Origin of the sequence: Pseudomonas medicaginis, from assembly GCF_965119365.1 — a bacterium.
Taxonomy (GTDB): Bacteria; Pseudomonadota; Gammaproteobacteria; order Pseudomonadales; family Pseudomonadaceae; genus Aquipseudomonas.
The window spans coordinates 1941125-2171810 of record NZ_OZ221631.1 but is presented as its reverse complement, the minus strand read 5'-3'; the positions used below and the strand labels follow the sequence as shown (position 1 = coordinate 2171810).

The window sequence follows — 230686 nt, the reverse complement described above, 5'->3', positions numbered from 1 at the left end:
AAGCATAAGTGCACACGAATAGAGGGAATAGCATCATGGGCAAACGTCACCCCAATCTTCCAGCCTGGCAATGGCGCGCCTACCCGGACAATCATCGGCACCCCACCAACCTGGTGTTGCACCTGATTGCCGTGCCGCTGTTCATCATCGCGTTTCTGCTGATTGTGTCGGGGGTGTTCAGCTTGAGCCTGGGCGATGTCGCCATCGGCATCATCGGCCTGCTCGCGGCACTCGGCCTGCAGCGCCACGGGCACAGCCTGGAGGCCCAGGCCTCCGAGCCGTTCAGCGATCGCAAGGACGCCGTGTCACGCCTGTTGGTGGAACAGTTCCTGACTTTTCCGCGGTTCTTGTTCAGCGGTGGCTGGTGGCGCGCCTGGCGGGATCGCCACCGTCACAGCCGTAAACCTTAGCCAGCGCAGCTTTACCCAAAGATCGTTACGGTCTGCCGGCTCAGGGCGATCAAGCGGCCATCGGCGCTCCAGAACTTCGCCGCTACATGGCCGTAGCCGTCCTGGGCATGCTCGATCTCGGCCAGGTACTTGCACCAGTCCAGTGTCGTGAGTTCCAGCAGCGGCTGGACGAACTCGATGGTCCACGTGAGCGTGCTGCCCGGGGCCATTTGCGAAAGGTGAGGCAACAACGCCGGCGGCCAGGCGTCCACCAGGGCGAGGATATGGCTTTCGTTCAGCGGCTCCTCCTGCACATCGCCGCGCAAGCGTACCCAGCCACCCATGCTCCGGGATTTGTTGCCGCTGAACGGCAAGCCGCCGACGCTCCAGCGCATCGCCAGGTGCCGCATGAACTCCGGGGTAGCGCCCTTGACGTAAGGCAGCTCCTGGCATTGCTCAACGCTCTTGAATGCCGGCGCGGGATCGGCCTGCACCGCCACCACGGACGAACGCGAGGCACCAAAGCTGCCTTGCACCACGGTCACCACCTGGCCGTTCTGCACCGCCCGCCCCAATACCTGGCTCACCGCCTTGCCTTCACGCAACACGTCGACTTCGAAACTGACCGGCACGTCGGGCTCGACCGGGCCAACAAAGGTAATCGCCAGCGAGCGCACCGGCCGGTCCGCCGGCACCTGGGCACGCATCGCCTCATATTGCAGCGCCGCCACCAACCCACCGAAACTGGCCCGCCCCTGGCCCCATTCTGGCGCGATGGTCACCGCACCTGGCTGCCGGCGCACGGCATCGATCAACTCGGAAAAGCGCATGACGACCTCGAAAAACAGGGGAAAAGGATGGAAGGCATCTTAACCAGCCCAGGCTGGCGGTACAGCACTCATTCCGGCCAAAGAGACTGACAGATAGGCCGCAGCTTTTGAATCCACGGCCAAGCCACTGTGGGAGCGGGCTTGCTCGCGATGGCGGTGGGTCAGTTTGCATACAGGTTGACTGATACACCGCCATCGCGAGCAAGCTCGCTCCCACAAGGGAAACGGGGTGGATTCAGGATTTTTCGAAGCAACTCGCAATCAGCTTGTCGAGGACCTTGTCGGACTTGGCCTCGGCCTTTTCCATTGTGGTGTGCCAGGTCGGCACGCAGGCTTGCAGATCGGTTTCTTCCTTGGCCCTGGCCAGCCATTGCCAGCAATCGTGCCAGTCGCCCAGGGCGGCCTGGGCGGACTTGAGCCGTGGCATGGCCGCTTCAGGCAAGCGGTCGAGCTCAGGGTAAGCTTCGATGGCGTAGCGCACGCGCTTGATCAGCAGGCGCAACCGGTGGCGGTCATGGGCGGGATCGCGCAGGGCTTGGTCGAGTTTTTTCCACTGTTTGTCCAGGCGCTTTTCGATGCGCTTGCGCAAGCCCTTCAGCAGCCCTTCACGCTGGGCGGCGCGAATGAAGCGCGGGAACGCATCGAGGATCATCAACAACTGGGCCAACTCAACACTGGTGGCCACGGCGGGATAGGCATCGGCCATTTGCACCTGGCGTCGCCGCGCCGCCTCGGTCAGGCCCTGTTGCTCAAGGTAAGCAGCCAACACTTCGCGGTCGCGCAGAGGCGTGGTCAGGGTGCCGACCGCCGAAGCCGCCGTTTCCAGTTGTTCGACGCCCGGCAACCCACGCAATGGGCGAAGCAGACTGCGCAAACGGCGTACCGTGGTCCGCAGGTCATGCAGGGCTTCACTGTCGGTGTGGGCATTCAAGCGGGCCTTACAGGCCAGCAGGCGGACTTCCAGGCCCAATATGCGGGCCACCAGCCGATCGATCATGGACGTACTCCGTACACAGCGTGGAGCGTCAAGCCGCACGCTACAAGTGAAAAACGATTCTGCGCCCTTCCCTTGTAGCTTGCCGTTGATTGCTTGTCGCGGCCCTTATCGTCCCGCGCGGGACTCACGGATATAAAAACGCGCCTTCTCGGCTTTTTTGGTGCAGCCTTCGAACGCTTCGAATTGCTGCTGGGTCTTGGCGCCCGTCAGCAGGGACAGGGCCTTGGAGTAGCTGACGGTGCCGGCAAAACCTTCGGCCTTGGCCAGGTCCAGCTCACGCCAGGCGCTGTCGAGTTGGCTGCCACAGCTGTCACGGTAAGCGGTTTTACCTGCGCAACCGGCCAGGGCCAGAACCATCAGGGATGCCACCAGGGGCAGGCAGATCCGGGCTTTCATCGATTACACCTCAAGTCAGGAAAACAGTCGTGCTGGTATGACGGTCGCGCCAGCAAAAAGTGCCAAGGCGTCACCGGGTAAATTCCAGTGTGGAGCAGAATACGCAAATGCCACGCTGGCGTATCAAAAAACGACGCGTGCGCCACAACGATTGAGCCGGGCCGTCGATGAGTGCATTGTTGAAGTCTGATCGACAAGAGGCCGGGTCATGACAAAACGTGTCGCATTGGTATTGGGTTCGGGTGGCGCCCGGGGCTATGCCCATATCGGGGTGATCGAAGAAATCGAACGGCGTGGCTACGACATTGCCTGTATCGCCGGTTGCTCCATGGGCGCCGTCGTGGGTGGGATCTATGCGGCGGGCAAGCTCGAGGAGTACCGCGACTGGATCGAAAGCCTGGATTACCTGGACGTCCTGCGCCTGGTGGACGTCAGTTTCCGCCTGGGGGCGATCCGTGGCGAAAAGGTCTTCGGGCAGATCCGCAAGATCGTCGGCGAACTCAACATCGAAGAGTTGCGCATCCCCTATACCGCCGTCGCGACCGACCTGACCAACCAGCAGGAAATCTGGTTCCAGGAAGGTTGCCTGCACCAGGCGATGCGCGCCTCGGCGGCGATTCCCAGCCTGTTCACGCCGGTGATGCAAGGCAACCGCATGCTGGTGGATGGCGGCCTGCTCAATCCGTTGCCGATCGTGCCGGTGGTGTCGAGCCATTGCGACTTGATCATTGCGGTCAACCTCAACGCCACCAACCAGAAACAGTACCGATTACCGGTGATCCCGCGCCCCGCCGCATTCAGGCGTCGCTTCGACACCTTGGTCAGTTCCCTGGGGTCACGCCTGCCGTTTCGCCGCAAGCAGGCCGAGCAGTTGTTGCTGCTGGAGCAGGAAGCCTTGAAAGCCGAGGCCGCCGACATCAACCCCTGGATCGAATCGGCCGAGCCCGAGGGGCAACAACCTGCGGCCGCGCCAGAGAACGAAGGCGCGCCGAAATCCGCCACCGGTTCGTTCATCATCGACAACGTCGGCCCGGCGTCGTTGCTGGACTTGATCAACCAGAGTTTCGAAGTGATGCAGACCTCGCTGGCCCAGTACAAGATCGCCGGTTACCCGCCGGATGTGCTGATCAACGTGCCCAAGCGGGTGTGCCGGTTTTTCGAGTTCTACAAGGCGCCGGAGTTGATCGCCCTGGGGCGGGAGATTGCCAGCGATACCCTGGATCGCTATGAGCGTGAACAGAATTGAATGTGATCGCAGGCCTCCTGTGCCTGGCTTTAAATTTTGTGGCTAAGCCCCAGCCTCCCCCAACAACCGATACCCCACCCCTGCCTCGGTCGCAATGAACCGCGGCCGGGTCGGGTCGTCGGCCAGTTTCTGGCGCAGGTGCCCGACTACGATCCGTAAGTAGTGACTGTCTTCGGTGTGGGTCGGGCCCCAGATGTCCTTGAGCAGTTGCTGCTGGGTGAGGACCCGTCCCGGGTGCCGCGCCAGTTGCGCCAGGACGGCGTATTCCTTGCGGGTCAGGGCCACTTCGGTGCCGTCCAGCAACACCCGTCGATAGGCCAGGTCCACCGTCAGCGGGCCGAACCTCAGCGCGGCTTCCTGCGGCTCGCCAGCCGGGGCCTGGCGCAACAAGGCGCGGATGCGGGCAAGGAACTCCTGGATGCCAAACGGCTTGGTCACGTAATCGTTGGCACCATTGTCCAACGCCTCGACTTTCTGCGCTTCGCTGGCCCGTACCGAGAGCACCAGCACCGGCACCGTCGACCATTGGCGAAACTCGCGCAACACCTGCTGACCGTCCATGTCCGGCAGGCCCAGGTCAAGCACCAGCAGATCGGGCTTGCTCAACGCGGCTTGGGCAAGGCCTTCAGCGCCGGTGCCAGCTTCCAGCACCTTGTAGCCTTGGGAACTCAGGCTGATGCGCAGGAATTTGCGGATCTGCGGTTCGTCATCGATGACCAGGAGGGTCGCGGTCTGGCTCATGGGGTTCGTTCGTTGCAATCAAGTGGAAAGGCAAGCAGGTTACAAGAAGTATCGCAGCCAGGCTCAAGCATCATCGTCCAGGCCCGGTTGCGCCTGCAACGGCAAGTGCAACGTAATGCTGGTGCCGCGTCCGTCGACTCCTTCGGCCACGCTGATTCGCCCGCCGTGAGCACCGACCATGCCCTGGCAGATCGCCAATCCCAACCCTGTACCCTGCCCGCCCCGATCACCGCGCGCGGCGGTATAGAACATATCGAAGATTTTCTCCCGCTCCTCTTCAGGGATCCCGGGCCCTTCATCGGCCACGGCAAAAAACACCTCGCTGTCGGTCGCCCCGGCGCTCAGCAGCAGGCGTCCGTGGGTCGGCGAGAATCGTGCCGCGTTCTCCAGCACGTTGACCAGGGCCTGCTCGATCAACGCCCCATGGACATACAGCAAGGGCAATTCGGCGGGCACCTCGACACTGAGCGCCAGGGGCGCCAACACCGCTCGCAGGCGGTTCAGCGCACTGCCGACGATATCGGCCGGCGCCACCCAGTCCCGCGCCAGTTTCAGGGCGCCGTGACCCAGACGGGTCATGTCCAGCAGGTTCTGGATATAGCGATCCAACCGCTCGGCTTCATCGCGGGTGCCTTCGAGCAGTTCGCGGCGATCGGCCAGCGGGATCGCCTCCCCCAGCGCCAGCAGGCTGTCGATGCTGCCGCGCATGGCGGTCAGCGGTGTGCGCAGATCGTGGGACACGGAAGCCAGCAAAGCACTGCGCAGTTGCTCGGTTTCGCCATGCAGACGGGCCGCCTCCAGGTCCTGGGCCAGTTGGGCCCGGGCCAGGGCCTGGGCCAATGGCTGACTGAGGGCTGCCAGCAAACGCCGGCGCTGGCCGCTCAGGGGCTTGCCTGCTTTCGGGCATACGCCCAGCAACGCCAGCGGCCCGCCCTCAGCCGACAGCGGCCACCACCACCAACGCCCGGAGGGCAGTGTCCCGGTGCCCGCGCCGGCCGGCTGATCGTGTTGCCACGACCAGTCGGCCGCCGCGCGCTCGGACTCGGTGAACGTCAACGGCTCCCCGCTCTCGACTTTCCAGCCGCCCTGGCCGTCGCGGTTGAGCAGGCACAGTTGCCAGTCGTGCCAGCCGCCGAAGTGCTGGACGGCGGCACTGATCACGGCCTGGCGGTCGGTGGCGGCAGTGAGTTTGCGGGACAGGTCCAGCAATTCACCGGTTTCCTGTTGGGTGTCGCGCAGGGCCTGTAACTGACGGCGCTGACGAGCGGCCAGGTTGCCGGTCAGGGCCGCCATGAACAGGAAAAACACCAGCGTCAGCACGTCTTCTTCGCGCTGGATGGTCAGGGAAAAGTTCGGCGGGATGAACAGGAAGTCATAGGCCAGGAACGACAGCGCCGCGCAGGCCAGCGCCGGGCCGAGGCTGCTGCGCACCGCCACCAGCAACACCGCCATCAGGAACACCAGGGAAATGTTGGGCAACGCCAGCAACCCCGAGACTCCCCAGGCCAATGCGCTGGCCGCCACGGTCGCCAGCAACGCCAGCACATAATCGAACCCGGTCTGGACGGCGCTTGAACGCACGCGTGCGGGACGCGGTTGCTCGTCACTGTCCAGCACGTTGATTTCCAGGCCCCGGGCATCGCGCAGCAGGCGCGAAGCAAGGCCGCCGCCAAACAGGCGTCGGCGCAGGCGTGGTCGGGACTGCCCCACCAGCACCAGCGTGGCGCGACGTTCGCTGGCGTGCTGGATCAGCGTCCTGGCCACTTCGCCGGCCCGCAGCAGCACCACTTCGCCACCGAGGCGCTCGGCCAGTTGCTGGGCATTCTGCAAGCGCTGGCGCGAGGCCTCGTCACGGACGCTGCCGTTGTCCACATGCACCAGGCTCCACGGCAGATGTCGACGCTGGGCGACGCGGCTGGCATGGCGCACCAGACGCTCAGCCTGCACATCACCATCCACCCCCACCAGCAGGCGTCCGCGCACTGCCGGGGCGGCCTGGCCCAGTTGTCGATAGCCCTGGGCCAGGTCATTGTCGACCTGGGCGGCGGCGGTCTGCATGGCCAGTTCACGCAACGCGGTCAGGTTGGTCTGGGAGAAAAACGCATCGATCGCCGCCCGGGCCTGTTCCGGTACGTAGACCTTGCCATCGCGCAGGCGCTCCAGCAGCTCACGGGGTGGCAGGTCGATCAGCAGCAGCTCATCGGCTTCTTGCAGGACCCAGTCCGGCAAGGTCTCGCGCACTTGCACACCGGTAATACCTCGCACTTGGTCGTTGAGGCTTTCCAGATGCTGGACATTGACCGTGGTGTAGACATCGATGCCCGCCGCAAGCAGCTCCTGAATGTCCTGCCAGCGCTTGGCATGGCGGCTGCCAGGGGCATTGCTGTGGGCCAGTTCGTCCACCAGGACCAGGGTGGGGCAGGCGGCGAGCAAACCGTCGAGATCCATTTCCTCGAGCATCACGCCGCGATATTCCGAACGCACCAACGGCTGCTGCACCAGGCCGCCGAGCAGCGCCTCGGTTTCGCTGCGACCGTGGGTTTCCACCACACCAGCGATGACTTTCACGCCTTGGCGCAGTTGGGTGTGAGCCGCTTGCAGCATGGCGAAGGTCTTGCCGACACCCGGGGCCGCGCCAAGGAAGACCTTGAGCCGGCCACGGCCGTTACGGGGTAGGTTGGCTAACAGCGCGTCGGCGCGGCCGGAGTCGCTCATGCTGGGGTCTCTTGTTCTGATGTTGATGGCGTGAATGTTCCGACGCCTTCGCGAGCAAGCCCGCTCCCACAGGAGCTGCGCCGTACGCTATTCCTACAACCGCCAAAGATCCAGCGTGGGAGCGGGCTTGCTCGTGAAGGCGGTCCCACTGGCTTACAGGTTTTCCAGGGCCAGGTTCAGCGCCAGCACATTCACCACCGGAGGCCCGACCAGGGGCTGCTCGGTGTGGGCATCCAGCAGTTGTTGCACCGTCGAAACCGGCAAATTGCGCGCCGCGGCGACACGCGCCAGTTGATAGGCAATCGCCGCCGGAGGCAAGTGCGGATCCAGCCCGCTGGCGGAGGTGGTCAGCAAGGCCAGCGGCACCGGGCCCTGGTCGGGCACCAGGAGTTTTTGGGCGTCATCGATCACCCGCGCGGCCAAGGCCGGGTTGCTTGGGGAAAAATTGCTGGCACCGCTGGCGACCGTGGCGAAGGCACCGGCCGATGGCCGTGGATGAAACCACGCATCGCCGGTGAAATCCTGGGCGATCAGCGTCGAGCCACGGACCTTACCGGCCGCATCGACGACCAAGCTGCCGTTGGCCTGGGCGGGAAAAGCGACTTGCGCCACGCCGGTGACCACCAATGGGTAAGCGACGCCGGTGATCAGGGTCATCAGAAATAGCAGGCTCAAGGCCGGGCGAATTAATGTGGACATTTAAAATTCCTCAGTTGAAAACACATCTGTGGCGAGGGGATTTATCCCCGCTGGGCTGCGCAGCAGCCCCGAAAACAGTCGCTATCGTTTTTCCTGGCACACGGAGGTATCAGGCTTGGGGGCTGCTGCGCAGCCCGGCGGGGATAAATCCCCTCGCCACAAGGCCAGCGGTGCATTTCGATAACTACGTCAAACCAGGTGCAACGCCGTCAGCAACATATCGATCCCCTTGATCCCCACGAACGGCACCACGATCCCCCCCAGGCCATAGATCAACAGATTGCGCCGCAACAGCGCCGCCGCGCTGGCCGCTTGCACTCGCACGCCGCGCAAGGCCAGGGGGATGAGCACGACGATGATCAAGGCGTTGAAGACAATGGCCGACAAAATCGCGCTCTGGGGGCTACTCAGGTGCATCACATTCAACACGCCGAGCTGTGGATAAATCGACGCGAACAGTGCCGGCAGGATCGCGAAATACTTGGCGATGTCATTGGCGATGGAAAAGGTGGTCAGCGCGCCACGGGTCACCAGCAGTTCCTTGCCGATCTGCACCACATCGAGCAACTTGGTCGGGTCGCTGTCGAGGTCGACCATGTTGGCCGCCTCCCGCGCGGCCTGTGTCCCGTCGTTCATCGCCATGCCGACATCGGCCTGGGCCAGGGCCGGGGCGTCGTTGGCGCCGTCACCGCACATGGCCACCAGCCGACCGTCATTTTGCTCGTGACGGATACGCGCCAGTTTCTTCTCCGGCGTGGCCTCCGCCAGCACGTCGTCGACACCGGCCTCGGCGGCAATCGCAGCAGCGGTCAACGGGTTGTCGCCGGTGACCATGACCGTGCGGATCCCCAGCTTGCGCAGCTCGGCAAAGCGCTCGCGAATGCCCGGCTTGACCACGTCCTTGAGGTGGATGGCGCCCAACAACCGACCGTCCATGCACACCAACAGCGGCGTGCCACCGCTCTGGGCGATCTTGTCGACCTCCCGCGCCAGGGCTGGAGGCAACTCGTTACGTGCAAGGCCGATGAAATCCAGCAATGAGTCCACGGCGCCCTTGCGGTAGATGCGCCCCTGATAGTCGACCCCGGACAAACGGGTTTCGGCACTGAACGGCACGGCCGTCAGCGTTTCGACGCCCGGCTCGGGCAGTGAGTGCGAACCTCGCAGGTACTCGACGATAGACTTGCCTTCGGCCGTGTCATCGGCCAAAGAAGCGAACAGCGCACCTTCAGCCAGCTCCTTGGCACTCACACCAGGGGCAGCACAGACCGCTGTACAACGCCGATTGCCAAAGGTGATGGTGCCGGTCTTGTCCAGCATCAATACATGCACATCCCCGGCCGCCTCGACGGCTCGGCCGGATTTGGCGATCACGTTCAGGCGCACCAATCGGTCCATCCCGGCGATGCCGATGGCCGACAGCAGCCCGCCGATGGTGGTGGGAATCAAGGTGACCAGCAGCGCCACGAGAAACACCAGCGGCAGACTGGCGTTGGCGAAATGAGCGAACGGTTGCAGCGTCACCACCACCAACAGGAAGATCAGCGTCAGACCGATCAACAGGATATCCAGCGCCACCTCGTTCGGCGTTTTCTGACGCTTGGCGCCTTCCACCAAGGCGATCATGCGGTCCAGGGTAGACTCGCCGGGATTGCTGGTGATGCGTATCAGCAGCCAGTCGGAGACTAGCCGCGTATTGCCGGTGACAGCCGAGCGATCGCCGCCGGACTCGCGGATGACCGGCGCCGATTCGCCGGTGATCGCCGCCTCGTTGACCGCGGCGATGCCTTCGATCACTTCCCCGTCGCCGGGGATCATGTCGCCGGCCTCGACGCGCACCACATCGCCTTTGCGCAGACGGGTGGCGGGAATCACTTCAAAGCCGTTGGCGGTCTGGCGACGTGCGTTGAGGCCTTCGCTGCCGGCCTTGAGGCTGTCGGCCCGGGCCTTGCCGCGCCCTTCGGCCAAGGCTTCGGCGAAGTTGGCGAACAGCACGGTGAACCACAGCCACACTGCGATTTGCGCGGCGACAAACGTCGGCACGGCGCTGTCGGGGATGAAACACAGCACGGTGGTGAGGATCGCGGTCAGCTCCACCACCAACATCACCGGCGCGCGGTGCAACTGGCGTGGATCGAGCTTGACGAAGGCCTGCACCAAGGCGGGCCGCCATAGGGCCGACAGGTGGGTCTTGGGTTGTTCCGGTGCCTTGGCGGCGACGGTTTTGCTCATCGGCATATTCATCATCAGGTCCTCAGAAGCCCATGCTCAGGTGTTCGGCAATCGGCCCCAGCGCCAGGGTTGGCAGGAAGGTCAGGCCCCCAACCAGCAGGATGGTCATGGTCAACAAGGTCACGAACAGCGGGCCGTGGGTGGGAAAGCTGTTCTGGCCAATCGGCGCGCTCTTCTTCAGCGCCAGGCTGCCGGCCAACGCCAGCACCGGCAGGATGTAGCCGAACCGGCCGATCAACATGCCCAGGCCCAGCATCAGGTTGTGGAAAGGTGTGTTGGCGCCGAACCCGGCGAATGCCGAACCGTTGTTCGCCCCCGCCGAGGTGTAGGCGTACAACAACTGGCTGAAGCCGTGGGCACCCGGGTTGCTCACCGCCGCGGCAGGCCCGGGCAGGCTCGCGGCAACGGCCCCCAGCACCAGCACGCTGACGGGCATCACCAGCAAGGTCGCCACCAACAATTGCACCTCCCGGGCACCCAGCTTCTTGCCCAGGTATTCCGGGGTGCGACCGATCATCAAGCCGGCCAGGAACACGGCGATCAACACGTTCAACAGCATGCCGTAGAGCCCGGCCCCGACGCCGCCGAAGATCACCTCGCCGACCATCATGTTCACCAGCGACACCATGCCGCTGAGCGGGTTGAGGCTGTCGTGCATGCCGTTGACCGAACCGTTGGACGCGGCCGTGGTGGTCACCGACCACAGCACCGTGGCGGTGGTGCCGAAGCGGGTTTCCTTGCCTTCCAGCGGCGCGGTTTGCTCGACGGCCGGATTGTCCAAGGCAGGGTTGGGTTGGTATTCAGCCCACAACGACGTGGCACCGCCAATCAGGAACAGGACCAGCATGCAGGCGATGATCGCCCGACTCTGGCGCAAGTCCTTGACGTAATGGCCGAAGGTGAACACCAGCGCGGCGGGAATCAGGATGATCGAGGCGACTTCGAACAGGTTGCTCCAGGCCGTCGGGTTTTCGAACGGATGCGCAGAGTTGACGCCGAAGAAACCGCCACCGTTGGTGCCCAGTTGCTTGATCGCGATCTGGCTGGCGGCCGGCCCCAACGGGATGACCTGATCGGCGCCCTGCAGCGTGACCCCGTGCACATAGTGCGCGAAGGTCTGCGGCACGCCCTGCCACACCAGGAACAAGGCCAGCAGCAGGCACAACGGCGACAGCCCGTAGAGGGTGGCGCGGGTCATGTCGACCCAGAAGTTACCCAGCGTAGCGGCGGACTTGCGCCCGATGCCGCGACACAGCGCCACCAGCACGGCCAGGCCGGTGGCGGCGCTGACAAAATTCTGCACAGCCAGGCCAACCATCTGGCTCAGGTAGCTCAACGACGCTTCACCGCTGTAGGACTGCCAATTGGTGTTGGTGGTGAAACTCACCGCCGTGTTGAAGGCCTGGGTCCATTCCATGCCTGACACTTGTTCGGTGTTGAGTGGCAAATGCCCCTGTAACAGCAGGATGGCGAACAACAGCAGAAAACCCGCCAGGTTGAACGCGAGCAAGGCCAGGGTGTATTTCTGCCAGCTCTGCTCAGCGGTGGAATCGACACCGGCCAGGCGATAGCAACCGCGCTCCACCGGACCGAGGATCGGTGAAAGCCAGGTGCGCTGGCCCTCCATCACCCGGTAGTAAAAACGCCCCAGAAACGGTGCCGGAATCAGCACCAGGGCGAAGAAGGCGAGGATCAGCCCGTAGTCATAACCGTGCATAGCCGCTCCTAGTTCCGATCGGCGCGCAACAGCGCAACCAGCAGATAAATGAACAGCGCCCCTGCCAGCAGCAGCGACACCCCGTCCAGAACATTCATGGGATTTCTCCGTGGTACGGCGTCGTGCCGTGTGTGGAGTGATTGTCGATAGGGAGGGTGTAAAGGAACGAGATCGAGAGAGGGAGTGGGGGGTAAAGAATCCGTAAAAAGTGTTGGCTGGGGTAGCCTTATCGCGAGCAAGCTCGCTCCCACCGGGAATCTTCAGTGGACGCAAATTCTTTATTCACAACAGATCCAATGTGGGAGCGAGCTTGCTCGCGATAAGGCCACCCCAGGCACCAATGCTCCGAACTGGGGCACAAAACCAAGCCATCCGGTAGCGAACATCCCCGATACGACACGATTTCACCCATTACGACCGCCCGCGCCACACTGGCACGCCCACTGCACTGCCCTCGCCAGCGCTTTTGCTATGGATCGAGGGGAGCCACCGATGAACACACAACTCAAACCCACCCTGGGCACCCTGCATTTATGGGGCATTGCCGTCGGCCTGGTGATCTCCGGCGAGTATTTCGGCTGGAGCTACGGCTGGGGCGTGGCCGGGACACTGGGCTTTTTGGTGACGTCTTTCATGGTGGCGGCCATGTACACCTGCTTCATCTTCAGCTTCACCGAGCTGACCACCGCCATTCCCCACGCTGGCGGGCCGTTCGCCTACAGCCGTCGCGCCTTCGGCGAGAAAGGCGGGTTGATCGCCGGCCTGGCAACACTGATCGAATTTGTCTTCGCCCCGCCGGCCATTGCCCTGGCCATCGGCGCCTACCTGAACGTGCAGTTCCCGGCCCTGGACCCGAAACACGCAGCAGTCGGCGCCTATATCGTGTTCATGGGCTTGAACATCCTCGGGGTCAAGCTGGCCGCGACGTTCGAGCTGATCGTCTGCGTCTTGGCGGTAGTCGAACTGCTGGTATTCATGGGCGTCGTGGCCCCGGCGTTCAGCTTCAGCAGCTTCGCCTTGAACGGCTGGGCCGGTTCCGATGTGTTCGGCGCGCCGGCCATCGCCGGGATGTTCGCCGCCATCCCCTTCGCCATCTGGTTCTTCCTGGCCATTGAAGGCGCGGCCATGGCCGCCGAAGAAGCCAAGGACCCGAAACGCACAATTCCCAAGGCCTACATCAGCGGCATCCTGACCCTGGTGTTCCTGGCCATGGGCGTGATGTTCTTCGCTGGAGGCGTGGGCGACTGGCGCACCCTGTCGAACATCAACGACCCGCTGCCCCAAGCCATGAAAACCGTAGTCGGCGAAAGCTCCGGCTGGCTGCACATGCTGGTGTGGATCGGCCTGTTCGGCCTGGTGGCAAGTTTCCACGGCATCATCCTCGGCTACTCACGGCAGTTCTTCGCCCTCGCCCGCGCCGGCTACCTGCCCGCTTCCCTGGCCAAACTGTCGCGCTTCCAGACCCCGCACCGCGCCATCATCGCCGGCGGTCTGATCGGCATCGCGGCGATCTACAGCGACGGCCTGATCAACCTCGGCGGCATGACCCTGACCGCGGCGATGATCACCATGGCCGTGTTCGGCGCCATCGTCATGTACATCATGAGCATGCTCAGCCTGTTCAAACTGCGTAAAACCGAACCCAACCTGGAACGCACTTTCCGCGCGCCAGGCTACCCGATCATCCCCGGTATCGCCCTGGTGCTGGCGGTGGTGTGCCTGGTGGCGATGGCTTGGTTCAATGCGCTGATCGGGCTGATCTTCCTTGGCTTCATGGCCGTGGGCTTCCTGTATTTCATGCTCACCGCGCAACTGCGCGCCGACGCCCCCGCCGATGCGATGCTCACCGGGCTTTGAGGTGAACCCGACAGAACGGGCGTAGTATGGAACCACTGCGAACAACCTTCGCTCATAAGTGGTAGGTGCGATGGACAGACGAAATCTTCGTCATCCATCGCCCCCTCAAGGAGAGCCCTATGCCCTGGTATGCCTGGTTGATTCTGATTGTTGCAATCGGCTCGATCGTTGGTGGCTTGATGATGCTGCGAGACACCGCCAACAAGGTCGAACTGACCGATGAACAGCGCAAGCGTGTTGCCGAGCGCAATGCGGAAATGGATGCGAAAGAAGCCAAGGATCGTTGAGTGCTGGCTGCTGGCAGGCTGGCTGGCACAACACTGTGGAGTACTGCCTGACACAAAGCTTTTGTGGCGAGGGGATTTATCCCCGTTGGGCTGCGCAGCAGCCCCAAAACCTGTCACGCGGTCTATCTGATCGACTGGGTGGGTTTTAAAAGAGGCCGCTGCGCGCCCCAGCGGGGATAAATCCCCTCGCCACAGAAGGCCGCGTCCTGTCCGCCTACTGCGTTACTTCTCCCAATCCGCCTTGGCAATATGCAACCCATGCAGCCCCTTGTACTCCGCCCGCTCAGGCTGGCTCCAGCCCTCCAGCAATGAATCCTCCAACCGATAGATCTCCACACCCAACGGACGACAAACGCTAAGGGGATCCTGCGCATCCGGCCCCCACATCGCCAGCGACAGATCACCACCCGGGCAGGTGGACAAGGCACACAACAAATCGATCTCGGCAAAAAACTCCAGGTAATCACCTTTCTGCGCCGGACAGGCCTTCATGAAATACATGTCGTCATGATTAAGCCCGGTGCACTGGAAGATATTCAGCACGTCGTGTACATCGAACTCGGTCAAGCCGTGAGGCAACACCGCACGGGTCAGGTTCGAATGGCAGTGATGGTGGAAATCCTCCCCAGTCAGCATCTTGTTCACGTACGGATCACAACGGGTCCCCAGCAAATCGTGCAATCGCCCACCATGCTCATCGATGCCATAAGCGGCCAGACTGTCATCAGTGATGGTCACCAACGGCCGCAGGAATGGCAGGTTCGACCACAACCGATCATGGGTGCTGACGTGGGCGCCCTGAAGTTGGCGCGTGCGCGCCGCCCACAGGCGCTCCCGTGGGTCGTGGGCGTTCCAGACGTTGAAGTCCCCTACCTGGGGGCCCACTGGGGTGGTGACACGGAACACATGACCGGCCGGTACGTGCCAGGCCTTACCAGTACGGATCGGCACTTCGAACTGTTCGATCAGGGTACGCTTGTCCTGCTGGGTGCGGATGCGGTCGTAGAAGGGTTTGTCCACTTGCAGGGCTGAGCCTTTGCTGACCTGGTAGGCGGCTGGGTAGTCTTTGTGCATGGCGCGGGTCCTTGATCAGGGATGGATCTTATGAGGTTACCCGATCCATGACGCACACCCAGAAGAGTTAGGTAAGCACCCGATAACGACATTCAATGAATTCGCCTGTAGAATCCAGCACCGTCCCCAAGAACATTGTTTGCAGACAACGCATGATATCCTCCAACAACGAGCAAAAAAACTTAGATATCGAGGTATTGCGCGCCTACGCAATTATTATAACCTTTGTTGCTCATTTGGGTCGCCTGAACCCGGCCTGGTATAAATGGACGACATATTTTTGGCTCGGAGGAGGTGTTGACTTATTTTTTTGTATATCCGGTTACCTGATCACCTCCTCCTTATTAAAAGCAGCAAACCAACAAGTTAGTTTTCTATATTTTGCCGGCTCGTTCTGGATACGACGGCTCTTCCGCCTGTGGCCCGCGGCAATTCTTTGGGCGACCATAGCACTGGCAACTTCATTTACATTTGATATATCCAGAACATTCAACTCGCAAGAAAACATGATCAACTCGTGGCTATTCGGAATGTTAAACATTCAAAATCTATACATATGGTCTGTTGGAAGCTCTGTCCATTCCACGCCGCTATGGCACTATTGGAGTCTTTCTCTAGAAGAACAATTTTACCTACTTCTCCCCATCACCCTTTTCCTGGTAACCAATCGAAAACTTCTGATAATTCCCTTTCTCGCTGCGGCCATTTACCAGTCATTGCAGATACGCCCATGGGGCACTCTGCTGTGGTTTGTCCGAAGCGACGCGCTGCTTTACGGGACACTTATAGCACTGATCTGGCACTATTACCCGCGTCAAATTTCGCTCTTTTTTTCAGGCAACAAGAAGACACTATTACAGATCGCCTTGTTGATCTGCATTCCTTTGCCAATCATTACCGCAAAAATAAGCTGGTCTCCATACTACATGGGACTGGTAGCAATTACTTCGAGCCTGGTCGTTCTTTTATGCTCGGCAAATATTAATCTTACCGGTCCTAACGGAAAACTCCGCAAATTCGCTATTTATATCGGCTCACGCTCATACTCAATTTATCTTGTTCACAATCCAATTTTGGCAATTGTGAGAGAAGCCTTCATAGAATCCGGATATACAGACCTAACCCAGGAACTACACCGCATAGTTGCCGCAGCCGTAGCACTTATACTCACTGGACTATTCGCGGAAACCTCCTACCGCTTAGTTGAAACACCACTTAGAGCTTATGGAGTCCGAGTATCCAAAGAGCGACTCAAACGCCCCATCACTCCCCCCGCTCCTTCAGGAGACTACAAATAATGACCGGATACATTACACGCATCAGGGGGTCATGGAAGGAGAAATAGTTATGACATTAGTATGAGGCTCTGCCGGGAGGGCCTTGCCCCAAGGCGCGACAACGAGAATATTGCGGCCTATTCGGTATCGATTATAGCTTCGCCAGACAAACGAGCCGCTAAGGCGGACCAACCGAAATCATATCACACCCGAAATTTGGCTTAAACTGAGAGAACAAATGAAAGGAAAACAACTACCTTACCGACCGGAAATTGATGGCTTACGAGCTTTAGCGGTAATCCTCGTCCTTCTTTTCCACTTTGAACTTGGCATCACCGGTGGATATATAGGTGTAGATGTTTTTTTTGTCATATCCGGATATCTCATAACAGAATTAATAAGAAACTCGATCAATGCTGGTCGGTTTTCTTTCGTTGATTTTTACGCAAGACGCCTACTACGCCTGCATCCAGCCTTGCTGACAACAGTCTTTATATCTTTAGTGGCTGGTTTTGTATTAATGGACCCCGCCTCATTCTCAGGATTAGCAGAATCAGCGAAATATACAATTTTCTCAGCCTCTAATTTTTACTTCTGGATTAATCAGGGATATTTTGACGCCGCCTCTCTGACCAAGCCGCTTCTGCATACCTGGTCACTCGCCGCTGAATGGCAGTTTTACTTGGTTTGGCCTCTCATAGTTTGGTTCTCTTTAAAGTGGTTCGATAGGTATATTTCATGGTTACTAGTGTTACTTACGTTAGTTTCCCTATTGGCTTCTCAGCTCATGCTCGGCTACGATTCTTCTGCTGCATACTTCCTCATCCCATTTCGTGTATTTGAATTATCTATTGGGGCGCTTATAGTATTCGCACCAAAGAATTTTTTCGATTCAAAACTTAATACCTTTATCACATGGAGTGGAATTTCAAGCATTATCATTGCTGCCGTATCTTTCAAGCCCGGAACACCTTTTCCCGGTGTTGCGGCTTTACTTCCGTGCCTTGGCGCCGCCGCTTGCATTTATGCGGGAGACTCGAGCACTGGAAGGATCCTTCGCTCAAGGCCAGTAGTATTTATCGGCCTAATCTCATATTCAATCTACTTGGTACACTGGCCACTTCTCGTATTCTATAAATACTATGTATTTCGTGAAACATCACCAATGGAAAAAATAGTTCTGCTGCTTACTTCTATTGCACTTGGGGCTGCGCTCTATTATTCCGTGGAAAAGCTATTTATGGCAAAACGAAACTTCATAAAACCATTGGGATTGATCGCCATAGCGACTGCATCAGCCATCTCCATATACGGATGCTCTATCATAATATCTTCAGAGGGAATGAAAAATAGAGTATCGAAAGAATATTTGAATTTCACAAACGACCCCAAAAATTTCCACATAAATAACTATGGCGGCAACGGATATAAACTTGATGCCCCACTAGGCGACACCCAAGGTAAAGCGCTCGCTATACTAGCTGGCGACAGCTTTGCTCTTCAGTACGCCCACGGCCTCGATTCGAGCCTCAACACATCAGGAGGTTTTATACAGAGCCAGTTTCAGCACGGATGTTTATTCTCAAAAAATTATGTCCGACTAGTTAATAACCATCCTGTGAAAGGGTGTCGTGAATCATACGATGCCCTACTGAAAAAATTAAGCAGCAATCAGTTACCCCTTATAATAGCTCAACACTGGGCAGGTTACAGGGGGCAAATTGCAGATGAAAATCTGGAGCTGATTGACTCAACAAGCGATGATAGGTATCGAGATATAATATTTGATTTACTGGCTAAAATTCGCGCAGACATAGGTAACAGAAAGCTCATTATCATTGGTAGCCAACCTATTTCGAAAGGCGGCTCACCTGCGGAGTGCATACTTAGGCCTTCATACGTCACGCAACCGTGCGAAAGTCTTCTTTCATATAACAGAAAAAAATCAATGTCAGAATTTACCAACGGCATATTAAATGATTTTGCACATACGCATAGCAACACATACTTTTTAGACCCTAGCAATGCTTTCTGCCCGAAGGATCAATGCAGAAATATATCGGCAGGTAAGATCTTATATTCGGATTACGTGCACCTATCTAAGGATGGATCAGATGTTGCTGCTGATTGGTTGACTCCCGAGCTGAACGCTATAATCTCCATGTAAACAAACGCAGCCAACGAATATTGGCTGCACTCTTGACACTACTGGAACAACGTAGTGATCCAACACTTACATTATTCATTCCAATACTTTTGAGCTTATGACAATCAAACGCTACCTGCGACCATTAAACAATATCCACCTCCGACATTAGCTCCGGCGAGCTCCATATCGTGCAGCAGATAAACTCGTATTCGCAGCCGCGCCATGGTCTAGGCTTATCTTGCTAAAAGCTCGGGGAGTTTTTGAATCCATGGCGAGGGAGAGAGCGCCCTCGCCATGGGGTGTTGAAATAAACCTTAAGTTAACTGCATTGTAGCTATTTGATCTGTTACACCTCAGTTAACTTCCAGTTTGTCACGATTTTTATCCAGAATTGCCTTGCCAATTCCCTTGACCTCCAGTAGCTCTTCTACCGATGAGAACGGTCCATTAGTCTCACGGTATGCAACAATAGCCTTTGCCTTGGCCTCACCTATTCCCAGCAACTCGCGCTGCAAAGTAGCGGCGTCCGCACCATTGAGATCCACCTTAATGCCTTGCGACTGCGCCGGCATTTGCGTTGTCGGCGATGTAGCAGTTGTTTCCGACTTGACCGCAGGGGCCGCGATGGCAGCTATAGAAACATTGGTCAGAAGGGCAAAAACCAAAGGGTAGAAATAGCCAATACGCATAAATGACACTCCATGACATCGTTAAGAGAGAAGCAGCTTTTCCGAAGCTGCCTCTCTAACTTAGGCGATGATGTATCGCTGTCAAAAATGCGTACGTTACAGTTTGTGTAATAATCAGGGTTCGAGACGGCGTTGCTGGTAGATCCAGTCGACAATCTCACCGTCCGGAGCGTAACCACTGACAGTGTCCCGAAGCAACTGGCGGACCCTAGTGTAGTCATCGTGCTCAATGGCGACCAGCAACTCAGTCAACTTGGCCTTGAGCGTGTCCCAAGGAAGGTGGTCCTCGTTTGCACTCATGATCATCGGGTGCTGGGTTGCGACGACGTTGTCGCCAATCAGCAACTCCTCGTAAAGCTTCTCACCCGGGCGCAGACCGGTGAACTCTATTGAAATGTCGCCATGGGGATTTCTCTCCGAACGAACACTTAGGCCAGACAAATGAATCATTTTTTCCGCCAGCTCGACAATCCTCACTGGCTCGCCCATGTCCAGCACAAATACATCCCCGCCCAACCCCATGGAACCCGCCTGGATCACCAACTGCGCGGCCTCGGGAATGGTCATGAAATAGCGGGTGATCTTGGGGTGGGTAACGGTCAACGGCCCACCGGACTTGATCTGTTTGTGAAACAGGGGAATGACCGAACCGGACGAACCCAGTACGTTACCGAACCGGACCATGGTAAAGCGCGTCTTGTTCACTCGCGAAACGTTGCCCTTGTCACCGAACAACACAGGGGCCAGCTCACGGCTTAGGGCTTGCAAGGTCAGCTCCGCGAGCCGCTTGGTGCTGCCCATTACATTGGTCGGGCGCACCGCTTTGTCCGTGGAGATCAGGACGAAGTTCGATACACCTGCCTGCAACGCAGCCTGTGCCGTGTTCAACGTGCCGATCACATTGTTCAGGATGCCCTCGGCGATGTTGTGCTCGACCATCGGGACGTGTTTATAAGCGGCGGCGTGATAGACCGTATCGACATTCCAAGTCTTCATCACGTCCAGCAGCTTGTCCTGGTCTCGTACCGATCCAAGGATAGGCAGCAACCGAACCGACAACGATTCCCGAATAACCCGGGGCTCAAGCTCCGACAGAATGCTATAGAGATTGAACTCACTATGCTCATACAGCAACAACGTAGTCGGCTTCAGTGCCAGGATTTGCCGACAAAGCTCGGAGCCAATCGAACCGCCGGCGCCAGTGACCAGAACCGACTGGCTAGTGATGCAACGCTCAAGTAGATCGGCCTGTGCGGGCACGGGATCTCGACCGAGGAGGTCCGCGATATCCACCTCTTGGATATCATCGACCTTGACCCGGCCGCTGGCCAAGTCCATGAACCCCGGAACGCTGCGTACATGCAGCGGAAACCCCTCAAGCAGCGTCAGTATCTCCCGACGCCTACCGCGTGACGAGGAAGGCACCGCCAACAGAATCTCCTGCGCACCAGTTGTGTCGATCATTTTTTGAATATGCTTGGGCTGGTAGACCTGTAGCCCGGCGATTATGCGGTCTGCAATACTGTTGTCATCGTCAATGAATGCAACCGGCCGCATCACCCTGCCCATCCGCAATGCTGCCACAAGTTGGTTCCCAGCAGCCCCGGCACCATAAATAGCAACCTTGGGCAGGCCATCGTCACGGCTGGTGAAAGGCACATGCTGGGCTGCGGCAAACCAGTCCCCCAGAAAGTATTGCCGCATCATCAAGCGTAAACCGCCAATCATGATGAGGCTCAGCCACCAATAATTGAAGATAATGGAGCGTGGCACCACGGATTTATGATTGCTGTACCAATACACCACTAGGGCCAGCAGCAAGGCAGAAAGGCTGACCGCCTTGAAAATGGTAATCAGCGCATCGTTACCAAAATAACGCATGACAGCGCGATACATTCCAAAACGGATGAAAATCGGAATGGCTATCAGCGGAGCGCATGCGAAAAGCCAAAGATGCGTTTCAATCGGAGTGGCCAGCGCCTCGACTCCCAGACGAACAACGAACGCCAACCATAAGGCAACCCAGACGAGTAATGCATCCGCTGTCACTTGGATCGCGCGCTTGTGTCTCCGTGGCAATCCCAGCAAAGCTGTTCTTAATCTATCCATAAAACCTTCACGCACCTTGGGCAGCTCCTAAACTAATCCGTTCCTGATGCACGCGGCTCCATCGTCGACTGTTGGACAACCGACATACGAAAAAACGCGAATCCTATCTTGAAATCAGGTTGTCCTTCTCAAGCACGCCGGCATGAAACCTGAAGGCCAGCAGCACCAACGGTACATAAGCCACTACCAACGCCAACGCTCCGTCCATGTCCCACAACACGACGCAAGCGGCCAGAGGTAGTAGCCAGAACAAGTTGATAATCGCGACTGCCAACGTTACTGGCAAATGCCGGCCACACTGACGAGAAGCAAATTGATAAGCGTGGCTGCGATGAGCCTCGTACACCTTATCGCCACGCACCAGCCGTCGTATCAACGTGACAGTTGCGTCGACGATAAAAACACCCAGCAAGATCAACCAGACCCATATCAGCTTAGGTGAAGTCCAAGCGGCCTGCAGCGATAGCAGTCCCAAGGTGATGCCAAGAAAACCACTTCCCGCATCACCCATAAAAATGCGTGCCGGAGGGAAATTCCAATACAGAAAACCTGCCACTGCCATAGCGAGGACGAACGGCGCCGCGATCAAAGCCTCAAAGCCACCCAACCGATAAAGCAGACAGGCCCCCAGACATACGCAAATAGCCTCAACGCTGGCAATCCCATCGATACCGTCCATGAAATTGTAAAGGTTTAACATCCAGACCAGATAAATAACCGCAAGGACGTGTCCAAACCAGCTCAATTGAAAATTGATACCAAACAACATGATCGCTGGCAGGCCATTTAATAAATATAACGCCCATATCGATGCTGCAAAATGCCCCAATAATCGCCAGCGAGCAGCAATATGGCCATGATCGTCAAGAAAACCAAGCACAGCGATTCCCGCCCCTGCTCCGAACAATGCCCACATGGATGGCCAAGCCAGATAATCAGTAGCCGCTAATATAGGAAGCGCCGATAAGAAGCTGATAACAATCGCCACCCCACCGCCACGCGGTGTTGGCTCCGAATGGGAACTTCGAGCATTTGGAATATCTATCAAGTGGCGCGCCAATGCATATCTTCGCAATCCCCATGTGGCCGAGAACGAAAGGCCTAGCACTGCTGCCAACAACCAAAATATATTCAAAACTTAATTTCCTGAACTACAAAACCGATTCGATTAAATGCCGTCAGCCGAATTATACGAAAGATTACCGTTGTTTTTTGTTATTCAAAAAATAGGTGGCGGTCCTCATAAGCGCATCATCCACGCTGACTATAGGCGTCCAGCCCAGCAATTCTCGCGTCTTTGTAATATCGACTCGCAAAGATCCACATAACCGCTGTGAGAGGGCTCTCTTTCCGAGAATCTGCGCGCTTCGCTCTAGCAGCACACTCGGCACCGGCAGCAACCGCGCCGACCTGCCTAGTGCTCGTCCCATTCGTTTAAGTAACTCCGTTGTGGATAGATCCTCACCGTCGCTAACTAGGAACGTCTGGTTCGCAGCTTTAGGATGCTGAATGCATGTCACGATTAAATCGGCGAGATTATCCAGCGCAACCAAGCTCCGCTGATTATGGATAGCTCCGAATGGCAAAGGGATTCCCTTATCCAGCCAACGCATCATATTCAGGAAGTTCGCTTTTACTCCTGGCCCATATACGAGAGTCGGTCGAATGATAACAACCTCCATCCCGGATACTTCTGCAATGCTTCGCAACCCCCGCTCTGCCTCCATCTTCGAAAGACCATAAGGATCTGTAGGCGCGGGACAGGCATCAGCCTCGAAGGGCGCGTTAATAGATGTACCTTCACCGTTTACTTTAATAGAACTGATAAAAATAAAACGGCGTACTCCCATGCTTGCCGCCTGGCGTGCAAGTTTTAACGTACCCTCGACATTTACTTTGCGAAACGCCTCAAGAGGGTTCGATTCAATATCATTCATTACATGAACACGAGCGGCACAATGAATGACAACCGCTACTTGATTGAGTGCATCGGACCAATCAGTACCTGTATCGAGCCCAGCCGTCCGGACGAGCATAATATTCTGAGGAAAATCTGGAAGTGCGTGCCCACGAATGGCCGCCACTGGCTCCAAGTCACCGGAAGTCGCCATCCGAGCCAATACTGCACGACCAACGAAGCCAGTAGCGCCTGTCAATAAAACACGCATTTCAAAACCTCAAGTCGATTTCGACCAAACAGTACGATTGATGTAGTCGGTGTAACTCAATACAACTCTAACAACCTGCTTCGACACCGGACCTGCCTGATAATCTCTCACGACAGGGATAACGCGCTGTGCCCGGTCATGTTGACTTATGACTACCCCTACCGCGTCCAATACGCCATCTACTTTCAATCCACTCATGATGAGCGTTCCTTCGTCCATGCCTTCCGGACGCTCATGCGCGTTACGGATAGTAATGGCCGGCAAGTTCAAAAGAGAAGCCTCTTCGGTGATGGTTCCGCTATCGGACAAGACGCAGAGCGCTGACATCTGCAGCTTTATATAGTCAAGTAGACCAAATGGCTTTGAAAACCGGATCAAAGGATGATCTAGAGATTCACCTATGGCCTCAAGACGCTTGCGAGTACGGGGGTGTGTGGAAACAATAATAGGGAATTGGTATCTATCGGCAAGTGCACGCAGCGTGCCAAGCAAGTCTCGCAGATTTTGGGGTGTGTCAACGTTTTCCTCCCGGTGTGCGCTAACAATGAAGAACTTATCCTGCTCCAAGCCTTCTCGAATCAAAACATCGGAGGCGATAATTTTTGGCATGTAATAGCTAAGTACCTCCTCCATATGCGAGCCAGTTTTTATAATGGTTTCGGGACGAATCCCCTCGGCAAGAAGGTAACGTCGAGCGTGCTCGGTCAACACCATATTGATATCACTCAAATGGTCAAGCACCTTGCGATTAAGCTCCTCAGGTACTCGCTGATCAAAGCAGCGATTACCAGCCTCCATATGGAATACAGGAATTTTGCGACGCTTGGCTGCGATGACGGCTAGACAAGTATTGGTATCTCCATAAAGCAAAAGCGCATCGGGCTTTTCGCTTTCAAAGACCTCATCGGCTTTGGATATTACCTCGGCGATAGTTTTTGCCGCAGTATCTCCCGCAGCGCCAAGAAAGTAATCAGGTTTACGAATATTGAGCTCGTCAAAAAACACCTGATTAAGCTCAAAATCATAATTCTGCCCTGAGTGCACCAATACATGGTGGACTTGCTTATCGAGCTCCGCAATAACACGGCTCATCTTGATAAGCTCTGGGCGCGTACCGACCAGCGTCATAACCTTAAGCATCAAGTTTCTCCTGAATATAATCCAAATTCAACAGAACCCTTTTAACCCCTTCAACATCCAAACGTTCTGTATTATGCGAGGTATAATCATCCAGATCGGAAATCTCTTGCTCCCCTTCAACAAAAAACTTCTTATAGTTTAGATCACGATTATCAGAGGGGATCCGATAGTAACGTCCCATATCTTCGGCCTTGGCCATTTCTTCGCGTGAAATCAAAGACTCATAAAGCTTTTCACCGTGGCGAGTACCAATGACTTTCACTGCGTTGTCGCAGGCAAATAGATCCTTAAGTGCTTGCGCAAGATCAGCAACTGTTGAAGCGGGAGCCTTCTGAACAAATATATCTCCTTGCTCAGCATGCTCGAATGCGTGTAACACCAAGTCAACCGAATCTTCGAGCGACATTAGAAAACGAGTCATATTCGGATCAGTCACTGTCAATGGCTCACCATTTTGCAACTGATTAATAAACAGTGGAATTACTGAGCCGCGAGAGGCCATAACGTTCCCATAGCGGGTAGCGCAAATTACGGGGCCGCCCTCGGGAATCATTCTTGACTTAGCAACCATCAACTTTTCGGACATAGCCTTTGAAATGCCCATAGCATTGATTGGATACACCGCCTTGTCCGTACTTAGTACAACTACACGTTTTACACCCGAAGCTATTGCGGCATTTAGGACGTTCTCAGTACCCAATATATTGGTGCGCACTGCTTCCATAGGATAAAATTCGCAGGAGGGAACCTGCTTCAAAGCGGCCGCATGAAAAATATAATCCACACCTACCATAGCTTGATTGAGGCTATCCCGCTCTCGCACGTCGCCAATATAAAACTTTACTTTATCGTTCGATAAAGAAATCCGCATATCCTCTTGCTTTTTCTCGTCACGACTAAATACGCGAATTTCTTTCACATCTGTATCAAGAAAACGCTTTAGCACGGTATGGCCAAACGAACCAGTACCACCGGTAATCATTAAAACTTTATTATCAAACATAGCAACTTCCGAAATATAATTTAATTTAATGATCAACGCAGCGCGTGCATCAATTCGACCAGTTCAAGCCACGAAGGCGGAAGGTAACCGCTCGCTGATTGAAACTTTGAAGAGTCTAACGATCTGTCTATAGAAACCTGATCATCCGGGATAATGTCAATTTCCTTTTCATACACCTTCGCCACCATCTTCAGCAAAGAAAATTTATCGATCGGATTACTGGAGACATGATACAACCCAGTCAACGCAGGGTTAGGTATAACGTAGTCACGAATAACACGAGCAAGCTCCACAGTAGGCAGCCCCGAGAAAATAGCTTTTTCATATCCTTTAACTGGACCAGCCTGGGAAAGAAACCAGTCCACAAGTGAATAGTGACTTCCTAATTCGTGACCAATGATGGACGTACGCAAGGTGACTGCGTTCGCGTCATTATGAAGTTCACCGATATACTTGGACTTCCCATATAAATCCTCGGCATCGGATACGTCTTCCTCCGTGTAAAAGCCCTTACGGCCAGAAAACACGCAGTCAGTACTTATATGAATCAAGCGGGTATTTGAAAGCGCGCAGAGTTTTGCTATCCGATGTGGCAACATCGCATTTATAGGAAGCGCAGACAGTGGATCCTTGGCATCGGACAGTTGCTTGATCAACCCGATGCAGTTGATGACAACGTCAGGTCGAACCCGCGACATCACCGCAACAAGCGAATCATGATCAAGCACATCGACATTACTGATCAGCGAACTGTGCGAGTCCTCAGAAAAATGTCTGGCGCCGTTGGGATGCCTCAAACTGCCCCAGACCTCGTAACGCGAGTCTCCATGGATCTGCCTGAACACGGCACTTCCAAGCATCCCGGTAATCCCTAATACGAGAATTTTCATTTTGACTTACCTTTCAATTCATTGATTCTGTTATCGAGTATTTTGACCAGACGCTGGCTTTGGCGACCCATTTCAAAATGTTCGAGGTAGTATGCACGCCCCGCGCTCCCCAACGCCTCCCTATCAGCAACGCTCATCATATAAAGCTGTTCAATACGAAGGGCCATACCATCAGCATCTTGAGCAGGACTGGTCAAACCAGCCTTCGCCTGTTCAATGACCCTGGCGCCCTCACCGTCGAGCGCTGCAATGATTGGCCTCCCAGCGGCCAGGTAAGATTGAACCTTGCTGGGAATGGTATAGGACAACGCCTCATCCTTCTTCAGTGAGACCAACAACCCTGCCGCTCTGCTAAAAAAATGAATCATCTGATCCGCTGGAAAGCGACCGGCCAGGATAAGATTATCCAACTCTCTAGAGTTTTTCTGCGCCTCAATCCAACCGAACATACTGCCACTACCGACAAGCACAATCCTTAATCCAGCAAGGTGTTTTAATTTACTCGCCACCTCCACCAGTGTTTCAACCGACTGTGCCGTGCCAAGATTACCAGCAAAAACCAAACAGAAATTATTCTCTAGCTCCGAAATTAATTCCAGGGGGATAATAACATTTTCGGAAACAACCGATACTTCCTTATAAGAATTCGGATAATAGACAACTTTATCCACATTAGCATAACGAGAGACCGGCGCCTTAAACGCTTGCGATTGCACAAGCAAGGTATCCACTAAAGCATAGATCCCTTTCACCATAAGACCGACCACACGCAACGCTAACTTATTCGTGACAAATCCTGTAGCACTTAAACTTTCAGGCCAAAGATCCTGCACCCAGACAGCCAAATGGCAGCCTAACTTCCACTTTAAATAAATCGCTGGAATTACTGAAGTAATCGGTGATGGCGCAAACACAAGAATTGCATCGAAGCGCTGGCCTTTTACTGCATATGGATAAAATCGTAACCCATTAATCACAAACGAAAAGTAATTTAATAACAGGTTTTTGGCTCCGGATATACCCCGTGGGCGAAGCGGGGCTCTACATACAGTAATTTTCGACTCATAGCATTCTTCCTGATATCCGGAAGCACTATAACCCTCAAAAACCATACCTTCAGGATAGTTGGGTTTCCCTGTTAGAACCTTAACGACATGGCCTTGCGCCACTAATGTTTTTACGAGATCATTAATAATAAATGACTCTGGCCAAAAATACTGAGAAACAACTAATATATTCACTTGTCAGCTTCTCTCAACTGGGCGTTCGGCAAGATCCATTAATTCCCGCCAAGTTGCACTACAAGTATTAGCCCAATCAAATTTATCGCTTTGTTGCGTAGCCGCCTTAGCCAACTTCTCCAAAACACCAGGACGAGTCAATGCCGTCGACATAACCTCTCTAATGTCTTCCGAATCAAAAGGAGAGAAATACAACGCCGCCTCAGCACCAAATTCTGGCATAGGCATTACATTAGAACAGATCATCGGCCTACCCGAAGCAAGTGCCTCGAGCAGAATATTTGGACAATTTTCACAGGAGGATGCAAATACATTAAGAACAGCATGATGATATAATGAAGGCAAGCTCTGATAAGGTATGGCTCCTAGCACATGAACATTCCTTTCCAGTCCCATCTCCTTAATTAAAATTTTTACTCGATCAGCTTCGGGCATATTATCCTCGCCTACGAGAATCAAAGAGTACCGCGTTCGGAGTTCGTCTGGGAGGCGACCATATGCTGCTACAACTTCGTAGTGATGCTTATAAACGTCAAACCTGGAAACATATAGAATGTAATCACCCGCCGGAAGAAAATCAGGACGGGCAACAGTGGCTCCATGAGTTCGAAAAGCCCTCCCGATACCATGAGGAATAGTAACTGCTTTTTTTACCTTCGTAATCGACTCAATAACACTACGAGCATAACTAGAAATAAAAATAGTCAAGTCTGCGTCAGTCATACTTTTGAGCATAACTCTATTGAGCAGCCATACGCGGATACGCTGTAACCCGAAAGGTATGTTACGTTGCACGCGAGTATCAAAAGGGATCATGTTTCTAAACATTGTGGCGACTTTACAGCCCATAGGAGGCGTGGTAGAAACCACCCCCCCCGGACAAAATAAAACATCTGCTTCCTCCTTTTTCAAAAACCTTGGGAGTACAAATTTTTCCCAAATAGTTCGTAAAACTGGATTCTCAGTGGGCCATTTAGTCTCTACGCGTCGAATGTTAGGGTGGCTGGGTAAATAAAGATTGTGCGGAGCGAACACCAAAACCTCTAGACACGACGAGTCCGGCATGTGTTCGAACAGATTAAGTAAATACGTTCTGCCACCACCCAGACGAGCAGAAAATGCGTTGACAATAATTTTCATTTACAGATTATCCGTTTTACGCAGCCGTGCCTCTTCCCTTTAAGGAAGGTTAGTAGCAAATGAATCACGCAGACCACCTTTAGAGACGTTATGATCATCGCGACTCTTAATCCAAATAACAGCAGCAAAGCTCATAGCCCGCATCCTTAGAAACAAACGCAGATATGATACTACATTGAGTCCATTACCTTCCATCCTGAGTCGATACCCTGACGCCTTCGACACCTCATCGAGAATTGAACCCAGTCCTTCCTGACCACTCACTCATCAAGGTGAGAGTTCCGCTCTACAGCCAACGAAGGACGATTTGCTGTACTGAGGGCTGGAGCGATAAGCCGTACTCTAACCTGGCGAAACTTTTTCATCGCAAAAAATAATATTAGTACAGGTGAAATATTTAGCAAATACCGATAATTTACTACAGGCGAGATTGAATACACCAAAAAGAAAGAACAAATCACTACTGATGCTATAAACATTTCTCTTTTCCGAATTACGACCCATGGCAAATAGACGGCGATAAAAAAATAAAGACTAAATATCATAATTAAAAAAAACAAATAAAGCCTAGAGAAATAAACCCCCCAACCAAGAACCGAATGATCAACACTGGCGCTGCGAAACAAATCATATACATACTGAATTGGTTTGAGAACGTTCAGCAACAACGATCCAATATAGAATTGATTATTCAGATTAGAAATCCACTGGGCCACCCCTCCTTCTGCATAACGACTATGTGCAAGAAGTGCCTCATTACTTTCCAAATACATCGCCACAATTGAACAAAGAACGTATAGGACGCCCACCTTAGCGATAACTCTAATCTTTCGGTCCTGGGAGTTAATACTAGAGGCAATAAAAACAGAAAACACGAACACCAGCAAAAACTGTAAGCGAATAGGACAAAGAATTAAAAGAAGACACAGATCAATCCTTTTTCGAAACATCAAAAATGAGACGAGCACTACGTAAAACAGCACGCCAAAACTGTCTTTGTTTATCAATATGGAGAATTGCAATGCCGACAATAAACCCAGCCAATATAGCAAAGGCAGAAAACGTTTTGTGACCTGAAAACACAGCAGTTCACTACGGGCATACGCAATGCTTATAACAATCACATTAACAAACAGTGAAACAAGAACCAGGTCCGAAAAACCCAACCAAAAAAATAGTGAATAAATAAAGCTGATCACATAGTTATTTATGGATGTAATATCTGGAATTAAACTAAATCCTGTAACAACCCGCTCATAAAACATATGATCAGGAACATTGAGAAATCTATTCTCGACTTGAAAATAGTAATCAAATCCAAAATAGAACACTGTTTGAAACGAAATCAAAACGCAAAAAAAACATAAAAATCTACTTACAAAAAAACGAGAATTTTTGTTGACCATATCTTTTATTTAACCCTGATAGATTCGCAGCTCCGACCAGCAATCGGTTTTCAAAAAAAGCGACATTTAATATCTTCGTGTTTAACGCAGCTAATATAAAGGAGAAGCATTTTGAGCTCAAGAAATAGCAACCTTTTCAAACCGACAACGTCAAGCCGCAGGATTTATAACATGCGACAAGTATTTACTTGATATCTGCTCAATCCCATAATCCTTTAAGAACTCATTTAGAAACTCTAATGATATCTTGCCTTTGCCTTTATAATTTCGCATAAAGCTCAGGACGCTGTCGAGTTCGGTTATATACTCATCTGTCATTATCATGGCTTTCCCTTCCATAGCGTAACTGGCCATTAAAGGGGGCACATCGGCATAAGTTTTAGCGACATCGATAATTGGCTTTCCAGTTGCAATATATTCAACAATTTTGCTAGGAATCATTGAGCAGTTTGTATTTTCAATATTTACCAAAAAGTCCGCCTCTCCGATAACTTTTGCAGTGCAGCTACGGTCTAAAGGACCATGCCACGTCACCACCGAACTACATATGGATCTTAAATCGACCCCATTGCTAGCACCGTAAATATCAAATAATACACGAGTATCATTATTTAGGCTTAAATGCTCAGCTATTACTTCAATTATTTTCGCAGCTAAAAATGGCTCTCTAATTCCTTTGTGAAAGTTACCAATAAATACCAATCTAATAAATGCAGGGTTGATCACATGCTTGGTATTTTCGTATACGTCGGCGATATCGGCCATATGAGGAATTACATAGGCATTACTCATGGCACCAAATGCAGAGCAATAATCTTCATAGGTGTTATTGCTAGTAAAACATACCTTACTAGCATTTTTTAGCACCGCCGACTCGGCAAAAACATTTAGCCGCCGAAACAACTGAGTATTATTGTTCGGCATGGTAATGGAAGTTGCAAATGGATCACCATAATCAGCAATCCAATAAAAGTCTCGTCGACATATTTTTTTAAAAAACAACACCGCGAGATGTGCAGTAAATGAAGGAGAATAACTTACGACTAAATCGTAATCTGAAGACCTTCTTTTTATCAACTCACCTATCACACTAAAAGACCAGTACCAAAGACCATCAGGCCAATAAATTTTCCTATAAAAAAATCTAAGGAAGTTCTTAGCCACTGCTAAATACTTCTGCTTTGTCGAACCATTCCTCGAATGTATTTGCTCAGAGCGAATTTTTTTCGCACGAATCATGCCAACACGAACAACACTTGGATTATTCACAATATTTTCACGTGCGCTCTCGTTAATGCTTGAGCATATCACATGAACCTCATGCCCCATTTTTGCCCAGTAAGCGGAAAGCTGAGTCCAACGATAGGCATGAGCACTTACCATCGGAGCGTAATAATAGTTAACTAACAATATTTTCAAGAACTTTCTCCTTGCTAGCATTCCGTATCATTAACACCGCAATGGTCAGATATCCCGTAACCATACTGATCAGAGGCCCCATATCTGGATTCAGAAAACTGAAGACGGGCGTAAATAACATCATCAATAAAAATCCGGTGAACATTCCTTTTAACATCACTCTATAGCTGTTAAAAGCCAGGAGCTGATTTACGGCGACAGTAGAAATCAGTGAAATTACTGAACAACTGGATAAAATTACAAATGCAACTCTCATTCCTGGATACTTTCCATCATCTATATAAGGTATAACCCACCATATAGAAGCGATAGCTATTATCAGGCACAAGATGGCCAAAGGTAATACTTTATAAAAAGCCCTCGCCTGCGCCTGGATAATATCCTTCCTATTACAAAATCTAGCTATAACAACGGTATTGACAGCCATCAACACCATCGAAAATATCGCTTGGTACCTCATGGCGGCGCCATAGGTAGATATGAGTGATTCATTATGAGCTACGGTCGCAACGATAAAGGGGTAGTAAGGTATAACCCCTCCCAAAATTGAATATAAAAAAACATCGCGTCTAGATATAAAGTATTTTATAGAAAAACCAATCTGATGAACATAAAAAGAAAAAGAGTGCGACTGCACTTTATTAGGTTTTGAAACCATATACAAAAGCGAATTTGCCAAGATGGCTAAAATGGCGAAGGTCCCCAATGCAAAAAACTCATTAGTTACATAGGGTATAACCATGGGGACCATGAACTTAATATATAACAGCGAGAGCCAAGCTGCGCTTCGTAACATATCAACAAAAGCATATATGAAGAAGCGCTCTTCCTTTTGCTTTTTAATACGCTGAATTTGATATTTGGTGCACAGATACGTAAGGATAACTGTTAAAGTTGCTGCCCACAGATCCGAATGAAAAAAAACATATGTTGCTATAACAGATCCGAATACAACAATTAGAAAGAAACTACTTACCCCTCCCTCTTTCTCATAAGATTGATGATCAGATATATATAACCTTTCGATGATCCCACAAATCACTTGATAACTCATCATACTTGCGGTAAAGACTACGCTAAATTGCGCAAATTCACCTACAGATAAGTATTTAATCAAGATCAAAGACGCAAGTGCCAAAAAAACTTTCGAAAATCCGTCTACGACAAAGAGGACCAGAATCGGGCTCATAGCACTTTCAGACTCTGTTCAATATACCAGGGCATGGTTTGCCGTATACCTTCATCGATCCTGTACTTAGGTTTATATCCGAGAAGCTGATTTGCCTTTGATATATCAGCCAAGGAATGCCTAACATCTCCACTACGAAAATCTTGATATACAGGAGCCCGCTGATAAGTATACCCATGCTTCAACAGTGAGTCCGTTAAGTACGTGAATAGTTGATTAAGTGTAGTGCGTTCACCAAATGCGACATTATAGACGTTATTTTTTGCCGCTTCATTGGCAGTTGCGGCAAGAAGATTGGCCTGAACAGCATTCTCTACGTAACAAAAATCCCGACTCGTTTCACCATCACCATTAATTGCTATTGATCGATCGACAATCATGGAGGATATCCATTTTGGAATCACTGCAGCGTAGGCTCCGTTGGGATCCTGTCGCTTACCAAAAACGTTAAAATAGCGCAAGCCAATCGCATTGAAACCGTATGTTCTTGAAAAAACGTCAGCATAAAGTTCATTAACATACTTTGTCACTGCGTATGGTGAAAGGGGCTTCCCTATAACACTCTCGACCTTCGGAAGACCTGGATGATCACCATATGTAGAACTGGAAGCAGCATAAGTGAAACTTTTAACTCCTGCATCCCTTGAAGCAACCAGCATATTCAAGAAGCCATCGATATTTGTACTATTAGTTGTAATTGGATCATTGATAGACCGCGGTACAGAACCAAGAGCTGCTTGGTGCAGAACATAATCTACGGAAACCGATGAAAGTTCGTCATGTGATTCTTGAAGTACCATTGCACGTCGACAATCTTCCAAATTTCGTATATCGCCTTTAACAAGCTTAAAATTCTTCCATTGCAAGTCACTTACAACCGAGCAGACTTCATCAAGATTACTTTGATGTCCAGTCGCGAAATTATCGAGCCCAATAACTCTTTGGTTGAGCTGCAAGAGTGTTTCGAGAAGGTTAGAACCAATGAAACCCGCGACACCTGTTACAAGCCAAGTTTTCGGGGCCTCACGTAGCTGAACTAAAAGTTCTTCGTAACGTTCCATTTGGTATTCCTGATCAATAGCGGCGCTTAAGTTTGGAAATTAAAGATACTTTCAGCCTAAAAATCAGAGGCGTATATCTGATTGATCAGAACTTAAAAGGTACTTAAGATCATACAAAACATGCTCTGACTTACCTAACTGCCGAATCTTAACAGCTCCCATCTCTAAAAATTCACGATGAGCAACCGCGAGAATGATCCCATCATAAGCACCGTCGTCCGGCTTGGCTACTGGGGTGATATTATATTCGTATTGAGCCTCAGAGCTATTTACCCATGGATCGAACACATCGACGATGATATTGTACTCAGCCAATTCTTTAATGATGTCGATCACTTTAGTGTTGCGCAGATCAGGGCAATTCTCTTTAAAAGTTAACCCCATTAACAAAACACGAGCCCCATCTACATGAATGCGTCGTTTTACCATAGCTTTCACCAACTGTGACGCTACATAAGCCCCCATGCTATCGTTTAAACGACGCCCAGCTAGAATAATCTCCGGGTGATAGCCTAATGACTGTGCCTTGTGAGTTAAATAATAGGGATCTACCCCTATACAATGTCCTCCGACCAAACCAGGACGAAACGGCAAAAAATTCCATTTCGTACCAGCCGCTTCTAGAACAGCTTGCGTATCAACACCCATCCTATTAAAAATAAGAGCCAGCTCATTTATAAGAGCAATATTGAGATCTCGCTGAGTATTTTCAATAACTTTTGCGGCTTCAGCAACTTTTATACTACTGGCTTTATGTGTACCTGCAACTATAATCTGATTATATAATTCATCAACCAAATCTGCCACTTCGACGGTTGATCCTGATGTGACTTTTTTTATTGTAGTTACACGATGTTCCTTATCACCCGGATTGATCCTCTCAGGACTATAACCCGCAAAAAAATCAATATTAAATTTCAGACCTGATATGCGCTCTAATACTGGTACGCAAATTTCTTCAGTTGCTCCTGGATACACCGTAGATTCATAAATCACGATATCCCCAGGTTTTAGGACATTGCCAATAGTTTCGGAGGCCTTGATCAGCGGGCTCAAGTCAGGCTGGTTATATTTGTCTATCGGGGTAGGAACTGTAACAATAAAAGTATTACATGTTCGAAGCTCTTCAAGGCTTGAGCTGTAATTTAGATGCGACGCTTCCTTCAGCTCCGTATCACTGACTTCAAGCGTGGAGTCATGTCCCATATTAAGCGCATCTATGCGAGACTGGTTTATATCGAATCCAACGACAAATCGCTGTTTTCCAAACTCTACCGCTAGAGGCAGCCCTACGTAACCAAGGCCTATAATAGCAAGTTTCAGATCTTTCAGTTTGTGCATAATTACAAAGCCTAAATTATCGAATGAGTTGATATCATTGAAGCCAAAATAGAACCAACATTAAAATCATTTGCAACCTTTAAACTGCGTGTTATCGTATGATATTTTCAGGTGCCCTTTTTCTCTACGGGCCTATTGGCAAGCAAACGACGGCGAGGTCAAATTTTAACTATGCTCTTCTTGCCTTATTCATCACAAAATCTTTTTTGTGAGTCACCCTGAAGGTAAACGACCTTAATTTACTTGACAATGAGATTATGCGACCTAAGCAGGTAAATTACACAGAGTTATGTTATGGGGGCAATCACTCTCCCCATGAACGGGTAACCCCCTCGCCGAGTAGGCAAGTCACGGTGGACTGATACCAAGACCATGCCCAAGAGGGGGACGAGAAGGGCTGTACCGAGATATCGAAGATTGATGTTGGAGGGTAGATCATGCGGAGCCCTCATTATTCTTAATAGCGCTCCACTTTTTTCACCCGAGCCCATCCTAAAGCGAGCCTGATCGCCGCGATAAGCAGACCTAGTATCGCTCCAGCGACGAAACCGATCATCAAGATCAACCCTTTTCTCGGTTTAATCGGACTCTCCGGCACCTCAACACTGCCATCCTGTCGATAAACCGCCATACTTTCAGCGTCGATGTTCAATTTACGATAAAAGTTATATCTCATTTGCAACGATCGTAAATCTTTAATAAAAGCATCGTCGGAAGACCTGGACTCTAGCGCGTCGATCTCAGCCGCCAACGCTTTACTACCTCGCTGGTAGTCCATTTTATTACCCGTTTCCACAGTGATATCTACCGCCGCGGTGGAGTTAACCGTTGGGGATGTCAGACCAATGGACTCAGCAACCTTCAACGCTTCACGCAACTGTTGAATCCGATCTTCACGTACGCGCTGCGCGTTCTCGCGCAAGCTGATAATTCGCTGCTCCAGGTTACGGGCCCTAACCGAAGCTTCAGCCGTGATGTTCTTGACCAACTCCGACTCAGCTGCCTCACTGGCACGTTGGACATAGCTCCTTGCCCATTCCGTGGCCCGAACAGGATTGACACCTTGAACGGTAATCGAAAAGCGATCAGGAGTATCCTTACCAGGTCCCTTTATCGCCAACTCTCGGGAAAAGCGCTCATATAAACGATCAAGCGCCCCCTTCCGCTCAGCCTCATCAAGCGAAGGCAGGTAGACCTCATTAAAAAACTTCTGACGAAGAGACTCACCTTGAAGATTCCGAGCAAATACATCGTAAACATACTTGATGGAATAAATATCCAACTCTGTACTTTTCCCACGACCATAATTCAACTCAGCAATATCATTCTGAGTAGGTGGCATGATAAAAAGCTTGACTTCATAGACTGGCTTACTGAGAAAGGCATAAAAGCCTGCGCCAACAGTAACCAAAAGAGTGACGCCTAGAATCAACCATTTCTGAGCCCAGAGAACCCGGACCAGCTCGATCAGATCAATTTCATTATCGCGATCCGCATCAATACGATCATTTTGCATGGGAGGCCTCGCTTGGCATCACGTTCGTGTACATCCCAAACGCATCAAAGAGCAAGACGGGCAAGGCCGCGTCAGACAGAGCGGCAAACTGAGTTATATTAAATACGAACAAAACGCACCCAAAAGTCAAAAAAATTGTAGACAGTGATCCTTACCAAGACTGCTGGGCCACACATCCATTTATTTCAATCGCCTACGCGCCCCCATGTACCACGCGAGCAGCGGGCCAAACATCATACCAGCGAGCAACGCCAGGATCACGAAAACCGAGACAGGAAGTTGCGGAGCCGACCAGCCCAGGAACAGCAGTGCGACAGGCTGAGTGTTCTCAAGCACGAACAGAACGATAGTCGAACCCAGGAGCAGCGCCAGTACGACTAGCGCCAAACGTTTAAAGTTCCTCATGAATCCCCCCATGCATGGGCACCGCGTTAAAGCTCATCCCCCTCCTCCTCATTCACCCGATCCCGGAGTTCCTTGCCCGGCTTGAAATGCGGGACGAATTTACCGTCGAGACTCACCGACTGACCAGTCTTGGGATTGCGACCCACCCGCGGGGCCCGGTAATGCAGGGAAAAACTGCCAAACCCGCGAATCTCGATGCGATCCCCGGTCGCCAGGCACTGTGACATCTGCTCCAGCATGGTCTTGATGGCCAGCTCCACATCCTTGGATGAGAGTAGCCCTTGATGGGTGACAATTCGTTCGATCAACTCCGACTTCGTCATATTTTTCCCTTCTTTTTCAAGCAGCTAGGAAAATCGCTTGAAAAGGTTTTAGCATGACCGGAGGAATTTGAACAGCCCGAGTATTGACAAATCTTCACCCTGTCGTATTTGCCCCGTTTCTGCACAAGCCTTGCACTTGAGCGTATTCAGCGACAAATCACTAACATCGTGCGAGTCAGGTAACCCGCCGGATTGAAGCCGAACGGGTATTGATCTTCATCCTTGGCATCATCGGAGCGAGTGATGACTTTGTACCCTGCGCCCTTGCACTCCCTTGCAGCGCGCTTGTGGCATTTTTCCCAGCCCGACCCCAGCCCGGAACAATCGACCTCGATGCCGCTGACACCGCGCACCGCGTGGGTCTTGGCACTTGTGGTGCAACCCACCATTGTCAGTATTGCCAATGCCACTATAAGCCTATTCATTCACACCCTTGATCATCGATTACCCGGCGAGCTGGACCCACCTACCGCTATCGCGAGCAGGCTGACACCCAATTGATCCGGGAAGGGAATGGCACCTACAGTCTAGCCTTGAACAGATGCCTGATCTGCTTAAAGAAAGAGACAGCCCGGCAACCGGATTGGTTTCACACAGCAGAGCCACAGCAGAAATGATGACGAAGGCCGCCTTGCAGGCCTAAATGGCGCCCACAAAAAAGGGCGACCGAAGTCGCCCTTTTTTATGGTCTGACAGAACTCAGTTCTGCTTTTCCATTTGTGCACGCAGCAGGTCGCCCAGAGTGGTAGGACCAGCAGCAATGTCAGCGGCTGGCTTGTCGCGCAGGCTCTGGATTGCTTCTTTCTCTTCAGCATCGTCTTTCGACTTGATGGAGAGCTGGATTACGCGGCTCTTGCGGTCAACGCTGATGATCTTGGCTTCTACTTCTTCGCCTTCTTTCAGAACGTTGCGCGCGTCTTCAACGCGGTCACGGCTGATTTCGGAGGCTTTCAGAGTCGCTTCGATATCGTCGGCCAGGGTGATGATGGCGCCTTTGGCGTCAACTTCTTTCACGATGCCCTTAACGATTGCGCCTTTGTCGTTCTCTTGAACGTACTCGGAGAACGGATCGCTTTCCAGTTGCTTGATACCCAGGGAGATACGCTCGCGCTCTGGGTCAACCGACAGGATAACGGTGTCCAGCTCGTCGCCCTTCTTGAAACGGCGTACGGCTTCTTCGCCCACTTCGTTCCAGGAGATGTCGGACAGGTGAACCAGGCCGTCGATGCCGCCGTCCAGACCAATGAAGATACCGAAATCGGTGATCGACTTGATGGTGCCGGAGATTTTATCGCCCTTGTTGAACTGGCCAGAGAAGTCTTCCCATGGGTTGGACTTGCACTGCTTGATGCCGAGGGAGATACGACGACGCTCTTCGTCGATGTCCAGAACCATGACTTCCACTTCGTCGCCGACTTGTACGACTTTCGAAGGGTGGATGTTCTTGTTGGTCCAGTCCATTTCGGAAACGTGTACCAGGCCTTCAACGCCTTCTTCCAGCTCAGCGAAGCAGCCGTAGTCGGTCAGGTTGGTTACACGAGCGGTGACGCGGGTGCCTTCTGGGTAACGGGCTTTGATAGCAACCCATGGGTCTTCGCCCAGTTGCTTGAGGCCCAGGGAAACACGATTGCGCTCGCGATCGTACTTCAGGACCTTGACATCGATCTCGTCGCCAACGTTGACGATTTCCGAAGGATGCTTGATACGCTTCCAGGCCATGTCGGTGATGTGCAGCAGGCCATCGACGCCACCCAGATCGACGAATGCGCCGTAATCGGTGAGGTTCTTGACGATACCCTTGACCTGCTGGCCTTCCTGCAGCGATTCCAGCAGAGCTTCACGCTCGGCGGAGTTCTCGGCTTCCAGGACACTGCGACGGGAAACGACAACGTTGTTGCGCTTCTGGTCCAGCTTGATGACCTTGAATTCCAGCTCTTTGCCTTCCAGGTGCGTGGTGTCGCGCACTGGACGGACGTCAACCAGGGAACCTGGCAGGAACGCACGGATGCCGTTAACGTCGACAGTGAAGCCGCCTTTAACCTTACCGTTGATAACGCCCTTGACCACTTCCTCAGCTGCGAAGGCCGCTTCCAGAACGATCCAGCACTCGGCACGCTTGGCTTTTTCACGGGACAGCTTGGTTTCACCGAAGCCATCTTCAACCGAATCCAACGCAACGTGAACTTCGTCACCAACGTTGATGTTCAGTTCGCCAGCGTCGTTGTAGAACTGCTCAAGCGGGATCAGCGCTTCAGACTTCAGACCAGCGTGAACGGTTACCCAGCGAGCTTGGTAATCGATATCAACGATAACGCCGGTGATGATGGAGCCTGCCTGAAGGTTCAGGGTTTTCAAGCTTTCTTCAAAGAGTTCCGCAAAGCTTTCGCTCATTTTAATTCCTGTTGATTAGGGCGAAGTAAACGCCCATCTCCACACCCCAGACGATGTGGGTTAGTTTCATATAGAAGAAGCACCGCAGGACTATGACTGGTCCCCTGCGGAGCTTCCTGGTCACCCGGCGATATCGCGAATGGCGATCTCGCTCATGATGCGTTGCAACACCTGGTCGATGGACAACTCCGTGGAATCCAGCTGTATCGCGTCGGCCGCCGGCTTTAGCGGGGCTACTGCGCGCTGGGTGTCACGCTCGTCGCGTGCACGGATCTCATCTAGCAGACTCGACAGACTAACATCCTCGCCCTTGCCCTTCAACTGCAAATAACGGCGGCGCGCCCGCTCCTCGGCGCTGGCGGTGAGGAAAATCTTCAGCGGCGCATCAGGGAACACCACAGTGCCCATGTCGCGACCGTCCGCCACCAGCCCCGGCGGCTCCTGGAAGGCGCGCTGGCGCTGCAGCAGGGCCTCGCGCACCGCCGGCAGCGCGGCGACCTGGGAGGCCCCGGCGCCCACGCTTTCGGTACGGATGACGTCGCTGACTTCGTCGCCTTCCAGGATGATGCGCTGGAGCTGACCGTCGGTCGCCGCAATGAATTGCACGTCCAGATGAGCGGCCAGCGCCTTGAGCAGTTCTTCATTGGTCAGGTCGACGCCATGGTTGGCGGCGGCGAACGCCAGCAGGCGGTACAAGGCCCCCGAATCGAGCAGATTCCAGCCCAGTTGCCTGGCCAGGATCCCGGCGACGGTGCCCTTGCCCGATCCGCTTGGGCCATCGATGGTGATGACCGGTGCCTTGATGTTCACGACTGTGCCTCTTGTGCTACTCGGATACCGACCTGCGCGCACAGCGCGAGGAAGTTCGGGAACGACGTCGCGACGTTGGCGCAATCATGGATGCGAATCGGCGCGCTGGCGCGCAAAGACGCAACACTGAAGGCCATGGCGATGCGGTGGTCACCGTGGCCATGGACTTCGCCGCCGCCGATCTGGCCGCCATCGATGATGATGCCGTCCGGTGTCGGCTGGCACTTGACGCCCAGGGCGAGCAAGCCGTCGGCCATGACCTGGATACGATCCGATTCCTTGACCCGCAGCTCTTCGGCGCCGGTCAGCACGGTGCGCCCTTCTGCACAGGCGGCGGCCACGAACAGCACCGGGAACTCGTCGATGGCCAGCGGCACCAACGCCTCCGGAATCTCGATACCCTTGAGTCTAGCTGCTCGTACGCGCAGGTCCGCGACCGGCTCGCCACCCACTTCACGCTGGTTTTCCAGGGTGATGTCGGCGCCCATCAGCCGCAGGATGTCGATCACGCCGGTGCGGGTCGGGTTGATGCCGACGTGCTCGAGCACCAGCTCGGAGCCTTCGGCGATCGAGGCGGCCACCAGGAAGAATGCCGAAGACGAAATATCGCCCGGCACTTCAATGTGGGTCGCGGCCAGCTTGCTGCCGGACTCGACGGACGCCGTGGCGCCATCGACCGTGACCGGGTAGCCGAAGCCGCGCAGCATGCGCTCGGTATGGTCGCGCGTCGGGGCCGGTTCGGTGACGGTGGTCTTGCCTTCGGCGTAGAGACCGGCCAGCAGCAGGCAGGATTTCACCTGGGCGCTGGCCATCGGCATGGTATAGGTCAGGCCCTTGAGCTTGTTGCCACCGCGAATGACCATGGGCGGACGACCGTCGGCGGCCGTCTCGATCACCGCGCCCATCTCCCGCAACGGGTTGGCGACGCGATTCATCGGGCGCTTGGACAGCGAGGCATCACCGGTCAGGGTGCTGTCGAAGTCCTGGGCGGCCAGCAGGCCGGACAACAGGCGCATCGAGGTCCCGGAGTTACCCAGGTAGATGGGCCCCGGGGCAGGCTTGAGGCCGTGCAGGCCGACACCATGGATGGTCACGCGACCGTGGTGCGGACCTTCGATGACCACCCCCATGTCGCGAAACGCTTGCAGCGTCGCCAGGGCGTCTTCGCCCTCGAGGAAGCCTTCCACTTCGGTCACGCCTTCGGCCAGGGAGCCGAGCATGATCGAACGGTGGGAAATCGATTTATCGCCCGGTACACGAATACGCCCGCTCAGGGAGCCACCAGGTTGTGCCAGGAAAATCAGATCGTTGGAGTTCATAGCGTCCACATAGGCCCGACGGGCCAGGATTTTACTGAAATGCTCGCGGGCCACCCTGGCGCGTGTGAAAACGCCCAGCAATTGGTGCCCGTCCCCTGCATCGACCGCGTCGCGCAAGGCGTCGAGGTCGCTGCGAAATGTATCGAGTGTGCGCAGGACAGCTTCGCGGTTGGCGAGGAAGATGTCGTGCCACATGACCGGGTCGCTTCCAGCGATTCTCGTGAAATCGCGGAAACCGCCGGCAGCGTAACGGAAGATCTCAAGATTTTCATTGCGTTTGGCCAATGAATCCACCAGGCCGAACGCCAACAGGTGCGGCAGATGGCTGGTGGCGGCCAGCACTTCATCGTGACGCTCGACCTGCATGTGCTCGACATCGGCGCCCAATTCGCGCCACAAACGGTCCACCACCGCCAGCGCGGCTGGATCGGTCTGCGCCAGCGGCGTGAGGATCACTTTGTGGCGACGAAACAACTCGGCGTTGGAGGCTTCCACCCCACTCTGCTCGGAACCGGCAATCGGATGACCGGGCACGAAGCGCGCCGGCATGCCGCCGAAGGCCTCTGTCGCGGCGCGCACGACATTGCCCTTGGCGCTGCCGACGTCGGTCAGGATCGCTTGTCCCAGGCTCATGGTTGCCAGGCGCGCCAACAGCTTTTCCATGGCCAGGATCGGCACCGCCAGTTGGATCACGTCCGCGCCCTGGCAAGCGATTGCCAGGTCATCTTCACAGCGATCCACGACCCCCAGCTCCACGGCCAGCTTGCGCGACTGCGGATCCAGGTCGACACCGACCACCTCGCGGCACAAGCCGCTTTCGCGCAGGCCCTTGGCAAACGAACCGCCGATCAACCCCAGGCCGACCACCACCAGGCGACCGATCATAGGGGCGGCAGGTTGCAGCGAAGTGACATCAACCACGAACCAGGACCTTGCTCAACGCCTCGAGGAACCGGCTGTTTTCCGTAGCCAGGCCGATAGTGACGCGCAAATGGTTCGGCATGCCGTAATTGGCCACCGGACGCACGATCACACCTTCGCGCAACAGTCCCTGGTACACCGGCGCAGCGAGACGCCCCAGGTCCACGCAGATGAAATTGCCTTTCGATGGAATCCAGCCCAAGCCCAGCTCGCGCAGACCCGCTTCCAACTGCTGCATGCCGGCTGCGTTGAGGCGACGGCTTTCGGCCAGGTAGGCTTCATCCTGCAAGGCCGCGCAAGCAGCGGCCAGGGCGAAGCTGTTGACGTTGAATGGCTGGCGTACACGATTCAGCACATCGGCCACCACCGCGGTGGACAGGCCATAGCCGACCCGCAGCGAGGCCAAGCCGTAGGCCTTGGAGAACGTGCGCGAAACCAGCAGGTTCGGGTACGCCGCGAGGAAATCCAGGCCATCGGGCAAATCGTTGCCTTCGGCGTATTCGATGTAGGCCTCGTCCAACACCACCAGCACGTGGGCGGGCACGTCTTGCAAGAAGTCATCCAGGGCCTGGGCGTCGAACCAGGTGCCGGTCGGGTTGTTCGGGTTGGCAATGAAGACCACGCGGGTATTGGCGTCGATGGCAGCCAACATGGCCGGCAGGTCGTGCCCCCAGTCCTTGGCCGGAACCACATGGGCATCCGCGCCGACGGCCTGGGTCGCGATCGGATAGACCGCGAACGCGTGCTCGCTGAATACCGCATTGAGGCCAGGTGCCAGGTACGCGCGGGCCACCAGCTCAAGAATGTCGTTGGAACCGTTGCCCAGGGTCACCTGGTTCAGCTCGACGCCACAGCGCTCGGCCAGCAGGCTTTTGAGTGCAAACCCATTGCCATCGGGGTAACGGGTCAGCTCGGCCAGTTCGTCGCGGATCGCCGCCAACGCCTTGGGGCTCGCGCCCAACGGGTTTTCGTTGCTCGCCAACTTGACGATGCTGGCCGGATCCAGGTCCAGCTCGCGGGCCAGTTCGTCCACGGGCTTGCCCGGAACGTAAGGCGAGAGTTGTTGCACGCCTGGCTGAGCCAGTGCGAGGAAGTTGCCACTCATTTGCTATCCGCCCTTAAAGAACTGCCTTGGGGTAGGAACCCAGCACCTTGAGTGCCACTGCTTCCTGACTGATTTTCTCCAGCACACCTTTTACCAGCGGATCGCGGTGGTGGCCGACGAAATCGATGAAGAACACGTAGGTCCATTTACCGCTGCGCGAGGGACGGGTCTCGATCCGTGTCAGGTCGATACCGTTGTCATGGAACGGCACCAGCAGCTCATGGAGCGCGCCAGGCTTGTTGCTCATGGAAACGATGATCGAGGTCTTGTCGTCGCCGGTCGGCGGGACCTCCTGGCTGCCGATCATCAGGAACCGCGTGGAGTTGTCCGGGCGATCCTCGATTTTTTCGGCCAGGCGCGTCAGCCCGTAGAGGCCGGCCGCCATGTCGCCGGCAATCGCCGCCGAGTTCCACTCACCCTTGACGCGCTTGGCCGCCTCGGCGTTGCTGGAGACCGCCACACGCTCGACATTCGGGTAATGAGCGTCCAGCCACTTGCGGCACTGGGCCAGGGACTGGGCGTGGGAATAGATCCGGCTGATGCTATCGGTCTTGGTGTTCTCGCCCACCAGCAGGTGATGGTGGATGCGCAGCTCGACTTCGCCACAGATCACCATGTCGTGCTCAAGGAAGCTGTCCAGCGTGTGGTTGACCGCGCCTTCGGTGGAGTTCTCCACCGGCACCACGCCAAAATTCACCGCGCCGGCGGCGACTTCACGAAAGACTTCGTCGATGGCCGCCATCGGCTTGCTGATCACGGCATGACCGAAGTGCTTCATGGCCGCTGCCTGGGTAAAGGTGCCTTCCGGGCCCAGGTAGGCGACTTTCAGGGGCTGCTCGAGGGCCAGGCACGACGACATGATTTCGCGGAACAACCGCGCCATTTCTTCGTTGCCCAGCGGCCCCTTGTTGCGCTCCATGACACGCTTGAGCACCTGCGCTTCACGCTCGGGGCGATAGAACACCGGCACCTCGCCTTCGGCCAGGGAAGCCATCTTCACCCTGGCGACTTCCTGGGCGCAGCGCGCGCGCTCGCTGATCAGCTCCAGGACTTTTTCGTCCAGGGCATCGATACGCAGGCGCAGCGCCTTGAGTTCTTGCTCAGACATCAGCCATGTTCCTTCTCGAACTCTGCCATGTAGGCGATCAACGCATTGACGGCGTTGATGTCGACGGCGTTGTAGATGGAGGCGCGCATGCCACCGACCGAACGGTGGCCCTTGAGGTTCAACAGGCCGCGCTCGTCGGCACCGGCCAGGAATGGCTTGTCGAGACGGTCGTCGGCCAGGCGGAACGGCACGTTCATCCACGAGCGATCGCTCTTGTTGATCGGGTTGCTGTAGAGGCCGCTGGCGTCGATGAAGTCATACAGCGTGCGCTGCTTCACTTCGTTGAGCTTACCGATGGCTTCGACTCCGCCCTGCTCCTTCAACCACTCGAACACCAGGCCGGACAGGTACCAGGCCAGGGTCGGCGGGGTGTTGTACATCGAGCCGTTGTCGGCCGCGACCTTGTAGTTGAGCATGGTCGGGCAGAGGGAACGGGCACGCCCCAGCAGGTCTTCGCGAATGATGTTGACCAGGATGCCGCTCGGGCCGATGTTCTTCTGGGCGCCCGCATAGATCATGCCGAAACGGGAGATATCCACAGGGCGCGAGAGGATGTCCGAAGACATGTCGGCCACCAGGGGCACGTCGCCCGTTTCCGGGATCCAGTTGAATTCCAGGCCGCCGATGGTTTCGTTCGGCGCGTAGTGCACGTAGGCCGCGTCCTTGGACAGGTTCCACTCGTTCTGGCCGGGGATCGCGAAGTAATCGTAGGGCTTGGCGGTGGCCGCCACGTTGACGTGACCGTAGCGCGACGCTTCTTCGATGGCTTTCTGCGACCAGATGCCGGTGTCGATGTAGTCGGCCTTGCCACTTTCCGGCAACAGGTTCAACGGGATCTGGGCGAACTGCTGGCTCGCGCCGCCTTGGAGGAACAGCACCTTGTAATTGGACGGGATGTTCAGCAGATCACGCAGGTCCTGCTCGGCCTTGGTGGCGATGGACACGAACTCATCGCTGCGATGGCTCATCTCCATGACCGACAGGCCTTTGCCATGCCAGTCGAGAAGTTCACCCTGGGCACGCTTCAGGACCGCTTCAGGCAGCGCCGCCGGGCCGGCACAGAAGTTATAGGCTCTCTTGCTCACATCCAATCTCGCTCTGATCTGGTGGTCACATAAATCTAGTGTTCTGCACTGTGGGAGCGAGCTTGCTCGCGATAGCGATGTAACAGTCAACAGTGATGTTGAATGTCAGTCCGTCATCGCGAGCAAGCTCGCTCCCACAAAAGGCATCGTTCACTCCAGGTATGGATGAATCCGTGGCAAGGGAGCTTGCTCCCTCGCCACACTGAATCAAACGAACCTTAAGTGAGCAGCATTACCCCCCACAGGGAAATGCGCAGTGTCGCAAATTTTCAAAAGGGACAAACAACAAGGGGGCGAATCTTCATCCGCCCCCTGCGTGTCCGCTTAGTCCTGCGGTTCTTCTTCGTCTGCGGCAGCATCGAGCGGTTGGTCGCCGACAGCGTCGTCGACATCGGCACCGAGGGCGCCGTCGAACGCCGCGCCTTCTTCACCTTCGAGCTCCTCGCCCTCGACTTCCGATGGCTCCTGGACCCGCTCAAGCCCGACCAGTGTTTCATCGCTGGCCAGCTTGATCAGCGTCACGCCCTGGGTGTTACGGCCCAGGCTCGACACTTCGTCGACCCGCGTACGCACCAGCGTGCCCTGGTCGGAGATCAGCATGATCTCCTCGCCATCGAGCACCTGGACAGCACCGACCAGGCGGCCGTTACGCTCGTTGCTGACCATGGCGATCACGCCCTGGCCGCCACGCTTGTACTCGGGGAACTCGCTGATGGCGGTGCGCTTGCCATAACCACGGGCCGAAGCGGTGAGGATCTGGCTGCCTTCTTCCGGGATCAGCATGGAAATCAGCTTCTGGCCTTCCGGCAGGCGCATGCCGCGCACACCACGGGCGGTACGGCCCATGGCACGCACGTCGGATTCCTTGAAGCGCGTGACCTTGCCGCCGTCGGAGAACAGCATGACCTCACGCTCGCCATCGGTGATGGCGGCGGAAATCAGCACGTCGCCTTCGTCCAGTTCCAGGGCGATCAGGCCGACGCTGCGCTGGCGGCTGAAGGATTCCAGCGGGGTCTTCTTCACGGTGCCGTTGGCGGTAGCCATGAAGATGTAGTGACCTTCGGTGTATTCCTCTACCGGCAGCATGGTGGTGATGTATTCACCCTCGTCCAGCGGCAGCAGGTTGACCAGCGGACGACCACGGGCGGCACGGGACGCTTCCGGGATTTCATAGGTCTTGAGCCAGTACACCTTGCCCTTGCTGGAGAACAGCAGCAGCGTGGTGTGGCTGTTGGCGACCAGCAGGTGAGCGATGTAGTCCTCATCCTTGACGCCCGTCGCCGACTTGCCTTTGCCGCCACGACGCTGGGCCTGGTAGGCGGCCAGCGGCTGGGTCTTGGCGTAGCCGCCGTGGGAAATGGTCACCACGCGCTCTTCTTCCGGGATCATGTCGCCCAGAGTCAGGTCCAGGCGCGCATCGAGGATCTCGGTGCGGCGCACATCGCCGTATTCGGCGCGGATCACTTCCAGTTCTTCGCGGATCACTTCCATCAGGCGCGTGGCGCTGTTGAGGATGCGGATCAACTCGCCGATCTGGTTGAGGATTTCCTGGTACTCGGCCAGCAGCTTCTCGTGCTCCAGGCCGGTCAGGCGGTGCAGACGCAGTTCCAGGATGGCTTGCGCCTGTTCCGGGGACAGGAAGTACTTGCCGTCGCGCAGGCCGTATTGCGGATCGAGGTTTTCCGGGCGGCAGGAATCGGCGCCAGCACGCTCGACCATGGTCATCACCGCGCTGGACTCCCAAGGGGTGCTGATCAGCGCTTCCTTGGCTTCCGACGGGGTTGGCGAAGCCTTGATCAGGGCGATCACCGGGTCGATGTTCGACAGGGCGACGGCCTGGCCTTCGAGAATGTGACCACGCTCGCGAGCCTTGCGCAGCTCGAACACGGTGCGGCGGGTGACCACTTCGCGACGGTGACGCACGAAGGCTTCCAGCAGGTCCTTGAGGTTCAGGATTCGTGGACGGCCATCGATCAGCGCAACGATGTTGATGCCGAACACGCTTTGCAGTTGGGTCTGGGCGTAGAGGTTGTTGAGGATCACCTCAGGCACTTCACCACGACGCAACTCGATCACGACGCGCATGCCGTCCTTGTCGGACTCGTCACGCAGTTCGGTGATGCCTTCGAGCTTCTTCTCTTTGACCAGCTCGGCGATCTTCTCGATCAGGCGAGCCTTGTTCAACTGGTACGGCAGCTCGGTGATGACGATCTGCTGGCGGCCGCCGACCTTGTCGATGTCTTCCACCGTCGAGCGGGCGCGCATGTAAATGCGGCCACGGCCGGTGCGGTAGGCTTCGATGATGCCGGCGCGACCGTTGATGATCGCGGCGGTCGGGAAGTCCGGACCCGGGATGTATTGCATCAGCTCATCGACGGTCAGCTCGGGATTGTCGATGAGGGCCAGGCAACCGTCGATGACTTCACCGAGGTTGTGCGGCGGGATGTTGGTCGCCATGCCCACGGCAATACCGCTGGAGCCGTTGACGAGCAGGTTCGGGATACGGGTCGGCATGACCGCCGGGATCATTTCGGTGCCGTCGTAGTTCGGCACCCAGTCCACGGTTTCCTTGTGCAGGTCGGCCAGCAACTCGTGGGCCAGCTTGGTCATGCGCACTTCGGTGTATCGCATGGCCGCGGCGTTGTCGCCGTCCACGGAACCGAAGTTGCCCTGGCCGTCTACCAGCAGGTAGCGCAGGGAGAATGGCTGCGCCATACGAACGATGGTGTCGTACACGGCAGTGTCGCCGTGGGGGTGATACTTACCGATCACGTCGCCGACGACACGGGCGGATTTCTTGTACGGCTTGTTGAAGTCGTTGCCCAGCTCGCTCATCGCGAACAGCACGCGCCGGTGCACGGGCTTCAAGCCATCGCGCGCATCCGGCAGCGCCCGCCCGACGATTACGCTCATTGCGTAGTCGAGGTAGGACTGTTTCAGCTCGTCTTCGATATTGACCGGGAGGATTTCTTTGGCCAGTTCGCCCATGAGAAGCCTGATTCCTTTTTCTGGTGAAACCTCGTCACATCCAGATGGGACGAACGAAGCTCGCCGCTGCAGAACAAGTGCCGTGCAGCGACTTACGACAAATCAACGAGTTATGCCATGGATCTGCGCAGTAAAGGCCACCTCGCGAGGCAGCCTTGGAAACCGCCGGATGTTATCACAAGAGCCGCCACGCACCTATCCCCCAGATGCGCATGGTGCGTAGTTAGTTGACCGGTGACAGGCTGATATGGGACCAGAGGGGCTTAGAAGCGCTGCGGGTGGAGAATCAGGGCGAAAATGCAAGGCATTTGTTGCTTTTGAAGACCTCATCGCGAGCAAGCTCGCTCCCACAGGGATTCTTATGTCCGAAATTTCAGACGCGCCCTATCCACTGTGGGAGCGAGCTTGCTCGCGATGGCGGCAGATCACCCTATGAAAATCTTCAGTGCAACCGCTTGCGGCACATCAACTGCGCCAGCTTGGCGGTGTCCGGGCGCTCGACGATGCCCTTTTCCGTGACGATGACGTCGATCAGGTCTGCCGGGGTAACGTCGAAGACCGGATTGAAGGCGTCTACCTGCGCGTCGAGTCCCTTGCCGGCGATTTCCAGCAGTTCGCGCCCATCACGCTCCTCTGCCGGGATATCGTCGCCACTGGCCAGGCTCATGTCGATGGTCGAACTCGGCGCCACGACCATGAAGCGCACGCCATGGTGCATGGCACAGACCGCCAACTGATAAGTGCCGATCTTGTTCGCCACGTCGCCATTGGCGGCGATGCAATCGGCACCGACGATCACCCAGGTCACCCCCTTGGTCTTCATGATGTGGGCAGCGGCGGAATCGGCGTTGAGGGTCACCGGGATGCCTTCGCAGGCCAGTTCCCACGCCGTCAGGCGCGAGCCATGCAGCCATGGACGGGTTTCATCGGCGTAGACACGCTCCACCATGCCTTCGATGTAGGCGCCACGGATGACGCCCAACGCCGTGCCGAAGCCGCCGGTGGCCAGGGCGCCGGTGTTGCCATGGGTGAGGATGGCCTGGGCGTTGCCCTGGTGCTTGCGGATCAGGTCGACGCCCAACTGGGCCATGGTCAGGTTGGCTTCGCGGTCGCTCTCATGGATCGCAATGGCTTCGGCTTCGAGTACCGACAACGGCTCGGCGTGCTCTTTCAAGCGCCCCAGCCGGTCACGCATCCGATCCAGCGCCCAGGAAAGGTTCGCCGCCGTCGGCCGGGCTTCGGTCAGCAAGGCAAAGTCGGCCTCCAGCGCCACTTGCCAATCGCCGCCCTCGGCCATCCGGGCCCGCGCCGCCAGCACCACGCCATACGCCGCACTGATGCCGATGACCGGCGCCCCCCGCACTGCCTTCGAGCCAATGGCCTCGGCCACATCGGCGACACAGGTGCAGGCAATCCAGGTTTCCTCGAATGGCAAGACACGCAGGTCCAACAGGTACAGGACGCCATCACGCCAATCGATGGCCTTCACCTTCTCCGCAGCCAATAGTCGATCGCGCATCCTTCACCCCGTACTCATGAACAAAAGCCGCCGATTATAGCGATCCCTCCGCGAAGACGCTCGGGTATACTTCGCCATCCTTTATACCCCATGGAACCGTTCCACGATGCCCAAGCCTGCCGTTGCGCTCGACTTATTATTGCTGCCGACCTGGTTGGTGCCTGTCGAACCCGCCGGTGTAGTGCTCAAGGATCACGGCCTGGGCATTCGCGACGGTTGCATCGTGTTCATCGGCCCACGGGCAGAAGCCCTGAAGTGTGACGCCGCCCAGGTCCGTGAACTGCCCGGGATGCTGCTCAGCCCCGGCCTGATCAACGCCCACGGCCACGCCGCCATGACCTTGTTCCGCGGCCTGGCCGACGACCTGCCCTTGATGACCTGGCTGGAACAGCACATCTGGCCGGCCGAGGCCAAATGGGTCGATGAAGATTTCGTCCGCGACGGCACCGACCTGGCCATCGCCGAGCAGATCAAGGGCGGCATCACCTGCTTTTCCGACATGTATTTCTACCCCAAGATCGCCAGCGAGTGCATCCACGACAGCGGGATCCGTGCGCAGATCGCCATCGCGATCCTCGATTTCCCGATCCCCGGTGCCGCCAGCGCCGACGAAGCCATTCGTCAGGGCATCGAATTGTTTGGCGACCTCAAGCACCACCCACGGATCAAAGTCGCATTCGGCCCGCACGCGCCCTACACGGTAGGCGACGAGAACCTGGAGAAAATCCGCGTGATCGCCGAGGAATTGGACGCGGCCATTCATATGCACGTTCACGAAACCGCCTTCGAAGTGCAGCAGGCCGTGGATAACACCGCCGAGCGACCGATGGCCCGCCTGGGGCGCCTTGGCCTGCTGGGACCACGCTTCCAGGCCGTGCACATGACTCAAATCAGCGACGACGACCTGGCCTTGCTGGTAGAAAGCAATTGCAGCGTGATCCATTGCCCGGAATCGAACCTGAAGCTGGCCAGCGGTTTCTGCCCGGTGGAGCGCCTGTGGCAGGCCGGTGTCAACGTCGCCCTGGGCACCGACGGCGCGGCGAGCAACAATGACCTGGACCTGCTCGGCGAAACCCGCACCGCCGCCCTGCTGGCCAAGGCCGTCGCCGGTTCGGCCACGGCCCTGGATGCCCACCGGGCGCTGCGCATGGCCACGCTCAATGGCGCCCGGGCGCTGGGCATCGAAGCGACGGTCGGCTCGCTGGAAGTCGGCAAGGCCGCCGATCTCGTGGCCTTCGACCTGTCAGGCCTGGCCCAGCAGCCGATCTATGATCCGGTGTCACAACTGATCTATGCCTCCGGCCGCGATTGCGTCAAGCACCTGTGGGTAGGCGGCAAGCCGTTACTGGAGGATGGCCGGCTGACCCGCATGGACGAATCGACACTGATCGCCACGGCCCAGGCCTGGGGTCGCCGCATCAGCGGCCACAACGAATGACCACGCCCCTTGAGCCACGGCTCGGGGCACCTGATTTTTCAAGCTTTTCGAGGATCTGCACATGAGCAACGTCGACCACGCCGAAATCGCCAAATTCGAAGCCCTGGCCCATCGCTGGTGGGACCGTGAAAGCGAATTCAAGCCCCTGCACGACATCAACCCGCTACGGGTCAACTGGATTGACGAACGGGTCAACCTGGCCGGCAAGAAGGTCCTCGACGTCGGTTGCGGCGGCGGCATCCTCAGCGAAGCCATGGCCCAGCGCGGGGCGACGGTGATGGGCATCGACATGGGCGAAGCGCCACTGGCCGTGGCACAACTGCATCAGCTGGAGTCGGGCGTCAGCGTGGAATACCGGCAGATCACCGCCGAAGCCCTGGCCGAAGAAATGCCCGGCCAATTCGACGTGGTCACCTGCCTGGAAATGCTCGAACACGTGCCGGATCCGTCCTCGGTCATCCGCGCCTGCTTCCGCATGGTCAAGCCGGGCGGCCAGGTGTTCTTCTCCACCATCAACCGCAACCCCAAGGCCTACCTGTTCGCCATCATCGGTGCCGAATACATCATGAAGCTGTTGCCACGGGGCACTCACGACTTCAAGAAATTCATCCGCCCTTCCGAACTGGGCGCCTGGAGCCGCATGGCCGGGCTGACGGTCAAGGACATCATCGGCCTGACGTACAACCCGTTGACCAAGCACTACAAGCTGGCCGCCGACGTTGACGTCAACTACATGATCCAGACCCTGCGCGAGGAGTAAGTCGATGCGTCTCAAAGCGGTTCTCTTCGACATGGACGGCACGCTGCTCGACACCGCGCCGGATTTCATCGCCATCTGCCAGGCCATGCGCGCCGACCGTGGCTTGCCACCGATGAACACCCAGCACATTCGCGACGAGATTTCCGGCGGTGCCCGGGCGATGGTCGCGGTGACCTTTGCCATGGACCCTGAATCACCGGGGTTCGAGGAACTGCGCCAGGAGTTCCTGGACCGCTACCTCAAGGGTTGCGCGGTCCACAGCCATTTGTTCGACGGCATGGCCGAGGTGCTGGCCGATATCGAAGCGGCCAACCTGATCTGGGGCGTGGTCACCAACAAGCCGGTGCGTTTCGCCGAACCGATCATGCAGCAACTGGGCCTGGCCGAGCGCTCGAAAGTGCTGATCTGTCCTGATCACGTGAAGAACAGCAAGCCCGACCCGGAACCGCTGACCCTGGCGTGCAAGATGCTCGACCTGGATCCGGCCAGCGTGCTGTTCGTGGGCGATGACCTGCGGGACATCGAGTCCGGACGCAGCGCCGGTACCAAGACCTGCGCGGTGACCTACGGCTACATCCACCCGGACGACAACCCCAGGCACTGGGGCGCGGACGTGGTGATCGATCACCCTTCGGCACTGCGCGAGGTGCTGGATAACGCGCTGTGCGGCTGCTGAGGCAAATCGAGTATCGCTCCTGTGACGAGGGGATTTATCCCCGCTGAGGCGCGAAGCGCCTCCACAAACTGCCTGTCACCGCGATGAATCAAGTAAACGAAGGGGGTCGCTTCGCGACCCGGCGGGGATAAATCCCCTCGCCACAACAGCTCGTCACTACGCATCGCTATGTTTCGTGAGGTTTTTTTATGTTTGATTATTCCGCCCGCCCCGACCTGCTCCAGGGCCGGGTGATCCTGGTCACCGGTGCCGGTCGCGGTATCGGGGCTGCCGCCGCCAAGGCCTACGCCGCCCACGGTGCCACCGTACTCCTGCTGGGCAAGACCGAAGCCAACCTGACCCAGGTCTACGATGAAATCGAAGCGGCCGGTCATCCGCAACCGGCGGTGATCCCGTTCAACCTCGAAACCGCACTGCCTCATCAGTACGATGAACTGGCGGCGATGATCGAAACCGAGTTCGGTCACCTGGACGGCTTGCTGCACAATGCCTCGATCATCGGCCCGCGTACTCCCCTGGAGCAGTTGTCCGGTGAGAACTTCATGCGCGTGATGCACGTCAACGTCAACGCGATGTTCATGCTCACCAGCACCTTGCTGCCCCTGCTCAAACTGTCCAAGGATGCGTCCGTGGTGTTCACCTCCAGCAGCGTCGGACGCAAGGGCCGGGCGTACTGGGGCGCCTACGGTGTGTCCAAGTTCGCCACCGAGGGACTGATGCAAACCCTGGCCGACGAAGTCGATACCGTCGCCGCGGTGCGCGCCAACAGCATCAACCCCGGCGCGACCCGCACCAGCATGCGCGCCCAGGCCTATCCGGGAGAAAACCCGCTCAACAATCCGACGCCCGAAGCCATCATGCCGGTCTACCTGTACCTCATGGGCCCGGACAGCACCGGCGTCAACGGTCAGGCGTTCAACGCGCAATAGTGCCAGGAACCGGTATCGCGACGATTTACCGTCGCGATACCGGCGCTGGTCGATGCCAAACCAGGCGAACCGCCAAGCCCACGTCGCGGAAGCGACCGCATGCTGTTGTCAATTTATTGATTCCTAAGCTGTTTTTACTGAAATGAACCGAATGGCACGACTTTCGCTCTAACCTCTTCAAACATGCCACGTTCGGCAGGTAATGGACGTTGAGACGAGACTTATGCCTGCCATGGAAAGCGGACTAAACTCAGATCAGTTGTCCTACGGGACTGAAGGACCAGTACGACGCGCAGCCCAAAGCCGCCACACTCACCTGCGGGACAGATTTAGCTTAGGGGCTAACGCCATATGAAAACCCCCACCCAGATCAACGCGATCGACTTCGACAGCGCCAAACTGCAGCGCCTGGGCCTGGCCCAGTCAGCGCCGCTTGCGGCACGCTCCGTGAGTCTGTCGCAACTGCATCATCAACTGAACCAGCAACTACAGACCAGCCTGGAGCCGCAGCGCATCCTGGGCCTGTTTTTTCGGGAAATTCAGCGACTGGTGCCTCTGGATGCGTTGGCCTATCAGCACAAAGCCAGTGACCTGCGCCTGGAGTTCGGGCAACGCGGGCATCACACCCTCAGCTACAACCTCAGCCATGAAGGCGAGCACCTGGGTGAACTGGTATTCCGGCGCAACCAACGTTTCACCGAAGCGGAGCAGAGCGATCTCGAATCCGTGATGTCGACGCTGCTGTACCCACTGCGCAACGCGCTGCTCTACCGCGCCGCCACCCAAAGTGCCCTGCGCGATCCGCTGACCGGTACCGGCAACCGCATCGCCATGGACCAGACCCTGATGCGGGAAATCGACATGGCCAAGCGTCACTCGCAGCCCCTGTCGGTGCTGATGCTCGATATCGATCATTTCAAGCGCATCAACGATAGCCATGGCCACGGCGTTGGCGACGAAGTGCTCAAGGCCGTGGCCGAGTCGATCAAGAGCCAACTGCGCAACGTGGACATGGTGTTCAGGTTTGGCGGGGAAGAATTCCTGATCCTGCTGGCCAATACCAACCGGGATGCAGCCGCCATGGTCGGTGAACGGTTGCGTTATGCGGCCCAGGCCCAGGATTACTTCGCGACAGGCACCCGGATCGAGCTGACGGTCAGCCTGGGATGCGCCACCCTGTTGCCGGGGGAATCCTCGGACAGCCTGCTGCGCAGGGCCGACAGCGCGCTGTACGTAGCCAAGCGCGAAGGCCGCAACCGACTGGCGATGGCCGGCTGAAAACAAAGAAAGAATGTAAGAACACCACATCCTTGTGGGTTCGGGGTGAACTTGAAGCCGGCAGTCACCCAAAACAATTGTGGGAGCGAGCTTGCTCGCGAAAGCGATCTGGCTGCCAACCTCCCCGTTGACTGTCCAGACCTCTTCGCGAGCAAGCTCGCTCCCACATGGGTTGTGGCTAGCTGTAGCGGTAGAAATCAGCTCCCGGCCAGTGCCAGGCGCTCACGGGGGGATGAGGTTTTACTCACCGTCTCCGACTGCTCCAGTTGCATGCAACGCTCCAGGAACAGGTACATATAGTCATAGCTCTTGCACACTGCCTGGCGCAGCTCCGTTTGCAGGGCCTTGCTCGGGTTCATCCCCGCCAGCGTACAGATGATTTCCAGGGCTTCCCAAGGATGGGCATCGTCGTACTGGGCATGCATCTTCAGCCACTTCATGGCCCGCTTGCGGTCTTCCTCGGCGAAGGCGGCCGCGTAGACACCGCTGGAACAGACCAACGCCGACCACTCTCCCGTGGCCCCCTCGATGGCATAGTTGGTCGCGGCGATGGCCACGATCAACGCGTCCGAGGAACTGGTGTGCCAGCACCAATGGCTCAATGCATGAAGCTCAGGCGGAACCTGCTGGGCTTGCAGGTCTTCCAGGGTCACGCCATGGGCGGCGCTCCAGTTGACCCAGTAGTCGGCATGGTTGAGTTCGACACGAATGTTGCGCATCAGCCAGCGACGCGCCATGTCCTCGCCGGGGTGGCGGGCAAAGCGGGTCTTGGTGAGATTCTGTGCCATGTATAAGGCGAACTGTTCGACGACCGGCCAACCACCAATGAGGTAGTGGCGCATGGTCCTGGCGCTGAGCTTGTTGTCGCGCATGCGCTGATACAGTTCGTGTTCGACAACCCGGCGCTTGCTCTCGCTGCAATCGGTAATGAGCTGCTGTGCCCATTTCGGATAGCTTGTAGCGTCCATGAGCGGGCCTGTTCGGTTGAATGTGTCGATCACTGTCGGGCTCCTTTTGATTGTGATTTTTTCAGATCAACAAGAGTTTCAGCGGAACGTGCCGGGGGCCTTGAATAACAGCGGCTGAGGCCGGGCCGGCCGACATTGCAACGTGTCGCAGGTAAACAATTGCGGGCGTTCGATCACATACCCCTGAGCGTAATCCACCCCAATCTCCAGCAATGCCTGCTCGATCTGGGCGGTCTCTACAAACTCGGCAATCGTGCGCTTACCCATGACGTGGCCGATGTGATTGATCACTTCGACCATTGCACGGTTAATCGGGTCGTCCAGCATATCCTTTACGAAACTCCCGTCGATCTTCAGGAAGTCTACAGGTAAATGTTTCAGGTAAGCGAATGAAGACATTCCGGCACAAAAGTCATCCAGCGAGAAGTAACATCCCAAGCTCTTGAGTTCATTGATAAAGCGGATCGCACTGCCCAAATTCGAAATAGCGCTGGTCTCTGTAATTTCAAAACAAATCATTTCCGGCGGAATCGAGTAGGCAGCAAACTGTTTACGCAGGAAGTCGAGGAATGCCTGATCTCCGATAGTTGTGCCTGACAGATTAATCGCACACATTGCCATGGGACCCTGTTGTGACTCATTCAGGCACTGGCGGATGATCTTGAAGACATTCTCCACCACCCAACGGTCCAGGGAGGTCATCAGGCCGTAGCGTTCCGCCGCGGGAATGAAGCTGTCCGGCAGGATCATCCGCCCGGCTTCGTCATGCAGGCGCAACAGGATTTCAATGTGCCCGCCGCCATGATCGCCCGGGCCCAGTGCGGCAATTTCCTGGGCGTACAGGCAGAAGCGATTTTCCTCCAGGGCCATGTGCAGGCGCTGGACCCAGGCCATCTCGCCAAAGCGCAGGGACAACTCCGAGTCGTCGGCATGATAGACCTGGACCCGGTTGCGTCCCTTTTCCTTGGCCATATAACAGGCCATGTCGGCGGCCCGCAGGGACGCCTCCAAGGTCGTCGGGGTCTGGGCGATATGCACCAGGCCGATGCTCACGGTGGTCACGAACGGCCGGCCCTTCCAGACAAAGTGCAGGTTCTGCACGGTCTGGCGCAGCCCTTCGGCGATCTTTTCCGCGGCCTCCGGCGAACAGTTCTCCAGCAGGATCCCGAACTCATCGCCGCCCAGCCGGGCCAGGGTGTCATTTTCCCGCAACCCTGATTGCAGCAAGGCGCAGATATGCCGCAACAACTCGTCGCCCGCCGCGTGGCCGCACGTGTCGTTGACCAGCTTGAACTGGTCCAGGTCGAGGAACATCAAGGCATGGCGCCCGACCTGGCGAGTCAGGTTGTGTAATGCCTGCTCAAGGCGATATTCGAACTCCCGGCGGTTGGCCAGCCCGGTCAAGGCATCATGGGTGGCTTGCCATGACAGGTTGGCGATGTATTGCCGCTCCTGGGTCATGTCATGCAATACCAGCACTGCACCGCTGACCTTGCCCGCATGGCGGATCGGCGCGCCCACCAGGGTGACCGACACGGTGCTGCCATCCAGGCGCTGGATCAGCTTGGAATGTTCGCTGGCGCCGCTGAGCCGACCGCTGAGGATGTGCTCGATCAAGGTCAGCCCTTCGGTCTGGGCATTGTCATCGAGCAAATTGAACAGCGCGGCCAGGGGCAAGCCCGTGGCGTGTTCGGCCTTCCAATGGGTCATCGCCTCGGCGGCGGGGTTCATGTAGGCGATGCCCCCCTCCACGTCAGTGGTGATGACCCCGTCGCCGATGGATTGAAGGGTAATCTGCGCCCGTTCTTTCTCCATCTGCAGCGCATTGGCGAACACCTGTCGCTGGGCCAGCAGTTTGTGGGTACGCAACAGCGCCAGGACGATCAACCCCAAGGCGGTGGCGAAGTTGGTCACCATCAACAGCCGCAGGATGAAACGCGAACCCTCGCCCAGCGCGTCACTGAATGCCTTGGCGGCCGGGGTCACCGAATCGTTGATCGCAAAGATCTGCGCCTTCCAGCCGCGGATGTCCACCTCCGACGCCTGGCCTGCGGTAATGCTGGCGTGCATCTGCCGGGCGACGTCATCCAGTTCGATCAGGTAGCCGTCGCCCACCGTCCAGAGATCGATGGCTTCTTCCAGGTAACTGAAGTGACGGAAATTCAGATAAAGCCAGATGACGCTGGACACATCGTCCGGGTGATTGCCGCCCTTGAGGATGCCGGCCCTTGCTGCTTCCAAGTCAGGCGGTTCGCGGTCCAGCGCCACCCGCAGCTCGTGGCCACCCTCGGGTACGGCGATGGCTTGCCGGTATTTGCGGAAAATCGCCTCGTCGCGGCTGTCGGCATAGAGATTGAGGTAATAGATGGCGTCTTTCTGGCCCTTGGACCAGAGACTCTCCCCCGCCACATAGCCGCGAACCGCGGACAACACGTAGAGGCTGACGCCGCCCAGCAATGCCTGAAATAGCACAACGGCGATAAAGGGCCAGACGATGCCCAGCAGCCGTGGTGTTCCGAGAGTCTGCTTTTGCTTCATGAGGTCCCTTGCACACAGGTACTGCCGGACGAACACCCGCCAGAATTCCGCTCCTGACTCAATAGCCTAGGCTAGTTTTCGACCCATCGAATGAATGGATGAACAGATCGACAGACTTTGCGTGGAATTTGGGTAAAACGGCGAGTTTGCCTGTTTTTTTTTCCGATACTAAGCGCAGAAAACCCGCGGAAACTCAAGGCTGCTGTATCTGTTGCAAATGACCGTAGAGTCGAGCGTACAGGCCTCCCTCGGCAATCAACTGCAAATGGTCGCCGTCCTCGGCGATCTGCCCACCGTCGAACACCAATACCCGATCGGCCTGTTTCACCGCCGAGAGTCGGTGGGCGATGATCAGCGTAGTGCGCGCGCTCAAAAAACGCGCCAGGGCCTGGTGAAGGTTGTACTCGGTGGCCGCATCCAATGCCGAGGTGGCTTCGTCGAGGATGACCACCCGCGGGTCGGCCAGTACCATGCGGGCGATGGCCAGCCGTTGGCGCTGCCCGCCCGACAATCGCACCCCCGAACGCCCGACTACGCTTTCCAGGCCCTGGGGCAGCGCCCGTACCGTGGCGTCGAGCTGGGCGATTGCCAATGCCCGCCAGCAGTCATCGTCGCTGCACTCGCGGCCCATGGCGAGGTTGGCCCGTACCGTGTCGTTGAACAGCGCCGGATGCTGCAACACCACTGCAACATTTTCCCGGATGGTTTCCAGGCCGATCTCCTGCTGCGTGGCGCCACCGAAACGGATGCTGCCCGACTGCGGCGTGTACAGCCCCAGCAGCAACTGCACCAGAGTGCTCTTGCCGCCGCCGCTGGCCCCGACGATGGCGACTTTCTCCCCCGGCGAGATGGACAGGTTCAACTGGTCGAGCACCAACTCTTCGCCGTAGCCGAAACTCAACCCCTGGATCTCGATGCCCACGGTGTCACGGCCCTTGAACGGATCGACGCCGCCGGCGTACTGAGGCTCATCGGCCCGGGCCAGCAGTTCATTGATCCGGTTCAAGGCACCGCCGGCTGCGTAATAGGCATATTGCAAGTTCAACAGTTGCTCGACCGGACCGATCATGAACCAGAGGTAACTGAACACCGCCAGCATCTGGCCGATGGACAGGTCGGAAAACACCACAGTGAGCATCGCCGCCGCACGGAAAATATCGATGCCGAACTGGAACAGCAAACCACTGGCGCGATTCGACGCATCGGTTTTCCACTGCGAACTCACGGCGTAATCACGGACCTCCTTGGCACGCCCCCCCAAGCGGCCAAGAAAATAGCCCTGGCGGTTGCCGGCGCGCACTTCCTGGATGGCGTCCAGGGTTTCGGTCAAGGCCTGGGTGAAGCGCGAGGTGCTGTCGTTCTCCAGTTTCTTGAGGTGCTTGACCCGCTTGCCCAATTGCACCGTGGCGTAGATCACCAGCGGGTTGAACAGCAGGATCAGCAACGCCAGCTCCCAGTGCATCCACACCAGGATCCCGGCGGTGCCCACCAGGGTCAGCATCGCCACCAGAAAACGACTGAGGGTTTCGCCGATGAATTTGTCGAGGGTGTCCAGGTCGGTGACCAGGTGGGCCGCCACGGTGCCGCTGCCCAGGCTTTCGTACTCCCCCAGGGAGATTCGCTTGAGACGTTCGATCAAGCGGATGCGAATGCGATAGACAATGTCCTTGGCCAACCTGGCGAACAGCCGCGCCTGCACCACGTTGAACAGCAAGGCGCCGCAACGCAGGGCCAGGGTCGCCAGCAACATCAGCCCGATATAGCCGGCTGAGCTCTGCCACGCCGTGGGCAACGCATGGTTCATGAATGTCAGGGCCGCATCGCCATGGCCCAGCAAGACTTCGTCCACCAGCAGCGGTAACAGTAACGGGATCGGCACGCTGCAGAGCGTCGCCAGCACGGCCACGCCGTTGGCGACCCACAGGGCTTTTCTATGCTTGAGGGCCAGGCGACGGATTTCCGCCCAGCTCAACCGGTCGATGCGCCGCGAGGCCGATGGGTCTGGCGGCCGCTCAGGCACAGGCCGCGCGCTCCAGCCAGCGGCCGAGCAACGGCGACAACTGGCTCAGGGGCTGGTAACCGTTGGTCAGCAACGCCAACTGGCCGTCACGCTCGGCCAACAACGTGGGGAACCCGGCAATGCCCAGGTCCTGTACCCAGGTGAAATCCGCGGCAGTGGCCGCATGTTGGTCGGCGCGGTCAAAGGCTGCGGCGAATTCGATGCGTGGCAGGCCGGCCTGTTCGGCCAGTTCCACCAGGACACTGGCATGGGTGACGTCGCGGCCTTGCACATAAAACGCCTGCTGGATCAGCTTCAACAGCTTCCAGGCCAGGTCCGGGGCCAGGCTACGGGCCGTCACCAATGCCCGGCAGGCGGGCTCGGTGTCGTAGACGAAACCGTCCGGCAGCGCGCCTTCAAGCTTGAAGGGTTGGCCGGTGGCCTGGGTCACGGCCTGCCAGTGCTCAAGGATGTAGCGGCGGGTGGTCGGCTCCAGCGCCGAACCGCTGCCGGTGCGCAAACCGCCCACCACCAGGTGCAACTCCACACCTGCGGCGTGCGCCTGCTCGACCAAAGCCTCGGCCACCGGCGCAAAGCCCCAGCACCAGGAACACATCGGGTCCATCACATAGAGCAGACGTGACGCCATGGTTCAAGCCTCGGAAGATGTTTGCTTGTAGTTGTAGCCGATCGGGTGCGGCATGTTGCGCGCCTTCGCCAGCTCGATCTGCTTCTGCCGGTCGATGGCGCTGCGACGGGTTTTCTCGCTCAGTTTATCCCAGCAATGGGGGCAACTGATGCCAGGCACATAGTGCTCCGAAGCGCGGTCTTCTACGCTCACCGGAGTACGACAGGCGTGACATTGATCGTAGTCCCCTTCGCTGAGATCGTGGCGAACGGTCACGCGGTTATCGAACACGAAGCAGTCGCCACGCCACTTGGTTTCTTCCTGAGGCACCTCTTCGAGGTATTTCAGGATGCCGCCCTTGAGGTGATAGACCTCGTCGAAGCCCTGGCCGAGCATGTAGCTGGACGCTTTTTCACAACGAATGCCGCCGGTGCAGAACATCGCGACTTTCTTGTGCCTGGCCGGGTCGAAGTTGGCCTTGATGTACTCCGGGAACTCGCGAAAGCTGGTGGTCTTGGGGTCGATGGCGCCTTCGAAGGTACCGATGGACACTTCGTAGTCATTGCGGGTGTCGATCAACAGCACTTCCGGATCGCTGATCAGCGCATTCCAGTCTTGCGGTTCGACGTAGGTGCCGACTTGCTTGTTCGGGTCCACGCCTTCGACGCCAAGGGTGACGATTTCTTTCTTGAGCTTGACCTTGGTGCGGTAGAACGGCTGCTCGTCGCAGTACGACTCTTTATGGTCGATGTCGATCATGCGCGGATCGTTCTTGAGCCAGGCCAGCAAGCCGTCGATGCCTTCGCAGGTGCCGGAGACGGTGCCGTTGATGCCTTCTTCGGCGATCAGCAGCGTGCCTTTGATGCCGTTGTCGAGCATGGCCTTGAGCAGGGGCTCACGCAGTTCGACGTAATCTTCAAGGGTGACGAACTTATACAGTGCCGCCACGACAATGGGTTGTGTCATGGGTGTTTCTCCAGGTGGCTACCCTCGTAAAGGGTGAACCGGATGCGAAAAAAAACGCGCCGGGTGAGCGGCGCGTTGCGGATTCTAACAAAAACCGGTGGGTTACAGGACTGCGATTCGAAGGCCTTCCTGTAGCGAGGGTATTTATCCCCGCTGGGTTGCGCAGCAACCCCAAGCCAGCTGCAGGCAATCAGCCTGATACATCCGGGTGACGGCTTTCAGGGCCGCTTCGCAGCCCAACGGGGATAAATCCCCTCGCCACAGATAAAACCCTCACCAGCAGCAGTGCCCCCCGGCAAATCAGTGCTTGCTACCACCGGCACAGGTCGGCGAAGCCGGGGCGGCGTCGATCCGGGCCCATTCCTCGGGCGTGTAGGTGTGCAGCGCCAACGCATGGAATTCACCCATCAGCTCGCCCAGCGTGCCGTAGACCTTCTGGTGACGCTTGACGCGATTGAGCCCTTCGAACTGCTGGCTGACCACCACGGCCTTGAAGTGGGTCTGCTGGCCACGGCTGTGCATGTGGCTTTCATCCAGCACTTGCAAGTGCTCGGGCTGCAACAGCCCGAGCGTCGATTCGATGCGTTGTTGCATGCTCATACCGGGCTCCGCTTACGGCTTTTTCTTGGCTGGGGCAGCGGCTTTTGGCTCGAGCTCGGCCGTCATGTCCGCCAGCAGCTTGTTGACCACCGGCACCGCGCTCTCGAGCTTGGCCTGGGTCAGCTGGGCCGATTGCTGGGTCAACTGTGGCATTTTTTCCAGGACTTTCTTGCCCAATGGCGATTGGTAGAAAGCGACCAGTTCCTTGAGCTCCGACTCGTTGAAGTTGCTGGTGTAGAGCTTGACCATGTCCGGCTTGAGCTTGTTCCAGCCAATGGCCTGGTCCAGCGCGGCATTGGCCTTGGCCTGGTAGGTTTCCAGGGTGGCTTTTTTCGACGCAGGGGCCTTGGTCTGTTCAAAGCGTTGGGCAAACATCTGCTGCACTTGCATGTACACCGGCGTGCCCAGTTTGTCGGCGTGCGCCAGGGTCAGGAACGCTTCTGCGCTGGCGTTGTGGCTGGCGGTATCGGCGAAAACAGGGCCGCTGGCACACACCAGAGCAACTGCGGTACAGATGGCGCGAAGACGGGTCATCGAGTTTCCTTTGATTACAGGCGAGGTAAAACCCCAAGGGCGACCATTCTGCGCCTAAAAAACGCCGGGCCTCAACCCCGAGGGTGGTCGGGTCCGATTGACGGGCCGAACACACCCCTCCTAGATTGAGGGAACCGGTGCCGCCCATCTGGGCCTAAACTGCGCATTCAGCCTTTAAGGAGTTTGACCCGATGAGCCGTATCGAAACCGACAGCCTTGGCCAGGTTGAAGTACCGGACGACGCCTACTGGGGCGCGCAAACACAGCGTTCCATGATCAACTTCGCCATTGGCAACGAACGCATGCCGCTGTCGGTGTTGCACGCCTTGGCACTGATCAAGAAGGCCGCCGCGCGGGTCAACGATCGCAATGGCGACCTCCCCGCCGACATCGCCCGCCTGATCGAACAGGCCGCCGACGAAGTGCTGGCCGGCCAGCACGACGACCAGTTCCCGCTGGTGGTCTGGCAGACCGGCAGCGGGACCCAGAGCAACATGAACGTGAACGAGGTGATCGCCGGACGCGCCAACGAACTGGCCGGCAATCCCCGCGGCGGCAAGAGCCCGGTGCACCCCAACGACCACGTCAACCGCTCCCAGAGTTCCAACGACTGCTTCCCCACTGCGATGCACATCGCCGCCGCCCAGGCCATCCACCAGCACTTGCTGCCGGCCATCAGCGAACTGTCCGGCGGCCTGGCGGAACTGGCGGCTCGCCACATGAAGCTGGTCAAGACCGGCCGTACCCACATGATGGATGCCACGCCGATCACCTTTGGCCAGGAACTGTCGGCCTTCATTGCCCAGCTCGATTACGCCGAACGGGCGATCCGCGCCGCACTGCCGGCGGTCTGCGAACTGGCCCAGGGCGGCACCGCCGTAGGCACCGGGCTCAATTCCCCCCATGGGTTCGGCGAAGCGATTGCCGCTGAACTGGCGGCGCTGTCGGGCCTGCCGTTTGTCACCGCACCGAACAAGTTCGCCGCGCTGGCCGGCCATGAACCCTTGACCGCCTTGTCCGGCGCCCTGAAAACCCTCGCCGTGACCCTGATGAAAATCGCCAACGACCTGCGCCTGCTGGGTTCCGGTCCACGGGCCGGGTTCGCCGAGGTGAAGTTGCCGGCCAACGAACCGGGCAGTTCCATCATGCCTGGCAAGGTCAACCCGACCCAGTGCGAAGCCTTGTCGATGCTGGCCTGCCAGGTCATGGGCAACGACGTGACCATTGGTTTTGCCGCCAGCCAGGGGCATTTGCAGCTGAACGTGTTCAAACCGGTGATCATCCACAACCTGCTGCAATCGATCCGCCTGCTGGCCGATGGCTGCAGCAACTTCCAGCAGCACTGCATCGCCGGACTCGAGCCGGATGCCGAGCAGATGGCCGCACACCTGGAGCGTGGGTTGATGCTGGTGACTGCACTGAACCCGCACATCGGCTACGACAAGTCAGCGGAAATCGCCAAGAAAGCCTACGGCGAAGGGCTGACCTTGCGGGAGGCGGCGTTGCAGTTGGGGTACCTGACCGATGAAGAGTTCGATGCCTGGGTGAGGCCGGAGAATATGCTGGAGGCCGGTAGCCAGGGCTGAGTCTTGCGTTGAGCGCTAGGCCGCCATCGCGAGCAAGCTCGCTCCCACAAGGGGGCCTGTGTGGAGCGCAATATTGCGTCCACTGAAGATCACTGTGGGAGCCGAGCTTGCTCGCGATGAGGCCGGCAGGCTCGACATCACTATTGCCTGACAGACCGCCATCGCGAGCAAGCTCGCTCCCACAGCGGGCTAGCGCCCGACAGCCAAACGCTCGCGCCGGGCCTTGAGCCCGGCGATCAGCGACGGCCCCAGGGCGACCAACGCCGAACCCAGTACCACCAGCACCGCACCGCCATAGCCCAGCAGGTTGATCTGCTCGGCATGGACATAATCAGGCCACCACCAGGCCGCCAGCGCCACCGCCGCGAAAGTCACCAGCGGCGTGATCGCCAGGGTCGCGCTGACCCGCGACGCTTCCCAGTGGGCCAGGGCTTCGGCAAACGCGCCATAGGCAATCAGGGTGTTGAGGCAACAAGCGAGCAGCAACCAGCCTTGCAGCGGACTCAGTTGCAACGCTTCCAACGGGTGCACCCACGGCGTGAGCAGCAACGCACAGAACAGGTAGATCACCATCATCACCTGCAGCGAATTCCACACCGTCAACAATTGCTTCTGGCCCAGGGCATAGAACGTCCAGACCGTCGATGCCAGTAATACCATCAGCACCCCGGCGGTGTAGTCACTCAGGGACGTCAGCAACTCGCCCAGGCGCTGGTTGAAAAACAGCGTGAAACCGATCAGCAGCACCAGCAGACCGATGCCCTGCCCCACGCTGAATCGCTCCTTGAACACAAACAGGCTGGCGACCAGCAACATGATCGGCCCCATCTGCACCACCAGTTGCGCGGTGCCGGGGCTCAAGCGGTTCAGGCCCATCAGGTACAACACGTAGTTGCCCACCAACCCAAGCACCGCCATCGCCACCAGCCAACCGCCGCGAGGGCCGAGGACCTTGCGACTGGGCAAGCGCCGGGTGGACGCCAGGTAGATGAACAGCAAACCGCCGGACACCAGCAAGCGAAACCAGGTCACGGTGACCGGGTCCATCACTTGCAGCACTTGCTTGAGTTTGATCGGCAGGATTCCCCAGAGCAGGGCAGTCAACAGGGCAAGGAACAAGCCGTAGACCCAGCGACCGGACGATATGTGCATGCAACCCTCGAAGCCCAGGACAAAGAACGCCCATTCTAGGCGTCTACCGCCAGGCAACACAGGAACAGTTGGGCTTTAATTTGAGTCGGGCACGGGTATGGCACATGGCCGCCTATCGGCTGAGCAAGCAGTCGCCTACACCAGCCCCTAAACTCCATTCAACCTGATACCGCCGCCTCTTTTGGAGCCCCTCATGCTTGGCAAACGTGCCCAGGATCTCGCCCCTGCGATGGTCTTTCCCAGTGACCGGATTTGTCGGATAAACGGCGAATTTTACTTCAACACCCGGGAAGGCACCCAGGAAGGGCCGTTCGCCAGTCGCGAGGATGCGTTGCGGGAGGTGGAAGCGTATATCCAGCGCGTGCTGCAACTGACTCAGGTTGCCAGCTAAGTCAAACCCATGGCTGGCGCCGCCCTCCTGTGGCGAGGGGATTTATCCCCGCTGGGCTGCGAAGCAGCCCCAAAGCAGACAACCCTGTCAGCCTGATATACCGCGGTTGTAGATTTTAGGGTTGCTGGGCAACCCAGCGGGGATAAATCCCCTCGCCACAGATAATCATCTCGCCAACGCTGTCAATCATCTCGCAAACTTTGTCAGCGTACGGTTATCTCACCGCCTCGAACAGCCCCGTAGCCCCCATCCCGCCGCCCACGCACATGGTCACGATGCCGTAGCGCAGATTGCGTCGCTGCAGCTCGCGCACCAGGTGTCCCACTTGCCGCGAGCCGGTCATGCCGAACGGATGGCCGATGGAGATCGAGCCGCCGTTGACGTTGTATTTCTCGGGATCGATTTCCAGCCGGTTGCGGCTGTACAGGCACTGGGAAGCAAACGCCTCGTTGAGTTCCCACAGGTCGATATCGGCGATCTGCAAGCCCTTGGCCTTGAGCAGCTTGGGCACCGAGAACACCGGGCCGATGCCCATTTCGTCCGGCTCGCAACCGGCCACGGTAAAACCACGGAAAAACGCCTTGGGCTTGAGCCCCAGCGCCAGGGCTTTTTCCAGGCTCATCACCAAGGTCATAGAGGCCCCGTCGGACAACTGCGACGAGTTGCCCGCCGTCACCGAACCGTCTTCGGCGAACACCGGCTTCAGGCCCGCGAGGCTTTCATAAGTGGTGTCCGGACGGTTGCAATCATCGTGATCGACCACGCCATCGAGAACCTGCACCGCGCCGGTCTGCTTGTCCTCGACCCGGTACTTGACCGCCATCGGAATGATTTCATCATCGAACAACCCGGCCGCCTGGGCCTTGGCGGTGCGTTGCTGGCTCTGCAAGGCGTAGCGGTCCTGTTCCTCGCGGCTGACCTGGTAACGGCGGGCGACGATCTCGGCCGTCTGGCCCATGGGGAAATAGATCCCGGGCACTTGCTCCTTGAGCAGCGGGTTGATCAGGTTGTCGGTGTTGACGCTTTTCATGGTCAGACTGATGGACTCCACGCCGCCCGCCACAATGATGTCGCTGCAACCGGAAGCAATCTGGTTGGCAGCGATGGCAATGGCTTGCAGGCCGGAGGAGCAGAAGCGGTTGAGAGTCATGCCGGCGGTGCCGATGCCCAATTGCGAGAGCACCGCCACATTGCGTCCGATGTTGTAGCCCTGGGCGCCTTCATTGGACCCGGCCCCGACGATGCAGTCCTCGACACTGGCCGGGTTGATGTCGTTGCGCGCCAGCAAGGCGTTGACACAATGGGCCGCCATGTCATCGGGACGGGTCATGTTGAACTTGCCACGAAAGGACTTGGCCAGGCCGGTCCGTACGCTGTCGACGATCACCACTTCACGCATGGCTGCACCTCATTGTTGTAGTCGGTTGAGAGTGAGTCGAGCATAAATCCACTGCATAACCGACTGCGACAATCATTCATCCCGCGTATGCGAACTCATCGCCCTAGCCCTTCTTTTTCTTGCGAGCCTGCCTTGCACTCCGCTCGAAAGCCGCCTCCAGCGCCTCGTTGAGGGTGCGCAATACCTTGACCCGCGCCCAGCGCTTGTCGTTGGCCTCCACCAAGGTCCAAGGCGATATCTCGGTGCTGGTGCGGTCGACCATGTCGCACACCGCGGCGCGGTAGGCGTCCCATTTGTCGCGGTTGCGCCAGTCATCCTCAGTGATCTTGAAGCGCTTGAACGGGATGTCCTCGCGCTCCTGGAAACGCTCCAGCTGGGTTTCCTTGTCGATGGCCAGCCAGAACTTGACCACCACCACGCCGGCATCGGCGAGCTGTTCCTCGAAGTCGTTGATTTCCCCGTAGGCCCGCAACCAGTCGCCCTGGCTGCAAAAACCTTCGACCCGCTCCACCAGTACCCGGCCATACCAAGAGCGATCGAACATGGTGAACTTGCCGCGGGCGGGAATGTGCCGCCAGAACCGCCACATGTAGGGGTGGGCGCGCTCTTCTTCCGTGGGCGCGGCAATCGGCACGATGCTGTATTGGCGCGGGTCCAGGGCCGCCGTGACCCGCCGGATCGCTCCGCCCTTGCCCGCCGCGTCATTGCCTTCGAACACCGCCACCAGGGCATGCTGGCGCATGCGTTTGTCCCGCAGCAGGCCGGCGAACCGCGCCTGCTCGGTGATCAGCTGTTCTTCGTAGTCGGCCTTGTCCAGGCGCCGGGTCATGTCCAGGCTGTCGAGCAACGTGATCTGGCCGTCCAGCTCGGGCAGCGGCGCCACGCTGACCTTTTGCGGCCTGATCTTCGATCGGTCCAGGGCCTGGCGCAAACCGTCGAGCAGGATCCGCCCGACGGTGAGGCTGCGATAATAGCTGTCCACGCCTTCGATCACATGCCACGGCGCGTAATCGCGGCTGGTGCGGCGCAACACCCGCTCGCCGTATTTGACGAACTTGTCATAGGTCTGGGACTGCTGCCAATCCAGCGGACTGATGCGCCAGCTGTGCAGCGGGTCATCCTTGAGCCCCTTGAGTCGGGCCTTCATCTGTTTCTTGGACAAGTGGAACCAGAACTTGAAGATCAGCGCGCCTTCGTCGCAGAGCATTTTTTCCAGGCGTTCGGCACCGGCGATCGCCTGGTCGAGCCTCGGGTCCTTGAACTCGCCATGGACCCGGCCTTGCAACATCTGGCTGTACCAGTTGCCGAAGAAAATCCCCATGCGTCCTTTGGCCGGCAGCATCCGCCAATAGCGCCACGCGGGAGGTCGCGCCAACTCCTCGTCGGTCTGCTGGTCGAAGGTGCGCACTTCGATCAGCCGTGGGTCCATCCACTCGCTGAGCAATTTCACCGTCTCGCCCTTGCCCGCGCCTTCGATGCCGTTGATCAACACAATGACCGGAAACCGGCCCTGCTGCTGCAACTCGAACTGCGCTTCCAGCAGCGCTTCACGCAGGGCCGGCACCTCGGTCTCAAAGGTGTCTTTATCGATGGCATGACCGATTTCAGCGGATTCAAACATGGGCAGCTCCTTCCGGGGATGGCTCAAGACTAGCGGATTGGATGCGGCCCCGTGCAGCAGATTCCCTTCAGAAGCGTGGGTTGTTGCGATGGGTCAAGCATGCCGATACCGATCGGCTAGAATGGCCCCTCAGTTTTGACCGAGCCAGCCATGACCCCCATCCAGCAACACGCCCAACTCGACTGGGACGACCAGGGGCGCCCGCGCTCGCGGGTGTTCGACGATGTGTATTTTTCCGACCAGTCGGGCCTGGACGAAACACGTTATGTGTTTCTTGAGCAGAACAACCTGGCTGAGCGTTTCGCTGCGCTGGCCGATGACGGGCGACTGGTGATCGGCGAAACCGGGTTTGGCACCGGCTTGAATTTTCTCTGCGCCTGGCAATTGTTCGAGCAGTGCGCACCGGCAGGCGCCCGGCTGCATTTCGTCAGCGTCGAAAAGTATCCCTTGAGCCCCGAGGACCTGCGCCGGGCCCTGGCCTTGTGGCCGCAGCTCAGTCTCCAGGCGGCCCCCTTGCTTGAGCAGTACGTGGCGATCCATCAGGGTTTCCAGCGTCTGGTGTTGGCTAATGGGCGGGTGACGCTGACCTTGTTGATCGGCGATGCCCTGGAGCAGTTGCCGCAACTGGACGGGCAGATCGACGCCTGGTTCCTGGACGGCTTCGCACCGGCCAGGAACCCCGAGATGTGGACCGCCGAGCTGTTCGCCGAACTGGCCCGGCTGGCTGCGCCTGGCGCCACCCTCAGCACCTTCACCAGCACCGGCTGGGTCCGGCGCCTGCTCAACGCGGCCGGCTTCAAGATGAAACGCACGCCGGGCATCGGCCATAAATGGGAGATCCTGCGCGGCGTTTTTCTTGGCTGGCCGGAGCAGACACCGCCGCCGGCCTCGGCAAAACCCTGGTATGCCCGCCCCTTGCCACCCACCGGTGAGCGCCGGGCCCTGGTGATCGGCGGCGGCCTGGCCGGTTGTGCCAGCGCCGCGAGCCTCGCCGCCCGTGGCTGGCAGGTGACGCTGCTGGAGCGTCATGCCGGCTTGGCCGAGGAAGCCTCCGGCAACCCCCAGGGGGTGCTGTACCTCAAGCTGTCGGCCCACGGTACCGCGCTGTCGCAGATGATCCTCAGCGGCTTCGGCTACACCCGCCGCGTGCTGGAGCAACTGCAACGTGGCGTTGACTGGGACGCCTGCGGCGTCTTGCAACTGGCCTTCAACAGCAAGGAAGCCGAGCGCCAGGCGCAACTGGCCGAGGCGTTCCCAACGGATTTGCTGCACACCCTGGACCCGTCCGAAGCCCAGGCCCGGTCCGGCATCGGCTTGGCCTGCGGTGGCTTGTTTTATCCCGAGGGCGGCTGGGTGCATCCACCGGCCTTGTGTCGCTGGCAAGCCTCAGGCACGGCGATCGACGTGCAGCCCCATCATGAAGTGCTGCAACTGCGCCGCGTGGACGGCCAGTGGCAGGCATGGGACGGCGAACGATGCCTGGCCAGCGCACCGGTGGCGATCCTCGCCAGCGCCGCCGAAATCAAACGTTTCGATCCGGCCGCCGACTTGCCGCTCAAGCGTATTCGCGGGCAGATCACCCGGTTGCCGCAAACCACCCGCAGCCAGAGCCTGGCGACGGTGGTCTGCGCCGAAGGTTATGTGGCGCCGCCGCGCCAGGGCGAACACACCTTGGGCGCCAGTTTCGATTTCAACAGCGACGACCTGACCCCCACCCCCGCCGAACATGCCGGCAACCTGCGGATGCTCGAAGAAATCTCCCAAGACCTGGTGCAGCGACTGAACGCCGACACCCTGGACCCACAACACCTCGAAGGCCGCGCGGCATTTCGTTGCACCAGCCCGGACTACCTGCCGATTGTCGGGCCGTTGGCCGACCGCCAAGCCTTTACCGAGGCCTACGCCGCCCTGGGCAAGGACGCCCGGCAAGTGCCGGATGCGCCCTGCCCATGGCTCGATGGCTTGTACATCAACAGCGGCCATGGCTCCCGAGGCCTGATCACCGCCCCCCTGTCGGGCGAACTGATCGCCGCCTGGCTGGACAACGAACCGCTGCCACTGCCCCGCAGCGTGGCCGAGGCCTGCCACCCGAACCGGTTTGCATTGCGGGCCTTGATTCGGGGCAAGGCTTAGCACCGACTTCTTAAGACATGTCACAACCTCTGTGGGAGATTCTATGGTTGAGGGAAAGCCCTCAAGCCGCGTTAGGTTGGTATTCGCTTTGCCCTTTCAGCAGAGCGAATACGATCCGAGCAAGCTTGCGAGCCAGCATTACCAACGCCTGAGTGGTAGTGAAACCGCGAGCTCTTTGCTTTTCATAGAAGCCTCTCCAGGCGGACGTGCGGCTAGCCGACATGGCGGCATTGTGTAACAGCCGACGGACTTCCGGGTCGCCTCGTTTACTCAAGCTACGGCGCCCATCTTTTTGTCCTGATTTCGACACTCGCAAGTCCATTCCCAAAAAGGCAATGAAGGCGTCTGAGTTTCTGAAATCCCCTCGTTGAAATGCCGTAAGCAAGCGGGCTCCGGTCAGAAATCCAATGCCCTCAACCTTCAAGCAACGGTTCAACTGACCCTGCAAACCGGCATCCCTCAGATGATCCTTGATCGTCTTCTCGATCAATGTCTCAAGCCTCTGCATGGCTGCAATTTGTTCGGCGAAAGCGGTCTTCAGCAGCGGCTCGTTAGCCCAGCTTTGTACCAGGGCCACTCGAGCCTGAACCAGGGCTGCGCGACGGCGGAAAAGGCTCAGGAGCTGGCGATACAGCGGAGATGGCGGGGTCCAGGGGTTAAGCTCATGCCCTTCGTTTTTCAGGTAACGGGCCAGCAGCTTGGCATCCAGCGCGTCAGTTTTGGCGCGGATTTTTACGCCTTCGCGGTAGTGATGCAGTTCATAACCGCCCACCATGTAGATCTCGCAGCCGGCCTCATAGGCCAGATCAGCGAATTCCAGGTGATAGATATTGGTCGACTCAATGGCTACAGCGACGGGGCCCGGCAATGCTTTCAACCACTTTTTGATGGCCGCTTTGTTGTTGGGAGTCGCCTCCAGTACGTCAAGTTCGGCGTGATAGATCACCAGTTCGTTCTTGGCGACATCCACGCCCACAATCGGCTTTGTGACAGAAACCGGCATTGCCATTGAAAATTCTCCGGGCTAAGGTTTGAACACTTGAAGGGTTCACCCAGAGGCGCAGGCTTGTTCCTATCGTCGGTTTAGGCCAGATGCATTCTTTATCGGCGCTTGGGTGAAAGGAGGAGGGGCGAAATCTCCCACGGTCTGTACTGCGGCTAACAGTCAGAATCGAGCCTTGTCCCTCCTCCTCCCTTCAAGTCCTACCATACAAGCGAGCTTGCTCGCGATAGCGTAGGGTCAGTCAACTCAGAGGCCAACTGATCCACCGCTATCGCGAGCAAGCTCGCTCCCACAAGGGGCCGCGCAACATCCAGCCCAACCCCGCCCACCTGCTTATAACGCATTGATCTAAAACTCACAGCAATCCCTCCGGTCAGTTTCAGGGTACCCGCCCTTTTGGCGGGTGCGGCTTGACCCCTCCCCAACGGAAAAACCGGTAAGGACTTATGTGCGGATTAGCTGGAGAGTTACGTTTCGATCAACAACCTGCGGACCTTGCGGCCGTAGAGCGAATCACCCATCACCTGGCCCCTCGCGGCCCCGACGCCTGGGGCTTTCATAGCCAGGGACCGATTGCCCTGGGCCATCGACGTCTGAAAATCATGGACCTGTCGGACGGCTCGGCCCAGCCGATGATCGACAGCCAATTGGGCTTGTCCCTGGCCTTCAACGGCGCGATCTACAACTACCCGGAACTGCGCAGTGAGCTCGAAGGCCTGGGCTACAGCTTCTATTCCGATGGCGACACCGAAGTGCTGCTCAAGGGCTATCACGCCTGGGGCGAAGCGTTGTTGCCCAAACTCAACGGCATGTTCGCCTTCGCCATCTGGGAACGCGATGCCAAACGGCTGTTCATCGCCCGCGACCGCCTCGGCGTAAAGCCGCTGTATCTGTCGCGCACCGGCCAACGGCTACGTTTCGCCTCGGCATTGCCGGCGCTGCTCAAGGGCGGCGACATCAACCCGATGCTCGACCCGGTGGCCCTCAACCACTACCTGAATTTCCATGCGGTGGTCCCGGCGCCCCGTACCTTGTTGGCCGGTGTCGAAAAACTGCCGCCCGCCACCTGGATGCGCATCGAAGCCGACGGCGGCACCGAGCAGAAAACCTGTTGGACCCTGCCCTACGGCCCTCGGGACGATGAACAGCACCTGAATCTGGAAGACTGGATCGAGCGCGTGCTCGACAGCACCCGTGAAGCCGTCGCCATTCGCCAACGCGCCGCCGTGGATGTCGGCGTACTGCTTTCCGGTGGCGTGGATTCGAGCATGCTCGTGGGCCTGCTGCGGGAAGTCGGCGTAGAAGACCTGTCGACCTTCTCCATCGGTTTCCAGGATGCCGGCGGCGAGCGCGGTGACGAGTTCCAGTATTCGGACCTGATCGCCAAGCACTACGGCACCCGCCATCACCAGTTGCGCATCGACGAAAAAGAGATCATCGAACAATTGCCCGCCGCGTTCCGCGCCATGAGCGAGCCGATGGTCAGCCACGACTGCATCGCCTTCTACCTGCTCTCGCGGGAAGTGGCCAAGCACTGCAAAGTGGTGCAAAGCGGCCAGGGTGCCGACGAGCTGTTCGCCGGTTACCACTGGTACCCGCAGGTCGATGGTGCAAGCGATCCCTACGCCGCCTATCGCGCGGCGTTCTTCGACCGCAGCTATGAAGAATATGCCGCCACTGTGCAGCCCAAATGGCTGACGGCCAACGACGCGGCCGGTGACTTCGTCAAGGACCATTTCGCCCAGCCCGGGGCCGATGCGGCGGTAGACAAGGCCCTGCGCCTGGACAGCACCGTGATGCTGGTGGACGACCCGGTCAAGCGCGTCGACAACATGACCATGGCCTGGGGCCTGGAAGCGCGCACACCCTTCCTGGACTACCGCCTGGTGGAACTTTCGGCCAGGGTCCCGGCGAAGTTCAAGCTGCCCGATGGCGGCAAGCAGGTTCTCAAGGAAGCCGCCCGACGGGTGATCCCCAGCGAGGTGATCGACCGCAAGAAAGGTTATTTCCCAGTGCCAGGCCTCAAGCATCTGGAAGGTCACACCCTGGCCTGGGTCCGCGAACTGCTGCTGGATCCGAGCCAGGATCGCGGCCTGTTCAACCCGTCCATGCTTGATCGCCTGCTCACCGACCCCAACGGCCAGCTAACGCCGTTGCGCGGTTCGCGACTGTGGCAACTGGCGGCGCTGAACCTGTGGCTCAGCGAGCAAGGAATCTGATCGATGAAACCTCATGCAACCGTTCACAACCAACGCCTTTTGCGCGGCCAGGCGCCCTCTTACGAACGCCTGCAGGCCCGCCTGGCCGAAGACGGCAGCGAATTGGGGGCCGCCCCGATCGCGGTGCATTGCGGCTGGGGCAGATTGCTGATCGGCCACACCTTCCCGGACCCGGCGAGCCTGGCCCGGGAACTGCTCAACGAACAACCCGGCGAGCGCGACATCGCCTTGTACGTGGCCGCGCCCCAGCAAGTGCTGGGGCTGGAACCGGCACAACTGTTCCTCGATCCGTCCGACACCTTGCGGCTGTGGTTCAGTGACTATCGCCAGTCCACCCGGGTGTTTCGCGGTTTCCGGATTCGTCGGGCCCAGAGCGAGACCGACTGGCAGGCCATCAACCAGCTCTACCAGGCCCGGGGTATGCTGCCCATCGACCCCGTGCGACTGACCCCACGGCATGAAGGGGGCCCGGTCTATTGGTTGGCCGAAGACGACGACACCGGTGCCGTGATCGGCAGCGTCATGGGCCTGAATCACCAGAAGGCCTTCAACGACCCGGAAAACGGCAGCAGCCTCTGGTGCCTGGCTGTCGATCCGCAATGCCCACGGCCGGGGGTGGGCGAAGTGTTGGTGCGTCACCTCATCGAGCATTTCATGAGCCGGGGCTTGAGTTACCTCGACCTGTCGGTGCTGCATGACAATCGCCAGGCAAAAAACCTCTACGCCAAGCTCGGTTTTCGCAACCTTTCGACCTTCGCCATCAAACGCAAGAACGGCATCAACCAGCCGTTGTTCCTCGGGCCGGGCCCCGAAGCGCAGTTCAATCCTTATGCGCGGATCATTGTCGAAGAAGCTCACCGCCGAGGCATCGAAGTGCAAGTGGATGATGCCGAGGCCGGCTTATTCACCTTGGTCCACGGCAGCCGCCGGGTGCGTTGCCGCGAATCCCTGAGCGACCTGACCAGCGCCATCAGCATGACCTTGTGCCAGAACAAGAGCCTGACCCACAAGGTGCTGAAAAACGCCGGCCTGAACCTGCCGGCCCAGCAACTGGCGGGGAATGCCGATGACAACCTGGCGTTCCTCGATGAGCATGAACGGGTGGTGGTCAAGCCCCTGGACGGTGAACAGGGCCAGGGGGTGGCAGTGGATCTGCGCACCATCGAGGAAGTGCAAAGCGCCATCGAGTCGGCTCGGCAGTTCGATAGCCAGGTGTTGCTGGAAAGCTTCCACGAAGGGCTGGACCTGCGCATCCTGGTGATCGGCTTTGAAGTGGTGGCGGCGGCGATCCGACGCCCGGCGGAAGTGATCGGTGACGGTCGGCACACCATCGGTGCCTTGATCGAAGCCCAGAGCCGCCGCCGGCAGGCCGCCACGGGCGGTGAAAGCAAGATCCCGATGGATGCCGAGACCCTGCGCACACTCAACGCGGCGGGATTCGACTACGACAGCGTGCTGCCGGCCGGAGAACACCTGTTCGTGCGGCGTACGGCGAACCTGCATACCGGCGGCGTGCTGGAGGATGTCACCGCCATCCTGCATCCGACGCTCGTCGATGCGGCGGTACGCGCCGCACGGGCGCTGGACATTCCCATGGTCGGCCTCGACCTGCTGGTGCCGGCGGCCGATCAACCCGAGTACGTGTTCATCGAAGCCAACGAACGCGCCGGCTTGGCCAACCACGAACCCCAGCCCACCGCCGAGCGCTTCGTGGACTTGTTGTTTCCCCATAGCCAGGTGATGGCCTAGCAGAGGTGTCGTGTCTGAACAGACCCCATCGCGAGCAAGCTCGCTCCCACATGGGATTTCTGGTGTTTACACATTCTGTGTTCATCGTAAGACCTCTGTGGGAGCGAGCTTGCTCGCGATGAGGCCAGTTCAGGCACCGCCCTTCAACAATCGGACACACTCATCGAAACCATCGATGCGCTGAACCCATCAGGAGTTTCCATGATCAGCAAAATTCCCGAACCGGATCTCGAATACCTGCAGAAAGTCCTGCTGGAGATGCTCGCCATTCCCAGCCCGACCGGTTTTACCGACACCATCGTGCGCTACGTCGCCGAGCGGCTCGAAGAGCTGGGTATCGCGTTCGAAATGACCCGTCGTGGCACGATCCGCGCCACGCTCAAGGGTCGCAAGAGCAGCCCCGACCGGGCCGTGTCGGCGCACCTGGATACCATTGGTGCCTCGGTGCGGGCCATCAAGGACAATGGCCGCCTGACCCTGGCCCCGGTGGGGTGCTGGTCCAGCCGGTTTGCCGAAGGCAGCCGGGTCAGCCTGTTCACCGACACCGGCGTGATTCGTGGCAGCGTGCTGCCGTTGATGGCGTCCGGGCATGCGTTCAACACCGCCGTGGATGAAATGCCCATCAGTTGGGACCACATCGAATTGCGCCTGGACGCCTATTGCGCCACGCGTGCCGATTGCGAAACCCTGGGGGTGGGCATCGGCGATTACGTCGCCTTCGATCCCCTGCCGGAATTCACCGAAAGCGGCCACATCAGTGCCCGGCACCTGGACGACAAGGCCGGGGTCGCGGCGTTGCTGGCGGCGCTCAAGGCGATTGTCGACAGCGGCGAGGAACTGCTGATCGATTGTCACCCGCTGTTCACCATCACCGAGGAAACCGGCAGCGGCGCGGCGGCCGCACTGCCTTGGGACGTCAGCGAATTCGTCGGCATCGACATCGCGCCCGTCGCCCCCGGCCAGCACTCGAGCGAACACTCGGTCAGCGTGGCGATGCAGGACTCCGGGGGGCCCTACGACTATCACCTGTCGCGACACTTGCTGAAACTGGCCAAGGAGAACGACATCTCGGCACGCCGCGACCTGTTCCGCTACTACTTCAGCGATGCTCATTCGGCCATCACCGCCGGCCACGATATCCGTACTGCCCTGCTCGCCTTCGGCTGCGACGCCACCCATGGCTACGAACGCACCCACATCGACAGCCTGGCCGCCCTCAGCCGCCTGCTAGGCGCCTATATCCTCAGCCCACCGGTGTTCGCCAGCGACGCGCAACCGGCCCAAGGCTCCCTGGACCGCTTCAGTCACCAGATCGAGCACGATGCACAGATGGAAAGCGATACCCGCGTGCCGTCGGTGGACAGCCTGGTGGGGCAGCGGTCGGATAGCTGATCCAGCCTTTCATTGCCTGGTAGATCACCCTCGCGAGCGAGCTCCTACTTTGAGTCTTCAGTGCGGCTCAGAAGCTGTGGGAGCGAGCTTGCTCGCGATGACGCCGGGACAAGCAACCGCAAACCCAAGGCTAGCCGCAAAAGCCCATTGGCCGTAGCATCGCCCCATTGTCTAGCCGAGGTCCCCCATGCTCATCCCCCACGACCAACTCGAAGTCGACACGCTCACTCGCCTGATCGAGGATTTCGTGACCCGCGACGGCACCGACAACGGTGACGATACGCCCCTGGAAACGCGGGTCCTACGGGTCCGGCAAGCGCTGACCAAAGGCCAGGCGTTGATCGTCTTCGACCCCGAAAGCGAACAGTGCCAACTGATGCTCAAGCACGACGTGCCCAAGCACCTATTCGACTGAACAGGACTTGCGGGCAGCATGGGCCTTTTTCCTCTGGATCTTTTCGTAGATTTCGGAGCGATGGACATCGACGTGCCGTGGCGCTTCAACGCCAAAACGCACGGTGGTGCCACTGACCGACAGCACACGGACGGAAATATCGTCCCCGATGGAAATCAACTCACCCACAGCGCGGCTTAATACGAGCATGGTTCTTGTCCTTAAGAATGTCTGGACCCTGACCATGCCCGCCCGGCTTCGCGTTCTCAAGACACCCGTGAGAATTCAGTAAGGCCCTACAAGCAAAGTTCTTGCGACTGAAGGAAACTTCCTGCAAAAACCCTGCGGGCCCATAGGTTATTTCAGGGGGCCGAGAAACGCGGGCCGAATAGAATCACGCTTGTCCCCAACACGCAGAGCGCCACGCCAATCCAGTCGGAACCCAGGGGCCGGGCTCGCTCCACCACGGCCAGCCAGCCGATCGAGGCCACGATGTAGATGCCGCCATAGGCAGCGAAGGCGCGCCCCGCGTACGTCGCTTCGATGCGGGTCAGCAGCAGGGCGAACAACGTGAGACTGAGCAGCGCCGGGGCGATCCACCACGCGCTCTTGCCCTGGCGTAACCACATCCAGAAGGCATAGCAGCCGGCGATTTCAAACAGCGCGGCGAGAAAAAACCACAAGTAATTGAGCATGCAGATGTCCGTCAGGAAGGCCGAATGGCGCCATCCTGAGGACATTGGGCATCCAGGTCAATTCAGGTTCTGGCGGGCCTTGGCGCGCATTTTGTCGGCCATGATGGTCATTTCGTCGTACAGCAACTGTGGGTTCTTCTGCTTGAGGGCCCATGCCATGCGCCCCTGTTCATGGGGCAGGATCATGAACTGGCCTTGGGCGACCTGCTGATAGATATAGTCGGCAATGTCAGCGGCGCTGATTGGGGAGCTTTCCAGCAACTTGCCCACCTGGGCCTTCATGGCGGGGGTCGGGCCGCGGAAGGAGTCCAGCAGATTGGTCTGGAAGAATGATGGGCACACGACGTGCACGCCGACTTCCTGCTGCGCCAGCTCCACCAGCAGGCTCTCCGACAACGCTACGACGCCAGCCTTGGCCACGTTGTAGTTGCTCATGGCCGGTCCCTGCATCAAGGCGGCCATGGAGGCGATGTTGATGATCTTGCCGCGGCTTTTTTCCAGCAGCGGCAGGAACGCCTTGCAGCCCTTGACCACACCCATGAGGTTGATCGCGATCTGCCAGTCCCAATCCTCCAGGGACAGTTCACTGAAGAACCCGCCCGAGGCAACGCCGGCATTGTTGACGATGATATCGATGCCGCCGAGCTTTTCTTCGCAAGCCTGGGCGAATGCAGTCAATTGGCTGTAGTCGCGTACATCGCAGCGCTGGATGAAGCCGTCGCCACCGGCAGCCCGCACGAGCTTGAGGGTTTCCACAAGGCCGGGTTCGCTGACATCCGACAAGGCCAGGCGCCAGCCTTCGCGGGCCCAGCGCAGCGCGATTTCGCGGCCCAGGCCGGAGCCGGCACCAGTGATCATCATGCGATTTTGCATAGCAGACAGCCTTGTTCCGGGAGAGATAGGCCGAGTGTAGCGAAGGCGCCGGCCGGACCCACGCTCCATCAGATTGCTGAATGGCGAGGGCAAACCGTAATAGGTTGGGGAAACCACACCGGACCAGGGTTATCGGGTCCTCAGGCAACTAGCCATTGGTGATATTAAAAAACTTTGAATTTTCCATGGAGCGCTACGGTCGGACTTATTAAGCCGCCCGGATTTAACGCATGCGTGCTGGTAGTTGGAAGTTGCATCACTCCAGAACTGACCAATAAGGAAATCTACAATGGGCACAATACTTATCATCATCCTGATCCTCCTGCTGATCGGTGGTCTTCCGGTCTTCCCGCACTCCAGAAGTTGGGGCTACGGTCCATCCGGTATCATTGGTGTCGTGTTGGTGGTGCTGTTGGTCCTGCTATTACTGGGCAAGATATAAACCCCTAAGTAAGTGCAAAAAAAAGAGGCCCTTGCAGGCCTCTTTTTTATGCTCGCCGTTTATCAGTCCGGCTTGCCGTCAACGACGCCGGCGGTGTTATCCAGCAGGCTCTTGGTCGCGGTTTGCAGGAATGATTCAAGCTTGAGCTTCATCTCGGCAGCCTCCGGCGCATCCGGGATGACTTGCGCACGGGGGGTGGCGCCCAGTTCATAGCGGTACATCTTCGGCGGCATTTCCTTTGGCAGCATCAGCATTGTGTCACCATGAATGATCGCGGTGGTCTGATCGCTGCCCGACGGTTTGATCACGCCAAAACCCGTGTCGCCTTCCGGCAGGTTCAGCAAGTCACGGCCCCAGCACTGGTGACGCACTTGCCCACCGAGCCGGCCCATGATGGTCGGCACGATGTCGACCTGGGTGCCCACGGTGTGGTTGCGCTGGCCGAACTTTTCCTGGACACCCGGGCCGATCAACAGCATCGGCACGTTGAAGCGGCCCAAGTCCATTTCAGTGATCTGGCGCTCGTTGCCAAAGCCATGGTCGCCCACCACCACGAACAGGGTTTCCTTGAAGTAAGGCTCCTTGCGGGCCTTCTCGAAGAACTGGCCCAGCGCCCAGTCGGAATAACGCATGGCGGTCAAGTGTTCGTTGAGGCTGCCACGGTCGGTAACCGGCTCGACCGGCAACGGCGTCGGCAACGCATAGGGCGTGTGGTTTGACAGGGTTTGCAGCAAGGCATAGAACGGCTTGCCGTTTTCCCGCGCCTTGAGCTCGATCAGGCCACGGTCGAACATGTCCTGGTCGGACACGCCCCAGGTCGGGTCGGAGAACACCGGGTTCACGAAATCGTTACGCCCGATGAATGTGGTCATGCCCTGGCTGCTGAAGAAACCCGACTGGTTGTCCCAGGCAAAATCGCCGTTGTAGACATACACGTCGTCGTAGTCACGGGCACTGAGCAGTTGCGGCAGGCCCGACAGTTTGTGGCTGCCCTCCGGCGTCTGCATCAGGTATTCGAAACCCGGCAGGTTCGGGAAGCACGCCATGGTGGCGAACATGCCCTGGTGGGTGTGGGTGCCGTTGGAGAAGAAACGGTCGAACAGCAGGCCTTCCTTGGACAGCTTGTCCAGATAAGGCGTGATGTTGCCCGGCGCGCCCAGGGCGCCCACCGAGTGACCGGCCATGCTTTCCATGAGAATCACGACCACATTCTTGATCGGCAGGGTCTTGTCCGCCGGCGGCGTATAGTCGCGGCGCACAGCGGCCGTCTCGGTGTCCACGAGCTTGTCGTCAGGCATCACCAGCATGTCGCGCACGGTCTGCTGTGCCAGCGGTTGCTCGACGGTGGCTTTCCAAATGTTGTCACGGTCTTCGGACATCCGGCTCTTGGCCGCCGCCACCAGCGACAAGGTGCCATTGAGGCCCAACTGGTTGGCGAAGTTCGAATCGGTGGTGTAGACATCGCCCCAACGCAGGGGCGGACCTTGGCGCAGGGTACCGCGCGCAGCGGTCACGGCCACCAGCAGACACACCATGAACACGGCGATACGCCCGTACCACGGAGCGATCTGACGCGCGCCGATGCTACCGCCGCTGAAAGGCCCACGCGGGCGAGTGGCACGGTCGGCCCCCTTGAACGCCAGGCTCAAGATAATAGTGCCGACCGCCCAGGCCAGCAGGTAGCGCACCACCGGAAAACCGTACCAGAGCATGCTCATCACGGTTTTCGGGTCTTCCTTTACATACTGGAAGACCAGGCCGTTGAGGCGCTGGTGGAATTCACGGTAGAAATCCATCTCCATCAAGCCCAGGAACAGCGCGATGCTGGAAGTGACAGTCAGCCAGAAACGAAAGAACCCACGGGCCGCCATGGCCCTTGCGCTGAACAACGCCAGCAATAAAGGGATGCAGAGGTAGACCACCAGGCGTAAGTCGAAACGCAGGCCGTTGACGAAGGCTTCAACGAAGGTCGAAGCCGGCGTGTCGAGGATCATCTCGCGGTTATAGACCAGCAGCGCCACGCGCAGCAGGCTGAACATGACCATCATCACCAAGGCACAAAGTAACGTGTAGGCCAGGTGCGATTTGACGGTCGGTTGCAGCAGGCGATGCGTAGTACGCTGCTGACTCAGGGCGTCCGGGATTGCCATGTCGTTTAAGGACCCTATCGGAATTGGAGTGACAAAAAGAAACAACGGCGCGCCCTCTGTTGACCAAAGACTGGCCTCGGGGCTTGCGCGAGTGCGCAGATGTTGCACGAACGGTCATGGCATTGCCATTAAATAACCGGCGGCGATATGAGCGCGGGGAATTGTCCGCAAGATCGGGTGAAAATTTCGTTCAAAGAATATTCAGAAACACAAAAATCCCAGCCTGCTGAAGCGCTTGGGCCGAATGCCGTTGTGGCGAGGGGATTCATCCCCGCTGGGTTGCGCAGCAGCCCTAGGCTGTTAACTCAATCTTCCTGGCACACCGAGTGGCCTGGTTTGGGGGCTGCTGCGCAGCCCGGCGGGGATGAATCCCCTCGCCACAGGGTTGCCGATCACTTCCAGTCCAGTGTGAAAACGATCATTGTCAATGAAACTGCCGCCCAAGCCCCGCCGGCACGCCTTCGATGGTGGTGTCCTCCCACGGGCCGTTCGGGCTGACGGAGCGACTCCAGCCGTTGTTCCAGCGGTAGTAGGTACGCTGGCGATAGAAGGTGTTGGTCTGGTTGTCCAGCACATAGACCCCCAGCTTGGCGTCCCAATGGCTGTTGCCACCCGGTGGCGGGGCAAAACTGGCGGAGGTGCGCGGCAGTGGCTTGGCCGGCTTGTTCGGGATGACCGGCTTGCCTGGAGGCGTGGACGGGGCGGGCTTGGTGGTCGGGGTCGAGGGTGGAATCGGTGGCAGCGGCGCCGAAGGCTCCGACGGACGCTGGACCGCACAAGCGCTCAGGCCCATGACGAGCGTGAGCAGGGTGATACGAGCGATGGCGGTCATGGTGCGAATTCCTGTTATTTGTCCGGGCTGTCGATGGTCAATTGCTGCTGCGCCGTGGTGCTGCTGGCCAAGGGCTGGCTGCGGCCGACCCACTCACCGGCCGTCGGCTGACCGGCCCGGGAGATGCGCGCCATCAGTTGGACTTCGGGGAAGTTCGACAGTTTCAACTGCGGCATCATGGCGTCCGCATCGCCCAGCTCTACCGTGACCGGCAGATCGGCCACCGTCAGGCGCTTGGCGGCCAACGGCGCCGGCGGACCGGAAACAGCGCGGGCGAAAATGAACACACTGTCACCCGGCTGCACCTTGGCCTTGAGTGCCGGCGCCAGGTCGACGCGCACCTTGAGCAGTGCCCCGGTCTTGGCCACCGGGGCCTGGGCGACTTTACCGCCGCTGGCTTGCAGCTTCTCGGTGGCACGGGTAATGCCACCTTGCAGGGCCTCGCGGGACTTGTCGCCTTCCGGCAATTCTGCGAGCAGGCGTCCCCAGTAATCGATCGCGTCCTGATAGCGCTCGCCTTCAAACGCAGCGATTCCCAACAGTCCGAGGCTGGTGACCTCCTTCGGATCGAGCTTCAGCGCTTCGTCGGTCAAGGCCTGGACTTTATCCGACCACTTCTTGCCATCGGCGAAATACTGCGCCTGGGCCCACTGGCCCAGCAGTTCCGGTTGACGACCGGCCACCGCGACGGTGCGCTCGAAGATCTTCGCCGCGTCCGCGGGCCGATCCTGGGCCATGTAGGTACGCCCGAGGAAATACAGGCCTTCGGCCGAGTCCGGCTGCGCGGCCACCGCGCGTTCCAGGCGCAGGGTCATCTCTTCCATCGACTGCGGCGCCTGGGCGAACTCACGGGTCAGCTCGACCTTGTCACTGGCACCGAAATGCAGGTACAGCGCCAGGCCCAATACCGGCACCAGTACGGCAGCGAGCAACGGCAACGGCTTGCCCAACCGGGATTCGCGTGGCGCATCGGCGCCCTCGGTGTCGGCGAGCAGTTCACGGGCGGCTTCGGCGCGACCGGTGTCCAGTTGCGCGGCGTTGAGCACGCCCTCTTCCCGCTCGGCCTGCAGTTCGGCCACACGCTCCTGATACAGCGCCACGTTGAGCGCGGTGCGGTCCTCCTCGCGTTGAGCAAGACGACCACGCAGTACAGGGATCAATAGAAAACTCAGGGCAACCAGGAGAAGCAGACCTGCGGCGAGCCAGAAATCAATCATGCTTGGTTTTATCCAACAGTTGGTCGAGGCGCTGGCGCTCTTCGACAGAAAGCGTGTCCGGGGCGGCCGTGCGCTGGACACGGCGCCGACGCACGATCACCGCGATGATCACGAAGCCGCCGAGCAACAGCCCGGCGGGGCCGAACCAGAGCAGCGCGGTCTTGGAGGACAGGGCGGGGTTGTAGCGCACGAACTCACCGTAGCGATCGACCATGAAGTCGATGATCTGCTGGTTGTCCTTGCCCTCGCCGAGCATGCGGAAGATTTCCTTGCGCAGGTCGGCGGCAATCGGGGCATTGGAGTCGGCAATGTCCTGGTTCTGGCACTTGGGGCAGCGCAGTTCCTTGGTCAGTTCGCGAAACCGCTCGCGCTCGCCGTCGTTGGCGAATTCGTAGGTGTCGATGGCGGCCTGGGCCACACCGACCAGGCTCACCCCCAGGATGGCAGCGGCTAACCAGCGCTTCATGGCTTGGCCTCGTCCACCAGGGCCTGGTACTTGGCGGCCAGTTTCTCGCGCCAGACCTGTTCGTCGATCACCCCGACGAACTTGTCGCGGATCACGCCCTTGGCATCGATGAAGAAGGTTTCCGGCGCGCCATAGACACCCAGGTTCAGGCCCAGGGAGCCGTCTTCGTCACGAATGTCCAATTGATACGGATTGTGGAACTCGGCCAGCCACTTCAAGGCGTCGGCATTGACGTCCTTGTAATTGACGCCGTAGATCACCACGCCGTTCTGGGCCAGCTTGTTCAGCACCGGGTGTTCGACCCGGCAGGAGATGCACCAGGTGCCCCACACGTTCACCAGCGCCGGCTTGCCCAGCAGGTCGGCGCGGGTGAGGGTCTTGTCGCCTTGCACCGAGGGCAGGGAAAACTCCGGGAACGGCTTGCCGATCATCGCCGAGGGCAATTCACTCGGATTCAAGTACAGCCCCCGGTACAAAAACACCGCCATCAACAGGAACAGCGCCAGCGGCAATATCATCAACCAACGTTTCATGCAGTGGCTCCCGTCACGCCCAGGGCTTCACGCACCCGGGTTTTCACCTTGACCCGATAACGCCGATCCAGCGCCGCCAGCACCCCGCCCAGGCCGGTGAGCAAGCCACCGAACCAGATCCAGCGCACGAACGGCTTGACATGGACCCGCACCGCCCACGCGCCGTCGCCCAGGGACTCGCCCAGCGCCACGTAGAGGTCGCGGGTGAAACCGGCATCGATCCCGGCCTCGGTCATGACCGAGTTCTGCACGGTGTAGAGGCGTTTTTCCGGATGCAGCACGGTGATTTCCTGGCCGTTGCGAATGACCCGCACAGTGCCCTTGTCGGATGTGAAGTTCGGCCCTTCGAAATGCTTGGCGCCCTCGAAGACGAACTGATAACCGCCCAGGTCCATGGACTCGCCCGGCGCCAGGCGCAGGTCGCGCTCGGCGCTGTTCTGGCTGGACAGCACCACGCCCAGGGCGCAGACGGCGATGCCCAGGTGGGCGACCTGCATGCCCCAATAACTGCGGGTCAGGGTTGGCAAGCCCTTGATCAGGCCTTTGTGGCGGGTCTTGTCGAAAATGTCCCGGACACCGGCCAGCAACACCCAGGCTGCCAGCACGAACGTCGCCAGCACCGCCCAGTTGAAGTCGCCGTAGGCCACGCCGGCCACCACGGCCAGGGCGGCCGTGCCCAGCAGCACCGGAGTCAACATGCCCAGCAGCCACTTGACCGGGGTGTCTTTCCAGCGCACCAGCACACCGATGGCCATCACCACCATCAGGATTGCCATCAGCGGGATGAACAGTGCGTTGAAGTACGGCGGGCCGACGGACAGCTTGGCGCCAGACAGCGCATCGAGCACCAGCGGATACAACGTCCCCAGCAGGATCATCGACGCGGCTACCACCAGCACCAGGTTGTTGCCCAGCAACAGGGTTTCCCGTGACCAGAGGTTGAAGCCGACCTGGCTCTTGACCACCGGCGCACGCAGGGCGAACAGCGTCAGCGAGCCGCCGACGACGAACAGCAGGAACATCAGGATGAACACGCCGCGCTCAGGGTCCGAGGCGAAGGCGTGCACCGACGTCAGCACGCCGGAACGCACCAGGAACGTCCCCAGCAGGCTCAGGGAGAACGCCGCGATGGCCAGCAGAACGGTCCAGCTCTTGAACACACCGCGCTTTTCCGTGACCGCCAGGGAATGGATCAGCGCCGTGCCCACCAACCAGGGCATGAACGAGGCGTTTTCCACCGGGTCCCAGAACCACCAGCCACCCCAGCCGAGCTCGTAGTAGGCCCACCACGACCCCAGGGTGATACCGATGCCAAGGAACGCCCAGGCGACGATGGTCCACGGGCGCGACCAGCGTGCCCAGGCAGCGTCGAGACGACCGCCGAGCAACGCGGCGATGGCGAAGGCGAAGGCCACGGAAAAACCGACGTAGCCCATGTAGAGCATCGGCGGGTGAACGATCAGGCCGATGTCCTGCAGCAATGGGTTGAGGTCACGGCCATCCATCGGCATCTGCGGCAGGATGCGCTTGAACGGGTTGGACGTGACGATCAGGAACAGCAGGAAACCGGTGCTGATCATGCCCATCACCGCCAGCACCCGGGCCAGCATCACCTGGGGCAACTGCCGGGAAAAGACCGAGACCGCGAAGGTCCAGCCAGCGAGGATCAACGCCCAGAGCAACAGCGAGCCCTCGTGGGCGCCCCACACGGCGCTGAACTTGTAGTACCAGGGCAAGGCGCTGTTGGAGTTGCCGGCAACGTATTCCACGGAAAAGTCGTCGACCATGAACGCATAGGTCAGGCAACCGAAGGCGAACAGCATGAAGGCGAATTGCCCCCACGCCGCCGGCTGGGCCAGGCTCATCCACAAGCGGTCGCCGCGCCAGGCGCCCAACATGGGCACCACGGCCTGTACCAGGGAAAAACACAGGGCCAGGATCATCGCCAGGTGGCCCAGCTCGGGAATAAAGATACCAGACGTCATCGATCAGCCCTCCTTCACGGGAGCGGGCGCCGATTGACCGCTGTCTTTCAGGGCCTTGGTCACTTCCGGCGGCATGTACTTTTCGTCGTGCTTGGCCAGCACTTCGTCGGCCACCACCACGCCATCGGCGTTGAGCTTGCCCAGGGCGACGATGCCCTGCCCTTCGCGGAACAGGTCAGGGAGGATGCCGCGATAGGTGATGGTCACGGTCTTGTTGAAGTCGGTGACATTGAATTTCACGTCCAGCGAATCCCCGGAACGCACCAGCGAACCCTGCTCCACCATGCCACCGGCACGGATGCGCGTGTCTTTCGGCGCTTCGCCATTGGCGATCTGGGTTGGGGTGTAGAACAGGTTGATGTTCTGCTGCAAGGCGCTCAGGGCCAGGCCGACCGCGGCACCGACACCCACCAGGATCGCCAGAATGATGACAAGACGTTTTTTACGCAGCGGATTCACTGACCATTCTCCCGGCGCAGACGACGCGCCTCTTGTTGCAGATACCGCTTGCGGGCCAGGATCGGCACCGCCACGTTGAGGGCCAGCACCACCAGGCAAATGCCATAGGCTGACCAGACATACAGGCCATGATGGCCCATGGCGAGGAAATCGCCGAATGAAGCGAAACTCATCGAGCGGCCTCCAGGCTGTTCTGTACTTCGGCCTTCACCCAACTGGCCCGGGATTCGCGCTTGAGCACTTCCAGGCGCATGCGCAGCAACAACACCGCGCCGAAGAAACAGTAGAAGCCCAGCACCGTCAGCAATAGCGGCAGCCACATCTCGACGGGCATCGCCGGTTTTTCCGTGAGGGTGAAGGTCGCGCCCTGGTGCAGGGTGTTCCACCACTCCACCGAGTATTTGATGATCGGGATATTGATCACGCCGACAATCGCCAGCACCGCGCAGGCCTTGGCGGCACTGTCACGATTGCTGATGGCGTTGCCCAGCGCAATAAGACCGAAGTACAGGAACAGCAGGATCAGCATCGACGTCAGTCGCGCATCCCAGACCCACCACGAACCCCAGGTCGGCTTGCCCCAGATTGCCCCGGTGACCAGCGCCACGGCGGTCATCCAGGCGCCGATGGGCGCCGCGCATTGCAGGGCCACGTCGGCCAGCTTCATTTTCCACACCAGCCCGACCACGCCACACACCGCCAGCATCACGTAGATGGACTGGGCCAGCATCGCGGTGGGAACGTGGATGTAGATGATGCGGAAGCTGTTGCCCTGCTGGTAATCCGGTGGGGCGAAGGCCAGGCCCCAGACCACGCCGATGCCAATCAGCAGCAGCGCGGCGATACTCAACCAGGGCAACAGTCTGCCACTGATGCCGTAGAACCACTTGGGTGAGCCGAGCTTGTGAAACCAGGTCCAGTTCATTGCAGTTTCCATCACGGTTGCGGCTCGTCATCACGAGCCGCCAGGTCTGCCTTAACTTCCGCAGAAGTGGTCAATGGTTGACCAGGCCTCATTATTATTCGCCGACGCTGATTTTCAGGCCAGCGGCTATTGCAAAGGGTGTCAGGGTTATCGCCAGGGCGGTCAGGCTCCCAAGCCACAGCAGATAACCGGTCGCGGGCATGCCTTGCAACGCTGCTTGCAAAGCACCACTGCCGAGGATCAATACCGGTATGTACAACGGCAGGATCAACAGCGCCAACAACAGGCCGCCGCGCTTCAAGCCCACCGTCAACGCCGCGCCCACCGCACCAAGCAGGCTCAGCACCGGCGTGCCCAGCAGCAGCGACACCAGCAGCACCGGCATGCACGCGCCGGGCAGCCCCAGCATCATTGCCAGCAGCGGCGAGAGCAGCACCAGCGCCAGCCCGGAAAAAACCCAGTGTGCCAGTACCTTGGCCAAAACCAGAAGGGCCAGGGGGTGCGACGAAAGGACCCACTGTTCCAGTGAGCCGTCTTCGAAATCACTGCGGAAAAGCCCGTCCAGCGAGAGCAGGACCGATAAAAGCGCGGCCACCCAGACCAGCCCTGGAGACAAGGTTTGCAACAATTGAGTCTCCGGCCCGACCGCCAACGGGAACAGCGCGATGACAATGGCGAAGAACACCAGCGGGTTGGCCAGTTCGGCCGGACGACGAAAGAGCAGGCGCGCCTCACGGGCCAGCAACAGGCCAAACACACTCATACAGCCCAGTTCCCCAAATCGATGTTGCGATAACCGGACGGCATCCGCGCCAGCGTGTGGTGGGTGGTCAACAGCACCAAGCCACCCTGTTCGCAGTGCCGGGCCAGGTGTTCCTCGAGCTGCGCGACGCCCTGTTTGTCCAGGGCGGTGAACGGCTCGTCGAGGATCCACAGCGGCGGGCCGTCCAGGTACAGCCGGGCCAGGGCTACGCGGCGCTGCTGCCCAGCGGACAGGGTGTGGCTCGGCACATCCTCGAAGCCGCGCAACCCCACCGCCGCCAACGCCTGCCAGATCGCCTCGCGTCCGGCGGGCCGATGCAGCGCACAGAGCCAACGGAGGTTTTCTTCGGGGGTCAGCAAGTCCTTGATGCCCGCGGCATGGCCGATCCAGAGCAGGTTGCGGGCCAGTTCGCTGCGCTGGCTGTGCAAGGGCTGGCCGTTGAGCAACACGTGGCCTGCGGTGGGCTGCATCAACCCGGCAACCAGGCGCAAGAGGCTGGTCTTGCCGCTACCGTTGGGGCCACTGATCTGCACCATATCGCCAGGCGAGAGTCTCAATTCAAGATCTTCGAAAAGCAGCCGCAAGTCTCGCTCACAGGCGAGGCCGACGGTTTGCAGGAGAGGGCTGGTCAAGGGATCGCGGGCCTTATACGGTTCAAGTCGGCGGTGCAGCGGCCGTTAAAGAGGTGCAGCATAGATGCTTTGACGGCCTGTTCCACAGAGCTGCGTCAAACAATCGCAAGGTTTTCGCCACTCCCGGAAAGACGGCGGCATTATACATGCCCTAACCTACTCTCAAGAGCGCTTATTTCCCCAAGGTAAAGCCGCAGATGACAGACGACATGAACATCCTGCCGCTGCCCCAGGCCACGGCAACGACGCGTATGCCAGCGGTGACGGGCGAGTTGCTCAAATTGCTGGCGCCGGCCGCAGGCCTGATCGGCCCCGGCCAGACCGCCCAGGCCGAAGTGCTGTCGCTCAAGCAAGCCGACCAGACCTTCCAGCTGTTGCTCAAGGTCACCTTGGAGAGCGGCCGCCAGACGACCGTACAAGCCACCAGCACCCAGCCATTGCCCCAGGGCACCAGCCTGGCCGTGACCCAGCCATCCGCCAGCAACCTGACGATTGCCGTGCAACAGGCCGTCGCCTCCAGCGTCGCCACCCTGACCCGCATCGACACGGCGCAGATGCCGGTCGGCACGTTGCTGCAAGGCAAGGTATTGACCAGCCAGGCGCTGCCCTCATTGCCCGGACAGCCGGCGGTCTATCGGTCGTTGGTGAGCCTGCTCAACACGGCCCAGGCCGGCAGTACCCTGGACATCGACAGCCCCCAACCGCTGCGCATCGGCACGCTCTTGAGCGCCCAGGTGCAAGATGCCCAGACGCTCAAATTCGTTCCCCTGAGCAACCGCCAGGAGCAACTGGCGGTGAGCCAGCAACTGGTCACCCAGGTGAGCCGCCAAGGCTCGCTGGACAGCCTGATCACCGCCCTGCAGAGCCTGCCGGCCACGGACGACACCGGCGCCGAGCTGCGCGCCGCGGTGACTCGCCTGCTGGCTGGCCTGCCGGATGTCCAGCAGCTGAGCACGCCCAAGGGCTTGGCCCAAGCCATGATTGCCAGCGGTGTGTTCCTGGAAAGCAAACTGCTCGCCGGACAGTCACCGAGCCTGGCGCCGGACATGAAGGGCGACCTGCTGAAACTGATTGCCCAACTGACCCCGGCCCTGCCCGCCTCCACCAACCTGGGCGCCATCATTGCCGCCAATACACTGGCCCAGGCCTTGCCCAATTTCGTGCGCAGCGCTCTGGGGATGCTCGGCCAGGTCAGCGCCAAGCCGCCGCCCACCAGCTTTCCGCTACCCTCGCGCCTGCTGAAAGAGCAGGACGAAGAAGGCGATCTGGAACACCTGCTGCGCCTGGCCGCCGCTGCCGTGTCGCGCCTGCAAAGCCATCAGTTGTCGAGCCTGGAACAGACCGGCCTGACCGACGACGGTCGACTGATGAGCACCTGGCAACTGGAGATCCCGATGCGCAACCTGCAGGACATCGTGCCGTTGCAGGTCAAGTTCCAGCGCGAGGAAACCCCGCCCCGGGAGCAACCGGACGAACGCCGGGAAGAACGCGAGCCGAAACAGCAGCTCTGGCGGGTCGAACTGGCGTTCGACATGGAACCGCTCGGCCCGCTGCAGATTCAAGCCCAGTTGCTCAGCGGCAGCCTGTCCAGCCAGTTGTGGGCAGAACGGCCCTACACCGCGAACCTGATCGAAAGCAACCTGACCGCCTTGCGCGAGCGCCTTGTAACCTGTGGCTTGAACGTCGGCGACCTGGACTGCCACCTCGGAACCCCGCCCCAAGGCCCCAAGACTCGCCTGGAACAACGCTGGGTGGACGAAACCGCATGACGACCCACACCGAACCCCGCCAGGCCATCGCCCTCAAGTACGACGGCCACCACGCCCCGACCCTCACCGCCAAGGGCGACGAAGCCCTGGCCGAGGAAATCCTGCGAATCGCCCGGGACAGCGAAGTACCGATCTATGAGAACGCCGAGCTGGTGAAGCTGCTGGCACGGATGGAGTTGGGAGACAGCATCCCGGAAGAGCTGTACCGCACGATTGCCGAGATCATCGCGTTTGCCTGGAACCTCAAGGGCAAATTCCCCCAGGGCTATGACCCGAACGCGCCGAGTATCGAGAAGGATGTGACCGACCGCGGCGACGACTACTGATCGGTGGCGAGGGGATCTATCCCCGTTGGGTTGTGCAGCGACTCCATTTTTAAGCGGCTGCTGCGCACCCGAGCGGGGATAAATCCCCTCGCCACAGGGGCTGGGCGGAAAAGATTGGTTCGCCGGCAAAACCTGTGGGAGCTGTAGCTTGAGCAGCGACCCCATTTTCTTGGCGGCTGCTGCGCACCCGAGCGGGGATGAATCCCCTCGCCACAGGGGCTGGGTTGGAAAGATTGGTTCGCCGGCAAAACCTGTGGGAGCGAGCCCGCTCGCGATGGGGCCCTGCCAACCAACATCGATATTGACTGACACACCGCTATCGCGAGCAAGCTCGCTCCCGCATTGGATTGGGGTGAACGCGATCAGCCGCCCCGGTGTAGCTTGCTCATCAACTCCGCCTCGGCCTGGGTCAGGCCGCAGGCTTGGGTCAGTTCGTCGACGCTGGCGCCCATGCCCACCAGGCGAGCGGCCTGGGCGAAGGACAGGCTGGAGGGGTCGCGCTGTTCCAACTGGGCGAGTTTATCCGGCAACGGCGCGACCACGGCACGCAGCTCATGGAGCGCTTCGCCCATGCGCACGGTGCCGTTCTGATAATCGTCGACGCGCTTGGCCAGGTCCTTGATGCGCTGGTCGCGCAGCGCATCGCCCTGGGCCTGCTGAGCGGCGATCTGCCGCTGGCCACGTATGTAAGCCAAGAACATCGCCAGCGTGCCTGCCCAGAAAAGGAACAGGACAATGACTGCTACCTCAAGAATCAATCAGATACTCTCCAGTTCCGACCACTCTTCTTCGCTCATCATCTTGTCCAGTTCAACCAGAATCAGCAACTCGTTGTTCTTGTTGCACACCCCTTGAATGAACTTGGCGGATTCTTCGTTACCCACGTTCGGCGCGGTCTCGATTTCCGACTGGCGCAGGTAAACCACCTCGGCGACGCTGTCGACCATGATGCCAACCACTTGCTTGTCGGCTTCGATGATGACGATCCGGGTGTTGTCGCTGATCTCGGCGTTCATCAGGCCGAAGCGCTGACGGGTATCGATCACGGTGACCACGTTGCCACGCAGGTTGATGATACCCAGCACATAGCTGGGTGCACCCGGTACCGGGGCGATCTCGGTATAGCGCAGCACTTCCTGAACGCGCATCACATTGATGCCGTAGGTTTCGTTGTCGAGCTTGAAGGTCACCCATTGCAGAATCGGATCTTCAGAACCCTTTTGAGACGACGCCTTATCATTCATACCCTGACCCCTCGAAAAACCGCCTGTGGCGGCGTGTATTCTGTCCGGCGACTGTGTGCCGCCGGTTGTCTTATTTCGGTTTCTGAACCGGCTTTCTGCTGCCGTCCAGGTGTTTTGCCCCGCCGCTGGCGATCAGCTCCGCCAGTTCGGAAACGTCCAGCAAGGCACACATGTGCTCGATCACCGTACCCGCCAGCCATGGCCGTTGCCCTCGATGGCTGCGCCACTTGATCTCGTTCGGGTCCAGGCGCAGCGATCGGCTGACCTGATGCACCGCCAACCCCCACTCATAACCTTGTACCGAAATCACGTATTGCAAACCCTGGCGAAAGTCGTCGCGATAACGGTCCGGCATGACCCAGCGCGCCGTATCCAGTACCTTCAGGTTGCCCGCCTGGCTCGGCAGGATCCCGAGGAACCATTCCGGCTGGCCGAACAACGGCGTCAGTTCCTGCCCGGCCAGGGAGTAGATCGATCCCAGGCAGACCAGCGGCACCGCCAGGGTCAACCCGGCCACATCGAACAACAAACACTCGAACGGCTCGGCAGCCCAGGCCGGACGATCGTCGCCCGGCACCGGCGGCGGTGGGCTGCTCGGCGGCACGTGGACTTCCACCACCGGCGTTACCAGGCCCTGCAGCAACGGGGCAACGGTCGAGACCGGCGCCAGGATCGGCGCGGGAGCATCCATTACCGCCAGTTGAGGCTTGATGAACGGTGCTTCGACCGCCGCAGCCACCACTGATTTCTGTGCATCACGGGCCTGCTCTTCGAGCACGGCCGCTTGAAACTCATCCAGCACACCCTCGGCTTGGACGTGCTCGGGCAACGCCTCGATCACGCTTGGCGGCGGTGGCAATTCTTCGGTCGCTTCCTGCAACAGCCCATCCAGATAGGACTGCAGGGCCATTTGCGGACGCGAGGTTGTCTTTATCGGGCGGCTCATGGGAACAGTGCGCCACTTGAAGAGGTTATCGGCATGAATGCGGTAGGACTTGAGCGTTCGCAAGCGAACACAACGTCAATGGAAAGCCTCGTCACCTTAAGCCACCTGCTGCGGAACAAGCTGTTGGGCCAGCAGATGCTTGAGCAGCGCCCGGTAGGCCAGTACGCCACGGCTCTTGCCATCGAATTGCGAAGGGGTCACACCGGCGCGACTGGCATCGCGCAGGCGGGTATCGACGGGGATATAGCCTTGCCAGATGTCCTCCGGGTACATGTCCCGCAGCACACGCAGGGTGCCCAGGGACGCCTGGGTGCGACGGTCGAACAGGGTCGGCACGATGTTGAAGGCCAGCGTCTGCTTGCGCGAGCGGTTGACCATCGCCAGCGTATTGACCATGCGCTCCAGGCCCTTGACCGCCAAGTGCTCGGTCTGTACGGGGATGACCAATTGCTGGCTGGCTGCCAAGGCATTGACCATCAGCAACCCCAGCAGCGGCGGGCTGTCGATGATCGCGTAATCGAAATCCTGCCACAGTTGCGCCAGACTCTTGGCGATCACCAGGCCCAGGCCGCTCTGCCCCGGCGACTGTCGCTCCAGGGTGGCCAGGGCGGTGCTGGACGGCAGCAGGGAAATCCGCTCGTCGCTGGTGGACAACAGCAACTGCCCCGGCAGCCCCTCGGGCACGACGCCCTTGTGCAGGAACAGGTCGTAGTTGCTGTGCTCCAGGCTGTCGGGATCGTAGCCGAAATAGCTGGTCATCGAGCCATGGGGGTCCAGGTCGACGATGACCACGCGCTTGCCCGCCTCGGCCAGCAACCCGGCTAAAGCGATGGAAGATGTGGTCTTGCCCACACCACCTTTTTGATTGGCGACTGCCCAGACTCTCATTCGGATCGTTCCTCCCGGCCGAAACTGGCTCGACCGAGAAATAGCTCGGTTATAAAGCGGGTGACGGAGAATTGACGGCACTCTGTCTTCCCGGTGACTTGACCGGAGCCGGTGCAGTTTGTGTGCCAGCCCGCTTCAATGCCGCATCCGGAGTTGCATTGGCCGTACCGGTGCCGGTCAGGCTGCGACGTACATCGAGGTTACGCGACACCACCAGCACCACCCGCCGGTTGCGCGCACGCCCCTCGGCCGTGGCATTGTTGGCCACTGGTTGGAACTCACCGTAGCCCACCGAAGCCAGGCGACCGGGGTTCACCCCCTGCATTGCCAACATGCGCACGATGCTCGCCGAACGGGCCGAGGAGAGCTCCCAGTTGGTCGGGTATTGCGCGGTACGGATCGGCTGGTCGTCCGTGAAGCCTTCGACATGGATCGGGTTGTCGAACGGCTTGAGGATCGCCGCGACCTTATCGATGATGTTGAACGCCATGTCGCTGGGCATGGCGTCGCCGCTGCCGAACAACAGGCTGGAGTTGAGCTCGATCTCGACCCATAACTCGTTGCCGCGCACGGTCATCTGGTTGGAACTGATCAGGTCGCCGAAGGCCGCACTGATGTCATCGGCGATGCTTTTCAATGGGTCGCTGCTGCCGGCGATACCCGCCTCGACCTGTTCGCTGTCCTTGACCAAGGGTTTGGCCGGCGTGGTGGTCTTGGGCCGCTCCTCGCCGATAGGGATAGGCTTGAGGGCCCGGTCGGAATCGGTGAAGACACCGATCAACGCCTCGGAGATGACTTTGTATTTGCCTTCGTTAACCGAAGAAATCGAATACATGACCACAAAAAAGGCGAACAGCAGCGTGATGAAGTCGGCATAGGAAACCAGCCAGCGTTCATGGTTGACGTGTTCTTCACGATGCCTTCGACGTGCCATGTTAGAACGTGCCCAAAGTAAATGACGAAACAGAGCCTGCTGCTGTCTTTGTGGCGAGGGGATTGATCCCCGCCAGGTTGCGCAGCAGCCCCAAGGCAAACGACTCGATCAACCTGGCACATCGAGATGTCAGGTTTTGGGGCCGCTTCGCGACCCAACGGGGATCAATCCCCTCGCCACAGGTTTGGCGCAATCCTGGGCGCCCTACGTTTTCCATCAGTCCATGAAGCCCTGAAGCTTCAACTCAATGGAGCGCGGGTTTTCACCTTCGGCGATCGACAGGATCCCTTCCAGCAGCATTTCGCGGTAGCGCGACTGGCGCAACGCGATGGACTTGAGCTTGGCCGCGATAGGCAGCAGCACCAGGTTGGCACTCGCCACGCCATAGATCGTGGCAACGAACGCCACGGCGATACCACTGCCCAACTGCGACGGATCGGCCAGGTTGCCCATCACATGGATCAGGCCCATCACTGCACCGATGATGCCGATGGTCGGCGCATAGCCGCCCATGCTTTCGAATACCTTGGCCGCTTCGATGTCGCGGCTTTCCTGGGTGTAGAAATCCACCTCCAGGATGCTGCGGATGGCTTCCGGCTCGGCGCCGTCCACCAGCAATTGCAGGCCTTTGCGCGAGTAGCTGTCGGGCTCGGCATCGGCCACCCCTTCCAGGCCCAGCAGGCCTTCCTTGCGAGCGGTCAGGCTCCAGTTCACCACCCGATCGATACCACCGGCCAAGTCGACACGGGGCGGGAACAGAATCCAGATCAACACCTGCATGGCGCGTTTGAAAGCGCTCATGGGCGACTGCAACAGCGCCGCGCCAATGGTGCCACCGAGCACGATCAACGCCGCCGGGCCGTTGGCCAGCGCGCCCAGATGACCACCTTCCAGATAATTGCCGCCAATGATGGCGACGAACGCCATGATGATGCCAATCAGGCTGAGCACATCCATTACAGGCAGGCCTCGACCAGGTGTCTACCGATGTCGTCCAACCCATACACGGCATCGGCAAGATCGGCTTTGACGATGGCCATTGGCATGCCGTAGATCACGCAACTGGCTTCGTCCTGGGCCCAGATCGCACTGCCGCCCTGCTTGAGCAGGCGCGCGCCTTCGCGACCGTCGGCGCCCATGCCGGTGAGCACCACCGCCAGAACTTTGTCACCGTAGGACTTGGCCGCGGAACCGAAGGTAATGTCCACGCAAGGCTTGTAGTTCAGGCGCTCGTCACCCGGCAGGATTTTCACCGCGCCACGACCGTCGATCATCATCTGCTTGCCACCCGGCGCCAGCAACGCCAGGCCCGGACGCAGGATGTCGCCATCCTCGGCTTCCTTGACGCTGATGTTGCACAGCTTGTCCAGACGCTCGGCAAACGCCTTGGTGAACGCCGCGGGCATGTGCTGGATCAGCACGATGGGGGCCGGGAAGTTGGCCGGCAACTGAGTCAGGACCCGTTGCAACGCCACCGGTCCACCCGTGGACGTACCGATCGCCACCAGTTTGTAGGCCTTGCGCTTGGGTGCTGGCGACGATGCGCTGGCCGGTGCCGAACGCGTCGGCGCAGGTGCGGGGGCGCTGCGTGCCGGTGCCGGATTGAAGCTGCTCGAAACCGTCGGCGTCGGCGCTGGCGCCGCAACCGGGGCTGGCGCCGGTGCGCTGTAGGCACCGACACGGCGATTGCTGCGGGAAATACTGTGGACCTTTTCGCACAGCAACTGCCGGACCTTGTCGGGGTTGCGCGAAATGTCTTCGAAATTCTTCGGCAGGAAATCCACCGCCCCGGCGTCCAGCGCATCGAGGGTCACCCGGGCGCCTTCGTGGGTCAGGGACGAGAACATCAACACCGGGGTCGGGCAGCGCTGCATGATATGCCGCACCGCCGTGATGCCATCCATCATCGGCATCTCGTAGTCCATGGTAATCACGTCCGGCTTGAGTGCCAGGGCCTGATCGATCGCCTCTTTGCCGTTAGTCGCGGTACCGACGACCTGAATAGTCGTGTCCGCCGAAAGAATTTCCGAGACGCGGCGACGGAAAAACCCTGAATCGTCCACCACCAGGACTTTAACTACCATAAACACTCCGTTAGACGAGGCGCGGCCCTGGGCCACGCCCCTCCAGAATCAAATACGCCGGGCGGCGTAACGCTTGAGCATGCTTGGCACATCGAGAATCAACGCGATGCGGCCGTCGCCGGTGATGGTGGCGCCGGACATGCCCGGGGTGCCCTGGAGCATCTTGCCCAACGGCTTGATGACCACTTCTTCCTGGCCCACCAATTGGTCGACGACGAAGCCGATCCGCTGGGTGCCCACCGAAAGGATCACCACATGGCCCTCGCCCTGCTCCACATGAGCCGCGGAGCTGACCAGCCAACGCTTGAGGTAGAACAGCGGCAGTGCCTTGTCCCGTACGATCACCACTTCCTGGCCGTCCACCACGTTGGTGCGCGACAGGTCGAGGTGGAAGATCTCGTTGACGTTGACCAGCGGGAAGGCGAAGGCCTGGTTGCCCAGCATCACCATCAGGGTCGGCATGATCGCCAGGGTCAACGGGACCTTGATGACGATCTTCGAGCCCTGGCCCTTGGTCGAGTAGATGTTGATCGAACCGTTGAGCTGGGAAATCTTGGTTTTCACCACGTCCATGCCCACGCCACGACCCGACACATCGGAAATCTCGGTCTTGGTGGAGAAACCCGGGGCGAAGATCAGGTTGTAGCATTCGGTGTCGCTCAGGCGATCGGCGGCATCCTTGTCCATCACACCGCGTTTCACCGCAATGGAACGCAGCACGTTGGGGTCCATGCCTTTGCCGTCGTCGGAGATCGACAGCAGGATGTGGTCGCCCTCCTGCTCGGCGGCCAGGATCACCTTGCCGCTGCGGACCTTGCCCGAGGCTTCGCGCTCTTCCGGCGACTCGATGCCGTGGTCGACCGCGTTGCGCACCAAGTGGACCAGCGGGTCGGCCAGGGCCTCGACAAGGTTCTTGTCGAGGTCGGTCTCTTCACCCACCAGTTCCAGGTTGATTTCTTTCTTGAGCTGGCGAGCCAGGTCACGAACCAGGCGCGGGAAGCGCCCGAAGACTTTCTTGATCGGCTGCATCCGGGTCTTCATGACCGCGGTCTGCAGGTCCGCCGTAACCACGTCGAGGTTCGACACGGCCTTGGACATGGCTTCGTCCTGGCTGTTGAGGCCCAGGCGCACCAGGCGGTTACGCACCAGTACCAGTTCGCCGACCATGTTCATGATCTCGTCCAGGCGTGCGGTGTCGACCCGAACGGTGGTCTCTGCTTCGCTGGCCGGCTTTTCCGCTGGCGCAGCGGCCGGAGCGCGGGCTGGCGCCGGGGCGGCAGCGGCAGGCTTGGCGGGCTCGGCCTTGGGCTCCGGCGCCTTGGCGGCGGGTTTGGGCGCAGCCTTGGCCACCGATGCCGCCGCAGTGGCGGCAGCAGGCGCAGCAGAAGCGGTACCGACTTCGCTGAACTTGCCCTTGCCATGCAGCTCATCAAGCAATGATTCGAATTCGTGGTCGCTGATCAGGTCGCTACCTGCTGCGGCGGCAGCGGGTTTGGCCGGGGTCGGTGCCGAAGCGATGGCCGAGTCCAGTGCGTCAACGGCAAAGTTGCCCTTGCCATGCAACTGATCGAGCAAGGCTTCGAATTCGTCGTCGGTGATGTCCGAGCTGTCGCCCGCCGCTTTCGGAGCGGCCGGGGCCGCTGGCGGAGCAACGGCATCCGCCGCGAACTGGCCCTTGCCGTGAAGCTGGTCGAGCAGCGACTCGAACTCGGCATCGGTGATTTCATCGCTGGAGGTCCCGTCGGCGACCGGCGCGGCAGGTGCAACCGGAGCGGCCGGTGCCTCGGCCTGGGCCTTGACGGTATTGAGGGAGTCCAGCAGTTGTTCGAATTCGTTATCGGTGATGTCGCCCGATTCCTCGGCGACCGGTTCTTCCACCACTACCTCGACAGCTGGCGCCGCTTCGTCAGCCGACTGCGGCTCGGCCAGGCGCGACAGCGCGGCGAGGAGCTCGGGGGTGGCAGGGGTAATCGGCGAGCGCTCACGCACTTCGCTGAACATGCTGTTGACCGCATCCAGCGCTTCGAGCACCACGTCCATCAACTCCGAATCAACGCGACGCTCACCCTTGCGCAGGATGTCGAACACGTTCTCGGCAATGTGACAGCACTCCACCAGCTCGTTGAGCTGGAGGAAGCCGGCGCCTCCTTTTACAGTGTGGAAACCGCGAAAAATTGCATTGAGCAGGTCCGCATCATCAGGTCGGCTTTCCAGCTCGACCAGCTGTTCGGACAGTTGCTCTAGAATCTCGCCGGCCTCAACCAGGAAATCCTGAAGGATCTCTTCATCGGCGCCGAAGCTCATTAATGGCTGCTCCTAAAATAGGGCTAAATCAAAATCCAAGGCTGGACAGCAGATCGTCCACATCGTCCTGACCGGACATAACGTCTTCTCTTTTATCGGCATGAATTTGCGGACCTTCACCCTGCGAGAGATGTTTTTGTGGATCTTTTTCAGCAAGCATCGCTTCACGGTCGTGTTCGATGCCTGCAAAGCGGTCGACCTGGCTGGCCATCAGCACCAGTTTGAGCAGGTTGCTTTCCACTTCGGTGACCAGTTGGGTCACACGCTTGATCACCTGGCCGGTCAGGTCCTGATAGTCCTGGGCCAGCAGAATGTCGTTGAGGTTGCTTGCCACCGCGCGGTTCTCGGTGCTGCTGCGCGTCAGGAAACCGTCGACCCGACGGGCCAGTTCCCGGAACTCTTCAGCGCCGACTTCGCGACGCATGAACCGGCCCCAGTCGGTGCTCAAGGCCTGGGCTTCTTCGCTCAGGCCATTGACCAGCGGCGTTGCACTTTCCACCAGGTCCATGGTGCGGTTGGCGGCGGCCTCGGTCAGCTTGACCACATACCCCAGGCGCTCGGTGGCGTCGGTGATCTGCGAGACTTCCTCGGCCTGCGGCATGTGCGGGTCGATCTGGAAATTGACAATCGCGCTGTGCAGTTCACGCGTGAGCTTGCCCACTTCCTGATACAGACCGCGGTCACGGGTCTGGTTGAGCTCATGGATCATTTGAACCGCATCGCCAAAGCGACCTTTTTCAAGGCTGTCGACCAGTTCGCGGGCATGTTTTTTCAGGGTCGATTCGAAATCGCCCATTGAAGATTCGTTGTCCATAGCTCCCCCGTGGCGCCGTTAACCGATGCGTTCGAAGATTTTTTCGATCTTCTCTTTCAACGCCTGGGCCGTGAAGGGTTTGACCACATAGCCGTTTACACCAGCCTGGGCCGCTTCGATGATCTGCTCGCGCTTGGCTTCGGCAGTGACCATCAGCACCGGAAGATGCTTGAGTTTTTCGTCGGCACGCACTTGGCGCAGCAGGTCGATACCGGTCATGCCCGGCATGTTCCAGTCGGTGACCAGGAAATCGAAGTTGCCACTGTGCAACATCGGGAGCGCAGTGGTCCCGTCATCTGCTTCGGCCGTGTTGGTGAACCCAAGGTCACGCAACAGGTTTTTAATGATCCGCCGCATCGTTGAGAAGTCATCAACGATGAGGATTTTCATGTTCTTGTCCAATTCGACCTCCAAGCAGTCTTAAACGCGCCCAGCACCTGGACGCGCCATTTCAATCAATCCGGCACAACGCTCGACAACAGCCTGGAGCACAACGGACGGAGACTGGCGCAGTACCTGCCAGGCCAGCCTCGTTCGCAGTGTCCCCACACTGCCTGTCAGCGCGCTCGCCACTCCCCCAAACGCCCCCGCAAACGGGCCGCGCACTGGCTGTGTAACTGGCTGACCCGCGATTCGCTGACCCCCAGGACCTCACCGATTTCCTTGAGATTCAGCTCTTCGTCGTAGTACAGCGCCAAGACCAGTCGCTCACGCTCCGGCAAATTGGCAATCGCATCCGCCAGCGCGCTCTGGAAACGCTCATCTTCCAGGTCACGCGATGGCTCCATGTGAGCACTCGCGCCATCCTCATGCAGCCCTTCGTGTTCGCCGTCCTGAAGCAGGTCGTCGAAACTGAACAGGCGGCTGCCCAAGGTATCGTTCAAAATCCCGTAATAATCATCGAGACTCAACTGGAGTTCGGCCGCAACTTCGTGATCTTTAGCGTCACGTCCGGTTTTCGCTTCAATTGCCCGAATCGCGTCGCTGACCATGCGGGTATTGCGGTGCACCGAACGCGGGGCCCAATCGCCCTTGCGGACTTCATCGAGCATCGCCCCGCGAATGCGTATACCGGCATAGGTCTCGAAACTGGCACCCTTGCTGGCGTCGTATTTGTTCGACACTTCAAGCAGGCCGATCATGCCGGCCTGGATCAAGTCCTCGACCTGCACGCTGGCTGGCAATCGCGCCAGCAAGTGATAGGCGATACGCTTGACCAGTGGCGCGTAACGCTCGATCAATTCGTACTGGGCGTCCCGTGCCGATTTTTTGTAGAGGTGGTTGTAACCGCTGGCTGTCATAGCACGGGCCCTGCTGTTTGTTGCACAAGACGCTCGACGAAAAATTCCAGATGCCCGCGAGGGTTGGCCGGCAGCGGCCAGGTGTCGACCTTCTGGGCGATCGCCTTGAACGCCAGCGCGCATTTGGAACGTGGAAAGGCTTCATAAACGGCACGTTGCTTCTGGACGGCCTTGCGCACGCTTTCGTCGTACGGCACGGCGCCGACGTATTGTAGGGCGACGTCCAGGAAGCGATCGGTGACCTTGGTCAACTTGGCGAACAGGTTGCGTCCTTCCTGCGGGCTCTGGGCCATGTTGGCCAGGACGCGGAAGCGGTTCATGCCATAGTCGCGGTTAAGCAGTTTGATCAGGGCGTAGGCGTCGGTGATGGACGTTGGCTCATCGCAGACCACCAGCAGCACTTCCTGGGCGGCGCGCACGAAACTGACGACCGAGTCGCCGATGCCGGCCGCGGTGTCGATCACCAGCACATCGAGGTTGTCGCCGATGTCACTGAAAGCCTGGATCAGGCCCGCGTGCTGCGCCGGGGTCAGGTGAACCATGCTCTGGGTGCCCGAGGCCGCCGGCACGATGCGAATCCCGCCCGGCCCCTGCAACAACACGTCGCGCAGTTCGCAACGGCCTTCGATCACGTCCGCCAGGGTGCGCTTGGGGGTAAGCCCCAGCAACACGTCGACGTTCGCCAGGCCCAGGTCGGCGTCCAGCAGCATGACCCGTCGGCCAAGCTCTGCCAGAGCCAGGGACAAGTTCACTGACACGTTAGTCTTCCCGACGCCACCTTTGCCGCCGGTCACCGCGATCACCTGTACGGGATGCATGCTGCCCATGTTCGTTCTTTACCTTGTCTTCTTAGACGGAGGCCACATTACTGGCTGCGCGTTCGCATACGGAACAATGCAAGGCAGGCCATCGATGTAGGTACAAAAAATTTTCATGATTACCTCAGCCGACCTGCTTGGTCGGGCTGTGGTAGATATCAGCGAACATGTCAGCCATGGCTTCTTCGCTGGGTTCTTCCTGCATTTGCACACTCACGGCACGACTGACCAGTTGATGACGGCGCGGCAGATGCAAATCATCCGGGATCCGCGGCCCGTCGGTCAGGTAGGCCACCGGTAGTTCATGACCGATCGCCAGGCTCAACACCTCGCCCAGGCTTGCCGTTTCGTCCAGCTTAGTCAGGATGCAGCCGGCCAGCCCGCAGCGTTTGTAGCTGTGGTATGCGGCGGTTAGAACCTGTTTCTGGCTGGTGGTTGCCAACACGAGATAATTTTTTGACTTGATGCCGCGCCCGGCCAGGCTTTCGAGCTGCATGCGCAGGGCCGGATCGCTGGCTTGCAGGCCTGCGGTATCGATCAGCACGACGCGTTTGCGCAGCAGCGGCTCCAGCGCCTGGGCCAGGGATTGCCCCGGATCCACATGGGTCACCGACACATTGAGGATCCGGCCCAGGGTCTTGAGTTGTTCCTGGGCACCGATGCGGAAACTGTCCATGCTCACCAGGGCGATGCTCTGGGCGCCGTACTTGAGTACATAACGGGCGGCGAGCTTGGCCAGGGTGGTGGTCTTGCCCATGCCGGCAGGGCCGACCATGGCAATTACCCCGCCCTCTTCCAACGGCTCGACTTCCGGGGTCGCGATCATCCGCGCCAGGTGCGCCAACAACATGCGCCAGGCCTGGCGCGGCTCTTCGATGCCATTGATCAGCGCCAGCAGGTCCCGGGACAACGGACCGGACAGGCCGATGCGTTGCAGGCGACGCCACAGATTGGCCTGGGCCGGACGGCTGCCTTGCAGCTGGTTCCAGGCCAGGGAGCCGAGTTGGACTTCCATCAACTCGCGCAGGCTGTTGAGTTCAAAGCGCATCGAGTCCAGGGCGCGCGGGTCGAGCCCACGGGCTGGCGCGGCAGGCGCTGGCTCCGGACGACGCGGTTCGGCCTGGGCCTGTTCGATCAGTGGTTCGGCAGCGGTCAATGGCAGGCCGGCGGTCAGTGGCTGACCGGCGAACAATTGACGATTGGTACCCGCCGCCCCTTCGCCTTCGCTGCTGCGCAGGCTCAGTTCGGCTTGGGCGCTGGCGATGCGCGACTGGGTCTTGCGCAGCTCGTCTTCGAGTTCCATGTTCGGAATCCGTGGAGCCAGCGCCGACAATTTGTAATCCAGGGCCGCCGTCAGTTCGACACCGCCGGCAATACGACGGTTGCCAATGATGGCTGCTTCAGCGCCCAGCTCGTCACGAACCAGTTTCATGGCCTGACGCATGTCGGCGGCGAAAAAACGCTTCACTTGCATAAACCACTACCTCAGCCGTTGGGCCCTACTGTCGCAACGATGGTCACTTGCTTGTTGTCCGGTATTTCCTGATACGCCAGCACATGCAGCCCCGGGACCGCGAGGCGCCCGAATCGCGAGAGCATCGCGCGAATCGGACCGGCCACCAGCAGGATCACCGGTTGGCCTTGCATTTCCTGCCGCTGGGCTGCTTCGATCAACGAACGCTGCAGCTTCTCGGCCATGCTTGGCTCCAGCAGGACACCCTCTTCCGAGCCTTGTCCTGCCTTCTGCAGACTATTGAGCAATATCTGTTCCAACCTTGGCTCCAAGGTGATCACAGGCAGCTCAGACTCAGTGCCTACAATGCTTTGGACGATTGCACGGGACACGCCAACCCGAACCGCAGCCACCAAGGCGGCGGTATCTTGACTCTTGGAGGCGTTGTTGGCGATGGCTTCGGCGATACTGCGTATGTCACGCACGGGCACCTGTTCGGCCAGCAGCGCCTGCAACACCTTGAGCAACTGCGACAACGAAACCACGCCCGGCACCAGCTCCTCAGCCAGCTTCGGCGAGCCTTTGGCCAATACTTGCAGCAGTTGCTGGACTTCTTCGTGGCCAATCAGCTCGCTGGAATGCTTGTACAGGATCTGGTTCAAGTGCGTCGCCACCACGGTACTGGCGTCCACCACGGTATAGCCGAGGGACTGGGCCTGGGCCCGCTGGCTGATTTCAATCCACACCGCCTCCAGGCCGAAAGCCGGATCCTTGGCGGTGATGCCGTTGAGGCTGCCGTAGACCTGGCCGGGGTTGATCGCCAATTCACGGTCGGGATAGATCTCGGCTTCGGCCAGGATCACCCCCATCAACGTCAGGCGGTACGCGCTCGGCGCCAGGTCGAGGTTGTCGCGGATGTGCACGGTGGGCATCAGGAAGCCCAGGTCCTGGGAGAGCTTCTTGCGCACCCCCTTGATCCGCGCCAGCAACTGACCACCCTGGTTGCGGTCGACCAATGGAATCAGGCGATAACCGACTTCCAGGCCGATCATATCGATAGGGGTCACGTCATCCCAACCCAGCTCCTTGGTTTCCATGGCGCGGGCTGGCGACGGCAGCAGTTCCTGCTGGCGCTTGACCTCTTGCAGGGCCTGGACCTTCTGCACGTTCTGCTTCTTCCAGAAGAGGTAGGCACCACCTGCCGCCATGGCCGCCATGCTCAGGAAGGAGAAATGCGGCATCCCGGGCACAATCCCCATCACCGCCATCAAGCCAGCAGCCACTGCCAAGGCCTTGGGCGAGGCAAACATTTGCCGGCCGATCTGCTTGCCCATGTCTTCGGAGCCCGAAGCACGGGTCACCATGATCGCGGCCGCTGTGGATAACAACAGTGATGGCAATTGCGCCACCAAACCGTCACCGATGGTCAGCAAGGCGTAGACCTTGCCGGCATCGCCGAAGCTCATGCCATTCTGGAAGATACCGACGGCCATGCCACCGACCAGGTTGATGAACAGAATCAGCAAACCGGCGATGGCGTCACCGCGCACGAATTTGCTGGCACCGTCCATGGAGCCATAGAACTCGGCTTCCTGGGCCACCTCCAGGCGACGCAGCTTGGCCTGGCTCTGGTCGATCAGGCCGGCGTTGAGATCGGCGTCGATCGCCATCTGCTTGCCGGGCATCGCATCGAGGGTGAAACGCGCGCTCACCTCGGAAATCCGCCCGGCGCCCTTGGTCACCACGACGAAGTTGATGATCATCAAAATGGCGAAGACCACGATACCAACCACGTAGTTACCGCCGATCACCACTTCACCGAAGGCCTGGATCACTTTACCGGCAGCCTCGTGCCCCTCATGACCGTGGATCATCACGACCCGGGTGGACGCTACGTTCAGCGCCAGACGCATGAGCGTCGCCACCAGCAGAATGGTCGGAAACACCGCGAAGTCCAGCGGCCGCAGGGCGTATACGCACACCAGCAGCACGACGATCGACAGGGCGATGTTGAACGTGAAGAACACGTCCAGCAGGAACGGCGGCACCGGCAGCATCATCATGGCGAGCATGACCATCAGCAACAACGGCACGCCCAGATTGCCCCGGCTGAGGTCTGCTACGTTGTTGCGTGCGGTGCTGAGTAACTGAGAGCGATCCACCAATATTCCCCGTTCCTGTGAAGCAAACTTTTGACGCCCATAGCGTCTTGGGAGCTGCTTTTGCAAAAAGCCGTCCAACTTTGGTGGAACGCAAAAATTGAGTCGAACCCAGGTACTGGCCCAGAAGCTGCGCATGCCGCTAGCACCGAACAAGCGGAGCGTCAACCTGACACATCTGAGAGTGGTCAAGACAGACAACGGAGTGTTGAATGGATGCCCGATCAATGTGGCGCTACCGAAAGCCGCAGCGCATCTGGCGGAGGCTTGTCATGACCGATAACACTTCTCTTGCCAAACAAATGGGCGTACATCCGGACCACTTGGATGAACAGGGCGTGCTGAAACCTTATGTTCCGCCTGATTTCACGCCCTTCCCTTACGAGCCATACCCCGACACCGAACAAGCGACCCACTGTGAACCCGCCCCTGATGATGAGGGGTTTTCAGCACCCCGGGTCGGCTGGTGCCCGAACGGCAGTATCAGTGGAGGTATCTGCTCGCCCTTCAACAATGTTCGACCCAACTGGATGGGCTACTACCCCGGCGTTACCGGGAGCCTGCGCATCGATGAAATGATATTGCCCGGCACGCACAACTCGGCGATGGATAAGCAGGCTGGTTACAGCAACAGCCTCGAGACCTGCCAGGACGTATCACCCCATAGTCAATTACATACAGGTATCCGGGTGCTCGATCTGAGGGTCCAGTTTTACTGGGGCCTTGCGCAGTCAGACCCCAGAAGATTTTCGATCTTCCACAGCGGTAACTCTGGCAGGACCGTTTCAGGCGACTGCCTGCAAGCGGCGATAAACCTCTATACCACCCACGATAAAGAAGTGGTGATCCTCGATTTCCATGGATTCAAAGACTTTACCGACGCAGCACATCGGGAGTTGGCCACAATCATAAAAAACCGACTGGGCAACCGATTGATCGAGCCCAAGTGGAACATGCTGGTACTCAGGCAGTTATGGGCCTTGCAGAAGAATGTCGTGATCGCCTACAACAGCAGCCAACGAGATCCGCTGTTCTGGCCAGGGGTCAATCAACGCTGGATAGGCACGGATCGGCCTTCCAGCGGCGAACTGAAGAGTTTCATCGATCGGGTGGGTAACGAGCCCAAACCCGACTATGAGCTACGCGCCATCCAGGCGCATAAATACACCCAAGTCTATCAACCTGACGACATGTCCTCAGACGTCATGAACTGGTTCCCAGCAGGCGCTGCAAATTCACCGATCATGAAGTATCACATCATCAATACGGACTGGTCCTTGCGACACCGGCATATCGACAACTGCATTCATGCCAACAGCTTCAGAAGCAAGCAATGGAGCGCCCTTTCACTAACGCCTCAGGAACTTACCAACGGCTTCATACCCCATGGACACCGGGCAATCGTCTTGGACATATACGACGGCAATTGGCGGGACACGCTGCACCTTCCTCCCTATGCAACACCCGATGGCACCGTGCTCATCATCAACAAGGCTCAATGGCATACAACCCTCCAAGTATCCAACAGTAACATTCCAACCGACAATCTGATGCTGGTGCAAGGTGATGTAGTGCTATTCATCTACAACGCCCTCCAATCCAAATGGATAGTGCAGCCCGAAGTTGTCCACTCCCCCAACGCCTCGGGCGATACGGTCCCGAACGTAGGTGCCGATGAGAAATTCATTCGTTATCGGACCGAGGATTACAACTGGACAGAACACATCTACCTGCCAGGCACAGCACCTGCCTATAGGTATCTCGAGATAGCGTCCGACATAACGGCCACCGAAGGCTGGCACAGCCATATCCATCGTCAATCCGGCGAGCGGGTCTATCGCTGCCAGCGGGGCGACCAGTACCTCTTCATGTTCAACCAAGGCGCCTGGCAGGTGGTAAAGGCGGCCATACACAGTTATGGCGCAGCCCAGGCGGGCGCCCAGATGGCAGATACCGGCACCGAAGAAACCCAGGTGCATTTCAGGAACGGGGACTTTGTCCGGCAGATCACACTTCCTGCCAATGCCTGGAACAACGACAAGGTCACCCTGACCTCCAGTGCAACCTACACCGCTACCGTCATGGGTACCAACCTGGCAACAGGAGTCGAACTGCAGCTTAAAACAGGCGATACCCACCACTTTCGCTATGTCGCTTCAACCAACAAGTGGAGCAGAGTTCCGTAGCTCAGGAGGAGCCTGGCCCGACGCCGCCCAATCCGCTCGCACCTTAGGAATCGCGACGCAAATCCGGCGGAATCGGCAAGTCTTTCAGCGGCTCGGGGCGCTTGCCCTTGCCCGCGCGGTGCTGGCGGATCTGGTAGACGTAGGCCAACACCTGGGCCACGGCCAGGTACAGGCCTCCAGGGATTTCCTGGTCGAGTTCGGTGGAGTAGTAAATCGATCGCGCCAGGGCCGGGGACTCGAGCAGCATGACCTCATTGGCCACGGCGATCTCGCGGATCTTCAAGGCCAGGAAGTCGCTGCCCTTGGCCAGCAAGACCGGAGCGTTGCCCTTGTCGGGATCGTACTTGAGGGCGACGGCGTAGTGAGTCGGGTTGGTGATGACCACATCGGCGTCGGGGATTGCCGCCATCATCCGCCGCTGGGAGACCTCGCGCTGCAACTGCCGGATCCGCTGCTTGACCTCTGGCTTACCCTCCGCGTCCTTGTGTTCGTCGCGTACCTCCTGCTTGGTCATCATCAGCTTCTGCTTGCTCTGATACAGCTGGATCGGCACGTCGATGGCGGCGATCAGGATCAGGCCGCAAGCCATCCACAACGCGCTCCAGCCCACCAACTGCACGCTGTGGATAATCGCCTGCTCCAGCGGTTCGTGAGCAATGCGCAGCAGATCGTCGATGTCGGCCTGCAACACTGTCAGCGCGACGAACAGGATCAGCAGGAATTTCCCAAACGCCTTGAGCAACTCCATCAGCGCCGTGGTGGAAAACATGCGCTTAATGCCGGCAGCCGGGTTCATCCGGCTGAACTTGGGGGCCAGGCTACCGGCGGCGAACAACCAGCCGCCCAGGGAAATCGGGCCGATGAAAGCAGCCAGCAGCAAGCAGATCAAGACCGGCTGCACCGCCAGGATCGCGATCTTGCCCGAGTGCAGCAGATACTGGGACATGGCCCCCGGAGACAGCAGCACCTCGCGGGGCAGGGAGAAATTCAGGCGCATGATTTCCAGCAGGTCCAGGGCCAACCCGCCGCCATAAATCAGCAACCCGCCCGCCCCGGCCAGCATGATCGCCAGCGTGTTGAGTTCCTTGGAGCGGGCGGTCTCGCCCTTTTCCCGGGATTCGCGCAGGCGCTTTTCCGTGGGGTCTTCTGTCTTGTCCTGACCACTCTCGCTTTCGGCCATGGTTCAGCGTGCCTGTGCCATGTCGCGCAAAAGCTGCAAGGCCTGGGTGGCCAGCGGCTGATACTGATTGAGGATATCCCCCAGGCTGACCCAGAAAATCACCATGCCCAGCACAAGGGTCAGCGGGAAGCCAATGGAGAAAATATTCAATTGCGGCGCCGCGCGGGTCATCACGCCAAACGCGATGTTGACCACCAGCAACGCAGTGATCGCCGGCAATACCAGCGCCATCGCCGCGCCCAGGACCCAGCCGAGCTTGCCGGCGATTTCCCAGAAATGATTGACCAGGAACGCACTGCCCACCGGCAGGGTGGTAAAGCTCTCGGTCAAGACCTCGAACACCACCAGGTGCCCGTTCATGGCGAGGAACAACAGGGTCACCAGCATCGTCAGGAACTGACCGATCACCGCTGTGTTGACGCCGTTGGTGGGGTCGACCATGGACGCAAAGGCCATGCCCATCTGGATCGAGATGATTTGCCCGGCCACCACGAAAGCCTGGAAGAACAGTTGCAGCGAGAACCCCATCAAAGCCCCGATGAGAATCTGCTCGGCCACCAGCATCAGCGCACTGAGGTCCAGGGCATTGACCGGCGGCATCGGGGGCAGCCCGGGCGCGATGACGACCGTGATCGCCAGGGCGAAATACAAGCGCACGCGCCGAGGCAGCAGGGTCGTGCCGAAGACCGGCATGCTCATCAGCACCGCGGTGACGCGAAACAGCGGCAGGATGAACGAGGCCACCCAGGAACTGATCTGGGTATCCGTCAGCTCGAGCATCGACATGGGGTCAGCCGATCAACTGCGGAATACTGCCGTACAGCTGCAGGATGTATTCCATGAAAGTTTGCACCAGCCAGGGGCCGGCGACGATCAACGTCACCAGCATCACCAGCAGGCGCGGCAGGAAGCTCAAGGTCTGTTCGTTGATCTGGGTCGCAGCCTGGAACATCGCCACCAGCAACCCCACCAACAGGCTGGGGATCACCAGGATGGCAACCATCATGGTCGTCAGCCAGAGCGCTTCACGGAACAGGTCTACCGCTACTTCAGGCGTCATATCGTCCTACCCGCACAAAAGGCCTAAACACCGCCGAAACTGCCCGCCAAGGTACCGATGATCAGCGCCCAGCCATCCACCAGCACAAACAGCATGATCTTGAACGGCAGGGAAATGATCAGCGGCGAGAGCATCATCATGCCCATGGCCATCAGTATGCTGGCGACCACCAGGTCAATGATCAGGAACGGGATGAAAATCATGAAACCGATCTGGAACGCGGTTTTCAGCTCGGATGTCACGAACGCCGGCACCAGGATGGTCAGCGGCGCCTGGTCGGCACTGGGGATATCGGTGCGCTTGGACAGGCGCATGAACAGCTCCAGGTCACTGCTGCGCGTCTGGGCCAGCATGAAGTCCTTGATCGGCACCTGGGCCTTGGCCACGGCATCCTGGGCACTGAGCTTCTCTGCCAGGTAAGGTTGCAGCGCATCCTGGTTCACCCGATCGAACACAGGCGCCATGATGAACATGGTCAGGAACAGCGCCATGCCAGTGAGGATCTGGTTCGAGGGGGTCTGCTGCAGGCCCAGGGCCTGGCGCAGGATCGAAAAGACAATGATGATCCGGGTGAAACTGGTCATCAGCATGACGAACGCCGGGATGAAACTCAGCGCGGTCATGATCAGCAGGATCTGTAGGCTGACCGAGTATTCCTGGGCCCCTTCGGCGTTGGTCCCCAGGGTGATCGCCGGGATCGACAGCGGGTCGGCGGCGAACGCCAACGGTGCGGCCAGCATCAGGGCCAATGCCAACAGAATGCGCAACGGCATTACTTCTTATCCTTCTGGTCTTTCCCCAGCAGTTCCATGAGGCGCTGGGCAAATTCGGGGCGGGCCGGCTCGGCGGAAGGGATGTGAACCGGCTCCTTGAGCACGTGCAAGGCGGTGATGGTGCCTGGGCTCAGGCCCAGCAGGATCTGCTCGTTGCCGACCTGGACCAGCACCAGCCGGTCGCGAGGTCCCAGTGCGCGGGAACCGACGATGTCGATGACCTGGCCCTTGCCGGTCGGCCCCGCCTGCTGAACGCGCCGCAACAGCCAGGCGAGAAAGAAGATCAAGCCCAGCACCAGCAGCAAGCCGAGCACCAGTTGCGCTAGTTGCCCGGCGACACCACTGCCCACCGCCGGCGCAACGGTCGCCGTGGCAACCGGTTCGGCCGCCAGCACGCTCAATGGCAGCATCGACGCTGCGGCGAGGAAACCTTTCACTCAGCGCAGCTTCTTGATGCGTTCGCTCGGACTGATCACGTCCGTCAGGCGAATGCCGAACTTCTCGTTGACCACCACCACTTCGCCATGGGCGATCAAGGTGCCGTTGACCAGCACGTCGAGCGGCTCGCCGGCCAGGCGGTCCAGCTCGATCACCGAGCCCTGGTTGAGCTGCAGCAGGTTGCGGATGTTGATATCGGTGCTGCCCACTTCCATGGAGATCGACACCGGGATATCAAGGATCACGTCCAGGTTCGGTCCATCCAGCGTGACCGGCTCGTTGCTCCTGGGCACGCTGCCAAACTCTTCCATCGGCAAGCGGTTGGACCCGTGATTACCACTGTCGGCGGCCAGCAAGGCGTCGATGTCGGCCTGCCCGGCATCGCCGGTTTCTTCCAGGGCCGCAGCCCATTCGTCGGCCAGCGCCTGGTCATCCTGGGTATTCATATCGTCAGCCATCATTTGTCCTCGGCGGGCAAAAATCAGTAAAAAACTTAATATCCGTTAAAAACTCAAGGGTTCGACACCCTTCAGCGGCGTTCGATCGGCTCGATCACCTGCAACGCCAAGTTGCCTTTGTGAGAGCCCATCTTCACCTTGAAGGCCGGCACGCCGTTGGCGCGCATGATCATGTCTTCCGGCATTTCGACGGGAATGATGTCCCCCGGCTGCATGTGCAGGATGTCCCGCAGACGCAGTTGGCGCCGGGCGACCGTCGCGCCGATCGGCACATCGACATCGAGCACGTCCTGGCGCAAGGCATTGATCCAGCGCTCGTCCTGGTCGTCCAGATCCGACTGGAAGCCGGCATCGAGCATTTCGCGCACCGGCTCGATCATCGAATACGGCATGGTCACGTGCAGGTCGCCGCCGCCGCCATCGAGTTCGATGTGGAAGGTCGAGACCACAATGGCTTCGCTCGGTCCGACGATGTTGGCCATGGCCGGGTTCACTTCCGAGTTGATGTACTCGAAGTTCACTTCCATGATCGCCTGCCAGGCTTCCTTCAAATCGATGAAGGCCTGCTCCAGCACCATGCGCACCACCCGCAGCTCGGTCGGGGTGAATTCACGGCCTTCGATCTTGGCGTGTCGACCGTCGCCCCCGAAGAAGTTATCCACCAGCTTGAACACCAGCTTGGCGTCGAGGATGAACAGCGCGGTGCCGCGCAACGGCTTGATCTTCACCAGGTTCAGACTGGTGGGCACGTACAGCGAATGCACGTATTCACCGAACTTCATCACCTGTACGCCACCGACGGCCACGTCGGCCGAGCGGCGCAGCATATTGAACATGCTGATACGGGTGTACCGGGCGAAACGCTCGTTGATCATTTCCAGGGTCGGCATGCGTCCGCGAACGATGCGATCCTGGCTGGTCAGGTCGTAGCTTTTGACGCTGCCCGGTTCAGCAGCGTTTTCGGTCTGTACCAGACCGTCGTCGACACCATGCAACAGCGCATCGATTTCGTCCTGGGACAGCAGGTCCTGCACGGCCATGTCGTGTTCCTACTGCAATACGAAGTTAGTGAAGAGCAACTGTTCGATCACCACTTTGCCGAGCTCTTTCTGAGCCACTTCCTGCACGCTGGCCGTGGCTTTCTGGCGCAGCATTTCCTGGCCGACGGGCGTGGCCAGGGTGTCGAAGTTCTGTCCGGAGAACAGCATCACCAGGTTATTGCGGATCAGCGGCATGTGCACCCGCAGCGCTTCCAGGTCAGCCTGGTTGCGACCCTGCAACGTAATGCTGACCTGCATGTAGCGTTGACGACCGTTTACGGTGTAGTTGGCCACAAAGGCGGGCGCCATCGGTTCGAAAATCGCCGGCTGCTTGCCCACCGGCGCAGCCTCGGCCGCCACCGCAGGCTTGCTTTGTGCGTTGTGCATGAAATACCAGGTGGCCCCCACGGACAGGCCGATCGCCAGGAGCAAACCCACCACGATCATGATGATCAGCTTGAGTTTGCCTTTGGTTGCAGGGTCTTTTACAGCTGCTGCTTCGCTCTTCGCCATGCCAATAATCCGTCACTAATCGGGGTTTTCACTGTTGCACGGCAAGGCTGGAGCAAGTGTTATGCCAGAAGTGTCGGAAGGGAAAGAGACGGCGAGTGATTCGGGCTAACCCCAATCGATGTGGGAGCGGCCTTGCTCGCGAATGCGGTCTGGCAGCCAACACAAGTGTTGAATGTTGTATCGCATTCGCGAGCAAGCCCGCTCCCACACGAGGTGCAGCGCTTGATCAGGCGTAGTAGTCGACCGCGCTCGTGCCGATGACGCTGGTCGTGCTGGCGGCCACTTCAGCGATGCTGACCGGCGCGGATTCATCCGCGGCATCCACCGACCCACTGGAGGATGTCGTACGCCCGGCCCGGGCCTGCTGCTGGGCTTGCTGCTCCTGATTCTGCGAACCACGGGATTGATCCGACACACTGACGTCGACCTGGCCCATGCCCTGCTGGGTAAAACTTTCCCGCAGGCGATGCAACTGGCCCTCGAGCGCTTCACGAACGCCGGAGTGGGCACTCATGAACGTGACTTGGGTCTGCTGGTCCGGAACCATGTTCACCCGGATATCCAGGCGCCCGAGCTCGGCGGGTTGCAACTGGATGTCCGCCGCCTTGAGATTGACGCTGGACAGGTACATCACCCGATTGACCACCTCTTCGGTCCAACCGCTCTGATTCATCGCGATAGGTTGGTTGACCGGCGCCGCGTTGGCGGTTTTGGGCGTAGCGGCCTGGGTCAAAGCAGCCAGGCGGTTGGCGAAATCATCCACGCGGGTGTCACTGGACGCGGAACCCAGGTCCTTGAGGCCCTCGCTGATCAAGCCACCGAAGGCCTTGTCGCCGCCCTGGCTGCCGGACTCGGTACTGTTCTGGTCGGCTTGCACACTGAGCATGCTCGCCATGCCAGCGGCAAAGGTCTGCGCCGATGTCGGCTCACCGTCGGACGGCGCCGGGGCAGCGCTCTTGGGCTGCGCCTGGCTGGTGGCGGAAACATGCCCGCCCTGCTCCATCGCCAAGCGCAAGGCGGGCAATGCATCGAGTGGGTCGGCTTCCGGGTCGAAGGCTGGATCGACGGCCGGGACCGCAGGCTGGGCCGGCGCGGCCAATGGGACAACCGGTGCCGCGGCTGCGGTGGTTACTGGCGCATCAGCCGCGACCACCACGGGGGCAGGTTCCGCGGTGGCCGCGACCGGCACCGTCATATCCGGCAGCACGCCTGGATCGAGGCTCGGATCGGCAGGCGCCGCATCCGCCACCGGCGTTTCAGCCGAGTCGGCGCTGTCATCGCTGGCCGCCTTGTCGTCGGCACTGGTCGGCTTGTCCGCGGGCAAGGGTTTGCCGCTATCGGCAACCGTCGGCTCCGCGGCGGCAGCGCTTTCGTTGCCCGTGTCTTTTTTGACGCTGTTGTCGGCAGCCTTGTCGCGGGCCGATTTCACCGAGGGCTCTGGGGCCGCCGCTGTTTTGGCTGGCGCCTGCTTGGCGAAGACTTGAGCGAAGCTGGAGGCTCTATCCCCGAGGGCCGGGGCCGCTGCCGGTGAATTGACGGCGACCTGGGGCTTGGCCTGGACAGAGGCCTGAAGCAGTGAATTGGGGGTAACGGGCATAAAAAGATCTCCGCTGCACTGGAATCATAGGTACAGTCGGAACTAGACAATGCAAGGCACGGGCCAATGTCTACCCGGCCATCAAATCTCAGCAATGAAAGCCTTCGCGCTCTTCCCGGCACAGCTTGCGGACATGGGCGAATTCGCTGTCGATTTCGTTGACCAGGCTCTCGATGCCGCCCAATGACGGCTGCTTGGCACGCTGCTCCAGCTCGCCGCACAACTCGGCCAGGCGGATGGCACCCATGTTGCTGCTGCTGCCCTTGAAGCTGTGGGCGGTGGCGCTCAGTTTTTCGGCGTCCCGCGCTTCATGCAGCACGCGCAGGCGAGCCTCGGAGTCGTTGAGAAACGTATCCAGCAATTCCAGATACCCCTCCTCCATGACTTCCTTCAACGTGCTGAGCACGTCGCGGTCCAGATGAATCTCGTTCACTTGTTCGCTCCCTGATCAAGAATGGCCCCAATTATGCCAGAGCCTCCCAGAAAAACTCCACGCGCGCACTACGACCATCGTCTGACCAACTGGCCTGGTGGCTCAACTGGCGTACCAGGCTCACGCCGCGCCCCGACAACCGATCATTGTCCACCGGCCGTGCGAGCACCCGGGCGACATCGAACCCCCCGCCACTGTCTTCGACCTCAATGACCAGGTGACCGCCCTCGCCGCTTGGCGAAACGTTCAAGTGCACCCGCACGTAACCGTCGCTCAGTTCCTCCAGGCGCGTATTACGCTCCCTGTAGTAGCGGGCAAAACCCGCCGCGTCACGCTTGAGGCTCGAGTCGAGCCCCAGCACGCCGTGATCCAGGGCATTGGAGTAGAGCTCCGACATGACACTGTAAAGGGCACCACTCTGCGCCCTGAGGCCATGCACCTCAAGCAGCATCTGCAACAGGTAGGGCATAGGGTTGAAGCGCTTGAGCGTCTGCGCCCGGAACTCGAAGCTCACCGACCAGTCCAGCGGGCTGGACTGGCCGCTATCGGAGTAGACCGGTGGCGGTGGATTGAGTTGCGCCGGCGCGACCAGTCGCAATTCGACCATGCTGAAGTCGTCACGGGCCTCCCCGCGAAAATCCCGCAAGGCCTGCTGGATGTCCTCAAAAAGACCGTCAGGCTCACGGTTGGCCGCAAAAACCTGCAGCAGCCGCTCCACGCCAAACGGCTGGTCGTCGCGATCACTGGTTTCGATCACACCGTCGGACAACAGGAACACCCGGTCTCCCAGCGACATCGGATGCACTTCGGTGCGGTCATCGAACAAGTGCGGCGTGAGCACGCCTAACGGCAGGTGCCGCGCCGGCAATGGCGTGCGCACGCCGCTGAGACCGTCATGCAGGTAACCATCGGGCATGCCGCCGTTCCAGATCTCCAACGTGCACCGCTGGAAGCTCAGGCATAACAGCGTTGCACAACAGAACATATCCACCGGCAGGATACGCTTGAGCTTGGCATTCATCTCCCGCAGGATCTGCGCCAGGCCATAACCCTTGGCCGTCATCCCGTAGAACACTTCCGCCAGCGGCATCGCACCGACGGCCGCTGGCAGGCCGTGCCCGGTGAAATCCCCCAACAGGACGTGCATGTCGCCGGCCGGGTTGAACGCCGCCAGCAGCAGGTCGCCATTGAACAAGGCATAGGGTGATTGCAGGTAGCGGATGTTTGGCGCGCTCAGGCAGCCGGAGTGGGCGATCTTGTCGAACACGGCCTTGGCGACCCGTTGCTCATTGAGAAGATAGTCATGGTGACGGGCGATCTGGTCGCGCTGCTCCACCACCGTGGCCTGCAACCGGCGCAAACGGTCCATGGCCTTGATCTTGGCCGCCAGGATCACCTGGTTGTAAGGCTTGGCCAGGAAGTCGTCGCCGCCCGCTTCCAGGCAACGGGCGAGGGCTTCGCTCTCAGTCAAAGAGGTGAGGAAAATGATCGGGACCAATTGGTCCCCAGCCAGTTGCTTGATTCTCTGCGCGGCTTCGAAGCCGTCCATCACAGGCATCATCGCGTCCATCAGCACCAAGTGTGGACGCTGTTGCAGATAGACATCGACCGCCTCGGCACCATCGGCCGCGGTGAGCACGTGGTGCCCCTGGCGGCGGACAATGGTCGACAACAGCAGGCGATCGGCGGCACTGTCCTCGGCAATCAGGACCGTCAGTGATTCCGACGACGATTGCATGGCAATCAACTGATATCGAACAGCTTGTCGAAATTGGAGATCGCGAGGATTTTCTTGACGTCGCTGCTGCTGTTGACGACCCGGATATCCGACTCGTCGCCACCGGCATGATCGCGCAACAGCAAGAGCATGCCCAAGGCGGAACTGTCGAGATAAGTGGCTTCTTTCAAATCCACCACGATGGACTCGGGCTTCGTATTGAGTCGCTCATAGGACTCACGAAACTCCTGATGCCGTCCGAAATCGAATCGGCCTTTGATCGAGATCGTCAGCTTATGCCCATCGGGGGATACTTCGGTAACGACTGACATGATCGGCTTCCTTGTCATGGACATACGTGTACAAGGTGTAGCATCTGGTAAAGGTCAGAGCAAGGTTTTGCCTCGTTCATCCGACAAAATCCTCGTTTCGCATCAATAGGGGTTCTGACGCGGCAGGCGCTGGGACAATTCATCGAGCAGTTTTTGCTCGCGCCTGTCTTCCAGTTGCCGTGCCTCATCGATATAACGCTGCACAAGCTTGCGCAGCCCTTCGACCCGGGCAAACGCTTCTTGCCAGCTCTGGCGGGCCTTTTCCAAGTTGTTCTGGTGCCAGACCAGGCTCTGGCGCTGCTGATCGATGGCCGTGCCCAACTGCGCCAGAAACCCCTGGTATCCCAGCAGCCATTGCCCGGAGACCCCGTGGCTGCCGCGGGCAATCCATTGTTCCTGGTATTCGAGTCGAAAATTTTCAAGGTCCGCCAGCTTGCTCTCGGCAACGGCCACTTGCCCCTGGAAATACGCCAGTCGCTGGACGGCGGTCTTCTCGGCTTTCTCCGCCATGTCCACCACTGGCGCCAGGCGCGCCGCACGACTCGTGGCCATGACCGGTTACGTGCCTGAGACCGGAGCGAAAATGGTCTGCAAGTGCGCTTCGCTGGCGCCCATGCCGATGTTGTCGTTCAGGCTTTGGCGCAGGTAGACGGCCATGGCCGGGTAAAGACTGATCGCGGTGTCGGTCTCGCGGTCACCGCCGGGCACATAGGCGCCGACGCTGATCAGGTCACGGCTTTGCTGGTAGCGCGACCAGTACTGCTTGAACTGCTGGGCCCGTTTCATGTGTTCGGCACTGATCACAGACGGCATGACCCGGCTGATGGAAGCCTCGATATCGATGGCCGGGTAGTGACCTTCTTCGGCCAGGCGCCTGGACAGCACGATGTGGCCGTCGAGCACACCCCGGGCCGAGTCGGCGATAGGGTCTTGCTGGTCATCGCCTTCGGACAGCACGGTATAGAACGCAGTGATCGAACCGCCGCCCTTTTCCGCATTGCCGGCGCGCTCGACCAGTTTCGGCAGCTTGGCGAAGACCGAAGGTGGATAACCCTTGGTGGCCGGCGGCTCACCGATGGCCAGGGCGATTTCCCGCTGGGCCTGGGCGAAACGGGTCAACGAATCCATCAACAGCAGGACGTTCTTGCCCTTGTCGCGGAAATACTCGGCGATGCGTGTGCAATACATGGCGGCCCGCAGCCGCATCAATGGCGCATCGTCCGCTGGCGAAGCCACCACCACCGAACGCTTGAGCCCTTCCTCGCCAAGGATGTGCTCGATGAACTCCTTCACCTCACGACCCCGTTCACCGATCAGCCCCACGACGATAATGTCGGCTTCGGTGAAACGGGTCATCATGCCCAGCAGCACACTCTTACCCACACCGGTACCGGCAAACAGGCCCAGGCGTTGGCCGCGACCGACCGTCAATAAACCATTGATGCAACGGATGCCCACGTCCAGCGGCACGCTGATGGGGTCACGCTTGAGGGGGTTGATCGTCGGGCCGTCCATCGGCACCCAATCTTCGGCCTTCATGCCGCCCTTGCCGTCCAAGGCCCGCCCGGCCCCGTCCAGCACGCGCCCAAGCATGCTCATGCCCATGGGCAGGCGACCGTTGTCGGCCAGGGGCACCACGCGCGCGCCGGGGGCGATGCCGGCCACACTGCCCACCGGCATCAAGAAGACCTTGCTGCCGGAAAAGCCCATGACTTCGGCTTCGACCTGCACCGGGTGGTAGCTGTCGTCGTTGATCACCATGCAGCGGCTGCCCATGGCGGCACGCAGGCCCTCGGCTTCGAGGGTCAGGCCGACCATGCGCAGCAGGCGTCCTTCCAGAATCGGTTGGCCAGCCAGTTCACTGGCCTCGGCGTAGCTGCCCAGGCGCTTGCCAAAGCTGGTTCGCTCAAGGCGCATCGCGGCTGTCCAGTGCAGGAGCGTCCAATTCAGGTACATCCCCCCCGGCATCGGCCGGCACTGCATCAGCACCCACCAGGGGTTCGTCCGGCAAGTCCAGGCTCAGGTCGGCGGCGGCCGGGTGCAGGGCCTGTTCGTGCAATTGATCGAACAGCTTGGCCATGATCTGGCTGATACGGGTTTCAACGGTGGCGTCGATGCGGCTGTGTTCGGTTTCCACCCGGCAACCGCCCGGTAGCAGTGTCGCGTCCTCGACGATGCGCCAGGTTTCTTCATGACGCTCGCGCAGGGCCTTGACCAGTTCGAAGTCCTGGGGATTGATGTACAACCGCACGTTACCCACGCCCAATGGCAACAACTTGAGCGCTTCGCGCATGACCTGTTCGATCTGGGTCGAATCGATGGCCAGTTCACGCTGGATCACTTGCCGGGCAATGTGTTGCACCAGCCCGACCAGGGATTTTTCGATCTGGGTATCCTGCTCGGCGATGGGGTCGAACAGGTTGAGCATCAGCGATTCCAGCGCACGGAGCTTGGCCGTCAGCGCCACGTCGGCTTCCTGGCGGACCTTGAGCGTGGTGCTGTGGAAGCCTTCCTTTTCGCCCACGGCAAAGCCTTCGTTATAGGCTTCCTGGCGAATGCTCTCGACTTCCTCGAGGGTCAGTGGCTGGACTTCTTCCAGCGGCACTTCCTCCGGTTCCGGCAGCTCTTCCACCGGTTCCGGCTCAGGCTCGGGAACATGGGGGTCGAAGCTGGGCAGCGACCAGACGTCGAAACCACCGACGTCCCGGGCGCGGATCAGGTCGCTGGGTGCTTCATCACTCTTGGCAGACATAACGACCTTAGATCATCTCTTCGCCGCCCTTGCCACCGAGAACGATCTCCCCGGCTTCGGCCATGCGGCGGGCGATGGTGAGGATTTCCTTCTGTGCGGTTTCCACGTCGCTGACGCGCACCGGGCCCTTGGCCTCGAGGTCGTCGCGCAACAGTTCGGCCGCCCGTTTGGACATGTTCTTGAAGATCTTTTCCTTGACGCCTTCGTCCGACCCCTTGAGGGCCAGTACCAGCACGTCGGACGACACCTCGCGCAACAGCGCCTGGATGCCACGATCGTCGACATCGGACAGGTTGTTGAACACGAACATGAGGTCTTCGATCTGACCGGACAGGTCTTCGTCGAACTCGCGGATCGAGTCCATCAACTGACCTTCGATCGAACTGTCGAGGAAGTTCATGATGTCCGCCGCGCGCTTGATGCCACCCAGGGTGGTGCGCGAGGCATTGGAATTGCCCGAGAACTGCTTCTCGAGAATCTGGTTCAATTCTTTCAGGGCCGCCGGTTGCACGGTGTTGAGCGACGACACCCGCAGGATGATGTCCAGGCGCACCTTGTGGTCGAAGTTGCCCAGCACTTCGCCGGCCTGGTCCGGGTCGAGGTAAGCCACCACGATCGCCTGGATCTGCGGGTGCTCGTAACGGATCACGTCGGCAACGGCCCGTGGCTCCATCCACTTGAGGCTGTCCAGGCCGCTGGTATTGCCACCCAGCAGGATCCGGTCGATGAGACCGTTGGCTTTGTCCTCGCCCAGTGCCTGGGTGAGCATTTTGCGCACGTAGTCGTCGGAGCCGACGCCCAGGCTGGTCTGATCGCCGACGATGTCGACGAACTCGCTCATCACCTGCTCGACCTGTTCACGGTGCACGTTACCCATCTGTGCCATGGCCACGCCCACGCGCTGGACCTCCTTGGGGCCCATGTGGCGCAACACTTGGGCGGCGTCGGTCGACCCCAGGGACAGCAGCAGGATCGCGGCTTTGTCGACCCGGGACAATTTGGCAACAGCGGCTCGATTATCACTCATCTGCGTTAATCCACTCTTTCACGACCTGGGCCACACGACCCGGGTCTTCTGCCACCAGACTCTTGATGGCGTTCAACTGAGCGTCATAGCCTTCGCTCGGGCTTGGCAGCAGAATGCTCTGCGGCCCGCCGAGGCTGACGCGATCATTGGCCAATTCGCCATCCAGGCCGCCCATGCCTCCCAGCTCGACATCGCCCAGGCCTGCCAGTTGCTTGCTCTTGCCACCACCGGTGATGTTGTTGAGCACCGGACGCAGCACGCCAAACACCAGTACCAGGATAAACAGCACACCCAATACTTGCTTGACCACATCCCAGAACCAGGGTTGCGAATAAAACGGAATGTCGGCGACCACCTCACCGCGCTCCAGGGAGAACGGCACGTTGATCACGCTGACACTGTCACCGCGGCTGGCGTCGAAACCGACGGCATCCTGCACCAGGCGAGTAAAGCGCGCCAATTCGTCGGCGCTCCATGGCGCACGGCTGGTTTCGCCGTTGGCCGGGTTGACCTTGACCTGGTCGTCCACCACCACGGCGACCGACAGGCGATTCAAACGGCCCTGCTGTTGCTTGGTGTGGCTGATGGAACGGTCCAGCTCGAAGTTCTTGGTCGACTGCTGACGCTTGTCCGCCGGGTATGGCGCCAGCATCGGCTGGCCGGTGGCCGGATCCATGATCTGCTGGCCATTGGCATCGATCAGCGGCTGGCCTGGCTGCACCATGCCGGCGGCTGCCGTGGCGCCGCCGGTGGTTTGCGGCGCGCTGGCCGGCGACGGCGGCTGGTTGCTCAGGGCACCCGGCACACCTTGCGGGCCATTGCTGGCGGTACGCTGCTCACTCACCGACTGCTCGCTGCGCAACGCCGGCTGGTCCGGGTTGAACTGCTCGGAAGTGGACTCGACGGCGCTGAAATCGACGTCGGCCGACACTTCGGCTTTATAGCGATCATTACCCAGGATCGGTTGCAGGATGTTGTGCACCCGCTGGGTCAGCATGCCTTCCATGCGACGGCTGTAATCGAATTGCTTGCCGGCCATGGTCAGCTCGGAGTTCTCCGCCTGGTCGGACAGCAGGTTGCCTTTCTGGTCGACCACCGTGATCTGGGACTTGCTCAGCTCGGGTACGCTGGTCGCCACCAAATTGACGATGGCCACGACCTGGCCCGGCTCCAGGGATCGGCCCGAGTACAGCTCGACCAGTACCGAGGCACTGGGCTTGCGCTCATCGCGCACGAATACCGAGCTTTTCGGAATCGCCAGGTGCACACGGGCGCCCTTGACGTTGTTCAGGCTGGAAATGGTCCGGGCCAGCTCACCTTCCAGGCCCCGACGATAACGGGTCGCTTCCATGAACTGGCTGGTGCCCAGGCCCTGGTCCTTGTCGAGGATCTCGAAACCGATGTTGCCATCGGTCGGCGTCACCCCGGCGGCGGCAAGCTTGAGGCGTGCACGGGCAACGTCATCGGCCTTGACCAGCAAGGCGCCGGAATTGGGTTCGACGGTATAGGGAATGTCGGCAGAAGCCAGGGTCTCCATGACTTGCTTGGCGTCCATGCCCGCCAGGCTGCCGTACAACGGACGGTAGTCTGGCTGCTGGGACCACAACACCACAGCGAAACCAATCGCCACGCTGGCAGCCAGGCCGACCAACAGGCCGACCTGACGCAGCATGGTCATCTCGGAGAGATTTTCCAGGAAGGACAGGCCGAACAACGGCGGTTTGCCGTCTACCGGAGTGGCCTTGGCTGGAACGTTATCAACGGCTGCTTCTGCCATGACTCAATAATTTCCTTAAACCGGCATCTGCATGATGTCTTGATAGGCTTGAACCAGTTTGTTGCGAACCTGGGTCAACGCCTGAAACGAGACACTGGCTTTCTGCGAGGAGATCATTACGTCCGTCAGGTCGACGCCACTCTTGCCAATCTCGAAAGCACTGGCCAACTGGTTCGACGCCTGCTGGGTATCGTTCACTTTATTGACGGCCTGACCGAGCATGTCGGAAAAGCTGCTGCCACCCACCTGGGGGACCGCGACCGATTTAGGCTGGGCCATGGCGTCCATTTGCATGGCCCGCATGTCCAACATCAACCGATTAAATTCAATACCTTGGCTCATGGTCTACTCTCTCTGGCGGCCCGCGTTTTTTTGACACTTACTCAGCGGGTACACGGGTATTAGCAACAAGGGTGCCAGCTCCATGGCGATAGAAAACAAATGCGCGCCCAAGCCCATGTGGGAGCGAGCTTGCTCGCGATGACTCAGTCACACCCGACATCAATGCGACTGATCTACCGCTATCGCGAGCAAGCTCGCTCCCACAGGGATTCGTAGTGTTTATTCAACTGGCGAACAGGTAAGCCTCGACGTCCATGCCGGCGTCGCGCATCTGCGCCAACTTGTAGCGCAAGGTGCGCGGGCTGATCCCCAAGCGTTCGGCCGCCTCCTTGCGACGACCGCGCTCGGCGCGCAGGGTGTCGATGATCATCTGGAACTCGCGACGGCGCAGGTCATCGCCCAAGGCGCCAACCGACTCGCCCTCGACGTCCGGCGGTGGAGCGGCAGGTGCTGGCGGCGCCGGCGCCAATGCAGGCAAGGGCGCACAGGCCACCGGACCCGCCAGGCAAAAATCCTCCGGCTGGATCAAGCCGCCCTGCTGCAGGATCAAGGCACGCTGAATGGCGTTATCAAGCTCCCGGACATTGCCCGGCCAGGGGTAGGCAACCAGGCAGGCCCGGGCCTCGGCCGAAAGACGGGCCGCCGCATGTTTCATTTTATTGACGTGTTTGTTCAGCAGGCGCTCGGCCAGCGGCAGGATATCGGCGGTGCGCTCGCGCAACGGACGCCAGGCCAGCGGGAACACCGACAGACGGTAATAGAGGTCTTCACGGAAACGCCCCGCCGCGACTTCGCCGGCCAGGTCGCGGTTGGTGGTTGCCACCACGCGGATGTCCAGGCTGATGGGCTTGCGCGCACCAACCCGTTCCACTTCCCGCTCCTGCAATACTCGCAACAGCTTGGCCTGCAGGCCCAAGGGCATTTCGGAAATTTCATCGAGCAGTATCGTGCCACCGTCAGCCTGTTCGAATTTGCCGGCCTGGGCCGCGATGGCGCCGGTGAACGAACCCTTTTCGTGGCCGAACAGTGTCGCCTCGAGCATGTTGTCGGGAATCGCCGCGCAATTGATGGCGATGAACGGCTCCCCGGCGCGCCGGGACTGTTGATGGATATAGCGCGCCAGCACTTCCTTGCCCGTACCGGACTCGCCGGAAATCAACACGGTTGAATCGCTGCGCGCCACCCGCGCGGCCAATTCCAGCAGTTGCGCACTGGCCGGCTCGATGGCCACCGGCCCTTCGCCCTCGACCGCGAGATTGCCCAAGGCATGGCGCGCAACCAAATCCAGCAGGGCCTTGGGCTCGAACGGCTTGACCAGGTAATCCGCTGCCCCCTGGCGCATGGCATCCACCGCTCGCTCGACGGCGCCGTGGGCGGTCATCAGCAAGACCGGCAGCTGCGGCTGACGGGCACGCAACAGGCCGAGCAATTGATGGCCGTCCATGCCCGGCATGTTGACGTCACTGACCACCAGGCTGAACGCCTCCCGGCCCACCGCCAGCAAGGCCTCCTCCGCCGAACCGACGGCGGCGTAATCGTGCCCGGCCAGCACCAGCGTATCGGCCAGCGCCTCGCGCAGGGCCCGGTCGTCCTCAACCAGCAACACCTTGATCACCATTGCCTTCACTCCACCCCTGGCGCATTGGAAAACAGCGGCAGGATCACTGTTGCACAGGTGCCACGACCCAGCCGAGAGCGCAGCAGCAATTCTCCCTGATGAGCACGGGCCACGGCCTTGACCACGGTCAGGCCCAGGCCGGTGCCGGTGGTCTTGGTGGTAAAGAACGGCTCGCCCAGACGCGCCAGCACGGCCGGCTCGATACCACTGCCGCTGTCGCTGACCGACAGGCGCAAGGTGTTGTCGCGCGTGTATAAATGCACCTTCAGCCGGACGTTACCGCCGCTGGCCTGGATCGCGTTTTCGAGGAGATTCAACACCGCGCCCACCAAGGTGTCGCGGTTGCACAACACTTCACCGACATGACTGTCGCACTGCCAGCGGATCGGCAACTCTTGTACATGGGTCAACGCCGCGGCCCGCAGCGATTGAAGCAAGGCCTTGGGGCTGACACGGTCGGTCAACGGCAGCTCGCCGCGAGCGAACACCAGCATGTCGCGCACCTGATGCTCCAGTTCGTGCAGGCGCTCTTTCAAGCGCCCAGCGAAGCGTTGCTGGGTTTCCATCGGCAATTGCTGCTCAGTCAAATGACTGGCATAGAGGAGCGCGGCAGAAAGCGGCGTACGAATCTGGTGGGCCAGCGACGCCACCATACGCCCCAGGGAAGACAAGCGCTCATGGCGCGCCAACTGGTCTTGCAGGTGACGGGTTTCAGTCAAGTCATTGAGCAGCACCAACTGCCCGGGCTCGGCATCCAGCGAGCGTGTCGAGATGGACAGGCGCCGACCGTCCTTGAGGGACACTTCATGACCGTCGTCTTCCCGGGGCGCAAAGCAGCGGGCGATGACGTGTCGCCACAGCTCGCCTTCCAGGGGCAGGCCGAGCAACTCGCAGGCCGCCGGGTTGGCTTCGCGCACACGACCATGGGCGTCGATGACGATCACGCCACCGGGCAACAGGTCGAGGAGGTTTTGCAGGCGATTGGCCAGGCGTTCCTTTTCCGCCAGCTCCTGCATGCGCTGGGCACTGACCACGGCCAACTCACCCTTGAGTTCGGTGACCCGGGCCTCGAGCAGGCTGTAGGAATCCGTCAGTTGGCTGGACATCTGGTTGAACAGCGAAAATGCCTGCTCAAGTCCAAGCCGGCTTGCCTGTTCGGCGGACGGCATGTGCCCCGGTTCGGGGACAGGAGTCATCTGGGCGGCTTGGGTCATCGTGCTCTCTCGCTTGGCTGACCGTCAGTTAAACGGAACGTTGCGAGGGCTATAGCAATACCCGTGCCGAAAAAAAACCGCCTGAAAATCAGGCGGTTGGAAAACAGGCGTCAATCATCCGCCTGTTCATCTCCTTCGCGGCGGCTCATGCCGTACTTGCGCATCTTCTCCACCAGGGTGGTACGGCGGATGCGCAGGCGCTCTGCCGCGCGGGCCACGATACCGTTGGCATCGTCCAGCGCCTGCTGGATCAGCCCTTGTTCCAGCCCTCCCAGGTAATCCTTGAGGTCCAGCCCTTCGGGCGGCAACAAGGCATTGGCAGTGAAGTCCGGCGTGTGGCCATTGATGGCCACGCGCTCTTCCAGGTCGCTGCGCAGGCTGTCGACCATTTGCTCGTCTTCGTCATCGACGTAGCGGAATTTCTTCGGCAGCTCATTCACGCCGATCACCCCGTACGGGTGCATGATCGCCATGCGCTCCACCAGGTTGGCCAGCTCGCGGACGTTGCCCGGCCAGCCATGGCGGCACAGGGACATGATTGCCGCCGAATTGAAGCGGATCGAACCGCGCTTCTCGTGCTCCATGCGCGAGATCAGCTCGTTCATCAGCAACGGGATGTCTTCGACGCGTTCACGCAGCGGTGCCATTTCGATCGGGAAAACATTGAGGCGGTAGTAGAGGTCTTCGCGGAAACTGCCAACCTCGATCATGCTCTCGAGGTTCTTGTGCGTCGCGGCAATGATCCGCACATCGACACTCTGGGTCTTGTTGCTGCCCACGCGTTCGAAGGTGCGCTCCTGCAGGACCCGCAACAGCTTGACCTGCATCGGCAGCGGCATGTCGCCGATTTCATCGAGAAACAGCGTACCGCCGTTGGCCAGTTCGAAACGCCCGGCGCGACTGGTGATCGCGCCGGTGAAGGCGCCTTTCTCATGGCCGAACAGCTCGCTTTCCAGCAACTCGGCCGGGATCGCGCCACAGTTGACCGGCACGAACGGCGCTTCGCGGCGTTTGGAATGGTAATGCAGGTTGCGCGCGACCACTTCCTTGCCGGTGCCAGACTCGCCCAGGATCAGCACGCTGGCGTCGGTATCGGCGACCTGCTGCATCATCTGGCGCACGTGCTGGATCGCGCGGCTGGTGCCGACAAGGCTGCGGAACAGGTTGGGTTCGCGATGCCTGCCGCGCTCGCGGGCCTGATCGTACATCTCGCGATAAACCTGCGCGCGGTGCAGAGAATCAAGCAGCTTGCTGTAGCTGGGCGGCATTTCGAGCGTGGAAAGTACCCGGCGACGCTGGTCTTCAGGCAAGTCAAGGGAAGAATTTTCGCCCATTAACAAAACCGGAAGGAACTCATCCCAGGTTGAGAGTGTCTTTAGCAAGCCCAAAAGCGTTGCGGGAGCATTTACGGTCCCGATAAGGACACAGATGACTTCACGACTGGACGACAATGAGCCGACAGCCTGCTGCCAATCATGGCTTCCGCAGGGTAAATTTTCTTCGCCAAGAAAATTCAGGATCACCGCCAGGTCGCGGCGGCGAACGCTATCGTCATCGATCAGGAGAATTTTGGTTTCACGCCACATGCAATAGCAACTTCCCTAGTCAACCCAATGCCCGAAATTAGGGGGCAAGCTAGACGCTTGCAGACTTGTCATGCCTGTAGACGCCTTAAATCTGTAAACAGCTACTAGTTAAGTCAAAAAACCGTGCACAGTCAAATTTATGGCGCAACGGGCTCGGATTAACTGAGCATTAACCGAACAGATGGTAAACCTTTGCAGCGTTCTGTGCTTGATGGATCTGTTGCATCTCGTCGACGATCGCCTGACGCTCTCCTGTGGCCGCCTCCAGCAATTGCCGATATACCCCCAGCAACTCCTCAAGATTCAGCCGCAACGCCGCCTCGTCCACCTGGGACTCGCCCAGGACCTCTTCCATGCAGGAACGGCAAGCCAGGTCCAACTGACCGATGGCCTCCCAGTTTCGCTCGGCCAGGGCATCCACCAAGGCATCACGGGTTTGTTCGATTCGCTGCAGGACAAGACTCATGAGAGCGCTCCTTAGAATTGCGGACCAGGCGCGGCAATGGCATCCCAGCCTTCCTTGACCGTGCGAAGCAGATCGGTGACTTCGTCGAGGATCTTCGGATCGGCCTTCACGTTGGCTTCGGCCAGACGTTTCATCATGTAAGCGTAAAGAGCATCCAATTCAGCGACCGACTCGGCCTGGTTTTCCAGGTCCAGGCCTTCGCGCAAACCACCGACGATGCCGATGGCCTTGCTGATCAGAATGCCTCTGTTTGCAATATCCTTGCGCTCCATCGCGCCCTTGGCCTGGGCGATACGATCGAGCCCGCCTTCCATGAGCATCTGCACAAGACGATGGGGACTTGCTTCGGAGGTTTGCGCCTGGGCGCCAATCTTCTGGTATTGGCGAAGGGCTAACATCGGATTCATGTTCTACCTCATCAAAAAACTTCGGTTCGTATAAACAGCGTATCGACGCTGCGTCAAAAAACTTTAGACCGAAAAGGCGAAAGCCCGGAACGTTGTCAAAACGTTGCCGGGCTTTTTTCAGCGGTCGAAAATCAGCTGTTTTTCTGCTGCGCCGTCAATGCTTCGAACATCGAGGTGATGTTACTGGCAGTGGCCTTCAGCTTACCGACCAGGGTATCCATGTCGTTGTACTTTTTGGTCAGCGTGGCGGTCAGGGTCTCGACCCTGCGATCCAATGCTTCCTGATCGTTCTTCAGGCGGGTCTGGGTCCTGCTCAGCGCCGTGGTCCGCTGATCGAGGATACCCCCCGTCTGGCTGTAGGGTTCGATCGCCTTGCCCATGCGCTCCAGCAGCCCATTGGTGCCAGTGAACAACGTTTGGACTTCACCGCTGAGCTTTTTGTCGTTCATCGCCGTGTTGAACTTGGTGGTATCGAAGTTCAACGCGCCCGTCTTCTGGTCGGTGGTAATACCCAACTGGGCCAGCGACGTCAGCTTGTCGCCAGCGCCGGTTTCAGACAAGGGCGTCCGAATCGCGGCCAGCAGCGAGCGAGGCAACGCGTCACCGGTCAATTTTGCCGACACCGTCAGCTTCCCATCAGCGTCGAGCGAAGGCTTGGTCAGTGCAGTGATGCTATTGGCGATCGCGTTATAGGCATCGACGAATTTCTGGATCGAGGCTTTCAGGCCATCGTTGTTCGGTGCCACGGTGACGGTTGAAGTGCCCCCGTCCGCTACTCCGAGCAAATTCAACGTCAGTCCGGAAATCGCCGTGCTGACCGTATTGCTCTTGCTGGTCAGCGCCATGCCATCAACGGAAAACTTCGCGTCCTGGGCCAGGGCGCCGATGGCACCCGCCGAAGAAGCCGTCAACGCAGCCCCCCCGGCACCTACGACGTTCGTCCCATCGATCTCCAGCCCCGCGATACCGCTCACCGAGATATCGGAACCTGTGCCGGTAGTGCTTGAACCCAGCACCAGCCGCGAACCGAAAGAGTCGGTGATGATGTTGGCGCTGAAACCAGCAGCCTTGAGCGAAGAGTCGGCGTTGATCGCGTCACGAACCGATTGCAGGGTCGCACCGGATGCCACGTCGAGGTTGTAGTCGACGCCGTTCTGCTTGATGGTCAACGTGCCGCTCGGAATGGCACTGCTAGTGCCACCGGCGAAGGCTGCCGAGGTGACCTTGGAAGCCGTGGCGATATTGTCGACCTTGATTGCATAGGTACCGCCCACCGCCGAGTTGCTGGCGGTAGCCGTCAGAACGCCGGGTGCGGAAGATGTTGCAGCAAAACCCGAGAATTGCGGGGTCGTGGTGCTGGACAAGTCCTTCATGGCGGTATTGAAGGCTGCCAGCAACGACTTCAGGGTTCCCACCCCGGAGATACTGTTGGTAGTCGTCGTCGTCGCTCGGGTGATCTGACCTTGCTTGGCGGCCTTGTCGGAATCGACCAGCGCCTTGACGATCGCAGTGGTATCAAGGCCAGAGCCTAGACCCAAGCCAGGTAGAATTGGACTTGCCATGTGGGACTCCCTTCAGTGTGTCGCCGGCCTTTTGACCTTTACAACGCCCAAAAGAACATAACAACAAAATTCGTGCCGGTTGTCAGGCTTCAGCGCTGAACAACAAGCTGTTTGCATCATTCAAACTGTTGGCCAGTTTCAGAACTTCTTCGTTCGGGATCTGGCGAATCACTTCACCGGAACCGCTGGCAATCACTTTGACCACTACTTTGCCTGAAGGCTCATCAATAGAGAACTCCAGGTTGCGCTTGACCGACTGAACGAACTTCTCGATTTCCTGAACGGCTTTCTTGAGTTTGTCCTGCTCGGCGGCAGCATCTTTAGGCGCTTGCTTGACCGGTGTCACGGTAGCAACGTCGGCTTGAGGCTTCTCCACTGGCTTGTCGGCCACTGTAGGTGCCGGCTTCGCCGCTGGATAAGACAAGTTCAGCTTAACGCTCATATCCATGTCCATCACCTCTTGAACGGAAAAAGCGAGAGAGCACGCAAGCGCACTCCCCCGCTAAAACTCATCCAGCTATTACTGAAGCAGCTTCAGTACAGCGGATGGCAGTTGGTTGGCCTGGGCCAGAACCGAGGTAGACGCTTGCTGCAGAGTCTGCTGCTTGGTCAGTTGCGCAGTTTCAGCAGCGAAGTCGGTATCTTGTACGCGACCCAGTGCAGCACTGGCGTTTTCGTTGATGTTCTGCAGGTTGGAGATGGTGCTGTTGAGACGGTTCTGAGCAGCACCGAGGTCGGCACGAGCACTGTTGATGGTGTCGATCGCGCTGGTGATTGCGTCCATGGCGGCCGAGAAGTTGGTTTCCGAAGTAGCACTGTCGGAACCAACGATGGTGATCGCCGAGTCAACACCCAGGGTGGCAGCGTCGAAGCTGGCGCTCAGGGTCAGAGTGATCTGGTTGTCAGAACCGTTGTTCGAACCGACCTGGAAGGTCATGGTGCTAGCGGTACCGTCAAGCAGGTTCTTGCCGTTCAGGTTGGTGCTGTTGGCGATACGGGTCAGTTCGTCGCTCATCTGCGAGAACTCTTTGTTCAGAGCGATACGGTCATCTGCGCTGTTGCTGTCGTTACGGGCCTGGATGGCCAGTTCACGCATACGTTGCAGAATGTTGGTCTGCTCTTGCATCGCGCCTTCAGCGGTCTGCGCCATGGAGATACCGTCGTTGGCGTTTTTGATCGCCATGTTCTGACCGCGGATTTGCGAGGTCATACGGGTAGCGATCTGCAGGCCGGCGGCGTCGTCTTTGGCGCTGTTGATTTTCAGGCCGGAAGACAGGCGGGTCATCGAAGTGGACAGAGCATCGGAAGCCTTGTTCAGGTTCTTCTGAACGTTCAACGATGTGACGTTAGTGTTTACTGTTAAAGCCATGACGAATTCCTCGTTGGTTGGGTACTGCGGCTTCCGGCCCTGGCAACCGCCGGGTGTGGCCTAGAGAACCTTCGTAATAGTTATCGTCGGATTGGGAACTTGCTTGAGGGCTTTTTTCAAAAAATTTGCTAGCAGACTGCCACCCCTTGAGAAACAAGGGGTTAGCCGCAGGAAAAGGCCCGAAAAATGGCGTCAAGAAACCGCAGGATAAAGATGCAGGCAAAAAAATAGCGCCACAGGCCAACCTGAAGCGCTATAGGAAAGCAGGTGATTCAATCAATCGCGATAAAGAATCGCCGAGCCCCACGACAGGCCCACACCGAAACCGCTGATAGCCACACGCTTCCATTCAGCATCCAGAACATGCTTTTCCAGCAGCAGCGGAATGCTCGACGACACGGTATTGCCGGTCTCGACCATGTCCTTGATGAATTTCTCAGGCTCACCCTCGAAACGCCGCGCCACGGCATCGACAATCGCCGCACTGCCCTGGTGGATACAGAATGCGTCGATGTCGCTGGCTTGCAATGAGGATTCGTCCAGCAGTTCGTGCAAATGAGCCGGTACTTTCAGCAAGGCAAAGTTGAACACCTGGCGACCGTTCATGAAAAACACCCCGTCGCTGACCTTCAGGTGTGGCGCGCCGGAACCATCGGTGCCGAACTTGGCCTTGCCCAACTGCCAGTTGGCGCCCTCGGCCATCCATGTAGCCGTGGCGGCATCGCCGAACAGCATGGTGGTGTTGCGGTCTTCAGGATCAACGATTTTCGAGTACGGGTCAGCGGTCACCAGCAACCCGTTCTTCAACCCTGCGGCCTCCATGAAGCCTTTCAGGGCATAAATGCCGTATACATAGCCCGAGCAGCCCAGCGATATATCGAACGCCGCCACATGGGTCGGCAACCCGAGCTTGTCCTGCACGATGGCGGCCGTGTGCGGCAACCCTTCTTCATCACCGTTCTGGGTGACGACGATCAACGCGTCGATGGATTCGCGCGAAAGCTGCGGATTATTGGCGAATAATGCATTCACCGCCTCGACACACAGGTCCGAGGTTTCCTGGTCAGCGTCTTTGCGTGGCAGGAACGCCGAACCGATCTTGCCAAGGATGAACTCTTCATCCTTCTCGAATTTGGCACCCTGAGCGTAGTTATCCACACCAGCGGTCGGCACATAACTCGCTATGCTTTTTATGCCAATCATCATGGCTTCCCGATCATGAACTGCGACTAGGTTCACCCCCGAACGCTCAGGGGCGCTTAAAAATGGTTGATTTCCAAGGGCGGAGGCCTTGTCAGGCGAACGAACGGGCCTCCACTCCGGGGAATACAATACAGTGAAGATGCACTTTATGACCTATGCGTCACGCTGTTTTGTCCTGGAGGGGCATTTTTTCATGACAAACGAAGCCGTGTCATTTCCAGAGGCGGTGTCGGACACCGGAGAAAAATCTTGGGGATGGCAGCGTGGCCGGGAGAAAACGCCGACAGGTTTCAACTGCCGGCGTTGGTGACAAGTCTTGTACAGCGGGGGTTACGCAGCCGGTTCGTTCAGCAAGTCGGTCCAGGGTACGTTGCGCACTGGTCCCAAGGCGAAACCCGCGCCTTTCAACGCCAGATTGCCGTTGTAGAACCGATCCTGGGCGAACGCCCCGGCCCACTTCCCTCGTAACGCCATAAGCGTCTCAGGCGTACTCGCCAGCACACCGGACTGGATAACCTGCACATGGGGCGTCCATACCGTCAGATATCCGGCCTGACCGACCCTCAGGCACAGGTCCACATCACCCAAGGCATCGTCGAACAAACCGCTGTCTATGCCGTCAGCCGCTTCGAACAGCTGCCTCGAAATCATCAGGCAGGCAAAAGACACCGCCGAACAGTTCTGCTCGACGACCAACCTGTTCATGTAGCCTCTGGCGGTCTTCGGCTCACCCACGAATGCCGAGCCGACTTCGTCGTTCAACCCCAGAATCAGGCCCGCCTGGGTGATACGTCCGTCGCGCTCGACCAGCTTGGCGCCGACCACGCCGACCTCCGGACGCAAGGCCTGGTTGAGCAGCGATTCGATCCAATTGACGTTGACCACCTCACTGTCTGCCGCCAGCGTCACCAGATACTCACCCTTGGCCTCCTGGCTGACAGCGTTGATCAATGAGCCCGTCGCCATGCCTGGTTCGATATCCAACAAGCGAACACGACTTGCCTGGTGCCCCTGCCCCTGGAGCCAGGTACGCAGCACAGCATTGTCTGCCGCGGCGGCGCAGAGTAATACCTCGTAGCGCTGATATCGCGTACGCTGCAGGACGCTGAGCAGGCAGCGTTGTCGGGTCGTCAGGTCGCAGGCACCGTGGACGATGATCGACACCATGGGGCGCTCGGCAAAACGGTAGTCGATTTTATGCGTGCCCGGCACGACCGCGCTCACATCGGCCTGATAGCCACGAACCGCCAGATGACGCAGCAATGTCTTGCGCTCATCGGCATTGTCTTCCAACGGCGCCGCCTGGCAAGTCAGCAGAGGCTCATCCAGGTGGGCAAGCCCCTCCAGGCCGTCCTGCTCGATCAAGCGCAACAACAGATCGAACTCCATCGCGTTCTTGAACTCGCGCGAATAACCGCCCAGTCTGACCAGCGTCTCGCGGCGTACCAACCAATGGCGGGCCATCAAGGCCGGGGCGCTTTGCAGCAAATCAAGGTTGAACCCTGGACGGAAGACATCGACCAGCGTCCCATCAGGCTGGCGCTGGAACTCGTCCATTGCCACGGCCTGGCACTGTGGCGCGGCCAGTAACTCCACACCCGCACGGAACAGACCACCCGTCGTCAATTCATCGCCGGCCTCGGCCATGACCATCCAATCGCAATCGCTCTGGCTGACAACCTGATTGATTTTGTCGGCGTAATTGCTTTCGTTGACTTTGACGAAATGCAGCACGTTCTGCGGCGTGGTCTCGGCCGGCAGGTCGCCGGTGGTGAACACGACAATCTTGAACGCCCGGCAATAGCCATTGATCACGCTGTCGAAGGTGGCCTGCATTTTGAAGATGTCGGCGTCCAGATCCAGGATCAAAATGCCGAACGTCGGGCCACCTTTGCGAGCGGCCAGGTATTTGGACACTTTCTGGGCTTCACTGGCGCTTGGTTCACGTGCCTCGAGCCAGCGCAGCAATTGACCGGAGCGCGTGGTGTCGAACAACCTCGCGGTGTTTTCAAACGCCGCTGCCTTGAGCCGTTGGTCCCAGGCCTGGAGCATTTGCACGTAACGCTTGTCACCCTTGGCCTGCATGACTTCGAGCAACTGCTTCACCAGATCCTGGTTGAAGGCATAGCTCAGGAAAGCCCTCGCCAGCTGCTCATCAAGCGGTTCGGCACTGGTGTTGCGCTGGGGGCGTGACAGCTCCTTCTGCTTGAGCATGACGGCTTCCAGTTCTTTCAACTGCACTTGCCCGCTTGGCGCCGCATGAAGCAGGAACTCCAGCGAAGTGAGCACGTCGAAAAAAGCCTGGTTATAGAAGGGCAACTCAACGTATTGCGTCGGTTCAAAACGCCGAACCGGTTCGCCACGCCGAGAATCCCAGGTCGACTCGAACAGTTTCCCGGCCTGCGACACCGAACGTTCGACCAGCTTCTTGAGTATGGCCGGGGTATGTTCCCGCGCCGCAGCATCCGTGCCAAAGGCGCCGGCCAGCATCGCGCCCATCCGTTCCTGTTCAGCGACTGCTCGCAAGTCCTCGGTACCGGGTGCCGTGCCAGCCGGGTTCCGTGGCTTGGCCACGCGACTGCGCTCGTGCACAGCATAAGGAATGTCCAGCAAGCGGACTTTTGCATCCGCCACCAACCCAAGGGAATGGCCAGCCTCCTGCAATCGCGACTCAAAACCGGCAGGCAACGAAGCGTAACTGCGCCGCAGGGTTTCAGTGCGCGTGAGGGCATTCACCAGGGATGGGCAATCCTCGGCAAACATGGCCAGCCGGGCTTGGGCCGATGTGCCGGAATAATCCTCACAGCCCTTGCGATCGAGCACGTAATAGTCGACACGATCAGCATGGGCCTCGAACGCCAGGCTGTAGCCCTGGCAGGCACTGTATTGCCCATGCGTTTCCAGGAAGCTCAACGCTTGTTCGAGCGCCAGGGGCAGCAGGAAGCTCTCGGCATCGGCAATCGCCAGGTAAGGCGTGGCGACTCGTTCGACGGCCTGGCGAACCTTGTCGCCGAAACCGATGGCCGTGGGCGCATGCAGGTATTGCATACCAGGGCACGCTGCCGTGATATCAGCGTCGTTCAGGCTCGATGAGTCGACCACCAGTACCGCGAACGAACGGTCGCGATAGTGGCGCAAAGCCCGCCGCAGGGCAGTCGACTGGTCGTGAGCGAGCAGCACCAGGGTAAACCGTTCATTCAACGGTGCAGTCGATCCTGTTGAGGCATTGCTTTGCATATTCATTCCTTAACGAGTGGGGTGGCCGCATCAGCGATGCCGGGAGTTTCGCGGTTGAAACTCATCAATCCGGTAGCCAACCATTGGCCCAGTACTGCAGGTTATCGCCGCGCAGGATAAAGTCGCGCAGCACCACTTCACGTAATTCGTCGCCCATCCGATAGCTGGCAATCGGATCCGCCAGGTGCATCCGGATGGCTTCCAGCCATTCTTCGGTGCTGTTGGTGAGGACCCGGGTACAAGGCAGGTGCCCCCGGTAAGCCTCGGTATCCGAACAAATGACCGGATAGCCGCACGCACCGTATTCCAACAGGCGAAGATTGCTTTTGCAGTCGTTGAAAATGTGGAACTCCAACGGCGCCAAGGCCAGGTCGAGATTCAGGCTGGCAAGCTTCGCCGGATAAGCCGCCAGGCTCACGCCCTGATGAAACTCATGGACGTAGGGCTTGAGCAAATCGGGGCACATGCCAAAGAACACCCATTCCACTTCGTCAGCCAATTCCCGAACGACATCGGCAATAAGCTCCAGGTCGCCACGGTGGCTGGTGCCGCCGCCCCAACCGATACGCGGCTTGCTGGAAGTTGCACGTTGGCTTCTGAGCTGGTTCCACAGACCGGCGGCCAGCATGTTCGGCACGACACGGATGTCGTGGTGCATGCTGGACAAGACGTCTGCCAGCGGATGGGTGGACACCACGACCCGATCGCACAGGCCGATGCCCTGGCGCAGCAAGTCCTCGAGATTGTCCGGCATATTGCGGCGGTGTTCGTTTTTTTCCGGGACCTTGGCGATGTAGTCATCCAACTCGTAGATGCGCATGGCATTGGAGTATGTCTTGACCTGGACGATGTCCTTGAACTTACCCACGTTATAGCGGCCCTGAAGAATGATCACATCCGGTGACTGGCGCTCGATGTCGATGATCGAGGGCGTATCGTAGGCCACACGCCCCACGACTCGCCCCGCCGCTTCCAGCTCGAATAACGGTTGGCTGACCCGGTAGTGCCCCACCGCCGAGGTGTTGACCGCCATCCCCAGGATCGAAGGCACGTTGCGGGTAATCAACGGATTCCAGCCGGTGCGTGGTCCGGGCTCCAGACTGAAGCTTTTCCCGGTCAAGGTCAGGTTACGGTTGTAGGCAGGATCGTTAGCGATCCTGGGCAACCAGCGCTGATAGAACGCCTCTTGCTCGTGCTCCAGCCGCTGCTTCCACGCAGGATCACGACTGGCCTCCACACCGGACGCCAGCACGACATCACTGTACGGGGTGGTGACGATCAGGTAACCGTTTTTCCCGACCTGCTGGCATAGCTCCAGAGCATTGATGCGCTGCGTTGTGATCGACTCATCGAAACCACCGACCTCCTCCAGAACCTGCTTGCGCACCAACAGGCAGTGATCGCCGACAGCGCTCCAGTTCTGCACCGCCTGCAGGCGTTGCATGTAGCCGCCAGACGTGACCGATTCGTTGACGAAGGCCCTGCCCGCCAACCCACCCAGTCCCATGATCATGCCGGAGTCAATGACCCGGCCTTGCTGGTTGAGTGTGCGCGGCCCCACGATACCGACCTCGGGACGTTGCCCATGATTGAGCAACTCATCCAGCCAGCCGGCTTCCAGCACGATGCAATTGGGGTTGAGCAACAGCAGGTATTCGCCACGGGCCTGCTGTGCGGCGAAATTGCGGATCACTGCTTCGCTGCCGCTTCCCGGGTGCAGGAATATTCGCAACTTTTCACTGCCCAACTCGGCCATGGCTCGCAGCCAATGCTGCAGCTCGGCATTTTCACTGGCGTTATCGACGATGATGATTTCGTAATGCGGATACGCGGTCGTGCTGATCAGACTGTTGACGCAACGCTCCAGCGCGCCCAGGTCATCCTTGATGCTGATGACGATCGACACCAGTGGTCGCTCGTCGAACAGGTATTGGATGCGCGGAATCAACGCCAGGAGCGGTCCCGGATGAAGCCGGTGCGGCACGCCAATACGCTGTAGATGAGCGCTGATCAGCTCGGCGTTTTGCTCGATGACCCCAGGCAACGACAGCCATTGGGCAAACGAAAACGTCGATTCCACCTGGACTTCCGGAATGTGACCAACGACCTGCGGCCCATCCGTTTCCACCAGCCGCCAGACAAAGTCGTGGGGCGCCAGTTCACCCAGGCTCGAATCGAATCCACCCGAGGCCAGGAAGCGGGCACGCTCGAAAGCCAGTGTCCGGCCGATATAGGGATAACCGCGCATCAGGTCGAGATTGAAGTCGGGCTTGAAGATCGGCTCCACCGACTTGTCATCCACCAGCGCACCTTCATCGCTGTAGAGACAGGCAGCGCCCGGCGAGCTGACAATCCGGTCGGCCATGATCAGCAGCGCAGACTCCGTCAAGCGATCGCCGGCACGCAGCAGGTAGAACCAGTCGGCGCCGTCCAGTTGAGGCAACAGCCCATTGAGCTGCTGCACCCAGTCCGCTTGCAGGCCAAGGCGCAGGACATGGTTGTCCACGGCCTGGCGCCCATTGGACAGCAGCAGCACCGATTCGCAGGCATAGGCCTGGGCCGCGATGCTCTGCAGGGTGATACCCAGCGCATAAGGATCGTCCTGGTCATCGAGGATGACGGGAACGATCATCGGTCGATAGGCCCAGCGAGCGATCTGCCGGGACAAGACTTGCTTGCGCAATGGACTGAAACGTCTACATGCCAACCACTGCGCGTAGAGGTCTGCATAACTTTCAATGTCAGTGCCGACCTGCGAGCCGATGACACCCTGGCGAGTGGCAATGATCGAATAAACGTTGACTTCTTCCCACTCGGACGTCTCTTGATCCTTGCTCCGCTCCAGTGCCTGGTAACGCACCCAGCCACTGGCTGGCGCCGGCTCGCCACTGCGCTGGGCCAGCATTTCCTTGAGCCACGTCAGCTCCACCGTGGCTGCCTCAAGCATCTTGGCCTGGCGGGCCAGGCGCTCCGGATGCAACCGCTGGCCGCTTCCCTCGGCGTAAAGCTGGACCAGATTACCCCGGCGCAACAGGCAGATGAACAAGGCAAAATCGAGGACGGCCTCGAAGCCTTCACCGGGCCGCGCCAACGCTGGCAGCAAGGCCTCGACATCGGTGCGGCGCATCATTGCGCCACTCAAGCCACCGAGAATATTACGGGTGGTCTTTTCAAAATACGCCAGCATGTCGTTGCCGTTGAACATCGCATCGAACTGCGTGATGCCCGTGTTTTCAACGCGGATCGGCAAGGCAAAATTGTCTGCATCGATTAAATGATGCTTGTTGATCACCAGCGATACTTGCGCATGTTCCTGCAAGATGGCCGCCTGTTGACTGACGCAGAACGCCAGTAACTGGTCGTCGTCGCACAGGAACTTGATGAACTCGCCCCGGGACTCTTCGAGGCAGCGCAACAGATTCTGCTGAAATCCCAGCCGAGTCGGGTTGCGCAGATAGCGCACCGCAACGTTGGAGCCCACGCCAAGTTGCTGAACAATCTGCTCGATTTCATCGGTGCGGCAATCGTCGCAGATGACAATCTCAAGATTCTCGTAGGTCTGCTCGAGCGCGCTTTGCAAGGCGAGGCGGAAAAAGCGTGGGTTGAACGCGGGGATGGCAATGCTGACAAGAGGAGCTGATTTCACACGCATGGCTCTCAACCGGTGGGCGTCAACTCAGGCGGGAGCAGGACGTCCTGAATCGTATAAAAGAACGGGTCAGGGACCGCTTATAACGTCACGGCCCCCGCCCTGCATCACATTTTGTTGAACAGTCCCAATTGAGCGATCTTGCTGAACGCCAACTGTGACGCCTGCAGCATCGTCTGCTGCAAGGTCAGGCGCGTCATCACCTCGGCCGGGTCCGAATCACGAATCGCCGACTGAGTCTGCGAGTTGGCGAGGACGAAGCTCTGGTTGGTATCGCTCTGGGTATCGAGCGATTGGCCCCGCCCGCCGACCGAGCTCAATGCACTGGTCAAGTGATCTGTCCCACTGGCCAGGTTACCGATAGCCGAAGCCAGCGACGCATTCAGTTTCTGGATGGCAATGTTGTCGCCATCGGCCGGCGTGTTCAATGCGCTCCGCAACTGATTCACGGTATCCAAAATGTTCTGCGTCTCATGGGTATTGACCGCGATGCTGAACTGATCGTTGGCGGCCGGGGCACCATTGAGGGTAAAACTCACGCCGGATGCGGTGGCGACGTTGCCCGCCAGGGTGCCACTGGACACCGGTTTGCTGTCGGCGGTCAGTGGCGCGGCGTACAGGTCGAAATCCGTGGCGCTGGTGAACTTCAGCACCGCCGAGCCCGTCGGGAAGCTGGCGTGGTAGGCCGTTGGATCGGTGATTGAGCTACCGGTGATCTGGGTCGCGGTGGTGTTACCCGGGCTGCGGGCCGGCGTGAACGAGTCGGGTTTGGCAGCCAGGGTAAACGTGTGGCCGGGCAAGATCGTGCCCGCAACATCACCTTCATGAAGGTTGACGTTCAAGGTCAAGTCGACGCCGCGAAAGCTCACCGTCTGCCCGACCTGGTTACTCGGCTCGATGACCCCGCCCTTGCTGGCTTCGGCGGTCACATCGTTGCCGCCCGAGTCGGTGATCTTCAATTGGGTACCGCTGACGAACTCCACAGTGTACGGCTCGCCACTGCGGAACTGGCTGTTGTAGCTCACGCTGGACGACACTTGGCCGTTGGTCAGCACCACGCGACCATCATCCACCGTCGGCGCAGTCATGGTGACCTGGGTGCGACTGGTGTTGACGGCTTGCTGGAACACTTCCCAGCCAGTGCTATTGGTGGCCATCGACATGGTGTCGCCGATCGGCAGGTCCAGGGTGACCTGGTCGCCGTTGTAGCTGTAGGTGCCGTCGTCGTTTCGGGTGAACGGTACGACGTCGCCTTTGGATCCGGCAAAGATGTACTTGCCGTTTTCATCCTTGGTGTTCATCAAGCTCAGCAATTGTTCTTCGATCGAGCCCAATTCCGAAGCGACCGCTTTACGGTCAGCGTCGGTGTAAGCGGCGTTACCGGCACTCACGGCCAATTCCTTGGCGCGCTGCAGCACGTTGCCAATGCTGGTCATGACCGCTTCGGTCGTGCCCAGGGTCGCCTTGAGGGTGGTGACGTTGGCTTCATACTGGGAAAGCATCGAAGCCTGGTTGCCCAGTTGCAGCAGGCGCGAAGCGCCTACCGGATCATCAGCGGCGGTGTTCACCCGCACCAGGCTGCTAGCTTCCTCGCTGGTCTTGACCACCTTGGCGAAGTTCTTCTGGTAGTTCGCAGCCGTGCTTTCGTAGAACTGAGAGGTGGAAATGCGCATGGGCTACGGCTCCTTAAAGACTGTTGATCAATGTGCTGAAGATTTGTTGCGCAGCCTTGATGATCTGCGAAGACGCGGTGTAGTACTGCTGGAACTTGACCAGGTTGCCGGTTTCTTCATCCAGGTCCACGCCCGACAGCGAGTCGCGGGCGTTCTTGGCGTTGTCCAGGATCGCGCCGGTGGCGGCGCTGTCGAGCTTGCCCTGGGCGGCCTTGGCGCCGACCCCTTCCACCAGCTTGCCGTAGGCATCGTTCAGGGAAATGCCCTTGCTGGAGGAACCGGTGTCGACGGTCTTGGCGGTCTGCAAGCCGGCCAGGACAGTACCGTTACGGTTGTCCAGGCTGCCGGGCTGGCTGAGGCTGATGTTGATACCTGAGCCTTGGGATGGCGCGCCGGCAATGGACATGTCGAACGTGACGGTGCGCTGTACCGGTGGCACGGACGAATCCATGATTGGGTTACCACTGGCGTCCTTGAGCGGAACGCTCAGGCTCAAGGTGTTGCTTTGGCCGGGCTTGATCGTACCGCTGCTGATCGCACCGCCTTGGGCATCGAGCAACTGATAAGCCTGGCTCGTGCCGTCAGCCGAGGTCGCGCCGAACACCACCTTGACCGGCATGGAGTTCTTGATGCCGTTCTGGATGATGGTCGTGGTGGCGGCGTCGTAGATGTCCAGCTTCGTGGTCATGCTCGGCTGGCCGCTGGCCGGGATGGTCAGCGTGCCGCTGCCCCCTGGCGTGATGGCGGCGCCCAGCGGCGCGGCAATCGCCAGCCGCTTGGAATCGGTCATCTCGGTCTTGATGTTGGCCGCTTCGTTGCGGGTCGGCGTGAGCTTGAACGAGTCGCCGGCGGCGGCGGTGCCGTTGGCAAAGGTCATCGAGAAACCGTCGATCACCGGCGGCGGTGTGGTCGCGGTGTTGAACGCGCCCATCGAGGTGCCGTCGGGCAGGCGCTGGACGGTGTAGTCCGTGCCGCTTGTGAACGTCACCTTGTAGTCGTTGGTGGTCAGCTTGCCGGAGTCTGTGATAGCGATGTTGAAGTTGCCGGAGCCGGCGCTGTTGTTCAAGGATGCAACGCTGCGCTGGCTGATCTGCGCGGCGCTGTTGATGTTAGTGAACAGGTTGGAGCCGAAGGCCCCATTCATGTCGATGCCCGAAGCCTGGATGCTGTTCATCTGGTCGGCGACGACCAGGGCCACGCGGCCCAACTCGTTCATGGCCGGGTCGAGCACGGTACTGCGGTAGCGCATCAGGCCGCCAATCTCGCCACCGGTGAGCACCTGGGTCAGGTCCATGGAGCTCGAACCGCTGTTGAGCTGGATGCCGATGCGCCCCGGATCGTTCTTGTCCGGTACCGCTTCCAGTTTATTGGTGATGTTGCCCATCACCAATGGCTGGCCGGAACCCAGGTAGATGTCCAGGCTGCTGCCGTTCTCCACGACCTGGGTGCCGGTGAAGGTGGACAGCTGGCGAATGGTCTCGCTGCGGGCGTCGAGCAGGTCGTTCGGCGCGCCGCCGGCGTTGGAGACTTCGGCGATTTTCTTGTTCAACTGGGCGACGGTGGTGGCCAGGCTGTTGACCTGGTCGACCATGTTCGACAGGTTGCCGTTGATGTTTTCGCTCTGCGCGGTCATCTGGCTGGCAACCGAATTGAAACGGTTGCTCAAGGCCTGGGCGTCGCTGAGCAGCAACTGGCGGGACGCATCATCGCCCGGCTTGGAATTGACGTTCTGCACCGAGGCGAAGAATTTGGTCAATGCGCCGTTGAGGCCGGTGCCGCTGTCCGACAGCAGGGAGTCGAGCGGGGTGATCTGCCCTTGATAAGCCGCCGCATCGCTGTTGAGCGAGGTGGTGGTCTTCAGTTGTGCCTCAAGGTACGAGTTATACACCCGACGCACATCGGCCAGGGTCGTGCCGGAACCAATGAACACGTTGCCGTACTGGTTCGACGCCTTGGTGGTCTGCACGGTCTGCTGACGCGAATACCCTGCGGTATCGACGTTGGCGATGTTGTTACCCGTGGTCACCAGTGCGGTCTGGCTTGCGGACAGACCCGACATCCCGATATTGAGCAAACTCATGGTTCAGACCTTATAAAGTCGTGGTGGCGCCAGCCGAGGCGTAGTTTTGGTAACTCGTCATCTGCCGGGCTATGTTCGAAATCTTATTGGCGTAGTTCGGGTCGGTGGCGTATCCAGCCTTCTGCAACTCGCGTACAAACTGTTCCGGGTTATCGGCCGACTTCAACACATCTTGATAGCGGCTGTTGCTCTGCAGCAGGTTGACCAGGTCATGGAAACTGTCGCGGTACGAGGCATAGGAACGGAACTCGGCCGTCTCCTTGACCATCGCGCCATTGCGGAACTCGCTGGTGATCGCCCGCGCCGAATCGCCCTTCCAATTGGCGCTGGCCTTGATGCCAAACAGGTTGTGACTGCTGCTGCCATCGGGCTGGCGCATCACCGATTTGCCCCAACCGGTTTCCAGGGCGGCCTGGGCCACCAGGTAACGCGGGTCGACACCGATGCGGTCCGCGGCTTCCTTGGCCATTGGCAGCATGGCGTTGACGAATTCATCGGCATCGCGGAAGACCTTGCGCGCCGGCGCCAGCGGTGGCTGGGCCACGGCGCGACCATACACCTGCATGTCCCCCTTGGACTCGGACGCCTTGAGCGCCGCCAACCAGTCGCCATTGGCCAATTCGCCAGTGGCCGGCTTAACGGCGGCGATGGCGCGGTCCGGCAACAGGTTCTGTGCAGGGACATCGGCACTGGCCGCCGCCGAAGGCACCAACCCGGCAAGCAGGCGATCAGCCAGCTTCGGCGGCAGGGCCAGGCGGCGCTGGTTGAGCAGCTCCATGTCGTTGCGGTGGACACCCTCAGCCCCTTGCGGTGCGTTCACGGCCCGCGACGCCCACAGCGGACGCTGGCCGTTGCTACGCGACAAGGGGCCGTCGGTGGGCAATGTTCCTGCCGCCACGGGCGTCGGAACCGGCTTGGCCACCTTGTCCAACGCCTCCTGTTGCTTGGCGGCGGACAACGTGGCCGCCTCACCGGGCGCCGTAGGTCTGTTCTTTGACATCTGACGCAACAGCACGTCAGCCAGGCCGATACCACCGCCTTCGCGGGACATGGAAACGGCCAACTGCTGGTCGTACATTTCCTGGTACTGCTTGGCTTCGGGCGTGTTCATCGGATTGTCCTTGCCCAAGGCCTCGGTGGCCGAACGCATGGACTTGAGCATTTCGCCGAGGAACAGCGACTCGAACTCCTGCGCCACTTTGCGCAGGTTGCCTTCGCTGTTCTTGTCGCCGACCTTGAGCTGGTTCAGGCGGTTCAGGTCCGAGTAGGAACCCGAATCCCCGCTGATCAAGGCGCCTTTGCGCATATCCACCATGGCCGCTTTCCTTAAATCACGATCAGGTCGGCTTGCAATGCGCCGGCCTGCTTCAAGGCTTCAAGAATGGCCATCAAGTCGCCGGGCGCCGCGCCGACCTGGTTCACCGCCCGGACGATTTCATCCAGGGTCGTGCCCGGGCCGAACTTGAACATCGGCTTGGCTTCCTGCTCGGCATTAACCCGCGAACGCGGCACCACGGCGGTCTGGCCGTTGGACAACGGCCCCGGCTGGCTGACGATCGGGTCTTCGGTGATGGTCACGGTCAGGCTGCCGTGGGTCACGGCGGCCGGGGAAACCTTCACGTTCTGGCCGATCACGATGGTGCCGGTACGCGAATTGATGATGACTTTCGCCACGGCCTGGCCCGGGTCGACCTCGAGGTTTTCCAGGATCGACAGGTAGTCGACCCGCTGGCTCGGATCCAGCGGCGCGGTGACGCGGATCGAGCCGCCGTCGATGGCCTGGGCCACGCCCGGGCCGAGCATGTCGTTGATCTTGTCGACGATGCGCTTGGCGGTGGTGAAGTCGGAACGGTTGAGGTTCAGCGTCAGGCTGTTGCCCTGGTTGAAACCGCTCGGCACCGCACGTTCCACCGACGCACCGCCAGGGATGCGACCGGCCGACGGAACGTTGACGGTGATCTTCGAGCCATCACGCCCCTCGGCATCGAAACCGCCCACCACCAGGTTGCCCTGGGCGATGGCGTAGACGTTGCCGTCGATACCCTTGAGCGGCGTCAGCAGCAAGGTGCCACCGCGCAGGCTCTTGGAGTTACCGATGGACGAGACGGTAATATCCACCTGCTGGCCAGGCTTGGCGAACGCCGGCAGATCGGCGCTGACCGACACCGCCGCAACGTTCTTCAACTGCACGTTGCCGGAGCCGGCCGGCACCTTGATGCCGAACTGCGACAACATGTTGTTGAAGGTCTGCAGGGTGAACGGGGTCTGGGTCGTCTGGTCGCCGGTGCCGTTCAGGCCCACGACCAGGCCGTAGCCGATCAACTGGTTGGAACGCACGCCGGAAATGCTGGCAATGTCTTTCAAGCGCTCGGCTTGGGCGGCGAAGGCTGCCGACATCATCAGCGCACCGAGCAACAGCTGTTTAAGATTCAACTGGGCCACCTAGAAAGGGAACTTCGGGCTGAGGAAGAAACGGTCGAACCAGCCAGGCTGACTCGCATCGGCAAAGGCACCGGTACCCGAATAGGTGATGCGAGCATCGGCCACGCGGGTGGATGAAACGGTGTTGTCGGTGGCGATGTCGTCGGCGCGAACCATGCCGGCGATGCGCACCAGTTCGTCACCCGTGTTGAGGGTCAGCCACTTCTCGCCGCGCACGACGATGATGCCGTTGGGCAGCACATCGGCGACCGTCACGGTGATCGAGCCGGTCAGGCTGTTGCTCTGCCCGGACTTGCTGTCGCCCTTGGTGGCACGGTCGGAGCCGTAGCCGGCATTGAGGCTCAGGTCGCCGCCACCGATCGGGTTGTTGGTGGTCAGGCTGGAGCCGAACAGCGAGGTCAGGCCGACGCTGGTCTCGCTGGTCTTGTCGATCTGCGAGTTGGCGTTCTTGCTGGCCTGGGTCCGCTCGTTCAGGGTGATGGTGATGATGTCACCGACCCGGAAAGCCTTGCGGTCGCTGTACAGGTTCTGCTCGAAGCCGGCCTGGTAGATCGAGCCATTGTTGGCGGCAGCCGGCAACGGTGTGCGCGGTAACACCGGAGCGTAATACGGGTCATTGGGCCTGGGTGTCGGGGCGACACAGCCCGCGAGCGCGGTGATGCCACTCAGTGCCAGAACAGATACGAAGCGTTTCATGACCCTACCTCTTGGTGTTGCAGGCGACCCAGGGGCCGCCCTGTCTACGTGATGACGGACGTTGCGACGTGATTACAGATTCTGCGTAACGAACGAGAGCATCTGGTCGGCGGTGGAGATCACCTTGGAGTTCATCTCGTAGGCACGCTGGGTGGTGATCATGTTGACCATCTCCTCGACGGTGCTCACGTTGGACGTTTCCAGGGTGTTCTGCAGCGTGGTGCCAAAACCGTTCAGGCCCGGGGTGCCGACTTGCGGCGCGCCGCTGGCGGCGGTTTCCAGGAACAGGTTGTTGCCCACCGCTTGCAGGCCGGCCGGGTTGATGAAGTCGGCGGTCTGCAGGTTGCCGATCACTTGGGCGGCCGGGTTGCCCGCCACGGTGATGGACACGGTGCCGTCACGGCCCACGGTAAAGGTCTGGGCATCGTTCGGAATGATGATGGCCGGCTCCAGGGCGAAACCGCTGGCGTTGACGATCTGGCCGTTGGAGTCGAGGTGGAAGGTACCGTCACGGGTGTAGGACGTGGTGCCGTCCGGTTGCAGGATCTGGAAGAAACCGCGACCGTCGATGGCCATGTCCAGCGGCTGCTCGGTGGTTTGCAGGCTGCCGGCGTTGAAGTTTTTCTGGGTGCCGACGATGCGCACACCGGTACCCACTTGCAGGCCCGACGGCAATTCGCTGTCCTGGGTCGACTGGGCGCCTGGCTGGCGTTTTACCTGATAGAGCAGGTCCTGGAACTCGGCGCGATCACGTTTGAAACCCGTGGTCGAAACGTTCGCCAGGTTGTTGGAAATAGTAGAAAGGTTGGTGTCCTGGGCGGACAGACCTGTTTTGGCAACCCAAAGAGCCGGAAGCATTCGATTCTCCTCGTACGCCTGTTTTTCGGCGCAGCGCTGTAATTAATGATTAGATCTGCAAGACCCGAGCCATGGCTTCATCGCCTTCTTTGGCGGTGTTCATCATCTTGACGTGGAGCTCGAACTGCTTGGCCAGGGCCAGCACCGAAGTCATTTCATCCACGGCGTTGACGTTGCTCGCTTCCTGGAACCCAGACACCAACTGCACGTTGGCATCGATGGGCGCCGGCTGGCCGTCCTTGGTACGGATCGAACCGTCCAGGGCTTTGGTCATGTTCTTGAGGTCCGGGTTGACCAGCTTGATGCGGTCCACCTCAGCCATCACCCGCGGGCCTTCGCCCATGGCGCGGATGCTGATGGTGCCGTCCTGGCCGATTTCGATTTTCTGCTCCGGCGGCACAGCAATCGGACCGCCGTTGCCCATCACCGGCATGCCGTTGCCCGCCCGCAGCACGCCCAGGGCGTCAACGTTGAGGCTGCCGGTGCGCACGTAGCTTTCGCCGCCGTCGGGGTTCTGCACGGCCATCCAGCCCGGCCCGCTGACGGCCACGTCGAGGTCGCGACCGGTTTCCACCAGCGCACCCGGGGTGAAGTCAGTGGCAGGCCGTTCGGACAGGGCAAACGCCCGCGCCGGAAAGCTGTCGCCGAACACGGGCATCGAACGCGCCTGCTCCAGGTCTTTCTGAAAGCCATTGGTGGAGATGTTCGCCAGGTTGTTGGCATGGGCCCGCTGCGCCAGTGCGTTCTGGCTGGCGCCGGTCATTGCCACATAAAGGTACTTGTCCACTGTCGTTCCTCTGCATGCCGGACGTTTGCCGCCCACTGCTGTGTTGCACAGCCTTAAGCAATTTGCAGACCAACTTTTTTTCTGGCGGGCCCAGGCCCGGAAAACAAAGGGCCCTGGGGATGCGGAGGACATTGTTGAATAGTGTGAAAGTCGAAAAACCGGCGGTGTCATGCCGCTAAGTGGCAAGGGCTGCCAATGCGCTGCCGAGCACCTCCACCACCCGATCCTGCTGTTCAGTGGTCAAACCGAGCCACATTGGCAAACGCAACAGACGCTCGGAATAACCGTCGGTGATGTCCATTGCGCCATGCACACGCCCATAGCGCGTGCCACCGGGGGATGAATGCAGCGGCACGTAATGGAACACCGCATAGATGGCTTGGCGCTTGAGCATTTCGAGCACAACCTGGCGCTCCACGCCCGGAGCCAGGAGCACGTAGTACATGTGTGCATTGTGCTGGCAATTTTCAGGAACGATCGGACGACGCATCAACCCTTGCTGCTCAAGCCCCGCCAAAGCAGCATGGTAATGGTCCCAAATCGCCAGGCGGCGCTGGGTGATGGCTTGCGCCTCTTCCAACTGGGCCCACAGGAAGGCTGCCGTCATTTCGCCGGGCAAAAATGAGGAGCCCACCTCTTGCCAGGTATATTTGTCCACCTCGCCCCGGAAGAATCGACTGCGGTCGGTGCCCTTTTCCCGGATGATCTCGGCTCGCAGCGCCATCGCAGGGGCGTTGGCCAGCAAAGCCCCACCCTCCCCCGAGATCACGTTCTTGGTTTCGTGAAAACTGAATGCCCCGAGATCACCGATACTGCCCAAGGCTTTACCTTTGTAGGTCGACATCACGCCTTGCGCGGCGTCTTCAACCACCGCCAGCCCATGCTTATGGGCAATCGCCATGATCGCGTCCATCTCGCAGGCCACGCCGGCGTAATGGACAGGCACGATCGCCTTGGTCCGTGACGTGATCGCCGCTTCGATCAGGCGCTCGTCCAGGTTCAGGGTGTCGGGGCGTATATCGACGAAGACCGGTACCGCACCGCGCAACACAAAGGCATTGGCGGTTGAGACGAAGGTATAGGAAGGCAAGATGACTTCGTCGCCAGGCTGGATGTCCAGCAGCAAGGCCGCCATCTCCAGCGCAGCAGTGCATGAGTGGGTAAGCAACGCCTTGTTGCAACCCGTCTGCGACTCCAGCCAGCGGTGACACCGCTTGGTGAATGGGCCGTCACCGGCGAGCATGTTGCCGAACTTGGCCTGGGCAATGTAATCCAGCTCCTTGCCGGTCATGTACGGGCGGTTGAAGAATATCGTTTCGTTGCTCATTGCAAACTTCCCTGAGTGGGCGTGGACATGAGTGGCGCGCAGCATACAACCTCAAACCGCACTGATCCGCCCACCTATCTGACTGCCGATATCGAGATTTTCATAGAAGTACGGGGTGAACCCGGCCTTCTTCATTGCCTGTTGGGTTTCACTCACATCGTATTGAACCCGGTGCAGATTGAAGGCTTCGCCGTCCCAGGTCGCGAAACCTGCCCGGGGATCACCATCACGTGGCTGGCCGACTGAACCGGGGTTGCAATAGACCTTGCCCTCACCCGTCCACAAGTACTGGACATGGGTATGGCCTGAGGCGAAATATCGGCCAGGCAATGGCGCGAAATACGCTTGTGAGGGGCGCACGTATTCGTCCAGCGGATCGTTCCAGCCACCATGGACAAGGCTTAATTGATCCTGGGTCGAGCGCTCCGGGAGCGATGCCAGCCAGGCCAGATTCTGCGCAGTGATGACGCCCTGCTGATAATCGAGGCAGGCATTGGCGCTATTGGAACGAGGGCAACGCTCATTTCTGGCCAGGTACCAATCATGATTGCCCATCACAGAGAAAATGTTTCGCTCGCGCAGGGCCTCGCAACACTCGTTGACCTGGCTGTAATAACCGGCCGTATCGCCCAGGCAGATAATCCGCGACACACCCAGCTCATCCAGCTTGGCAAGCACTGTTCGCAAGGCACTGTAATTGCCATGTACGTCAGAAATGATCCCGATCATAGACAATGAAGTCCTCTATATAACGAACAGCGAAACCACTGCCCATGATGGGCTCGGCCGGTGTCTTGCCTGCGAGGTAATAATCCAGGCACATGGCCGCCTCGTTGTAACCAAAGGCGCGTCGTATCGAACTGGTCGAGGAGATGCGCGGATTGATCTCGAGCAGACGCCAGGACCCCTCGCTGCCACGACGGAATTGCAAGTTGGTCGGTCCCACCGGCTTGAAGGCGCGACACAGCCGGGTGACGGTCTCATCCAGCGAGTCATCCTGGTACACCCAAGCCTTGGCAGTAGACCCGTCGGAGGCCAGCTTGCGCTGGAAAGCGATCATCGGACCAGTGGCACCTAGGCCATCGCCGAACGCCGCCACGGTGAACTCGTCGGCCGCACTGCCAATGATGGGTTGCGCCATGAGGTAATCACCGAGCAGGGCCGCGTGAGGCGTAAAATCGCGCTCCTCGCGAACCCAGACCAACCCTTTGGACGCGTAGCTTCGGCGCGGCTTGAGCAGGAACGGCAGGCCCAAGGCAGCCTTGAGCGAGTGAAAATCCCCTGCCAGCAGGCTGGGAATACGGCTGGCATCCCCCAGCGCCACCAGTGCCTGGTCCATTGCCCACTTATCCTTGGACAAGTCGATCAAGCGCTGGTTGTTGAGCACGACCTGACAATCGAATGCCGCCAGCAACGCTCGGTTATCCGACAGCCAATGGACATCCTGTTCGATCCCGGGAATCAGCAGATCGACCTCGTGTCTGGCCAGCGTATCGCCCAGCCACTGGCCGTATCCCGGGTCAGCGGTCAAGGGGGCCTGCACGAACACATCGCTCCAGCCACGACCGACGGCATCGTCGTAGATATCGGTGCCGACCAGGCGAACGCAAGGATCCGCCGCACGCAGCGACTTGAGTAGGCCGTAGCCCATGATGGCCCCTACGCCAGTCACCATGACCGTCTTCATGACAAATTCTCCCGGTGCACCCTCATCCGCTCAAAGCCCCGGCGAACATCTATTCGCGGAGTGAATCCCAGTTGCTCGTACAACTCATGCCCGCAGTCAAAGGGAGGCAGATCGGGAATATCGTTTTTTTCCGGCAGGAAGCGAACATCCAACGGCTTGCCAAATGCCTCGAATGCGGCCCGGGCAATCTCGGAAAGACGGGGGCTTTCGGGATGGCCGCAGTTGTACAAGCCAGTCACCCCCCGCTCTGCCAGCCGCGCGCAGACCTCGGCAAGGTCACTCAGATGCAAGTAGTTGCGCCTGGCGTCGTTGCTGCCATATAGCTCGACGGCTTGCCCCGCCTGCGCCTTGTCGGCGATGGCGTATAGCAAAGGTTGGTGAGCCCTGCACTGCTCGCTGTCATCGTAGACCTGACTGACGCGCAGGACGCTCAACGCCATGCCGCGCTCCTGGCAATACAGGCTCGCCACTTCCTCGGCATGGCGCTTGGACAGCGAGTAGATGCCGAAGTAGGGATCCGTCGCCTGGTCGCAGGCCGAACGCGACGACAACAAAATGAAATGACGCGCCCCGCATTGTTCGGCCAGGCGACAGGCAGCCAATGTGCCGACACTGTTGACCTGCTCGGCACGAACCAGGTCGTCCGGCTCACGGCCGCCGAAATCGGCAGCGGCCAGCACCACGATGTCGAAGCGCTCCTCGAGAGAAACGGGTTCCGGGCTGCTCAAGTCAAAGGCGATATCGGCCTCCCTGCGTCCCGCCAACTTGACCTGGCCATAGCACGACAACGCCTGGGCGACGGCCCTGCCAATGACCGAAGTACTTCCGATCACCAGGCTTTTCATGGCTGGGGGACTGTTGCTTCAAGCATCAGCGCACAACTGAGCTCTGGATAATCGATACCTACGGCGCACATGGCCTGGATGATGTCCGCCCCCAAGTCCAATGCCTTCAATTGCCCGGTGGTGAACGGCTTGAGAAACACGCCTTCCTTGCGCACCACCTGGAGCCCGGCGGCTTCCAGCTCAGCGGTCAGGGTCTGGAGCGAGTAGCTGCGCACATGACCCAGTTCCAGATCACCGTGCCCAAGCGCCATCATGTCGTCAAGCAGTCCGGCAGCATGACCGAACCGCCGATGCAGGGACTCACCATTGGGAACCAGTACGAAGCAACGCCCACCCGGTGCAAGAAAGCGCTTGAACCGCTGCAGTACGGTCTGTGGGTCTTCGACATGTTCCAGGACAAACCCCATCACGATGAGATCGAAGCGCTTGTCGGTGTCGAATGTCTCGAAGTAACTTTCGACGATATCGGCCGTGTTGTCCGGGTACTGGGCCTTGAATTGGGCGATCACCGAGGCAGAGCCATCGATGACCGTGTGCTCACTGAAGAACTGCGAGAAGCGGTGGGTGCTGAAACCATGGCCCACACCGAGTTCCAGCAGGCTTTGCGCCTGGGTGCATAGCGCCATGATGCGCTGGGGATACCAATTAAGAATGATGTTGTTGTCATACGCGTAGCCAAAGCTGTCGCTGTAGGCGGCGATGAAGGTATCCAGATCGTTGCTCATGTCACATGCACTCCGCTGTGCGGCAAAGGTAATGGTCAGTACAGATCAGTCGGCCAGCCAGGCCCGTCGCCAGGCCTCCAGGCGTTCGCCTTCGAGCAGCCACTGCGCTCGCACGGTCGACTGCAAGGCGTCGCCCAGGGCCGCGGAGGCGTCACGGTCTTCCAGGTGCAAGCGAATCGTCCGGATCCAGTCTTGCGCCTCGTTATTCACCCGGGAAAGCGGCAATACTTCGCCACCGACAAAACCCGGCACCCGACTACAAATGACCGGATGGCCGCAAGCGGCATGCTGCAGGACACGCAAGTCACCCGAACAGGCATTGCCCAGGTTTTCCGCCATGGGTACCAGCGCCAGATCCAGATTCAATGCAGCCAGGGCCGCTGCCAACTGCTGCTGCGCAACAGCTGGGTGCTGCTCCTTCAGAAAAGGCTGCAGTGCCGCGGGGCAGTCGCCCAGCACCACCCAGTCTACTTCGCCAGCGAACGCGGGCAGCACGTCGGCCAGCAGTTGAGTGTCTTTGCCGCCCATCCAGCCCAGGCGCGGCTTGGGCCCCATGCGTCGCTTGCTTTGGACACGGCCCCAAGCGGCCGGCAGCACGGTTTCCAGCACGCGGATGTCGTCGTGCTGGCCTTGCAACAATTCAGCCAGCGCCGGCGTAGGAACCAGCACCCGATCAGCCTGCAGCATCCCGAACCGCAGACGCTCCAGCAGTTCCTCGGCAGAGTAATCGCCCTTCAATTCCATCTGTGGCAAGTAACCGTCCAGATCGTAGATGGTGAACGCCTTGGAAAACGCCCTCAGACGGCTCAGGGCTAGCAACCCGGCATCATCCAGGGGGCGCTGCAGCACGATGCTCGTCGGTGCCAGGCGCTCGATCTCTACCGGCGACAGCAGACTCGAAACCGCCGCGCCTTCGACCTGCCCCGCTTCCAGCAATGTGCTGAACGGCTGAACCAATCGCGAATAGGCTCCCGCCCGCTGCTCCGTGACACAGACCAGCACCCTGGGCACGCTGCCTTGCAACGGATACCAGCACAGGTCCTTGTTTTCCCGGACAAAACCTTCGCCGACGCGCAGCGAAAGGTTGGCGTTGTAGGCAGGGTCGCGGGCCAACTGCGGCAACCAGCGCGCAAACAAGGCATCTTCCTGATCGCGACTCGCACGAGCGTCTGCCACCGGATTTGCCAACACTCGCGCGTAAGGCGTCCAGACGTTCAGGTAGCCAGCCTGCTGCAGCTTCAGACACAGGTCGACATGGGTCCAGGGCGCCATCCGTAGATCGGTGTCGAAACCATCGGCCTCAAGGAACAGCGCTCGACGCAGCATCAGGCATTCACCGCCCACTGCCGAGCAGTTCTGCTCAAGTCCAAGTCGCCCCATGTAACCCGCGACCTGGGACGACAAGCCCTCGAACGCCCGACCGACAACGCCGCCCAACCCCAACACAAGGCCCGCCTGGCGTACGCGACCCTGGCTATCCTGCAACTGGCCTCCCACGGCGCCGACTTCCGGGCGCTGGGCGTGATTGAGCAACGCTTGCAGCCACCCCGGCTCAAGCACAGCGCTTTGCGCATCGAGCCAGAGCAAATACTCGCCGCGCGCCTCCTGGGCCGCCGCATTGCACATGGCGGCACGGGGCTGCCCCGGCATGAAACGCAGCACCTGGAAACGGCCCTCACCCATCTCCTCGACGAGCCCCAGCCACTCCAGCAAGGCGGGTTCGTCGTTGCCCGGCTCAATCAGCAAGACCTCGAAGTCCACCGCGTCGGTCTGCATCAGCAGGCTTTCCAGGCAACGCTGGAAATTCGCCAGCTGTCCTTCCAGGTAGATCAGAATACTGACCGAGGCCTGCCGCTCGTGGCCGTAGTCGATACGATAGCGGCCCGACTCCAGTGCAATCGCTCGCGCCTGAGCGTAGCCACGCGCTTGCAGGTGCGCGTCAATGACCGCACGCTCCTGCGCGTTTTCCGAGAGCCGCACCTCGTTAGCGATCAACAGCGGTTCGCTGACATGACCGACACTCGCCACGCCCTGTTCGCTGATCAGGCGCAGTTGGTAGGCCAATTCGAAGGCGTCACCGCAGGCATTGTCGAAACCGTACAGGCCCACCAGCGCGTCACGCCGGTACATCCAGTGACGGGAAAGGCTGGCTGGATACGCCAACAGCAGATCCAGATTCAGGTCAGGCCGCAACGCAAGGTCGATCACTCCACCCACGCGCAGCGCTTCGTCGGCATACACCGCCAGGCAACTGTCCGGCGCTTCAAGCAGATTCAGCGCCGTCACCAGCAACCCGGCGGCAACGAACTCCTCCCCGGCCTCCACCAGCATGAACCAATCGGTCTGGACGCCTTCGAGCAAACCATTGATCGCGGCGGCCGGTTGCTTGGGATCACACGCCAACCACTGAACATTGGCACGTCCCGGGTCAGCGCTCCCCATCACGCACACATGGATGCGCTGGTACAACTGTCGATCCAGGCTGTCCAGGGTGTGAGCCAGCGCCAACTGATTGCCGTCATCGCGGACCAGGACAGTGAAAGCAGGCGCCGCCGAGTTCGCCAACCGCTCGTTGATCAGACGCAGTTGCTGCGCCAAGGGGTACCGCTGGCGCAACCAGTCCAGCACACCCAGACGGTTGCCGACCGCTTCACGCGCGGCTGTCGCCTGGGTTTTGGCAATGAATACGTCCAACTGCTGCCAGAAAGACGCCGTACGCTCGACATAACGCTGCAAGGCGTCACCGAGGCTTGCCCGCGCATGTTCCAACGGGTCCGGCTGATCGAGCATGGCGAAGCCGACACTGCCGAAGAAACTGGTGTCGAGCAGTGGCTGGTCGACGCCATGTCCCGGAATGAAGATCACCGGGCAGCCACACAGCGCTGCCATGACACAGGTCATCGACCACTCGTAGCTGTACATCACTTCTGCATTGCGCAGCAGCTCGGCCAGCTCAGGCAGGGTCAAGGGATTGGCCATGCTCAGCAGACGGATATCCGCAGGCAGTTGCGAGTAGTCGATCTTCTCCAGCGGGTGGCGGTTCTGATAGAGGTAGCTGCCCTTGCGCACGGTGCTGGCACCCACCGTCGAGAACATTTCGACGTCGATGGTCGGCAGGCACAACAGGTCACCGTCAGGGTCACCACGGTGCTCGGCGAGACGGGCGGCATAATAGAAAAACAAGTCGGTAGGCGCGGCATCCATGCCATTTCCCGTAAGGAACCCCTCGAAATTCAGGAGAAAGCGCGCAACGACCGAACAGTTCAGCGGATTGCCGGGGAACACCTCGGGGTAAACCGCAATCGGCACCTTGCCCGCGGCCATGTGGCGCTGCTTGATCGCGGACGTGATCACGGGTGTCTTGAGGTCTGGATTGACCGCTTCGGTGCCGCAGATGTAGGCCTCACGGCCACTGAGATTGAGCATATGGCAAAGGTAGTGCAGCGAGACGACGCCCGACGACGATTCACGGTAAGCAGGCGCCAGGAAGTAGTACGGATGCTCGGGTTTGGCATACATCAGCCGCAGACGCGCCAACGCCTGTTCGAGCGAGTAAGCGTCCAGCTGCGCGAGGTTCGACATCGGGTGCAATCTCCAGAATCAAATCAAAAGGGTGTCACTGGCAAGGCCTGCTCAGGCAGCCCTTTTCTTTAGAAAAGCCGATGCGTCCGCGCCGGTGTTGAACAACAGGTCGATGACACTGACCGCATGCTGGAAGTCGCCATACACCTGCGGATATTCGGGATAGCCGGCATAGCTCATATACGACACGGTGATTCCATTGGCGGCGAAAGCCGCTTCGTCGAGGTAGTGGCTGGCTGCGGGTCCGGAGAGGTATTCGTTGGCCCCCAGGGCCTGGCATAGATGGATCAAGCGTTCATTCTTGCCTTCTACGCCCCCCAGATCCTCGGAACGGTGAAGCGGCGTGTGAATGCCCAGCAGGGGGCACAAGCCGGCGATGAACAGATGATTGATGCGGGTCAGGTGGGTGAGTTCGGCAGCCTGCTCGTAGAGCGCGCGAATGGGCGCTTCCATCTGGGCGAAGCACGGGGCGCGCCGGTAGCTCTGCTCAATCGTCTTCCAGTGCGCAGCGGCCCAATCCGGGCTGTTGACCTGGACTTCGTTGATCAGCTGGCCGAGGCGGCCCTTCTTCTTGACCGGAATACTCAGCCAGTGCTCACCCTGGGCAGTCTTGATCTTGTTGCGGTTACGCCAGTCGCTGCGGGTGTACTGGACATCGTCATACAGGATGAACGCATCGACGCTGCGGATCAGATCGAAATAGCCCTTCCAGGGAATATAATTCGACTGCACCACAGCTATCTTCTTTTGCATCCTGAACCTCACATACGTAGCGGGAATCGGGGCTCTGCCCTGTCAAAAAATCGCCACCAAATATGAATAAGCGTGGACAGGTCTCGATGTAGCAAATCCCATACCAGCGAACCAACGCCCGCTAAGGCTCAGTCTTGCCCACCTCATACTCACGCAACTTATTGGCAATGGTGGTATGGGAAACCCCCAGCCGCTTGCCCAACTGACGGCTGCTCGGGTGCTCGGAATACAGGCGCTCCAGCACCGCCTTCTCGAAGCGCCCGACGATCTCGTCCAACCCACCCTCGAGGGAAAAATCGCCAAGGGGCTGACGCACGCCGTAGTCCGGCAGGCGGATGTGCTCGGCCTTCACCTTCCCGCCGTCGCACAGGGAAACCGCCTGGAACAGTACGTTTTCCAACTGTCGGACGTTGCCCGGCCAGTGGTAATGGCTGAGACGGTCCATCGCCGCGGGGGCCAGGGGCAGTGCACAACCGATCTGGCGGCTGGCCTGATCGAGGAAATGTTCCACCAGGGGCGCCAGGCCATCGAGGCATTCGCGCAGCGGGGGGATGTGCAAGGAAAGCACGTTCAAGCGATGGTACAAATCCTGACGAAATTCTCCCCGGGCGCAGAGTTCGGACAAATCGACCTGGGTGGCGCAGATGACCCTGACGTCCAGGTACACTTCTTCATCGCTGCCGACACGCCGAAAGCAACCGTCCTGCAGAAAGCGCAGCAGTTTCACTTGCAGGCGCGGACTCATCTCCCCAACCCCGTCGAGAAACAGCGTACCCCCGGCGGTCAGTTCCAGCAGGCCGAGCTTGCCTTCGGCCCGGGCGCCTTCGAAGGCCCCCGGCCCGTAGCCGAACAGCTCGGTCTCGGCCATGGACTCGGGCAACCCGGCACAGTTGAGCGCCATCAATGGCGATTGCCCACGCGGGCTCGCCAGGTGACAAGCCCGGGCCAGCAGTTCCTTGCCGGTGCCGGTTTCGCCTTCAATTAACAGCGGCGCGTCCAGCGGTGCCATGCGCCGGGCCTCACGGACCACCGCCGCCATCACCTTCGAACTCTGGAAAATACTGTCGAAGCCGCGCAGCTCCTGCTTGCGCACGTTGTAGATCCGCTCCCCCACCCGGTCGGCCCGGTGCAGGGTCAGGACCGCCCCGGCCATGGCCTCGCTGTCGTCGTGCTCCGATTGCAGTGGTGCGATGTCGGCCAGGAACACATCGCCCTTGACCTTGACCCGCAGGCCATTGATGCGCGATTGGTTGGCGCGCACCAGTTCCGGCAGGTCGAAATCCTCGGCGTAACGGGACAAGGGAATCCCCGGCACCTCATCGACCCGCACCCCGAGCAACTGCGCCGCCGCTCGGTTGGCCGCGACGATGGAGCCGCCCATGTCGATGGACAGCACCGGAAACTCCAAGGCGCCGAGCAAGGCGTTGAGTTCCATGTGCCGACGCTCACTGGGCATCAGTCCTACCCGCTTGACGCCAAACACCCCGGCGATGCCTTCGAATTTCGGACGTAATGCCTGGAACTGGATGTTGATCAGGTTCGGACAATGCAGGTAGATCGCGTTGCCATGCTCGCCACCCACCTCCCCCCGGGCGACGTTGATGCCGTACTCCACCAATAGGTTGAGGATGTCCCGGAGGATGCCGATGCGGTTCTGGCAATGGACTTTGATGCGCATGAAAAGACCAGGGTGCGTATGAGTAGGAAGGCGCGCCGTCCAAGCCACCCTCGTGACAAGGTTTCTGCGTGGCAGCGCAAATAGTCGTCAAGATTATGTGACAGTTGTAGGCCAATTCCCACCGGAAAATCCCGAGAGCATCGTAGCCCGCACCAATTCGTAACGAAAACTTTACGAACTTGCTCTTTTTTCACCCGCCCTCTCTTTGTCAGCGTGCTGCACATGTCGCTGCTTCGCGCTATTTCTATTGCATCGCTGGACATAACAACAAACACATCATCCCCTCTGAGGGAAATCAGCAGGAGAGCAGCATGAAGCAGACGCAATACGTGGCCCGCGAGCCCGATGCGCAAGGTTTTATCCACTACACCGCTGAAGAACACGCAGTGTGGAACACGCTGATCACCCGCCAACTGAAAGTCATCGAAGGCCGTGCGTGCCAGGAATACCTGGATGGCATCGACAAGTTGGGCCTGCCCCACGACCGCATCCCTCAACTGGGCGAAATCAACAAGGTGCTGGGCGAGACCACGGGCTGGCAAGTTGCCCGGGTGCCGGCGCTGATCCCCTTCCAGACCTTCTTCGAATTGCTCGCCAGCAAGCAGTTTCCGGTGGCAACCTTCATTCGTACCCGTGAAGAGCTGGATTACCTTCAAGAGCCGGACATTTTCCACGAGATATTTGGCCATTGCCCGTTGCTGACCAACCCCTGGTTTGCAGAATTTACCCACACCTACGGCAAACTCGGCCTACAGGCATCCAAGGAAGAACGCGTCTACCTGGCGCGGCTCTATTGGATGACCATCGAGTTCGGCCTGGTGCAGACCCCGCAGGGCCGGCGCATCTACGGCGGCGGTATCCTGTCGTCGCCCAAGGAAACCGTGTACTGCCTGTCCGACGAGCCCGAGCACCAGGCCTTCGATCCGTTGGAAGCCATGCGCACGCCGTATCGCATCGACATCCTGCAACCGGTGTACTTCGTGCTGCCCGAACTCAAGCGTCTGTTCGACCTAGCCCACGAAGACATCATGGGCATGGTCAAGCGCGGCCGGGAACTGGGCTTGCATGCCCCGAAATTCCCCCCCAAGGCGGCGTGAACCGCCTCTTTTAATCCCAATTGAGTCTGTTGCACGACGCGGCTTTGCTTTAGCGTGGGTGCATCGACGTTTTTTTAAATATTCGATCCAGGAACACACCATGAACACTCTGAACCAAGCCCATTGCGAAGCCTGCCGCGCCGATGCCCCACAAGTCAGCGACGAAGAACTGCCGGTGCTGATCAAGCAGATCCCCGACTGGAACATCGAAGTGCGCGACGGCGTGATGCAGCTGGAAAAAGTTTTCCTGTTCAAGAACTTCAAGCACGCCCTGGCGTTCACCAACGCCGTCGGCGAGATCTCCGAGGCCGAAGGCCACCACCCGGGCCTGCTCACCGAATGGGGCAAAGTCACCGTGACCTGGTGGAGCCACTCCATCAAGGGCCTGCACCGCAACGACTTCATCATGGCCGCCCGCACCGATGACGTGGCCAAGACCGCCGAGGGCCGCAAGTAATGCATTTCGATGCCATCGGCCGGGTCCCCGGCGACCCGATCCTCGGCCTCATGGAGGCCTACGGGGCGGACAGCAACCCGCGCAAGTTCGACCTGGGCGTGGGTGTCTACAAGGACGCCCAGGGCCTTACGCCGATTCTTCAATCGGTGAAGCAGGCCGAGCAGCGGCTGGTGGATCGCCAGACCACCAAGACCTACATCGGCGGCCATGGCGACGCCGCGTTCGGCCAATTGATCAATGAGCTGGTGCTGGGCGCCGACTCGCCATTGATCCGCGAAAAACGCGCTGGCGCCACCCAGACACCGGGCGGCACCGGTGCCCTGCGCCTGAGCGCCGACTTTATCGCCCAGTGCCTGCCGGGCCGTGGCGTGTGGCTGAGCAACCCGACCTGGCCGATCCACGAAACCATTTTCGCCGCGGCCGGGGTCAAGGTCAGTCATTACCCGTATGTGGGTGCCGATAACCGCCTGGATTTCGAGGCGATGTTGGCGGCCCTGAACCAGGCGCCCAAAGGTGATGTGGTATTGCTGCACGCCTGCTGCCACAACCCCACCGGGTTCGACCTGTCCCATGAGCAATGGCAGCAGTTGCTGGCGGTGGTGCGCAGCCGCGACCTGCTGCCCCTGATCGACTTTGCCTACCAGGGCTTCGGCGATGGCCTGGAGCAGGACGCCTGGGCTGTCCGGCTGTTTGCCCAAGCCCTGCCGGAAGTGCTGGTCACCAGCTCCTGCTCGAAGAACTTCGGCCTGTACCGCGACCGTACGGGTGCGTTGATCGTCTGCGCGCGCAATGGCGAGAAACTGCTGGATATCCGCAGCCAGCTGGCAAACATCGCCCGCAACCTCTGGTCGACACCGCCGGACCATGGCGCGGCCGTAGTGGCGACCATCCTTGGCAACCCGGAACTCAAAAGCCTGTGGGCCGATGAAGTCCAGGCCATGCGCTTGCGCATCGCACAATTGCGCAGCGGTTTGCTGGAGGCTCTCGAACCCCATGGCTTGCGCGAGCGCTTCGCCCATATTGGCGTGCAACGCGGGATGTTTTCTTACACCGGCCTGACGCCGGAACAGGTCAAGCACCTGCGCGAGCGCCACAGCGTCTACATGGTCGGCACCGGCCGGGCGAACGTGGCCGGCATAGACGCCACACGCCTGGACCTGCTGGCCGAGGCGATTGCCGACGTCTGCAAGTAATTGTCGTACCTGTCTACACACCTGCCTTGCGGCGAGGGGATTTATCCCCGTTGGGCTGCTCCGCAGCCCAGGGGGATAAATCCCCTCGCCGCAAGAGCCCCGTCAGTGGCTGCTACGACCCTGTCCACTCACGAACAAATTCGGCGGTGTCTTCTTTCGGAGCAACGCGCGCCTCTTTCTGCGGGGTGCCCAGGTAGAGGAAGCCGATGACCTCTTCCCCGTCTTCAAGGCCAAGCCCCCTGGCCACATGCGGTGAGTACGCCAGTTCACCGGTGCGCCATACGCCGCCGACGCCTTGGGCATACGCGGCCAGCAGGATGCCATGGGCCGCGCAGCCGGCCGCCAGCAGTTGCTCGGACTTCGGGATTTTGAAATGGTCCTGCAAACGGGCAATCACCACCACGACCAGGGGCGCGCGCAATGGGCCGTTGAGGGCTTTTTCCACGACGGCTTCGGAGACCAGCGGGTCATTGAACCGTGCCGCTTCGGCCAGCAGCTCGCCCATGCGATGCCGCGCCTGCCCTTCGACCGTCAGGAAGCGCCATGGCCGCAACTGGCCGTGATCCGGAGCCCGCATGGCCGCGGCGAACATGAGCTCGCGCTGTTCCGGCGTGGGCGCCGGGTCAATCAGGCGTGGAACGGAAACACGGTTGAGCAAAGCGTCGAGAGCCTGCATCGGCCACCTCCCTGGAAAAATGTCCGGCTATTCTAGTGGCTGTACGGCGGGTTCGTCAGCGCAAATTCGAATACCTGCGCCCGGGCCGACGGCGCCAAGCCCGGGATGGCGGTTTACATGCTGTTTGCCGCAGGTAGAATGGCGCCCTTCCCTTTCAGCCTGAGCGGACTTCATGGCGTTGCCGACCCTGCGGATCATTGCTTTCATCATCGGCATCTTCCTGATCACCCTGGCGATCTTCATGGTCGTGCCCATGATCACGCTGATGGTCTTCGAGCGCACCGGCGACCTGCCATCGTTCCTCTGGTCGAGCATGATCACTTTCCTCGCCGGCCTGGCGCTGGTGCTTCCCGGGCGCCCGGAGCACATCCACCTGCGACCGCGGGACATGTACCTGCTGACCGTCAGCAGTTGGCTGGTGGTGTGTATCTTCGCGGCGCTGCCGTTCCTGCTGACCCAGCACATCAGCTATACGGATTCATTCTTCGAAAGCATGTCGGGGATCACCGCCACCGGCGCCACCGTCCTGAGCGGCCTGGACACCATGTCTCCGGGCATCCTGATGTGGCGCTCGCTGCTGCACTGGCTCGGCGGTATCGGCTTCATCGGCATGGCGGTGGCGATCCTGCCCTTGCTACGCATCGGTGGCATGCGGCTGTTCCAGACGGAGTCGTCGGACCGCTCGGAAAAAGTCATGCCGCGTTCCCACATGGTGGCACGGCTGATCGTGGCCTCCTACGTGGGCATCACCATCCTCGGCACCCTGGCGCTCTGGTGGGCGGGGATGAGCCTGTTCGATGCCATCAACCACTCGATGTCGGCGATTTCCACCGGTGGTTTTTCCACCTCGGACCTGTCCCTGGCCAAATGGACCCAACCGGCGGTGCACTGGGTCGTCATCGTCATCATGATCCTCGGCAGCCTGCCGTTTGCCCTGTACGTCTCGACATTGCGGGGCAATCGCCGGGCGCTGATCAAGGACCAGCAGGTCCAGGGGCTTATCGGCGTGCTGCTGGTGACCTGGCTGGTGCTCGGCACCTGGTATTGGGCCACCACCGACCTGCATTGGCTGGACGCCCTGCGGCACGTGGCGCTGAACGTGACGTCCATCGTCACCACCACCGGCTTCGCCCTGGGCGACTACAGCCTGTGGGGCAACTTTTCGCTGATGCTGTTCTTTTACCTGGGGTTCGTCGGCGGCTGTTCGGGCTCGACGGCTGGCGGGATCAAGATCTTTCGCTTTCAGGTCGCCTACATCCTGCTACGGGCCAACCTCAATCAACTGATCCATCCCCGTGCGGTGATCAAGCAGAAATACAACGGTCATCGCCTCGACGAAGAAATCGTCCGCTCGATCCTCACGTTCTCGTTCTTCTTCGCCATCACCATCTGCGTGATCGCCCTGCTGCTGTCGCTGCTGGGGGTGGAATGGATGACGGCCCTGACCGGCGCGGCCAGTACCGTATCGGGCGTCGGCCCGGGACTGGGGGAAACCATCGGGCCGGCCGGCAACTTCGCACCGCTGCCGGACGCCGCCAAGTGGATCCTGTCCGGGGGCATGCTGCTGGGCCGGCTGGAGATCATCACGGTGTTCGTGCTGTGCATCCCGGCGTTCTGGCGCCACTGACTGGTTCAGGCTCGCTCGCCAATCGCGCCCGGTATTCGCCGGGCGTGGCGTCGAACCAGCGGCGAAAGGCCCGGAAAAAATTGCTCGGGTCGGCAAACCCCAGCAGGTAGGCGATTTCCAGCAGCGTCATGCCCGGCTGCGCCAGGTACTGCTCGGCCAACTCGCGGCGAGTGTCTTCAAGCAGGCTCTGGAAACTGGTGCCCTCTTCCTGCAAGCGCCGCTGCAAGGTGCGCTGCGACAAGTGCAACGTCTGCGCCACCACGTCTCGCTTGGGTTCCCCCTGGGGCAACAACCGACACAACACTTGTCGCGCCTTGTGGGTCACGCGGCTTTCCGAAAAACGCGCGAGGTACTCCCCGGCAAACCGGTCGTGAAGCTGCGCCATGGCCTCATTGGCCGTCGGCAGCGGCGCCTCCATGTCGGCCCGTTCGAAGATCAGCGCGTCATAAGGCGCGCCGAACACCAGCGGCGCGAGGAAGGCTCGCTGGTAAGGCGCCAGGTCCGAGGGCTCGGCCCCCTGGAGCAGCACCTTCACCGGGTGCAGGGTGCGCCCGGTCAACCAATTGCACAGGGCCAGTGCACAAGCCAGGGAGGCTTCGGCGCTCTGACGGGTCGGAGGCAGATGGTCACCATGCACCGTCAGGATCAGCCCGTAGCCCTCTTCCAACGGGCGAAAACTCAAGTCGGCGCTTTCGGCAATGATCCGCTGGTACCGCACCAGCCGTTGGAAACCCTCCACCAGGGTGCGACTGGACATCAGGGCGTAGCCGACCACATGGAACGAGGCCGGGCGCACCACTTTGCCCATGTTCAAGCCAATGGCCGGGTTACCCGACAACTCCACCGCCCGTTGCCAGAGTCGGGTCATCGAGTCCTGGGGGAAACGTGCATCCGGATCCTCCAGCCCATCGAAGTTCAGCCCCAGTTGCTTGAACAGCACCTGACAATCCAGGCCGTCCATTTCCAACGCCTTGACAATCCCCATCGCCCAGCTTGAAGAAGTAGTTCTTTCGCTCATGACGTTTACTTGCATGACGAGCCGCAGGGTACGGCTGGATTTGCGAAGGATAGCAGTGTCCGGTCTTATCAATAATGCCCCTTTTTGTACGAGCGGCTGTTGTTGTCAGGCAAGGCGCCGCGACGAGTCATAGCCCGCTATGGCGAGGAGTGGCAACACAGCATGACGGCAACAGAAGCCGTCCAAAAGGGGCGTTATTGGTAAGACCGGACACTAGAGTGGCGCCCATTGTCACTGGCCGTCGCAATTGATAGCTCTAGACTTCAAGTATCAGAACAATAACCACAGAGTCAGCCGTCGTGGAAAACGCCAAGCGATTCAATACCTTCGCCGAGTTCTACCCGTATTACCTCAGCGAACACAGCAACAGCACCTGCCGGCGATTGCATTTCATCGGCACCTCCCTGGTCATCCTGATTTTCGTCATGGCCCTCGTCGTGGGCAGCGGGTGGCTGTGGCTCGCCCTGCCCGTGGCCGGCTACGGCTTTGCCTGGGTCGGACACTTCTTCTTCGAAAAGAACCGTCCCGCCACCTTCCAGCATCCGTTCTACAGCCTGCTCGGCGATTTCGTCATGTACCGCGACATGCTGCTGGGCAAGGTCGCGTTCTAAACAAGGACTGCCAATGAGCAACCACGCGCGCTTTACCCACATGCAAGAAGGCACCCAACAGGACTGGGCGATCATCGCGGCCGACTTCAGCGCCTACGCACGGCAATTGCCGGGCCGGATCCTGGCCCACTTGAAACTGCTGGACGGTGATTTCGGCGGGTTCCCGGTGGATCGCCTGACCCATTCCCTGCAAACCGCCACCCGTGCCTACCGTGACGGACGAGACGAGGAGTACGTGGTCTGCGCCCTGCTCCACGACATTGGCGACACCCTGGGTTCGTATAACCATCCGGACATCGCCGCGGCGATCCTCAAGCCCTTCGTCAGCGCCGAAAACCTGTGGATGGTGGAAAAGCACGGGATTTTCCAGGGCTATTACTTCTTCCATCACTTGGGCATGGACCGGCACCTGCGCGAGCAATTCAGCGACCATCTGCAATACCAGGCGACCATTGATTTCTGTGCGAAATACGACGCGGCGGCATTCGATGCCGAATACGACACCCTGCCGTTGAGCTTCTTCGAGCCGATGCTGGAAAGGGTCTTCGCCGCGCCGAAGCAATCGATCTACAAGGCCGCGATGGAGGAACAACCGCCTCCCTGAAAACCACAGAGTCCCCTTGTGGCGAGGGGATTTATCCCCGCTGGGCTGCGTAGCAGCTCCAAAAACCGGTTAGCTGAGGTGGCGATCCATCTGACACACCGAGGGGGCTGCTGCGCAGCCCAACGGGGATAAATCCCCTCGCCACAAAGATTTTTCCCGAGCCACAAGGGTTCAAGACTCAAGCAGGTTCGGCGACTTTCAGTGCTTTCAACTGTGCTTCCCGCGCCTGGGCCTCGGCCAACCGATACAACTCGATCGAGCCGTCCCAATGCTCGATCAGCGCCGTGCAGGATTCGACCCAGTCGCCACAATTGAGGTATTCCACCTCACCCACCCTGCGCATCTCGGCGTGGTGGATATGCCCGCAGACCACGCCATGCAGTTCGCGCTTCACGCACTCGTGGGCGATGGCTTCTTCGAAATCGCTGATGAAGCTGACGGCGGTCTTGACCTTGTGCTTGAGGTACGCCGACAGCGACCAGTAGCCGTAGCCGTAACGGGCTCGCCAATGGTTGAGCCAGCGGTTCAGAGTGAGGGTGAACTCGTAGGCCGAATCCCCGAGGAACGCCAGCCAACGGTGGTACCGGGTGATGACATCGAACTGGTCGCCATGGATCACCAACAGGTGTCGCCCATCGGCGGTGACGTGCACCGCTTCGTCCACCAACTGGATATTGCCCAGGATCAGCTTCGAATAGCGCCGCAGGAATTCGTCATGGTTACCGGTGACGTAGATCACTTCAGTGCCGCGCTTGCTCATGGTCAGCAAGCGGCGAATGACGTTGGTGTGGGCCTGGGGCCAGTACATGCCACCGCGCAGCTTCCAGCCGTCGATGATGTCACCCACCAGGTAGATCTTGTCGGCGTGATAGCCCTTGAGAAACTGCGACAAGTGCTCGGCCTGGCAATCCCGGGTGCCCAGGTGCACATCGGAAATCCACAGGGTGCGAACACGCTGCTTGCGGCTGGGTCTGGCGAGCTCGGCGCTGGTCATTGGGCAACCCTCTGATCGTTTTCGCCACTGTGCACCCCAGCGGTTAATGGCCCATGACAAACACAAGTCCATTGCATGACAGCGCCGGGCGTTGCCCCTCGGTGTATGCTGGCGGCCTGACACGGGAGACCGCGATGCGACCGATCCTCACGCTACGCCACTACAGCCACGACTTGATCGTCCACAGCCACGACCACGCGCAACTGGTGTTCGGGTTGTCCGGCGCACTGGACTTCGAAGTCGAAGGTCGTGGCAGCCAGGTGCTGCAGCAGAGTTTCGTGGTGGTACCCGCCGGCGCCCATCATGCCTGCGGCAGCCCCCAGGGCAGTCGGTGCCTGGTGCTGGATATCCCCAGTGACGACTGGGTCGGGCAATGCCTGGGGGATCACGCCGACGCCAGCCGTCGCTTGCTCGACGACAGCGCTCGCCTGCCCTTGGACGCGGGGCAAAGCCAGTTGGTCAGTTGGCTGGCGAGCAGCCCGGTGGACGACCCGGTGATTGCCCAGCAAGGCGCGGTGCTGCTTCTGGCAAGTCTCAATGGTGCTCGCCAGGAAAACCTCGGTGGCCGGCGCCTGCCCTACGCCGCACTCAACGCCCACATCGACCAGTACGCGGCCTATCCACTGCAAGTGGCGGACCTGGCGCGAGTCGCCGGCCTCTCCAACGCCCGCCTGCACGCGCGCTTCGTCGCCGAGTGCGGGCAAACCCCGATGGATTACATCCGCAGCCGCCGCTTGCACAAGGCCGTGGCCTTGTTGCGTGATTCGCAGTTGCCCATCGGTGAGATCGCCCACCGTGTCGGCTACAGCTCCCAGAGTGCCTTCGCCGCGGCGGTGCTGCGCGAATTCGGCGTCTCGCCGGGCAAGCTGCGACGTCAGCGCTAGATTCGCGCTAAAAATCGCTAGGATCGCGACAGACAGAAAGGGTCGGCAACAGGTTCAATACCCTGACGCTCAACCGTTGGACAAGGATTGAAATGACGCCCCGTACTGCCCTCGGCGCCCTGCACATTGGCGCACTCATGTTTGGCCTGACCGGTGTATTCGGCAAACTCGCCACGGCTTCGCCAACTGTCATCGTGTTCGGTCGCGCCGTCTTCGCCGTGCTCGCCCTGACGATGTTTGCCCGGTTTGCCAGCAGCAGCCGCTGGCAAAAACTGCGGGCACAAGATGGCCGGCGCTTGCTCCTCGGCGGCCTGTTGCTGGCCGGGCACTGGGTGAGTTTCTTCATCGCCGTGAAGGTTGCCGGCGTGGCGATCGCCACGTTGGGGTTCACCAGTTTCCCGGCCTTCACGGTATTGCTCGAGGGGCTGATCTTTCGCGAGCGGATTCGCGCCAATGAAATCTGGCTGGTGGTGTTGGTGAGCATCGGCCTGGTATTGGTCACGCCGAACTTCGACCTGGCCAGCGGCGCTACCACCGGCTTGCTATGGGCCGTGGCCTCGGGGCTGCTGTTTTCCCTGTTGTCATTGACCAACCGTGCCGGCTCCGCGCATGTGCCGCCGGTGCAAGCCGCGCTGTGCCAGAACGTCGTGGTCGGGTTGTGCCTGTTGCCCATGGCCGCCCCGCTATTGAGCGACGTTCGCCCCCTCGACTGGTTGTGGATCGGCTTGCTCGGGGTGTTCTGCACCGCACTGGCCCACAGCCTGTTCGTCGCCAGCCTGGCCGTGATCAAGGCCCGCACGGCGGCGGTGGTGTTCGCCATGGAGCCGGTCTACGGCATCGCCATGGCCTGGTGGCTGTTCGACGAGCGCCCGACACTGCGCATGCTGTTGGGCGGCGTGCTGATCATCGCGGCCATCGTGATCTCAAGCCAACTGGGCGGCTCGAAGAAACCGGAGCTGGGCGCCCAAGCCGCGTCTCACTGAACCCGATCGTTGTGGCCCAGGTCCCGCGCCGGATCGATCCGGTCGCGGACCCGCTGCTTGAGGACCTTGGCCTCGGGAAAACCGCCATCGGCCTTGCGTTCCCAGATCTGCGTGCCGTCGCAACTGATGAGGAACACCCCGCCGGTGCCCGGCACCAGGGACACTTTGCCCAGGTCGTCGCCAAAGGTGCTGAGCAGTTCCTGGGCCAGCCAGGCAGCGCGCAGCAGCCATTGGCACTGGGTGCAGTACGTGATGACGACTTCGGGTTTGTGTTCGGTCATTGCGGGTGGACTCCTGGGTTCGAAGGCGTCGTTATAATACCTGCCTTTGATCGCCCGCCCCGAGATAGACGATGCGCCGCCTGCTCCCCCTCCTGCTTCTGCTGCTGTTGCCCCTGCTCAGCCATGCCAACGAGCCCACCGTCGAAGCGCCACGCCCGAAAATCGGCCTGGTGCTGTCCGGGGGCGCAGCGCGAGGGCTGGCCCATATCGGCGTGCTCAAGGCCCTGGAGGAACAAGGCATCAAGATCGATGCCATTGCCGGCACCAGCATGGGCGCGGTGATCGGCGGGCTGTACGCCTCGGGCTACAAGGTCGACGAGCTGGAAAAACTCGCCCTGGGCATCGATTGGCAAGAGGCCTTGTCCGATGCGCCGCCACGCAAGGACGTGCCGTTCCGGCGCAAGCAGGATGACCGCGACTTTCTGGTGAAGCAGAAACTGAGCTTTCGTGACGATGGCAGCCTCGGCCTGCCCTTGGGGGTCATCCAGGGCCAGAACTTGGCCCTGCTGCTCGAAAGCCTCCTGGCCCATGCCAGCGATACACGGGACTTCGACAAACTGCCGATCCCGTTTCGCGCAGTCGCCACCGACATCGCCACGGGTGAAAAAGTCGTGTTCCGCAAAGGCCACTTGCCCAAGGTCATTCGCGCCAGCATGTCGATCCCGGCCGTGTTCGCCCCGGTGGAGCTGGACGGCCGGCTACTGGTGGACGGCGGTATGGCCGATAACATTCCGCTGGATGTGGCCCGGGAAATGGGCGTGGACATGGCCATCGTGGTGGACATCGGCACGCCGCTGCGCACCCGCAAGCAATTGGTCACGGTGGTCGACGTGTTGAACCAGTCGACCACCCTGATGACCCGGCGCAACTCTGAAGAGCAACTGGCAACCCTGACAAAAGACGACGTATTGATCCAGCCGGCCCTGGCGAGCTTCGGCTCCACCGATTTCGGCCAGGCCCTGGAGATGATCGACGCCGGCTACCGCGCCACCCGGATACTCGAGGCGCGCTTGGCCCCTCTACGCCCGTCCGAGGCGCCCGATGCCGAACTCATGGCCGCGCGAACGCCCAGCCAGCGCACGCCGGTCATCACTGCCATTCGCGTGGAGAACGACTCGAAAGTCGGCGACGACGTGATTCGCTACTACATTCGCCAGCAGATCGGCGAGCCGCTGGACCTGGGGCGCCTGCAGACCGACATGGGCACACTGTACGGCCTGGATTACTTCGAGCAGGTGCAATACCGCGTCGTTCACAAGGGCCCGGACCATACACTGGTCATCAGCGCCCGGGGCCGACGCACCGGCACCGACTACCTGCGGCTGGGGCTGAGCCTGTCGGACGACATGCGCGGTGACAGCGCTTTCAACCTGGGGGCCAGCTATCGGGTCAACGGCATCAATCGCCTGGGGGCCGAATGGCTGACCCGGGCGCAGATCGGCGACAAGCAGGAGTTGTACAGCGAGTTCTACCAGCCATTGGATGTCGGCTCGCGCTACTTCATCGCCCCCTATGGACAATTCGAATCCCGCAACGTGGAGTCCATCCTGGACAACGACCCGGTGGCCCAGTATCGCGTCGAGCGCTATGGCTTGGGGCTCAACGTGGGCCGCCAGATCGGGAACAGCGGCGAAATCCGCTTCGGTGTCGGCCAGGCCTGGGGCAAGGCCGATGTGCGCATCGGCGATCACGACCAGCCCAGCGAGAACTTCAATGAGGGTTTCTACGAACTGAAGTATTCGTTCGACTCCCTCGACAGCGTGTATTTTCCCCATGAAGGGGAAGACATCGGCCTGAGCTGGCGCCAATACGAACCGGGGCTGGGCTCCGACCAGCGTTACCGCCAGTGGGAGTTCAAATTGGACAAGGCCCTGAGCAGCGGCCCCGACACCTTCATATTGGGCGGGCGCTACGGCCGCACCCTGGACACCGCCGAGGTCGTGACCTCCAGCTTTGTGCTCGGTGGCGCGCGGCAATTGTCGGGCTTTCGCGAAGATGGGATCTCCGGACAGAACATGAGCCTGATGCGTGCCGTGTATTACCGCCGCCTCACACCGCGGGCCTACCTGCCCTTGGACTTCCCGCTGTACATCGGAGGTTCACTGGAGCGCGGCCGGGCCTGGAACAACGACAACGAATTCGACAGCGGCTACATCAACGCCGCCAGCATTTTCCTGGGCTTCGATACGCCGTTGGGGCCACTGAATTTCAGCTATGGCTTTAACGACAATGATGAACAGGCGGTGTACCTGAACCTGGGACAAACGTTTTGAGGGGTTGGGTGTTTGCCTGGGCTGGGTTGATAGCCTGACAGGCCGTCATCGCGAGCAAGCTCGCTCCCACATAGGGGGCGCAGCTTGCTGTGGGAGCGAGCTTGCTCGCGATGAGGCCAGCCGCTACAAACCTCGATGGCTCTCAGCGAATTCCCGCCAGTAGCACCCGGGCGGTCTGCTTGAGGGGTTCGTCCCCCTCTTCGAGCAGTTCTTCAAGCAGGGTGACGGCCGTCTTCAGGTCGCCATCGTCGATGCAGGTCTGTGCCTGCTCCAGCTTGACCGCATGTTCCGGGGCCTGGGGTTCGAGGGACTGGGTGTCCGGGGCGACAGGTTCAAGGACCAGCGGCTCAAGCTCCAGCGCCTGTTCTTCATCGGCAAAGCCATCGAGGAAGGCATCGTCCAGCGACTCGGTCTCCAGGGGGGCTTCCCATTGCAATTCAGGCTCGTCGAAACCTGAAAGCGACAAACCTTCGGCGGCAAGGGGTGAAACGATCTCTTTTTCAGCGAGATCGTCCTGGGCATCGGTGAGGTCCCAACTGGTTTCCATGGACAGTGCGTCCAGGTCCAGCTCGAACTCATCGCTGGGCACCGGCTCACGCTCAGGAGCAGGTGTCGATGCCGGAGCAGGTGCAAGAACCGGTACCTGAGGTTGTACCGACGCCACTGTCGGCGCGGCGATCATGGCTGCCTTGGGATAGCGCTCGCGTATATCCTCCAGCGTCCCGGCATCGACCCCCTGAGCCAGCAGATGATGTTCCTGGGCCTGGAAACCGATCACATCGCCCTGCTTGCCCAGTACCTCCAGCAACTTGAGCCCCAGGTCGGTGCGTTCCGGCTCCGCCAGCAATGCCGCGCGCAACAGCCCTGCGGCCTCGGTGAAACGGCCGTAGGTCAAATAGATACCGACACCCTCCAGTACGTCACCCTGGGGCGCATCACCGTTGTTGAACGAGGTCGCGGCCTCGGACGGCTCCGTGTCGGGGATTGAAGCAAAGGTTTCGTCGCCCTCCTCCAGCATCGGCGCGGGACGCTCGATCACGGGCTCCATCTCGGCCTGCTGCTGGCGACGCCGAATGAACAGTAACAACGCCAGCACCCCCAACAAGGCCACTAACCCCGCCACCCATGCCCAATGGATGCCCGCAGGCTCTGCAACCGGTTCGGTAACGGGGGAAATATTTGGAATCGGCTCCGGTGCAGGCGGTGCCGGTTGCGACGGCGCCGACGCAACGGGGGCTGGCGCCGCCTCGGCCAGCCGGGTCTGCAATTCACTGATCTGCTGGCGCTGGCCAGCAATTTCCTCGTCCTGGGCCTGGAGCCGCGCCTGCAGTGCCTCGATGGTCTTCTGTTGCTGCTGGTTCTGCAGAACGCTGGCAGCCAATTGTTCATCGGACGCGGCGGAGGCCTGATCGGCGGCGGCAGCCGATGTCGGCAGCACGGCCGAATCGGGCAATAACAGGCGCTGGCCGATGGAGAGCCGGTCGCTGCCGGGATTCAAGGCCTGGATCCCCTGCACCAGCTCATTGACCGACGCGTTGCTACCGGCGTCATGCAGGCGCTGGGCAATATTCCAGGGGCTGTCTCCCTGCACGACCGTATAGCGCTTGCCCTGTACCGCCGGGGGCGGCTTGATGGCCGGGCTCGACTGGCTCGGCATCGCAGACGGCGGGACCGTCGAAGGTTCGTCACGGGCCGGCACGATACCCGGCGTGCCCGGAGGATCGATCAGCACGGTGTATTCGCGCAGCAGTCGCCCATTGGGCTGATTGAGCTGTACCAGGAAATTGAGAAAGGGTTCTTCCACCGGCTTGCTGGAAGTCACCCGAATGAAGCTGCGTTCCCCTCGTAATACCGGCGTAAAGCGCAGGTTGTTGAGAAAGAACACCCGCTCCACACCCGCACGACTGAAATCGTCCGGGCTTGCCAGGCTGGCCGACAGATCGCCTTCGCCGATCCCGGCCACATCGACCAGGGCGATATCGGCGCGTAACGGCTGGTTCAAGGCGGAATGGAGCGTGATTTCACCCAGCCCCAGCGCTGACGCCCAGGCCGGAAATCCCAAGGCACCCACGACGATCGACACGTTGACCCAACTGCGCAACGTGGACTGCAAACTTTCAAGCATGGGCATCCCTTTCGATTACCAGAACCAACCTCGGCGTAAACGCTCCCAATAGGAACGCTTACTACTGGTTATAGTTCGCCAACCGATGAATCTCAAAAGTCTGACGCCAGGGATATGCCTCAGGATTTTTCCAGGTTGGCCAGGATCGTGCCGTGGACTCGCATGCACACGCGCATGTCTGCCTCGTCGACACCTTCGAACAGCTCCCGCCGCAATTGCGTGGCAATGGTTTCGATTTGTTCGATCAAGGGCAGGGCCGGTGCGCAGAGCACGATTTTCTTGGCCCGGCGGTCTTCGGCCACGGCCTGGCGCTGCACCAGCCCCTGGGTTTCCAGGCTGTCGAGCAAGCGAGCCAGGGTCGGGCCTTCGACGGCGACACTCTGGGCCAGTTCACGCTGGGTCGGCGCCTGTTCGAAACGGGCCAGGTGCAGCAGGACCAGCCAGCGCGCCTGGGACAGGCCCAGCCCGGCCAGGCGGCGATCCAGTTCGGCACGCCAGCCTCGAGACATTTGCGCCAGTTGCATGCCAAAACGGTGTTGATCGGTTAACGGCATAAAAAACTCATCAGATCTTAAATAGAAAAAACTAATTATTAGTCAGCTAAGCATGAGCTTTGGATTCAAGCAAGGCTCGCCTCGTACTGAATCGTTAAAGGTCGCAACTCACTGATCAGACTTCAAATTCCGACTGCAACGCAGCCCTGACGCAATACAACACCCCTTCAGGTACCCGCCCGGCAAACAACGCGGCGACTTCAGACACTGGCGGTAACTCGCCTTCGCCATCCAGGAACGCATCCTGTACCTCGCCCATCAGCTCCTCGGGCAGATCCAGTGCCTGCTCCAGGGATAACTGCTGTTTACCGATGGCCTCGGCCAACATCGTGTAGACGTTCTTTTCCGAGCACTGCAATTGCCCGGCGATCTGCAACGGCGTCATGCCGGCCCGGGCCAGCGTGATGAGCTCGTGGCGTACATCGGCCACCGCTTTCGGCGCTTCGGCTTCGCCGCCCAGTACCTGGAGGAAAGCCTCGCCATAACGCTCCAGCTTGCGCGCCCCCACGCCACTGACCCGGGCCATTTCCGCCAGGGTGGTGGGCTGGCTGCGGAGCATTTCCAGCAGTGTCGAGTCGGGGAAGATGACGTACGGGGGTACACCGTGTTCCTCGGCCAGCTTGCGACGCAAGGCGCGCAAGGCTTCCCATTGATCGCGCTCTTCGCCACGGACCAGTTGGCTGGCCTGGCTCTTGCTGCTCTTGACCGCCGTGGCCGGTTTGAGGTCGCGGCGCAGTTCGAGGGTGACCTCGCCCTTGAGCAAGGGCCGGCAGGTTTCGGACAAGCGCAGGCCGCCGTAGCCTTCCAGGTCGATGTCGGCCAGCCCGCGGGCCACCAGTTGCCGGAACAACGAGCGCCACTCACTCTCGGTGCGCGCCTTGCCCACGCCGAACACCGACAGGTGCTGGTGGCCGAAGCTGCGCACCTTCTCGTTGTCCTTGCCCAGCAACACGTCCACCAGGTGCCCGACGCCGTAACGCTGGCCGGTGCGGAAAATCGCCGACAACGCCTGGCGGGCCGGCTCGGTGGCGTCCCAGGTTTCCACGCCATCGACGCAGTTGTCGCAATGGCCGCAGGGCTGGGGCATGTCTTCGTCAAAATAGGCCAGCAGGGTCTGGCGGCGGCAACGGGTTTCTTCGCAGAGCGAAAGCATGGCGTCGAGCTTGTGCTGCTCCAGGCGCTTGTGGCGCTCATCGCCTTCGGAGTTCTGCAGCATCTGCTTGAGCATCACCACGTCTTGCAGGCCGTAGGCCATCCAGGCATCGGCCGGCAAACCGTCACGGCCGGCGCGCCCGGTTTCCTGGTAGTACGCCTCGAGGGACTTGGGCAGGTCCAGGTGCGCGACAAACCGCACGTTGGGCTTGTCGATGCCCATGCCGAACGCCACGGTGGCCACCATGATCAGGCCTTCCTCGTTGAGGAAGCGCTTCTGGTGATAGGCCCGCAGGTCGTTGGGCAGGCCAGCGTGGTATGGCAACGCCGGGAACCCCTGTTCACAGAGGAACGCCGCCACCTCATCGACCTTTTTGCGCGACAGGCAATAGACAATGCCGGCATCGCTGCGGCGCTCGGCGAGGAACGCCAGCAACTGCTTGCGCGGCTGCTCCTTGGGCACGATGCGGTAGAAAATGTTGGGACGGTCGAAGCTGGACAGGAATCGCTCGGCGTTCTGCAAGTGCAGGCGCTCGACGATTTCCTCGCGGGTGCGCTTGTCGGCAGTGGCGGTCAGGGCGATGCGCGGCACGTCGGGGAACAGTTCGGCCAGTTGCCCCAGTTGCAGGTATTCACGGCGGAAATCGTGACCCCATTGGGACACGCAGTGGGCTTCGTCAATGGCGAACAAGGCGATTTCCAGGCTCTGCAGGAACGCCAGCATGCGCGGCTGCACCAGGCGCTCAGGGGCCAGGTAGAGCATCTTCACTTCGCCGCGCTTGATCCGTGTCGCCAGGTCCCGCTGTTGCTCGGCACTGAGGGTGGAGTTCAGCGAAGCGGCGGCGACCCCCAGTTCCTCGAGGGTCGCAACCTGGTCGTCCATCAGCGCGATCAGCGGCGAAACCACCACCGCCAGGCCATTGCGCAGCAGCGCCGGCACCTGGAAGCACAAGGATTTGCCGCCGCCGGTGGGCATGAGCACCAGGGCATCGCCACCGCTGGCCACGCGCTCAATAATGGCACCCTGGCGGCCACGGAAACTGTCGTAGCCGAAGATGTCCTTGAGGACGCGTTGAGCCTGTTCGAGCATAGAAACTCCAAAAATCACCGAAACATCCCTGCAAGGCTGGTTCAGAATCGCAATCGCTGCACTTGCAAATCGTAAGTGCGCGTTTCGAACCGGAGGGACGCGGCAGGGCATCACAAAACGCGGCAGTATACCCGAGGCCTTCGCTGCAAAGGGCGCTGCTGACAAGAGGTGGTTGAATCCAGACATCGTTCCATGTGGCGAGGGGATTTATCCCCGTTGGGCTGCGAAGCAGCCCTGAAACCATGCGCCCCGGTGTGTCAGGTGGGTTGAGTTGCCTCTTTTGGGGCTGCTCCGCAGCCCAACGGGGATAAATCCCCTCGCCACAGGTAATTCCCCTCGCCACAGAGGCTGCGTCTACCATCAAGAAGGAGGCAAATACGCCACGCGGCTGGCCTGTGGGCGCAAGAAGGCCTAGAATTCCCGCATTGTTTATTCCCCAAGGTAGCCCGTAATGTCCTTCGCTGAGCAACTGACCCGCCTGCAAGTCTTCCTCGACGCCGATGAACTGCACGAGGAAGCGCTGGACTACGTGGCCGCTCATGGCTACCTGACTGCCCTGTCCATCTGCTCCGAGCCCGTGCCGGACCGTGAGTGGATCGACGCCCTGTTCGCCGAAGAGCCGCATTACAGCGACGAAGCCCAGCGCGCCGAAATAGAAGCCACCCTGGTCGGTCTCAAGGCCCACATCGCCCGCCAACTGGCTTCCGACGAAGAATTCGAACTGCCGTGCGAACTGGACCTGGGCGATGACCCGGATGATTCGGAACTGCGTGGCTGGTGCATCGGCTTCATGGAAGGCGTGTTCCTGCGCGAAGCCGCCTGGTTCGAAACCGCCGAAGAGGAAGTCAGCGAAATGCTGCTGCCGATCATGGTGGGTTCCGGCCTGTTCGACGAGCAACCGGAGTTTTCCGACATCGCCGCCGACGCGAACCTGATGGACGACATGATCGTCCAGATCCCCGAAGCCCTCACCGCCCTGTACCTGCTGTGCAACGCCCCGGACGAGAAACCGGCGATCCTCAAGCCTCGTCACCACTGAGTGACCGGGTGCCCTCGCCAGTCGGCAACCGCCCGCTGATCCTGCGTTACGCTCTACTGGCCATCGGCTGGCTGAGCGTGGTGCTGGGGGTCATCGGCATCTTCGTTCCCGTACTGCCCACCACCCCGTTCCTGCTCCTGGCCGCGGCCTGCTTCGCCCGCAGCTCGCCGCGCTTCTACCAGTGGCTGGTGGAACATCCCCGCCTCGGTCCATGGATCCGTGATTACCTCAGCGGCAACGGCATCCCACTCAAGGGCAAGGTCTACGCCATCGGCCTGATGTGGGCGAGCATCCTCTTTTCCTGCTACCTGGTGCCCCTGCCCTGGGCCCGCGGTTTCATGCTCACCAGTGCGGTGCTGGTGACGGTGTACATTCTCAAGCAGAAAACCTTGCATAAACCGTAGGCCCGGTCCCGCACCGTAGCGCCACCGCCCAGCGAGCCCCTACCGTCCATCAGCCATCCGCTCATCCTGTCAGATCTGACAGTAGGCAGCGAACAGATTCCATCTCATTAATCGCTCCATCGTCCCTTAAGCGACCGGAGCGTCCGCCATGCTGACCCAATCGAAAAGAATCCTGGCGCCGCTGGCCTTTGTCGGGTGGGTACTGGGCGCAGGGTCGACGGGCGCTGCCGTGCAGCCTGCGCTTCCCGCCCCGATCACTCCAGGTGAAATCATCGGGGAGAGTCAGCTCGAGAAGGCTCGGTGCGTACAGGCGTCGGACCCGGCAAAGTACCAGCGCTCACGCGCGGTAGGTAGAATTTTTACCGGGCGCAGCTACGGGACTGCCTGGCGGGTAGGGCCCGGAAACCTTGTGCTCACCAATGCGCATGTTGTAGGAGAAAACCCGGATCCGGCCCGACTGGTCGTGGAATTTGATTACGAGGAACCGAGCTGCGACTCGAATGCTGTGCAGCCTTCGGTCCGGGTGGCGGTCGAACGGCACCTGGTTTCCGACGGGGCGACCGATCTTGCGCTACTGGCCTTGGATCAAGAGGTGGTCGACAGCGGCGTATTGGACGCCTTCGGCTACCTGGGCCTGGACACCCGTATCTCGGAGGTTGGCGACCCAGTCTACATTGCCGGGCACCCCAAGGCTGGACCGAAGCGGATCTCGCGCCTTCACGACGACGGACATCCCTGCTGGGTGACCCGAGTGCTAAACAATGGCCTCGCTGATTTCGCAGGTTACAACTGCGATACCGAGTCAGGGTCTTCCGGATCGCCAGTGATCGATGCGCGAACCAATGGGGTTATTGCGCTGAACTACGGCTTCAGTTCGGGGGACAACGTCGGCGCACAGATGAGTAGCATCTGGCCCCGTATCGCGGGGTATTTCGGTGGCAGGTTGCCCGAGGGCAGCTTTCCGGTGGAACAGCCGATTGTGCCAGTGGCCAAGCCGGGAGCAATTGGCGTACAGGTTCCGGTGCGAGTGACCCAGGTGGACGGAGAGTCCCCGGTGGCAGGGACACCCGGCGAACAGCTGTATTACCACGCTCCCACACATACCGCGATCACTGACGTGTCCTGTCAGAGCGGAACCAAATGGATCGGCGAGAACGGCAAAGCCGCGTCATGCACACTGCAAGGCGCAGCAAACTGGGCCACAGCACAAGCGGCGACGCTGCGCGTGGATGACACAGCCCCCTTAGGCCAAGTCACCGATGGCCGGATACGACTATTGTCCGACACAGGACAGATCCGCGGAGCAAACAACCTCGCCCTGAATGTCATGTCGCACGGGCCAGGCGAGGTTCAGTCACTACGCGCGCAGGCGGGGAATTTTCAGGCCACCCCCGTGGACAGCCGGTTTTCGGAACCCTTGACCGCACGGGCGAAGGACCCGCTTGACGCCGCTGTCGTGGGCGCGGATGTCACCTTCGCGGTCACGGATGATGGCGGGACAGGGACACGGTTCGAAGGGGATGACCAGACTCCGATCGTGCAGACGAACGCCGAGGGTGATGCGACGTCACCAACGCTGGTGGCCGACGCCAGGGCAGGTACATTGCAGGTCACCGCCCTCTCCAGCGGCAGGACGGCCACCTTCCACTTGCGGGTGGTGTCGCAAGAGGGCGACCCGACGGAGAATGTGGAGCACCTGTCCGTGATCACGGGGCAAGGCCAGATCGCACCCGAGGGAACTGAGTTCCCCCTCCCCCTCACGGCACGCACGTTGAATCAGGACCGCAACCCGGTAGAGGGCGCCTGGGTCACCTACACGATCATCGATGACAGGGAAACCGGAACCCGATTCGTCGGGGACGACCAGACACCAACCGCGACGAGTAACAGTCAGGGTGACGCCGTGTCGCCGAAGCTGATCGCCGGCGACCAATACGGTTTCGTGACGGTCACCGCGACCTCCAACGGCAAGACGGCGACGTTCATCATCATTGTCGGCACGATATGAGCGCGATGAGCGCGCGTGAGCCAACCCTGACTGCATTCCCACGCAGAGCCTGGGAATGAGTGATCAACCCCTGACAGGCGGCCGTCCCAGGGAACGAAACGGCCCCAAACCAGACGCCGCCGTACAACTCACCTCACACCGTGTCCACCTTCAACGAATGATCGTTCAACATGCCATTGATGATCGTCGCCGTGTCCGCTCCACCGATGATTCCCCCCGCTCCCGGGGTGACGCCGTAGTGGCTGGCGAGGTTGATACCCGCCAGGTCGATGGTCTGGTTCGGCGTGGCGCCGGCAAGGGCACTCACGTCGATGCTGGTGGTGACCGAAGCACCGCTGCCACTCACGCTGAAGTGCAGGTAATCATCCAGTGACGCCGTGCTGCCATTTTCACCCTGCAACAGTTGCGACAGGTCGAGTTTATCGACGCCTGGGGTGAAGTCGGTGATCACGTCATGGCCGCTGTTACCTGCCCGCCACTGGAAGGTATCGGCACCGCTGCCGCCGGTCAGGGTGTTGTTGCCCAGACCACCGATCAGCAGGTCATCGCCGCCACCGCCATTGAGCACGTCATGGCCCAACCCGCCATCGATGCGGTTACTGCCGGCATCGCCAGTGAGGGTGTCGTTGAAGTTCGAGCCGACTAGGTTTTCGATGCCGGTCAAGGTATCGGTGCCTGCACCGAGAGTGTTTTGCGCGGCCAGCAGGCCCAGGTTCACCGTCACCGCGGCCGTGGCGTGGGCGTAGCTGGCGGTGTCGTTACCCGTTCCGCCATCGAGCAGGTCATTGCCCGCGCCACTGTAGAGCAAGTCATCGCCTGCCCCGCCATGCAAGGTGTTGTTGCCCGAACCGGCACTGAGGATGTCATTGCCGTCGCCCGCGTTGAGGGTGTTGTCGCCCTCGCCGGCCAACAGCACATCGTCGCCACTGGTACCCGTCAGGGTATGGCCCGCCTGATAGCTGATGCCTACCGATGCGCTGTCACTGCCGCCGTGGTTGTCGCTGGCGGTGTAGGTGCCGTGGTAATCCGTCGTTTTATCCTGCGCCCCGGCATAATCGACAGTCAGGGTCAGTTGATAGTTTTCCGCAGTGTTGGAATTACCGCCGCCGGGATTGGCGATGTTGATGACGTGGATCTGGTAATTGCCATCCGCCGCCGCGGTGAAAGAAGCACCGTCATTGATCGCAATGAATGGCCCGCCATTGAGCGAATACTCCATCGCAATGCGGCCGGCCGACAGGTTGTGGTCCAGGGTGAGGGTTTCCCCCTGTTTGAGGCTGATGTTGAGTCGGTCTTCGTCGTTGGTGTTGTTGTTGGACACCATCCCCAATGCACCGCTGACCACCAGCATCGCCGTCATGCTCGCGGTGTTGGCAACGAAAGCGCTGCGGCTGAGGTTGATCGACTGCACGTTGCTGCCGGTGAAGCTGGCCGTGCCGGTACTGCCAGTGAAGTCCGCGCCCTTGGCGACCCAACCGGTATTGAAACCGGTGGGCGATGCGGTGAGCGGATCGCCGTTGGCATCGCTGTCATTGCCCAGCAGCAACTCGCCCGGGATCACGATGTTGCCCGACAGAACGTTGGTGATGATGTTGTCGTCGACAGCGATCGGTGGACTGTTGGGCACGACGTTGATCACCAGGTTGGAGCTCGCCAGGTCACCGTCATGGTCGCTGACGGTGTAGCCGATGTGCTCGGTGATCAGGGTGCTGGTGGCCGTCTGCGACGTATAGCTGAAAGCACCCGTGTCGAGGTTGACCACTAGGGTACCGTCGTGGGCGGTGGCGATGCTCAGCGTGTTGCCCACAGTGTTGAACGTGCCATGGTTGGCCCCGCCACTGGCGGTCAGCGCACCTTGGCCACTGTTGGCCGCCGGGTCATAGCTGTACGTAGTGCCATCGACCACCAGGCTCTTGATAAACCCGCCATCGGCGCCGAACGAGCCCCCCTCGCCCAGCAGGTTGCCAGTGACCGGCGCACCTTGCACGGTGCCGGAAAGCACCGAGTTGAGCTGGTTCAGGTCGGTGACCACCACTGCGTTGGTGTTGGTGTGGGTGCTGCCGTCGTAGGCCAGCGGGTCGAGGTGGGCGTTACTGACACCGCTGCCCAGGCCAATGGCGTAGTTCTTGATGCCGTTGGCGTCGAGGAAGGCTTTCCATGCGGCTTCGTCCGCCGCACCGGTTTCCTGGCCCGAGGTGGGTTTTCCGTCGGAGAAGAAGTAGCCGATATTCTGCGCTCCGGTCAGTTGCCCGGAAGTGACAAACGCAGTCTTGGCCGCCGCCACTGCCGCGTCGTAGTTGGTGCCGCCGCCCGCGGACAGGCTGGTGAGGAGCGTCTTGGCGGTGGCCACGTCCACCCACACCGAAGTCTGGTCGGTGGCGCTGCTGCTGAATGTCACCAGTTGGACTTTCACATCCCCCAGGTCGTCGTATTTATCGAGCAAGGCACTGATGGCCTGTTTTGCCAGGTCCAGTCGCGAAAGCCCTGGCACGCCTGAGGCATCGGCCATGCTGCCGGACACGTCGAGCACGATCAGCAGATTGGAATCGATCTCCACCGCCGTGACCGAACGCTCGGACGCGACAGCCTTGGGCACATCATCGACAATGCTCACCTCCAGGTTGCCAGTGGTGCTGTTGCCCAGCGAGTCGGTGGCCTGATAGGTGAAGCTTTCGGTCAATACGTTCGGGCCATCGTTGGCATGGGGCGAGGTTGTCGCCGCGGATGTCAGCGTGTAGGTGTAGGAGCCGTCGGGGTTGAGCAGCAGCTGGCCGTGGGCGCCAGTGGCGTTGCCCACCAGGGCGAATGTCACGGCCCCGGTCGCACCGGTGACCGAACCGGCCAAGGTGCCGGTGGCGGTTTCGCCGGTGTCGCCCGGCTCGCTACCGGTGACGGTGCCGGGGGCCAGGTCCTGGCCGTCCTGATTCAGATCCAGGGCTTTTTCGTAAACGGTGACGTCATGATCGGTTTCAGCGACCAGGCAACTGTTGTGCACGTCGATGGTGATGGTCGTGGTGCTTTCATCCCCATCAGCGTCGCGCACGGTGTAGGTGAATACATCGGTGGCACCCGGTGCGCCAACGGAATCCGGATGACTGTGATAGACCGCGTTGCCATTGGCATCCAGGGTCAAGTAGCCGTAGGTGCCGTTGATCTGGGTGTTCAGGCCACCGTTGGCCGGGGTCGAGGTATCGTTGCCGGAACGAACACCGATCACCACGCCACCGTCGGCGCCGAGCACGTCGTTGTCCAGCACATTGCCGCTGACCGTCCCGCCCTCCACCACCGCAGCGTTATCACAATGGGCCTTGGGCACGTCGTCGACAATCTCGATCACGATAGTGCTGGTGACGGTGTTGCCGAGTGAATCCGTGGCTTGATATGTAAAGCTTTCGCTCAACACATTCGGGCCGTCATTGGCGGCAGGTGTTGTCGTGGCGGGCGACGTCAGGGTGTAGGTGTACGAACCGTCCGGGTTGAGCAACAGCTGCCCGTGGGCGCCGGTGGCATTGCCGATCAGGGCGAAGGTGACAGCGCCGACGGCACCGGTCACCGAGCCGACAAGGCTACCGCTCGCGGTCTCGCTGGTGGCATTCGGGGCGCTACCGGTGACGGTGCCGGGGGCCAGGTCCTGGCCATCCTGGTTCAGGTCGAGGGCTTTTTCGTAGACGCTGATTTCGTGATCCGGTGCGGCGACCAGGCAGCTGTTGTGCACGTCGATGGTGATGATCGTCGTGCTTTCATCGCCGTCGGCATCACGCACGGTGTAGGTGAACACATCGGTGGCGCCCGGTGCGCCGACGGTGTTCGGGTTGCTGTGGTAGACGGCGTTGCCGTTGGCGTCCAGGGTCAAGTAGCCGTAGGTGCCATTGATCTGGGTGTTCAAGCCACCGACGGCAGGATTCGAGGTATCGCTGCCGGCGCGTACGCCAACCACCATGCCACCGTCCGCGCCAAGCACATCGTTGTCCAGCACATTGCCATTGACCGTGCCGCCTTCCTCCACCGAGGCCAAATCGGCATGGGCCTTGGGTACGTCGTCGACGATGTCGATGACGATGGTGCTGGTGACCGTGTTGCCCAACGAGTCCGTGGCCTGGTAGGTGAAGCTTTCACTCAACACGTTCGGGCCATCGTTGGCGTGAGGCGTGGTGGTGGCCGGTGAGGTCAGGGTGTAGGTGTAGGAGCCGTCGGGCTGAATCGACAGTTGACCGTAGGCACCATTGGCATTGCCCACCAGCGCGAAGGTCACTGCGCCAACGGCACCGCTGATAGAGCCGACAAGGCTGCCACTGGCGGTCTCACTGGTGGCGCTCGGGGCGCTGCCGGTGACAGTGCCGGGGGCCAGGTCCTGGCCATCCTGGTTCAGGTCGAGGGCTTTTTCGTAGACGCTGATTTCGTGGTCGGGTGTGGCGACGAGGCAGATATCGTGGACATCGATGGTGATGGTGGTAGTGCTTTCGTCACCGTCGGCATCACGCACGGTGTAGGTGAAAACATCGGTCGCGCCCGGGGCGCTGACGGTGTTCGGGTTGCTGTGGTAGACGGCGTTGCCGTTGGCGTCCAGGGTCAGGTAGCCGTAGGTGCCGTTGATCTGGGTGTTCAAGCCGCCAATCGCCGGGGTCGAGGTATCGTTGCCAGCCCGCACGCCGATCACGGCACCACTCGCGGCCGGCCCGTCGGCACCGCCTTCGTCGTTGTTCAGGACGTTGCCACTGACCGTCCCGCCCTCATCCACCGAGGCAGAGTCGGCATGGGCGGTCGGCAGGTCATCGACGATGTTCACGTCCAGGTTGCCATTGGCCGTGGTGCCATTGTCATCGGTGACAACGACGGCAAATTGCTCGCTGAGGCTGTTGGCGCCGTTGGCGTTTGGATGGGCTTCGTTGTCCAGCAAGGTGTAGCTGTAGCTCACCACTCCAGTAGAAGCGTTGAAGCCGGTGATGGTCAGCGTATTGCCCAGTGCGGTGGTAATCGACTGCGGGAAGCCCGCCGCCACGCCGCCCGTCACGACGTTGATACCGCCCACGCTCAGGGTCTGCACACCGTCCAGCGCGGTGACGGTAAAGGTACCGCTCTGGGTCAGGGCCGACGCGTCCGGGCTGCTGCCGTCGCTGAGGTTTTTCTCCTGCAATGACAACTCACCGCCTTCGGTGTCCAGACCGTTGATGATCACCGGGTCGTCGTTGTTGTGCACTTGCAGCACCAGGTTGGCGGTGCTGGTGTCGCCGTCGGCGTCGGTCAGGGTGTAGGTGAAGGTTTCGGTGCCGCTGCCACCGCCGTGCAAGCCTTTGAAGTCGGCGTCGGCGGCGTTGAGGGTGTAGGTGTAGGAGCCGTCGGCGTTGAGCACCAGGGTGCCGTAGGTGCCGGTGAAGGTGCCGGGGGTGATCGGGCCGGACGCGACTTGATCCGCGCCTTGGGTGTCGTTGGTCAGCACGCTGCCGGTCAGGGTCAGGTGGGTTTCCGAAGCCGTGCTGGCGTTGCTGTCATCCACGGCTTTAGGCAAGTCGTCGACGATGTTCACGTCCAGGTTGCCGTTGGCCGTGGTGCCGTTGTCATCGGTGACGACGACCGCAAATTGCTCGCTGACGCTGTTTTCGCCATTGCCGTTTGGATGGGCTTCGTTATCCAGCAAGGTGTAGCTGTAGCTGACCACGCCGGTGCTGGCGTTGTAGCCGGTGATGGTCAGCGTGTTTCCCAGTGCGGTGGTAATCGACTGTGGGAAACCGGCGGCCACACCACCCGTCACGACGTTGATGCCGCCCACACTCAGGGTCTGCACTCCGTCCAGCGCGGTGACGGTAAAGGTGCCGCTCTGGGTCAGGGCCGACGCGTCCGGGCTGCTGCCGTCGCTGAGGTTTTTCTCCTGCAATGACAACTCACCGCCTTCGGTGTCCAGACCGTTGATGATCACCGGGTCGTCGTTGTTATGGACTTGCAGCACCAGGTTGGCGGTGCTGGTGTCGCCATCGGCGTCGGTCAGGGTGTAGGTGAAGGTTTCGGTGCCGCTGCCACCGCCGTGCAAGCCTTTGAAGTCGGCGTCGGCGGCGTTGAGGGTGTAGGTGTAGGAGCCGTCGGCGTTGAGCACCAGGGTGCCGTAGGTGCCGGTGAAGGTGCCGGGGGTGATCGGGCCGGACGCGACTTGATCCGCGCCTTGGGTGTCGTTGGTCAGCACGCTGCCGGTCAGGGTCAGGTGGGTTTCCGAAGCCGTGCTGGCGTTGCTGTCATCCACGGCTTTAGGCAAGTCATCGACGATGTTCACGTCCAGGTTGCCGTTGGCCGTGGTGCCGTTGTCATCGGTGACGACGACCGCAAATTGCTCGCTGACGCTGTTGGCGCCGTTGGCATTGGGGTGAGCTTCGTTGTCCAGCAAGGTGTAGCTGTAGCTCACCACGCCGGTGCTGGCGTTGTAGCCGGTGATGGTCAGCGTGTTTCCCAGTGCGGTGGTAATCGACTGTGGGAAACCAGCCGCCACACCGCCCGTCACGACGTTGATGCCGCCCACACTCAGGGTCTGCACACCGTCCAGCGCGGTGACGGTAAAGGTGCCGCTCTGGGTCAGGGCCGACGCGTCCGGGCTGCTGCCGTCGCTGAGGTTTTTCTCCTGCAATGACAACTCACCGCCTTCGGTGTCCAGACCGTTGATGATCACCGGGTCGTCGTTGTTGTGCACTTGCAACACCAGGTTCGCGGTGCTGGTGTCGCCGTCGGCATCGGTCAGGGTGTAGGTGAAGGTTTCGCTGCCATTGCCACCGCCGTGCAAACCTTTGAAGTCGGCGTCGTCGGTGTTGAGGGTGTAGGTGTAGGAGCCGTCGGCGTTGAGCACCAGGGTGCCGTAGGTGCCGGTGAAGGTGCCGGGGGTGATCGGGCCGGACGCGACTTGATCCGCGCCTTGGGTGTCGTTGGTCAGCACGCTGCCGGTCAGGGTCAGGTGGGTTTCCGAAGCCGTGCTGGCGTTGCTGTCATCCACGGCTTTAGGCAAGTCATCGACGATGTTCACGTCCAGGTTGCCGTTGGCCGTGGTGCCGTTGTCATCGGTGACGACGACCGCAAATTGCTCGCTGACGCTGTTGGCGCCGTTGGCATTGGGGTGAGCTTCGTTGTCCAGCAAGGTGTAGCTGTAGCTCACCACGCCGGTGCTGGCGTTGTAGCCGGTGATGGTCAGCGTGTTTCCCAGTGCGGTGGTAATCGACTGTGGGAAACCAGCCGCCACACCGCCCGTCACGACGTTGATGCCGCCCACACTCAGGGTCTGCACACCGTCCAGCGCGGTGACGGTAAAGGTGCCGCTCTGGGTCAGGGCCGACGCGTCCGGGCTGCTGCCGTCGCTGAGGTTTTTCTCCTGCAATGACAACTCACCGCCTTCGGTGTCCAGACCGTTGATGATCACCGGGTCGTCGTTGTTGTGCACTTGCAACACCAGGTTCGCGGTGCTGGTGTCGCCGTCGGCATCGGTCAGGGTGTAGGTGAAGGTTTCGCTGCCATTGCCACCGCCGTGCAAACCTTTGAAGTCGGCGTCGTCGGTGTTGAGGGTGTAGGTGTAGGAGCCGTCGGCGTTGAGCACCAGGGTGCCGTAGGTGCCGGTGAAGGTGCCGGGGGTGATCGGGCCGGACGCGACTTGATCCGCGCCTTGGGTGTCGTTGGTCAGCACGCTGCCGGTCAGGGTCAGGTGGGTTTCCGAAGCCGTGCTGGCGTTGCTGTCATCCACGGCTTTAGGCAAGTCATCGACGATGTTCACGTCCAGGTTGCCGTTGGCCGTGGTGCCGTTGTCATCGGTGACGACGACCGCAAATTGCTCGCTGACGCTGTTGGCGCCGTTGGCATTGGGGTGAGCTTCGTTGTCCAGCAAGGTGTAGCTGTAGCTCACCACGCCGGTGCTGGCGTTGTAGCCGGTGATGGTCAGCGTGTTTCCCAGTGCGGTGGTAATCGACTGCGGGAAGCCCGCCGCCACGCCGCCCGTCACGACGTTGATACCGCCCACGCTCAGGGTCTGCACACCGTCCAGCGCGGTGACGGTAAAGGTACCGCTCTGGGTCAGGGCCGACGCGTCCGGGCTGCTGCCGTCGCTGAGGTTTTTCTCCTGCAATGACAACTCACCGCCTTCGGTGTCCAGACCGTTGATGATCACCGGGTCGTCGTTGTTGTGCACTTGCAGCACCAGGTTGGCGGTGCTGGTGTCGCCGTCGGCGTCGGTCAGGGTGTAGGTGAAGGTTTCGGTGCCGCTGCCACCGCCGTGCAACGCGACGAATTGCGGGTCGCTGGTGTTCAGGGTGTAGGTGTAGGTGCCGTTGGGATTGAGCACCAGGGTGCCATAAGTACCGGTGAACGTACCGCCGATGATCGGCCCGCTGTCGGGGCCGATGGGGATCCGATCGGCGCCCTGGTGGTCGTTGGGCAGTACATTGCCGGTGAGGGTGACCAGGGTTTCCGACGCCGTGTTGGCGTGGCTGTCGTCGACCGCCTGTGGCACGTCATCGGTGATGTTGACGTCCAGGGTCCCGGTGGCTGTGTCGCCGTCGGTGTCGACGGCCACCACTGGAAACTGCTCGGTAATGCTGTTGGCACCGTTGCCGGCGGGATGGGTTTCGTTGTCCCCCAGGGTGTAGGTGTAGCTGACCACCCCAGTGACCGGGTCATAGCCGGTAATGGTCAACGTGTTGCCCAACGGCGACGTGATGACCTGGGGGAAGCCTGCGGGCACGCCACCGCTGATCACATTGATGCCGCCGATGCTCAGGCTGCTCAGCCCGTCGGGCGCGGACACCGTGAAGGTGCCATTTTGCACCAACGCCCCCGGATTGCTGGCCGAACCATCGGCCAGATTGGCCTCGTTGGTGGTCAATTCGCCGCCTTCGACATTGACCCCGTCGAGGGTCACCGGGTTGTCCGGTGTCACCGGCGGCACGGTTGCATCGTCACCCGTGTTGTCCGGATCACCGGCCAGGCGCAGCTGTGGAAACTCGGGAATCCCGTTGAACCCCGCCGTCGGGAAGCCGATCAGCGGATCGACCTCCCCGCCGACTTCTTCCAACAGCACAAAACTGTGCCCGCCGCCCACGCCCCCGGGGTTACCCCCCTCGGGGCCAGCGGCGGTGGCTTCACCGGTCTGGGTCGGGTCGGCACCGGCGGCGATGGCTTGCTGCAGCTTTTGCACATCGGTCAGTTGCGCGTCACTCGGTGCCGTTGCGTCGGGCGTATCGACATGCGGCGCCTGATGGGCGAGCAACTGCGGGGTCAGGGTCAGGTTGCTTTCGCGGCCCAGGGTCAGCGTCTGGCCGTTCTGCAGATGAACCGCCACGGCCCCTTCGGCACCAGTGACCAAGTGTTCGCCGGCATAGAGCCGATCGCCTTCGACCAGAGGCCGCCGCAGGCCCCCGGCGGCTTCTGCGAAAACGTGCCCGACCACTTTGCTGACGATACCGATGAGCGCTGCCATGTGCATTTCCTCCGTTGCCGACCCCGGTCGGCACCTGTTTGGGTGAAGAATCCGTCCTCAGATTGGCGATCCGCAAAGCTGGAAAATTTGCCAGCTTTCGTGAAGCAGGAGGTGCTGGCAATTCGCCAAAACGACAAAAAACCGTCACAAAAACCTGCTTCAACCATCGCCCTTTCGGCCTCTCTTCACATCGCTTAAAAATCTGCCTGGAACTTTATTGACGCCTAAAATCCGTCGGAACCCGCAGATTCAAAGGCTTTCGCTCTGAACAATGTGCTGGTTTTTTTCAACCACATAAGTTTTTTTCGGAATAAGCGTTATGAGAAATTCTTCTTAGGTTTTGCGCAGGATGTTCTTAGCTGTGTTGTTACAAGGTTGAAACGGTTTTGATCTTAAATACGTCAATATATTGGCGACAACGAAGCACTACGGACCTCAGGAGATGCACCCCATGCGCGTTCTAACCCCCCTCTGCAGCGCGGTTTTGCTGGCCATGGCCTGCTCTTCTCAGGCGCAGGCCATGTCGTTGACCGAAGCGATCCAGAGCACCATCGCGACCCACCCTGAACTGGCACAACGGGTAGACAGCCGTCTGTCGGCCAATGAAGACGTCAAGGTCGCCAGGGGGGGCTTTTTCCCGTCGGTGGATCTCAATGCCGGTTACGGCCGTGGCTACAGCGACAACACCAACACCCGGGCGCTGGGCAACCATCACACCAATATCCTGACCTACACCCAATCGGAGCTGCGCCTGCGGCAGATGATCTTCGACGGGTTCAACACCGCCAATGAAGTGGAGCGCACCCAAGGCGTGGTCAATTCCCGGGCCTATTACGCCCAGGGCACCGCCCAGGATCTGGCGCTGCGCACCATCGAGGTCTACCTGGAAGTGCTCAAGCGCCGCGAGTTGGTGACCCTGGCCAAGAACAACCTGCAAGCGCACATGCGGGTCAACGACCAGATCGGCCTGCGCACCGAACGTGGGGTGGGCAGCAACGCCGACTCCGACCAGTCCAACGCCCGTCGGGCCCTGGCTGAAAACAACTACGACACCGCCCAGGTGGACCTGGCCGACGCCGAGGCGAACTTCTACAGCGTGGTCGGGCGCATGCCCGATGAGCTGGAGGCGCCGTCCTCGACCAAAGGCGAAATCCCCGCCGACCTGCGCGAAGCCCAGCAAAGCATGGTGGACAACAACCCGTACCTGAAATCGGCCCAGGCCGACATACAGTCCGCCGAGAGCCAATATGAAGTGGCGAAGTCACCGTTCTACCCGCGCTTCGATGCCGAAGCGGCAGTGGGCGCCAACAACAACCTCGGCGGCGAAGAAGGCCACGACAACAACTGGCGGGTGGGCGTGGTGATGAACTACAACCTGTTCCGCGGTGGCAGCGACAAGGCGCGGTTGGCGTCCAATGCCCACCAGATCAACCAGGCCATGGACATCCGCAACAATGCCCTGCGCCAGCTCAACGAAGACACGCGCCTGGCCTGGAACGCGATGCTCAACGCCCGCAAACAGACCCCCACCGCCCGGGAATACGCCGACACCACCGCCCGTGTGCGCGCCGCGTACCAGGATCAGTTCGGCCTCGGCCAGCGCACCCTGCTCGACCTGCTCGACAGCGAGAACGAGCTGTACAACGCCAACCGTCGCTACACCGAAGTGCGTTACACCGAGGAGTACTCGATGTACCGGGTACTGGCGAACATGGGCCTGTTGTTGCAAAAACAACGGATCGTGCTGCCGGCCGATGCGGTTGCGCAGACCGAAGTCAAGAACCAGGCCCGGCTGCCGGAACTGAAGTAGCCCCCCACCCAAATAACGGGAGCGACCGATGTGACCAGCATGGAACCTGCAACCCCTGGCGCCGACCCGCGCCTGAACTTCGATGATCCCTTGCTGGACGGCCTGCTGATCCTCTGCAAACTCCATGGCGCGACGGTCAGCCGCGCCAGCCTCAGCGCCGGGCTTCCTATGGCGCACCAACGCTTGAGCCTGGACCTGCTGCCTCGTGCGGCGGCCCGGGCAAGCTTGCAGGCGCGGCTGTTGCGTCGTGAGCTGGCGGACATCTCCCCCCTGAACCTGCCAGTGATGCTGATCCTGGCGGGCGGTCGCTGTGCGGTACTCAGGCGCTGGGGTGAGGATGGCAAGGCGCTGATCCTGCCCAGCGAAGCCGATGGTGGCGAGCAGTGGGTCAGCCGCGAGGAACTGACCACCGATTACAGCGGCCAGGCACTTTTCGCCCGTCCGCGCCATGAACTCGAAGACCTGCGCTCGCCCCTGGTGCCGCGGGTCGAGGCGTGGTTTCGCGACACCTTGAAACTGTCGCGCTGGTTATACAGCGACGCGATCCTGGCAAGCTTCCTGATCAACCTGCTGGGCCTGATGGTGCCACTGTTCGTGATGCAGACCTACGACCGCGTGGTACCAAACCAGGCTACGTCGACGTTATGGGTACTGGCCGTGGGGTTGTTGATCGGCACCGGTTTCGAACTGGTGTTGCGGGTGGTGCGCGCTCATCTACTGGACACCGCGGGCAAGAAAACCGACGTGATTCTGTCCGCCACCCTGTTCGAACGCATCACCGGCATGGCGATGAAGGCCAAGCCGGTGACCATCGGCGGTTTCGCTCAAAGCATCCATGACTTCCAGGGCCTGCGCGAATTTCTCACGGCGGTGACCCTCACCAGCCTGATCGACCTGCCCTTCGCTGTGCTGATGCTGGTGGTGATCGGCCTGTTGGGCGGCTGGCTGGTGGTGATTCCCGTGGTGGCGTTTCCGATCACCATTGTCTTCGCCATGATCATCCAGGCACGCCTGCGCGACACCGTGCAAAAAAGCCTGGCCCTGGGCGCCCAACGCCAGGCCCTGCTGATCGAAACCCTCGGCGGCCTGGAAACCCTCAAGGCCTGCAACGCCGAAAGCGAGCGCCAGCATCAATGGGAAAGCACCCACGGCGCCCTCACCCGCCTGGACAGCCATGCGCGCAACCTCTCGGCACTGGCGACCAACGGCACCTTGTTCCTGCAACAACTGGCGGGCATGGCGACCATCGTTGCCGGGGTCTACAGCATCATCGCCGGCAACCTCAGCGTCGGCGCGCTGGTGGCCACCTACATGCTCGGCAGCCGGGTGCTCGCCCCGCTCGGGCAGATCGCCGGGCTGATCACCCGCTACCAGCAAGCCCAGCTCACCATGCGCAGCACCGACGCCCTGATGGCCTTGCCCCAGGAGCGTGACGCCAAGCAGCGGCCCCTGGACCGCACCCAATTGCAGGGGGCGCTGGACGTCAGCGGCGTGACCTTCCACTACAACGGCCAGAGCGCCCCGGCGCTGGCCAATATCAGTTTCAGCCTCAAGCCTGGCGAACGGGTCGGCATCATCGGCCGCAGTGGCTCGGGCAAGAGCACCCTGGCACGGCTGGTGATGGGTTTCCATGCACCGGAGGAAGGCCAGTTGTTGCTGGACGGCCTGGACCTGCGGCAACTGGACGTCGCCGACCTGCGCCAACAGATCGGCTACGTCGCCCATGACCTGCCGCTGCTGGCCGGCAGCCTGCGGGACAACCTCACCCTCGGTGCCCGCTACATCAGCGATGCACGCATGCTCGAAGTGGCGGAACTGACCGCTGTCACCGAACTGGCGCGCCAGCATCCCCAAGGTTTCGACCGCCCGGTGGGCGAACGCGGGCAACTGCTGTCCGGCGGCCAACGCCAGGCCGTGCTGCTGGCCCGGGCCTTGTTGCTCGACCCGCCGATCCTGCTGCTGGACGAACCCACCAGCGCCATGGACAACAGCAGCGAAGATGCCTTGCGACAGAAGCTTCACAGCCATGTCCAGGGCAAGACCGTGCTGCTGGTCACCCACCGCACCTCGATGCTGAGCCTGGTGGACCGATTGGTGGTGCTGGATAACGGTCGGATCGTGGCGGACGGACCGAAGGATGCCGTCATCGATGCATTGCGCAAGGGGCGGGTAGGCTCTGCGGCGGTTTAAGCGCAACTGCCGGATGCCACTCCCATAACCTGTGGCGAGGGGATTTATCCCCTCGCCACAAAAGCAGCGCCTGGCTCTACTTCACTCAACTGACGGGTATCGCCCCATGTCTGCTCAAACACCGGATTCAGCCGCCCGAAGCTACTTCGGCAGTTTCAGCAAAAGTGCCGAAAGCGAGTTCATGCCAGAAACCGCCGGGGCCACGCTGCAGGATTCGCCCCGTCGCTCGCGGGTCACCGTGTGGCTGGCCGCCGGGTTGATTCTCACCGGGCTGGTCTGGGCGAAGTTGGCGGTTTTGCAGGAAGTTACCACCGGCGAAGGCAAGGCGATTCCATCAAGCAAGATCCAGGTGATCCAGAACCTGGAGGGCGGCATCGTCACCGAGATTTTCGTGCGCGAAGGCCAGATGGTGAACAAGGGCGATACCCTGCTGCGCCTGGACGATACGCGGTTCCTGTCGAACAAGGGCGAGAGCGAGGCGGACCGCTATGCACTGACGGCCCAGGTCGAGCGCCTGTCGGCCGAGGCTGAAGGGCGGCCGCTCGCGCTCTCGGCGGAGGTCACCGCCAAAGCCCCGCAGGTGGCCGAGGACGAGCGTGCACTGTATGAACAACGCCAGCGGCGCCTGGCCAGCGAGCAACGGACCCTGACCGAACAACTGCGGCAGAAGACCCAGGAACTGGCGGAGTTTCGTTCCAAGCAAGGCCAGTTCAGCTCCGCCCTGGCCTTGCTGCAAGAAGAAATGAACATGTCCGCGCCGCTGGTGCGCACCGGGGCGGTGTCGCCGGTGGAGATCCTGCGGCTCAAGCGCAGCGCGGTGGAAATCCGCGGCTCGCTCAACGCCACCACCCTGGCCATTCCCCGGGCCGAATCGGCGATCAACGAAATCAAGAGCAAGATCGACGAATCGGAACAGACTTTCCGCTCCGAGGCGGCCAAGGACCTCAACGAAAAACGCACCGAACTGTCGAAAATCACCGCCTCGAGCATCGCCATCGACGACCGTGTGACCCGCACGACCGTGGTTTCGCCGGTGCACGGAGTGATCAAGCAACTGAAGGTCAATACCATCGGCGGCGTGGTGCAGCCGGGCAACGACATGGTGGAAATCGTGCCTTTGGAAGACAACCTGCTGATTGAGGCCAAGGTCCGCCCCCAGGACGTAGCGTTCCTGCACCCGGGCCAGAAAGCCATGGTCAAGTTCAGCGCCTACGACTACACGATCTATGGCGGGCTGAGCGCCAAACTCGAACTGATCGGCGCCGACACCATCACCGACGACAAAGGCAACAGCTTCTACCTGATCCAGGTGCGCACCGACAAAAACCACTTGGGCGGGGATGCCAAGCCGTTACTGATCATCCCGGGGATGGTGGCGACGGTGGACATCATCACCGGGGAGAAAAGTGTCCTGGATTACCTGCTCAAGCCGGTGTTGAAGGCACGGACCGAGGCGATGCGCGAGCGGTAGGTTTTGGCAGGGATATTCGTATCTGGTCGATTGCTATCGCGAGCAAGCTCGCTCCCACAGGGGGTCTCCAGCGCACAAAAATCCACTGTGGGAGCGAGCTTGCTCGCGATGAGGCCGGCAACCACACCGCCTATTTTCCAACATGATTACGCTGATAGGTCTGCTCCCCCATCGCCGCAATCTGCCCTTCGATCAACGCCTCGAACGGCCTCAGCAACGGCGCGAAGCTCGCCGGTGCTTCCAGGACCTGCAAGGCCTGGACAATCGCCTCCACCGTCGACAACGCCCCCGGTCCCGGCGCCTTGCGCAAGCGATAACGGGACACCCCGCCTTCGGCCAGGGTCACCCTCGGCAGTGCCGCCAGCAACGGGTTGAGGTGCAGCAGCTTGCGCGCCTTGCGCCAGGTGCCGTCGGGAACGACCAACAGCAGCGGCTCATCGGCGGGGGTGTAGGCTTGCAGCGGCTGCGCATCGTCCGCGGGAAACAACAACCGCGCCTGATAACCCGGTTGATCGAGCAGCCGGGGCAAGTCCTCGAACACCTCGCCCACGATCAGCTCGGCATTGCGCAGGCCCAACGCCGCCAGCCGGGCCGTGTTCAAGGCATGGTTCACTTCGCTGGGATGCTGCAACAGCAAAACGCCAGTGCGGCTGTCGAGGCTGGGGATCAGCGGGCAGAGACAATGGCTTTGCGGCCTGTGGCAACGCGGGCAGTGGATTCTGGACATGGTCAGGCCTGGTTCAGTTGAGCTTTGAGCAAATCGCGGAAGGTCTGGATCAGCGGCTCGCGGCTGCGACCACGGCGTACGATCATCGAAAACGGCGCCTGATAGCCGAAGGTCGCCGGCAGCAGCACGCGCAAGTCGCCCTTGTCGACCCAGGCCTGGGCGTAGTGCTCAGGCAGGTAACCGACGTAGGCACCAGACAGCACCAGGATCAACTGCGCCTCCATGCTCTCCACCGTCGCCGCGCTGTGCTTGAAGCCGTGGCGGGCCAGTTCGGCCTGGCTCCAGTAACCGCGCCCGACCATGCGCTGCTGGGTGATGACCTGCTCGGGGATGCGCCGTTCGTTGAACAGTGGGTGGCGGTTGCTGCAATACAACCAGTGCTGTTCACGGTACAGCGGCATATACACCAACCCGCTCATGCGCGTGGAAAACGCACCGATGGCCAAGTCCAGGCGATTGTCCTGCACGCCGAGTTGCAGCTCGTAAGGGCTCATGACCGACAGATGCAAATGCACCGCCGGATGCTCCTGGCTATAGGCACCGATGGCTTCGGCGAACGGCAAGGCCTTGTCGCTGACCGTGGAATCGATCACCCCCAGGTTCAACGTGCCGCGCAGTTCCCCCTTGAGCGCGGCGGCGTACTGCTCGAAGCCTTCGAGTTCGCCCAACAGGCGCAGGGTTTCCTGGTGGAACAACTCGCCCTTGCTGGTCAGGCTGAACCCGCCCCGGCCGCGATGACACAGCACCAGGCCCAGGGCCGACTCCAGTTGACTCATGTAGGTGCTGATGGCCGACGTGGAAAGATTGAGCTCGTGCTGGGCATTGGCGAACCCCTGGTGCCGGACCACGCTGACGAAAATGCGCAGCAGTTTCAGGTCGGGTAAAGCGTGGGTCATTGGGTTTCTCCGTACCGGCGTATCACTGCAAGACTGTGTGGCGAGGGGATTTATCCCCGCTGGGCTGCGAAGCAGCCCCAATACCATTTTCCTGACACACCGAGCTGTCAGGTTTTAGGGCCGCTTCGCGCCCCAGCGGGGATAAATCCCCTCGCCACAGAACCACACCCATCCAAACAGGGGAACCGTGCTGACGCGAAGTCTATCTCCCCGCCCCGCATTAGTTTAGAAAAATCTGAACTAAGTATTTGCCGCCAGCGATTCTTCACGGCAACGGCTTTTCGCAGAATCGGCCCCTGATAAATAAAACAACGATGAGGCCCTAGCCGTGGACAAGATTCTTCACCAGCCACTGGGCGGCAACGAAATGCCGCGCTTCGGCGGCATCGCCACCATGATGCGACTCCCCCATCTGCCAACCGCTGCCGGCCTGGACGCTGCGTTCGTCGGCGTGCCGCTGGACATCGGCACCTCCCTGCGCGCCGGCACCCGTTTCGGGCCGCGGGAGATCCGCGCCGAATCCGTGATGATCCGCCCCTACAACATGGCCACCGGCGCCGCGCCGTTCGACTCGCTGTCGGTGGCGGACATCGGTGACGTGGCGATCAACACCTTCAACCTGCTGGACGCGGTGCGGATCATCGAGGAGTCGTACCACAAGATCCTCGAACACAACGTCATCCCCCTGACCCTGGGCGGCGACCACACCATCACCCTGCCAATCCTGCGGGCCATCCACAAGAAACACGGCAAGGTCGGCCTGGTGCACATCGACGCCCACGCCGATGTGAACGATCACATGTTCGGCGAGAAAATCGCTCACGGCACCACCTTCCGCCGCGCCGTGGAAGAAGGCCTGCTCGATTGCGACCGCGTGGTGCAGATCGGCCTGCGGGCCCAGGGCTACACCGCCGATGATTTCAACTGGAGCCGTAACCAGGGCTTTCGCGTGGTCCAGGCCGAAGAGTGCTGGCACAAATCCCTGGCGCCGTTGATGGCCGAAGTGCGCGAGAAAGTCGGCGGCGGCCCGGTGTACCTGAGCTTCGACATCGACGGCATCGACCCGGCCTGGGCGCCTGGCACCGGCACCCCGGAAATCGGTGGGTTGACCACCATCCAGGCGATCGAAATCGTCCGTGGCTGCCAGGGCCTCGACCTGGTCGGTTGCGATCTGGTAGAAGTTTCGCCGCCGTACGACACCACCGGCAACACCTCGCTGCTGGGCGCCAACCTGCTGTACGAGATGCTTTGCGTGCTGCCCGGCGTGGTTCATCGTTGAGGCGCCGCCATGAACGATTACGATCAGGTACTCGAGGCCGCCGCAAAGTTGGTATCGGCCTTCGCCCGCAATGACCGCGACGCCTACTTCGGCGCGTTCACGGCCGATGCGAGCTTCGTGTTCCACACCCTCGAACAGCCCCTGCTGTCACGCGATGCCTACCATGCGTTGTGGGACCGCTGGCGGTCCGAGGATGGCTTCGAGGTGCTCGATTGCACCTCGAGCAACGCCTTCGTCAGCCTGCAAGGGGACGTGGCGATTTTCATCCATGACGTGGCCACCGAGCTGCGCATGCAAGGGGAGCTTCACTTCAGCCAGGAGCGCGAAACCATTGTGTTTCGCCAAGAACAACAAGGCCTATGGCTGGCCTGCCACGAACATTTGTCCGCAATGCCGGAAGGGCTGCCAATCCCTTAGCAACAGGTGACGCCCGCACACGACGGGCGCGCCTTTATGATCGGAGCAGATCATGCATAACAATAACGACAACAGCCTTACGCAAATTGAAACCAACGGGGTCGAACAGATCCCGGACCACGAACGAACCGCCGGCCCAAGCGACCTGTTTCGCCTGGTCTTCGGCGGCGCCAACACTTTCGCCACTGCCGTGCTCGGCAGTTTTCCGGTGCTGTTCGGCCTTTCGTTCCAGGCCGGGGTCTGGGCGATTGTGCTGGGGGTGCTGGTGGGTTCGATCATCCTCGCGCCGATGGGCCTGTTCGGCCCGCTCAACGGCACCAACAACGCGGTGTCTTCCGGTGCGCACTTCGGCGTGCACGGGCGAATCGTCGGCTCGTTCCTCTCGTTGCTGACCGCCATCGCGTTCTTCTCGCTGTCTGTGTGGAGTTCGGGGGACGCGTTGATCGGCGGCGCCAAGCGGCTGATCGGCGTGCCGGAAACCGACCTGAGCCTGGGCCTGGCCTACGGCCTGTTCGCCCTGCTGGTGTTGACGGTGTGCATTTACGGCTTTCGCTTCATGCTGTGGGTCAACCGCATCGCTGTGTGGGCCGCCAGCCTGCTGTTCCTGCTGGGCATTTTCGCCTTCGCACCGACCTTCGACAGCCAGTTCGCCGGCACGGTCAGCCTCGGTCAACCGGGCTTCTACGCCGCCTTCATCGGCGCGGCGCTGGTGGCCATGAGCAACCCGATTTCCTTCGGAGCGTTCCTGGGCGACTGGTCACGCTACATCCCCCGCAACACGCCCAAGCGGCACATCATGCTGGCCGTGGTCGCGGCACAACTGGCGACGTTGATCCCGTTCCTGTTCGGCCTCGCCACCGCCACCATCGTGGCGATCAAGGCGCCGGACTACATCGCGGCCAACAACTACGTGGGCGGGCTGCTGGCGGTGTCGCCGGGATGGTTCTTCCTGCCGGTGTGCCTGATCGCAGTGATCGGTGGCATGTCCACCGGCACCACGTCGCTGTATGGCACCGGCCTGGACATGTCCAGCGTGTTTCCACGGGTGCTGTCGCGGGTCAAGGCAACGCTGCTGATCGGCGTGCTGTCGATTGCCTTCATCTTCATCGGGCGCTTCGCGGCGAACCTGGTGCAGAGCGTCTCGACCTTCGCCGTGCTGATCATCACCTGCACCACGCCGTGGATGGTGATCATGATCATCGGTCTGTTGGTGCGCCGTGGCTTCTACTGCCCGGATGACCTGCAAGTGTTCACCCGCGGCGAAACCGGCGGACGCTACTGGTTCAGCCACGGCTGGAACTGGCGCGGCCTGGGGGCGTGGATCCCCAGCGCGTTGGTGGGGTTGTGCTTCGTCAACCTGCCGGGGCAGTTCGTCGGGCCGCTGGGGGAACTGGCCGGCGGCATCGACATCAGCCTGCCGGTGACCCTGGGCCTGGCCTCGGTGGTGTACCTGGTGCTGCTTGGGCTGTTCCCAGAGTCGGCGGCGGTGTATGGGCCGGATGATCCGCGGAGCAAAAACCAGCCGAGCGCAGAACCTGTGGCGAGGGGATTTATCCCCGCTGGAGCGCGCAGCGCTCCCAAACCCTGACACCTCGGTGTGCCAGCCAGATTGAGTTGACTATTTTGGGGCTGCTTCGCAGCCCAACGGGGATGAATCCCCTCGCCACAAGGGCATCACTCATCCCGACCTTCCTATAAAAAAGACAATCGGAGACACGCCACCATGGCTTTGGACTTAATCGTCGTTCTGATCTATGCCGCCGGCATGATCGCCCTCGGCTGGTACGGCATGCGCCGGGCCAAAACCCGTGACGACTACCTGGTCGCCGGACGCAACCTCGGCCCGGGCTTCTACCTGGGCACCATGGCCGCCACCGTACTGGGCGGGGCGTCCACCATCGGCACCGTGCGCCTGGGCTACGTCTACGGCATTTCCGGGTTCTGGCTGTGCGGCGCCATCGGCCTGGGCATCGTCGGCCTGAGCCTGTTCCTCGCCAAGCCGTTGCTCAAGCTCAAGATCTACACCGTGACCCAAGTGCTGGAGCGTCGCTACAACCCGGCCGCGCGCCAGGCCAGTGCGCTGATCATGCTGGTGTATGCCCTGATGATTGGCGCCACCTCGACCATCGCCATCGGCACCGTGATGCAGGTGCTGTTCGGCTTGCCGTTCTGGGTGTCGATCCTGGTGGGCGGCGGCGTGGTGGTGCTGTACTCCACCATCGGCGGCATGTGGTCGCTGACCCTCACCGACATCGTGCAATTCCTGATCATGACCATTGGCCTGGTGTTCCTGCTGATGCCGCTGTCCATTGGCGATGCCGGCGGCTGGGACGCGATGGTGGCCGCATTGCCGGCCAGCTACTTCGATTTCACCGCGATTGGCGGGGACACCATCCTCACCTACTTCCTGATCTACTTCTTCGGCATTTTCATCGGCCAGGACATCTGGCAGCGGGTGTTCACCGCTCGCAGTGAAGGCGTGGCCAAAGTGGCCGGCACCGCCGCTGGCCTGTACTGCGTGCTGTACGGCCTGGCAGGCGCGTTGATCGGCATGGCGGCCAAGGTGTTGCTGCCGGACCTGGAGAACGTCAACAACGCCTTCGCCAGCATCGTCCAGACCAGCCTGCCCAACGGCATTCGTGGCTTGGTGATCGCCGCGGCCCTGGCAGCCTTGATGTCCACCGCCGCAGCGGGCCTGCTCGCAGCGTCCACCACGGTGGTCCAGGATTTGCTGCCCCGCCTTCGCCAGGGCCGTGAGAGCGGCAGTGGCGACGTCCATGAAAACCGCATCGCGACCCTGCTGATGGGGGCGGTGGTCCTGGTGATCGCCCTGGTGGTCAGTGACGTCATCAGTGCCCTGACCCTGGCCTACAACCTGTTGGTGGGCGGCATGCTGATCCCGCTGATCGGCGCCATCTACTGGAAACGCGCCACCACCGCCGGTGCGATCACCAGCATGTCGCTGGGCTTCCTGACCGCACTGCTCTTCATGCTCAAGGATGGCCTGGACGCCAACACGCCGATCTACTACAGCCTGAGCGTGGCGCTGGTCAGTTTTGTACTGGTGAGCTTGCTGTCGCCACGGCCAAGTGCGGTGGCCAAGGTGGTTTGATCGCCAACGCTCGTCAATGAGATCCCTGTGGGAGCGAGCTTGCTCGCGATGACGGCGGTGCATTCAACATGAATGCAGGCCGGTCCACCGCTATCGCGAGCAAGCTCGCTCCCACAGGTTTTGTCTTCAGAAATAAAAAGATCGCAGTTCCGGGCCATCTCATTGAAATGGTCCGGAACTGCGATCTCTGTAAATTCTGCGGTGTAGTTACCGGCGGCGCGGTTGGCGGCGGCGTTGCTCGTCATCGGTGCGGATGGGTACCGGTTGCATCGGTGGCTCGATCAGGCCAAGCGCGACACCCAAGTCGTGAAGCCAGTTCTGGATTTTCTCTTTCATCGTGGTGCCCCCTCAGGGTGGTACGAGCGGCAGATTTCTGTTGCCCCTTCGCACTGATAATAGTCCGATGTTCTACGCAATGCTCGTCTCAGTTTGCAATGATCTGTTACTGAATTGATCAAAATCCACCTCCCGGAGTTCAAGCCGATTGCGCCGTGATCACTGGCCCCCGCGGCCAGGCCTGTTGTTGCAATTCTATCCAGGCAGTCAGGTTGGCCCCGACCATGCCTTTGCGCCACATCAGCCAGGTCGTGGCGCTGGCAAACGGCTCGGCCAGCGGATGCACCGTCACCCGCTCGCGGCCCGGCAGGCTGGCCAACATCGACTCGGACATCAACGCCACCCCGGCCCCGGCAATCACACACGCCAGCATCCCCTGGTAAGACTCGATCTCCATCGCCCGGCCCATGGTGGCATGGTCATGGGCAAACCAGGCTTCCAAGCGCATCCGGTACGAACAACCACGCCGGAACGTGAACACCGCGCGGCTTTGCACATCCAACGCACTGCGTACCGGCGGGTGATCGGCCTCGGTAATCAGCACCAGCCGCTCGTCGCACAACGGCACGCCATCGAGCCCCGCCAGCTCCAGCGGGCCGTCCACCAGTGCCGCGTCGAGCCGGTTGGTGAGCAGGCCTTCAAGCAGCTCACCGCTCGGCCCCGATTGCACTTGCAGGTTCACCGCCGGATACGCCCGGTGATAAGCCGCCAACAGGTCCGGCAGATGCGTTGCCGCCGTGCTGTACATCGTGCCCAACAGAAAATCCCCGGCCGGCTGCCCGCCCTGTACGGCGGCATGGGCCTCGTCGTGCAAGGCGAACAGCTTGGCCGCATAGTCCAGCAGGACTTTTCCTGCCGGTGACAACTGCAAACGCTGACGCTCGCGCAAGAAAAGGTCCACGCCCAGTTGCTCTTCCAGTTGCTTGAGCCGGGTCGAAAGGTTCGACGGCACCCGGTGCAGGCGCTCGGCCGCCCGGGTGATGGAACCCTCCTCGGCCACGGCCTGGAAAATCCGCAGTTGGCTGAATTCCATGACCTTCTCCAAAAAAGAACAAGTTACTCACTATTATTCATTTTTAATGAAAGTCAATCAGTCCTAGCCTGACGGTCATTCGCCCCGACACCGGAGAACGACCATGTCACCTCTTATTCGCCTGCTCGGCAGTTTCATCGCGCTGATGATGGCCATGGGCATTGGCCGCTTCGCCCTGACGCCCCAGTTACCTCATTTGATCGGCGAAGGACAGGTCGACTTGACCGCCGCCGGTCTGATTGCCGCAGCCAACTACCTGGGTTATTTCCTCGGCGCGCTGGACGCCATGTTCGCCCGGCGCCCGGAACAGGTGCGGCGGCGGTTGCTCGGCGGCCTGTGGCTGTGCGTGCTGCTGACCTTGGCGTCGTTCTGGGCCTGGGGCTTCTGGCCGCACTTGGCGTTGCGTTTTGGCACCGGCGTGGCGAGCGCCTGGGTGATGGTGATGATCACTTCCCTGAGCCAACCCTTGGCAGCGGCGGCGGGACGGCCACGGTTCGGCGCCCTGGTGTTTGCCGGTCCGGGCCTGGGGATTTTCCTGACCGGTCTACTCGCCCTCGGCTCGAACCTGCTGGGCCAGAGCTCCGCGACCCTGTGGCTGGTGTATGCCGGCGTGGCCTTGGCGATGCTGCTAGTGATCCTGCCAATCCTGCCTCGACCCGCCGCAGCCCCCCCCGTCGCCGGGCCCGCCAGCCCTGCACCGAACGGTGGCATCGCTCGGCTGGGCGTGGTGTATGCCTTGTACGGCGTGGGCTACATCATTCCGGCCACGTTCCTGTCGCAAATGGCCTCGGCGCAGTTTCACGGGCAATGGCTGGCCGACCTGTTCTGGCCCTGCTTCGGCCTGGCCGCCGCCAGCGGCGTGTTGTTGGTGAGCCTGCGGCGGCCGAACCCGAACACCACCGGCCGCTGGCTGATCGGTACGCTCTGGCTGCAAGCCGCCGGGGTGTTTGCCTGCCTGCTGGGCAGCGGACCGGGACTGGCACTGGGGGTGGTCCTGTGTGGCACACCGTTCCTGGCCTGCATGCAACTGGTGATGCTGCGCTCCCGTGAATTGGCGCCCCACGCCACCCAACGCAACGCGGGCCTGTTGACCGCCTGTTTTGCCGTGGGCCAGCTCAGTGGGCCACTGCTGGCGGCGTCGAGCAGCTACTTCAGCGGCGGCCTGCAACCGGCGCTGATCATTGCCGGCAGCGGTCTGTTGCTGGCCGGCGGCCTGTTGCTGCGGCCCGCCAGCCGGAGCGCGGCGAGCCCTTGCGTCCAGACCGCCCTGCGTTGATCAGGCTTGGCCAGCCGGGCTGAGCGCCTTGCTCGATTGCACGGCCGGTTCACGTCGCGCCAAAGCGAAATACAACACGCCACCGAGGAAGCAACCGGTGAACCAGGCGAAATTGGCCATCGGTTGCAGCAGCGGCGTAAAGGTGATCGCCACGCCCATCAACGTTGCGGGGATCAAGGCCTTGACCGCGGTCCAGTTGATGCCGCCACTGTAGTAATAGCGCCCGCTCGGCCCGTCATTGAACAGCGCGTCGACGTCGATCTTCTGCTTTTTGATCAGGTAGTAGTCCACCAACAGGATCCCGAACAACGGGCCAATGAACGCCGCCAACACATCCAGGGTGTAGTGGATCACTTCGGGGTTGTTGAACAGGTTCCACGGCGTGATGAAAATCGAGGCCACCGCCGCGATCATGCCGCCGGCGCGCCAACTGATCTTGCTGGGCGCGACGTTGGCGAAATCAAACGCCGGAGATACGAAATTGGCGACAATGTTGATGCCGATGGTGGCAGTCACGAAGGCAAAGGCGCCCAGCAAAACGGCCACATCGTTGTCGATGCGCGCCACGGTGGCAATCGGGTCATGGAGCATTTCGCCGAACACCGGCAACGTCCCGGAAACAATCACCACGGTGACCAGGGAGAACGCCAGGAAATTCACCGGCAGCCCCCAGAAATTGCCTCGGCGCACGTCAGACATGCTCCGGCAGTAACGGCTGAAATCGCCAAAATTCAGGGTCGGGCCGGAAAAGTACGACACCACCAGGGCCGTCGCCACGATCACCTGGCCGAATGCCTGCCAGCCGGACAAGGACTTTTCCGCCAGGGTAAAGCTGATATTGCTCCAACCAGCCTTCCACACGATCCAACCGGCCAACAGGAACATCACCGCATACACCACCGGCCCGGCCCAATCGATGAAGCGACGGATCGACTCCATGCCGGTCCAGAACACCAGCGCCTGGACGAACCACAAGCTGAGGAAACCGAACCAGCCCAGGTAGGACAAACCGGCGAAATGCGGCGTGGCATAGACTTCCATCGAAGGAAAAAACCGCAGCACCACGATGATCAGGGCGCTGGAGGCCAGGTACGTCTGAATCCCGTACCAGGCCACCGCGATCAAGCCGCGAATGACCGCAGGAATATTCGCCCCGAACACCCCGAAGGCCAGCCGACAGATCACGGGATACGGCACCGCCGCCTGTTGGCTCGGCTTGGCGACCAGGTTGGCGATCAACTGCACGATGCAGATCCCGCCGAGCAATGCGATAAGCACCTGCCAACTCGCCAGGCCCAAGGCAAACAGACTCGCGGCGAAGACATAACCGCCCACGCTGTGCACATCACTCATCCAGAACGCGAAGATGTTGTACCAATTCCATTTCTGCGGCAGCGGGGCCCAGGTCCTCGTTATAAAGGCGGGGGCTGTAGCCGTTGGGCAATTGCTCGGACATTGCGGGGCTCCTTTGAGTACCGCCGAGCCCCCGTATCGACCTGCTCACCATACTGCGCACGGGAGCCGGCATGGTTTGTATACGCGTTGCTACGCAGAATGCGTGCCATAGGCGGGAAATGTGAGACAAACCGGGGTGTGCAGCGGTGGTTATAGCCGGGCAAGAGCAGGCATGCGCCCACGAACAGGGCGCGGGCGCATGCTAAAGGTGCAGGCGTTTGTATACAGACTAAAGGCAGGCGCAGTTCCTGTGGCGAGGGGATTTATCCCCGCTGGGGCGCGAAGCGGCCCCAAGCAAGATAGCTAACGTGCGCTGCCTGGCACACCGAGGCGTCAGGCTTAGGGGCTGCTTCGCAGCCCAGCGGGGATAAATCCCCTCGCCACATAGAATCCTTTTTGCCACAACGCTGGGGCTGGGCTGAAATCAGCTCAATTCAATGCGATCGGCATGAATGACAATCTGCCCATTCTTGTACAGCGCACCAATGGCCTTCTTGAAGTTGCCCTTGCTCACGCCAAACAGGCTGCTGATCAACGCCGGGTCACTCTTGTCGCTGACCGCCAGGGTGCCGTTGTTCTCACGCAACTTGGCAAGGATCTTGGCGTTCAGGCTGGTGGCGGCTTCCTGGCCCACGGGCTGCAGGCTCAGGCTGATCTTGCCGTCCGGGCGGATTTCCTTGATGAAGCCTTTTTCCTGTTTGCCGGCGCGCATGAACTTGAAGATTTCATTCTTGTGGATCAGGCCCCAGTGCTTGTTATTGATGATCGCCTTGAACCCCATGTCGGTGGCTTCGGCGACCAGCAAATCCACTTCCTGGCCCGGCGTGTAGTTGGCCGGGGTCTTGTCCAGATAACGATCCAGGCGCGCCGTGGCGGTGATGCGGCGGGTGTGCTTGTCGAGGTAGACATGCACCACGCAGTATTCGCCAGCGGTCATCTGGCGCTTTTCTTCGGAATACGGCAGCAACAGGTCCTTGGGCAGGCCCCAGTCCAGGAACACGCCGATGCTGTTGACCTCAACCACTTTCAGGCTGGCGAACTCACCGACCTGAACCTTGGGTTTTTCCGTGGTGGCGATCAATTTGTCGTCGCTGTCCAGATAAATGAAAACATTGAGCCAGTCTTCATCTTCGCTGGGAATATCCTTGGGAATATATCGGTTGGGCAGCAGGATTTCGCCGTCCGCACCGCCATCCAGATATAAACCGAAGTTAGTGTGTTTAACCACTTGCAAACTGTTGTAGCGCCCGACTAAAGCCATTTCCAATACCCTCATTGCGTGGGCGGCATTCTACCCGGTTTTGCGGCGCGATTCGTGGCCGCCAGCAAGGTTTGCCGGCAAGACCTGGCGTAACCGTTGATTTTCCTGGGTTTTCCCCCGAGGCACGGCCATTCGTCAGGCGAGCGACAGTGCATACCGCCAGCAGGCGGCACACTTTTTCTCACACCGTTGTTATTTAAAACAGTGGCTTAGGGCAATAATGGCCGGATAACCGCGCATTATTCACGTCGCGACAACGCTAATTCAGAAGGATATTTACCAAGCAATTGTCAAGTATTTCCTGTACGATGCCTGGCCCAATTAATTATCTACAGGTTAATGGCCGTCATGCGCGTAAAAGCATCCAACAGCAAAGCAAAGCCCGCTCCAGCCGTAGAAACCAGCGAGTCGATCAACGACCAGATCGCTGCGTTCCTCAAGTCCGGTGGCGAGATCCAGCAAATTGCCAAAGGCGTCAGCGGCCAGACGTTCGGCCCGTCCAAGCAGATCAGCCTGGGCAAGAAGTAACCTGCGCGTCACCTGGTCCCAAAGCGCTTTGAGCTTCGAAGCGCTTGGACTGGAACCCCTCCCCGCACTCTCCATTTCCCATGAATCGACGAACGGCCTTCGCCGCCGAGCATTCGCCGGTATGCTTGCACCTCTCTAGCTCAAGCCTTTCAGCTTAGTTAACGTTCCGGCTCCTCGCTATTGATGGAATGCAGCATGCGCATCCCCATTGTTCCGCTGACGTTCAGCCTGCTTTCGTGCTCTCTCGTCCATGGGCAGGTATTCCAGCGCGAACTCGGCGACTTCGACCTCAAGCTCGGCACCACCCCCAGCCGCAGCATGGCCCAGGGCCTGGTCACGCCGTCGAGCACCGGTTCATTTCATGGCGGCCTGGACCTGAGCCACGACAGCGGCTGGTACGTCGGCCAGTGGTCACCCAGCGCGGGGGTATCCGCCGATCTGGAGGTTGATTCCTACATAGGTTTTAAACAGCCCTTCGACCAGACCCTGGGCTACGAAGTCGGCCTGATCCACTACAGCTACCCCACCGTCGAGACGCCCGACAGCCAGGAGTTCTACGGTGGGTTGACTGTGCTCGGCAGTCGTTTTGGCGCAGCCCTGAGCAACGATCCGGACAAACAGAACAGCACGCTGTTTGCCGACCTGGGCGGCAATGTGCCGTTCGGCATTGGCATCAGCGCCAAATACACCACCCACCAACTCAATACGCCAGTGGCGGTCGAGAACGGTTATGTCGGCAGTTTCAGCGACTGGTCACTGAAAATTTCCCGCCCCTGGATGGGCCTCGACCTGAACCTGATCTACAGCGACTCAAGCCTCAGCGGCAGCAGTTGCTCGGCGTACTCGGGCCACAACAGCGAATGCGACAGCCTGCTGACCCTCAAGATGGCCCACCCTTTTTACTAACCGTTACGCATTTAATCGGCTGAACTGCCGCGCGTCTGCAATGCTCAAACAAAGCACCTACGCCTTCGCAAGGACTCGCTCATGCCGCGCTGGTTGACCCGCACTGCCATGTTCATCGCCCTGCTGTTGACGCTCACCGCCTGCAGCCGTATCGGCCTGGCCTACCGCAACCTCGACCTGATCATTCCCTGGACCCTCAACGATTACCTGGAGATCAACGGCGAGAAAAAGGACTGGCTCAACGAACGCCTCAAGGAACACCTGAGCTGGCATTGCACCACGCAATTGCCCGGCTACCTCGACTGGCTGGATCGCCTCAAGACCATGGTGCAAACCAACCAGGTAACCGACGAAGCCTTGCAACAACGCACCCAAGAAGCCAAGGCCGCCATCGCCGAAACCGCACGGCAAATCACTCCCTCGGCCATCGAACTGCTGCAAGGCCTGAACGACGACCAAGTCGATGACATGGACGCCGCCTTCGTCAAGGACCAGCGCAAACGCCAGCAGCAATACCTCAAGCCGACATTGCAACAGCAGATTCAGGAGCGCAGCGAACGCATGGTCAAACGCCTGGACGACTGGCTCGGCCCGCTCAACGACACCCAGCGCCAGCGGGTCGTCGCCTGGTCCACAGCCTTGGGCGACCAGAACCAGCAATGGATCGCCAACCGCGCCCACTGGCAAAACCAGTTCAGCGAGGCCGTGGCCCAACGCCATAGCCCCGATTTCCCCAAACGCATCGAACAATTGCTGGTCAACCGCGAAAGCCTCTGGACACCCGCCTACCGCGAAGCCTTCAGCAAAACCGAAGCCCAGGCCCGCAGCCTGCTGGTGGACCTGATGGCCGAAAGCACCCCGCCCCAGCGCGAGCGGCTGCTGAAGAAAATCGACGGGGTGAAGAAGGACTTCACTGATTTGAAGTGCCTGAAAGCAGCACGGTCTTAAAACCACTGAAGATCCAATGTTGGAGCTCCAATGGGGAAATGTGGGAAATGTGGGAAATGTGGGAGCGAGCTTGCTCGCGATAGCGGTCTGACATTCAACAGATGTGTTGCCTGTTCAATCGCTATCGCGAGCAAGCTCGCTCCCACAGGGTTCAGTGCAGGCCTGTCAGGCAATCTGCGCCTTGGACGCCAAATCATCAAAGGTAAACTCATCCAGCGCATCGTCCTGCTCATCCAGCACCTGGCGCGGATGATCATTGCCCGGAATGCTGCTGTCGATCAGGCTCAACAAGCGCGAGCCACGGGGCGTCAGCACAAAATTCTCGCCGTTGCCGCCCTCTTCCTCCGGCCGCGGCTCGATGTAACCGCGTTCCAGCAGCAATTTTTCATACTCCCCGGCGACCGCTTTCAGATGATCGAGGTTCTCGATCGCCTCGCCCTCAGTCGCTTTCGCCGCCGCGTACTCCTCCGCATAAGCCCGAGGAGCAAAGCTGTGGCCGGCGCCGTTCTGCACTTCGTGCAACAACCGTTCGATCAAGTCCCAGTTATAAGTCGTCATCCTGGTCCATCCTCTAAAGAGTGAGATGCCTACCTAGGTTGTGACCGAGGCGCCACGCCGCCGTTCACCCGGGTTTACCGGGGCACTGCTGCTCATCCAAGACTTGCCCGATTCATTGTGGCGAGGGGATTTATCCCCGTTGGGCTGCGAAGCAGCCCTGAACTCAGCCGCACGGTACGCGTGCTTATCGGCTAGCCGTTTCACAACCCGACCAATGGCCTGTCGAATTCATCGAGGGCCAAACGACCAGTTGCTGAAGCGCCCATCCAGCAGCGCTGCCATGCAGGAGAAATCACCATGAATGTAGAGAACCATCCAGTCGTCTCGCGGGAAGAATGGCTCGCCGCCCGCCGCCAACACCTGGCCCACGAAAAAGCCTTCACCCGCGAACGGGACAAACTCAGCGCCGAACGCCGCACCTTGCCCTGGGTCAAAATCGACAAACCCTACCGCTTCCAAGGCCCCCACGGCGAACTGAGCCTGGCCGACCTGTTCGGCGGCCGCAGCCAACTGATCATCTACCACTTCATGTTCGGCCCCGGCTGGACAGAAGGCTGTGATGGCTGCTCATTCCTGTCAGACCACATCGACGGCGCCAACCAACACCTGGCCCACCACGACGTGGCCGTGGTCGCCGTCTCCCGCGCCCCCTTCGCCGAGTTCCAGCCATTCAAACGGCGCATGGGCTGGGCCTTCGACTGGGTCTCGTCCAACGGCTGCGACTTCAACTACGACTTCGGCGTCAGCTTCGAAGCCGAACGCGTCGCCGCCGGCAAAGCCACCTACAACTACGAACAAACCGACACCGCCGAAGGCGAACTCCCAGGCTTGAGCGTCTTTTATCGCAACGAAGCCGGCGACATCTTCCACACCTACTCCACCTACGCCCGCGGCCTCGACATCCTGGTCGGCACCTACAACTACCTCGACCTGACGCCCAAGGGTCGCAACGAGGACGAGATCATGGATTGGGTGCGGCATCATGATAAGTACGAAGAGGCCAAGCCCCACGGCTGCTGCCATGGCTGACCCCGCCTCCGAGTCGAGCACAGCCCCTGTGGCGAGGGAGCTTGCTCCCGCTCGACTGCGCAGCAGTCGCCTTCTACGCCTGCCGGCGTAAATAGCGGAGTAATGAAAGGATGGGTAATTGAGGGGCGCCTGTTTTCCAGACGAGAACCGAACCAGACTACGATTAAAAAGACAGGCCGATCTCGATTGGTCTGTCTCAAATCCCCAACTCCGGCGACGTCTGGGGACGACTCAGGCGAAAGCGAGCTTTCTAACCTGCAACAAATCAACATGCTGACGAGCCACCCACAGATCGTAAGCATCCTGCATGGCCAGCCAACTCTCCGGCGAGCGACCAAGCGCTACAGACAGCCGCAGCGCCATTTCAGGCGAAACACGGCTGGAGCCCTTCAAGACACGGCTCAATGTCGACGGGGCTACACCGAGCTTTTCTGCCAGCTCACGACCGCTGATGCCGTTCGGTTCCAGATAAATCTCGGTAATAAACTCCCCGGGGTGGGGAGGATTGTGCATGTTCATCAGTGGTAATCCTCATAGTCCAGGACATAAGCGTTTCCGTCGCGAAACTCGAATGTCAGCCGCCAGTTGCCACTCACCATGACTGACCAGCGCCCACGCATTTCGCCTTTTAGCGGGTGAAGGCGGAAGCCAGGAATATTCATGTCATCAATCGTAATGGCTGTATTCAAGGCCGCTAGCTGCATTCGTAGTCGCTTGGCGTGAGCGGGTTGTACGCCTGCCGTACTGCCCATTTCGAAGAGCTTGCGTAGCCCTTTGTGTTGAAAAGACTTGATCATGGGAAAGCCTAGCATGTTGCGCAACACGCAACAAAAATATGATGCCCGTTGAAACGCCCAAGATATGTATTAACGACGATTCAGATTGAGGGAGGATCGAAAAGGAAAACTATGGAAACGATCGACACGTAGGATGGTCATTTCATAGCGCGAAATAGTTCATCCCCGGCGGCCCTGCTGGGCCTGTATGTAATGGCGAAGAAGCTGATTGATACCTGCCTGATAAGCCTCGCCCTGCCCCTTGAAGCATTCCAGCACATCGGCATCAAGGTAAATAGTCACCGCCAGCCTTACCGGCACACGCAGCTCGGCGCGACAGAAGAAACCCTCACTCAGTTCGGGGATATCGCTGGTGTCGATGTCCGCGTCATCCAACTTGGCCAAGCGCTCCCAGTCAGTTTTCGATGTTTTCGACATAACGTATGGCCTCCTGCTTAGTGGCTTTTCGGACGGAGATGATGCGGATCACATCGTCCCGCCGTTCGGTGTACACGACCACGCCAATCATCGCTTTGATCAAGCTGATGGTTCGACGCAAGACGCCTCTTCACCGAAGACTACTGCCGAAACCGTCCCTCTGAAATCAGACGCATCCCGTAAAAAAGTACGAAAGATCCTGCACAGACATGGAAACCTCCTGCGAAACAGACGGACAGAATTACAGCAGGTCGTAGTGAAGGAAACGGGGGCTTGCTCCGCTATCGTGATGAAGTATGAAGAGGCCAAGCCACATGGCTGCTGCCATGGCTGATGCGCCAACCCACACAGGTCGAGCGCGATCCCCATGGCGAGGGCGCTTGCTGCCGCTCGACTGCGTAGCAGGCGCCTTCTACGCCTGCCTGACCAGCACCCACGCATTTCGCCTTTTAGCGGATGAAGGCGCAAGCCTGGAATGTCCAGTCATCAATCGTCATGGCTGTATTCAAGGCCGCTAGCTGCATTCGTAGCCGCTTGGTGTGAGCGAGTTGTACGCCTGCGGGGGACTTGCTCCCCCTCGACTGCGCAGTAGTCGCTTGCTTTGCCTGAGCCAAACTGACAACGGCCTCTCTCATCCTTGCCAGAAAGGTAGCCGTTGTTGGTTATCTGCACGAGCGAAACAGGTTGAATGACGCGGGACAGGTGTTTCTAACGAAGATGGGCCGCGCCGTAGACCCTCTCCAACTGCTCCCCCGTCAAGGCGTCCTCGAACGGCACCGGCACTGATTTCACCGCACCGTAAAGGTTACGGTAGCGCCAGTAATTGCCGTTGTTGGGCAGTTGATAACCGCGTTCGACCACACGTTGGCCGTCAAGCACATAGCGCAAGGTTTCCTGAGCGGCTTCCGGCGGCGGCGCTAACATCAGGTCAGTGGCCAGTACCCGCATCGACTCGTCGATGCACTCGCCGAGCACCGCCGTGACTTGGGCCAGGTCCAGACCGCCGTCATCGACGCAACGTTTGCCGCAGCGTCGAATCGGCTGGCTGGTGACTTCGATGCGCATGCGATACAGCGCGGAGCCGGCAATGTCCTGAACCTGCACCTGATTGATCAGCACGAAACTGCCGCGATCGGGTGTGAGCATCATTTTCGGTTCTATCACCAGTCGCGCGCTGATGTCCCCGATCCCCTGCTTGAGACCCGCGGTGAGCGAAGCCTGCTGGAAACGCTGTTGCAGACGCTCCTGCAACGGCACACCGGCAAGCAAGTCAGCCATCGGTCGGGACTCCTTAGCGGCCGCGTTTTCCGCATCCCGCTGCAAACTGCCGCTGCCCATCTGGGTGTTGATCAGGCTGGCAACCAGCAAACCGGCAAGTCCAGCGCTGTTGCCGGAACTCGCGATCAGATTATGACTCGACGACGCGGCCCTCTGTGCGCTCTCAGCGTCGATCACCGTACTGGCACCGACAAATGCCTGCGGCAGTTGCATATCCACTTTGACCCCATGGGCCTGGATGTAGGACACCGCCTCTTGCGACTTGAAACCGGTCGGCGGCGCCGGCTTCTGCGCGCAGCCAGCCAGCATCAGCAGAAGCAGCGCGCTGACCGATATTAGCGAGCACTTCATTGTTCGAACGGGGTAATCATTTGCTGACGGCTGGTGTCCATCGCCTGGTAGAAGGCGTTGGTCAGATTAGTGTAAGTCGGTTCGTCCCATTCGCCCTGAGCGGCCTGCACCACGGAAAAAGGTTTGAACCACAGCAGCTTGTTGTCGGCCAGATCGACAACCATGCCCTGTCCGCCCACCTGCGCCATGGGCACGCTGGTAGGCACGATGCTGTAATAACTGCGGGTGGCCCCCGTTCCCAGGATGTTGACCAAGAGCAGGCGATCGACGCCGTAAGTCGCCTTGATCGGTGTTAGGTCGCGGACCGTGTAGCCCTCGCGGAAACTGACCTCTTTATAGGTCTTCAGGTCAACGGGCTCGTTGATTCTTTTGGCCTTGTAACCCTTCGCCTGCAACTTGGCAACAATGACATCGGGCAACGTATTGAGGTCGCGCACTTGCCATTTTTCGACATTGTCGCTGAGTTTGCTGTTGACGCCCGTATTGATGGCGAGATCCAGGATTCCCTGGTTGCCGGTCAAGGCCAATACAGGCTCCGGCACCACGGAAATCGCCACCCCGATCGTTGGCTCCTTGGCATCCCAAAATTGATGGTCCAGCGGTACCGGCGGTTGAACATGGGCGCATCCGGTGAGCGTCAAGCAGGCAAGCAACGTCAGTGCAGCCAGGGTGCGAAGCGTATGAAAAGCCATCTATCCAAGTCCCTATGATAAAAAATGATGTTGCCTATGTCGGCAGAGATGGGCAAATGATTAGTGGCACATTGATATATTTTTCAACCGTGCTTCAACACGTTCGATAAACGGAGTTCATAGCGGCGTTCAAGCGGAGATCGAACCGCTCCGTGGCGAGGGAGCTTGCTCGCGCTCGGCTGCACCGCAGTCGCCTGCTTTAAGCCGACAAATGCCAGGCCAAACGTCCTACATGAAGCTCGGAAAGCGGTGTCTTGTCGTACTGGAGCGGGCCAGCCTATAGTCCCTCGTCGCCCAAAAAAGCGACCGGGTTTGGCGACCCGATCTACAGAGAGACTCATCAACTTTCGAGGCTCTGCTTATGACCAGATACATGCCCATCACCGGCGTCGACTGCACCCCGGCCACCCTGCTCATCGACACCGAAGCCCCACTCGATGTCCTCTTCGAAACCGCCGACTACCGTATCCGCACCGTGACCCAACTGCTGGAAAACATCGCGTTCCGTTCGGATATCAGCTCCGATACGGTGGTGCTTTCCGACTTCTGCAAAATGCTGACGATATCACTACGCGATGGGTGTGATGTGATGGATGTGCTTGGGAGACGGCTGCGGGCGCAAGCGGCAGAATAATGAAAAATGGGCGACTTGAGGGTCGCCCGTTTCGTATTTCTAAATCGACTTAGAGGCCCGAGACGCTAGCGACGGGAATACGCTCTTGCGGCTGAGTAACGTCGTAGACATGCTGTTCACACTGATCGGCAATAAACTGAAACTCCACCAGATAAACCTTGCTTCGTTCCGGAGTAAAAATGCTTCTGATTGGGCCACAGCGATACCCACTATTGATGCTGCTCCCACTGACGTAACCCGATACCTCAAACGGCTGGTCGGCGTCGGCCTGTACTTCCAATTGCGGGAAGTGTTTCAAAGTTGCGCTGTGTGTACGGGACAACCACATGGGTTACAAAAAAGTGCATTCACATAGGTGACACTTTGATTGAAACGTAGCCGTTCTTTGCGTCCCTGGCATTGACGTGACCTAGGATCACCGGACCGAAGATCACATTCCATACGCCGTCCTTGATCATCTCCATTCCAATGTTCTGATGCCTAAGCAGATTCCCTACGTATATCCGCAGACCGGCTCGATTAATGATTCCGCTACCATCTGCCAGGTAACACTCAATATGGCTCGCATACCCCATTTCCGGTAACTTCTCCGGGTAAGCCCGAGTTGAGGGTGTGTAGCAGGAGGCCGGAGTTTTCTGACCGAGCGCCTCGTGTCCCCGCTCGTAATTGTAGTGCTGCATAAATCGATTAAAATGTTTTTGCTGAGCCTCCCAAGCAATTGCCGGCGGTTGGGGAAAGGTACTTTTCAACGTCCGGTGCATGCGCTCATGACGTCCATTTTGATCTGGCCGACCAGGCTCAATTCGCTCAGGAATAATCCCAAGGCGTAGCCACCAGATCGACAATTGCGACAGCCCAGCACGCCCCGTACTGGCAAACGGCACGCCGTTATCGGTGCGGATGCGCTCAGGCATCCCATACTCACGAAAAACACGCTCGAAAGTTTGCTGGGTCTCCTTGAGATTGGTATTGGCCATGCTCTCGCAGGCAAGCAGGAAGCGACTGGCATGATCCATGATCGTCAGCGGATAACACCAAACGCCCGCCCCAGTCAGAAATTGGCCCTTGTAATCTGCGCTGAAAAGCTGATTAGGCGTTTCTGCCTTACGCAAAGGCTTGGGATAGACAGCGACACGCTGGCGCGACGGCCGAGGCGTGATCAAATCAGCGGCCTTGAGGATGTTGTAAATCGTCGTTTTCGACGGCGGATCTTGCCCCGGGAAACGTTTCATCAAATCGTTCTGGATCTTTTTAGGACCCGGAACCGTTTCGCCAGTAGAGCGAAGCTCAATAATGGCCTGCCTCACAACCAGCGGCACTACATAGGTTTGGTTGTGCCGTCGGCGGCTACGTTCGTCAAGCCCACTGGGTCCCTCCAGTTCATAGCGCTCGACCCATTTGTAGCCGGTCTTTCGGCTGATCTGATAGTCCTGGCACAGCCTGCTAAAGCTGTGCTTTTCGGATAGATACTCAGCGATGAACATCACTTTGAGGTCCATAGGTTTCAGCTCTCTCCAGGACATGGTCAGATCCTCGCGAAATCGACCATGCCAGTTAAAAACTGTTACCTATGTGCGTGAACTGATTTGTAACCCATGTGGGTGAGTCATACCCTGTGAACCGTTTCGTTGACCTTGGCAATCCAACCAAAGACCTTACCCCGGCCGGCATCCACCACAGTGCCCTGCACATCCATGCGCTGGTCAGGGTCTGCTGCCCGCCTGATTGAAAATTCTACTGGGAACGTGTTACCTGACGCTTTCATGATGACCTTGGCGTGCTGACCGTCGACTGACACCTTGTTCTGCTGAAGTTGGATACCGTTGTTAAGCAGAGTGGGAGAAGAGTCTCGGATGTTGGATTTGCAGGCTGGCAATGTCAGGATAAAGGTTAGCAACAGTAGGATAGTTTTATTCATAAATGCTCCGACCACTTCATTCATACTCTAACTTTGCCAACAAATCAAAGCTGAAAATTATACAATCAACCCTCGTCACGCAACTGAGTGACAAACCTAGCAGAGAAAAATTGTACCCTCTAAAATAACTATTTCATTTTTAGCCCTGCAGACTCAAAAACCGATCCATTCCTTTTCTATAAAAGCCGATATCTTTATAGAGCCAGCACCACCCTACTGATCATCCAACCCACAAAAAACAACAAACTCTGATATCGGCATTTCTACGCTACTCTCTTCGCCCGAGTCGAGAATATCTTGAACAACCACAACTCCTTTTAAAAAATCAAATTCAACCTCAAAGCAATTAAATTCACATTGCCTGAATAAAACCTTATCAACAAAAAGGGGACAGATTTATTTTCCCGCGGTCGTAGCCATTGATGAGAAAACGGGTACGACGGGTTCAACCAGGCAGGTTGGGGCAAGGGGAACCCAGCAGTTAAAAGCTGCAGGGCGAGATGGCCTTTAACCTTGACTTGAAACCGGCTAATGGGCGTCCCCATTTTTTTTTAAAAGACCATGATTATCCGGATTAAAATTTTCCGGCCAGATAGTCGCGCTAGTATATATAGCGCCCTGAAGTTCACACGTATCTAACGCTAATACGTTCAGGTTTGCATCCGACAGATCAGCGCCTCGAAAATCAGCCCCGTGCACATTCGCATTTTTCAGATTTGCCAACATCAGGTCAGCCTTAGAAAAGTCAGAGTACATAAGTAAAGACTCAGAAAGATCGACTCCCCTCATCGTGGATCCCGTCAATACGGCATTAACTAGCGGGACCCCCTTCATTTTTGCATTATTCAACACGGAAAAATAAAAAACAGAGTTCCTTAAATCTGCACCTGCAAAGTCAGAACCACTAAAATCCAAGTACTCAAATATGGCACGATGAAAATTAATACCTTTAAGATCCTTACCTACGAAGCTTTCAAAAGGAAGCTCCATGCACTCACCTGTCTCAAACCTTACAGTGATCATTTATTTCCCCAATCCAAAGGTGAGATTTCAAGATTCACAGTTGGTCGTTGCTTACTTGCTTTATAAGTAGTCAGTACACCAGGATCCACCTTAGATTCCATGCCGAGTATCTTAGCTGCGATGTATCGATGATTACCATCCACAATAACATTACCCCAAAAAAATAGGGACAGATTTATTTTCCTGACCTAAATAAATCGGTCCCCTTTTTCTCGGTCCCCTTTTTCTCGAGTGTGTCGCCCTGACCCTTCCCAGGTTTTCCTGTCGCGGGGTTCATTGGTTGTTTGCCGGAGTTTTAAGGTCGCCCGTTTAGCTTGGGGAGGGCGACTACTTGACCGGTATATACGAGTATCCCTTCACCATAGCTTTCCCTTCCTCGGCGTTCCGTACCCGGACCATTTCGACCGCATGCTCCTGTGTATATTCAACGAAGTACTCTTTGCCCGGTTCGACCGGCAAGTTCAGAAATACGTTGTTGGGATGCGGATGCTGCCCGGCCGATATCTTATATAAGCCCGGGCTTACCTGCACCCAGGAATAGGTTTTGTTGTTGAGTCCTACAACCGCACTGTCGTTGATACTGAACACGCTGTCATAAAAGCTGCCTAGAAGGACCTGGGTCCGCATCATGTAAATCAGCGCCTTGCCCTGTGGTAATGGCGGCGGCTCAAAATATGGTTGACTGGAGCTGGTGTGAGCGCAGCCAACCAACATCAGTATGAGCAATAGGACCGGCATACTTTTTAATGTTGAACTCATTTATTATTCTCTAATAACTGATTAATAACAGGTGTCATTTTCTGCTCGACTGAGGCTATCTTGGAAGGATCTAAACCACCCTCGCCCGCCAAATGGTATTGCCCAAAACCTATCTGCTGATCGCCCTTGAAGAGCCGGACGCTAGCATCGGACAAGTACCGGGCAATATCCCAGGAATAAGTGGCGGTATAAGCAAGACGATACTCACAACTACTTGGAACAGGCGCGGCGTAAAACCGACTTTCGATGCCGTGCTGACGCAGCAGTGTTTGCAGGCCATCCACGAAATCACCCGTCACCACTTTCGGATTTTCTTCGATGCAGAGATGCGAGATTTTATATTGAGAGGCAACTGGCTCGACTGTGATATTGGTACAACCGGCCAATGCCAATAGAAGTCCTGTTGTGATAGCTCTGGGTAGCATGTTTGGTCCTTGGAATACGAAGCAAAAAGGGGACCAGCAAAAAGGGGACAGATTTATTTTCCCGACTCAACTCTCGGCCGCCCCCCCCGGTAAAACATTCTGGGCATATAAGGATCCTCCATCCGTGGAAGCTTTCAGCGTAGCAGAGAGTTGAAAAATAAATCTGTCCCCTTTTTCACTTTTCACGTGAGATACCTTTATTTAAGAAATCGACTTCGTGTCGCTTGTAGATGTGTTGCAGTCCGGCAGCATCGGTACCGTTTTCCAACCAAACGGTTCGGCCATCCTGCAGCCTACGCGCAAAAAGGGGACAGATTTATTTCTCCGAACCATATATCCAACCAGTACAAAAAGCTGGCGCATTACCATTTGATCCGATAAAAAATCAAAAAATAAATCTGTCCCCTTTTCCCTTACCCTTTTCCCTCATCACATATTTCCTGCCTCTTGTAAACACCAACTAATTCACCCTAAACGGATCAAACAAAATATTTTTTCTTAAAGACTTCGCCTTAAGAATAAATTTCACCATTAATTTTACCAGTTCAAGAATTTGCGGATTTAAGCTGACGACAGCTAACAACTCATCCACTAGCGACTCAATCTGCGAATCAGAAAACATATCGTAGTCATCAAAGCTTAAGCTAGAAAGAATTGGAAACTGCTCGACATCCAGCTTAAAGAAAAAGCTCGCTACATCTAAAGGAATTTCAACCTTATCAAGACACCCATCCTGCCCAACGGATGCTAGATCTTTATCCCACACAACTAAATAATACATGCTTTAGAAAGTCCTTCCAGAGAAAAGGGGACAGATTTATTTTCCCGGCTCAGTCCTCGGCCGCCCCTGCCCTCGCTGTTCTACCCGCAAACCCACAATCCGCTCGACCTCATCTACGAAACGGCTTGTTCCCGTCAGTTGACCTCGCTGCAAAGCATCGCGGATTAATCGAAGCTGATCAGTCGGAATCGCCTGGTGCACAAACTCTTCATATCGAAGCCGCCGCTCCATCGAGGTATCACCCAAGGCCATGAAGCATGGATCAGCATCTAACCAGCACCCGCCAGATTCATCATCTACCCGACTTCGATAGCTCGACCATGCATAGTCTGCGACATCGGCGACCATACGAGCACGTACAGGATTCAATTCAATGTAACGACTACAAGCAAGCAAATATGAATCCGATTGCACTACGCTGGATTTGTAACGACTTTCCCACAAGGTGCCTGAACGCCCTTCCAATCGATTTCGATAGCGCGTCGCACGGGCAGCCAGTGCTTTCATTAACTGCCCCAGCCCAACGGTCGACTCCCCTGGAGCTAGCAATAAATGGACATGATTCGTCATCAGGCAATAGGCATAGACCTTCACACCGAACGCATCCTTTAGCTCGCGCAGATCGGAGAGATAGCGCTGATAATCCTCCGCCGCCGCAAATACTACCTGCCGATTATGGCCGCGCTGTACTACGTGATGCGGGTAATTCGGTAAAACAATACGTCCCATTCTTGGCATATTCGCTTCCTATATCCTTGGAAGCTTTCAGCGTAGCAGAGGATTGAAAAATAAATCTGTCCCCTTTTCCACTCCTTTTCCACTCGTGTAAATTTCACCCCATTAGCAGCTAGCTCATCAAGCAAAGATACGTTCAATGTGCCTTTTGCACCACTAGAGAAAGCCTCTAGCTAGCGTAATTTTCCCTCATCAGATCAATCGCGACCTCAAGCTTTCTGCGGCTTTCAATGGAAAGGCGACGCTCCTTATATTTATTTAAATCTAACACCTCGACTGATACGTCTGCTAAGTCACTACTTAATCGCGAGATTTCTACAGTCGCAATACGATCTAAGTCGATCAACACCCAGTAAATATCCTCGGCCTGCTCAGGAATCCAGTTAACGATCAGAGCAAAAGACAACCATGGAAAAGCCGCTTTAAGAGCAGCTAACAGGAGAGGATTGGTGCTCCCTGAAAGCATAGACGCCATAGAGCTCAGCAAATCCGCTCGGACATGTTCACGAGAGTTCATTTGAGCACCCCTGGGAAAGCTGTTACTAGATTCCCAAATTTATCAGTCATAACAGTCATTATCGAGGTTGGCTGTCCACCACTGAATTTATCCGTACCAATAGAACGCCCAACATCAACTTCGCGCACATAGCGCACGCCATCAGCACTGTCTACCATTCGTGTGACCGGTGTACTCACAACCGTTTTGCTCTGCAGAAGACCACGCAACTCAGGCTCCCCTATAGAGAACTGGCTTGCATTTACTTTGCCCGACAAGTGACGTGAAGCCAAGTGCTCCATACCATCATTAGCCAAGTTGACTCGAGACTGGACTCGACCAGGAACACCGTCCAAGGTATTCAAAGGTCCTTTTGCACCGCCTGCGGCACCACCTGCCGCAGCAAGCCGCCTAGCCAGCAAAGCCCTTAATACCGCAGGTGCGCCCGTAACAGCAAGCGCAGCATCCAGATCCCAAGTGACGCTTTCGATCCCACCGCCGACTATAGTTGAAACCCTTTTCACCAAGTCGTTGAACTCGTCCCTGCTGCTGGAAACCCCTGCGATTTCCCTCAGATAAGTGACGGCGTCTCCACCGAATTGCTCCCTCCAGGCCGTGGGAACGATCTCAGGGTCATTAGCCCAGTTGTTGTTGCTGGACCATTGGGAAGCAGTATTGAACAAGGCGGGATCGGCAAACTGAGTCTTCGTCGCCTGAAACGCATGTACCTCGGCGCCATTGGCGACGATTGTGCGGCCATCACTCCATGTGAGTGCAATGTTCTGAGCAGCCAATCCTTGAATGCTACTGGTCGCCTTTAGCAAGTCTTGTGCAAGGTGCTGACCCTCAGGGTTGCCTGGGGGAAAGCTGTTTACAAGTGCCTGCAACCGCGCGTTTTCGGTAGCATCCACTTGAGCATTGGCCGCGAGAAGTAGTACTTCCTCCCAAGACATATCTGACTGGGGTTTGCCCTGTTTCTCTAGAGCCTTGGCCTCATCAGCAAGCGCTTTCTTCTCCGACGAATGCAACAGCCGATTATAGGAAGTCGCACTCCCCGCTACCCATGAACCGGTCTGAAGGCTCTTTGCATCTCCCCCCTGTGCGGCGGCTGCAAGCACGCCAATCAACTGGGAGTTCATCACCAGAAGCTTGTCCTTTTGCTCCTTGGTCATTTTGGTGTACTGCTCGGCCAAGCTATCAATCAACAACTCGTTGGCACCCGCAGCCAGCGCGCCGGTTTTGAAATCACCGCCAGCCGCCTCAGCGGCCAGTCCGCCCATGACCGCGTGCAAGCCAACCTTGGCCAGCCCCCCTTCTTTCAAATCGAATTTCTTGCCAAGATCCCCAACGAGATTGAATCCCGCCGCAGCAAAGGTGTTCGCCAAACTGGAACGCAGGGCATCGTCGAACTGGCTGTCACCACCAAGTGCCCGGTCCAATAAGGTTGACGTACCGTTCTGCAACAGTTGGTTGGCGCCAAACCGACCGATGCCTTCCAAACTCCCTAAACCGCCTTGCGCAATGACTTTGCCGGCGTTCGGCAAGGCGCCCTCCACAGTGGTGGTGGTACTGGTCATCTTGTCGAAGATGCTGGCCGTCAATCCCGCCGTTACCCCCGACACCACATAACCGCGCAAAGCATCCGAAGAAGTTACATCCTTGAATACGGCCCCCAGATTTCCACCGTTATTGATAAAGCTAATAGTGGCGTTGCTCGCAGCCCCCGTCGCGACAGCCGTGAGCGCCACGTTCGCCCAACCTGCGGCCACAGTTGAAGTGGCCACTGTGCCACCGACTACTGTCGATCCGGCCACTGTTCCGGCTGCCATGGCGGTCCCTGAACCTGCGGTGGCACCAGCCATACTGCCAATCAAGCCACTGGCCGCACCTGCTGTGAAATAGACCACCAAAATCGCAATGATCATCTGCACAGCCGGCCCCATGCCTGAGTGGCTGTACTTATAAGAGTCGTGGACTTCCTTGACCTGCCGCCAATCCACGTCACCGCGTTTCTCAGCTTCCGCCAACCAGGCCAGTTGCGGGTCTGCGTCGACCATTGCCTTGATCGACTGGTGGACGGTGTCTTGGTTGACCTGTTTGAGATCAATGTTCAACCCATCGACTGCTTTGATCGTGATGGCACCGGCAGCGACCATCTGTGTCTGACGCAGAGTTTCGTCGGTGTGACCTTTGCCCGACATCGAACTCCAGGCCATGCTGCTTTTGCTTTTTGAATGGTCTTCTTTATGCAGATCCTTCACACCTTCGAAGGTAATCGAGCCACCACTTTGTATCGTCAGGTCATCGCCACTGTTCAGCTTGGCTACCTGATAATGCTGATCCTCACCGGAAACCAAGATCAGATCACCCCCAGTGGTAATCTCACTCCCCACATGAGTCACCTTGGTCAGCTCATCACGCCGACTCTGTTTCTTCCCCCAACTGCCCTTCTTCTTTTTCTCATACAGCGAATAATCGCTGTCTTGTGCGGCCAGAAGCGCCAGGCTTTCTCCAGCCACCAGATACGCTTCATCACCCGCGCTGATGCGACTTGAGATAAGCGCCAGGTCTTTCCCGGCATCCAACCTCACGTCGCCTCCAGCACTAATAGCGCTGCCAATCTGTTTGACGTGGTCCTCTTGGGCCGTGACCTTTTTCGACTTGTAGTAAGAGTGGGTTTCGTTGGCGCCGGAGGAGATTGTCATGTTCTCGTCAGCGGCCAAGGCTACATTGCGGTCGGCACTGATCTGGCTCGCGATGGCATTGAAGTCTCGACCTGCGTTCACAGTGACGTCGCGACCCGCATCCACCTCCGAGCCCAGTTGGGTGATCGAACTTCTGCGGGTACGACCGGTGTTGGAGGTCTGTTGCTGCGCAGAGACGATATTCACATCCCGCCCTGCATCGATTTGCGTGTCGCGGCCGCTGACCATAACGCTGCCAACGCTGTTGACGTCTCGACCGGCGCCCATGGACAGGTCGTTGGCCGCCTCTATACGCGAGGCGCTATCCGCGTAGTCCTGCCTCTGGGTGGAGCCTCTGTTGCTGACACTTGCAGTGGTCAATGTGCGCTCGTTGATTATGTCGCCAACGATCGCATTCATGCTGATGTCACGCCCGGCGATGATGCCGCCGGACTTATTGACGATGTCGTTGCCAGCCAACAGGTCGAGACGGTTGCCGGCTTCCATCAATCCGCTGTTGGTCAGGTTCTCACCTGCGGATGCGGAGAGGTTTTTCGTGGCCCGAAGCGTGCCGGCGTTCTCCAGATCCTTGCCGGCAATCAACGTAACGTTCTGACCGGCAATCAACGCCCCATTAGGCGCCAAGCGATTATTGGCCTGGGCCAGGTACAGCACCGGCACCAGGACTTTTTCACCGTTCACTTCGTGCTCTTCGAGCCAGACGATGTCGTGGGTCAGGGCGGCGACTTGTTGGGCGGTGAGGGTGACGCCTACCGACAGGTTGAGGGCGTCCTTGCTGGCGATGGCGTTGTTCATCAGGTACTTGAACATCGCCTCGTCGGAGGTTTGGCCGTCGATGAAGCGTTGGCCGGTGCGGGCGACGACGGCTTGTTGGATGAGTCTTTGCTCGAACAGGCCGTCGCCCAGGCGCTTGGCGCTGGTGTCGGCGTCGTAGCCGAGTTTTGTCAGCAGATAATCCGAGCTGGTGAATGATTTGAGGTCGGTAAGGACCGGGTTGGTCTCGATCAAGTATTTATGTGGCGTCGAGGCAACCGCCGTGCTTGGCAAGCCCGTTACCCGCGCCAACGTTTGACCGGTGACAGGCACTGGCGCGCTTACCGAGGCGTCGGTTGGACGACTTACGCCGATTGGCGGAGTGCCTGAAGTGTCCAGTGCAATGTCGTCGCCACGGGTGATGGTGCCGTCAAGGGAATGCCCTGGCAGTTGCGGCGTGCCTGTGGACGAGTCCGTTGGAACGGCGACCTGAATGGCGGACGCGCCAGCCGTGACGCCGCCGCTCTCACGATTCAACAACTGCACCTGTCGTTCGGCGGTGGAACCCTGGGTGACATCGGCGATCTGGATATCGCGGACATTGGCGGTTGGAGTGGAGGTGGATCGACTCGATGCGCTCACGCTGGCGCCGCCGATTGTCCAACTCTGCGACACGGCCGGCGTCTGGGAGACTGACGCATCGCTGGCAGCCTGCCCGCTGAGCCGGAACAGGCCGTTTTGCCCGGTGGGGAGGCTGAAGCCAGGGAGTGTCAGAGGGTTTATTTGTTGTTGAGCCAAGTCCGGTGGGAGCTGGCTGTTCAGGGTCACGACCGTGGTTTTGCCTGATCCTGCGGCGGCGGTTGTAGTGCTGCGGGACGAAGTTGTTATGCCGGTGGAGAATGGGCGCTCCACACCGTTGGTGATTTTGTTTGTTGCGGTGATGGAGACATTTCCGCCGGCTTGGATGGTGGCAGTGGCAAAGTTGTCGGATGCGGTGGAAGTAAAAACCTCCTGTTTAAATGGATTTATTTTCTTAATAAAATCAGGTAGCTCCGCGCGACTGCCCGCGGCAAACTCAGACTGTCCAAATATAATTGCCGACGATGTATTCCAACCCGATGCGAGCAGAAATACCACCGGACCGATAATCTGGTAGGTTTCTTTATCCGGATTCTTGGAGCCAGCACGCAAAACATTAGAATAAACTGGGGATTCAGTACCCGCCGCATTCCAGAAGCGCAGATCCTCATTGTAGCCCGCGTCGTTACGTATATTGTAATTTACAACCTCCCTCATTTCCGACAAAGAAAGATTATCGTCAAAATACTGGTAGGTCGTGTAGTCACCCAGAGCCGCACCTGAGTTCTCAAACTCACTTACTGCAAAATTAATATCACCTCCAACACTAACAAGTGAATTTGAATTCAAAAAAGAGGAACCCTTAACGATCAGATTTTTTCCTGCACTCAACGAAGCGGCTTTAGCCGTCGCATCCCCAGAAATCTTAACCCGATATTGCTGTAAATAAACCAAATATAATGAAGGTTGCCGATCCCTCCAACTACTTGGGACTGAATCACAGCTATAGCAGCGAACCCCCAACGCCGAAGAATACAACTCCGCCTCAGTCTTAAAATCCCCCCGCTTATTAATAATCGAATCCGCATTAATAGAAAAATCCCGCCCACTCTCCATAGTGCCCGAATCATTTTCCATCAACGCCGACCGTCCCCCCAGGTCAGTGCGCGCTACATCAATATTCCCTAACGCATAAACATCCGACTTACGGTTGGTAAGACTCCCTACCCGAAACTTCATATCCGCACCGCTGAACAAGAACCCACCCTGGTCGTTCAACAAGGTCGAAGCCGTCAGTTTCAATCCATCCGCACCGGCAACCGTTCCATAGTTATTAACGGTGCCCGCACTGATATTCAGGGCACCCGCCGACGTCAGCCGTCCGTAGTTGTTCAGGCTGCTCAAGCCCCCGCGCCCACCGATGGTCGTGGTCCCGCCGCCGGTGATACTCGCCACGCTGCTCAGCTCGATCGCAGCGGCATCTACCGTCATGTCGCCCAGGCTGGTGACGCGGCCATTGCCGCTATATCGCCCGGTCAACTGCAACCCCAGGCCACCATCACTGGCAATCAACCCGTTGTTAACCCAGTTCCCGCCTTTACCCTCCAACTGCGTCGAAGCCAGCAATTGCCCAGTCTCTGTCTGGGTGAAATTGTTGACGTCGACCGTCAGCCGTCCGGCCTGGATGGCGCTGGTGTTGGTCCAGGTGTCGGCCTTGAGCGTCAGGCCGCCACGGGTGACGATGTCGCCGCCGGCGCCGGTGACGTTGGCCAGGGAGATGTCGAACGTACCGTCGCCCAGATGCAGCAATTGACCGCCGCCATTGAGGAAGCTATTGGCGGACAGGGTCAGATGACTGTTGGCGCTTTCCAGCTTGCCATTGCGGTTGTCGAAGAGGCTGCCGATCTGAAAATCGGTTTTGCCCGTTACCCCAAGGGCTCTCAGTTGGCCTGTCTGGTTATCGAGGCTTGCAGCGCTGACCGCCAGGGTGCTGTCGCTTTCCACAATGCCGCCACGGTTGGTCAGGGCACCGTCCAGATCCAAATTGATGGCGTTGCCGGCGATCTGGCCGGCAGTGTTGTCCAGGCTGGCACCGGTGCCGGTGACCTTGATCAACCCGGAAGCGTAGAGACCGCCATTGCGGTTATTCAGGCTAGCGGTGTCGATGACGATATCGCCCGCCTGAGCGGCAATCCGGCCGCCGTTGTTGTTCAGCCCGGCCAAGGCGCGCAGGTCCAGGCGTTGGCCTTGAATCACGCCGCCTTTGTTGTTCACATCGAAGCCGTTACGCAGCACCCCCACGGTTCTCGCCTCAAGGGCGCCCTTGAGGCTGGCTAGGGTGCCGCCACGGTTGTCGATGCTGGCGGCGGTTACGCTGAAATCGCCGGTTTGGGCAATGAGTTTGCCGCCCTGGTTGCCCAGGCCTGCGCGCAGTTCAAGACTCAGGCCGGTCTGGCCTTGCATCTCGCCCTGGCCGTTGGCAAGGCTCGCGGCATTGAGCTCAACGTCCGCCGTCTGGCTGTAGATCAGGCCGTTGGTATGATTCTGCACAGCTCCGGAGGCTGTGATCGTCAGCGCATTTTTTGCGGCAACAGTGCCGGTATTGCTGTTGTCCAGGGTGCCGGTGCCCAAGGTCATTTCGCCCTGGCTGACCAATTGACCGCCTTGGTTGTTGATCGCCGTCGCACCTTGAACCGTCAACGGGCCAGCGCTGGCAAGCTTGGCACCGTGGTTGTCCAGGGCACCCTTGAGGTTCAGGATGACGGCAGCGTTGCCGATCAGACTGCCGCTGCCGTTATCCAGGCTGGTACCGGTGAAGCTCAAAGCTTTTTGCGCGTTGACAGTACCGCCGACGTTACCCAGGGTCATGGCATCCATGACCAGGGCGGCGCCGCTGTCGATCAACCCGCCTTGGGCGTTGTTCAGCAAACCGCCAGTGACGGTCAGGGTCTGGTCGGCGCCGCTGGAAAGAATGCCGGCGCTGTTGTCCAGGCTGGCCGCGCTGACGGTCAGCTTTTTCTGGCTGACCAAGGCACCGGCACCGCTGTTGAGCAGCGCCTCGCTGAGGGTGACGCCGACGTCGCCATTGCGGCTGGAGAGCGTGCCGTTGTTGCGGTTGTCCAGGCGGGTGCCGCTGACCTGCAGCCCTTGCCATCCGGAGATCAAACCACCCTGATTGACCAGGCTGGTGCCATCAAGCGTCAGGTTCTGGCTGCTGATCAGCTTGCCGCCGCTGTTATCGAGTGCCTGGCCGCGAAGGCTGAAGCTCTGGCTGCTGGA

The 230686-nt window shown here is 59.6% G+C and carries 194 protein-coding genes and 2 pseudogenes (1 of these 196 only partly in view); 47 read left to right on the top strand and 149 right to left on the bottom strand.

The annotated features are described in order from the left end of the window. Positions 1-35: 35 nt before the first annotated feature. Positions 36-410: a terminase gene (locus ACMTA2_RS09575; protein WP_413794649.1), complete on the top strand. Its 375-nt coding sequence runs from the start codon at positions 36-38 to the stop codon at positions 408-410. 11 nt (positions 411-421) lie between these two features. On the opposite strand, the gene ACMTA2_RS09570 is transcribed toward ACMTA2_RS09575, so the two are convergent. The 3 genes from ACMTA2_RS09570 to ACMTA2_RS09560 all read right to left on the bottom strand — a co-directional run bounded on the left by ACMTA2_RS09570 (position 422) and on the right by ACMTA2_RS09560 (position 2612). Further along, entirely contained in the window at positions 422-1219 is a 798-nt protein-coding gene (locus ACMTA2_RS09570) for an acyl-CoA thioesterase (protein ID WP_413794648.1), read from the bottom strand. Positions 1220-1454: 235 nt separating this feature from the next. Then, positions 1455-2216 (bottom strand): CHAD domain-containing protein, encoded by a 762-nt coding sequence (locus tag ACMTA2_RS09565; RefSeq protein ID WP_413794647.1) that lies wholly within the window; start codon positions 2214-2216, stop codon positions 1455-1457. A 105-nt stretch (positions 2217-2321) separates the two neighbouring features. Beyond that, complete coding sequence (locus ACMTA2_RS09560) at positions 2322-2612, bottom strand: hypothetical protein (protein ID WP_039588883.1); 291 nt, start codon at positions 2610-2612, stop codon at positions 2322-2324. Between the two features lie 208 nt (positions 2613-2820). Here ACMTA2_RS09560 and ACMTA2_RS09555 point away from each other — a divergent pair, with 208 nt between their 5' ends. Further along, the gene (locus ACMTA2_RS09555) at positions 2821-3858 is read left to right on the top strand and encodes a patatin-like phospholipase family protein (RefSeq protein ID WP_413794646.1); all 1038 of its coding nucleotides are present in this window, start codon (positions 2821-2823) and stop codon (positions 3856-3858) included. A 42-nt stretch (positions 3859-3900) separates the two neighbouring features. On the opposite strand, the gene ACMTA2_RS09550 is transcribed toward ACMTA2_RS09555, so the two are convergent. From ACMTA2_RS09550 to kdpF, 6 genes are all read right to left on the bottom strand, one after another. Beyond that, positions 3901-4599 (bottom strand): response regulator, encoded by a 699-nt coding sequence (locus ACMTA2_RS09550; RefSeq protein WP_413794645.1) that lies wholly within the window; start codon positions 4597-4599, stop codon positions 3901-3903. Between the two features lie 63 nt (positions 4600-4662). Continuing rightward, positions 4663-7314 carry a DUF4118 domain-containing protein gene (locus ACMTA2_RS09545; protein WP_413794644.1) on the bottom strand — a complete coding sequence of 884 codons (2652 nt, stop codon included), beginning with the start codon at positions 7312-7314 and terminating at the stop codon, positions 4663-4665. A gap of 153 nt (positions 7315-7467) precedes the next feature. Beyond that, positions 7468-8013, bottom strand: a complete 546-nt coding sequence (gene kdpC / locus ACMTA2_RS09540; protein WP_413794643.1) for a potassium-transporting ATPase subunit KdpC — start codon at positions 8011-8013, stop codon at positions 7468-7470. Positions 8014-8202: 189 nt separating this feature from the next. Next, positions 8203-10257 (bottom strand): potassium-transporting ATPase subunit KdpB, encoded by a 2055-nt coding sequence (kdpB, locus tag ACMTA2_RS09535; RefSeq protein WP_413795622.1) that lies wholly within the window; start codon positions 10255-10257, stop codon positions 8203-8205. A 10-nt stretch (positions 10258-10267) separates the two neighbouring features. Next, the gene (kdpA, locus tag ACMTA2_RS09530) at positions 10268-11962 is read right to left on the bottom strand and encodes a potassium-transporting ATPase subunit KdpA (protein WP_413794642.1); all 1695 of its coding nucleotides are present in this window, start codon (positions 11960-11962) and stop codon (positions 10268-10270) included. An 8-nt stretch (positions 11963-11970) separates the two neighbouring features. Next, positions 11971-12060, bottom strand: a complete 90-nt coding sequence (gene kdpF / locus ACMTA2_RS09525) for a K(+)-transporting ATPase subunit F (RefSeq protein WP_063322338.1) — start codon at positions 12058-12060, stop codon at positions 11971-11973. Between the two features lie 394 nt (positions 12061-12454). Between kdpF and eat the strand changes: the two genes are divergently transcribed. Both eat and ACMTA2_RS09515 read left to right on the top strand, forming a co-directional pair. Continuing rightward, complete coding sequence (eat, locus tag ACMTA2_RS09520; RefSeq protein ID WP_413794641.1) at positions 12455-13819, top strand: ethanolamine permease; 1365 nt, start codon at positions 12455-12457, stop codon at positions 13817-13819. A gap of 119 nt (positions 13820-13938) precedes the next feature. Then, positions 13939-14106 (top strand): DUF2897 family protein, encoded by a 168-nt coding sequence (locus ACMTA2_RS09515; protein ID WP_003183831.1) that lies wholly within the window; start codon positions 13939-13941, stop codon positions 14104-14106. A 222-nt stretch (positions 14107-14328) separates the two neighbouring features. Here ACMTA2_RS09515 and ACMTA2_RS09510 read toward each other — a convergent pair whose 3' ends face one another. Next, entirely contained in the window at positions 14329-15180 is an 852-nt protein-coding gene (locus ACMTA2_RS09510; protein WP_413794640.1) for an urea carboxylase-associated family protein, read from the bottom strand. Between the two features lie 95 nt (positions 15181-15275). On the opposite strand from ACMTA2_RS09510, the gene ACMTA2_RS09505 reads away from it, so the two are divergent. Together ACMTA2_RS09505 and ACMTA2_RS09500 are read left to right on the top strand one after the other, a co-directional pair. Next, positions 15276-16478 carry an acyltransferase family protein gene (locus tag ACMTA2_RS09505; RefSeq protein WP_413794639.1) on the top strand — a complete coding sequence of 401 codons (1203 nt, stop codon included), beginning with the start codon at positions 15276-15278 and terminating at the stop codon, positions 16476-16478. Positions 16479-16695: 217 nt separating this feature from the next. Next, entirely contained in the window at positions 16696-18624 is a 1929-nt protein-coding gene (locus ACMTA2_RS09500) for an acyltransferase family protein (protein ID WP_413794638.1), read from the top strand. A 335-nt stretch (positions 18625-18959) separates the two neighbouring features. Here ACMTA2_RS09500 and ACMTA2_RS09495 read toward each other — a convergent pair whose 3' ends face one another. The 26 genes from ACMTA2_RS09495 to mtnA all read right to left on the bottom strand — a co-directional run bounded on the left by ACMTA2_RS09495 (position 18960) and on the right by mtnA (position 50892). Beyond that, positions 18960-19295: a ComEA family DNA-binding protein gene (locus ACMTA2_RS09495; RefSeq protein WP_413794637.1), complete on the bottom strand. Its 336-nt coding sequence runs from the start codon at positions 19293-19295 to the stop codon at positions 18960-18962. Between the two features lie 114 nt (positions 19296-19409). After that, positions 19410-21404, bottom strand: coding sequence for a polysaccharide biosynthesis protein (locus tag ACMTA2_RS09490; RefSeq protein ID WP_413795621.1), 1995 nt, complete (start codon positions 21402-21404; stop codon positions 19410-19412). A 103-nt stretch (positions 21405-21507) separates the two neighbouring features. Further along, a complete protein-coding gene (locus ACMTA2_RS09485; RefSeq protein ID WP_413794636.1) occupies positions 21508-22539 on the bottom strand; it encodes an MraY family glycosyltransferase in 1032 nt (343 codons plus the stop codon). Between the two features lie 64 nt (positions 22540-22603). After that, entirely contained in the window at positions 22604-23572 is a 969-nt protein-coding gene (locus ACMTA2_RS09480) for a UDP-glucose 4-epimerase family protein (RefSeq protein WP_413794635.1), read from the bottom strand. Positions 23573-23581: 9 nt separating this feature from the next. After that, the gene (gene wecB / locus ACMTA2_RS09475) at positions 23582-24712 is read right to left on the bottom strand and encodes a non-hydrolyzing UDP-N-acetylglucosamine 2-epimerase (protein WP_413794634.1); all 1131 of its coding nucleotides are present in this window, start codon (positions 24710-24712) and stop codon (positions 23582-23584) included. Further along, complete coding sequence (locus ACMTA2_RS09470) at positions 24705-25715, bottom strand: polysaccharide biosynthesis protein (protein ID WP_413794633.1); 1011 nt, start codon at positions 25713-25715, stop codon at positions 24705-24707. Before ACMTA2_RS09470 ends, wecB begins: the two co-directional genes overlap by 8 nt. Before the next feature lie 32 nt (positions 25716-25747). After that, entirely contained in the window at positions 25748-26605 is an 858-nt protein-coding gene (locus ACMTA2_RS09465; protein WP_413794632.1) for a dTDP-4-dehydrorhamnose reductase family protein, read from the bottom strand. Then, a complete protein-coding gene (locus tag ACMTA2_RS09460) occupies positions 26602-27846 on the bottom strand; it encodes a glycosyltransferase family 4 protein (RefSeq protein ID WP_413794631.1) in 1245 nt (414 codons plus the stop codon). Before ACMTA2_RS09460 ends, ACMTA2_RS09465 begins: the two co-directional genes overlap by 4 nt. A gap of 3 nt (positions 27847-27849) precedes the next feature. Next, positions 27850-28986, bottom strand: coding sequence for a glycosyltransferase family 4 protein (locus ACMTA2_RS09455; RefSeq protein WP_413794630.1), 1137 nt, complete (start codon positions 28984-28986; stop codon positions 27850-27852). Between the two features lie 260 nt (positions 28987-29246). Continuing rightward, complete coding sequence (locus ACMTA2_RS09450) at positions 29247-30251, bottom strand: hypothetical protein (protein ID WP_413794629.1); 1005 nt, start codon at positions 30249-30251, stop codon at positions 29247-29249. Positions 30252-30542: 291 nt separating this feature from the next. Further along, complete coding sequence (locus tag ACMTA2_RS09445; protein WP_413794628.1) at positions 30543-31811, bottom strand: glycosyltransferase; 1269 nt, start codon at positions 31809-31811, stop codon at positions 30543-30545. Next, positions 31792-33000: a polysaccharide biosynthesis protein gene (locus ACMTA2_RS09440; protein ID WP_413794627.1), complete on the bottom strand. Its 1209-nt coding sequence runs from the start codon at positions 32998-33000 to the stop codon at positions 31792-31794. Before ACMTA2_RS09440 ends, ACMTA2_RS09445 begins: the two co-directional genes overlap by 20 nt. Beyond that, positions 32997-34061, bottom strand: coding sequence for an NAD-dependent epimerase/dehydratase family protein (locus ACMTA2_RS09435; protein ID WP_413794626.1), 1065 nt, complete (start codon positions 34059-34061; stop codon positions 32997-32999). The genes ACMTA2_RS09440 and ACMTA2_RS09435 overlap by 4 nt, the downstream gene beginning before the upstream one ends. Before the next feature lie 63 nt (positions 34062-34124). Then, entirely contained in the window at positions 34125-35402 is a 1278-nt protein-coding gene (gene tviB, locus ACMTA2_RS09430) for a Vi polysaccharide biosynthesis UDP-N-acetylglucosamine C-6 dehydrogenase TviB (RefSeq protein WP_413794625.1), read from the bottom strand. A gap of 457 nt (positions 35403-35859) precedes the next feature. Beyond that, a complete protein-coding gene (locus tag ACMTA2_RS09425) occupies positions 35860-36918 on the bottom strand; it encodes an LPS O-antigen chain length determinant protein WzzB (protein ID WP_413794624.1) in 1059 nt (352 codons plus the stop codon). A 180-nt stretch (positions 36919-37098) separates the two neighbouring features. Next, positions 37099-37323 carry a lipopolysaccharide assembly protein LapA domain-containing protein gene (locus ACMTA2_RS09420; RefSeq protein ID WP_413794623.1) on the bottom strand — a complete coding sequence of 75 codons (225 nt, stop codon included), beginning with the start codon at positions 37321-37323 and terminating at the stop codon, positions 37099-37101. Between the two features lie 26 nt (positions 37324-37349). Continuing rightward, complete coding sequence (ihfB, locus tag ACMTA2_RS09415; protein ID WP_003199243.1) at positions 37350-37646, bottom strand: integration host factor subunit beta; 297 nt, start codon at positions 37644-37646, stop codon at positions 37350-37352. 146 nt (positions 37647-37792) lie between these two features. Next, positions 37793-38071: a hypothetical protein gene (locus tag ACMTA2_RS09410; protein ID WP_413794622.1), complete on the bottom strand. Its 279-nt coding sequence runs from the start codon at positions 38069-38071 to the stop codon at positions 37793-37795. Between the two features lie 274 nt (positions 38072-38345). After that, the gene (rpsA, locus tag ACMTA2_RS09405; RefSeq protein WP_053120388.1) at positions 38346-40037 is read right to left on the bottom strand and encodes a 30S ribosomal protein S1; all 1692 of its coding nucleotides are present in this window, start codon (positions 40035-40037) and stop codon (positions 38346-38348) included. A gap of 120 nt (positions 40038-40157) precedes the next feature. Next, positions 40158-40847 (bottom strand): (d)CMP kinase, encoded by a 690-nt coding sequence (cmk, locus tag ACMTA2_RS09400; protein ID WP_014337227.1) that lies wholly within the window; start codon positions 40845-40847, stop codon positions 40158-40160. Then, positions 40844-43051 carry a bifunctional prephenate dehydrogenase/3-phosphoshikimate 1-carboxyvinyltransferase gene (locus ACMTA2_RS09395; RefSeq protein ID WP_413795620.1) on the bottom strand — a complete coding sequence of 736 codons (2208 nt, stop codon included), beginning with the start codon at positions 43049-43051 and terminating at the stop codon, positions 40844-40846. Before ACMTA2_RS09395 ends, cmk begins: the two co-directional genes overlap by 4 nt. A 28-nt stretch (positions 43052-43079) precedes the next feature. Next, positions 43080-44192, bottom strand: coding sequence for a histidinol-phosphate transaminase (hisC, locus tag ACMTA2_RS09390; RefSeq protein ID WP_413794621.1), 1113 nt, complete (start codon positions 44190-44192; stop codon positions 43080-43082). 13 nt (positions 44193-44205) lie between these two features. Beyond that, positions 44206-45300 (bottom strand): prephenate dehydratase, encoded by a 1095-nt coding sequence (gene pheA / locus ACMTA2_RS09385; protein WP_003199233.1) that lies wholly within the window; start codon positions 45298-45300, stop codon positions 44206-44208. Further along, the gene (gene serC / locus ACMTA2_RS09380; protein ID WP_413794620.1) at positions 45300-46385 is read right to left on the bottom strand and encodes a 3-phosphoserine/phosphohydroxythreonine transaminase; all 1086 of its coding nucleotides are present in this window, start codon (positions 46383-46385) and stop codon (positions 45300-45302) included. The genes pheA and serC overlap by 1 nt, the downstream gene beginning before the upstream one ends. A gap of 324 nt (positions 46386-46709) precedes the next feature. Beyond that, entirely contained in the window at positions 46710-49373 is a 2664-nt protein-coding gene (gene gyrA / locus ACMTA2_RS09375) for a DNA gyrase subunit A (protein ID WP_413794619.1), read from the bottom strand. A gap of 442 nt (positions 49374-49815) precedes the next feature. Further along, positions 49816-50892: an S-methyl-5-thioribose-1-phosphate isomerase gene (gene mtnA, locus ACMTA2_RS09370; RefSeq protein ID WP_413794618.1), complete on the bottom strand. Its 1077-nt coding sequence runs from the start codon at positions 50890-50892 to the stop codon at positions 49816-49818. Between the two features lie 106 nt (positions 50893-50998). On the opposite strand from mtnA, the gene ACMTA2_RS09365 reads away from it, so the two are divergent. The 5 genes from ACMTA2_RS09365 (at position 50999) to ACMTA2_RS09345 (ending at position 55973) form a co-directional block, all read left to right on the top strand. Continuing rightward, positions 50999-52330, top strand: coding sequence for a TRZ/ATZ family hydrolase (locus ACMTA2_RS09365; protein WP_413794617.1), 1332 nt, complete (start codon positions 50999-51001; stop codon positions 52328-52330). A 61-nt stretch (positions 52331-52391) separates the two neighbouring features. Then, positions 52392-53090 (top strand): bifunctional 2-polyprenyl-6-hydroxyphenol methylase/3-demethylubiquinol 3-O-methyltransferase UbiG, encoded by a 699-nt coding sequence (ubiG, locus tag ACMTA2_RS09360; RefSeq protein ID WP_123342955.1) that lies wholly within the window; start codon positions 52392-52394, stop codon positions 53088-53090. A 4-nt stretch (positions 53091-53094) separates the two neighbouring features. Beyond that, a complete protein-coding gene (mupP, locus tag ACMTA2_RS09355) occupies positions 53095-53766 on the top strand; it encodes an N-acetylmuramic acid 6-phosphate phosphatase MupP (protein WP_413794616.1) in 672 nt (223 codons plus the stop codon). Between the two features lie 188 nt (positions 53767-53954). Next, entirely contained in the window at positions 53955-54695 is a 741-nt protein-coding gene (locus ACMTA2_RS09350) for a YciK family oxidoreductase (RefSeq protein ID WP_413794615.1), read from the top strand. A 351-nt stretch (positions 54696-55046) separates the two neighbouring features. Continuing rightward, positions 55047-55973, top strand: coding sequence for a GGDEF domain-containing protein (locus ACMTA2_RS09345; protein ID WP_413794614.1), 927 nt, complete (start codon positions 55047-55049; stop codon positions 55971-55973). A 197-nt stretch (positions 55974-56170) separates the two neighbouring features. Here the strand turns inward: ACMTA2_RS09345 and ACMTA2_RS09340 are convergent, their stop codons facing one another. The 7 genes from ACMTA2_RS09340 to ACMTA2_RS09310 all read right to left on the bottom strand — a co-directional run bounded on the left by ACMTA2_RS09340 (position 56171) and on the right by ACMTA2_RS09310 (position 64206). Then, positions 56171-56941 carry an iron-containing redox enzyme family protein gene (locus tag ACMTA2_RS09340; RefSeq protein ID WP_413794613.1) on the bottom strand — a complete coding sequence of 257 codons (771 nt, stop codon included), beginning with the start codon at positions 56939-56941 and terminating at the stop codon, positions 56171-56173. 78 nt (positions 56942-57019) lie between these two features. Next, on the bottom strand, positions 57020-59479 hold the full coding sequence (locus tag ACMTA2_RS09335) for an EAL domain-containing protein (protein WP_413794612.1): 2460 nt from the start codon (positions 59477-59479) through the stop codon (positions 57020-57022). Between the two features lie 193 nt (positions 59480-59672). After that, the gene (locus ACMTA2_RS09330; protein ID WP_413794611.1) at positions 59673-61499 is read right to left on the bottom strand and encodes an ABC transporter ATP-binding protein; all 1827 of its coding nucleotides are present in this window, start codon (positions 61497-61499) and stop codon (positions 59673-59675) included. Then, the gene (locus ACMTA2_RS09325) at positions 61492-62094 is read right to left on the bottom strand and encodes a DsbA family protein (protein ID WP_413795619.1); all 603 of its coding nucleotides are present in this window, start codon (positions 62092-62094) and stop codon (positions 61492-61494) included. The genes ACMTA2_RS09330 and ACMTA2_RS09325 overlap by 8 nt, the downstream gene beginning before the upstream one ends. A 36-nt stretch (positions 62095-62130) precedes the next feature. Continuing rightward, positions 62131-63072 carry an oxygen-dependent tRNA uridine(34) hydroxylase TrhO gene (trhO, locus tag ACMTA2_RS09320; protein ID WP_413794610.1) on the bottom strand — a complete coding sequence of 314 codons (942 nt, stop codon included), beginning with the start codon at positions 63070-63072 and terminating at the stop codon, positions 62131-62133. 300 nt (positions 63073-63372) lie between these two features. Beyond that, positions 63373-63672, bottom strand: coding sequence for a BolA family protein (locus ACMTA2_RS09315; RefSeq protein WP_413794609.1), 300 nt, complete (start codon positions 63670-63672; stop codon positions 63373-63375). Positions 63673-63684: 12 nt separating this feature from the next. Next, positions 63685-64206, bottom strand: coding sequence for a DUF2059 domain-containing protein (locus tag ACMTA2_RS09310; RefSeq protein ID WP_413794608.1), 522 nt, complete (start codon positions 64204-64206; stop codon positions 63685-63687). A 191-nt stretch (positions 64207-64397) separates the two neighbouring features. Between ACMTA2_RS09310 and ACMTA2_RS09305 the strand changes: the two genes are divergently transcribed. After that, positions 64398-65792 (top strand): class II fumarate hydratase, encoded by a 1395-nt coding sequence (locus tag ACMTA2_RS09305; RefSeq protein WP_413794607.1) that lies wholly within the window; start codon positions 64398-64400, stop codon positions 65790-65792. A 189-nt stretch (positions 65793-65981) separates the two neighbouring features. On the opposite strand, the gene ACMTA2_RS09300 is transcribed toward ACMTA2_RS09305, so the two are convergent. Next, positions 65982-66944 carry a DMT family transporter gene (locus ACMTA2_RS09300; protein ID WP_413794606.1) on the bottom strand — a complete coding sequence of 321 codons (963 nt, stop codon included), beginning with the start codon at positions 66942-66944 and terminating at the stop codon, positions 65982-65984. Between the two features lie 193 nt (positions 66945-67137). Here ACMTA2_RS09300 and ACMTA2_RS09295 point away from each other — a divergent pair, with 193 nt between their 5' ends. Next, entirely contained in the window at positions 67138-67335 is a 198-nt protein-coding gene (locus tag ACMTA2_RS09295; RefSeq protein ID WP_413794605.1) for a DUF6316 family protein, read from the top strand. Positions 67336-67549: 214 nt separating this feature from the next. Here ACMTA2_RS09295 and ACMTA2_RS09290 read toward each other — a convergent pair whose 3' ends face one another. Continuing rightward, positions 67550-68734 carry a thiolase family protein gene (locus ACMTA2_RS09290; RefSeq protein ID WP_413794604.1) on the bottom strand — a complete coding sequence of 395 codons (1185 nt, stop codon included), beginning with the start codon at positions 68732-68734 and terminating at the stop codon, positions 67550-67552. Positions 68735-68837: 103 nt separating this feature from the next. Further along, positions 68838-70355: a polyphosphate:AMP phosphotransferase gene (gene pap, locus ACMTA2_RS09285; RefSeq protein ID WP_413794603.1), complete on the bottom strand. Its 1518-nt coding sequence runs from the start codon at positions 70353-70355 to the stop codon at positions 68838-68840. Positions 70356-70505: 150 nt separating this feature from the next. On the opposite strand from pap, the gene mnmC reads away from it, so the two are divergent. Beyond that, on the top strand, positions 70506-72488 hold the full coding sequence (gene mnmC / locus ACMTA2_RS09280; protein WP_413794602.1) for a bifunctional tRNA (5-methylaminomethyl-2-thiouridine)(34)-methyltransferase MnmC2/FAD-dependent 5-carboxymethylaminomethyl-2-thiouridine(34) oxidoreductase MnmC1: 1983 nt from the start codon (positions 70506-70508) through the stop codon (positions 72486-72488). Positions 72489-72549: 61 nt separating this feature from the next. Here the strand turns inward: mnmC and ACMTA2_RS09275 are convergent, their stop codons facing one another. After that, a complete protein-coding gene (locus tag ACMTA2_RS09275; protein ID WP_413791447.1) occupies positions 72550-73497 on the bottom strand; it encodes an IS110 family transposase in 948 nt (315 codons plus the stop codon). Between the two features lie 440 nt (positions 73498-73937). On the opposite strand from ACMTA2_RS09275, the gene ACMTA2_RS09270 reads away from it, so the two are divergent. The 4 genes from ACMTA2_RS09270 (at position 73938) to ACMTA2_RS09255 (ending at position 79266) form a co-directional block, all read left to right on the top strand. Further along, positions 73938-75710, top strand: coding sequence for an N-acetylglutaminylglutamine amidotransferase (locus ACMTA2_RS09270; protein WP_413794601.1), 1773 nt, complete (start codon positions 73938-73940; stop codon positions 75708-75710). 3 nt (positions 75711-75713) lie between these two features. After that, positions 75714-77459, top strand: a complete 1746-nt coding sequence (gene ngg, locus ACMTA2_RS09265) for an N-acetylglutaminylglutamine synthetase (protein WP_413794600.1) — start codon at positions 75714-75716, stop codon at positions 77457-77459. A gap of 201 nt (positions 77460-77660) precedes the next feature. Next, positions 77661-78851, top strand: a complete 1191-nt coding sequence (locus ACMTA2_RS09260; RefSeq protein ID WP_053120340.1) for an osmoprotectant NAGGN system M42 family peptidase — start codon at positions 77661-77663, stop codon at positions 78849-78851. A gap of 187 nt (positions 78852-79038) precedes the next feature. Further along, a complete protein-coding gene (locus ACMTA2_RS09255; protein WP_003199186.1) occupies positions 79039-79266 on the top strand; it encodes a YheU family protein in 228 nt (75 codons plus the stop codon). Here the strand turns inward: ACMTA2_RS09255 and csrA are convergent. The 3 genes from csrA to ACMTA2_RS09240 all read right to left on the bottom strand — a co-directional run bounded on the left by csrA (position 79255) and on the right by ACMTA2_RS09240 (position 80813). Further along, complete coding sequence (gene csrA / locus ACMTA2_RS09250; RefSeq protein ID WP_413794599.1) at positions 79255-79455, bottom strand: carbon storage regulator CsrA; 201 nt, start codon at positions 79453-79455, stop codon at positions 79255-79257. The genes ACMTA2_RS09255 and csrA overlap by 12 nt on opposite strands. A gap of 152 nt (positions 79456-79607) precedes the next feature. Then, positions 79608-79940 (bottom strand): YnfA family protein, encoded by a 333-nt coding sequence (locus ACMTA2_RS09245; protein WP_413795618.1) that lies wholly within the window; start codon positions 79938-79940, stop codon positions 79608-79610. Between the two features lie 57 nt (positions 79941-79997). Next, positions 79998-80813 carry an SDR family oxidoreductase gene (locus ACMTA2_RS09240; protein ID WP_413794598.1) on the bottom strand — a complete coding sequence of 272 codons (816 nt, stop codon included), beginning with the start codon at positions 80811-80813 and terminating at the stop codon, positions 79998-80000. Positions 80814-81102: 289 nt separating this feature from the next. Between ACMTA2_RS09240 and ACMTA2_RS09235 the strand changes: the two genes are divergently transcribed. Then, positions 81103-81255: a DUF3309 family protein gene (locus tag ACMTA2_RS09235; RefSeq protein WP_003183939.1), complete on the top strand. Its 153-nt coding sequence runs from the start codon at positions 81103-81105 to the stop codon at positions 81253-81255. 62 nt (positions 81256-81317) lie between these two features. Here ACMTA2_RS09235 and ACMTA2_RS09230 read toward each other — a convergent pair whose 3' ends face one another. From ACMTA2_RS09230 to ccmA, 11 genes are all read right to left on the bottom strand, one after another. Further along, positions 81318-83405: an LTA synthase family protein gene (locus ACMTA2_RS09230; RefSeq protein ID WP_413794597.1), complete on the bottom strand. Its 2088-nt coding sequence runs from the start codon at positions 83403-83405 to the stop codon at positions 81318-81320. Between the two features lie 424 nt (positions 83406-83829). Further along, on the bottom strand, positions 83830-84237 hold the full coding sequence (locus tag ACMTA2_RS09225; RefSeq protein WP_057448499.1) for a hypothetical protein: 408 nt from the start codon (positions 84235-84237) through the stop codon (positions 83830-83832). 14 nt (positions 84238-84251) lie between these two features. After that, entirely contained in the window at positions 84252-85454 is a 1203-nt protein-coding gene (gene ccmI, locus ACMTA2_RS09220) for a c-type cytochrome biogenesis protein CcmI (RefSeq protein WP_413794596.1), read from the bottom strand. Next, positions 85447-85920, bottom strand: a complete 474-nt coding sequence (locus ACMTA2_RS09215; protein ID WP_413794595.1) for a cytochrome c-type biogenesis protein — start codon at positions 85918-85920, stop codon at positions 85447-85449. Before ACMTA2_RS09215 ends, ccmI begins: the two co-directional genes overlap by 8 nt. Next, positions 85917-86453, bottom strand: coding sequence for a DsbE family thiol:disulfide interchange protein (locus tag ACMTA2_RS09210; protein ID WP_413794594.1), 537 nt, complete (start codon positions 86451-86453; stop codon positions 85917-85919). The genes ACMTA2_RS09215 and ACMTA2_RS09210 overlap by 4 nt, the downstream gene beginning before the upstream one ends. Then, positions 86450-88438 carry a heme lyase CcmF/NrfE family subunit gene (locus ACMTA2_RS09205; protein ID WP_413794593.1) on the bottom strand — a complete coding sequence of 663 codons (1989 nt, stop codon included), beginning with the start codon at positions 88436-88438 and terminating at the stop codon, positions 86450-86452. Before ACMTA2_RS09205 ends, ACMTA2_RS09210 begins: the two co-directional genes overlap by 4 nt. A 3-nt stretch (positions 88439-88441) precedes the next feature. After that, the gene (gene ccmE, locus ACMTA2_RS09200; RefSeq protein WP_039593064.1) at positions 88442-88897 is read right to left on the bottom strand and encodes a cytochrome c maturation protein CcmE; all 456 of its coding nucleotides are present in this window, start codon (positions 88895-88897) and stop codon (positions 88442-88444) included. Then, on the bottom strand, positions 88894-89070 hold the full coding sequence (gene ccmD, locus ACMTA2_RS09195; protein ID WP_003199159.1) for a heme exporter protein CcmD: 177 nt from the start codon (positions 89068-89070) through the stop codon (positions 88894-88896). The genes ccmE and ccmD overlap by 4 nt, the downstream gene beginning before the upstream one ends. Continuing rightward, a complete protein-coding gene (locus ACMTA2_RS09190; protein WP_413794592.1) occupies positions 89067-89822 on the bottom strand; it encodes a heme ABC transporter permease in 756 nt (251 codons plus the stop codon). The genes ccmD and ACMTA2_RS09190 overlap by 4 nt, the downstream gene beginning before the upstream one ends. Positions 89823-89916: 94 nt before the next feature. Next, complete coding sequence (gene ccmB, locus ACMTA2_RS09185) at positions 89917-90585, bottom strand: heme exporter protein CcmB (RefSeq protein ID WP_003199151.1); 669 nt, start codon at positions 90583-90585, stop codon at positions 89917-89919. Then, positions 90582-91217, bottom strand: coding sequence for a cytochrome c biogenesis heme-transporting ATPase CcmA (ccmA, locus tag ACMTA2_RS09180; protein ID WP_413794591.1), 636 nt, complete (start codon positions 91215-91217; stop codon positions 90582-90584). Before ccmA ends, ccmB begins: the two co-directional genes overlap by 4 nt. A 197-nt stretch (positions 91218-91414) precedes the next feature. On the opposite strand from ccmA, the gene fliK reads away from it, so the two are divergent. Both fliK and ACMTA2_RS09170 read left to right on the top strand, forming a co-directional pair. After that, entirely contained in the window at positions 91415-92986 is a 1572-nt protein-coding gene (gene fliK / locus ACMTA2_RS09175; RefSeq protein WP_413794590.1) for a flagellar hook-length control protein FliK, read from the top strand. Further along, the gene (locus ACMTA2_RS09170) at positions 92983-93312 is read left to right on the top strand and encodes an EscU/YscU/HrcU family type III secretion system export apparatus switch protein (RefSeq protein ID WP_413794589.1); all 330 of its coding nucleotides are present in this window, start codon (positions 92983-92985) and stop codon (positions 93310-93312) included. The genes fliK and ACMTA2_RS09170 overlap by 4 nt, the downstream gene beginning before the upstream one ends. A 362-nt stretch (positions 93313-93674) precedes the next feature. Here the strand turns inward: ACMTA2_RS09170 and ACMTA2_RS09165 are convergent, their stop codons facing one another. The 14 genes from ACMTA2_RS09165 to flhA form a co-directional block, all read right to left on the bottom strand. Continuing rightward, the gene (locus ACMTA2_RS09165) at positions 93675-94070 is read right to left on the bottom strand and encodes a DUF2802 domain-containing protein (RefSeq protein ID WP_060738629.1); all 396 of its coding nucleotides are present in this window, start codon (positions 94068-94070) and stop codon (positions 93675-93677) included. Next, positions 94071-94556: a chemotaxis protein CheW gene (locus ACMTA2_RS09160; protein WP_003199144.1), complete on the bottom strand. Its 486-nt coding sequence runs from the start codon at positions 94554-94556 to the stop codon at positions 94071-94073. It lies immediately after the preceding gene. Between the two features lie 70 nt (positions 94557-94626). Next, positions 94627-95502: a CheW domain-containing protein gene (locus tag ACMTA2_RS09155; RefSeq protein ID WP_413794588.1), complete on the bottom strand. Its 876-nt coding sequence runs from the start codon at positions 95500-95502 to the stop codon at positions 94627-94629. Positions 95503-95598: 96 nt separating this feature from the next. Then, positions 95599-96390, bottom strand: coding sequence for a ParA family protein (locus ACMTA2_RS09150; RefSeq protein ID WP_053120309.1), 792 nt, complete (start codon positions 96388-96390; stop codon positions 95599-95601). A gap of 49 nt (positions 96391-96439) precedes the next feature. Then, positions 96440-97324, bottom strand: coding sequence for a flagellar motor protein MotD (gene motD / locus ACMTA2_RS09145; RefSeq protein WP_192259475.1), 885 nt, complete (start codon positions 97322-97324; stop codon positions 96440-96442). A 216-nt stretch (positions 97325-97540) separates the two neighbouring features. After that, positions 97541-98281: a flagellar motor protein gene (locus ACMTA2_RS09140; protein ID WP_003199135.1), complete on the bottom strand. Its 741-nt coding sequence runs from the start codon at positions 98279-98281 to the stop codon at positions 97541-97543. Then, positions 98281-99408, bottom strand: a complete 1128-nt coding sequence (locus ACMTA2_RS09135) for a protein-glutamate methylesterase/protein-glutamine glutaminase (RefSeq protein WP_413794587.1) — start codon at positions 99406-99408, stop codon at positions 98281-98283. Before ACMTA2_RS09135 ends, ACMTA2_RS09140 begins: the two co-directional genes overlap by 1 nt. 48 nt (positions 99409-99456) lie before the next feature. Then, positions 99457-101712, bottom strand: a complete 2256-nt coding sequence (locus ACMTA2_RS09130) for a chemotaxis protein CheA (RefSeq protein WP_413794586.1) — start codon at positions 101710-101712, stop codon at positions 99457-99459. A 28-nt stretch (positions 101713-101740) separates the two neighbouring features. Continuing rightward, complete coding sequence (locus ACMTA2_RS09125; protein WP_060738635.1) at positions 101741-102526, bottom strand: protein phosphatase CheZ; 786 nt, start codon at positions 102524-102526, stop codon at positions 101741-101743. 18 nt (positions 102527-102544) lie between these two features. After that, the gene (locus ACMTA2_RS09120) at positions 102545-102916 is read right to left on the bottom strand and encodes a chemotaxis response regulator CheY (RefSeq protein ID WP_003199125.1); all 372 of its coding nucleotides are present in this window, start codon (positions 102914-102916) and stop codon (positions 102545-102547) included. Positions 102917-103083: 167 nt separating this feature from the next. Continuing rightward, complete coding sequence (gene fliA / locus ACMTA2_RS09115) at positions 103084-103827, bottom strand: RNA polymerase sigma factor FliA (protein ID WP_003184000.1); 744 nt, start codon at positions 103825-103827, stop codon at positions 103084-103086. Beyond that, positions 103824-104654, bottom strand: coding sequence for a flagellar synthesis regulator FleN (gene fleN, locus ACMTA2_RS09110; protein WP_003184001.1), 831 nt, complete (start codon positions 104652-104654; stop codon positions 103824-103826). Before fleN ends, fliA begins: the two co-directional genes overlap by 4 nt. Positions 104655-104769: 115 nt before the next feature. Continuing rightward, complete coding sequence (flhF, locus tag ACMTA2_RS09105) at positions 104770-106119, bottom strand: flagellar biosynthesis GTPase FlhF (protein ID WP_413794585.1); 1350 nt, start codon at positions 106117-106119, stop codon at positions 104770-104772. An 11-nt stretch (positions 106120-106130) separates the two neighbouring features. Continuing rightward, the gene (gene flhA, locus ACMTA2_RS09100) at positions 106131-108260 is read right to left on the bottom strand and encodes a flagellar biosynthesis protein FlhA (protein ID WP_413794584.1); all 2130 of its coding nucleotides are present in this window, start codon (positions 108258-108260) and stop codon (positions 106131-106133) included. A 269-nt stretch (positions 108261-108529) separates the two neighbouring features. Here flhA and ACMTA2_RS09095 point away from each other — a divergent pair, with 269 nt between their 5' ends. Continuing rightward, positions 108530-110443 carry a hypothetical protein gene (locus ACMTA2_RS09095; protein WP_413794583.1) on the top strand — a complete coding sequence of 638 codons (1914 nt, stop codon included), beginning with the start codon at positions 108530-108532 and terminating at the stop codon, positions 110441-110443. A 43-nt stretch (positions 110444-110486) separates the two neighbouring features. Here the strand turns inward: ACMTA2_RS09095 and flhB are convergent, their stop codons facing one another. The 44 genes from flhB to ACMTA2_RS08875 form a co-directional block, all read right to left on the bottom strand. Continuing rightward, positions 110487-111623: a flagellar biosynthesis protein FlhB gene (gene flhB, locus ACMTA2_RS09090; RefSeq protein WP_413794582.1), complete on the bottom strand. Its 1137-nt coding sequence runs from the start codon at positions 111621-111623 to the stop codon at positions 110487-110489. Between the two features lie 3 nt (positions 111624-111626). Beyond that, a complete protein-coding gene (gene fliR / locus ACMTA2_RS09085) occupies positions 111627-112409 on the bottom strand; it encodes a flagellar biosynthetic protein FliR (RefSeq protein ID WP_413794581.1) in 783 nt (260 codons plus the stop codon). Positions 112410-112413: 4 nt separating this feature from the next. Next, entirely contained in the window at positions 112414-112683 is a 270-nt protein-coding gene (gene fliQ, locus ACMTA2_RS09080) for a flagellar biosynthesis protein FliQ (RefSeq protein ID WP_003184009.1), read from the bottom strand. Positions 112684-112706: 23 nt separating this feature from the next. Next, the gene (gene fliP, locus ACMTA2_RS09075) at positions 112707-113456 is read right to left on the bottom strand and encodes a flagellar type III secretion system pore protein FliP (RefSeq protein WP_413794580.1); all 750 of its coding nucleotides are present in this window, start codon (positions 113454-113456) and stop codon (positions 112707-112709) included. Continuing rightward, a complete protein-coding gene (gene fliO / locus ACMTA2_RS09070) occupies positions 113456-113866 on the bottom strand; it encodes a flagellar biosynthetic protein FliO (protein ID WP_413795617.1) in 411 nt (136 codons plus the stop codon). The genes fliP and fliO overlap by 1 nt, the downstream gene beginning before the upstream one ends. 27 nt (positions 113867-113893) lie before the next feature. After that, the gene (fliN, locus tag ACMTA2_RS09065; RefSeq protein ID WP_413795616.1) at positions 113894-114352 is read right to left on the bottom strand and encodes a flagellar motor switch protein FliN; all 459 of its coding nucleotides are present in this window, start codon (positions 114350-114352) and stop codon (positions 113894-113896) included. Between the two features lie 71 nt (positions 114353-114423). Next, positions 114424-115392 carry a flagellar motor switch protein FliM gene (gene fliM, locus ACMTA2_RS09060; protein ID WP_053120288.1) on the bottom strand — a complete coding sequence of 323 codons (969 nt, stop codon included), beginning with the start codon at positions 115390-115392 and terminating at the stop codon, positions 114424-114426. 9 nt (positions 115393-115401) lie between these two features. Continuing rightward, complete coding sequence (gene fliL / locus ACMTA2_RS09055) at positions 115402-115905, bottom strand: flagellar basal body-associated protein FliL (RefSeq protein ID WP_413794579.1); 504 nt, start codon at positions 115903-115905, stop codon at positions 115402-115404. 226 nt (positions 115906-116131) lie between these two features. Then, the gene (locus ACMTA2_RS09050; RefSeq protein ID WP_413794578.1) at positions 116132-117502 is read right to left on the bottom strand and encodes a flagellar hook-length control protein FliK; all 1371 of its coding nucleotides are present in this window, start codon (positions 117500-117502) and stop codon (positions 116132-116134) included. 88 nt (positions 117503-117590) lie between these two features. Further along, a complete protein-coding gene (locus ACMTA2_RS09045) occupies positions 117591-117935 on the bottom strand; it encodes an Hpt domain-containing protein (protein WP_053120282.1) in 345 nt (114 codons plus the stop codon). Positions 117936-117966: 31 nt separating this feature from the next. Beyond that, a complete protein-coding gene (locus tag ACMTA2_RS09040; RefSeq protein WP_413794577.1) occupies positions 117967-119673 on the bottom strand; it encodes an ATP-binding SpoIIE family protein phosphatase in 1707 nt (568 codons plus the stop codon). A gap of 5 nt (positions 119674-119678) precedes the next feature. After that, positions 119679-119984 (bottom strand): STAS domain-containing protein, encoded by a 306-nt coding sequence (locus ACMTA2_RS09035; protein WP_192259455.1) that lies wholly within the window; start codon positions 119982-119984, stop codon positions 119679-119681. 102 nt (positions 119985-120086) lie between these two features. Continuing rightward, the gene (gene fliJ / locus ACMTA2_RS09030) at positions 120087-120536 is read right to left on the bottom strand and encodes a flagellar export protein FliJ (protein ID WP_053120276.1); all 450 of its coding nucleotides are present in this window, start codon (positions 120534-120536) and stop codon (positions 120087-120089) included. Positions 120537-120542: 6 nt separating this feature from the next. After that, positions 120543-121901 carry a flagellar protein export ATPase FliI gene (gene fliI / locus ACMTA2_RS09025; RefSeq protein WP_003199089.1) on the bottom strand — a complete coding sequence of 453 codons (1359 nt, stop codon included), beginning with the start codon at positions 121899-121901 and terminating at the stop codon, positions 120543-120545. After that, on the bottom strand, positions 121891-122736 hold the full coding sequence (gene fliH / locus ACMTA2_RS09020; protein WP_413794576.1) for a flagellar assembly protein FliH: 846 nt from the start codon (positions 122734-122736) through the stop codon (positions 121891-121893). Before fliH ends, fliI begins: the two co-directional genes overlap by 11 nt. A 7-nt stretch (positions 122737-122743) precedes the next feature. Further along, positions 122744-123763 carry a flagellar motor switch protein FliG gene (gene fliG, locus ACMTA2_RS09015; protein ID WP_003199086.1) on the bottom strand — a complete coding sequence of 340 codons (1020 nt, stop codon included), beginning with the start codon at positions 123761-123763 and terminating at the stop codon, positions 122744-122746. Beyond that, on the bottom strand, positions 123756-125540 hold the full coding sequence (gene fliF, locus ACMTA2_RS09010; RefSeq protein ID WP_413794575.1) for a flagellar basal-body MS-ring/collar protein FliF: 1785 nt from the start codon (positions 125538-125540) through the stop codon (positions 123756-123758). The genes fliG and fliF overlap by 8 nt, the downstream gene beginning before the upstream one ends. A 15-nt stretch (positions 125541-125555) precedes the next feature. Beyond that, a complete protein-coding gene (fliE, locus tag ACMTA2_RS09005; protein ID WP_003199082.1) occupies positions 125556-125882 on the bottom strand; it encodes a flagellar hook-basal body complex protein FliE in 327 nt (108 codons plus the stop codon). 223 nt (positions 125883-126105) lie between these two features. Next, positions 126106-127500 (bottom strand): sigma-54-dependent response regulator transcription factor FleR, encoded by a 1395-nt coding sequence (gene fleR / locus ACMTA2_RS09000; protein WP_413794574.1) that lies wholly within the window; start codon positions 127498-127500, stop codon positions 126106-126108. A gap of 5 nt (positions 127501-127505) precedes the next feature. Further along, positions 127506-128714 (bottom strand): sensor histidine kinase, encoded by a 1209-nt coding sequence (locus tag ACMTA2_RS08995; RefSeq protein WP_413794573.1) that lies wholly within the window; start codon positions 128712-128714, stop codon positions 127506-127508. Positions 128715-128824: 110 nt separating this feature from the next. Continuing rightward, the gene (locus ACMTA2_RS08990; RefSeq protein ID WP_003199076.1) at positions 128825-130300 is read right to left on the bottom strand and encodes a sigma-54 dependent transcriptional regulator; all 1476 of its coding nucleotides are present in this window, start codon (positions 130298-130300) and stop codon (positions 128825-128827) included. Between the two features lie 169 nt (positions 130301-130469). After that, positions 130470-130766, bottom strand: a complete 297-nt coding sequence (gene fliT / locus ACMTA2_RS08985; RefSeq protein ID WP_413794572.1) for a flagellar protein FliT — start codon at positions 130764-130766, stop codon at positions 130470-130472. Between the two features lie 11 nt (positions 130767-130777). After that, a complete protein-coding gene (fliS, locus tag ACMTA2_RS08980) occupies positions 130778-131173 on the bottom strand; it encodes a flagellar export chaperone FliS (protein ID WP_109751342.1) in 396 nt (131 codons plus the stop codon). A 131-nt stretch (positions 131174-131304) separates the two neighbouring features. Continuing rightward, positions 131305-132735, bottom strand: a complete 1431-nt coding sequence (gene fliD, locus ACMTA2_RS08975) for a flagellar filament capping protein FliD (RefSeq protein WP_413794571.1) — start codon at positions 132733-132735, stop codon at positions 131305-131307. A gap of 82 nt (positions 132736-132817) precedes the next feature. Beyond that, positions 132818-133183: a flagellar protein FlaG gene (locus tag ACMTA2_RS08970; RefSeq protein ID WP_413794570.1), complete on the bottom strand. Its 366-nt coding sequence runs from the start codon at positions 133181-133183 to the stop codon at positions 132818-132820. 72 nt (positions 133184-133255) lie between these two features. Then, the gene (locus ACMTA2_RS08965) at positions 133256-134104 is read right to left on the bottom strand and encodes a flagellin domain-containing protein (protein ID WP_109751339.1); all 849 of its coding nucleotides are present in this window, start codon (positions 134102-134104) and stop codon (positions 133256-133258) included. Between the two features lie 276 nt (positions 134105-134380). Then, positions 134381-135307, bottom strand: coding sequence for a ketoacyl-ACP synthase III (locus tag ACMTA2_RS08960; RefSeq protein ID WP_413795615.1), 927 nt, complete (start codon positions 135305-135307; stop codon positions 134381-134383). Positions 135308-135637: 330 nt separating this feature from the next. After that, on the bottom strand, positions 135638-138544 hold the full coding sequence (locus tag ACMTA2_RS08955) for a TIGR00180 family glycosyltransferase (RefSeq protein WP_413794569.1): 2907 nt from the start codon (positions 138542-138544) through the stop codon (positions 135638-135640). Positions 138545-138608: 64 nt separating this feature from the next. After that, entirely contained in the window at positions 138609-142190 is a 3582-nt protein-coding gene (locus ACMTA2_RS08950) for a glycosyltransferase (protein WP_413795614.1), read from the bottom strand. 110 nt (positions 142191-142300) lie between these two features. Next, entirely contained in the window at positions 142301-143866 is a 1566-nt protein-coding gene (locus ACMTA2_RS08945; RefSeq protein ID WP_413794568.1) for a flagellar hook-associated protein 3, read from the bottom strand. 13 nt (positions 143867-143879) lie between these two features. Beyond that, positions 143880-145946, bottom strand: coding sequence for a flagellar hook-associated protein FlgK (gene flgK, locus ACMTA2_RS08940; RefSeq protein WP_413794567.1), 2067 nt, complete (start codon positions 145944-145946; stop codon positions 143880-143882). Between the two features lie 10 nt (positions 145947-145956). After that, a complete protein-coding gene (flgJ, locus tag ACMTA2_RS08935; RefSeq protein ID WP_413794566.1) occupies positions 145957-147261 on the bottom strand; it encodes a flagellar assembly peptidoglycan hydrolase FlgJ in 1305 nt (434 codons plus the stop codon). An 11-nt stretch (positions 147262-147272) separates the two neighbouring features. Next, entirely contained in the window at positions 147273-148346 is a 1074-nt protein-coding gene (locus ACMTA2_RS08930; RefSeq protein WP_161796106.1) for a flagellar basal body P-ring protein FlgI, read from the bottom strand. A 42-nt stretch (positions 148347-148388) separates the two neighbouring features. Continuing rightward, a complete protein-coding gene (gene flgH, locus ACMTA2_RS08925; protein ID WP_207966010.1) occupies positions 148389-149084 on the bottom strand; it encodes a flagellar basal body L-ring protein FlgH in 696 nt (231 codons plus the stop codon). Positions 149085-149156: 72 nt separating this feature from the next. Further along, positions 149157-149942, bottom strand: a complete 786-nt coding sequence (flgG, locus tag ACMTA2_RS08920) for a flagellar basal-body rod protein FlgG (RefSeq protein ID WP_053154880.1) — start codon at positions 149940-149942, stop codon at positions 149157-149159. A 49-nt stretch (positions 149943-149991) separates the two neighbouring features. Then, the gene (locus ACMTA2_RS08915; RefSeq protein WP_413794565.1) at positions 149992-150729 is read right to left on the bottom strand and encodes a flagellar basal body rod protein FlgF; all 738 of its coding nucleotides are present in this window, start codon (positions 150727-150729) and stop codon (positions 149992-149994) included. A 175-nt stretch (positions 150730-150904) separates the two neighbouring features. Then, positions 150905-152056, bottom strand: a complete 1152-nt coding sequence (rffA, locus tag ACMTA2_RS08910; protein ID WP_413794564.1) for a dTDP-4-amino-4,6-dideoxygalactose transaminase — start codon at positions 152054-152056, stop codon at positions 150905-150907. Between the two features lie 51 nt (positions 152057-152107). After that, the gene (locus ACMTA2_RS08905; RefSeq protein ID WP_413794563.1) at positions 152108-152785 is read right to left on the bottom strand and encodes a metallophosphoesterase family protein; all 678 of its coding nucleotides are present in this window, start codon (positions 152783-152785) and stop codon (positions 152108-152110) included. Continuing rightward, positions 152766-153743 (bottom strand): ATP-grasp domain-containing protein, encoded by a 978-nt coding sequence (locus tag ACMTA2_RS08900; RefSeq protein WP_413794562.1) that lies wholly within the window; start codon positions 153741-153743, stop codon positions 152766-152768. Before ACMTA2_RS08900 ends, ACMTA2_RS08905 begins: the two co-directional genes overlap by 20 nt. After that, positions 153740-154576, bottom strand: coding sequence for an NAD-dependent epimerase/dehydratase family protein (locus ACMTA2_RS08895; protein ID WP_413794561.1), 837 nt, complete (start codon positions 154574-154576; stop codon positions 153740-153742). Before ACMTA2_RS08895 ends, ACMTA2_RS08900 begins: the two co-directional genes overlap by 4 nt. 8 nt (positions 154577-154584) lie before the next feature. Next, complete coding sequence (locus ACMTA2_RS08890) at positions 154585-155313, bottom strand: methyltransferase domain-containing protein (protein ID WP_413794560.1); 729 nt, start codon at positions 155311-155313, stop codon at positions 154585-154587. A 45-nt stretch (positions 155314-155358) separates the two neighbouring features. Further along, complete coding sequence (locus tag ACMTA2_RS08885; protein WP_413794559.1) at positions 155359-158895, bottom strand: glycosyltransferase family 2 protein; 3537 nt, start codon at positions 158893-158895, stop codon at positions 155359-155361. A 51-nt stretch (positions 158896-158946) separates the two neighbouring features. After that, complete coding sequence (locus ACMTA2_RS08880; protein WP_413794558.1) at positions 158947-159627, bottom strand: WbqC family protein; 681 nt, start codon at positions 159625-159627, stop codon at positions 158947-158949. A gap of 142 nt (positions 159628-159769) precedes the next feature. Then, complete coding sequence (locus tag ACMTA2_RS08875; protein ID WP_413794557.1) at positions 159770-161326, bottom strand: sigma-54-dependent transcriptional regulator; 1557 nt, start codon at positions 161324-161326, stop codon at positions 159770-159772. Between the two features lie 311 nt (positions 161327-161637). Between ACMTA2_RS08875 and phhA the strand changes: the two genes are divergently transcribed. From phhA to ACMTA2_RS08860, 3 genes are all read left to right on the top strand, one after another. After that, entirely contained in the window at positions 161638-162423 is a 786-nt protein-coding gene (phhA, locus tag ACMTA2_RS08870; protein WP_047226214.1) for a phenylalanine 4-monooxygenase, read from the top strand. 100 nt (positions 162424-162523) lie between these two features. After that, entirely contained in the window at positions 162524-162880 is a 357-nt protein-coding gene (locus ACMTA2_RS08865; protein WP_003184087.1) for a 4a-hydroxytetrahydrobiopterin dehydratase, read from the top strand. Continuing rightward, positions 162880-164073, top strand: a complete 1194-nt coding sequence (locus ACMTA2_RS08860; protein ID WP_413794556.1) for an amino acid aminotransferase — start codon at positions 162880-162882, stop codon at positions 164071-164073. The genes ACMTA2_RS08865 and ACMTA2_RS08860 overlap by 1 nt, the downstream gene beginning before the upstream one ends. 112 nt (positions 164074-164185) lie before the next feature. Here ACMTA2_RS08860 and ACMTA2_RS08855 read toward each other — a convergent pair whose 3' ends face one another. Further along, complete coding sequence (locus tag ACMTA2_RS08855; protein WP_413794555.1) at positions 164186-164749, bottom strand: NAD(P)H nitroreductase; 564 nt, start codon at positions 164747-164749, stop codon at positions 164186-164188. A gap of 172 nt (positions 164750-164921) precedes the next feature. Here ACMTA2_RS08855 and ACMTA2_RS08850 point away from each other — a divergent pair, with 172 nt between their 5' ends. Further along, positions 164922-166376: a TrkH family potassium uptake protein gene (locus ACMTA2_RS08850; protein ID WP_413794554.1), complete on the top strand. Its 1455-nt coding sequence runs from the start codon at positions 164922-164924 to the stop codon at positions 166374-166376. Here ACMTA2_RS08850 and ACMTA2_RS08845 read toward each other — a convergent pair. Next, positions 166333-167394, bottom strand: a complete 1062-nt coding sequence (locus ACMTA2_RS08845; protein WP_413794553.1) for an AraC family transcriptional regulator — start codon at positions 167392-167394, stop codon at positions 166333-166335. The two genes, ACMTA2_RS08850 and ACMTA2_RS08845, sit on opposite strands and share 44 nt — an antisense overlap. A 299-nt stretch (positions 167395-167693) precedes the next feature. Between ACMTA2_RS08845 and ACMTA2_RS08840 the strand changes: the two genes are divergently transcribed. After that, a complete protein-coding gene (locus ACMTA2_RS08840; RefSeq protein ID WP_413794552.1) occupies positions 167694-168005 on the top strand; it encodes an Mpo1-like protein in 312 nt (103 codons plus the stop codon). Between the two features lie 13 nt (positions 168006-168018). Beyond that, positions 168019-168609, top strand: coding sequence for an HD domain-containing protein (locus tag ACMTA2_RS08835; protein ID WP_413794551.1), 591 nt, complete (start codon positions 168019-168021; stop codon positions 168607-168609). Between the two features lie 178 nt (positions 168610-168787). Here the strand turns inward: ACMTA2_RS08835 and ACMTA2_RS08830 are convergent, their stop codons facing one another. Further along, on the bottom strand, positions 168788-169603 hold the full coding sequence (locus ACMTA2_RS08830; protein WP_413794550.1) for a UDP-2,3-diacylglucosamine diphosphatase: 816 nt from the start codon (positions 169601-169603) through the stop codon (positions 168788-168790). Positions 169604-169737: 134 nt separating this feature from the next. Between ACMTA2_RS08830 and ACMTA2_RS08825 the strand changes: the two genes are divergently transcribed. Next, on the top strand, positions 169738-170487 hold the full coding sequence (locus ACMTA2_RS08825) for an AraC family transcriptional regulator (protein ID WP_413795613.1): 750 nt from the start codon (positions 169738-169740) through the stop codon (positions 170485-170487). 92 nt (positions 170488-170579) lie between these two features. Further along, positions 170580-171470: a DMT family transporter gene (locus tag ACMTA2_RS08820; RefSeq protein WP_413794549.1), complete on the top strand. Its 891-nt coding sequence runs from the start codon at positions 170580-170582 to the stop codon at positions 171468-171470. Here ACMTA2_RS08820 and ACMTA2_RS08815 read toward each other — a convergent pair. Next, positions 171464-171751 (bottom strand): Rdx family protein, encoded by a 288-nt coding sequence (locus tag ACMTA2_RS08815; protein ID WP_413794548.1) that lies wholly within the window; start codon positions 171749-171751, stop codon positions 171464-171466. The genes ACMTA2_RS08820 and ACMTA2_RS08815 overlap by 7 nt on opposite strands. 71 nt (positions 171752-171822) lie before the next feature. Here ACMTA2_RS08815 and ACMTA2_RS08810 point away from each other — a divergent pair, with 71 nt between their 5' ends. Further along, positions 171823-174024: a patatin-like phospholipase family protein gene (locus ACMTA2_RS08810; RefSeq protein ID WP_413794547.1), complete on the top strand. Its 2202-nt coding sequence runs from the start codon at positions 171823-171825 to the stop codon at positions 174022-174024. A 142-nt stretch (positions 174025-174166) separates the two neighbouring features. Here the strand turns inward: ACMTA2_RS08810 and ACMTA2_RS08805 are convergent, their stop codons facing one another. The 3 genes from ACMTA2_RS08805 to recQ form a co-directional block, all read right to left on the bottom strand. Continuing rightward, on the bottom strand, positions 174167-176149 hold the full coding sequence (locus ACMTA2_RS08805) for a FimV/HubP family polar landmark protein (RefSeq protein ID WP_413794546.1): 1983 nt from the start codon (positions 176147-176149) through the stop codon (positions 174167-174169). A gap of 119 nt (positions 176150-176268) precedes the next feature. Further along, positions 176269-176703: a MarR family transcriptional regulator gene (locus tag ACMTA2_RS08800; RefSeq protein WP_003199001.1), complete on the bottom strand. Its 435-nt coding sequence runs from the start codon at positions 176701-176703 to the stop codon at positions 176269-176271. 115 nt (positions 176704-176818) lie between these two features. Beyond that, on the bottom strand, positions 176819-178945 hold the full coding sequence (recQ, locus tag ACMTA2_RS08795; protein WP_413794545.1) for a DNA helicase RecQ: 2127 nt from the start codon (positions 178943-178945) through the stop codon (positions 176819-176821). 451 nt (positions 178946-179396) lie between these two features. Here recQ and ACMTA2_RS08790 point away from each other — a divergent pair, with 451 nt between their 5' ends. The 3 genes from ACMTA2_RS08790 (at position 179397) to ACMTA2_RS08780 (ending at position 182396) form a co-directional block, all read left to right on the top strand. Further along, positions 179397-179984 (top strand): UPF0149 family protein, encoded by a 588-nt coding sequence (locus ACMTA2_RS08790; protein ID WP_030141133.1) that lies wholly within the window; start codon positions 179397-179399, stop codon positions 179982-179984. 8 nt (positions 179985-179992) lie between these two features. Then, positions 179993-180388 carry a YbaN family protein gene (locus tag ACMTA2_RS08785; RefSeq protein WP_413794544.1) on the top strand — a complete coding sequence of 132 codons (396 nt, stop codon included), beginning with the start codon at positions 179993-179995 and terminating at the stop codon, positions 180386-180388. Between the two features lie 148 nt (positions 180389-180536). Then, positions 180537-182396 (top strand): trypsin-like serine peptidase, encoded by a 1860-nt coding sequence (locus tag ACMTA2_RS08780; RefSeq protein WP_413794543.1) that lies wholly within the window; start codon positions 180537-180539, stop codon positions 182394-182396. 133 nt (positions 182397-182529) lie between these two features. On the opposite strand, the gene ACMTA2_RS08775 is transcribed toward ACMTA2_RS08780, so the two are convergent. Next, complete coding sequence (locus ACMTA2_RS08775) at positions 182530-191832, bottom strand: retention module-containing protein (RefSeq protein WP_413794542.1); 9303 nt, start codon at positions 191830-191832, stop codon at positions 182530-182532. Positions 191833-192283: 451 nt separating this feature from the next. On the opposite strand from ACMTA2_RS08775, the gene ACMTA2_RS08770 reads away from it, so the two are divergent. From ACMTA2_RS08770 to ACMTA2_RS08760, 3 genes are all read left to right on the top strand, one after another. Further along, positions 192284-193642 carry a TolC family outer membrane protein gene (locus ACMTA2_RS08770; protein ID WP_413794541.1) on the top strand — a complete coding sequence of 453 codons (1359 nt, stop codon included), beginning with the start codon at positions 192284-192286 and terminating at the stop codon, positions 193640-193642. Between the two features lie 30 nt (positions 193643-193672). Beyond that, a complete protein-coding gene (locus ACMTA2_RS08765; RefSeq protein WP_413794540.1) occupies positions 193673-195832 on the top strand; it encodes a type I secretion system permease/ATPase in 2160 nt (719 codons plus the stop codon). 106 nt (positions 195833-195938) lie between these two features. Then, positions 195939-197303: an HlyD family type I secretion periplasmic adaptor subunit gene (locus ACMTA2_RS08760; RefSeq protein ID WP_413794539.1), complete on the top strand. Its 1365-nt coding sequence runs from the start codon at positions 195939-195941 to the stop codon at positions 197301-197303. Positions 197304-197433: 130 nt separating this feature from the next. Here the strand turns inward: ACMTA2_RS08760 and ACMTA2_RS08755 are convergent, their stop codons facing one another. Together ACMTA2_RS08755 and ACMTA2_RS08750 are read right to left on the bottom strand one after the other, a co-directional pair. Continuing rightward, on the bottom strand, positions 197434-198030 hold the full coding sequence (locus ACMTA2_RS08755; RefSeq protein WP_413794538.1) for a tRNA-uridine aminocarboxypropyltransferase: 597 nt from the start codon (positions 198028-198030) through the stop codon (positions 197434-197436). A 2-nt stretch (positions 198031-198032) separates the two neighbouring features. After that, complete coding sequence (locus ACMTA2_RS08750; protein ID WP_413794537.1) at positions 198033-198926, bottom strand: LysR family transcriptional regulator; 894 nt, start codon at positions 198924-198926, stop codon at positions 198033-198035. A gap of 328 nt (positions 198927-199254) precedes the next feature. Here ACMTA2_RS08750 and speB point away from each other — a divergent pair, with 328 nt between their 5' ends. The 4 genes from speB to ACMTA2_RS08730 all read left to right on the top strand — a co-directional run bounded on the left by speB (position 199255) and on the right by ACMTA2_RS08730 (position 203734). Further along, positions 199255-200205: an agmatinase gene (gene speB, locus ACMTA2_RS08745; RefSeq protein ID WP_039593136.1), complete on the top strand. Its 951-nt coding sequence runs from the start codon at positions 199255-199257 to the stop codon at positions 200203-200205. 9 nt (positions 200206-200214) lie between these two features. Beyond that, entirely contained in the window at positions 200215-200622 is a 408-nt protein-coding gene (locus ACMTA2_RS08740) for a YybH family protein (RefSeq protein ID WP_413794536.1), read from the top strand. Between the two features lie 49 nt (positions 200623-200671). Further along, positions 200672-202210, top strand: a complete 1539-nt coding sequence (locus ACMTA2_RS08735; RefSeq protein ID WP_413795612.1) for a purine-cytosine permease family protein — start codon at positions 200672-200674, stop codon at positions 202208-202210. A gap of 135 nt (positions 202211-202345) precedes the next feature. Beyond that, a complete protein-coding gene (locus ACMTA2_RS08730) occupies positions 202346-203734 on the top strand; it encodes a sodium:solute symporter family protein (RefSeq protein ID WP_413794535.1) in 1389 nt (462 codons plus the stop codon). A gap of 207 nt (positions 203735-203941) precedes the next feature. Here the strand turns inward: ACMTA2_RS08730 and ACMTA2_RS08725 are convergent, their stop codons facing one another. Both ACMTA2_RS08725 and ptrR read right to left on the bottom strand, forming a co-directional pair. Then, positions 203942-204070 (bottom strand): PA1414 family protein, encoded by a 129-nt coding sequence (locus ACMTA2_RS08725; protein ID WP_003198971.1) that lies wholly within the window; start codon positions 204068-204070, stop codon positions 203942-203944. Positions 204071-204209: 139 nt separating this feature from the next. Further along, a complete protein-coding gene (gene ptrR / locus ACMTA2_RS08720) occupies positions 204210-205103 on the bottom strand; it encodes a putrescine utilization regulator PtrR (RefSeq protein WP_413794534.1) in 894 nt (297 codons plus the stop codon). 103 nt (positions 205104-205206) lie between these two features. Here ptrR and ACMTA2_RS08715 point away from each other — a divergent pair, with 103 nt between their 5' ends. Next, complete coding sequence (locus ACMTA2_RS08715) at positions 205207-206379, top strand: MFS transporter (RefSeq protein ID WP_413794533.1); 1173 nt, start codon at positions 205207-205209, stop codon at positions 206377-206379. Here ACMTA2_RS08715 and ACMTA2_RS08710 read toward each other — a convergent pair. Beyond that, positions 206380-207835 (bottom strand): annotated as a pseudogene (locus ACMTA2_RS08710) (NCS1 family nucleobase:cation symporter-1). A gap of 423 nt (positions 207836-208258) precedes the next feature. Beyond that, positions 208259-209095 (bottom strand): CvfB family protein, encoded by an 837-nt coding sequence (locus tag ACMTA2_RS08705; RefSeq protein ID WP_109755810.1) that lies wholly within the window; start codon positions 209093-209095, stop codon positions 208259-208261. 339 nt (positions 209096-209434) lie between these two features. Between ACMTA2_RS08705 and ACMTA2_RS08700 the strand changes: the two genes are divergently transcribed. From ACMTA2_RS08700 to ACMTA2_RS08690, 3 genes are all read left to right on the top strand, one after another. Next, positions 209435-209623 (top strand): PFL_1563 family small protein, encoded by a 189-nt coding sequence (locus ACMTA2_RS08700; protein ID WP_018607615.1) that lies wholly within the window; start codon positions 209435-209437, stop codon positions 209621-209623. Positions 209624-209818: 195 nt separating this feature from the next. Next, positions 209819-210529, top strand: a complete 711-nt coding sequence (locus ACMTA2_RS08695) for a TorF family putative porin (protein ID WP_413794532.1) — start codon at positions 209819-209821, stop codon at positions 210527-210529. Between the two features lie 81 nt (positions 210530-210610). Further along, the gene (locus ACMTA2_RS08690; RefSeq protein WP_413794531.1) at positions 210611-211477 is read left to right on the top strand and encodes a DUF6279 family lipoprotein; all 867 of its coding nucleotides are present in this window, start codon (positions 210611-210613) and stop codon (positions 211475-211477) included. A gap of 165 nt (positions 211478-211642) precedes the next feature. On the opposite strand, the gene ACMTA2_RS08685 is transcribed toward ACMTA2_RS08690, so the two are convergent. Beyond that, positions 211643-212035, bottom strand: a complete 393-nt coding sequence (locus tag ACMTA2_RS08685; protein ID WP_413794530.1) for a transcriptional regulator — start codon at positions 212033-212035, stop codon at positions 211643-211645. Positions 212036-212332: 297 nt separating this feature from the next. Here ACMTA2_RS08685 and ACMTA2_RS08680 point away from each other — a divergent pair, with 297 nt between their 5' ends. Then, a complete protein-coding gene (locus tag ACMTA2_RS08680) occupies positions 212333-213064 on the top strand; it encodes a DUF899 domain-containing protein (RefSeq protein ID WP_413794529.1) in 732 nt (243 codons plus the stop codon). A 231-nt stretch (positions 213065-213295) separates the two neighbouring features. Here ACMTA2_RS08680 and ACMTA2_RS08675 read toward each other — a convergent pair whose 3' ends face one another. The 6 genes and pseudogenes from ACMTA2_RS08675 to ACMTA2_RS08650 form a co-directional block, all read right to left on the bottom strand. Further along, positions 213296-213583 carry a HigA family addiction module antitoxin gene (locus ACMTA2_RS08675; RefSeq protein ID WP_413794528.1) on the bottom strand — a complete coding sequence of 96 codons (288 nt, stop codon included), beginning with the start codon at positions 213581-213583 and terminating at the stop codon, positions 213296-213298. After that, the gene (locus tag ACMTA2_RS08670) at positions 213583-213861 is read right to left on the bottom strand and encodes a type II toxin-antitoxin system RelE/ParE family toxin (RefSeq protein WP_413794527.1); all 279 of its coding nucleotides are present in this window, start codon (positions 213859-213861) and stop codon (positions 213583-213585) included. The genes ACMTA2_RS08675 and ACMTA2_RS08670 overlap by 1 nt, the downstream gene beginning before the upstream one ends. 159 nt (positions 213862-214020) lie before the next feature. Further along, positions 214021-214278, bottom strand: coding sequence for a BrnA antitoxin family protein (locus tag ACMTA2_RS08665; RefSeq protein ID WP_413794526.1), 258 nt, complete (start codon positions 214276-214278; stop codon positions 214021-214023). Beyond that, positions 214256-214390, bottom strand: a pseudogene (locus ACMTA2_RS08660) (BrnT family toxin); the annotation flags it as partial. The pseudogene ACMTA2_RS08660 and the gene ACMTA2_RS08665, both read right to left, overlap by 23 nt. A 596-nt stretch (positions 214391-214986) precedes the next feature. Next, positions 214987-215907 carry a hypothetical protein gene (locus ACMTA2_RS08655; protein ID WP_413794525.1) on the bottom strand — a complete coding sequence of 307 codons (921 nt, stop codon included), beginning with the start codon at positions 215905-215907 and terminating at the stop codon, positions 214987-214989. Next, positions 215904-216599 carry a hypothetical protein gene (locus ACMTA2_RS08650; RefSeq protein WP_413794524.1) on the bottom strand — a complete coding sequence of 232 codons (696 nt, stop codon included), beginning with the start codon at positions 216597-216599 and terminating at the stop codon, positions 215904-215906. The genes ACMTA2_RS08655 and ACMTA2_RS08650 overlap by 4 nt, the downstream gene beginning before the upstream one ends. Positions 216600-216960: 361 nt before the next feature. On the opposite strand from ACMTA2_RS08650, the gene ACMTA2_RS08645 reads away from it, so the two are divergent. Further along, positions 216961-217233: a hypothetical protein gene (locus ACMTA2_RS08645; protein WP_413794523.1), complete on the top strand. Its 273-nt coding sequence runs from the start codon at positions 216961-216963 to the stop codon at positions 217231-217233. Positions 217234-217580: 347 nt separating this feature from the next. Here the strand turns inward: ACMTA2_RS08645 and ACMTA2_RS08640 are convergent, their stop codons facing one another. The 9 genes from ACMTA2_RS08640 to ACMTA2_RS08600 form a co-directional block, all read right to left on the bottom strand. Further along, the gene (locus ACMTA2_RS08640; protein ID WP_413794522.1) at positions 217581-218756 is read right to left on the bottom strand and encodes an integrase core domain-containing protein; all 1176 of its coding nucleotides are present in this window, start codon (positions 218754-218756) and stop codon (positions 217581-217583) included. Positions 218757-218839: 83 nt separating this feature from the next. Then, entirely contained in the window at positions 218840-219151 is a 312-nt protein-coding gene (locus ACMTA2_RS08635; RefSeq protein ID WP_413794521.1) for a hypothetical protein, read from the bottom strand. Positions 219152-219679: 528 nt separating this feature from the next. After that, positions 219680-220141: a pentapeptide repeat-containing protein gene (locus tag ACMTA2_RS08630; RefSeq protein ID WP_413794520.1), complete on the bottom strand. Its 462-nt coding sequence runs from the start codon at positions 220139-220141 to the stop codon at positions 219680-219682. Between the two features lie 360 nt (positions 220142-220501). Continuing rightward, on the bottom strand, positions 220502-220933 hold the full coding sequence (locus ACMTA2_RS08625) for a DUF2846 domain-containing protein (RefSeq protein ID WP_092446288.1): 432 nt from the start codon (positions 220931-220933) through the stop codon (positions 220502-220504). Continuing rightward, positions 220930-221325, bottom strand: coding sequence for an Sbal_3080 family lipoprotein (locus ACMTA2_RS08620; RefSeq protein WP_413794519.1), 396 nt, complete (start codon positions 221323-221325; stop codon positions 220930-220932). Before ACMTA2_RS08620 ends, ACMTA2_RS08625 begins: the two co-directional genes overlap by 4 nt. 493 nt (positions 221326-221818) lie before the next feature. Beyond that, positions 221819-222139 carry a hypothetical protein gene (locus tag ACMTA2_RS08615; RefSeq protein ID WP_413794518.1) on the bottom strand — a complete coding sequence of 107 codons (321 nt, stop codon included), beginning with the start codon at positions 222137-222139 and terminating at the stop codon, positions 221819-221821. A gap of 36 nt (positions 222140-222175) precedes the next feature. Then, positions 222176-222877 (bottom strand): transposase, encoded by a 702-nt coding sequence (locus ACMTA2_RS08610; RefSeq protein WP_413794517.1) that lies wholly within the window; start codon positions 222875-222877, stop codon positions 222176-222178. A 166-nt stretch (positions 222878-223043) separates the two neighbouring features. After that, positions 223044-223391 carry a hypothetical protein gene (locus ACMTA2_RS08605; protein WP_413794516.1) on the bottom strand — a complete coding sequence of 116 codons (348 nt, stop codon included), beginning with the start codon at positions 223389-223391 and terminating at the stop codon, positions 223044-223046. Next, positions 223388-230686, bottom strand: partial view of a two-partner secretion domain-containing protein gene (locus ACMTA2_RS08600; protein WP_413794515.1) — the 3' portion only. 6021 nt of this gene lie beyond the right edge of the window; the window shows 7299 of its 13320 coding nt (coding positions 6022-13320); its start codon lies beyond the right edge, outside the window — the gene reads right to left on this strand; the stop codon is at positions 223388-223390. The genes ACMTA2_RS08605 and ACMTA2_RS08600 overlap by 4 nt, the downstream gene beginning before the upstream one ends.

Bases quoted from the DNA above. Each gene is read 5' to 3' on its own strand.
- ACMTA2_RS09575 (WP_413794649.1), top strand. From the start codon at position 36: ATGGGCAAACGTCACCCCAATCTTCCAGCCTGGCAATGGCGCGCCTAC.
- ACMTA2_RS09570 (WP_413794648.1), bottom strand. From the start codon at position 1,219: ATGCGCTTTTCCGAGTTGATCGATGCCGTGCGCCGGCAGCCAGGTGCG.
- ACMTA2_RS09565 (WP_413794647.1), bottom strand. From the start codon at position 2,216: ATGATCGATCGGCTGGTGGCCCGCATATTGGGCCTGGAAGTCCGCCTG.
- ACMTA2_RS09560 (WP_039588883.1), bottom strand. From the start codon at position 2,612: ATGAAAGCCCGGATCTGCCTGCCCCTGGTGGCATCCCTGATGGTTCTG.
- ACMTA2_RS09555 (WP_413794646.1), top strand. From the start codon at position 2,821: ATGACAAAACGTGTCGCATTGGTATTGGGTTCGGGTGGCGCCCGGGGC.
- ACMTA2_RS09550 (WP_413794645.1), bottom strand. From the start codon at position 4,599: ATGAGCCAGACCGCGACCCTCCTGGTCATCGATGACGAACCGCAGATC.
- ACMTA2_RS09545 (WP_413794644.1), bottom strand. From the start codon at position 7,314: ATGAGCGACTCCGGCCGCGCCGACGCGCTGTTAGCCAACCTACCCCGT.
- kdpC (WP_413794643.1), bottom strand. From the start codon at position 8,013: ATGTCCACATTAATTCGCCCGGCCTTGAGCCTGCTATTTCTGATGACC.
- kdpB (WP_413795622.1), bottom strand. From the start codon at position 10,257: ATGAATATGCCGATGAGCAAAACCGTCGCCGCCAAGGCACCGGAACAA.
- kdpA (WP_413794642.1), bottom strand. From the start codon at position 11,962: ATGCACGGTTATGACTACGGGCTGATCCTCGCCTTCTTCGCCCTGGTG.
- kdpF (WP_063322338.1), bottom strand. From the start codon at position 12,060: ATGAATGTTCTGGACGGGGTGTCGCTGCTGCTGGCAGGGGCGCTGTTC.
- eat (WP_413794641.1), top strand. From the start codon at position 12,455: ATGAACACACAACTCAAACCCACCCTGGGCACCCTGCATTTATGGGGC.
- ACMTA2_RS09515 (WP_003183831.1), top strand. From the start codon at position 13,939: ATGCCCTGGTATGCCTGGTTGATTCTGATTGTTGCAATCGGCTCGATC.
- ACMTA2_RS09510 (WP_413794640.1), bottom strand. From the start codon at position 15,180: ATGCACAAAGACTACCCAGCCGCCTACCAGGTCAGCAAAGGCTCAGCC.
- ACMTA2_RS09505 (WP_413794639.1), top strand. From the start codon at position 15,276: ATGAATTCGCCTGTAGAATCCAGCACCGTCCCCAAGAACATTGTTTGC.
- ACMTA2_RS09500 (WP_413794638.1), top strand. From the start codon at position 16,696: ATGAAAGGAAAACAACTACCTTACCGACCGGAAATTGATGGCTTACGA.
- ACMTA2_RS09495 (WP_413794637.1), bottom strand. From the start codon at position 19,295: ATGCGTATTGGCTATTTCTACCCTTTGGTTTTTGCCCTTCTGACCAAT.
- ACMTA2_RS09490 (WP_413795621.1), bottom strand. From the start codon at position 21,404: ATGGATAGATTAAGAACAGCTTTGCTGGGATTGCCACGGAGACACAAG.
- ACMTA2_RS09480 (WP_413794635.1), bottom strand. From the start codon at position 23,572: ATGCGTGTTTTATTGACAGGCGCTACTGGCTTCGTTGGTCGTGCAGTA.
- wecB (WP_413794634.1), bottom strand. From the start codon at position 24,712: ATGCTTAAGGTTATGACGCTGGTCGGTACGCGCCCAGAGCTTATCAAG.
- ACMTA2_RS09470 (WP_413794633.1), bottom strand. From the start codon at position 25,715: ATGTTTGATAATAAAGTTTTAATGATTACCGGTGGTACTGGTTCGTTT.
- ACMTA2_RS09465 (WP_413794632.1), bottom strand. From the start codon at position 26,605: ATGAAAATTCTCGTATTAGGGATTACCGGGATGCTTGGAAGTGCCGTG.
- ACMTA2_RS09455 (WP_413794630.1), bottom strand. From the start codon at position 28,986: ATGAAAATTATTGTCAACGCATTTTCTGCTCGTCTGGGTGGTGGCAGA.
- ACMTA2_RS09450 (WP_413794629.1), bottom strand. From the start codon at position 30,251: ATGTTTTATGAGCGGGTTGTTACAGGATTTAGTTTAATTCCAGATATT.
- ACMTA2_RS09440 (WP_413794627.1), bottom strand. From the start codon at position 33,000: ATGAGCCCGATTCTGGTCCTCTTTGTCGTAGACGGATTTTCGAAAGTT.
- ACMTA2_RS09435 (WP_413794626.1), bottom strand. From the start codon at position 34,061: ATGGAACGTTACGAAGAACTTTTAGTTCAGCTACGTGAGGCCCCGAAA.
- tviB (WP_413794625.1), bottom strand. From the start codon at position 35,402: ATGCACAAACTGAAAGATCTGAAACTTGCTATTATAGGCCTTGGTTAC.
- ACMTA2_RS09425 (WP_413794624.1), bottom strand. From the start codon at position 36,918: ATGCAAAATGATCGTATTGATGCGGATCGCGATAATGAAATTGATCTG.
- ACMTA2_RS09420 (WP_413794623.1), bottom strand. From the start codon at position 37,323: ATGAGGAACTTTAAACGTTTGGCGCTAGTCGTACTGGCGCTGCTCCTG.
- ihfB (WP_003199243.1), bottom strand. From the start codon at position 37,646: ATGACGAAGTCGGAGTTGATCGAACGAATTGTCACCCATCAAGGGCTA.
- ACMTA2_RS09410 (WP_413794622.1), bottom strand. From the start codon at position 38,071: ATGAATAGGCTTATAGTGGCATTGGCAATACTGACAATGGTGGGTTGC.
- rpsA (WP_053120388.1), bottom strand. From the start codon at position 40,037: ATGAGCGAAAGCTTTGCGGAACTCTTTGAAGAAAGCTTGAAAACCCTG.
- ACMTA2_RS09395 (WP_413795620.1), bottom strand. From the start codon at position 43,051: ATGATCGGTCGCCTGGTGGTGGTCGGCCTGGGGTTGATCGGCGGTTCG.
- hisC (WP_413794621.1), bottom strand. From the start codon at position 44,192: ATGAGTGGCAACTTCCTCGCACTGGCTCAGCCAGGCGTGCAACAACTC.
- pheA (WP_003199233.1), bottom strand. From the start codon at position 45,300: ATGTCTGAGCAAGAACTCAAGGCGCTGCGCCTGCGTATCGATGCCCTG.
- gyrA (WP_413794619.1), bottom strand. From the start codon at position 49,373: ATGGGCGAACTGGCCAAAGAAATCCTCCCGGTCAATATCGAAGACGAG.
- mtnA (WP_413794618.1), bottom strand. From the start codon at position 50,892: ATGCGCGATCGACTATTGGCTGCGGAGAAGGTGAAGGCCATCGATTGG.
- ACMTA2_RS09365 (WP_413794617.1), top strand. From the start codon at position 50,999: ATGCCCAAGCCTGCCGTTGCGCTCGACTTATTATTGCTGCCGACCTGG.
- ubiG (WP_123342955.1), top strand. From the start codon at position 52,392: ATGAGCAACGTCGACCACGCCGAAATCGCCAAATTCGAAGCCCTGGCC.
- mupP (WP_413794616.1), top strand. From the start codon at position 53,095: ATGCGTCTCAAAGCGGTTCTCTTCGACATGGACGGCACGCTGCTCGAC.
- ACMTA2_RS09350 (WP_413794615.1), top strand. From the start codon at position 53,955: ATGTTTGATTATTCCGCCCGCCCCGACCTGCTCCAGGGCCGGGTGATC.
- ACMTA2_RS09345 (WP_413794614.1), top strand. From the start codon at position 55,047: ATGAAAACCCCCACCCAGATCAACGCGATCGACTTCGACAGCGCCAAA.
- ACMTA2_RS09340 (WP_413794613.1), bottom strand. From the start codon at position 56,941: ATGGACGCTACAAGCTATCCGAAATGGGCACAGCAGCTCATTACCGAT.
- ACMTA2_RS09335 (WP_413794612.1), bottom strand. From the start codon at position 59,479: ATGAAGCAAAAGCAGACTCTCGGAACACCACGGCTGCTGGGCATCGTC.
- ACMTA2_RS09325 (WP_413795619.1), bottom strand. From the start codon at position 62,094: ATGTGTTCCTGGTGCTGGGGCTTTGCGCCGGTGGCCGAGGCTTTGGTC.
- trhO (WP_413794610.1), bottom strand. From the start codon at position 63,072: ATGACACAACCCATTGTCGTGGCGGCACTGTATAAGTTCGTCACCCTT.
- ACMTA2_RS09315 (WP_413794609.1), bottom strand. From the start codon at position 63,672: ATGAGCATGCAACAACGCATCGAATCGACGCTCGGGCTGTTGCAGCCC.
- ACMTA2_RS09310 (WP_413794608.1), bottom strand. From the start codon at position 64,206: ATGACCCGTCTTCGCGCCATCTGTACCGCAGTTGCTCTGGTGTGTGCC.
- ACMTA2_RS09305 (WP_413794607.1), top strand. From the start codon at position 64,398: ATGAGCCGTATCGAAACCGACAGCCTTGGCCAGGTTGAAGTACCGGAC.
- ACMTA2_RS09300 (WP_413794606.1), bottom strand. From the start codon at position 66,944: ATGCACATATCGTCCGGTCGCTGGGTCTACGGCTTGTTCCTTGCCCTG.
- ACMTA2_RS09295 (WP_413794605.1), top strand. From the start codon at position 67,138: ATGCTTGGCAAACGTGCCCAGGATCTCGCCCCTGCGATGGTCTTTCCC.
- ACMTA2_RS09290 (WP_413794604.1), bottom strand. From the start codon at position 68,734: ATGCGTGAAGTGGTGATCGTCGACAGCGTACGGACCGGCCTGGCCAAG.
- pap (WP_413794603.1), bottom strand. From the start codon at position 70,355: ATGTTTGAATCCGCTGAAATCGGTCATGCCATCGATAAAGACACCTTT.
- mnmC (WP_413794602.1), top strand. From the start codon at position 70,506: ATGACCCCCATCCAGCAACACGCCCAACTCGACTGGGACGACCAGGGG.
- ACMTA2_RS09275 (WP_413791447.1), bottom strand. From the start codon at position 73,497: ATGGCAATGCCGGTTTCTGTCACAAAGCCGATTGTGGGCGTGGATGTC.
- ACMTA2_RS09270 (WP_413794601.1), top strand. From the start codon at position 73,938: ATGTGCGGATTAGCTGGAGAGTTACGTTTCGATCAACAACCTGCGGAC.
- ngg (WP_413794600.1), top strand. From the start codon at position 75,714: ATGAAACCTCATGCAACCGTTCACAACCAACGCCTTTTGCGCGGCCAG.
- ACMTA2_RS09260 (WP_053120340.1), top strand. From the start codon at position 77,661: ATGATCAGCAAAATTCCCGAACCGGATCTCGAATACCTGCAGAAAGTC.
- ACMTA2_RS09255 (WP_003199186.1), top strand. From the start codon at position 79,039: ATGCTCATCCCCCACGACCAACTCGAAGTCGACACGCTCACTCGCCTG.
- csrA (WP_413794599.1), bottom strand. From the start codon at position 79,455: ATGCTCGTATTAAGCCGCGCTGTGGGTGAGTTGATTTCCATCGGGGAC.
- ACMTA2_RS09245 (WP_413795618.1), bottom strand. From the start codon at position 79,940: ATGCTCAATTACTTGTGGTTTTTTCTCGCCGCGCTGTTTGAAATCGCC.
- ACMTA2_RS09240 (WP_413794598.1), bottom strand. From the start codon at position 80,813: ATGCAAAATCGCATGATGATCACTGGTGCCGGCTCCGGCCTGGGCCGC.
- ACMTA2_RS09235 (WP_003183939.1), top strand. From the start codon at position 81,103: ATGGGCACAATACTTATCATCATCCTGATCCTCCTGCTGATCGGTGGT.
- ACMTA2_RS09230 (WP_413794597.1), bottom strand. From the start codon at position 83,405: ATGGCAATCCCGGACGCCCTGAGTCAGCAGCGTACTACGCATCGCCTG.
- ACMTA2_RS09225 (WP_057448499.1), bottom strand. From the start codon at position 84,237: ATGACCGCCATCGCTCGTATCACCCTGCTCACGCTCGTCATGGGCCTG.
- ccmI (WP_413794596.1), bottom strand. From the start codon at position 85,454: ATGATTGATTTCTGGCTCGCCGCAGGTCTGCTTCTCCTGGTTGCCCTG.
- ACMTA2_RS09215 (WP_413794595.1), bottom strand. From the start codon at position 85,920: ATGAAGCGCTGGTTAGCCGCTGCCATCCTGGGGGTGAGCCTGGTCGGT.
- ACMTA2_RS09210 (WP_413794594.1), bottom strand. From the start codon at position 86,453: ATGAAACGTTGGTTGATGATATTGCCGCTGGCGCTGTTCCTGTTGATG.
- ACMTA2_RS09205 (WP_413794593.1), bottom strand. From the start codon at position 88,438: ATGACGTCTGGTATCTTTATTCCCGAGCTGGGCCACCTGGCGATGATC.
- ccmD (WP_003199159.1), bottom strand. From the start codon at position 89,070: ATGAGTTTCGCTTCATTCGGCGATTTCCTCGCCATGGGCCATCATGGC.
- ACMTA2_RS09190 (WP_413794592.1), bottom strand. From the start codon at position 89,822: ATGAACTGGACCTGGTTTCACAAGCTCGGCTCACCCAAGTGGTTCTAC.
- ccmB (WP_003199151.1), bottom strand. From the start codon at position 90,585: ATGAGTGTGTTTGGCCTGTTGCTGGCCCGTGAGGCGCGCCTGCTCTTT.
- fliK (WP_413794590.1), top strand. From the start codon at position 91,415: ATGACAGACGACATGAACATCCTGCCGCTGCCCCAGGCCACGGCAACG.
- ACMTA2_RS09170 (WP_413794589.1), top strand. From the start codon at position 92,983: ATGACGACCCACACCGAACCCCGCCAGGCCATCGCCCTCAAGTACGAC.
- ACMTA2_RS09160 (WP_003199144.1), bottom strand. From the start codon at position 94,556: ATGAATGATAAGGCGTCGTCTCAAAAGGGTTCTGAAGATCCGATTCTG.
- ACMTA2_RS09155 (WP_413794588.1), bottom strand. From the start codon at position 95,502: ATGAGCCGCCCGATAAAGACAACCTCGCGTCCGCAAATGGCCCTGCAG.
- ACMTA2_RS09150 (WP_053120309.1), bottom strand. From the start codon at position 96,390: ATGAGAGTCTGGGCAGTCGCCAATCAAAAAGGTGGTGTGGGCAAGACC.
- motD (WP_192259475.1), bottom strand. From the start codon at position 97,324: ATGGCACGTCGAAGGCATCGTGAAGAACACGTCAACCATGAACGCTGG.
- ACMTA2_RS09140 (WP_003199135.1), bottom strand. From the start codon at position 98,281: ATGGATGTGCTCAGCCTGATTGGCATCATCATGGCGTTCGTCGCCATC.
- ACMTA2_RS09135 (WP_413794587.1), bottom strand. From the start codon at position 99,408: ATGGTAGTTAAAGTCCTGGTGGTGGACGATTCAGGGTTTTTCCGTCGC.
- ACMTA2_RS09130 (WP_413794586.1), bottom strand. From the start codon at position 101,712: ATGAGCTTCGGCGCCGATGAAGAGATCCTTCAGGATTTCCTGGTTGAG.
- ACMTA2_RS09125 (WP_060738635.1), bottom strand. From the start codon at position 102,526: ATGGACAACGAATCTTCAATGGGCGATTTCGAATCGACCCTGAAAAAA.
- ACMTA2_RS09120 (WP_003199125.1), bottom strand. From the start codon at position 102,916: ATGAAAATCCTCATCGTTGATGACTTCTCAACGATGCGGCGGATCATT.
- fliA (WP_003184000.1), bottom strand. From the start codon at position 103,827: ATGACAGCCAGCGGTTACAACCACCTCTACAAAAAATCGGCACGGGAC.
- fleN (WP_003184001.1), bottom strand. From the start codon at position 104,654: ATGGGCAGCATGCATCCCGTACAGGTGATCGCGGTGACCGGCGGCAAA.
- flhF (WP_413794585.1), bottom strand. From the start codon at position 106,119: ATGCAAGTGAAGCGTTTTTTCGCCGCCGACATGCGTCAGGCCATGAAA.
- ACMTA2_RS09095 (WP_413794583.1), top strand. From the start codon at position 108,530: ATGACCGATAACACTTCTCTTGCCAAACAAATGGGCGTACATCCGGAC.
- flhB (WP_413794582.1), bottom strand. From the start codon at position 111,623: ATGGCCGAAAGCGAGAGTGGTCAGGACAAGACAGAAGACCCCACGGAA.
- fliR (WP_413794581.1), bottom strand. From the start codon at position 112,409: ATGTCGATGCTCGAGCTGACGGATACCCAGATCAGTTCCTGGGTGGCC.
- fliQ (WP_003184009.1), bottom strand. From the start codon at position 112,683: ATGACGCCTGAAGTAGCGGTAGACCTGTTCCGTGAAGCGCTCTGGCTG.
- fliP (WP_413794580.1), bottom strand. From the start codon at position 113,456: ATGCCGTTGCGCATTCTGTTGGCATTGGCCCTGATGCTGGCCGCACCG.
- fliO (WP_413795617.1), bottom strand. From the start codon at position 113,866: ATGCTGCCATTGAGCGTGCTGGCGGCCGAACCGGTTGCCACGGCGACC.
- fliN (WP_413795616.1), bottom strand. From the start codon at position 114,352: ATGGCTGACGATATGAATACCCAGGATGACCAGGCGCTGGCCGACGAA.
- fliM (WP_053120288.1), bottom strand. From the start codon at position 115,392: ATGGCCGTGCAGGACCTGCTGTCCCAGGACGAAATCGATGCGCTGTTG.
- fliL (WP_413794579.1), bottom strand. From the start codon at position 115,905: ATGGCGAAGAGCGAAGCAGCAGCTGTAAAAGACCCTGCAACCAAAGGC.
- ACMTA2_RS09050 (WP_413794578.1), bottom strand. From the start codon at position 117,502: ATGCCCGTTACCCCCAATTCACTGCTTCAGGCCTCTGTCCAGGCCAAG.
- ACMTA2_RS09040 (WP_413794577.1), bottom strand. From the start codon at position 119,673: ATGCAATCGTCGTCGGAATCACTGACGGTCCTGATTGCCGAGGACAGT.
- ACMTA2_RS09035 (WP_192259455.1), bottom strand. From the start codon at position 119,984: ATGTCAGTCGTTACCGAAGTATCCCCCGATGGGCATAAGCTGACGATC.
- fliJ (WP_053120276.1), bottom strand. From the start codon at position 120,536: ATGGCCACGAGTCGTGCGGCGCGCCTGGCGCCAGTGGTGGACATGGCG.
- fliI (WP_003199089.1), bottom strand. From the start codon at position 121,901: ATGCGCCTTGAGCGAACCAGCTTTGGCAAGCGCCTGGGCAGCTACGCC.
- fliH (WP_413794576.1), bottom strand. From the start codon at position 122,736: ATGTCTGCCAAGAGTGATGAAGCACCCAGCGACCTGATCCGCGCCCGG.
- fliG (WP_003199086.1), bottom strand. From the start codon at position 123,763: ATGAGTGATAATCGAGCCGCTGTTGCCAAATTGTCCCGGGTCGACAAA.
- fliF (WP_413794575.1), bottom strand. From the start codon at position 125,540: ATGGCAGAAGCAGCCGTTGATAACGTTCCAGCCAAGGCCACTCCGGTA.
- fliE (WP_003199082.1), bottom strand. From the start codon at position 125,882: ATGAGCCAAGGTATTGAATTTAATCGGTTGATGTTGGACATGCGGGCC.
- fleR (WP_413794574.1), bottom strand. From the start codon at position 127,500: ATGGTGATCAAGGTGTTGCTGGTTGAGGACGACCGGGCCCTGCGCGAG.
- ACMTA2_RS08995 (WP_413794573.1), bottom strand. From the start codon at position 128,714: ATGACCCAAGCCGCCCAGATGACTCCTGTCCCCGAACCGGGGCACATG.
- ACMTA2_RS08990 (WP_003199076.1), bottom strand. From the start codon at position 130,300: ATGTGGCGTGAAACCAAAATTCTCCTGATCGATGACGATAGCGTTCGC.
- fliT (WP_413794572.1), bottom strand. From the start codon at position 130,766: ATGAGTCTTGTCCTGCAGCGAATCGAACAAACCCGTGATGCCTTGGTG.
- fliS (WP_109751342.1), bottom strand. From the start codon at position 131,173: ATGAATCCGATGTTAGCCCTTCGCCAATACCAGAAGATTGGCGCCCAG.
- fliD (WP_413794571.1), bottom strand. From the start codon at position 132,735: ATGGCAAGTCCAATTCTACCTGGCTTGGGTCTAGGCTCTGGCCTTGAT.
- ACMTA2_RS08970 (WP_413794570.1), bottom strand. From the start codon at position 133,183: ATGGATATGAGCGTTAAGCTGAACTTGTCTTATCCAGCGGCGAAGCCG.
- ACMTA2_RS08965 (WP_109751339.1), bottom strand. From the start codon at position 134,104: ATGGCTTTAACAGTAAACACTAACGTCACATCGTTGAACGTTCAGAAG.
- ACMTA2_RS08960 (WP_413795615.1), bottom strand. From the start codon at position 135,307: ATGATTGGCATAAAAAGCATAGCGAGTTATGTGCCGACCGCTGGTGTG.
- ACMTA2_RS08955 (WP_413794569.1), bottom strand. From the start codon at position 138,544: ATGCAAAGCAATGCCTCAACAGGATCGACTGCACCGTTGAATGAACGG.
- ACMTA2_RS08945 (WP_413794568.1), bottom strand. From the start codon at position 143,866: ATGCGCATTTCCACCTCTCAGTTCTACGAAAGCACGGCTGCGAACTAC.
- flgK (WP_413794567.1), bottom strand. From the start codon at position 145,946: ATGAGTTTGCTCAATATCGGGATGTCGGGTCTGTCCGCAAGCCAGACC.
- flgJ (WP_413794566.1), bottom strand. From the start codon at position 147,261: ATGGTGGATATGCGCAAAGGCGCCTTGATCAGCGGGGATTCGGGTTCC.
- ACMTA2_RS08930 (WP_161796106.1), bottom strand. From the start codon at position 148,346: ATGATGTCGGCAGCCTTCGCCGCCCAAGCCGAGCGCTTGAAAGACATT.
- flgH (WP_207966010.1), bottom strand. From the start codon at position 149,084: ATGAAACGCTTCGTATCTGTTCTGGCACTGAGTGGCATCACCGCGCTC.
- flgG (WP_053154880.1), bottom strand. From the start codon at position 149,942: ATGCTTCCGGCTCTTTGGGTTGCCAAAACAGGTCTGTCCGCCCAGGAC.
- rffA (WP_413794564.1), bottom strand. From the start codon at position 152,056: ATGAGCAACGAAACGATATTCTTCAACCGCCCGTACATGACCGGCAAG.
- ACMTA2_RS08905 (WP_413794563.1), bottom strand. From the start codon at position 152,785: ATGATCGGGATCATTTCTGACGTACATGGCAATTACAGTGCCTTGCGA.
- ACMTA2_RS08900 (WP_413794562.1), bottom strand. From the start codon at position 153,743: ATGAAGACGGTCATGGTGACTGGCGTAGGGGCCATCATGGGCTACGGC.
- ACMTA2_RS08890 (WP_413794560.1), bottom strand. From the start codon at position 155,313: ATGAGCAACGATCTGGATACCTTCATCGCCGCCTACAGCGACAGCTTT.
- ACMTA2_RS08885 (WP_413794559.1), bottom strand. From the start codon at position 158,895: ATGTCGAACCTCGCGCAGCTGGACGCTTACTCGCTCGAACAGGCGTTG.
- ACMTA2_RS08875 (WP_413794557.1), bottom strand. From the start codon at position 161,326: ATGCGCATCAAAGTCCATTGCCAGAACCGCATCGGCATCCTCCGGGAC.
- phhA (WP_047226214.1), top strand. From the start codon at position 161,638: ATGAAGCAGACGCAATACGTGGCCCGCGAGCCCGATGCGCAAGGTTTT.
- ACMTA2_RS08865 (WP_003184087.1), top strand. From the start codon at position 162,524: ATGAACACTCTGAACCAAGCCCATTGCGAAGCCTGCCGCGCCGATGCC.
- ACMTA2_RS08860 (WP_413794556.1), top strand. From the start codon at position 162,880: ATGCATTTCGATGCCATCGGCCGGGTCCCCGGCGACCCGATCCTCGGC.
- ACMTA2_RS08855 (WP_413794555.1), bottom strand. From the start codon at position 164,749: ATGCAGGCTCTCGACGCTTTGCTCAACCGTGTTTCCGTTCCACGCCTG.
- ACMTA2_RS08850 (WP_413794554.1), top strand. From the start codon at position 164,922: ATGGCGTTGCCGACCCTGCGGATCATTGCTTTCATCATCGGCATCTTC.
- ACMTA2_RS08845 (WP_413794553.1), bottom strand. From the start codon at position 167,394: ATGAGCGAAAGAACTACTTCTTCAAGCTGGGCGATGGGGATTGTCAAG.
- ACMTA2_RS08835 (WP_413794551.1), top strand. From the start codon at position 168,019: ATGAGCAACCACGCGCGCTTTACCCACATGCAAGAAGGCACCCAACAG.
- ACMTA2_RS08830 (WP_413794550.1), bottom strand. From the start codon at position 169,603: ATGACCAGCGCCGAGCTCGCCAGACCCAGCCGCAAGCAGCGTGTTCGC.
- ACMTA2_RS08825 (WP_413795613.1), top strand. From the start codon at position 169,738: ATGCGACCGATCCTCACGCTACGCCACTACAGCCACGACTTGATCGTC.
- ACMTA2_RS08820 (WP_413794549.1), top strand. From the start codon at position 170,580: ATGACGCCCCGTACTGCCCTCGGCGCCCTGCACATTGGCGCACTCATG.
- ACMTA2_RS08815 (WP_413794548.1), bottom strand. From the start codon at position 171,751: ATGACCGAACACAAACCCGAAGTCGTCATCACGTACTGCACCCAGTGC.
- ACMTA2_RS08810 (WP_413794547.1), top strand. From the start codon at position 171,823: ATGCGCCGCCTGCTCCCCCTCCTGCTTCTGCTGCTGTTGCCCCTGCTC.
- ACMTA2_RS08805 (WP_413794546.1), bottom strand. From the start codon at position 176,149: ATGCTTGAAAGTTTGCAGTCCACGTTGCGCAGTTGGGTCAACGTGTCG.
- ACMTA2_RS08800 (WP_003199001.1), bottom strand. From the start codon at position 176,703: ATGCCGTTAACCGATCAACACCGTTTTGGCATGCAACTGGCGCAAATG.
- recQ (WP_413794545.1), bottom strand. From the start codon at position 178,945: ATGCTCGAACAGGCTCAACGCGTCCTCAAGGACATCTTCGGCTACGAC.
- ACMTA2_RS08790 (WP_030141133.1), top strand. From the start codon at position 179,397: ATGTCCTTCGCTGAGCAACTGACCCGCCTGCAAGTCTTCCTCGACGCC.
- ACMTA2_RS08780 (WP_413794543.1), top strand. From the start codon at position 180,537: ATGCTGACCCAATCGAAAAGAATCCTGGCGCCGCTGGCCTTTGTCGGG.
- ACMTA2_RS08775 (WP_413794542.1), bottom strand. From the start codon at position 191,832: ATGGCAGCGCTCATCGGTATCGTCAGCAAAGTGGTCGGGCACGTTTTC.
- ACMTA2_RS08770 (WP_413794541.1), top strand. From the start codon at position 192,284: ATGCGCGTTCTAACCCCCCTCTGCAGCGCGGTTTTGCTGGCCATGGCC.
- ACMTA2_RS08760 (WP_413794539.1), top strand. From the start codon at position 195,939: ATGTCTGCTCAAACACCGGATTCAGCCGCCCGAAGCTACTTCGGCAGT.
- ACMTA2_RS08755 (WP_413794538.1), bottom strand. From the start codon at position 198,030: ATGTCCAGAATCCACTGCCCGCGTTGCCACAGGCCGCAAAGCCATTGT.
- ACMTA2_RS08750 (WP_413794537.1), bottom strand. From the start codon at position 198,926: ATGACCCACGCTTTACCCGACCTGAAACTGCTGCGCATTTTCGTCAGC.
- ACMTA2_RS08740 (WP_413794536.1), top strand. From the start codon at position 200,215: ATGAACGATTACGATCAGGTACTCGAGGCCGCCGCAAAGTTGGTATCG.
- ACMTA2_RS08730 (WP_413794535.1), top strand. From the start codon at position 202,346: ATGGCTTTGGACTTAATCGTCGTTCTGATCTATGCCGCCGGCATGATC.
- ACMTA2_RS08725 (WP_003198971.1), bottom strand. From the start codon at position 204,070: ATGAAAGAGAAAATCCAGAACTGGCTTCACGACTTGGGTGTCGCGCTT.
- ptrR (WP_413794534.1), bottom strand. From the start codon at position 205,103: ATGGAATTCAGCCAACTGCGGATTTTCCAGGCCGTGGCCGAGGAGGGT.
- ACMTA2_RS08715 (WP_413794533.1), top strand. From the start codon at position 205,207: ATGTCACCTCTTATTCGCCTGCTCGGCAGTTTCATCGCGCTGATGATG.
- ACMTA2_RS08705 (WP_109755810.1), bottom strand. From the start codon at position 209,095: ATGGCTTTAGTCGGGCGCTACAACAGTTTGCAAGTGGTTAAACACACT.
- ACMTA2_RS08700 (WP_018607615.1), top strand. From the start codon at position 209,435: ATGGCCGTCATGCGCGTAAAAGCATCCAACAGCAAAGCAAAGCCCGCT.
- ACMTA2_RS08695 (WP_413794532.1), top strand. From the start codon at position 209,819: ATGCGCATCCCCATTGTTCCGCTGACGTTCAGCCTGCTTTCGTGCTCT.
- ACMTA2_RS08690 (WP_413794531.1), top strand. From the start codon at position 210,611: ATGCCGCGCTGGTTGACCCGCACTGCCATGTTCATCGCCCTGCTGTTG.
- ACMTA2_RS08685 (WP_413794530.1), bottom strand. From the start codon at position 212,035: ATGACGACTTATAACTGGGACTTGATCGAACGGTTGTTGCACGAAGTG.
- ACMTA2_RS08680 (WP_413794529.1), top strand. From the start codon at position 212,333: ATGAATGTAGAGAACCATCCAGTCGTCTCGCGGGAAGAATGGCTCGCC.
- ACMTA2_RS08675 (WP_413794528.1), bottom strand. From the start codon at position 213,583: ATGAACATGCACAATCCTCCCCACCCCGGGGAGTTTATTACCGAGATT.
- ACMTA2_RS08670 (WP_413794527.1), bottom strand. From the start codon at position 213,861: ATGATCAAGTCTTTTCAACACAAAGGGCTACGCAAGCTCTTCGAAATG.
- ACMTA2_RS08665 (WP_413794526.1), bottom strand. From the start codon at position 214,278: ATGTCGAAAACATCGAAAACTGACTGGGAGCGCTTGGCCAAGTTGGAT.
- ACMTA2_RS08655 (WP_413794525.1), bottom strand. From the start codon at position 215,907: ATGAAGTGCTCGCTAATATCGGTCAGCGCGCTGCTTCTGCTGATGCTG.
- ACMTA2_RS08650 (WP_413794524.1), bottom strand. From the start codon at position 216,599: ATGGCTTTTCATACGCTTCGCACCCTGGCTGCACTGACGTTGCTTGCC.
- ACMTA2_RS08645 (WP_413794523.1), top strand. From the start codon at position 216,961: ATGACCAGATACATGCCCATCACCGGCGTCGACTGCACCCCGGCCACC.
- ACMTA2_RS08640 (WP_413794522.1), bottom strand. From the start codon at position 218,756: ATGTCCTGGAGAGAGCTGAAACCTATGGACCTCAAAGTGATGTTCATC.
- ACMTA2_RS08635 (WP_413794521.1), bottom strand. From the start codon at position 219,151: ATGAATAAAACTATCCTACTGTTGCTAACCTTTATCCTGACATTGCCA.
- ACMTA2_RS08630 (WP_413794520.1), bottom strand. From the start codon at position 220,141: ATGGAGCTTCCTTTTGAAAGCTTCGTAGGTAAGGATCTTAAAGGTATT.
- ACMTA2_RS08625 (WP_092446288.1), bottom strand. From the start codon at position 220,933: ATGAGTTCAACATTAAAAAGTATGCCGGTCCTATTGCTCATACTGATG.
- ACMTA2_RS08615 (WP_413794518.1), bottom strand. From the start codon at position 222,139: ATGTATTATTTAGTTGTGTGGGATAAAGATCTAGCATCCGTTGGGCAG.
- ACMTA2_RS08610 (WP_413794517.1), bottom strand. From the start codon at position 222,877: ATGCCAAGAATGGGACGTATTGTTTTACCGAATTACCCGCATCACGTA.
- ACMTA2_RS08605 (WP_413794516.1), bottom strand. From the start codon at position 223,391: ATGAACTCTCGTGAACATGTCCGAGCGGATTTGCTGAGCTCTATGGCG.